Raw genomic sequence first — 230,686 nt, forward strand, 5'->3', positions numbered from 1 at the left:
GAAGGATTATTTAACGATCTCGCCCAGCGTGTTGAACAAAACCATCTGATTATTTTGCAATGGGATGCGGTACCGGTGCTTGATGCCGGTGGTCTTGATGCGTTTCAACGGTTCGTGGAAAAACTGCCTGAGGGCTGCGAATTGCGGGTGACAAACCTTGAGTTCCAGCCGTTGAAGACACTTGCGCGAGCGGGGGTAAAACCTATTGCAGGCCGTCTTGCTTTCTTCCCGGATATTCACGCTGCTCTGGCTGAGTAAAATCTGGCACAAAAAAAACGGTTCTGGATAAGAACCGTTTTTCGTTTAATCCCCGGGATTAACTGTGGCGATGATGGTCATCGCGGCGACAACGTTTATCAAAGTGGCGCACCCACCAGTAACGGTCGCAGACCTGTTCGTGTCCACCGACACGCGCACCAGCCAACCAAAGAACTGCCCCAACAAAGATGCTCAGAATGGCACCGTGGGCAAAGTATTGCGGGAAGTTAAACTGTGGGAGTTGGTTTAAAATGGAATAACCGACACCGCCCACCATAACCAGAAGCCCCAACCCCATGAAAAAATTGCCGAGTAACGAAGCGTTTTTGCGTTTCATATCCACCTCCGGGTGTTACTGGGTCGGTGGGGAAAATCCCCATTCCTTGTGTGTAAAGTATAGACAACACCGCTTCGGATTATGTGCGTCAGCGATCACAATTACGAATGAAAGGACTACAAATATTTACAAATAACTCGCTGAATAGCATCAAATTAGAATGGTTAACCTTATGAACTATTCAATAGTTTGGATAGCGAAACATTGCCTCTTTGTCATCGTGACGTCCGCACAGTAAACTACGCGACTCTGGTCTGTTTTCAGGATATTAAACGTGAGTATTAAATTAATAGTTGGCCTGGCAAACCCAGGTGCGGAATATGCGGCAACCCGTCATAACGCAGGTGCCTGGTATGTGGATCTGCTTGCTGAGCGCCACAATCAGTCGCTTAAGGAAGAGAGCAAATTCTTCGGTTACACCGCGCGCATAAACCTTGCAGGAGAAGATGTTCGCCTGCTGGTGCCAACCACGTTTATGAACCTCAGTGGCAAAGCGGTCGGAGCAATGGCCACCTTTTTCCGCATTGCGCCCGATGAGATCCTCGTCGCTCATGACGAGTTAGATTTGCCGCCTGGTGTTGCAAAATTCAAACTCGGTGGCGGACACGGCGGCCATAATGGTCTGAAAGATATCATCAGCAAATTAGGTAATAACCCTAACTTTCACCGCTTACGTGTTGGAATTGGTCATCCAGGCGATAAAAACAAAGTTGTGGGTTTCGTGCTGGGTAAACCACCCCTTAGCGAACAAAAGCTGATTGATGATGCAGTAGACGAAGCGGCGCGTTGCACCGAGGTTTGGTTGAAAGAAGGTTTGACCAAAGCAACCAATCGCCTGCACGCATTTAAGGCCCAATAACGTCTGCGAGGCGGTTAGCCAGGATTTCTGCCCCCGTTATCAGGTGTTTGGGTGTATAATGGGGAAAGTTGTGATCATTTTATCAATGAGATAACGTTAACTCATTGAATATCAAGTAATTAAGGTGAATTAAACCATGGGATTCAAATGCGGTATCGTCGGCTTGCCGAACGTTGGTAAATCAACCCTGTTCAACGCGCTCACCAAAGCGGGAATCGAAGCAGCAAACTTCCCGTTCTGTACCATTGAGCCGAACACTGGTGTGGTACCCATGCCGGACCCACGTCTGGATAAACTGGCCGAAATCGTTAAACCCCAGCGCATTTTGCCTACCACCATGGAATTCGTTGATATCGCCGGTCTGGTGAAAGGCGCATCCAAAGGTGAAGGCCTGGGTAACCAGTTCCTGACCAACATCCGTGAAACCGAAGCTATCGGCCACGTTGTGCGTTGTTTTGAAAACGACAACATCATTCACGTGAATAACAAAGTTGATCCAGCCGATGACATCGAAGTCATTAACACCGAGCTGGCACTGTCTGACCTCGATACCTGCGAGCGTGCGATTCACCGTGTGCAGAAGAAAGCGAAAGGCGGCGATAAAGACGCAAAAGCTGAACTGGCTGCGCTGGAAAAATGTCTGCCACAGCTTGAGAACGCCGGTATGTTGCGCGCGCTTCCTCTGACCGAAGAAGACAAAGCGGCTATTAAATATCTGAGCTTCCTGACGTTGAAACCAACGATGTATATCGCGAACGTCAATGAAGACGGTTACGAAAACAACCCATACCTCGACAAAGTCCGCGAAATCGCCGCTGCCGAAGGTTCTGTCGTTGTTGCTGTCTGTGCCGCCGTTGAGTCTGATATTGCCGAACTCGACGATGCTGACCGTGAAGAGTTCATGGCAGAAATGGGCCTGGAAGAACCTGGTCTGAACCGCGTTATTCGCGCAGGTTATGAGCTGCTGAATCTGCAAACTTACTTCACCGCTGGCGTGAAAGAAGTACGTGCATGGACTATCCCGGTTGGCGCAACCGCCCCACAAGCCGCCGGTAAAATCCACACCGACTTCGAGAAAGGCTTTATCCGTGCTCAGACTATCGCGTATGAAGACTTCATCACCTACAAGGGTGAGCAAGGTGCGAAAGAAGCCGGTAAAATGCGTGCAGAAGGTAAAGATTACATCGTAAAAGATGGCGATGTGATGAACTTCCTGTTCAACGTCTAATCCCGTCTGCAATGTAAAAAGCCACGCACATGCGTGGCTTTTTTGTTTTTCAGCGGGCTGAAATTACTCAACATCGGTCTCAGAATGGATTTGTCCCGTGAATCCCGTTTTCGCGATTGCCGTCAACAACTGTTGGTTATCAAAATCTTCCGGGACAGTCACTTGCGCCTGATGCGTTTTTAACGACGCCTTCGCTTTGATCACGCCATCGGTGCTACGCAACGCCTGGTTTATCGAGATAACACACAGCGGGCAGTTCATCTGGCTGATATCAATGGTGACCATTTTATCGGCCGCCCAACCCATCGGCGCTAACACAAGCAGCCCGAGGCAGATTAATTTCTTCATTCCAGTGCTTCCCAAATCCACGGCAAAACATACGGATAGCTAATCAGGAACAGGATCAGCGGCACCGACAACCAATATAAACCGACTAACACCCGACGGCTGACAACGCTGGTACAGACTGGTTTCGGTGACATATACAGCCGCCAGAATCCCCGCGCCATCAACCCCAGCGCGATCATCACCATCGGGATTTGCAGCCACGGGAGCGTGGGAAGCCCCGTCAGCCCTGCAGCGGAAATACCGAAAACCAGATACAGCAATGGCCCGATGCAACACAAAGTGGATGCGCCAGCCGCCACCAGCGCCGCCAGTACAGTGGCAACGCCTTCCTTAATGCTGTTCGGTGCTGACGAATTCATAACTGAATGCTACCGGGTCATAGAAGTTTAAAGGATCGCCGTCTACTTCGGCATACGGGTAGCCAAGGTTGTTCACATCGCCCTGTTCCGCCGCCGGTGAAAGTGCAAAATCCCGGGCATGGTTAAAGCCGACCCAGTTCATTTCCCAGTTGCCGAACAGGTAATCGTTAACCGCTTTCACCGCCGGGTCGCCATTCTCTTTCTTCTCGGTCAGACGCATTTTGGTAACATCCGCCGGATCGGCAGGTACCCAACCAAACCCTGCCAGCCAGAACATCGCACGGCAATGTTGGCCGCCATTAATTTTTGCAACGCCCTGCTCGTCCGCACTGCCGAAGGCTTTCTTCGAGTACTGCCCAAGCTTGCGGCTGGCACCGAGGCGAATGCCAAACATCTCACGTGCCGGAATGCCCACCGCGCGGCACAAGGCGACAAATACGGAGTTGATATCAGTACATTTCCCGCCCAGCTTGCCTGTTTTGAGGATTTCGCCCACATCACCCGTTCCACAGCCGATAACGGTATCGTCACGGTGCATATGCGTACTCACCCAATCGTGAATCAGCCGCGCCTGCTTAAGTGGCGCTTTTTCATCGCCAGTGATTTTCAGCGCCGTTTCTTTTACGATGCCGTCAACCGGGATATGCGGGGTCGCCAGCAGGAACGGTTTGATTTCGTTCGGGATAACCGCGTCTTGCCCGGGCAGCGTCCAGTCGGCAAGTGTATTGTCTTTGAACACTTCGCAGTCGCGGGTTTCAATGGTCATAGAAACCTGAATTTCCTGTGTTCCTGCAGAATCTGGCCAGGTAACGAACAGCATTCTGGCACCGTAGGCGTTATTCGCATTAAGTCGGGCTTGCTGGTAATTGCCCTTAAAAGAAAGGTCGAGCAACGTCTGAAAAGCGGTGTCTTCCGGCACGGGTATCCAAAGATTCACCTGTCCTTGAGACCCTTCTGGTGCTTTCAGACTATAGGTTTGCGTCATCACAAAGCGGCGGGAAGTATCAGAAATACTGATGGCGGGATGATCAACATTTTGAGTTTTTGAAAACGAAGGACGAACCAGGCCGATTGTTGACAGTGCCGCAACACTTTTCAGAAAAAGACGCCTTTCCATTGCACTAACCTTTCATTCGCCAGAAAAAGCTGGCGCTTAACCCCGCACCTGCGGAGGTCGGCCGCCATTATGCATTGAAGTTAAGTTAAAAATTATAGACTGGATCAAACGGTTCAAGTTCTTGCTCCCTTTTTATACACCCGTACCCTCTTTTGCTATTTCTAATTAACCTTGTTATTTCTTGAAATGGGAAAGCGATAAATAACCAGAACAACAGAAAGGTTAATTTCGCCAATTAACCTCACCTTCTTCCATAAGAATTAATTATAGAGAAGCGGCAGTTCGGGCTGCATTATCGTAAAGAGCAGAAATGGCACGTAATAACTGTGCGTTTTCTCCAATAGATTTAGCAGATATCCCTGTTTCGACTTGCAGACCAATAAGACAAGTCTCGCGAACCTCCCGATATTTAGCACAGAGTTCTTTTCCCTTATCCGTCGTGGAAAAGAAAAGTTCTTTGCCCAGCTTTTCGCTTTTCACGTAACCCGACTTAACCAATTTTTTTAACGCATAAGCGACGATATGGGTATCTTCGATATTCAGAACAAAGCAGATATCCGCCAGTTTTTTTTGTCGGTCACGGTGACTGATATGGTGCAGTAACGAGACGTCAAGCGGCCCCATGTCAGGCTCTCCAGCGGCAGTCATGCAACGCACCATCCATTTATTAAACGCATTACTGGTCATGATTAGCGCGTACTCAAGCTCTGACAATTCCGCACATCTCTCAGAAACAAGATGGTGCGAAGAGACAATCGGATCTTTGATCCCGGCGTTATTTGCGATTATTCCCGTTGCTGAATCGAGTCTTTCTTTCTCAGACGCCATTGGCTGCCCCTTATTATGATGTCCATAAAACATAATTGAATCCCAATAAAACACCAATAAATTAATGATAATTTATTTTCATTTTATCGTCGTTTTGCTATATGTGTTTATCTCCTCATCATTCTAAAAAACACAACACACATACACAGGGTAAAAATAATGGATAGTGCCACCCTTTTACCGCTCATCGGAATACCGGTTGTTGTTATTGGTTTTGCGCTTCGATTCAATCCGCTGATTGTGGTCGTGATAGCAGGATTAACAACTGGACTTGCAGTAGGAATGGATTTCGGAATGCTACTGGAAACCTTTGGCGAGAAATTTTTTAATAGCCGCTCACTCGCCACGTTTATTCTCATTCTGCCGGTGATTGGCCTGCTGGAATACTACGGTCTGAAAGAACGCGCTCAGGCCTGGATTGCCAGAATCGCCAGTGCCACTTCAGCCCGTATCCTGATGATCTATTTTATCGGCCGCGAAGGTACCGCCGCATTGGGGCTGATGTCTCTCGGCGGTCATGCGCAAACCGTTCGTCCCCTGTTAGCCCCGATGGCGGAAGGCGCTGCACTCAATAAGTATGGCGAACTGCCTCAGCATATACGCGATAAAATCAAAGCCCATGCCGCCGCTTGCGACAATATCGCCGTCTTTTTTGGCGAAGATATTTTCATCGCCTTCGGTGCGGTTCTGCTGATTGACGCATTTTTGAAAGAAAATGGTATTGCGAATATTGAACCGCTCCACATTGGCCTGTGGGCTATTCCCACCGCTTTAGCCGCGCTAATTATCCATATGTTCCGCCTTACACGGCTTGATGCGAGTCTCCATCGCGATGTCATGGCCTGGCGTGCTCAACAAGAACCTGAAATGAAAGAGGTGACCAAATGAGCACTTTGCTAACCATAAACCGTGTTTATTACCTGATTGGCATCATCGTCATGATTCTGGTGGTAATGACCCTGCGCGACCGCGGCAACCCTAAACGCCTGACAACCGCCCTCTTCTGGTTCCTGTTTGGTGCGATTTTCCTGTTTGGTGATTTGATGGTCGACACACTCGGAAAATCACTGGCCTACCGGATCATCGGTGGCAGCGTGATTGTGATTGCGATCCTGGCAGGCTGCGGATTAGTCGGTAAAGGGCAGTACGCCATGGCGACAGACGAGCAACGTGAAGCCTCCGCCTCACGCATCAAAAATTGGCTATTTTTACCCGCATTGCTGATCCCCCTCATCACCGTTATTTGCACGCTGTTTATGAAAAACGTCTCGATTGGCGGCGTCTATTTGCTTGACCAAAAGCAACTCACGCTGGCCTCACTTTGTGTGGCAAGTGTCGCAGCAATCCTTACCGGATGGTGGATTACAAAGGGTTCTCCGGTGCAGGCCATCGCACAATCCCGGCGAATTGTTGACACCGTGGGCTGGGCCATCATTTTGCCGCAAATGCTGGCGATGCTCGGTGGGGTGTTTATCGTCGCCAATACCGGCGAGTCGGTACGCAAAGTGGTCGAGTTGTTTGTTAACCCGGAAAACCGCTTCATGCTGGTCGTTATCTACTGCGTGGGAATGGCGGTATTTACCATGATTATGGGTAACGCCTTTGCCGCATTCCCGGTTTTAACCGCGGGTATCGCGATGCCGTTTCTTGTCGTACATCACAACGCTGACCCCGCGCCATTGCTGGCGATTGGGATGTACGCAGGTTACTGCGGCACGTTGATGACGCCGATGGCGGCAAACTTCAACATTGTTCCGGCCGCGCTGCTTGAGCTTAAAGATAAATATCAGGTCATCAAGATTCAGATCCCGAGCGCACTGGCAATCTTGCTTGCAAACGTGTTCTTGATGTACTTCCTGTCATTCCGCTAAAGCACTGAAAAACGATGAATATCGAAGGAGTTTTTATGTCATTAAGCCCGATTCAGGCTGAAGCTTTTGCCAACATGCCGCTGACATTCTTACGTCAGGAATATCCCAATCACATTATGCATTTGCTCAATGATGATGGTGACGTGTTGCCGCCGCGGGAATTACACCCGATTTTCTATGGCTGTTTTGACTGGCATTCAGCGGTACACGGTTACTGGTTGCTACTGCGTTGTTTGCGCCGCTATCCGGATCTTCCTTCCCGCGAGGCAATCATCAATCTGTTTGATGAGCACTTTACCGAAGCTAACGTCGCCCGGGAACTGGCCTATTTTACAGCACCATTCCGCGCTTCGTTCGAACGCCCTTACGGTTACGGCTGGCTGCTGGCACTGGCACAAGAACTGGCAGAGTCGACTCTGCCGCAGGCGAAACGTTGGTCAACTCTGCTTGAGCCGCTGACCCAGGACATTCGTGCGCGCCTGATGGGCTACCTGGAAAAGCTAACTTATCCGATTCGGGTCGGTACGCATTACAACACCGCGTTTGCGCTGGTTTTAGGCCTGGACTACGCCCGTTCGCGCCATGATTCACAACTTGAAGCGGCCATTATTGATGGGGCGAACCGATTCTATCAACACGATGCGAATTACCCGGCACATTATGAACCGGGCGGTGATGAATACGTGTCAGGTGCGCTGTGTGAAGCGTTGTTGATGAGCCAGGTCAGTGCTGATTTCCCGGCCTGGTTTGACCGTTATTTACCGCAACTGGCGAGCATCGATGCGCTGATGTATCCGGCGAAGGTTAGCGACCGCACCGATCCTAAAATTGCCCATCTCGATGGCCTTAACCTCAGCCGCACCTGGTGTTTTAAGCGCATCGCGGCGGCCTTACCTGCTGAACACCCTGCTCAACCGGCCTTGCAACAAGCGATAACCCGCCACCTGGACGCCAGTCTTGAGCACGTGGTCGGCAGCCATTACAGCGGCGGACACTGGTTAGCCAGTTTTGCCATGTTAGCGCTGGAATAATAGCGCCAGCATTGCCACCTTCAGCTCTCTGAACGTCCGATAAACAAATTCCCGTCGGCTGAGGGCTGACGGTTTCGCTATTATTAAATATGTGTTGAGGAGCACAGGTTGAGAAACGGTTTTTGTAGTGGGGATAAGCGTTAGCGTCATCCACCATTTGTACCCGTGGTGTCGGATGACGCTGCGCTTATCCGACCTACGTAAGGCTAAGAGTTTGTTGGTAATGCCATTCGGTATCCAGTAACAACCATTTTTTCAGCACACCGGGTGTCCATGAATCATCCCCGCCACCAGCCTGTGCCAGTGCGACACTTCCATCAGTTGTTCGATGCTCCAGGGCTGAACGGAGAAATGGAAATTCCCACGGACTTGCCAGATCCCCCAATCCAGCGCTTTGGCTGCACAACGCAGGCCATTTTCAGGCGGGAAACTATATGGCTTGCTCACTTCGCTGACACCGATATCGTGAGACGCCGAATAATATTCGGGCACAGGTGAAATCGCTGATTAATCAACTGTGAGCCTCGGATATCATTCATTACGCTCATTCGATGAACCAGCCAGCGGCTATTTATTCCTGCTTATGGATAATGAGTAAAATAATTAATGTGTAAAAATGGACATTATTAACAATGCCATCATTACGCATCCTGGATTATGCAATTCCGCCCTATGCGTTACTATGATATAGTCAATTTTGCATTTGTAATATTTATAACAACTCACAAAAAAGCAACATACCAATAATATTGCGATATAAGCAACAATAAAAATAACAGTTTATATAGAGTAGAGTTTCCCCCTTGAGCCACTTTTAAACGCTTAAACAGAGTACGAAGAGAACAATGGTCGATAAAGAGCTCATTCGTCATGAAGTTGTGCCGCCTTCAAACCAGGAACACAATTTGCGTGGGAAATACCACTGGTATCATTCTATTACCGGGAAGGTGGCCATTTACCTGATGTTAGGGGTTTTGATTGCCTATGGCGTTGGTTCTGCTGCTGGTTTCTTTGAAGTGAACCGCATATCTCAAGAGCAGTGGTTTAAACAGGCTGCGACCAATTCACAAATTACCAGTTACATTATCCGCAATATTTACACCTCCGTTGCCGTGCAATCCAATAGCGAAGGCCAGGTCGTTTCCATTGAATCCGAAAGACCACTGTGGGATGACGAGAGCATGATCCAGACGGGTTTTAACCCCGCCGACGTGCTCACTCTGGTATCAACGCAAACCCACAATCCAACGTGGTTGATGTTTTTTGACGATAAGCTTGGTTTTATTGACACCCAGACTCAGCAGAAATTAATCACGGCAGCTGATAACGCGGGCAACCTCGCCCTAAAAGAGTATTACCGCGGATTTGCCACCCTCAACGGGAAAGAGTATTTCATCGGCTCCATCCCAATCGTTGATTTATCGGGCAAGTTGCTGGGAGCGGTGGTGACGAGCATCGGTGAACGTGACGCGCTGTCTGCGACGCACAATCAGCTATTGATACACACTCTGCTGATGCTGGTTTTGATCCTCGGCGTAACACTGGTGGTGGTTAACTGGCTGGTGCGTAATCTCTTTCGTCCGGTGCCGCGTCTAATCCAGGCGGTGAGTTTGATAGCGGCTGAAAAAACCGACCAGATAACCCCCTTCCAGACTCAGGAAGATGAGATCGGTGAACTGGCGAAAGCCATTGAAAAGCTGCGTGTCGCCATGGTTGATCGCGGCTATTTGCAACGCATGCAGGAGATGGCGCAAAAAATGGAATACATGGCGCACCATGATTCCCTGACGCTGCTGCCCAATAGAGTTGCCTATCGAAATTCTATCGACGAGCGGCTTTTCAAACTGAAAATCGAAGGGATGGTGTTTAACCTGTTGCTGATTGATTTGGACTACTTCAAACCGGTCAATGATACCTACGGGCACGTGGTCGGGGATGAATTGCTTATCGAGTCTGCCACTCGTTTGTCTGCCCTGCTCCGGGAAGGCGATATGGCTTTCCGCCTCGGTGGTGACGAATTTGCCATTCTCCAGCAGGTCAATGACGATTCCGAAACCGATGCGCAGGCACTTGCGAACAACGTGTTGGCCACGCTTAACACGCCATTTATCTGCAGTGGACATACTTTTGCCATTAGCAGCAGTATCGGGATTTCATGCGCACCGCAGCATGGTCAAACTCGCGAGGATTTGTTCGCCCACGCCGATCTCGCGCTTTATTCTTCCAAAAGCTACGGCCGTAATTGCTTCCAGTTTTACTCTGATGGCATGACGATGATCACGCCCAATAATCTGCTGTTTCATCAGAACGTTATCAACGTGGTAGCAGATAATGAATCGCAGGGAATGGGCAGGCTATGAAGTATAGCGTCACTGATTTGATGTGGTCTTACCGATGCCACAACCAGAAATACAGGCCAACCCAAAAAAGTCTAAAAATGAACAAAAAAACTTACCTTAAATACCCACTGATGTTGTTATTCGCCTGTTGTGCAGGTTTTGCCAGTGCAGACGTGAATCTCTCCACACTGCAGAATATTTCCACGCATAAAGTGATTAATATTGGCTATCGCGATGCGCCGCCCTATTCCTATAAAACCAGCGACGGACAGGTGACGGGATATGATATTGCTTTATGCCAGGACATCACCGAGTCACTTAAAACAGAGCTGAAGCTTAGCGACCTGACGATTAATTATGTGCCGGTGCCTTTAACCATGCGCACCACCATGCTGAACCAGCATAGTATTGATATGGACTGCTCGGTGAATACCGACACCGTGAAGCGTGAAAATGTGGTGCTTTTCTCGCGCCATTATTTATTTGTGAATACACGGGTGGCGGTGCAGTCCGGTAATGGCGTACAGAGCTATTCCGATTTAGCGGGAAAAACTGTCAGCGTGGCAAGAGGCTCATCAGATTTAGTGAATATTAACCAGCTAAACCGGGTGCAAAAACTGAACATTTTGGTCCTTTCACAGCCTACGATGAAAGAGGCTTTTGATATGCTGAGCGATCGTAAATGTTTTGCCACCATTATCAATGACGTATCATTAAGACAACTGGTTGAAAGCAGTGGCAATCCAGCGCAATACACGGTGTCTGACGCGGTGTTTGGCAACCCGCAAAACCTGGGGATCATGCTGCGTCATGACGACACGGAATTTAAAAATATCATTGATAAAGCGCTGTTAGCCCGATTTGAACGCCCTGACTTCAAACAATTTTATGAACAATGGTTTAATCGCCCGTTACCCGGCAAAAATATTAATTTGCATATCCCACTGACTTCAAACATGCATAAATACTTAACGCGTAAAGCGTCATAAATGTTCAATTCGAATGCGGGATGACAGGCATAAAAAAGGGAGAAAGTTAACTTTCTCCCTCAAAGCGATAACCATGCGTTGATATAAATTACATCAATTGCAAAATCATACAGAAAGACATTCCGCACAACACGCCATATAACAAGTTATTCTGCGCTGTTTTACGTACGCGTTTTTGAGAATGGATGGTGACATCTTCCAGTCTCTTACGTACGTTACGAGAAACCTGAACATGGTGCGATATAACATCTTTTGAACAATGACGGAATCTGGCAATATCATCCCGAATAAACTCATCGACAACACCCTTGTTAGCTTTGAGTTCGCGGACAATTCCTTCCAGCATTTTTTCCATGCCTTTTACCCGCAGGACAACATCTTCTTCCATTTCCTGTGACAACATAATCAAAATCCATGATTAATAATAACACTCAGGGGTAATTCATTTACCCCCCATCCCTACAGGATAATAATGTCGTTAATAAATAAGCTACGCAAGCCAATAAACATTAATTAAACTTAAGTTGAAAATGTTTCAGCTGGGCTGGCGTGATATTATTCAGGTGTAAAAAATAATCAGTCACGCTCACCATTGGTAATCGCATCGATACTGTCTGGTAACAAACGAATTTCTGCTGCCCGGCGATGAGCCTGCATACCTTCGGTGCGACTCTGGCGTACAGCCGGTTGCGCCACAGCGGCAATACCATGGTCGTCAATCCATTGATGAGTGCAAATTTTCACATACGCCCCGACCCACAATCCGCCGGTATAACGAGCCGCCGCCATGGTTGGTAAGGTATGGTTTGTACCGCAGCATTTATCAGAGAACACGACGCTGGCGTTTTGCCCGATAAATAACGAACCATAATTGCGGATTTTGCTGGCAGTAGCGTGCGGATCGCGGGTGTGCACTTGCAGATGTTCCGTTGCCATATGATCGGCCCAGGCAATAAGCTGCGCTTCGTCGCGACAGATGACGATTTCTCCCTGCCGTTTCCAGGCTTCACCTGCTGTTTCGGCCGTCGGCAAAGAGGTCAACTGGCGTTCAATTTCTGCAAGCGTTGCACGGGCAATGTGTGGGCTGGTTGTCGCCATGCCTACGCGGGTATGAACATCATGCTCAGCCTGAGCGAGCAGGTCAGCGGCCAAAATACGCGGATCCGCACTTTCATCGGCAATCACATATATCTCACTTGGCCCGGCCAGCGCATCAATACCCACTTTACCAAACACCTGGCGCTTGGCTTCGTTAACGAAGGCGTTACCCGGCCCTACCACTTTATCCACCACCGGGATGGACTCTGTCCCCCAGGCCATGGCAGCAATCGCTTGTGCACCACCGACTTTAAAAATGCGGTGCGCGCCCGCCAGATGGCAAATGGCGATCATCGCCGGATGCGCACCCGGTGGCAGGCAGGCAATAATCTGATCACAACCCGCCACCACAGCCGGGACAATCGACATCACCGGTGCCGACAAAATCGGGTAACGCCCGCCAGGCACATAACAACCGACGGTCTGGATGGGAATAATGCGATGCCCCAGATGCACGCCTGGCAGGGTTTCAATATCCAGCGGTTGCATGGTACCCAGTTGCGCCTCGGCAAAACGCTTCACCTGAGCGATGGCAAATTCGCTGTCCTTGCGGGTTTGCGGGTCGAGATCCGCCAGCGCACTGGCGATTTCATGTTCCGATACTTCAAATTTGTCCGGCGTCGTTTTATCAAACTTCGCCGAGTAGTCGCGCAGTGCGGCATCGCCACGCTCACGCACCTGGTCAATAATAGTGTGTACCGTCTCGGTTAAGGTACGGTCTGCCTGAACATCCTGTCCCTGCGGACGTTTAATAAACTCAACATCAGCCTCAGAAATCAAGCTCATCTCTTACTCCTCCATTTGTCCCAGTTTAATTTGCGCCAGCAGTGCCAGATGGTCGTAGACCACCCATTCATCCACGATTTTGCCGTTGATAATGTGATAGTGGGACATGCCCATAACGAACAGACGCTCACCGGTCGGTTTGCCCAATTCGCCGTAACCGAGGTGATGACCTTCCATGATCCAGCGCACCGCCACCTTCGTGCCGCCTTCTTCGCACGGGTTGGAACAGATATGCTGCGGCAACCATGCGCCGTCCGGGATCATGCCAATTAATGCCAAAGTCTGATGGATAACCGCCGCCTGGCCGTAAAGCTCTTTCATTAATGGGCCATGCCACTGCACATTCGGCGCATAAACGTCTTTGATTTTGCCCAGCATGCGGCGGTTATAAATTTCATGCAGCCAGCGCAGACACTGCTCTTCGGTATCGGTATGAGCGATAGAAACGTCACATTCCATTTCCGGCGGATACTGCCCCACCATGCGGCGGTTTTCACCGATGTCGGTGACACGGAAGCCTTTATCAAACTGCTCCTTCGCCATGCCATATGCGACGGCATCGGTATCCAGCCCCAACTGGCGCATCATCGACATGTTGTCGCTCACCACCCACTCGCGGTAAATCTTGTTCTCGTGGATCATGCAGTCCGCTACGGTGCGGGTGACAAAGGTGCGGTTAGTCGGTTTACCAAGATGGCTGTATTGCGTGTGACGGCCACTGCCGGTGACGAGGTGCGAGGTGTAAAATCCTTCAACATCATTACCATTCCAGATAACCTGAGTTGCCATGCCACGACGTTCCGGGAAGGCAACTAAACGCTGTAATGTATCCTGAACCACCTGCTCGCGGTTATACATGGTGCCGAGTGCGTTATATAAAACGCAGTTATGGGTGTAGTGGGTATAAATTAAACCCACATCACGCTCATCCCATATTTTATGAGTACAACGCACGATGTAATCGACAATATCGGTATAGCAGTCATCAAAGCCACGTAATGATTGCACGCGTGGACGTTTCTCTGGCACTAAATCAATAAAGTCGCGGCGTTCTACTTGTAAAACGGGTTCATCACGTACCGATTTAACATTGCTTTTTTCCGAAGTTGCCGGGGTTTTATTGGTTGTTTCAGTTGAAGACATATGACCTCCTGCGTTATTTGAATGCGCTTTGGGTATTGTCAGCGCACATTATTCAGGGATAGGAATATCCCTCACCTGCAAATGGCGATAATTATTTGTTTCTCTGCTCAGATATTTTGACGGGGAATCACTCCCCGTCAAAAAATGCGATTAATTAAAGATCTGCGACCAAATAGCTAATTCATCGATACCTAAATATTCACGGATAATTAAACCATCACGTAATTCCAGTTGGCTGATTCCGGTAATGGAAATGGGGCGACGAGTTGGCGTGCCAAATTTCCCATAACCATCATGCCAGGTTAATAGCGACCAGCGCAAAGAGAGGCGCACCGGTTCATTAGCATCCCGTCGCACCACAAGATGGTGCAAATGCGTTTCACTGTCCGCGAAAGATGCGCGATAACCCGAAAGGAACCCGCCGATAGCCTGCTCACCGGTACACAACACATGCCCCGGTCCATGGAGCGTAGCGGCGGGATGATAAAGCCCCGGTACCACACCGCTATTACCACCGGCCCACATCGACAAATAGCGCTCAACGACTCCGGCCAGCGGGCCATCGACATCATCCCCTTCCGGGCCGCCCGCCCAGCGAGCATCCATCTCTTCAGCCGTGATATTTTCAAGCCCGGCCTCACGGCGTGAATCCGCCAGTTGCCGGGCAAAATCACGCACTTCCAGACCGGTTTGCAAAATGATGGCAGCGCGGTCCTGCAATAACCACTCCTGACGCACCGCACCTTCAGCACAGACGCGGTCTGCCCAGGTGCGCACCCAGACCGATTTCCCGCTCGGTTTACCAAAGAATCCTTCGCCCTGGTGCTGGATACAGGCCACCGTTCGCTGGGCGGCGTAATATTCAAATTGTGGTGAATGGGTGCAGAGAATATCTTCGGTCAGCACCGTGCGTTGCGGGAAGCTGTGCATGGCTTCCAGCGTCAGGCGCATGAACTGCGATAAGTCATTGAGCTGTCGTTCAGGGGTGTTAAATACCACCGGAGTGGCGTAGAAATCCGCCAGCTGGCCGATGTCTTTTTGCTCCCACACCACGTGAGTCAGGGTCAGAATAAACTGCTGGATAGAATCGAACTGAGGGCTAAAGCCCGGCAACCTGGTCATTCAACCTCCTGCGGCTGGAATAAAAACAGCCCATCTTTTTCGATAACGCCAGACTGTGGACGCCTTGCGGAATGACGCACCACCAGCACACCGGGAACCACAACCTGCTCCGGCTCAATGTTTTCACTCTCAATCTGTTTCATCAGTAGCGCTATCGTGGCATTGACCATCGCATCGACGGGTTGTGATGCAGAAGTCAGGGCGTAAGAAGGCCAACCGGAAGGGCCGGTATCGTCATAACCGATAACCGAGAGGTCTTCAGGAATGCGCAGGCCAAACTCGAAGCGGGCGACATCCATCACCGTCAGCGCCATATGGTCGTTGGCGGCAAAAATCGCGTCCGGAGGATTCGGTGATGAAAAGAGTTCCCAGGCGGCTTTTGCCGTTGTTCTGGCATCGTAATCCCCCTGCACCACGCGAACATTCTCAATTCCATGGCAATTGAGCGTATCGATAAAACCGCTCTGGCGCGCCACGTTAACCGAGGAGTCAGAAAGCCCGGCAACGTAAGCAAAACGTTGATGATCACCCGCCAGCAAGAACTCGGCAATCTGCCTGGCAGCAGCTTCGTTGTCCGTATTGACGCTCGAAGCCGTGGCATTTTCTTCGCTGCGGTTAAACAGCACCACCGGAATACCGGCGGCCACACACTCTTCTGAAAGCTCAACCGACAGCGAAACCGAAGCCAGCACGATCCCATCGACACGGTATTGCATGATCTGGTCAAAAATCCGGTCAACGTTACCGTCACGATCCCCGACAAACAGCAGCAAGTGGTAGTTCAGCTCATCGAGTTTCTGCGCCAGCGCTTCCAGCACCTGCGGGTAAAACTGATTATCAAAATAGGACATCACCACCCCGACGATGCGCGAACGCGCCGTGTTCAGGGAACGGGCGATGGCGTTGGGGCGATAGCCAAGTTCACGCGCCGCTTTCAACACCTTTTCACGCGTCGCTGGCGAAATACTCGCCCCCGGAGTGAAGGTCCGCGAGACCGCCGATTGTGACACTCCCGCCACTTGCGCCACTTGCTGCGAAGTCACGGGCCCAAAAGTCTTACGTTTCATGGTCTGGTATTCCTTATCCACATCCCACTGGAATGCCTGTTTTTTATACTTACACCATCTTTGCATGCGTATGCAACAGCCAAAATTATTTTTTTCACATTTACACTATCCGCCTTTACAAAATTGAAACCTTTTCGTAACTTCAACTTTTGAATACGTATGCATAAGATAAAAAAAACGCCGTCAGTTTTACCGGTGACGCGATATCGCGACAAAGGATTGTACCGGTTAATGCCGTACTTGATTGGTTATAACCCATTAAAATTTAAGAGGTTCACCACCATGTTTCGTGCACTATTTAGTCGATCCGAACTCAGATTGTTTTTTACCATCAGCGTGCTGTTCTTCATTTGCATTCACAGCATTGATGCCTTCCTCGCCCCAATGCTCATCAGCGAAGGGATGCAGCCAGAAGTGGTGGGAATGATCATGGGCGCCAGCGGATTAGCCACCCTGCTGATTCGCTTCCCGATTGGTATTCTTTCCGACGTGGTGAAGAGCCGCAAAATCTTTATCCAGTTCAGCTTGCTGCTTCCGCTGGTGACATGGCCCATCGCTTACTTTGAACCTACTGCCATCACGCTCTATCTGGCGAAAGCCGCAGACGGCTTTACCGCGGCAAGCTGGGTTCTCTATAACATCATGTTCATTCGATATTTCGATAAAAAAGATGCTCCCGCAGCCGTCGCATTATTAGCACTGGCGGGGCCATTGGGGGTCTTCCTCGGTAACTGCATCGGCGGAACGTTAATTCATTTCTTCGATAAAAATATTGGTTACTTTGTTTCAAGCGTGTCGGCTTTGCTGGCGCTGATCCTGACATTTCGCATTAAAGAGATTCACAATGCCGCCCGTGCTCCCACACTGAAAGCCTGCCTGACCAGCGCCAGGCGCCAGTTAGCGGATTCGTCCGTGTGGTTTATCGGCCTGTTAGCCACCATTGTCATTCTGGTGCCTTTTGCCACCCGCGATACGCTGACACCGATTTATGCCCAGCAACTCGGGGCCAAAGCCGGGATCCTGACGCTACTGAGTAATATCCATCTGATTTTTTACGCGCTGGCGATAGGCCTGTGTAGCTCGGTGTTTTATAAACGCCTGGGTCTGGTTAATACCGCGGTTATTGGCATCTTCCTGCAAGTGGTCTCCAGCATCGGTATTCCGTTCACTACTAATCTGTATCTTATCTATTGCTTACAGGCGATTGCAGGTTTCTCGTTCGGTATGGCTTTCGCGGTATTTATGTCACTGAGCGTGGTGAATACTGTCGAAGATGAACAGTCCACCCGCATGGGCTTATTCCAGACTATCTATTCCCTCGGCATGTTTGTCGGGCCAGTGGCGATGGGCCTGATGTTGCAACATGTCAATTTGTCATCCGGCTACCTGATGATTGGTGCGCTTAGCGTGCTGGCCGCCTTCCTGACGCCAATGGCCGCCAGGAGTGTTAATCAGCGGCAGATCAAAGCCGCACAAAAGATACAGCCGCAATTATCCGCGTCACAGGAGTATGCCAATAAAACAACTCAATAAACGGGCCTGAAAAATTTAACGCTTTATTTAATCCGCTTGTTACCCATTCACCCGCTTAGCCGGGCGGGACCGTCACATATAAAAAATGAAAGGAGTGCGTCATGGCACAATATTTAAAAACCAGTAAGTCATTATTTGAACGCCAGCAGGTAAATAAACAAATCAGTATTGTGGTTGAAAATACTCTGGCCGATATTGAGCAACGTGGTAATCAGGCTATCCGCGAATTATCCATCAAGTTCGATAATTATGATCGTCAGGACTATCGCCTGTCCCAACAAGAAATAAATGCCTGCATCAATCAACTGAGTCGTCAGGATATTAAAGATATTGAATTTGCCCAACAGCAGGTTTTTAATTTTGCTACTGCTCAAAAAGGCTGCCTGACCGATCTGGAAATTGAAACGCGTCCAGGCGTGATTCTCGGACATAAAAATATACCCATTAATGCCGTGGGTTGTTATGTACCCGGGGGTAAATATCCGCTGCTAGCCTCGGCGCATATGTCGATTATTACTGCCAACGTCGCCGGTTGTTCGCGCATTATTAGCTGCGCGCCGCCCTTCAATGGCACCCCTGCCCCGGCGATTGTTGCCGCACAAGCGATGGCGGGCGCAACGGAGATCTACGCATTAGGCGGTATTCAGGCCATTGGCGCGATGGCGCTTGGCACCGACACGATTGACCCTGTCGATATGCTGGTCGGGCCGGGTAACGCGTTTGTCGCAGAAGCCAAACGTCAGTTATTTGGCCGTGTCGGTATTGACCTGTTTGCCGGACCGACTGAAACACTGGTCATTGCCGACGAAACCGTGGATGCAGAAATGTGCGCCACCGACCTGCTCGGCCAGGCGGAACACGGCGTAACGACGCCTGCCATTTTACTCACCAACTCCCTGAAACTGGCGCAAGAAACGATACGTGAAGTCGAACGCCTGTTGACCAAACTGCCGACGGCGGAAATTGCCCGCCAGGCGTGGCACGACTATGGCGAAGTGATTGTGTGCGACAGCTACGAAGAGATGTTGCAAGAAGCCAACCGCATCGCCTCCGAACATGTGCAAGTGATGACGTCACGCGACGACTGGTTCCTCGCCAATATGACCAACTTTGGCGCACTGTTCCTTGGCCCGCGGACTAACGTCGCGTATGGCGATAAGGTTATCGGCACCAACCATACGTTGCCGACGCAAAAAGCCGCGCGTTATACCGGTGGACTTTGGGTGGGTAAATTCATGAAAACCTGCACCTGGCAGAAAGTACTGAGCGATGAAGCCTCCACGGAGATCGGGAGTTATTGCTCGCGCCTGTGCCAGCTGGAAGGTTTTTCCGGCCATGCGGAACAGGCCAATATCCGCGTACGCCGTTACGGCAACCAGCATGTGCCCTACGCAGGATCCGTTCCCGCGATTGACACCGAGAAGGCGTCGTAATGATGGCGCTTCCCCGCACTCCTGAGTTTCGACTCGATAACCGCCGGGCGTTAGTTACCGGGGGTTCCAGAGGAATCGGTTTTGCTGCGGCCATCGCGCTGGCACAAGCCGGCGCCCAGGTGTGGATTATCGCGCGCAATACTGAGCAACTTGCTGATGCGCTTAACCGTGCCGCCGCAGAAGGGGTGCATTTAAACAGCGTGGCGCTGGATATTACCGATAACGCGCAAGTGAGCAAAACACTGGCAGCGTTACCGGGGTTCGACATTCTGGTGAACAGCGCCGGGCTTGCCCGCCATCAGCCTTTCCTTGAAGTCAGCGAGGAAAATTTTGATGCGGTCATGGCGTTGAACCTTCGGGCGACTTTCTTTATCAGTCAGCAGGTGGCACGCAGTATGAAGATGCGCCAGGTCGCCGGTTCCATTATTCATATTTCTTCGCAGATGGGTCATGTTGGTGGGCCGCAACGCAGCGTCTATTGTGCGTCGAAGTTTGCCCTCGAAGGGTTAACCAAAACCATGGCGCTGGAGTTAGGAGAAGCGGGTATTCGCGTCAACACGCTGTGCCCGACTTTTATCGAAACCGAACTCTCCCGCGCCAGTCTCGCCGACCCTGCTTTCAGCCGCTACGTGTTAGATAACATCAAGCTAAAACGGCTGGGGACGCTGGAGGATGTGATGGGGCCGGTGGTGTTTCTCGCCTCGCCTGCTTCAGCACTGATTACCGGCACGTCGCTCATGGTGGACGGTGGATGGACGGCAACATGAATACCCTCCCCTTGCTTGAAAACCATGACGCACCGCTGATTGCACTGGGAGGCACGCTGTGTAATGGACGGTTGTGGCAGCCAGTAAGCGAACAGCTAAACGTCACCCATTTTAGCTCTGTCACGCTCAGTGCAGGCAATTCGGCACAGGCTCTGGCAAGCCAGTTACTCGACGTGTTACCGCCACGTTTTTGCCTGGTGGGATTTTCCCTCGGGGCGATAGTCGCGCTGCAAATGCTGGCGCTGGCCCCGCATCGACTTGCCGGTCTGGCGCTGTTGTCGGTTAACCCGCTGCGTGATTTACCGGATAACGCCACCGGGCGACGGGCGGCAGTAAAAGAAGCAGCACGGCTGGGCATCGCACCGTGGCTCACGGAAAACCTGTGGGCAAAATATGTGGCACCGCATCATCTCGACAACGCTTCACTTCACCAGACGATTGTGCAAATGGCTGAAGAGTGCGGCATCGACGTTTTTGCAAACCAGACGGAGGTGGCTATTTCGCGCGATGACCACCGCGATGCACTGGCCGCCTTTAGCGCGCCGGTACTCATCATCAATGGCGCGTATGACGCTATTTGTACCCCTTCACATCACCAGGCAGCCGCCGCAGCCGCCCCGCACGCACGCTGGATAACGATCCCCGAAAGCGGCCACTTCTTACCCCTTGAAGCACCGCAACTCGTGGCCATCGCCATGCGCAACTGGATACAGGAGTCCACATCATGAGAAAAAATCCGCTTAAGGCGGCCTTCCGCCAGCAGCAACCGATAGTCAACGGCTGGCTGGCGATCCCTTCAGGATACAGCGCCGAAATCGCCGGACATCAGGGCTATGATTCGGTCACGGTCGACATGCAGCACGGCATGATTGATTTCGCCAGTGCGCTGTCGATGCTTCAGGCCATTTCCGCCACCCCCGCCACACCGCTGGCAAGAGTCAATACCAACGAACCGGCACAAATTATGCGCCTGCTTGATGCGGGTGCCTGGGGAATTATCTGCCCGATGATTTCCACCGCGCAGCAGGCGCAGCAGTTCGTGGCGGCGTGCCGTTACCCTCCTCTTGGCAACCGTTCGTTTGGTCCGGCGCGCGCGCTTTTATATGGCGGCAAAGATTACCCGCAATACGCCAATGAAGAGATCCTGACGCTGGCAATGATTGAAACCCGCGAAGGGCTTGAGAATCTTGACGCCATTCTGGATACCGACGGGCTTGATGGGGTTTTTATCGGGCCTAATGACCTTTCTTTAGCGCTCACCGGCAGTGCCAGCGCCGAGTCCCAGCACCCGGAAATGCTGGCGGCTATTGCGCGAGTTATCGACCGTTGCCGCGCTCATCATAAACTCGCCGGGATTTTTTGTACTTCCGGCCAGGCGGCCGCGAATCGGCTGGCTCAGGGGTTTCACTTCGTCACCCCGGCAAATGATGTGATGCAGCTTGGCTCCGCTGCGCGAACCGCTATCGCTGCTGCGCGAGGCGAAACCCCGCCAGCCAGTGGCGCATCTGGATATTAATGGAGAACATTATGCAAAACATTACTCTGACCCAGGAAGAAGCCCAACGCCGCCTGGTGCGCCCTGAAGATCGTGTTTCATGCAGCGTCGCATTTATCGACTGCAAATTGCCGGGTTCGCATCTCAAACAGAACTATTCATTTATAGGGCCGGGCGTGACGCAGTCCGCTTCACAAGTGGTGAATATTCCTGAGCCGCACGGCTTTAATATCGGTGCGGCAGCGATGCCGAAAGGAGTCACCAATAATCTTCATCTGCATTTCACGGCGGAAGTATTTTTGATTCATGAAGGCAGCTGGCGTTTCCGTTGGGGAGCCAATGGCGAACATCAGGCTGAATTCAGTGCGCCGGCGATATTGTCGATTCCGACGTGGATATTCCGTGGTTTTACCAACGTCAGCCCAAATGATACTAGTGGCATGGTGTTCACGGTGCTGGGAGGGAATAACACCGGCGGTATTATCTGGCACCCGTCGATACTGGAAGCCGCGCGCGAATATGGCCTGTACTTGAGCCGCGACAATATGCTGATTGATATTGAAGCGGGCGACAAACTGCCGGATGAATCCGGTTTGTTGCAGCCGTTGGGGGCGGAACATATCGCCGCACTGCGTGATTACTCAATAGAAGAAATGAGCCAACGCGCCGTAACGGGCGAGCAGCGCAACTGGTCGGCCAACAGCCTGCTCGATGCCGTTTTGCCTGGGCACGGCGGCGAACTGGCACCGGTTATTGGCTACGGAATTTCACAGGATTTGCATAACACGCCACCTATCCTCAACCCGCATGGTTTCTCGGTGGAGTGGCTGCGTATTCAGGACCAGCATCGCGTTGGCCTGCATTGCTGCCCTGACGTGCAGGTGTTGATGGTGTTTAAAGGGACGCTGGAAGTGACATGGAATCGCCCTGGCGAAGAAGTCACTATTGTTGCTGAAGAAGGTTCTGTGATTTCCGTTCCTGCCAATAGCTGGCGTCAATACCGCGCACTGGATGGCGTGATGGAAGCCACCCTCACCACGCAGGGCGATCACCGTAAAAAAATCTACTGGGATGGTGAGATTATTGACCAGGCGCTGGAGCGGGATCACTGTCTCGATCCCGATGGCTACGTGGCAACGGCAAGTATTATGCCGGTCACCGCACGCAAAGCGGGAAACAAAATAGCTCGCGCGTTGTAGCCAGTTTTTAACTCTTTCGCAGGGATGCGCACGCAAAGAACGGTTGCCGCGTAACGGCTTACTTCTGGCTGTTTACGCGGCTTGCCAGTGTCGAAAGACTGTTGTCCGGGAATGGGCTTTCCATGGTGAAATCCCACTCTTGTGCGGCGCACACTCCATCACGTTCCCCGAGATGTTCACATTCTGCAATCCGCTTCGCCGGTGCATTCCCACAAGCCATAAAGAAAGCCACGACGGCTACTCCAGGAATTATTAATTTAATCATGCCAAATAATCTTCATTAAAATAAAAACCATATACAAGGTGGTGTAATTAACTCCCACACTTTGCTTTCAAATAAATATTATATTCCGCAAATTATTTTTAAGGAATCATTCATATTGGATCATGATGAAGGAGAAAGCTGAACCGTTTTGCCGGTTGCGAGGCCACAGCACAAAACAGCTCCAGGTTCATTTTTGTTGCCCATCCTCGGCAATATTTTATTAACGCATTGATAACACGTCGCTGTATTTCTGCGCATTCCAATTTTGAAACAGCGTTTTTAATTCCTTTCGGCGTCAGTTACCTCTATAATATGCGAGGTCCTGACTTGAATGGTTTCAGCGCATTGAACTGTCTTAATACATTAGAAAGCAACCAATATCACCGGCAGGCTGAACCGCAAGCACACTTTCCTCTGCACGCTTTATTTCTGTCACCTATCCTTACCGGGTGGCACTTGAACAATACCAGCTTTAGTTTGCGCTCCGGCGCCCGTATCGACCGGAACCGAATTTTCACAATCCTTCTCAACTTACAGATAAGACTGTCATGAAAAAGACTAAAATTGTTTGCACCATCGGTCCAAAAACCGAATCCGAAGAAATGCTGAGCAAAATGCTTGATGCTGGCATGAACGTTATGCGTCTGAACTTCTCCCACGGCGACTACGAAGAACACGGTCAGCGTATCAAGAACCTGCGCAACGTCATGGCAACTTCTGGTAAGAAAGCAGCAATCCTGCTGGACACCAAAGGTCCTGAAATCCGTACCATCAAACTGGATGGCGGCAAAGACGTTTCTCTGAAAGCGGGCCAGACCTTCACTTTCACCACTGACAAAACTGTTGTGGGTAACAGCGATATAGTTGCTGTGACTTACGAAGGTTTCACCAGCGATCTGAGCGTAGGTAACACTGTACTGGTAGACGATGGTCTGATCGGTATGGAAGTGACTGCAATCGAAGGCAAAAACGTTGTTTGTAAAGTACTGAACAATGGCGACCTGGGCGAAAACAAAGGCGTTAACCTGCCGGGTGTTTCTATCGCGCTGCCAGCTCTGGCTGAAAAAGACAAACAAGACCTGATCTTCGGTTGCGAACAAGGCGTTGATTTCGTTGCTGCGTCCTTTATTCGTAAACGTTCTGACGTCGTTGAAATCCGCGAGCATTTGAAAGCTCACGGCGGCGAAAACATCCAGATCATTTCTAAAATCGAAAACCAGGAAGGCCTGAACAACTTCGACGAAATCCTCGAAGCTTCTGACGGCATCATGGTTGCTCGTGGTGACCTGGGCGTTGAAATCCCAGTTGAAGAAGTTATCTTCGCGCAGAAGATGATGATCGAGAAATGTGTTCGTGCACGTAAAGTTGTTATCACTGCAACTCAGATGCTCGACTCAATGATCAAAAACCCACGCCCTACTCGCGCAGAAGCGGGTGACGTTGCTAACGCCATCATCGACGGCACCGACGCAGTTATGCTGTCTGGTGAGTCTGCTAAAGGTAAATACCCACTGGAAGCTGTGACCATCATGGCAACCATCTGTGAGCGTACTGACCGCGTGATGACCAGCCGTCTGGATAACAACAACGACAGCCGTAAACTGCGCATCACCGAAGCAGTTTGCCGCGGTGCAGTTGAAACTGCAGAAAACCTGGAAGCTCCAGTGATCGTTGTTGCTACTCAAGGCGGTAAATCAGCTAAAGCTGTGCGTAAATACTTCCCGAACGCCACTATCCTTGCTCTGACCACCAATGAAGTGACTGCGCGTCAGTTAGTTCTGAGCAAAGGTGTGATTCCTCAGCTGGTTAAAGAAATCGCTTCTACTGATGATTTCTACCGTCTGGGTAAAGAAGTTGCGCTGGAAAGCGGCCTGGCTCGTAAAGGCGATATCGTAGTGATGGTTTCTGGTGCCCTGGTTCCAAGTGGCACAACCAATACTGCGTCTGTTCACGTCCTGTAAATTTACTGTGAACGAATAATTTGCTTTAAAAGCGCCTTCGGGCGCTTTTTTTATTCGGTGAAATAGTCAATTCGAACTAAAAAGCAAATCGGCCTGCTCTATTTAAGTCGCATTTTACTAAGATGAATCCGATTAAAATCCTCTGTTTTTTCTATTTTTTTTAGGTTTTCGTCTCAGTTCGGTGTTTCTTTGAGCGAACGATCAAATTTAAGTGCATTCCCATCAAAAATTTATTCTCAAGATAAAAAACTTTGTGTAATACTTGTAACGCTACATGGAGATTAACTCAATCTAGAGGGTATTAATAATGAATCGTACTAAACTGGTACTGGGCGCGGTAATCCTGGCTTCTACTATGCTGGCAGGTTGTTCTTCTAACGCTAAAATCGATCAACTGTCTTCTGACGTTCAGACTCTGAACGCTAAAGTTGATCAGCTGAGCAACGACGTGAACGCAATGCGTTCTGACGTTCAAGCTGCTAAAGACGACGCAGCACGCGCTAACCAGCGTCTGGACAACCAAGCTCACTCTTACCGTAAGTAAGAGTACTTGTATTAAAATGGCGCACATTGTGCGCCATTTTTTTTGCCTGAATCCCCTGCACTTCAAAACCTCTCTAGTTCATCACCACGCTACTCTGCCCACTCACCATGCTCCCACTACTGCTTGTCAGTGGTTTGCCGCCTGTGGACGTACTGACGCTCTGTATCGGGGTTATATTCACCGGTTGTGATGGAACACCCTGTGTCGCATTCACCAGCACCGGATATCCCGCTCGTCTTGCGATAGCACTATCCACCTGCGCTTTGTCGCTCATCGCGTTATCGATAAACGTTCCAAAGGAAGCAGAAATTTCAATCGGTACGGTTTGCGGATTTTCCCAGTCATTGCGCGATAGCGGCTGGTGCACTTCAACATAGCGCCGTCCATCCGGCTCAGTGGTGAATTTGACGGGCTCATTAATTATCTGTACCCGAGTGCCCACCGACACCTGGCTGAACACAGCCTTGATATCTGGCGCACGCATTCGCATACAGCCCGAACTCACACGCAAGCCGATGCTATTACGCGCATTGGTGCCATGAATCAGATATTCACCACCGCCCTGCTCAAGACGCAGAGCGTAGCGTCCTAGCGGGTTATTTGGCCCTGCTGGCACCATCGCAGGCAGCGTGATGCCTTGTGCGGCTGAACGAGCGCGGATATTTGCCGTTGGCGTCCAGGTTGGATTTGGGATCCTCTGGCTGATGCGAGTCACCATCACAGGTGTTTCTCGCCCAAGCTGACCAATGCCGAGGGGGTAAACCTCAACACGATTCTGCCCTGGCGGATAATAATACAACCGCAGTTCAGCAAGATTGATAACAATACCCACGCGCGGAGCATCCGGAAGGATCATTTGCGACGGTATAGTTAACTCACTGCCAGGTTTGGGTAAGAAAGGATCAACAGTATTGTTTGCCTCCATTAACAGTAACACGCCGGTATTATATTTCGCCGCGACTGCCTCCAGGTTTTTACCGTCATTAGGAACAATGTAGGTTTGATTTTGACCTATTATTCGGCTGCCAGGTGGCGGCAATAAATAGTCAACGGCCCATGCTGACTGGCTTGCGGCCAGAGCAGAGAGTAAAACTAATGTTATTTGAGAGAACGCGCGCTTCATACTGAATTCCTGTATTCACCGGCTGAATGCCGGAATGCTGAAAGCCGTACGAGGTAATTAAATTACCTCGCGTTAACAGGATGAAAGCTGTTCTTTGAGTTTAGCTAAGATTGGCGGCTTTGGTGCGGATTGCGCGGATCATTGCTTCAAGCCCCTGGGAGCGAGACGGTGTAAGGTGTTGAGCAAGCTCAAGTTTCTCAAACCACGGGCGGACGTCAAACGCGACAATATCCTGCGCAGTCATCTGTTGGTAGAGAATAAACACGATTGCAATCAGCCCCTTGACGATTGCGGCATCACTATCACCTTCAAGCGTGATCACACCATCAGATTGTTGGTGCATGACAATCCACACCTGGCTCTGGCAGCCCTGAATGGTGTTTTCCGCTTTGCGCTCGCTTTCCGGAAACGCCGGCAACCGCCCGCCAAGTTCAATGATGTAGAGATACTTGTCTTCCCAGTTGCTGCAACGACTGAAATTTTTCAGCAACTTTTCTTTGTCTGGCATGGTGGCCATGGCTTTCTCCCTGTTAGCCCAACAGACGATGGATGCGCTGTAAGCCTGCCACCAGCCGATCCACCTCTTCTTCAGTGTTGTACATGGCGAACGAGGCACGACACATCGCCGGAACCTGGTAGAACGCCATTAACGGCATCGCGCAATGGTGACCGGTACGAACCGCAATACCATAGTTATCGAGGAAACTCCCCACGTCATAAGCGTGATGTTTGCCCAGATTAAACGCGATAACGCCGAGTCGCTGGTCCGGACCATAAATCGTCAGGTCCGGAACCGCGTTTAGCGCCTGCTGTGCGTAGCGCATCAGCGATTGCTCATACTCGCTCACCTCAGCCAGATTAAGGCTCTCGACATAGCGCAACGCAGCGCCCAGCCCGATAATGCCTGCGGTATTAGGCGTACCCGCTTCAAAGCGCCACGGTGCAGCGGCGTAAGTGGTGCCAGCCGTCAGGCTAACACTTGCGATCATCGACCCACCCCCTTCCCATGGCGGCATGTTTTGCAGGATTTCTTCGCGCGCATACAGCACGCCAATCCCCGTCGGGCCATAGATTTTATGGCCGGAGAACAGATAGAAATCGCAGTCCAGCGCTTGCACATCGATAGCGTGGTGCATGATGGCCTGTGCGCCATCCACCAGCACTTTTACCCCTGCCTGATGGGCGGTGGCAATCATCTCCTGCACCGGGTTTTCAGTACCCAGTACGTTTGAAACATGAGTAATCGCCAGCAGTTTGGTGTGTTCGTCAATCAGCGTCGGGAACACATCCAGTTGCAGCGTGCCGTCCGGATTGAGGGGGATGACGCGTAATGTCGCGCCTGTATGCTCGCAGAGAATTTGCCACGGTACGATATTGGCATGGTGCTCCATGGTGGAAATAATGATGTTATCTCCCGCCTGGATATTAGCGCGCCCCCAGCTATTGGCGACCAGGTTAATGCCTTCGGTGGTGCCACGAACAAAAACGATCTCTTCGGGCGATCGCGCATTAATAAAACGCGAAACCTGGTTACGCACGTTTTCCATTAACTGTGTCGCTTCTGCGCTCAGTGTATGGATGCCGCGATGCACCGCTGCATAACCGTGGCTGTAAAAATCCAGCTCGGCGTCGATAACCGCTTGCGGCTTTTGTGCGCTCGCCGCGCTGTCTAAATAGACCAGCGGTTGCCCGTTCACTTCCCGACTCAGAATAGGAAAATCAGCCCGCACCCGTTCTATGGAAAAACTCATGCTTCGCCCCCTGCAAAGCGCTGGCCGATCCTCGCCAGCACCTGCTGTTTCAATGCCTCATCACGAATGCTCTCCGTAAGCTCTGCGGCAAAGGCAAAAATAATCATCTGAAGTGCAGCCTGTTCTTTAATCCCACGCGAACGCAGGTAGAACATCTGTTCATCATCGATGCGGCCAATGGTCGCGCCATGGCTGCATTTCACGTCATCGGCATAAATTTCAAGCTGTGGTTTGGTGTCCACTTCCGCCAGACGCCCCAGCAACAAGTTGTTGTTGGTCATCTGTCCGTCAGTTTTGATGGCGTGCTGCGCCACTTTAATCATGCCGTTAAACACCGCGCGCCCTTTATCGCGCACAATGGTTTTATGCAGTTGTCGGCTGTTGCAGTAGCCCTTGTTATGTTCAAGCCAGGTGCGGGTATCACACACTTCGTTATTCACCGGCAACGCCAGGCTGTTCATACGAAGCGTGGTGTTTTCACCGTTAAGCTGCGTGCTGGTGTTATGGCGCAACACTGCCGCCCCCAGCAGGAAGCTGTTGGTATCCACGTTGGCATCCTGGCCGAGCAGCAAATCGTTATGCGCGAAGTGGTAACTTTGGGCGTTTTCAAACGCCAGCTTGTCATGGTGCAAATGAGCGTTTGCTGCCACCTCCGCCGTAAAGCGCGCGCCCGTAAAATGCGGGTGCTCACCCTGGCTGACGTAATGTTCGATGACCGACGCACGCGCGCCTTCGCCCAGCGACAAATGGTGGCGATAATGCGCGGTACTCATCTCGCCCTGTGCGCTGCCACGAGTGACATGCATCAGCAGCAGAGCTTTAGCGGGGCTGTGATTACGCGCCACGCGAATGTGCGTCACCGTCTCAGCCAGGCTTTCGGTGAGATGCAGGAACACTTCGCCCTGCACCGCCGCAGGCAACGACTCTCGATGAGTATCAATGGTGACGTCAAACCCGCTGTTGGTCAGATCGTCGCTCAGATCAGCGCTAAATCGCCCGTCGACAAACACCAGACGCCAGGCGTCCAGCGACAAGGCCAGCGTGTCACGTTCAATTTCGCTTAACGCTTGCGATGCAGGCAAAACAAACTGGTTATTGAGCAGCCCTTCAAGCGGCGTGTATTTCCAGTTTTCATGTTTGCGTGTTGGCAGCCCCAGGCGCAGCATTTGCTGCATATGTTCCTGGGCTTCTTTGCTGCGTGTGTCGCCCTGGGTTTCAAACAGGTGATGCCACTGTTGTAGGGCGTTGCCGTTACTGCTGTTCGGTAAGCCAGCCATAACCCTGCTCCTCCAGTTGTTTCACCAGACTGAAATCCCCTGATTTCACAATTCGCCCCTGATAAAGCACATGAACAAAATCAGGTTTGATGTAGTCAAGAATACGCTGGTAGTGGGTGACGATGACAAACGCCCTGTGACCATCGCGCAGGGAATTCACCCCTTCCGCAACCACTTTCAACGCATCAATGTCGAGCCCAGAATCTGATTCATCCAGGATACAAAGTTCAGGTTCGAGAACCGCCATTTGCAGAATATCGTTGCGTTTTTTCTCACCACCGGAGAAACCGACGTTCACCGAACGGGTCAGCAAATCTTCCGGCATTTTCAGCAATTTGATTTTTTCCTCCATCAAATCCTGGAAATCGAAACGGTCGAGAGCCTCTTTGCCACGATATTCGCGCACCGCATTCAGCGCGGTTTGCAGGAAGAACTGGTTACTGACGCCCGGGATTTCTACCGGATACTGGAAGGCCATGAAAATGCCTTCTCCGGCGCGATCTTCCGGCGATAATTCCAGCAGATCTTTGCCCTTAAAATGCACCTGTCCGCCAGTGACTTCATAGTCTTCACGCCCGGCGAGCGTGGCAGAAAGCGTACTTTTCCCTGAGCCGTTCGGCCCCATAATCGCGTGCACTTCACCCGGTTTAATTTCAAGGCTTAAGCCGCGCAGGATCGCTTTGTCCTCAACGCTTACCTGTAGATCTTTAATGCTCAGCATAATTTTCCCTTAATTCTTATCCGACGCTGTGTTCAAGGCTAATCGCTAATAATTTTTGTGCTTCCACCGCGAATTCGAGCGGCAGTTCCGAGAACACGTCTTTACAGAATCCATTGACGATCATTGAAATCGCATCGTCCTGTGGTATCCCGCGTTGCAGGCAGTAGAACAACTGGTCTTCCCCGATACGCGAGGTGGTCGCTTCATGTTCCAGTTGGGCGGTGTTGTTGCGGCATTCGACATACGGGAAGGTATGCGCCCCGCTGTCCGGCCCAATAAGCATGGAGTCGCACTGGGTAAAGTTACGGGCGTTGGTGGCGGTCGGCATGATTTTCACCAGCCCGCGATAGCTGTTCTGGCTGTGTCCGGCAGAGATGCCTTTCGAGATAATCGTCGATTTGGTGTTTTTGCCGATGTGGATCATCTTGGTGCCGGTGTCAGCCTGCTGATGCCCGGCCGTCAACGCCACGGAGAAAAACTCACCGATGGAGTTATCACCGCGCAAAATCACGCTGGGGTATTTCCAGGTAATCGCCGAGCCGGTTTCGGACTGCGTCCAGGACATTTTACTGTTCGCCCCTTCGCACAACGCACGCTTGGTGACGAAGTTCAGGATGCCGCCCGTATTGCCGTCGCCCGGGAACCAGTTTTGCACCGTGGAATATTTCACTTCAGCATCTTTATGAATGATGACTTCCACCACGGCGGCGTGCAGCTGATAGCTGTCGCGCACCGGTGCGGAGCATCCTTCAATGTAACTGACATAACTGCCTTCATCCGCCACTAAAATGGTGCGTTCAAACTGGCCGGTTTTCTCGGCGTTAATGCGGAAATAGGTCGAGAGCTCCATCGGGCAACGCACACCTTTGGGCACATAAATAAAGGTGCCATCGGAAGCCACTGCCGCATTGAGTGCCGCGAAGAAGTTGTCGTTACTCGGAACAACAGTACCGAGATACTTCTGTACCAGCTCCGGGAATTCATGAATCGCTTCACCAAAAGAGCAGAAAATAATGCCCTGCCCGGAGAGTTTTTCACGATACGTGGTGGCAACAGAGACGGAGTCAAAAATCGCATCCATAGCAATATTTGAGCCTTCACGCACCGGCACCCCGAGCTGTTTGAACGCTTCTTCCACTTCGCCCGTCAGATAGGCGTTGCTGCCCGGCTGCTGGACAGCGCCGGGTTGCGATTCGCAGTTGTCATCGCAGCTGCCACAGGATGGTGCGGAGTAATAACTGTAATCCTGATAGTTGAGTTTGTCGTAATGAGCCTTCAGCCAGTGCGGTTCTTCCATTTCAAGCCAGGCGCGGAAAGCGCTCAGGCGAAACTCCAGCATCCATTCAGGTTCATTACGTCGCGCAGAGATCGCCCGCACGACATCTTCGTTGATGCCGTGAGCCAGTTCGTCAGTTTTGAGCTGGGTGAAAAAGCCTTCTTTGTAGTGATGGCCACCCGCCCAGGTTTGCACTTCTTCAGACGTTTCAGTGTTACGTGACATAATCCCGCCTACACCCCAAAGCTTTCACCACAACCACATTCGTGTTGTGCTTTCGGGTTGTTGAATTTGAAAATTTCGTTTAATCCTTCATGCACGTAATCGACTTCCGTCCCGTCGATAAACGGCATCGCAGATAGCGGTACCCACAGCTTCGCGCCGTCGGTTTCAAAAAGGAGATCGTCAGGTTTTGGCTCTTTTACGCTATCGAGCACGTAGCCAAAGCCCGCGCAACCTGTCTGTTTTATGCCCAGACGGACGCCGAGAAAGCCGGGTTGCTGGCTTGCCAGTTTGCGAATATGTGAGCACGCATCAGGGGTTAACGTCAGTCCCTTCCAGGCGAATTCACTGGGATCGAAGCTACCGGTTTGCACATCCATAGTTCACCTCTTCATGTTTTGCCGCCCAAAGGCCAATACCCTATGTTAATGATAACAATTATCAATACAACATCCTGATAACAGGGGTATTCGGAAAATGCTTCATTTTTAGTCGCCTTAACTAAGGATAGACCCTGCTGAAACTCTTGCAGACGGTGATATGAGCTATTTAACTCACTGATACAACGAGGATTAATCTGTAGAAAGAAAGCATAGGTGATAGAAAGTAAAAGATGTATAGAGAATACCGATTTATGCGATAGGTAACCTAAAATGCCTGAAAACAACGATTTACTGGAACATCAACAGTTTAACTATTTCTGTTTAATCTGGTGACGTGAAAATAGTCCACCACTTCCTGTTGCAAGATCCAGACAGGTGGCCTACGGGACATTTAACTCGAGACTGGCTGTTCACTGATTCAGTTCGGACAATGCCAGCGCTGCAACTTCTAATGCTATGGATGCTGTTTCGTTGCTCTCAAATGACCATATTGTTGAGAGTCCGCACCACGCAATTATCCATTTGAGTAGACGCTCTCTATCAAGGCCCGCCATTTCGCAAACGAGATTCAGTCGTTGTTTAAATATTCCTGGGAGAGTAGCAACCCGGGGCACAGGATTGCCAAGATCCGGATTGGTATAAATATTGGCAAAGTCGAATCCTCGTTCACCGATGATTCCTTTTGGATCAATGGCCAGCCAGCCTGAGGCACCGAAATCAAGAACGTTCTCATGATGTAAGTCGCCATGTAATACGACTAACTCTTGTGGAGTCGATAACAACTCTTCTGCTATTTCAGCGCTACGCGCCAGGATGCCGCCATACTGCTGGGCTGCTGATTGAAGAGGAAAAAACCACTCATCCAGAGTCGGAAGTTGTGGTAAAGGACGTTTTGGGATGGTGTGAAGTCTGTTTGCTGTAAGGCATAAAATCCGACACGCCTCAGCATCCTGACCTTCCCGGGACATAGAGGAGAGTGATGCCTCCCCCATTGCGCGTGCGAGAAGAATGGCTTCATTTTCATATGCAATAACCTGTGCTGCGCCATTTCCTTCCCACCATGACATCAGAGCATTACCGGATTGCTCATCCGCATCATCTGTGATTTTAAGCATGGCTTTCATACCTCCTGTTACTGTCTCAACAGGCAGGAGTCTGGAGGTATGAGTTGTGAACGGTGTACCATCTGGAATGAGGTTCCAGCGATCTAACCAGAGTGTGAACCCGCTAATATCCATAATATTTTCCTTACTTCCTTATCGTGTAAAACACTGAATGCGACAGGCATGTGAACCATTCTAACTTATAGTTTGAGTAAATTTTCTCAAATTAAATCTGATGGTTAGGTGCTTCATGCAACTGTATTTAAAAATAAGAAAACATGAGATTGTTAAGGTTATAACCTTGTCATATCTTCAAAGGGTGTATTTACCCTCAAGGAATAAGCATCATGATTAAGCGTCGCACTCTTAAAACTGCACTTGCGGCGGTTATTTCTCTGACTGTCCTTGCCGCCCCCGCTTATGCAAACCCGGGTAATGGTAATGGTAATGGTGGTGGACAAGGCAACGGCGGTGGTAATAGCGGTAAAAATGGTAATAGCGGTAACCATGGCAATAGCGCTAAGAGCGGGGACCAGGGTAACAAAGGCCAGGGTAACGGAAAGTCGAATGAGGATCATGGCAACCGCAAAAACTACGGTAAACCAGACCATGTTGACTCCGATATCAACTTTTCTCGCGCACGCTCTCTAGCGGTGAATTATGGCCTTGTTGGATATCAGGCACTCCCCCCTGGAATCGCTAAAAATTTAGCACGCGGTAAACCGTTGCCTCCGGGAATTGCTAAGAAAACTTTGCCTGCATCCATGATTAACGATCTGCCATATTATCCGGGCTACGAATGGCAAGCGGTGGGTAATGATTTGGTGCTTATTGCTTTAAGCACGGCAATTGTGACTTCCGTCATTAACGGTGTGTTCGATTAACATATTTCCCAGTCCGTGAGCCTCGCATCTGCGGGGCTTTTTTATGCCCAGCGACAATATCCCCTGTTCTTCATTTTGTTAAACACCGTGACCATTAGTCTGGTAATTGTACTGAGCCCTTCATACGCTTAATATATATGAGAAAGTGGCTTTGACGAGCAAGAAAAACCCGTTCGTTAATTTTAATTTTGTTGGTAATTATATTCTACGGAAGGATATTCAATGCGCTATACCCCTTTTTTAATTGTGCCTTTATTAAGTGCCTGTAGTTTCAGTTTTATGAAGTTTGATAATGATCCATTAGTACAAGCGACGTACGCGACTAATGCGACAAAAAGTTCAGTTATTGCAGCGGGTGGGAAACCTGACAGTGAGATGAATGTTCCAGAAATCAATGGGACTTGCATCAATTACACGCTAAAAAAGGATGCCGAGACAATGCCTTTTTATGTGGCATTCGATAAGAATGGAAACCGCAAACATTATGGCTATATCTCTTGCCAACAGGCGAGAGCAAAAGGAGTATTTAGCCAGTAAGTCAGCATAAAAGATCATTCCTCTTCTCACTCTATACCGTCAGAAGAGGGATATGTAAATTTCTCTAAATATTAGTAACCTGCAGCTTTATTAGCCGCTTTTATACGCTTATTTCTGCTATCTTTTTCATGGCTATCTTTAGCCTGCATTATGCCACCAGCAGCATCTACCCAGTCATTAGCTGTACAACCGGATAATGCCACGCCCAATATAAGTGCAAGTACATACTTCATTTTAGCTCCATCAACTCATTTCTGTATAAATAACGTCCGTGTAATACTTAAAGTATTTGACGCTTACGCCGTTATTTTGACAAAAAATGAGTTCATGAGCAAGGCGCACTGGATTCAGCGCTTTTTTATATATCGAGGGAGATACAACTTATAACTGAAATAATTTAAGTTGCAGGCTATATAATAGACCTGCAACTTAAACAAAATGGATGGATTATTAAGCGGAAGTATTGAGCAGTGATTTATTTGCTTCGAGCGCGTCAACCGCACATTGCTGATCCAAATGTCCACCCGGTGCGCCACCAATACCGATAGCACCGATGGTCTGGTTATCTACTTTCACCGGTACGCCGCCCCCTAATAATAAGAAGCCTGGGATATCACGTATATTCTGCGCACCCACGTTATCCTGCGCACTTTTCATCACATCACCAGTAGTATTTTTCGTGGTCAGCGCGGTATACGCTTTCATACGGCTGGCTTCAACGGTATGCGGGCCTGCGTTATCCATACGTTTAATGATTTTTACCACGCCCGCCCTGTCCACAACCGTCACCGCGACGTTATAGTTTTTGGCACTACAAGCCTGAATAGCGCTTTGGGCGAGCTTATCAGCGAACTCGAGTGAGAGATTCTTTTCAGTCAGCACGTTGCTGGCAAAAGCAGGCATTCCGGCAACGCTGCTGAACATGGCGGCGGCAAACAGGATGGATTTTTTCATGGTTTCTTCCCTCAACTCGGTGTGTTTAATTGACGAGAGTTAAGGTAACCAACCGCGGGATGCGAAACCATTCGGGCGAATACCTGGTAATCCAGGTAATTTTACGTAGTACCCTTCAGTCCACCGTAGATTTTTATCAGCTTCGCCAGAGAATTAATCTCGAGCCGCGCAAACAAACTGGCGCGATGGGCTTCAACGGTGCGTGGGGATAACGACAAGTCTCTCGCCATCTCTTTATTGGATTTTCCCTGCATAATCAGTGCCATCACTTCATGTTCGCGGGCTGAAAGGGTCGCCAGTTTCGCCTGCAAATCAGCCTGGCTTTCTTGCTGTTGCTGGCTTCGTTTCTGCTGGTCGAGCGCCGCACCCACGGTTTCAATAAGAAGGTCGGCATCAATGGGTTTAGTCAGGAATTCGAATGCCCCGTTTTTAAATGCGCGACGGCACAAATCGATGCTGCCGTGGCCCGTCATCATGATAACGGGCAGCGTACTCCCCATTTGCTGCCAGTTTTCCAGCAGCGTAATGCCGGATTTTCCAGGCATGCGGATATCCAGTAGCAAGCAGCCGTTAAGCGCCGTGAGATCAGATTCAGACTCCTGAAAATTCTGCACGCTTTCATAGACCTGTGTTTCCCAGCCCATGGTCGCGAGTAACGCCGTTAATGAAAAGCGTATCGCTTCATCGTCATCAATAAGATAGATGCGTTGCGCCATCATGCCTCCGGTTGGATAAGGGGAAATGTCAGAGTAAAACACGCCCCGCCAGGCGCGCTATTTTCTGCCTGAATACTGCCGTTATAACGCTGCACCAGCGTCTCGGTTAGCGCCATACCCAGCCCCAGTCCATCTTTTTTAGTGGTAAAGAACGGCATAAACACCTGCTGTAAGGCCTGTTCACTAAGCCCTGGTCCACCGTCGGTGACGGTCAAAATTATCCGATTCGCCGTCTGGATGGCACTCACTGCAACCCAGGCTTTATCCGTTTGCTGTTGCGCCTGAATAGCGTTATTAAGCAGATTGTGGAATATCTGCTCAATACCCAACGAGGATGCCATCACCGGAGGCAATGACTCAGGAATTTTATTGATGACACTGACTTTGCCGCGCTCAATTTCATTACTCAGCAATATCACCACTCTTGCCCAAATCTGACGTAAATCCACCGGCTGCAATGCCTGTTCATCACTGTGCAATTTTTCACGAAAGGCCAATAGCAAACTGCTGATGCGCCTGGTTTGCATTACTGCCGCATCCAGCAACGGCTCAGCCTTTTCGGCTTGCTGCTGTTTTATCAGACGTTGGGCAGTTTGCGAATAACTGAGGACGGCGGTGAGCGGTTGATTCAGTTCATGAACCATTCCTGCGGCAATTTCCCCATCGTGTTCAACCGCGCAAGCTCGGAAAAATGGGCGCGTAAATCGGCAATATTGCGCTGGCGTTTTGTCGCCTGGTATTGAGTATAAAAGTAGATGACCGCCGCCCAGAATAGCCCGAGCAGTATCAGGATAAACCTGGGCAAGCTTCGCCAGTCAGGGTTATTTGTCACTAAAAGATTGAGCGGCTGAGACGGGCTGGTAATTTGTTTTTCCCAGCGCCATCCGTCGTTATGCCCTTCAGTTCCCTGCGTAATAAGGGGAGTTCCCTTCCAGCTCAGGCTGAAATGCTGAAACTTCTGCGTTCGGACGAAGTCGGCCAGTAACGTGGGTAAATCAATGAGCAGAGATCCTTGCGGCGAATTTATCCAGTAAGTTCCGGCGCGGGCAGGATTAATATCAGGGCGCGGCGGCTCATGGGGTTTAGTTTGCCAGCGCAGAATATAGGGGAATTTTTGCTGCACCACAGCGGGATCGCTGCTGTTGGAAAGTAGCGCCAGAATGACATCGTTTTGCGCAAGCTTAACGGTGATATCACGGTACAAAATACGAAACTCCGCGCTTTGTTCCTCATATTGCTGATGCAAGGCATAGACCACGACGCCACCGCCGGAAAGTGCGGTGAGAATCAGCCAGATGAGTGCTTTACGCATCGCGTTCCTTAATGTGAAAATAGTTGATGGGGAATCAAATCCAGCCTTTCTTACTGAATGTCACTTTCGTCGCTTCGTTTAAATCGTAGTTGTTCAGCTCAGAATGTTTAACCCAGGCGACATCCTGAAACTCTTCGTTAAAGGTGACATTGCGGTTGGCGCTCACGCAGTCAAACATCAGGTAAATCATATAAATTTCTTCTTTTGAACCGTCGGCGTAAGTTTTCACACGCACATCGTCAGCGAAGGTCCAGGGTTTAATACTGGTAATTTGCAACTCCGTCCCTAGCTCTTCAGCAATCTCACGCAGCAACGCTTCTTGCATTTGTTCACCCGGTTCCATTCCGCCGCCGGATAATGCCCATTGCCCGGGGAACACGCCGCGATCGTCTGCCATCTTACACAGCAGAACCTCACCATTATTTTCAATAATCGGGCACACAATAACGCTCTGTCGCATACGACCTCCTGCTGTCTTTAATTTGCAGACGTTAGCAGATATGCGCACGGGAGTCTCACGTGAAATGACGCTTATGACACTGATAATTCATTATTTGCGAGGCGCTTTCCGCAATTCATTCGCGCAGATAGTTTTACGCTTGCAATGAAATTAAAGTGACCAAAACCTGGGGCAGGCTGTTCAATTTAGCAGCAGGTGAATCGTACTTAGTACGAAAAAAAACATTGACACTCGCACGCAGTACGACTAAAAATACAACACAAGGACAAGACAGATGATGGAACATTTTGAGTTTATTGAGACCCCGACTTTTGTCAGGCAGCGTGAAGGCTTGTTAGATGATGATACCTTCCAGCAGCTTCAGGAATATCTTCTCAGACAGCATGTCGATGGAGACACCATACGAAACTCCGGCGGCTGTAAAAAGCTGCGCTGGAATCGGCCAGGAACGGGCAAGCGTGGCGGTGTAAGAGTTATTTATTACGCGGTGACTCGTAAGGGAAAGTTATATCTATTAACAATTTACGCAAAAAACGTCAAAGACGATATGAGCGAAGCGGAGAAATCAGTACTCAAACGGTTAGCGCATCATCTGGATCTGGCACTGACTCATTTTCACAATGAAAACTCAAGGAAACCATTATGGATAAGCAACTTTTCAACGATCTCGTGCAAAGCATGGAAGAGATGGTTGCCATCGAAAAAGGGGATATGCAGCCAGGCCGCGTTCATCGCCACCCTTTACCGAATGTAAAAGAATTGCGTGAATCAATCGGTTTAAAGCAGGAGGAATTTGCTCAAGCGGTGGGTGTCAGCCCTTCGCTGGTGCAAAGTTGGGAGCAAAAGCGCCGTATCCCATCCGGGTCATCACTGAAAATATTATTGATGCTCGAACAAAATCCGGCGCTCATTAAGGTGCTCCTGACACTGTAGCTACAACCTTTTAGTGGTTTGAGTTATTCATGATATTTATTATGTGAAATACATCCATTTATTTAAAAGCGTTTTTTTTCACGCTATGAAAATCAGAAAAGTTATTTGCGAGTGGCTTTCCAGTATCTGAATCACACGCTTTTAGGATGAGTTTTTAAAGTTATATATGCCGTTCGCGGCCCCTGAAAACAATACAGCAACTGAATGGTTTATTAATGCGGCTGGTTAATGTGCTGGTGGATGACGCTAGCGCTTATCCACCCTACAACAGAATTTCCCAGGTCGGGTAAGCGCAGCGTCACCCACCCTACAACAGAATTTCCCAGGTCGGGTAAGCGCAGCGTCATCCACCCTACAACGGCATTTCCCAGGTCGGGTAAGCGCAGCGTCACCCGACATTTTCTTTATGTTCTGACACAGTCGTTACAAAAGAGCAGAAATTAAGCCATTACGCTTTCTTTTTGCTCTTCTTCGTTTGAATTGTTGAAATTTGTGAAGGAGGAATCTACACCACAGCCGTCGTCAGCCTTGAGGTACAACAAAGCCGACCTTGTTCATCGCTGATTTCAATTTGCCAGACCTGGTGGCGGCGGCCAACATGAACCGCCGTACAGACGCCGCGGACCATGCCTTCATGCGCGGAGCGCAAATGGTTGGCGTTGACTTCAAGCCCCACAATTCTTTGCTCGCCTTCGGTACACAAATACCCGGCTACGGAACCGAGGGTTTCTGCCAACACTACCGATGCGCCACCGTGCAGCAATCCGAATGGCTGACGGGTGCGGTTGTCGACAGGCATAGTGGCTTCAAGCGCATTATCGCCAATGTGAGTAAACACAATTCCCACGTGCTCGACCATATTGCCCGCGCCCATTTTATTGAGCGCTTCAAGATTCACTTCACGTCGCCAGATCATCCCAGAATCTCCAGTAGTGCTTGTAGCGGATGGCGTACCCCATTGCCTTCCACACGTTTGACCTGGCTGCGGCAGGAATAGCCGGTTGCCAGGCAGCGTTGGCGTGGCAGACGTTGCATTGCCTGATGCCATGAAAGCTCGTAAATCCCCAGTGAGTTAGCATGATTTTTCACTTCATGCCCGTAAGTTCCCGCCATACCGCAACAACCGACGCTGACATTTTCAAGTTTCGCACCGAAACGAGCAAAAATAGCGGCCCACTGATTGGGCGACGTCGGCAAAGCTGTTACTTCGGTACAGTGGCCAAACAGATACCATGACTCGCCGCTCACCGCCGCGGGTTCACGGCTTTCCAGCACCGCAGGCAACCATTCATGAACCAGCTGAACGTGGAAGTCCCCGCGTGCTTCCCCCAGAGTCTGCTTGTATTCGTCGCGGTAACAAAGCACCAGCGCGGGATCGACACCGACCATCGGCATCCCCAATTTCGCAATGCGATTGAGGAAGTCAGAGGTTTTACGCGCGGTGCGGGCAAATTTTTGCAGGAACCCTTTAATATGCTGCGCTTTACCATTCGGTGAGAATGGCAGAACCACCGGGCTGTAACCTAATTTGCTCACCAGACGCACAAAATCCGCCACCACTTGCGCATCGTAATAACTGGTGAACGGATCCTGAACCACCAGCACGGTTTTGGCTCGCTGTTCAGCGCTGTAGCTTTCCAGTTGCTCAAGGGTGGTATTCGCACAATTATGTCCGACCAATTGCTGCTGTAACGTCGGCGTAGACAAAAGCGGCAAATCAATCATGCCGATGTGTTTCGCTGACAGATTGCGCACCCACGGCTGGCTCATAAAGAAGTTGAAGGTTTTTGGAGCCCTCGCCATCAACGGTGCGTAGCTTTCGACCGTTGCGACCAGATGGTCGCGCATCGGGCGCAAATAGCGGGTGTGGTAAAGCTGTAAAAAGCGCGAGCGGAATTCCGGCACGTCAATTTTAATTGGGCATTGCGTGGAACACGCTTTACACGCCAGGCAGCCCGACATCGCCTCTTTCACTTCATGAGAAAAGTCGTACTCACCTTTGCGGGCATGCCAGGAGTTGCGCGTGCGTTCGATTAACGTGCGCAGACTGGCGCGTTTTTCCGGAATTTGCTTTTCCAGCGCATCAGGATCAACACCGCGATCGGCCAACAAACGCAGCCATTCACGGGTTAACGTGGCGCGGCCTTTCGGTGAATGAATACGGTTGCTGGTGATTTTCATCGACGGGCACATTGGGCTTTTCACATCGAAGTTAAAGCACAAGCCGTTACCGTTACACTCCATCGCACCACGCCATGAAGTCCGTACCGCAATCGGGATTTGCCGGTCAAAGGTCCCGCGTTTCACCGCATCGACCTGCATCATCGGATCATCAACACCCAGTGGTGGGCAGATTTTACCTGGGTTTAAACGGTTATCCGGATCGAAGACCGCTTTAATGCGGCGCAGTTCTTCATACAGCGTTTCACCGAAGAACTCGGGGCTGTATTCGGCGCGGAAACCTTTCCCGTGTTCCCCCCACAACAGCCCGCCGTATTTCGCGGTCAGTGCAACCACATCGTCCGATATGCGCTTCATCAGCACTTCCTGATGCGGGTCAGTCATATCCAGCGCCGGACGCACATGCAAAACACCTGCATCAACGTGGCCAAACATGCCGTAGCTCAGATTGTGGCTATCGAGTAATGCACGAAACTCGGTGATGTAATCGGCCAAATGCTGTGGCGGCACGCAAGTATCTTCGGCAAACGGAATCGGCTTGGCCTGCCCTTTGGCATTACCCAGCAGGCCGACGGCTTTTTTACGCATGTTATAGATGCGTTCAATGCCCGCCAGTTCAGTACAAACCTGCCAGCCGATGACACCGCCCTCACCTTGCGCAATTAACGAGTCGAGTCGCTCACACAGCGAGGTTACCTGACCTTCTATTAACTCCAGGTCGTCACCGGCAAATTCAACGATATTCAGGCCCAGCATCTCTTTGCCGGGCACATCGGTAATCAATTCACTCACCGAATGCCAGACGATATCTTCCCGCGCCAGATTGAGGACTTTGGAATCGACGGTTTCGACGGACAACGCCCGAGCTTCCACCATGAATGGCGCATTGCGCAGTGCGGAATCAAACGAGTCATATTTGATATTCACCAGACGACGCACTTTTGGCAGACGTGTGATGTCGAGCTTCGCCTCGGTGATAAACGCCAGCGTCCCTTCAGAGCCACAGAGAATGCGCGTCAGGTCGAATTGGGAGAGCGAGTCATTAAAGACATGGCGCAGATCGTAGCCCGTCAGGAAGCGGTTGAGTTTCGGGAATTTCTCGAGGATCAGCGGACGTTGCTCACGGCAACGCTCAAATACGGTGCGATAAATCTTGCCGGTTGGGCTGTCATCACGTCCCAGGTCTTCCGCAAGCAGTGTCGACATCGGATGGGTGTCGAGAATATCGCCACCGAGCAAAACCGCGCGGACCCCCATCACGTGATCAGACGTTTTGCCATAAACCAACGAGCCTTGCCCCGAGGCGTCGGTGTTGATCATCCCGCCAAGCGTGGCCCGGTTACTGGTTGAAAGTTCTGGGGCGAAGAAATAACCGTAAGGTTTGAGATATTGGTTTAGCTGGTCTTTAATTACGCCCGCTTCGACTCGCACCCAGCCCTGCTCCGGATTGATTTCGATAATGCGATTCATATAGCGCGACATGTCGACGACAATGCCGGTATTCAGTGACTGGCCGTTGGTGCCCGTACCGCCGCCACGTGGTGTAAAGACCAGTGATTTGAAGCGTTCTTCCGAGGCGAGACGAGTCAGTAACGCGACGTCAGCCGTAGAGCGAGGGAATAAAACCGCATCGGGCAACAGCTGATAAATGCTGTTATCGGTGGCCATCGTGAGTCTGTCAGCGTAGCTGGTCGCCGTATCGCCAGTAAAACCTTGCTGTTCCAGTGCCTGCAAAAAGTTGAGCACCAGTTGAACAACACCTGGTGCCTGAGAAATTTGTGGGATCATTGCTGGGTCGACCCTGCTCATAGTTGTAAGTTATCGTTTGCGTGCTTCCTTCCTTTTTTTAACACATTTTTTTCGGACATGCCTGCCTGTTTTGTTCCTGTTAAAAATCGAGGAAATACATCATCATTATTGCATCCGCTTTGCGGTTTTAACGCAGGCACTTTGCCCGTTATCAGTTATTGAGGTGATTTTATCTATGGTTAAAGTCAGTCAGCCAAAGGATCTGCTGCAGATCTTGCTGTCCGTGTTGTTTATTTCGGTGATGATAATCGCCTGTCTATGGATTGTCCGACCGTTTGTGCTTGGCTTTGCCTGGGCTGGAACAATCGTTATTGCGACCTGGCCATTGATGCTCAGGGTACAAAAATTACTGTGGGGAAAGCGCTCCCTTGCCGTGCTGGTGATGACGCTTCTGCTGCTGATGTTATTTGTTATTCCCGTCGCGCTACTGGTGAACAGCCTGGTGGATAACAGCGGTCCGGTTATCGCATGGGCAACAACAGGCAATATGGAGTTGCCGAAATTTGAGTGGTTAAACAGCATTCCGCTGATTGGTGACAGCCTTTATTCCGGTTGGAACGCGCTGGTAGACAGCGGCGGCAGCGCAATTATGGCTAAAGTCCGCCCTTATATTGGCACCACTACCACCTGGTTCCTTGGGCAAGCCATTCATGTTGGCAGTTTCCTGATGCATTGCGGACTGATGTTGCTGTTTAGCGTGTTGCTGTACGCGAAAGGTGAAACGCTGGGTAATGGCATTCGCCACTTCTCGTTCCGTCTGGCGGGCAAACGCGGCGATGCGGCCGTGTTGCTGGCAGGGCAAGCGATTCGTGCCGTTGCGCTGGGTGTGGTGGTGACCGCGCTGGTGCAATCCGTGCTAGGCGGCGTGGGTCTGGCGGTAGCCGGGATCCCCAATGCCACTTTGTTAACCGTGGTGATGTTACTGTGCTGCCTGGTGCAGATTGGTCCGTTGCTGGTGCTGATTCCATCTATCGCCTGGCTGTACTGGTCTGGTGATAATACCTGGGGCACGGTGCTTCTGGTGTGGAGTTGCGTGGTGGGCACCATGGACAACTTTATTCGTCCGGTGCTGATTCGTATGGGCGCCGACTTGCCGATGATCCTGATTCTCTCGGGTGTGATTGGGGGTTTGATTGCCTTTGGCATGATAGGTCTGTTTATCGGACCGGTATTGCTTGCGGTATCGTATCGTCTTATTTCAGTGTGGATGCATGAAGCACCGCCGCCGCAAGACGATCCGAATGAAGTGGTTGAGATTCTGGAAGAACACGATTAAAAACTGCTGAATTTTGTGTTGCTCTCACTTGCCGGGAGCAACACCAGCACAATGATAAACAACGCTTATCAATTCCCCACTTTTCATCTCCTGTTCAAGCCTTTGATTCTAAATACATCCAGTAATGTGATCTCAATCGTTAACTTTCCATTAACTATTGAGACGAATCCGAGTGACGCTCCAGGGCGATGTACCTACTATTACTTCAAGGCTATGAATCAACACATTGATTTATAAGCATGGAAATCCCCTGAGTGAAACAACGAATTGCTGTGTGTAGTCTTTGCCCATCTTAACGATGGGCTTTTTTTTGTCCGTCACTTCAGCTTTAGCGCAGGTTATTTAACAAAATTCTCGTCGCTCAGAACGCGAAGTGGGTCGATATCACTCTCTTTTTTTATCACCAGACTGCTCTCAGAACGCACACATACCCCACCGTAATGCCCTCCAGTGGTAAATGTGCATAACTGCACATAGCGCCCTGCCACTTTCGGCAGGCACCAGAGTTGCTGGTAGATATTTTTCTGCCCGGAGAAATTACCGGAAGTTTCATCCAGCACTTGCTCCTGATGACTAATCAGCCCGATATTATTGCCGCATCGTCCGGCAATCGGTTTGATGGCATAGCCGCTTTGCTCAAGCTCTTTGTTGAGTTCAAAATCAGCATTCAGCAGGTAACGGTGGTGTGGGAACAGGGACCAAAGGACGGGCAGAATCGCTTTGTTGCTGGGAATGATGGTCCATAGCGGTTCAAAAACCATCACTTCTGGGCGTAACAGCACATCGATAAGTCTTACGCTGTGTTGAGAATGCCCGGTGCGAATCGGTAGCCCGGCGTAGGCAGCTTCACTCTGGGCTCGTAACTGATCAAGCGCGGTTTCCCAGGCCCACGTCTTCCAGACGCAATTAATCTGGCGATGTTCTGCGTCAACCAGTTGCCCGGTGGCATCCCACTGCAAATTTTCCAGGCCATGCAGAATTTTGCTTTCGAACCCCGCCTTAGAAAGAGAGCGCTGCACAAACTGCGCATGATAATTCTCCTCTGCATCATTATCCTGGAGGATATGGACGAAGGGACGTGCATAGCTGTGCTTCCAGGTATTGGTTAACGCATTGAGTAAACGCTCACCGGGATCACTGCCCTGCGTCACACCCGCTTGCTGTGCCCATTTCCCCAGAATCAAACCAGCTTCGATATGGCAAGAAGCTGAGTCCGCGTTGTACTCATACACTTTTAACCCACGCTCATCCATGCAGAAATCAAGCCGACCGGTGACCATATGATGGCGACGATTCTGCCAGGAGAGTCTCAGGCGTGGCCATAAGACTTCCGGAATATCGAACAGCGCCAGCAGATCGTTATCTTTCAGCACTTTATCCGTGGCATGCAGATACATAAGATGTAGCTCATTGGTGGCCCGAATGAGTTCCTGTTCTGCACTGTGAGAGAGAGTAAAGTAGCGATACGGGTTGGCGTTAATAATGTGGCCTTCTCTGGCCTGAACATACGCCAGTTCCACTGGGTCTTGCTCATCGAGCCAGTGGCTGGAAAACTGCCCTTTGTCTTCCACCTCTGCACTATGAATCGCCAGGCACTCAGCAGGAATTTCCGGTTGCGGCAGGCTGTACTGGTTATCGGCGGTCTGAACCATCCATCCTAAGATCTCCGTGTCATCGAAGGTATCCTGAATGAAGTATTTCCCATCCTGATAAATTAGAGCCAATTCGCGCGTCCATTGCTGGCCGACAGGCAGTGGACTGTGGATGACATTTTGCTCGGCAATTCTGACTTTATCCGCCAGCACCTGCGTAATCACCGCCACGTGGCCGGTATTGTCAAACTCGCCGCCTTTCTGCCACACCAGCATGGCGCCCGCGACAGGTGCGCGTTCGCAGCCATTGGCAAATGCCTGAAGGGGGAGAATATTGTCATTGACGACCTGGCGCAGATAACGCAGCGAGAAGATTTCATACGCCATGCTGACATCGGTAAAAACCATCCCGTGATTGAGATAGAGAAAGCGGCGTACGAACTCGACACACTGCCACTTATATCCCATATATTCGTGGTTCAGATAATGTCTGAACCACGTGTCGTCCGGCCATGCGTTGGGGTCGAGGGAATCGTAATTGGAGGAGTAAATCGCCACGCCACCCGGTGCGTGTCCTAATAACGCACCAAAAGGAGCATGGCTTTCGGTAGTGCTTACACTCATGACAACAGCCTTACACATTTTGCGCTGCCATCCCGACAGCGAGGATAAGCATTTATCTTACGCGCTTCGCTGGTAAAAAAGGGAACTTTACGCGCTAAAATGCTCGACCTCGCAATGACTTACCATTCGCCATTTACCGGTGATGACCCGGGTTTCGCCCGTAATGCGCACCACCCCTGAGCTTTTAATATCACCGCTTGAGGCACCGATACGTATTTCAAACTCTCCTGGCTCCACCACTCGCTCCCCAGTGCGGCGGGTGAAATTCAGCATATCCGTCGGCACACTAAACGTCAGACGCGCGCGGCTTCCAGGCTCAAGGTGGACGCGCTGGAAGGCTTTAAGCTCCTGGACTGGGCGCACCATCGATGCCACCTTATCGTGAACATAAAGCTGCACGACTTCACTCCCGGCCGCTGCACCACAGTTGCTGACGGTCACGCTCACATTCACCATGCCGTTGTTATTAGGCACATCATCACTGGCTAATTGCAGCGGGCTGTAGGCGAATTCAGTCCAGGTCTTACCAAATCCAAACGGATAGCGGGAGCCAAAATGGAACGCAAACGGTGTACCGCCACTCTTCAGTTTGTGGTTGTAGTAATACGGCATGGCTCCGGCACTTTTAGGAATAGATACCACCAGCCGCCCACCAGGTTCTGCACGTCCGGTCAGCACATCTGCAATGGCGTGCCCCCCTTCCTGACCTGGCGCCCAGGCCATAAGCAGTGCCGCAACGTTATCTTCCTGGCCGCCCAGGTTGTAAGGCCGGCCACCGGTCATCACCACCACAACCGGTTTACCGGTTTGAATCAGTTCATCCAGCAATTGCTGCTGCACGCCTGGCAGTCTCAGGCTGTCAGTATCTGAACCTTCGCCCACCGTACCACTCTGGAACAAACCGGATAAATCCCCCACACACAGCACCACAACATCACTTTGTTGGGCGATTTTAATGGCATCCGGGATTAACGACGTGTCGGTTGAGACCGGCGAGGACTGCATCGGTTTGCCGCCGCTGTCGCCTGGGAACACAGGCGCGCCCGCCATACGTTTTTCGATGATATGGCACCCTTTGGCATAACTGACGTGGTCACTCCCCAACTGCTGGCGCAGGGCTTCAAGGGGGGTGACCACCTGCGAGGTTTGCTCCAGCATATCGCTGATGATCAGATGTACCGGGAAGCTATAACCGCTCAGTAATGCCAGAGGGTCATCGGCTGTCGGCCCAATCACCGCCACACGCGGTTCTCCTTTGAGCGGTAAAGTACCGTCATTTTCGAGCAATGTGATGGAGCGCGTTGCGACCTCACGCGCAAGCTGGACGGTGGATCCGCTTTGCAGCGTCACGCCGTTTTCATCCCGATAAGGGTGTTCGAACAGCCCAAGACGGAATTTCTCTTTCAGTATGCGAGCGACAATTTCATCCACTTTCTCCATGGTGATTAAACCACGCTCGACCGCCTGGGCAAGATGGCGCGCGCAGTCATCTTTCGGCAGTTCCATATCCAGACCCGCGTTAAAAGCCAGCGCTACCGACTCTGCTGCATTGTGGGAAATACCGTGATGTTGATGTAACAGGCTCACACCGCCGTAATCGGCAACAATCAGTCCATCGAACCCCCATTGTTCACGCAACACGGTCGTCAGTAAGAATTCGTCTGAGTGGCCTGGCTGATTATCAATGTCGTGATAGGCAGGCATCACCGATCCGGCATTCGCCAGTTTTACCGCCATTTCGAACGGCAGCAGGAAGGTATCGTTTAATTCACAAAAACCCAGATGAACAGGGGCATGGTTACGCGCCCCTTCGCTAAATGAGTGCCCGACATAATGTTTCAGGGTCGCCAGCAGGTCGCGATTCTTACCTTGCAGGCCTTTCACATAATGCGTAGCCATCATGCCCACCAGCCACGGATCTTCACCAAATGTCTCTTCGGTTCGCCCCCATCGCACATCACGTGACACATCCAGCACGGGTGCAAGCCCCTGATGGCAACCGGTTGAGCGGGCTTCTTCGCCAATCGCTGCTGCTGCGCGCTCTATAAGATCCACATCCCAGGTGGAGCCGTAGTTCAGGGAGGAAGGGAAAAGTGTGGCGTCTTTGCACAATAAACCGACTAAACACTCTTCGTGAAACAGTGCCGGAATGCCGAGGCGGGTTTCTTCAACCAGGGTTTTCTGTAAACGATTAGCCGCACGGACACCCTCTTTAGCATCCACAATGTGGGTGCCTAAAGGCCGGGTGATTTGCCCAATCCCGAGTTTGAGACGCTCAGCGAGTGCCGCCTGTTTGGTGACGCCCGCAAATTCATCGCTTAAATCGGTGCGCTCACGGTGATTGCCATCGCTGGATAAAATCAGCCAGTACGCATGCATTTGTGCGAATTTTTCTTCCGCTGTCATCCGCGAAAGTAGATCGCTGACACGTTCGTTAATCGGGCGGTGAGCTTCTTGATAAATGGCAGACATGGTATTCCCCTTTCGAGTTCGGCCATCCGCATGAAGGTGCGCGGAGATAATTTTCAGCCATCAATATGAGTGATGAATGAAGCCGCAAACAATTGTCAGAATACTCAGCAAGTTTACGTTTTTTGGTTTTTAGCCATAAGTGTGATGTGATTCAAAAATATTCTCAATGGCATGCTGGTTCTGTTCAAAGCAGGGCAAATAAGAGATAACCCCGTCACATTTGATAAGAAACATAAAACACAAATTAAAAATTAGAATACTCCTGACCACATTCACAATTTATAACTAGTGCTATCCGCGAGGTCTATACATCCCAAATAATTCGAGTTGCAGCCAACATCCCTGCAACTTGAAGTATGAATGGATATATTCCGGCTCTTAATAAAGGTGAATACATGTCGGTGTTAACTGAAAAAATTACCAACAAAGAAAAACTGGGGTTTGGACTCGGTGATGCGGCAAGTCACATTGTGTTTGATTCCTCGGTAGCTATCCTGGCTTATTTCTACACCAATATTTATGGCTTACCCCCGGCAGTCATGGGGACACTATTTTTAGTCGTCAGGGTACTCGATGCGATTACCGATCCTATTATGGGCGCGATTGCGGATCAGACTAAAAGCCGCTGGGGTCGTTTCCGTCCGTGGTTACTGATTATCTGCGTTCCATTCGCAGTAAGTTGTGTACTGGTTTATTCCACTCCAGACTTTGACCAAACCGGTAAAATTATTTATGCGGTGCTGGCTTATGTATTTATGACTCTAATGTATACGGCGATAAATATTCCGTATTGCTCATTAGGTGCCGCCATTACGTCTGATCCACAAGAAAACCTGTCGTTGCAATCCTGGCGATTTGCCATTGCACCGATTGGCGGCGCGATGGGGACTGCATTGATTCTGCCGTTGGCTGATTTTATTTCTCCAGGAGACCGTGCCGCTGGTATGCAGTGGGCAATGGGGCTTTTTGGGGTGATTGGCTGCATCATGTTCCTCGTCTGCTTCATGACAACCCGCGAACGTATTACGCCGGTTAAAGAAGAAAACCTCAATATTATGCGCGATGTCCGCGTGTTATTAAAAAATGACCAGTGGCGTATTCTGTCCGTTTATAACCTGGCGATGTTATGCGGCGTGGTCGTGCGCGGTGGCCTGTTAGTTTATTTCGTGCAATATATTCTTCATCAGGGCAGCGGCATTATTTCAATGTTTATGCTTGCGACGACTATCGCGGCGGTATTTGGTAGTTTGTTTGCCAAACATCTCGGTGGCTGGATGTGTAAAATCCGCGCCTCGATTTGGGTGAACATGCTGAGTGCGGTGGTGGGATTATTGTTCTTAGTCTTACCGACTGATTACTGGATGCCTGCGTTTATCGTCCACATTGCCCTTAATATATTGCAGGGTATTAATGCTCCGCTGCAATGGTCAATGATTACTGATGCTAATAACTATGGTGAGTGGAAAACCCAACGCCGTATTACGGGTATGAACGTCGCGGCAAATATTTTTATCATTAAATTAGGTGTGGCAATTGGTGGCGCATTAACTGGCTGGGGTCTGGCGTGGTTTGGTTATCAAGCCGGTGTAGAGCAACAATCTGCCGAGGCGGTGCGTGGGGTATTGATTCTGTTTACTGTATTGCCGGCAATATTCTACTTAATTACTGCCATCTCAATTCGTTATTACAAATTAACCGAAGAGCGGATGAACAGTATTGTGAGTGACTTGCGAGTCGGTAAATTCCAGAGCGAACATGACGTCACTGGGGTGATGACGCCAAAAGCCTTGTAATAAATGATTGCCAGGTCGGGCAAGCGCAGCGCCCCCGACATATTCGACGACAATGGTGGATGACGCTGGCGCTTATCCACCCTACAACTGCGCTTATCCGACCTAAAAATATTAAAGGCTCCTCAACAATGAGGAGCCTTTTTTTTACTTATTGATTTCAGCCAGGCTCAACCAGGTTTGCACCACGGTGTCCGGGTTCAGAGAAAGGCTATCAATCCCCTCTTCCATCAACCATGCCGCAAAGTCTTCATGGTCAGACGGGCCTTGTCCACAGATGCCGACGTACTTACCTTGTTTCTTCGCCGCTTTGATGGCCATCGACAACAGGGCTTTCACCGCGTCGTTGCGCTCGTCAAACAGTTCGGAAACCACGCCAGAATCGCGATCCAGTCCCAACGCCAGTTGGGTCATGTCGTTGGAACCGATAGAGAAACCATCGAAATATTGCAAGAACTCCTCAGCCAGTAAGGCGTTTGACGGGATCTCACACATCATGATGATTTTCAGCCCGTTTTCACCGCGCTTCAGACCCTGACGTTCCAGTTCTTCCACCACGGCTTTCGCCTGAGCGACGGTACGCACGAATGGCACCATCACTTCGACGTTAGTCAGGCCCATTTCGTTACGCACGCGTTTCATGGCGGCGCATTCAAGCGCGAAGCAATCACGGAAGCTGTCGGACACATAACGGCCTGCTCCACGGAAACCTAGCATTGGGTTTTCTTCTTCCGGCTCATAACGTTCGCCGCCGACCAGGTTGGCGTATTCGTTAGATTTGAAGTCCGATAAACGCACAATTACGCGCTTAGGCCAGAATGCCGCGCCCAGGGTCGCAATCCCTTCTGTCAGACGACCAACATAAAACTCAACCGGATCGTCGTAGCCTTTCATCATTTCACGGATTTCGTTTTGCAGCGCAGGTTCCTGGTCATCAAACTCCAGCAACGCGCGTGGATGCACGCCAATCATACGGTTAATGATGAATTCCAGACGCGCCAGCCCCACGCCTTCGTTTGGCAGGCAAGCAAAATCAAAGGCACGATCGGGGTTACCGACGTTCATCATGATTTTCAACGGCAGATCCGGCATGGTATCGACTGTCGAACTTTTAATGCTGAAATCCAGCAGTTCGGCGTAGACGTAACCGGTATCGCCTTCAGCACAAGAAACGGTCACGTTCTGACCTTCAGTCAAACGCTCGGTGGCATCGCCACAGCCCACAACCGCTGGAATGCCGAGTTCACGGGCAATAATCGCCGCGTGGCAGGTGCGTCCGCCACGGTTGGTGACAATCGCGGCGGCTTTTTTCATGATCGGTTCCCAGTCCGGATCGGTCATGTCGGTCACAAGAACATCACCCGGCTGAATACGGTTCATCTCACTAATATTGTGGATAACCTTTACCGGACCGGCTCCGATGCGATGACCGATAGCACGGCCTTCGGCAACGATTTTGCCATGGTCGTGTAGCTGGTAGCGCTCCATCACCTGGCCCTGAGAACGTACCGTTTCTGGACGCGCCTGCACAATAAACAACTTGCCGGTGTGCCCATCTTTTGCCCATTCGATATCCATCGGACGGCCATAGTGTTTCTCGATTTGAACCGCTTGTTTCGCCAGCTCCTGCACTTCATCAGGGGTGATGGAGAACTGGTCGCGCGCGTCTTGCGGAACATCTTCGATACGCACTTGTTTGCCGTGCTCCTGGCTCGGTGCGTACACCATGCGGATTTTCTTCGAGCCCATGTTGCGGCGCACAATTGACGGGCGACCCGCAGCAAGCGTTGGCTTGTGAACGTAGAATTCATCCGGGTTAACCGCGCCCTGCACCACCATTTCACCAAGACCATAAGCGGAGGTGATAAACACTACCTGGTCGAAACCAGACTCGGTGTCGATGGAGAACATCACGCCTGAGGATGCGAGGTCAGAACGCACCATGCGCTGAACGCCCGCAGAGAGCGCAACACCTCGGTGGTCGTAACCCTGATGTACGCGATAAGAGATCGCGCGGTCGTTAAACAGCGAAGCAAAGACGTGTTTCACGGCAACCAGTACCGCGTCATAACCTTGTACGTTGAGGAAAGTTTCTTGTTGTCCGGCAAACGACGCATCAGGCATATCTTCTGCGGTGGCGGAGGAGCGCACGGCAAAAGAGGCATCAGCATCGTCAGAGGAAAGTTGTTCGTAGGCATCGTGAATGGCTTTTTCCAGCTCAGGCTGGAATGGCGTATCGATTATCCATTGGCGAATTTGAGCACCGGCTTTTGCAAGCTCAGTCACGTCATCAATATCCGTTTTATCCAGCAGCTCATAGATACGCTGGTTCACACCACTTTGGTCAAGAAACAAGTTAAACGCTTGAGACGTGGTGGCAAAACCATTCGGTACGGAAACACCCATACCTGAAAGGTTGGTAATCATTTCACCCAGAGAGGCATTTTTGCCCCCGACCCTGTCTACATCATTCATGCCGAGTTGGTTGTACCAAAGCACCAGCGGTGACGAGTTGGACATCGAAACAATCCTTTTGTGATATACCCTTCATACTTCAAGTTGCATGTGCGTTGGCTACGTTTACTCACCCGAATCACTTACCAGAGTAAGCTCATCGGGACTCGCTCACTTGCCGCCTTCCTGCAACTCGAATTATTTTGGGTCTATATGAATGAGAAACACATTACATCCCTTTTAGATTGGCATAATTACGGGCAGGAAAGAAACCGGTGAATCGTTCAAGCAAAATAAAAATTTGAAATTTTCAGATTTATTTACTTTTCTCATAAACTATTGATTCTTAATTTAATCCCTATATTAATAATGGTTTAAGAAAATAATAAAAATGAACTGCACATTTCATTAAAAATAAAAACACCATTTCAGTTTTATAATGAAATGAGATTGATCCAGCATGGAAGGTTTTAATTTATGCTTGAGCCAGAGTCGTCACCGTTACTAACAGGATTGAAAAATGGATAGCACAGTAGACAGGCAAGTTTTTTATATTTCCGATGGCACGGCTATCACCGCTGAAGTGCTTGGGCACGCGGTGATGTCGCAATTTCCGGTCGCTATTAACAGCATTACGCTGCCGTTTGTGGAAAACGAAAGCCGGGCCAATGCCGTCAGAGAACAGATCAATGCGATTTACCAGCAATCGGGTGTGCGCCCGCTGGTGTTTTACTCCATCGTTTTGCCCGAAATTCGCGACATTATTTTGCAAAGTGAAGGTTTTTGTCAGGATATCGTGCAGGCGCTGGTCGCCCCTTTACAGCAAGAATTAAAACTAGACCCGACGCCCATCGCCCACCGTACCCACGGTCTGAATCCAGGTAATTTAATTAAGTATGATGCGCGTATCGCGGCAATTGATTACACACTTGCCCACGATGACGGCATTTCGATGCGAAATCTCGATCAGGCACAGGTAATCTTGCTGGGCGTTTCACGCTGCGGGAAAACCCCGACCAGTTTGTATCTGGCGATGCAGTTTGGCATTCGCGCCGCTAACTATCCCTTTATTGCTGACGACATGGATAACATTCAACTGCCAGCGGTTCTTAAACCGCTACAGCATAAGTTGTTTGGCCTGACTATTAATCCGGAACGTCTCGCGGCTATCCGTGAAGAGCGACGGGAAAATAGCCGCTATGCGTCGATGCGCCAGTGCCGCCTGGAAGTGGCTGAAGTGGAAGCGCTGTTTCGCAAGAACCAGATTCGCTATCTCAACAGCACCAATTACTCGGTTGAAGAGATGGCAACCAAGATCCTCGATATCATGGGACTGAACCGCCGCATGTACTAACAAACTAGTTCACAAGTTCAGTTTTGTATGCCAGGCTGTACAGAATTTGGTGGTCACGATTCAGTTTTACGGTTGAATTCAACATAAATTGGTTTATCGTGACTGCCATCACTTCCCGGTACTTTTGCCGAGCTGAAGACAAAATTTCTGAGACATCCAATGAACAAAACAGATGAACTGCGAACGGCGCGCATCGACAGTCTGGTTACGCCTGCAGAACTGGCCCAGCGTCTGGCGGTATCCGAACAGGTCGCGCAAAACGTAACAGCCTCCCGTCGGCGTATCGAAAAAATCCTCAATGGTGAAGATAATCGCCTGCTGGTGATTGTCGGCCCTTGCTCAATCCATGACCTGGATGCGGCAATGGATTACGCCCATCGTTTGCAAGCGGCACGCGAAAAGCATCAGGATCGCCTTGAAATCGTGATGCGTACCTATTTCGAAAAACCGCGCACCGTGGTGGGCTGGAAAGGGTTAATTTCCGATCCTGATTTGAACGGCAGCTATCGCGTCAATCATGGCATTGAGCAGGCACGCCGTCTGCTTTTGCAGGTCAACGAGTTGGGTGTACCGACCGCTACCGAATTCCTGGATATGGTGATCGGCCAGTATATTGCCGATTTGATTAGCTGGGGCGCGATTGGTGCGCGGACCACTGAAAGCCAAATCCACCGCGAAATGGCCTCCGCCCTTTCTTGTCCGGTAGGTTTCAAAAATGGTACCGACGGTAATACGCGTATTGCGGTTGATGCGATTCGTGCAGCCCGCGCCAGCCATATGTTCCTCTCGCCGGATAAACATGGCCAGATGACCATTTATCAAACCAGCGGCAACCCGTACGGCCATATCATCATGCGCGGCGGAAAACAGCCAAACTACCACGCAGCCGACATTGCGGCGGCGTGTGATAGCCTGCATGAATTTGATTTGCCTGAGCAATTGGTTATCGATTTTAGCCATGGTAACTGCCAGAAACAGCACCGCCGCCAATTGGAAGTGTGTGAAGACGTTTGTAACCAAATTCGTAATGGTTCACGCGCCATTGCCGGTGTGATGGCGGAAAGCTTCATCCAGGAAGGCACGCAGAAAATTGTTGCAGGGAAACCGCTGGTCTACGGCCAGTCGATTACCGACCCTTGCCTGAACTGGGAAGACACCCAAACTCTGCTCGATATGCTGGCAGACGCAACGGATAGTCGCTTCTAAATTTTTTAGTCCCCTCTCCTGCGGGAGAGGGTTAGGGTGAGGGCATCCAGCGCCTGAACATTTTCTCTGACCTAAAGTCAGGATCGCCCTTATCCCGACCTTCTCCCCCCAGAGAAGGAGAAAACCGAACTTTTCCCCTCCCCGTTCAAAATTGATCTATTCACAAATTTCTCACAAATAACACTTGATGACGAAACACAGTTTATTGATAATGATTATCATTGTTATAGTGATTGTCATTTGTATACCGAGTGAAACATGGAAAAAAACTTCACCACTACGAATCCTCAATCTGCGGCTATCCCCCGTCAGATAGATAGCAAACTGTTACTCGGCACTGACGGACGCGTGGTGATTGTCCACGAAGGACAGCTTTATCAGTTACGTGAGACTCAGGCAGGGAAGTTAATCCTGACCAAATAACCCCCTTCATCTTCAAGTTGTTGGTGCACAGGCTTCACGCAACTCGAATTATTTGGGGTAACACAATTTTATTTTACGCAAGCCACCCAGGTTAACCCAGGCAGCCAGCGCTTTTAAATTTTCCTATGGAGATTTGCGCATGCCTGCTTTACACACAGTCGGCTTCCGTCTGTCATTACTGACTGTTGCGGTATTTACTGCCCTGCCTGCCTTTGCAAAAGACGATCAAGTTACCGTAGTCGCTACCGGTAACGAACGCAGCACTTTTGAAGCGCCAATGATGGTTACCGTCATTGATGCCAACACCCCAGAAGCACAAACCTCGTCTTCCGCCGCCGATATGTTACGTAAAGTTCCGGGGATCACCGTTTCCGGTACCGGGCGAACTAATGGGCAGGATGTGAGCATGCGTGGTTACGATCGCCGTGGCGTATTGATGCTGGTTGACGGGGTTCGTCAGGGTACGGATACCGGACACCTCAACAGCACCTTCCTTGATCCGGCATTGATCAAACGTATTGAAGTGGTGCGCGGCCCTGCCGCCCTGCTGTACGGCAGCGGTGCTTTGGGCGGAGTGATTTCCTATGAAACTGCCGATGCCAGCGATTTACTGTATGAAGGCCAAAACAGCGGCTACCGTGTGTTTGCCACTGGCGGCACCGGCGACCACAGCGTGGGCATGGGCGCCAGCGCCTTTGGCCGCACCGATGATTTCGATGGACTGGTCTCCTGGTCAAGCCGCGATCGTGGTGACATCAATCAAAGCAACGGCGAAACCGCGCCGAACGACGAAAGCATTAACAACTTCCTGACCAAAGGCACCTGGTATATCGACCCGGCACAGTCTTTAGGTGGCTCACTGCGTTATTACAATAACGCCGCGCAAGAACCTAAAAACCCGCAAACCCCCACGGCTGACCCAGCCAACCCGATGGTTGATCGTTCAACCATTCTGCGTGACGCCCAACTTAACTACCATATTGGGCCTGAGCAAAGTGACTGGCTGAATGCCAATGCCACGGCTTACTGGTCTGAGGCGCGTATTAATGCGCAGGGCCAGACTGACGGGGCTGAATTCCGTAAACAAACCACCAGCGGCGCAAAAATCGAGAACCGCAGCCGTCTGTTTAACGACAGTTTTGCGGCACATTTGCTGACATACGGCGGGGAATACTATCGTCAGGATCAAAAACCTGGCGGCAATACAACGGGCTTCCCGCAGGCGAATATCGATTTTGGCTCGGGCTGGCTGCAAGATGAAATCACGCTGCGTGACCTGCCGGTGTCTATTTTAGCCGGTACACGTTATGACAATTACAGCGGCAGCAGCGACGGCTATGACGATGTTAATGCGGATCAGTGGTCATCCCGTGGCGCACTGTCCATCACTCCAACAGACTGGCTGATGCTGTTCGGCTCGTACTCTCAGGCCTTCCGCGCCCCAACCATGGGTGAGATGTATAACGACGCTAAACACTTCTCCATTGGCTCGCGTTACACCAACTATTGGGTACCGAATCCAAATCTGCGTCCGGAAACCAATGCAACGCAAGAAGTCGGCTTTGGTTTGCGCTTCGACGATTTAATGTTGGCTGACGATGGCATCGAATTTAAAGCGAGTTATTTCGATACCAAAGCAAAAGACTACATCTCCACCACTGTCGACTTCGCCAAAGCAACGACCATGTCTTATAACGTCCCTAACGCCAAAATCTGGGGTTGGGATATGACGGCGAAATATACCAGCGCATGGTTCAGCCTTGACCTGGCTTATAACCGTACCCGGGGTAAAGACGAAGATACCGGCGAGTGGATCTCCAGTCTGAATCCGGACACCGTGACCAGCGTGCTGGACGTCCCGGTGGCACAAAGCGGTTTCTCCGTGGGCTGGGTCGGGACTTTTGCTGATAAATCAACGCATATCAGCAGCAGCTACAGCGAGCAACCCGGTTACGGCGTGAATGATTTCTATGTCAGCTATAAAGGCCAACAACAGTTGCGCGGGCTGACGACTTCCCTGGTGCTGGGTAATGCCTTTGACAAGGAGTACTGGTCGCCACAAGGGATCCCACAAGATGGCCGTAACGGCAAAATCTTCGTTAGTTATCAATGGTAAGGAACCGATATGACTCAGCGTTATGACAACTGGTTACAGCTCAAGCAAGAGCACCCGAAAAAGTATGCTCGCGACATCGCCAGGCTGATGAATATCAGCGAAGCCGAATTAACTCATGCCCGAGTAGGACATGATGCATGGCGCTTAAAGGGCGAGATCCGCGACATTCTGGCCTCTCTGGAAAGCGTGGGTGAAATCAAATCCATTTGCCGTAATGAATATGCGGTACACGAGCATGTTGGCAAATTTGAAAACCAGCAACTGCACGGACACGCCGGGCTGGTGCTTAACCCGCGCGCGCTGGATTTGCGCTTGTTCCTTAATCAGTGGGCGTTTGCATTCCATGTGCGTGAGGCCAGCGCACGGGGTGAGCGCCAGAGCGTGCAGTTCTTTGACCACCAGGGTGATGCGCTACTGAAGGTTTACACCACTGACAATACTGATTTCAGCGCCTGGGCCGATGTGCTTGCGAAGTTTATATATGCGGATAACCCAGCCCTTGAGCTTCAGGCCGTTGAAGAAGTCGTGATGACCCCGGCGGTTGATGGCGGTCTGGTTGAAGCGGAATGGCGTAGCCTGCGCGACGTGCATCAGTTCTTTGGTTTGCTGAAACGTCATCAACTGACGCGCCAGCAGGCTTTCCGTCTGGTGGCAGAAGATTTGGCTTGCCAGGTTGATAACCGCGCACTGGCGCAGCTTCTGGAACAAGCCAGACAAGACAAAAACGAGATCATGGTATTTGTCGGCAACCGTGGCAGCGTGCAGATTTTCACCGGCATCGTGGAGAAAGTCGTGCCGATGGATAACTGGATTAACATCTTCAACCCACAATTCACGCTGCATTTGTTGGGCGACACCATTGCGGAAAGCTGGGTGACGCGCAAACCGAGTGGTGATGGCTTCGTTACCAGCCTGGAGTTGTTTGCCGCCGATGGCACGCAAATCGCCCAACTGTACGGTCAACGCACGGAAGGGGAACCCGAGCAGCAGCAGTGGCGCAGCCAGTTGGAAGCGCTGGTCAGCAAAGGGCTGGCTGCATGAAACGCTGGTTAATTGCCCTGGCCGCCATTCCTGTAATAGCCATCGCAAATGAACGCGTGGTGGCTATTGGTGGCGACGTGACTGAAATCGCATTTGCATTAGGCTCGGGTGACCAACTGGTCGCTCGTGACAGCACAAGTTTGCATCCTCAGGCGGCAACTAAGCTGCCGGACGTGGGCTACATGCGACAGCTTAATGCGGAAGGTATTCTGGCGATGCGCCCAACCCTGGTGCTGGCGAGCGCTCAGGCCAAACCGTCACTGGCGCTTGAGCAAGTGGCCAGTAGCCATGTCAAAGTGGTGACCATTCCGGCGGAAAACTCACTGCAAGGTATCGATAAGAAGATTGATGCGGTGGCTCAGGCGATGGGTAAAACGGCTCAGGGAGAAGCTTTACGCCAACAAGTGCATAGCAAGTTAGCGTCGATTCCTGAAAAAGCATTACCCGTGAAAGTGCTGTTCATCATGAGTCATGGTGGCATGGCCGCGATGGCCGCCGGGCAAGAAACGGCGGCAGATGCGGCTATTCAAGCGGCGGGTTTGCAAAATGCGATGCAGGGCTTCAAACGTTATCAGCCTGTGTCCCAGGAAGGTGTGATTGCCAGTCAACCGCAACTGGTGCTTGTCAGCGCCGATGGCGTGAAAACCTTAGGGGGTGAAGAGAATGTGTGGAAGTTACCCGGGCTTTCGCAGACCCCTGCTGGAAAAGGTCGCCAGTTATTAATCGTTGACGACATGGCACTGCTCGGTTTTGGTTTGCAAACGCCGGATGCCATTCTCGCGTTACGTAAAAAAGCGGAGCAACTGCCTTGATACGCCGTCCCCTGCCTCAACGCGCCTTGTTCGCCATGATGCTGGCGCTATTAGCGCTGTCTTTGGTGGCGGCCAATTTAGGTGCCATGCGTCTTTCCATCGCAGTGTTATGGCAAGCGCACGATGAAGCGCTGCGCCATATCTGGCTCAACATTCGTCTGCCACGCGTGTTGTTAGCCACACTGGTTGGTGGCGCATTGGCACTTTCTGGCTGCGTTATGCAGGGGCTGTTTCGCAACCCGCTTGCCGATCCGGGCTTGCTTGGTATCAGCAGCGGTGCGGCACTGGCGGTAGGATTCTCTGTCGTTCTACCGTTAGCGCTTCCCGCCGTTCTGGCGCTGTACGTACCGATGCTGGCCGCCTTTTTGGGTAGCTTCGCCGTCACGCTGGTGATTTTCTTCCTCAGTCGTCAGGGCAACCATAGCCTTTCCCGCCTGCTGTTGGTGGGAATTGCGATTAATGCGTTGTGCGGTGCGGCGGTCGGCGTTTTATCGTGGATCAGTAATGATGCTCAGCTACGCCAACTCTCGCTGTGGGGAATGGGGAGTCTTGGGCAAGCACAATGGCCAACTTTACTGACTACCGCTTCGTTTATTCTCCCGGCAGCAGTCGCCATCGCCTTTTTGTCTAAACGACTCAATCTGTTACAGCTAGGCGATGAAGAAGCGCACTACCTGGGTGTTGATGTCAAAACCACCCAGCGTCAGTTGCTTATTTTAAGTGCGCTGTTAGTGGCGGCAGCGGTTGCTGTGAGCGGCGTGATTGGGTTTGTCGGTCTGGTGGTTCCACACCTCGTGCGGATGTGGCTCGGGGCCGATCATCGCTGGCTGATCCCCGGTTCGGTTCTGGCGGGCGCGATGTTGTTACTGGTGGCGGATACGCTGGCTCGCACGCTGGTCGCCCCTGCCGAAATGCCGGTCGGTTTGCTGACCAGCCTGCTCGGTGGGCCGTGGTTTTTAGCACTCATCTTCCGCCAAAAAAGGGAAACGGATGGCTGATTTTTTGCAGGCACGCAACGTCACACTGCGTCTTGGCGCGCGAAAGTTACTCGATGACATAAATCTGACGCTGGCTGCGGGTGAAGTGGTGGCGCTGATTGGCCCAAACGGGGCCGGGAAGTCCACCTTATTACGCGTGCTCACCGGTTTTCAAGCACCGGAAAGTGGTGAAATTAGTCTTGGCGGGCGTGCGTTAAATTCCTGGTCGAGTGATGCCTTATCCCGAAAACGCGCGGTGATGCGCCAGCGTAGCGGCATGGCATTTAGCTGGGCCGTGGAAGATGTGATTGCCATGGGACGTGCGCCGTGGCCGGAAAAAGAGACCAAAACGGTGGTGCGGGAAGTGATGGCCCTGACGGGTTGCGATACGCTCGCCGGGCGAGATTTTTGTCAGCTTTCCGGTGGTGAACAACAGCGCGTGCAACTCGCCCGCGCACTGGCTCAGTTGTGGTTCGATGAGCAACCACACGGCTGGCTTTTTTTAGATGAACCTACCTCGGCGCTGGATTTGTATCATCAGCAACATATTCTGCGTTTGCTGCGCCGTTTATCGCTAATGGGAACGCTTTCGGTATGTGTGGTGTTGCATGATTTGAACCTGGCGGCGCTTTGGGCAGATCGAATTGTGTTGTTGCATGAAGGGCGACTGGTTGCGCAGGGTTCACCGCAACAGGTGCTGGATGAATCGACGTTACAGCATTGGTATCAGGCTGATTTGCGGGTGTTCCATCATCCGGAACACCCGGTGCCACAGGTTTGGTTGCAGCAATAATCTACGGTTTGGATTTTGTAGGGGGGATAAGCGGCAGCGTCATCCACCGTTTTTTAGCTCGAACAACTCACTTCTAACCGCTTGCCCCAGTCCGGCGGGCGTTGGGTCAAATCATCAGAATGTTCAGCAAATGGCTGGCGCAGCGCTTCATGCAGTTGCGCCAGAACAGTGACATCGCCCTGCTCTGCGGCATCAATAGCTCGCTGCGCCAGCCAGTTGCGTAACACAACCGACGGGTTGGCCGCTTTCATCGACTGCTGACGCTGCTCATCGCTAATTTGCTCGATTTGCAGACGTTCGCGATAACGAGTAAACCAGCTATCAAACCCGGCGCGGTCGATAAATTCATCACGCAGTGGCGAGCTTGCCGACGTTTGCTCAGTCAGGCTTAACATTCTGAATGTGCGGGTGTAATCACTGCCCTCTTTGGCCATCAAGCCAAACAGTTCGGTGAGGATTTCGTTATCCGCCGTCTGTTCCGTCATCAGCCCCAGTTTGCCGCGCATCAATTCGCCGAAGGACTTCATCAAGGCGAACTGATAGTGATCGAGCAATTCATTAAGCCATTCTACTGAAATAAATGGTGACAACGTTTGTGCCAGCCGTTGCAGGTTCCAGAGCCCAACCGCAGGCTGATTATCAAAAGCATAACGGCCCTGGTGGTCGGAATGGTTGCAGATAAAACCAGGCTGATAATCGTCGAGGAAACCGTACGGGCCGTAATCCATCGTTAAACCAAGAATCGACATATTATCGGTATTCATCACGCCATGGGCGAAGCCGACCGTTTGCCAGTTTGCGATCATCTGCGCAGTACGTTCAACCACATCACGGAACCAAAGCGTGTACTTATCGGCCTCATCGACAAGATGCGGCCAGTGATTGGCTATCACATAATCCGCCAGTTGCTGCACTTTCTGCGGCTCACGACGATAGTAGAAATGTTCAAAGTGACCAAAGCGCACATGGCTTTGCGCCACACGGATCAACATCGCACCCTGCTCGGTGGTTTCACGTTGCACCGGCGTGTCGCTGGTGACAATGCTCAGCGCTCGGGTGGTCGGAATATTCAGGCCATGCATCGCTTCACTGGCGAGAAACTCGCGTATCGTGGAACGCAGCACTGCGCGACCATCCCCCATGCGTGAATAAGGCGTTAAACCCGCCCCTTTCAGGTGCCAGTCAAATTTACGCCCGTCAGCCAGTTGTTGTTCACCAAGCAAAATACCGCGCCCATCACCCAGTTGCCCCGCCCAGACACCAAACTGATGCCCGCTGTACACCTGCGCTAAGGGCTGCATTCCTGGCAGCAGTGTTTCACCGCTCCAGATCCCGCTATGAGATTCATCAAACAGTGAGGCATCAAGCCCCAGTTCATCGGCAAGAGGACGGTTGTAATAAAACAGCCGGGCATTATGCAGCGGCGTAGGCTTTAGAGCCGTATAGAAGCCGGGCAATTCATCGTGCCAGCTATTGTTAAATTCAGGTTTATTAGTCATGGATCCTCCTGCCGATAGTGTAGTGCTTGTGTAAGAATTTAAACACGGCACGTTGGCAAGGGTATTAGTTCAATGACGGCAAATCCGGGTGGAACCATTCTGCCAATTTTGCAGGTGCAATTACCGGCCAGAGATTTCCTTGCATGGCGAAGGCTGCAAATGAAAGCACTTTTTGACGTGCCGCTTCGTCATCAATTCCGCTAATTGTCAGAGTCTGACAAAACGGAGAAAGTTGCGCGAGCATGGCTAACATAAAAGGCTCAAATGAGCGTTGTTTAATTTGTTTATGAATAAATGTTTTGTCAAAAAACACGCGTTTAAATAACCCGTCAAAAATCGGTTTGCTGGTCGCAATACCCGCGCCAAAATTTGCCAGCGCTAATGGATAATGCTTACTCATTGCCATTAAACGTGCATTTTCATTACCGCGATTTAACTCCGGAAAGTTCTCATTGATAGTAAACTCAATGAACGGAAGCTGCGCCAGACGGGAGGCTAGCTCGGTATTGATCAAAATTGCATCAGCAATGACCGCACTTATATTCACCCAAACTACGAGGCTTTGAGCCATAAAGAATGTTTGATAATTTTCGAGTAATTCTATTTGCTCTGAGAATAATATTAATTGTTGTTCTGATTTAATAACCGGCGCAACTAACTCCGTTGGAATACGAACTGGGGCATCGACCCCAACAAAATTCACAATTAATTCAACACCTAACACTTCACCGTCAGGTAAGTAGACTGGTTGAAAATAAAAGTCTGACCGATATTGTGCATCGAGTACGAGAATCATGTAGCCCACCGATTAGAAAATGGGGTGGATGGCATCGTGACACGATGAACATCCAGCGTTAACTGGATTGATTTGATTGTAATTAAAGACAAGTTCATCCCTGAATGTTTATCAAAATCCTCATTGAATATAAATATATTATCCTGGATATCTGGATATCGCCAGTTTTAGCGAATATGACGAACGGAATCGCGGTGGATTATCTCAGGAGAAAATGATTCTTCATCACACTGTGGATCCAATAATTTTCGGATGGCATAACGTGCCATTTCGGTTATTGGAAAATGAACACTGGTTAATGCCGGGCGAACAAATGGTGCTCGCTCACCGCTGTCATAACAAATAAGTGAGATATCCTGGGGAATTCGCAGCCCGCGCTCGGTGATGGCTAGCATCGCCCCAATAGCCAGTTCTTCATTACAACAATAAAGTGCCGTCGGCTTAATGTTTTCAAGCAGTTGAGAAGCGAGTTGGTAGCCTGAGGACATGTCGTATTCCCCACCTAATACTGCAGCAGGTGTGAGCTTTGCTTTTGACATCGCATCGATAAATCCCTGCTTACGCAGCAGGCTGGAGGTTCGCCCACCCGGCCCATGCAAGCAAGCAATCGAGGTATGTCCTGCGTCAATAAACACTTGAGTCGCCAGCGAACTTGCCGCACGGTGATCGAATACCACGCATCTGGCTTCAAGACCCGCAACGTCACGATCCAGAACAATGAATTTTTGATTAGTAGCCAGTTGATGCAAAGTGTCATCGGTAATGGCGCGAACATGTAAAACCAGGCCATCGCAGCGCAAATTGAACAGGCGTTTAATCGCGTTAAGCTCTTTCTCCGCAGTGTCGCGCCCTTGTGTCACTAACAACTGCTTCCCCTGCAACTCGGTTTCGCTTTGCACGGTGTCCATCAGTGCGCCAAAAAAACCGCCGCGATAGGACGTCGTGACCAGACCGAGGGTATTACTGTGGCTGGAAGCTAAAGCCCGTGCCGCCGGATTCGGCGTATAACCCAACTCGGTAATCGCTGCTTCCACTTTGATTCGCGTCTGGGCTTTAACTTTTGTGTCGCCATTAACCACGCGTGAAACGGTCGCCCGGGACACACCTGCACTTTCGGCAACATCTTCCAGAGTAACCATAAACCTACCTTTTGAGGGAGCGTAATGCCGCCAGATATTACCTGAAATAATCAATCGAACCTGGGTTAACCATGGAAATACTGAAGGGTGTCACGTTTAGGGCCAATGACTGGCCCTAAGACGGTAAATAAATCGCGCTAGATACGGCGGGCCTGCCAGAACTTTTTGCTCCAGTAGACGTTATCCAACGAAGAACGCATCACACCGCGACTGGTTGAGGCATGTATAAATTGATTATCCGTGTCGTAAATACCAACGTGTAATCCACTTTCCCCTGAGCCCGTTTTAAAGAAAACCAGATCGCCAGGCAGAAGATCGTCTTTATCAATTTCAGTACCGACTTTCGCCTGCTGGCGAGTTTCTCGCGGCAATTTGAGCTCGAAACGGTCCCGGAAGGTGATAGATACAAAGCCAGAACAGTCGACCCCTCGACGACTCATTCCACCATAGCGATACGGTGTTCCATGCCAGCCGCTGAGTTGATCATTGAGCTTCGCGATGACCGTTATTGAGTCTGACAAACGTGAGTTTGGTGGTGGCGCATGGTGGCTACACCCTGCGAGTACCAGACATGCCACTACAATAATCCATACACGCATTTTCAGGCTAATCCTCACCCGTTTATAATTTCCAGTAATTTAGCGCTTACCCATGATTTGGTGCAAGTTTTTACCATCAACTACAGTGGGGCTATTAGCATACTGTGCCCTTCAATCTGCAATCTACGGAAGTGCATGTTATAGGCTGTCGCTAAATGTTGCGGTGTCAGAACTTCATCCCGACTTCCTTGCGCAATCATTTTACCTGAGCGCAATAACCAGACCGTATGCGCATGGCGCAAACTGTGGTTTAAATCATGGCTGCTCATCACCACGCCGATACCCGCTTCACACAATCCCATCAGGATCCTGTCTAACGCGGTCTGCTGCGCGACATCCAGGCTGTTCATCGGCTCATCAAGTAAAAGTAGACGACCCTGCGGATTGATTTCAGGGTGAATCTGCAGCACCACAGCGGCTAACCGGACGCGCTGCCATTCACCACCCGAGAGCTGGTTCACACTGCGGGTAAGTTTATCCGCCAGCCCCAAATCTTCGGCAAGCTTTAGCATAACGGGATTAGTGGGGCTGACTGACTGATGCAGTTGCAGATAATGCCAGACAGGCATCGAAAATGGCGGCATTTGCTGCTGGGAGAGATAAGCGCGGTGATGAGCCAGTGGCGTTGGCTGCCAGTCGCTCAGATTGCTCCCGGCAAACATAATCTGCCCGGCTCCTGAGCTAAGCCCCGCCGCACGCATAAGCAACGTGCTTTTACCCGCGCCATTTGGCCCAACCAGATGCACCAGTTCGCCTGCCTGTACCGTGGCGGAAATAGGCCCAAGCCTTTGCGCCACGGCAATATCATTCAGCTGCAACAACGACATTACTTGGCCAGCGCCGACTTAATCGCATCAACAATAGTAGAATCATCCGGCGTCATATCCGGTGAAAAACGTTGAATAACCTGACCATCGCGACCCACGAGGAATTTTTCAAAGTTCCACAGGATGTCGCCTGAATTAGCTGGTGCACGGCCTTTGCTGCTCATGCGCTCAAGAAAACCGCTGCCTTGTGGGGCAATGGCAGTCGGTGCAGTGGCAACCAGTTTTTTGTACAGCGGGTGGCGATTTTCGCCATTGACGTCCAGCTTGCTAAACATAGGAAATGTCACGCCGTACGTGGTGCTGCAGAAGGTTTTGATCTCTTCTTCGCTGCCAGGTTCCTGACCAAGGAACTGGTTACAAGGGAAACCGAGCACCGAAAAGCCTTCATGCCCGAACTCTTTTTGCAGGTTTTCCAATTGTTCGTACTGCACTGTCAGGCCGCACTTAGAAGCAACGTTCACCAGCAGTAGCACTTTTCCTTTCCAGTTTTCGAGCGTTGTGGCTTCACCGTCAATGGTGATTACTTCAGTGTTTAGAATGTCTTGCATCATGACCCCTTAGATTGAACAACTATGGATTATTTCCCAGCTTTTAATAATAGCCAGATAAATACAGGTGCGCCTAACGTTGCTGTCACAACGCCTATCGGTAATTCGGCTGATGCCAGCGCCAGACGCGCAATGATATCCGCGCCCAATAAAACTGTGGCACCGGCCAACGCACTCGCAGGCAACAAAATACGGTGATCGGTGAGCCCTTTGAGGCGCAACATATGCGGGATGACCAGACCAATAAAGCCAATGGCTCCTGCCAGCGCAACACTCACCCCCACCAGCCAGCCTGTCGCAATCACCAGAATGTTACGCCAAAGCCAGACGGGTAAACCCAACTGGCGAGCCGACATTTCACCCAGAGCCATTAAATTCAGTGGCGCATAGTTGCGGCATAACCATAGCATCACTGGCAGCAGCGTTATCATCAACCACCATTGACGCCAGTCCACTCCGCCAAAGCCGCCCATCATCCAGTACATTAACTGGCGTAAATCGAGGCTGGTACTGAAGTAGATAGCCCAGGTCATTAAAGCGCTACAGATAATCCCCAGCGCCACGCCAGCCAGCAGCAAGCGGCTGTTAGAAAGGTGACGCTTTGAAAAACGCAGCAAGATAAAGGTGATAACCAGTGCACCGAAAATAGCGCAGAGACCTAGTGCCCAACCCGGTAGCATCCCTTGACCAAGCAATACGGCGGCCACGAGTGCCACCCCTGCCCCATTAGAAACACCAAGCAGCCCTGGTTCGGCGAGAGGGTTTTCAAACAGTGCCTGCATAATCGTGCCGGAGATTGCGAGTGCCGCCCCGACCAGCAGAACGGCTAAGGTGCGTGGCATGCGAATCTGCCAGATAAACAGCTGCGCATCTTCACGCAACCAATGGTGCGGAGAAAACCACTGGTCTCCGGCGCACAAACTCAGCACAGCCATTCCCAACATGGTGGAAAATAAGGCCAGTAGCCAACGACGTTCGAGGCGGTGCTGTCGCGCAACAAAAGTGTGCATCTGGTCGATGAGATCCGTTTAGTAACAATTCATAAATTTGATTTTACGGGGGATTTTCCGTGCAGGACAAGAAGAAAAGAAAAAGGCCGCTGTTTGCGGCCTTTTTGGATTATTCAGGTTACTCGTCTTTTGGGGACGCGTTCTCAACCCTACTTTTCAACTTCTGACCAGGTCGGAAGGTCACTACACGGCGTGCCGTAATAGGAATATCTTCACCGGTCTTCGGGTTACGCCCGGGACGTTGGTTTTTATCGCGTAAGTCAAAATTACCAAAGCCTGATAGTTTAACCTGCTCACCGTTTTCCAGAGCACGACGGATCTCTTCGAAAAACAGCTCTACCAACTCTTTAGCGTCACGTTTGCTAAGCCCTAGCTTATCAAACAGATATTCTGACATTTCAGCTTTTGTAAGCGCCATACGTTCAATCCCTCAATGATGCCTGGAATCGCTCTTTTAATGCCTCTACACATTTTGCAACGGTAGCGGCAATCTCCTCTTCTTCGAGTGTACGGCCCGTATCCTGCAGGATAAGGCTTATGGCAAGGCTCTTATAACCTTCGGCTACACCTTTGCCACGGTACACATCAAATAAGTTTACGCCAACTACCTGATTTGCGCCAACTTTCTTACATTCGACCAAAATATCTGCTGCGGGAACGTTTTCGGCGACCACAACAGCGATGTCACGACGGTTTGCCGGGAATCGAGAAATCTCTTTCGACTCAGGCACGGCGCGGTCTGCAAGCTTGTTCCACAGCACTTCGAACACCAGCGTACGGCCATTCAGAGACAGCTTGCGCTCAAGCTCTGGATGCACAACACCAATGAAACCAACGTATTCGCCACGTAAATAAATGGCTGCACTTTGGCCTGGATGCAACGCTGGGTTGCTTGCGACTCTAAATTCAATGTCTGAAAGCTGACCAGTAAGATCCAGAACGGCTTCCAGATCGCCCTTCAAATCATAGAAGTCGACGGTGTTACGCGCCAGATCCCAATGTTCTTCGTAGCGGTTGCCACAGATGGCCCCAGCCAGCATAAGATCCTGACGGATACCCAGGTCTGCCTGCGTATCAGGAACAAAGCGTAAGCCTGATTCAAAGATGCGCACACGGCTCTGCTGGCGGTTTTGGTTATAAACCACCGTATTCAGCAAGCCAGTCAGCAAGGACAAACGCATGGCTGACATTTCGCTGGAAATTGGGCTTGGCAGAATCAGATTTTCTTCACCCGGGTGCAGCAGCTGTTGAACCTTAGGATCAACAAAGCTATAGGTGATCACTTCCTGATAGCCTTTATCAACCAGCATGGTTTTCACACGCTTAAGAGAAAGGTCTGCTTCGCGATGGCTGCCCATGATAAGGCCAGCTTGTACCGGCTCATCAGGGATGCTGTTGTAGCCATAAACGCGCGCCACTTCTTCAACCAGATCTTCTTCAATCTGCATATCGAAGCGCCAGCTTGGCGCTACAGCGGACCACTGGTTGTCGCCTTCAATGACTTCACAACCCAGACGACGCAGAATGTCACTAACCTGCGCATCTTCAATATGATGGCCAATCAGACGATCCAGTTTGCTGCGACGCAGAGTAATTGTGGCAGCTTTTGGCAAATGTGCTTCGTTGGTCACGTCGATAACCGGACCGGCTTCGCCACCACAGATATCAATCAACAGACGTGTTGCACGTTCCATTGCTTTGAACTGCAGTGCAGAATCCACGCCACGCTCATAACGATGGGAGGCATCGGTATGCAAGCCATGGCGACGCGCGCGCCCGGTAATAGACAGTGGGCTGAAGAATGCGCATTCCAGCAGCACGTTCTGGGTTTCATCATTCACACCAGAATGTTCGCCACCAAAGATACCGCCCATTGCCAGCGCTTTAGTGTGGTCAGCAATCACCAGCGTATCTGCATTCAACTTCGCTTCGTTGCCGTCCAGCAGCGTCAGAGTTTCGCCTTCTTCCGCCATGCGCACCACGATGCCACCTTCGATGCGGTTCAGATCGAACGCATGCATCGGTTGGCCAAGTTCCAGCAGCACATAGTTAGTCACGTCAACAACAGCATCGATAGAACGAATACCGCAACGACGCAGTTTCTCTTTCATCCACAGAGGAGTCGGCGCTTTAACGTTGATGCCTTTAACAACACGGCCCAGGTAACGTGGGCACGCTTCCGGCGCATCGACACGAATTGGCAGCGTATCGGTAATGGTCGCCGCAACGCTGACCATTTCTGGTTCATGTAATGCCAGCTTGTTAACGACCGCGACATCACGAGCAACACCGATGATACCTAAACAGTCTGCACGGTTTGGCGTGACGCTGATTTCGATAGTGTTGTCATCAAGCTTCAGGTATTCACGGATGTCGGTGCCAATTGGCGCATCCTGTGGTAACTCAATAATACCGTCGTGATCGTCTGAAATACCCAGCTCAGAGAATGAGCACAGCATCCCTTCAGACGGTTCGCCACGCAGTTTCGCGGCCTTGATTTTGAAATCACCTGGCAGCACAGCGCCAACCGTTGCAACAGCAACACGCAGGCCCTGACGGCAGTTTGGCGCACCACAAACGATGTCTAACAGGCGTTCGCCGCCAACATTCACTTTTGTTACACGCAATTTATCAGCGTTTGGATGTTGGCCGCACTCAACCACTTCACCCACAACCACGCCATTAAATGCACCTGAAACGGCATCAACACCATCAACTTCAAGACCAGCCATAGTGATTTGGCTGGAAAGCTCTTCACTGCTGTTGGCTGGGTTTACCCATTCGCGTAACCAGAGTTCACTGAATTTCATTGGATATCCCGCCCTTATTTGAACTGTTTGAGGAAACGTAAATCATTTTCGAAGAATGCACGCAGATCGGTCACACCGTAGCGCAGCATGGTCAGACGCTCCATGCCCATGCCGAATGCAAAGCCTGAGTAAACTTCCGGGTCAATACCCACGTTACGCAGGACATTCGGATGCACCATGCCACAACCTAATACTTCCAGCCATTTGCCGTTTTTGCCCATGACATCCACTTCAGCAGAAGGCTCAGTAAACGGGAAATAGGAAGGACGGAAACGAATCTGCAAATCAGCTTCGAAGAAGTTGTTCAGGAAATCGTGGATAGTGCCTTTCAGGTTAGTGAAGCTGATATTGGTATCAACAATCAAACCTTCCATCTGATGGAACATTGGGGTGTGCGTCTGATCGTAGTCGTTACGATACACGCGGCCTGGCGCGATAATACGGATCGGCGGTTGCTTATCTTTCATGGTACGGATCTGTACGCCAGAAGTCTGAGTACGCAGCAGACGGGTGGCATCGAACCAGAAAGTATCGTGATCAGCGCGAGCTGGGTGGTGGCCAGGAATGTTCAGTGCATCGAAGTTATGGTAGTCATCTTCGATTTCAGGGCCAGTCGCCACGGTGAAGCCCAGCTCACCGAAGAAGCTTTCAATACGGTCAATAGTACGCGTAACCGGGTGTAAACCGCCGTTTTCAATACGACGCCCCGGCAAAGAAACATCTATAGTCTCTTCTGCCAGACGAGCATTCAGAGCGGCACTTTCTAGCGCATTTTTACGCGCATTCAGTGCTTCCTGAACTTTCTCTTTAGCTTCGTTGATCACCGCACCAGCAGCTGGACGCTCTTCCGGTGGCAATTCACGCAGGGTGGTCATCTGCAGGGTCAGATGCCCTTTTTTCCCTAAATACTCGACGCGTACGTTGTCTAACGCGGCAACATCCTGGGCCTCGTTTATGGCGGCCGTTGCGTTGGCAACCAGCTCTGCGAGATGTGGCATGGTATTCCTCTTATGCCGGTAAATTTACCGGGGTAGTTGATCCGTGTACAAAAATGACATGCAAAAAAAAGCCTCCATAATGGAGGCTTTCGGCGCTATTTTTCGTTTCTTTTCTTACGCGCAAAGCCCCCTGATTCAGGTGCTAAAGTAAAAAAAGAAACGGAAAATAGCAGCATTCATGCTTGCAGTTACCTTATTAATCAGTACGAAACATTACCGTTAAAAATTAAAAGAGGGAGACAAGCTCCCTCTGATAACCGGCTTACGCCAGAGCTGCTTTCGCTTTCTCAACCAGTGCAGTAAATGCCACTTTGTCGAATACGGCGATATCAGCCAGGATCTTACGGTCGATTTCAACAGAAGCTTTTTTCAAGCCATTGATGAATTTGCTGTAAGAGATCCCGTTCTGACGAGCTGCAGCGTTGATACGTGCAATCCACAGCTGACGGAATTGACGTTTACGTTGACGACGGTCACGGTAAGCGTATTGGCCAGCTTTGATAACAGCCTGGAAAGCAACGCGGTATACGCGTGAACGCGCACCGTAGTAGCCTTTGGCTTGTTTAAGGATTTTTTTGTGACGAGCACGTGCGATAACACCACGTTTTACGCGAGCCATATTAGCTCTCCTGTTCTATATTCTGAATTAATTAAAAAGTGCTACTTATGCGTACGGCAGGCAAGCGATGACCAGGCCCAGATCCCCTTTGGAGACCATACCTTTCGGACGCAGGTGACGTTTACGCTTAGTAGACTTTTTAGTCAGAATATGACGCAGGTTAGCGTGCTTACGCTTAAAACCACCACCGGCGGTCTTTTTGAAGCGCTTAGCGGCGCCGCGTACAGTTTTAATCTTTGGCATTTAATAACTTTCCACTTCGCATTGTTAATAAAACGAACCAGAAGGCGAACAAATCTCACGAAGCCGAAGCCCCGCGAGAACTGTTACTTGATGGCCTTACTGTTTCTTCTTCGGAGCGAGCACCATGATCATCTGGCGGCCTTCGATCTTCGATGGGAAGGATTCGACCACTGCCAGTTCACTCAGATCGTCACGGACGCGGTTAAGCACTTCCATACCAATCTGTTGGTGAGCCATTTCACGACCGCGGAAACGCAGTGTGATTTTAGCTTTATCACCCTCTTCCAGAAAGCGAACCAGGCTGCGGAGTTTTACCTGATAGTCGCCATCATCGGTACCAGGTCGGAATTTGATTTCCTTGACCTGAATAACTTTTTGCTTTTTCTTCTGTTCCTTAGAAGATTTGCTTTTTTCATAGAGAAACTTGCCGTAGTCCATGATGCGGCAAACAGGCGGTTCAGCATTAGGACTGATTTCGACTAAATCAACTCCTGCCTCTTCGGCTTTTTCCAAAGCTTCATTCAGACTGACAATACCAATAGGTTCGCCTTCTAAGCCTGTCAGACGAACTTCTGTGGCACGAATTTCTTTGTTTATGCGATTAGGACGCGCCGGTTGAACTCTTTTTCCGCCTTTAATAACTCTATTCCTCTAGTTGATTAAGATTGCGACTGCGAATTTCTAATTGCAGTTTTTCAATCAATTCGTTGACGTCCATGCTCCCCAAATCTTTGCCACGACGGGTACGAACGGCTACTTTGCCTGCTTCGACCTCTTTATCGCCACAAACTAACATGTATGGGACACGACGCAACGTGTGTTCACGGATTTTAAAGCCAATCTTCTCATTTCTCAAGTCTGCTTTTACACGAATGCCTGCATTTTGCAGTTTACGGGTCAATTCGTTAACGTAATCAGACTGTCCATCAGTGATATTCATGACCACTGCTTGGACTGGTGCCAGCCAGGTTGGGAAGAAACCCGCGAATTCTTCAGTCAGGATACCAATAAAACGTTCCATTGACCCGAGAATTGCACGGTGAATCATTACCGGAACCAGACGTTCGTTGCTTTCGCCAATAAACGAAGCGTTCAAACGTGATGGTAATGAGAAGTCCAGCTGTACAGTGCCACACTGCCATGCACGGTCCAGGCAGTCGTACAAAGTAAATTCAATTTTAGGGCCGTAGAATGCACCCTCACCCGGTTGATAATCAAACGGAATGTTATTTTCTTGCAGAGCAACGGCCAAATCCGCTTCTGCACGGTCCCACATTTCGTCGGTACCGATGCGTTTTTCAGGACGTGTAGACAGTTTCACAACGATTTTTTCAAAACCGAAGGTGCTGTACATGTCATAAACCATGCGAATACAGCTGTTTACTTCGTCACGAACCTGGCTTTCGGTACAGAAAATATGCGCATCGTCTTGAGTAAAACCACGAACGCGCATCAGACCATGCAACGCACCTGACGGCTCGTTACGGTGGCAGCTACCAAACTCAGCCATACGCAATGGCAGGTCGCGGTAGGATTTCAGACCCTGGTTAAAGATCTGAACATGACCCGGGCAGTTCATTGGCTTGATGCAATATTCACGGTTCTCAGAAGAGGTAGTAAACATCGCATCTTTATAGTTGTCCCAGTGGCCGGTTTTTTCCCACAGCACACGGTCCATCATGAACGGGCCTTTCACTTCTTGATACTGGTACTCTTTGAGTTTGGAGCGTACAAACACTTCCAACTCACGGAAGATAGTCCAGCCATCGTTGTGCCAGAACACCATACCTGGTGCCTCTTCCTGCATATGATACAGGTCGAGTTGCTTACCGATTTTACGATGGTCACGCTTGGAGGCTTCTTCCAGACGTTGCAGGTAAGCATTCAGCTGTTTCTTGTCAGCCCAGGCTGTGCCATAGATACGTTGCAACATTTTGTTGTTGCTGTCGCCACGCCAGTAAGCACCGGACGTTTTCTGCAATTTAAAATGATGGCAGAAACGCATGTTCGGTACGTGCGGGCCACGGCACATATCAACGTATTCTTCATGATGATACAGACCAGGCTTATCATCATGGCTAATGTTTTCATCAAGAATCGCGACTTTGTAGCTTTCACCACGGTTCACGAAAGTTTCGCGGGCTTCATGCCAGCTCACTTTCTTCTTGATAACATCGTAATCTTTCTCAGCCAGCTCGTGCATACGCTTTTCGAGCAGCTCAAGGTCTTCCTGCGTCAGCGTGTGGTCGATATCAACGTCATAGTAAAAACCGTTGTCAATCACCGGGCCAATAGCCATTTTAGTGTGCGGCCACAGCTGTTTGATGGCATGACCCAATAAGTGGGCGCATGAGTGGCGGAGGATCTCCAGACCAGCTTCATCTTTTACAGTGATAATCGCAAGTTTGGCATCGTGCTCAATAACATCAGATGCATCAACCAGTTCACCATCAACACGACCAGCGATACACGCTTTTGCAAGGCCTGGACCGATATCCAGAGCAACATCCAGCGGGCTAACAGCATGGTCGTAATGGCGTTGGCTGCCATCAGGAAGAGTAATAACAGGCATTATAAGTCCTTATCTGCAGTGGTGACCCACACGTAAGATCACATGCAACGTTTATTTTGCTTTAGTTTCAATCGGTTGCGTTGCCATCTCGCCTACAATTGCAAGGCCGACAACACAATTTATGCGTGAGCGTGCGCTTCACTGCTTCACGACGGTTAAGAATAGTATCACTTTAAGGAGGATATGTCGCGCTTTGCTGCCAATCACTTTAAGCAAACAATAAGAATAAGCCACTGTTTTATCGCTGCTTTCATATAAATACTATAAGTACTCACTGATATATCGCTAACAATGGTTCCGTGATTAATAAGCTTTACTAAAGTTTTGTGGTGAGAGAATTCATTATGCGGACTCATGTTTTAGAAATAAAAAAACCAAGCTTCATGCTCGGCTTTTTTATATTACGCCACTGTTTAATGGATGAAACAATTACGAGTCGACGTAAGGAGATAATAATTATTGGTAGTTCTTAAGACCACTCACCAGCAACCAATGTGTGGACGTTAAATGCGTCATCCATAGAGCGACCAGTAGACTGCGCACCCGGCTGGATATTGGAGCCAGCTTCAACGTCGGAAACATTCCACGTAGCAGATGGAGCGGTTTGAGTACTTGTAGCTGTGGAAGTTTGTGCAGCAAAGGCACCAAATGAAACCACAGAAAATGCAACGGCTACAGCGGCATATTTAATATTTTTCATATTCGTTATTCTCTTATTAAGTGGACCAGCAAGCTATTAACTCGCCACACAACAAGAGTAGATCCAGATCACACTTTTGACAAGGTCAATTATTTATCAATTCGTGTCAAAATATACAATAGATATGACGAAAAGGCCGATTAAGGAGAAATTATGAAGAGAGTTAAAGTAATTTCATTTTATTTAAAATAAAACTCTGGACCGAAATAATAATAGCACGCATCGATAAAATAAAACAATAAAGCCGGGAGTGACCCGGCTTCGCCAATTACATCTTATAACCAAGCGTAACTGCGGTACGTCTGTCGGTATGCTCAGGCGCAGAATCAGGCGGGTTTGAGTTCCAGGTAACGTTATAGCCAACCCGTAAACCAAAGTGCTCATTGATTGCCACTTCAAGTGCAGTTTCAGAGTTTACCGTAGTATCTTCGCTACCTAGCACCGAAACACCCTGGATAAATTTGGCATTATCGGTCAGCTGCCAGTTATAAATACCAGATGCGTAACCTAACGGCTGGGTCTTGTGGTCGCCATCTGTGTACTCGTCATAACGCACACCAGGACCAAATTCCACACGCAGACTGTGTACCGGGCCACTCAGGAACTGACGACCGTAACCTGCGGTCAGCACATCCCTGGACTGATAACCGTTGTAACGGTCAGTCAACCAGCTCGCCTGACCGAACAGATAATCGCTGTCAGTCATGTTGTAACGGCTACGGCCCCCAATAGCGTAAGTCTCTGAAGAACGCTCATCGTTTGCAGAGGTATTGTTGGCGTTGCCCCACAGTGACCATGCGGTGGAAGATTTATACCAGGTCATGTTGGAGTTGGCGGTCAGCGAGGAGCTGGTTGTGTTACCTGATTGAGCAAGGTAGCCAGCATTCAGGTTGCCTTCGAACGGTTTCTTTGCGGTGGCTGGGTCATCCATGACAGTGAAAACCGAATTATCTGCAATTGCAAAGTGACTCAATAGCGCACTTCCGGTCAGCAAAATTGCAGCCGGTACTGTCTTAACAAAATTCATTTAATCGTCCGTACAACATAAAAAGAAACCATCAAGGTTCCGGAATCTTTACTGTGGATCAAATATTTATGAGCCGTGAAAGGTAACAAATTATAAAAAAGCTCGAATAACATAGCAATGAATTCTTCTTTCATTTTTTGAATAAGAGAGCTCTTAAAACATCTTTATTTTCATAAACATAGTGCGTAAGGGTATTTTACAAATCATTTTATAAATCATGGTGTTAATTGACATTGTCATGTTGAAATCAGTGCTACGCTTTATCCCAATGCAAAATTAAGGAGGATATATGACCCGTATTTATACATTGACACTTGCCCCTTCTCTGGATAGCGCAACTCTGACCGCTCAAATATATCCCGAGGGTAAACTGCGATGTACCGCGCCAGTTTTTGAACCAGGTGGTGGCGGTATTAACGTTGCAAGAGCAATTGCCCATCTCGGCGGGCGCGCAACCGCTATATTTCCATCCGGTGGCGCCACAGGAGAGCACCTCAACAATCTGCTTTTAGACGAACATGTCGCCATTGATACCGTCGATGCCCAGGAATGGACACGACAAAACTTGCACGTGCATGCAGAGTCTACCGGTGAGCAGTACCGCTTTGTGATGCCTGGTGCGGCTCTGAGCGATGATGAATTCCGCAAACTGGAAGAAAAAGTGCTTGCCATCGAATCAGGATCGATTCTGGTTATAAGCGGCAGCCTCCCACCGGGTATTGATGTTTATAAGCTCTGCGACTTAGTCAAATCCGCGCAAAAATCCGGGATACGTTGCATTGTAGACAGTTCGGGGGAAGCGCTAAAAGCGACACTGGAAATAGGCAACATTGAGCTGGTCAAGCCTAATCAGAAAGAGCTCAGCGCATTAGTCAATCGCGACCTCACGCAACCTGATGATGTGCGCAAAGCGGCCCAGGAAATCGTTGCCAATGGCAAAGCCAAACGCGTAGTGGTGTCGCTTGGCCCGCAAGGGGCGCTGGGCGTTGATGCCAATGGTTCAGTGCAGGTGGTACCGCCACCGGTGAAAAGTCAGAGTACGGTGGGTGCGGGTGACAGTATGGTCGGAGCGATGACGCTCAAACTCGCTGAAAATGCCTCGCTACTGGATATGGTTCGTTTCGGTGTTGCCGCCGGGAGTGCTGCGACTCTCAATCACGGCACACAATTATGCTCGCTGGAAAACACCCAAAAAATTTACGACTACTTGCGCAGTTAACCGGCTGCCCCCGCGCGGGGTGGCTAGTCGCATCGGCAAAAGTCGCCATTTTACGCAGATCAACTATGCTAAAACCTTCGGGATAACAATGGGGTGAATCATGAGTAGCGGAGAGATTGAACGCTATGTAGTCACATTAAAGTTCGAGGAACATAACCTCACGGACCTTAACGAAATGAATAACGCACTGACTCGTGGAGGTTTTTTACTCACCCTCACAGATGATGACGGGAAAATTCACGAATTAGGCATCAACTCCTTCGGTTTGATCACCACCTTAAGTCAGACAGAAGTTGAAGAACTTGCCCGGGGCCTCGGTAAACTCGTTCTGGGAGTCGAGCCCGAAGTTTCCAGTACGACCTGGGATGTCTGGCTACAAGAGAGTAAATAGCCAGGTTTTAAAACTCCTGACCGGGGATGTGCGTTAGTTCGAAGTTTGACCCGGTTAACAGCGATAAGCTAATGATCTACCAGACAACCTGGAGAGAAGCATCATGTGGCAAGCCATAAGTCGTCTGTTAAGTGAACAACTCGGTAGCGCTGAAATTGAACAACGCACAGAATTACCTGGCGGCGAAATTCATGCTGCCTGGCGAATTCGCTACGCAGGTCATGAGATTTTTGTCAAAAGCGACACCCGGGAACTGTTACCTATCTTTACTGCGGAAGCCGATCAACTGGAGTTACTTTCACGTAGCAATACGGTGCGAGTACCGAAGGTCTGGGGGGTAGGCAGTGACCGGGATTACAGTTTCCTGCTCCTTGAATATAAGCCGGCAAAACCGCTGGATGCACATAACGCTTTTCTGCTGGGTCAACAACTGGCTCGCTTGCATGAATGGAGTGACCAGCCGCAATTTGGGCTCGATTTTGATAATGATCTTTCCACCAATCCGCAGCCCAATGCCTGGCAACGACGCTGGTCCACCTTTTTTGCTGAGCAACGTATTGGCTGGCAGCTCGAGCTTGCCGCAGAAAAAGGGATTCAGTACGGTGATATCGACCTGATTGTCGATTTTGTCCATCAGGCGCTGGCTTCCCATCAGCCTCAACCTTCTTTGTTGCATGGCGATTTGTGGTCTGGAAACTGCGCGATGGATGCAGACGGACCATTTATCTACGATCCCGCCTGTTATTGGGGCGACAGAGAGTGCGACCTGGCGATGTTGCCGTTACACCCGGATCAACCCCCGCAAATCTATGATGGTTACCAGTCCGTTTCGCCACTTCCCGCCGATTTCTTGCTACGTCAGCCTATTTATCAGCTCTATACCCTGCTTAATCGGGCGAGTCTGTTCGGTGGTCAGCATTTGGTTATCGCGCAAAAAGCGCTGGAGCGCGTTTTGGCCGCCTGATGAGTTCACCACTCCCCACCGCTGGGGAGTGGTGTTTTACTAGATAAAGCCCAGCAAAGAAAAGAAGAAATAACCGATAACGATAATGATGACAGGTAAGACATAGAGCGGGAAAATTTGCAGGAAAATGGTGTGGCGTGGCACCACGATTTTCGCGTCGATCTGTTCCTTAGTTAACCCTTCCGGGCCTTTCGCCTGTTCCAGAATCAACTGGTCTTGAACCCCTTCACGCAAAAACTTCGCCTGTCGACTCATTCGTGCGCCAGATGACTGCAAAGCCAGGCCAATAAATATCAGCGCGTAGATCACCCAAAACAGGATGTTGGCCTGCTGATGGAAGTCAGGTTGCGGCGAGTTGTACCAGAAGAAGTTTAAGAACGGCGTATTAAAACGCATCATCTCAATCATCACATGAGCGAAATCCAGCATCACAGCATTTATCCCTGCCTGTTTTTCGCTGTGCTCATACATAAACTTCAAAATTGAAATGAGTGTAGAAATCACCGCCGGGATGAAAATTACCCAGCCAGCCACACGTTTGAGTACGGCAATGCGTCCAGCTTGTTGATACGTCATTCGTTCCCCTTGGTTGAGACGTAACTTGCACGCACAAAGTTTACCTCGTCTGGTGTGATTTCGCCTGAGCTTTACGGGCGAATTTCACAAAGCAGTGGCAACAACCGTTAATTCCAGCTATTGATAAGAGATCTTAATTGTAATGCACACTGACAGGAGTCAAACCATGGCTGCAACTCGCCAAATTTTAGCTGCGATTTTTGATATGGACGGTTTATTGATTGATTCAGAACCGTTGTGGGATAAGGCTGAGCTGGATGTGCTGGCCAGTATCGGCGTGGATATTTCCCGCCGTAATGAACTTCCTGATACCCTCGGTTTACGTATCGACCTGGTTGTCGACTTATGGTTTGCGAAGCAACCCTGGACTGGCCCGTCATGTGAAGAAGTGACAAATCGCGTCATTACTCGTGCCATTGCATTAATTGAAGAGACTCGCCCTATTCTGCCTGGCGTGCGTGAAGCCGTCGCGTTGTGTAAAGCGCAAGGACTGAAAGTGGGACTCGCTTCGGCCTCACCTCTGCATATGCTTGAGCGTGTGCTGGAGATGTTCGACTTACGTTCTCAGTTTGATGCAATCGCCTCTGCTGAACATCTGCCGTACAGCAAGCCGCATCCCCAGGTATATTTAGACGCCGCCGCAAAACTGGGCGTCGATCCTCTGGCCTGTGTCACGCTTGAAGACTCAGTAAATGGCATGATTGCGACCAAAGCTGCACGTATGCGTTCAATTGTGATTCCAGCCGAAGAAAACCGCGACGACGTGCGCTGGTGTCTGGCGAATACCAGACTTAACTCGCTGACAGAATTACGCGCCGAACACCTGATTGGTTAGTTTCGCTGGATGCGGGTCACCCCCGCATCTGTTTCAAAACCCTACGCACTTCAAATTTTTTAAAACACCATTTCAAATACATTTGAGTTTCCCCCTTCCCGTATCTACTCTTTAGCTACACGCGCAAATGCGCTTTTCCGGATACCGGGGTAACTATGATTCTCGATGCTTTTAATCTGCAAGGCAAAGTCGCTATCGTCACAGGTTGTGACACAGGCTTGGGTCAAGGAATGGCGATTGGCCTTGCCGAGGCTGGTTGTGACATCGTCAGTGTGAGCCGCAAAATCCCGCACGAGACGGCACAAAAAGTAAAAGATTTGGATCGTCGTTTTCTCGCCATCCAGGCAGATTTGAGCCAACAAGACGCGATTCCTGAGATAGTCGCGCAAGCGGTCGCTGGCATGGGGAAAATAGATATTCTGGTGAATAACGCCGGGACCATTCGCCGGGAAGATGCGCTGGAATTTAGCGAGAAGAACTGGGATGACGTGATGAACCTGAACATCAAATCCGTTTTCTTCCTCTCTCAGGCCGTCGCGAAGCAGTTCATTAAACAAGGCAGCGGCGGCAAAATCATTAACATCGCCTCAATGCTGTCATTCCAGGGAGGTATCAGAGTTCCTTCGTATACGGCCTCCAAAAGTGCGGTGCTCGGCGTAACCCGCCTGCTGGCGAACGAATGGGCGCAACACAATATTAATGTCAATGCCATCGCGCCGGGTTACATGGCCACCAACAACACTCAACAACTGCGGGATGACGAAGTGCGCAGCCAGGAAATCCTCGACCGTATTCCTGCGGGTCGCTGGGGTGTTCCTGCCGACCTGCAAGGTCCGATTGTGTTTCTTGCCTCCAGTGCTTCAGATTACGTCAACGGTTATACCGTTGCCGTCGACGGAGGCTGGCTAGCCCGCTAAACATCACGCCGCCGGGCAATCCGGCGGTAGCAAAATGTTACGCCGTCACCTCTTCCGTCTACTGTATAAAATCCCTATACTGTATGAATCGACAGTTTTCATCCAGGTAGTATCATGACGGCGGAAGGTCACCTTCTTTTTTCCATTGCCTGTGCAGTATTCGCTAAAAACGCCGAACTCACGCCTGTGCTTGCTCAAGGAGACTGGTGGCATATTGTGCCCTCAGCCATCCTGACGTGTTTGCTACCTGATATTGACCACCCAAAGTCATTTCTCGGTCAACGCTTGCCCTGGATTTCCAAACCGATTGCCCGCGCCTGCGGCCATCGGGGATTTACGCACAGTTTATTTGCGGTGTTCGCAAGCCTCGCGCTGTTCTATCTCAAAGTGCCTGAAACCTGGGTTATTCCCGCCGATGCCCTTCAGGGCATGGTATTGGGTTACTTGAGCCATATTCTGGCGGATATGCTTACGCCTGCCGGAGTGCCGCTACTTTGGCCTTGCCGTTGGCGATTTCGCTTTCCCATCATCAGACCGCAAAAAGGCAATCAATTAGAACGTGCCTTATGCATGGTGTTCTTTGGTCTGGCGGTGTGGATGCCACAAAGTGTGCCCGATAACAGTGCAGTGCGCTGGTCGTCCCATATGATTATTTCGCTTCAAATGTCCTTTAATAGTTTTTTAAGTAACCATGTGGAACAATAATTAGACGAAATAACTCAAAATGTAATAATCAATTCCTTTTGAATATAAGACTCGTTCTGAGCTTCTGGTACGATTTGCAGAATATAAAGGTGGCAATCAGTCCATCTGGTTAAAATACACTCAGGAGATACGGGATGAATTTTCCACTTATAGCGAACGTAATTGTGTTCGTTATTCTGCTGCTGTTGCTGGCGCAAACCCGCCATAAACAGTGGAGTCTGGCGAAGAAAGTACTGCTTGGTCTGGTTATTGGCGTGGTCTTTGGCCTTGCCCTGCACACCATTTATGGCGAAGACAGCCCGGTACTGAAACAGTCTATTCAGTGGTTTAACGTTGTCGGTAACGGCTATGTTCAGTTGCTGCAAATGATTGTAATGCCGCTGGTGTTTGCCTCTATTCTGAGTGCTGTCGCACGTCTGCATAATGCCTCCTCTTTGGGCAAAATCAGCGTTCTGACCATCGGAACACTGCTGTTCACCACGTTGATTTCTGCTCTGGTCGGCGTGTTGGTCACTAACTTGTTTGGTCTGACCGCAGAAGGCCTGGTACAAGGTACCGCCGAAACTGCCCGTCTGAGCGCGATTGAAACCACTTACGTAGGTAAAGTTGCCGACCTCAGCGTCCCGCAGCTGATTTTGTCCTTCGTACCGAAAAACCCATTTGCTGACCTGACTGGTGCTAACCCCACGTCCATCATTAGCGTGGTGATTTTCGCCGCCTTCCTGGGTGTGGCTGCATTGAAATTGCTGAAAGACGATGCGCCAAAAGGCGAACGTGTTCTGGTAGCCATTGATACGCTGCAAAGCTGGGTGATGAAACTGGTCCGCCTGGTTATGCAACTGACCCCATACGGTGTTCTTGCGCTGATGACCAAAGTGGTTGCCGGTTCAAATCTGCAAGACATCATCAAACTCGGCAGCTTCGTGGTGGCTTCATACCTCGGTCTGGCGATTATGTTTGGTGTGCATGCGATTTTGCTGGCCGTCAATGGCGTCAGCCCGCTGAAATACTTCCGTAAAGTCTGGCCGGTACTGACCTTTGCGTTCACCAGCCGCTCCAGTGCTGCCAGCATTCCATTAAACGTGGAAGCGCAAACTCGCCGCCTGGGCGTCCCTGAGTCCATCGCAAGCTTCGCTGCATCCTTCGGGGCGACTATCGGTCAGAACGGTTGTGCCGGTCTGTATCCAGCGATGTTAGCAGTAATGGTTGCACCAACCGTGGGTATCAACCCGTTGGATCCTGTCTGGATTGCGACATTGGTCGGGATTGTTACTGTGAGCTCCGCAGGCGTTGCCGGTGTCGGTGGTGGTGCAACATTCGCCGCACTGATTGTCCTGCCTGCCATGGGCTTGCCAGTCACGCTGGTCGCACTGTTGATTTCTGTTGAGCCGCTTATCGATATGGGCCGTACGGCACTGAACGTCAGTGGTTCCATGACAGCCGGTACTATTACCAGCCAGCTGATGAAGCAAACCGATAAAGAAGTGCTTAATAGCGATGAAGAAGCTGAGCTGGCGCATCGCTAACCAGTAGCAAAATTACCAAAGAATCTGCGACAATATGCGGCTCCCCTCACAGGGAGCCGTTTTTTTTATTTAAAACTTAGAGCACCCGCATAGGGCGCCAAAACACTAGATCTCTACGGACCCCTTATCTCTATGAAACATTTCTGTATTTTGTTATTGCTCTGCGTCTGTTCGGCGTGGGCCGAAACACCTGATACCCCTTATCTGCAACATGCGCAGGAAGGTGACAGTCGCGCGCAGTTCTATCTTGCCGATACGCTGTTTAGTGCAGGTGAATACCAGCAGGCCGAAAGTTGGGCGGAAAAGTCAGCGGCTCAAGGTGATGCTGATGCCATGGCACTGCTGGCCCAGTTGAAAATTCAGGACCCTGACGCTGCGGATTATCAGCAAGCGAAATCACTCGCCGAAAAGGCGGTTGAGCGTGGCAGTAAAATTGGCAATGTGACACTGGCTCGCATTCTGGTGAACACCCAGGCGGGCACACCTGATTATCCAAAAGCGATGCAGTTACTGGAAAGTGCGTCACAAGATATTGAAAGTGACTCTGCGGTCGATGCGCAAATGTTCATTGGCTTACTGTATGCCAATGGTGTGGGCATCACGCAAGATGATGAAAAAGCGACATTCTGGTTTAAGCGCAGCTCAACGCTTTCCCGCTCGGGTTACGCGGAGTACTGGGCTGGGATGCTGTTTTTAAACGGGGACAAAGGCTTTATTACCGCCAATAAACAAAGGGCGTTGCAGTGGCTGAACCTCAGCTGTACTGAAGGCAACGACACCGGCTGCGAAATGTTCGAGCAAATCAGTAACGGCGGATAAACCCGCCGTTCATCGAAATCTTTCAGGAAATTTCATTTTCATGTCTGACCTGCATCGCCCAACGTTGAGCCGATTCCGGTAACGTAAAGGGAGGTGACTGACGGAATGCAGTCCCCACCAGCACAAAAGCCACATAGCGATTGCGTAGCATCCAGACATCTTTAAACCCTTCTACTCGCCAGGCATGAGCCGGTGGCGCGGGTTCAACACGCGGTTGGTACGTAATAACGGGACGAGTATTTGGTTGGCGCAAAGGTTTCATAGGCAATGGAATCAAAACTGAATTGATGAACAACTTCACTATGATAGCGGAGAAACCCCCTCCACGTCTCGCGTTGAGATGGTCTTGTTCTATAGTTAAAGGTGTTTTGGCTATTCAAAGCATCGTTATAACAAGACAAGAACAGGAGATGAGTTTAATGTCGAAGCACGATAAACATCCGTTAAGTCACAGTGCACCAATACACGACGCCAATGAATCCAAGCCCGGTATGGATTCTCTGGCACCCGAAGATGGATCTCACCGCCCTTCAACCGAACCCAGTCCTCCAGGGGCTCAGCCCACTGCCCCAGGCAGTTTTAAAAGCCCGGACACCTCTAACGAAAAACTAAAATCCCTCGATGTACATCGCAAAGATGGCGAAAACTTCCCGCTCACCACCAACCAGGGTGTGCGTATTGCCGACGATCAAAACTCACTTCGCGCGGGTACGCGTGGGCCTACGCTTCTGGAAGATTTTATTCTGCGGGAAAAAATCACCCATTTTGACCATGAGCGTATCCCCGAGCGCATCGTTCATGCCCGTGGTTCAGCGGCGCATGGTTACTTCCAGCCTTACAAAAATATGGCCGACGTCACCAAAGCGGATTTTCTTTCCGACCCTGACAAAATCACTCCAGTGTTTGTACGCTTCTCAACCGTACAAGGCGGTGCAGGCTCTGCCGATACCGTGCGTGACATCCGTGGGTTTGCCACCAAATTCTATACCGAAGAAGGTATTTTCGATTTAGTCGGTAACAACACCCCGGTGTTCTTTATTCAGGATGCGCATAAGTTTCCTGATTTTGTCCACGCCGTGAAACCTGAGCCACACTGGGCTATACCGCAAGGTGGCAGCGCGCACGACACGTTCTGGGATTATGTATCACTACAACCCGAAACGCTGCACAACGTCATGTGGGCGATGTCTGACCGTGGTCTTCCGCGCAGCTATCGCACCATGGAAGGGTTTGGGATCCACACCTTCCGCATGATTAATGCCGAAGGCAAAGGAACGTTTGTGCGTTTCCACTGGAAACCTACCGCCGGTAAGGCATCACTGGTGTGGGATGAATCGCAAAAGCTGACGGGGCGCGACCCGGATTTCCATCGCCGCGACCTGTGGGAATCCATTGAGGCAGGCGATTTCCCGGAATATGAACTGGGCCTGCAGCTCATCCCGGAAGAAGATGAGTTCAAGTACGATTTCGACCTGCTTGACCCAACTAAACTGATCCCAGAAGAGCTGGTTCCGGTTCAACTGGTGGGCAAAATGACGCTCAATCGTAATCCGGATAACTTCTTTGCCGAAAACGAACAGGCGGCCTTCCATCCAGGGCATATCGTTCCGGGGCTTGATTTCAGTAATGACCCGCTGTTGCAGGGGCGTTTATTCTCCTATACCGATACGCAAATCAGCCGCCTTGGTGGCCCGAACTTCCATGAAATCCCTATCAATCGCCCGGTCTGCCCGTATCACAATTTCCAGCGTGACGGCATGCACCGCATGGATATCGACAGCAACCCGGCTAACTACGAACCTAACTCCATCAACGACAACTGGCCGCGTGAAACGCCTCCAGGGCCAAAACGTGGTGGCTTTGAGAGTTATCAAACGCGAGTTGAAGGGCACAAAATTCGCGAACGTAGTCCATCGTTTGGCGAATATTACTCCCAGCCGCGTCTGTTCTGGCAAAGTCAGACGCCAGTTGAGCAGCAACATATTATTGGCGCCTTTAGCTTTGAATTATCGAAAGTCGCGCGGCCTTACATCCGCGAGAGAGTGTTGGATCATCTGACACACATTGATATCTCACTCGCACAACCGGTTGCTGAAAATCTCGGTATCGAACTTTCCGACGAGCAGATCCACGTCGCCCCACCTAAAGATGTGAATGGCCTGAAGAAAGACCCGAGCCTGAGTCTGTATGCGGTGCCAAGTGGCACGGTGAAAGGCAGAGTGGTGGCGATCCTACTCAGTGAAGATGCCAATGCAGCGGATGTGCTGGCGACCATGCAAGCCCTGAAGGCGCAAGGCGTGCATAGCAAACTATTGTTCTCGCGGATGGGTGAACTGAGCGCTGACGACGGCTCTTTGCTTCCAATAGCAGCGACCTTTACCGGTTCGCCATCGGTCACTGTCGATGCGGTGATCGTCCCGGGTGGCGATATCAGTTCCCTTCTGAAGAATGGCGATGCCACGTACTATTTGATGGAAGCTTACAAGCACTTAAAAGTCATCGGCCTTGCAGGTGATGCCCGTCAGTTTAAAGCTAAACTGGGCATTGACAGCCAGGGTGAGGAAGGCATTGTTGAAGGTGACACTGTCACTAATACCTTTACGGATGATTTCCTGAAAAATCTTGCCGCACACCGCGTCTGGTCACGGGATAATAAGTTGAGCCATCTCCCGGCGTAGCCCACAAAAAAGCCGTCACATCTGTGACGGCTTTTTTATTTCAAATTAATACGATGTTTCCCTAACTCATTCGAATTTTGTAGGGTGGATAAGCGACAGCGTCATCCACCATTTACACCTGACTGTCGGATGTCGCTACGCTAATCCGACCTACAAAAATGATTTTTCAGTTAAGACAGAGAATTTATTTCTTGGTTTGCGGGTCGGTATCGTATTCCGCACAAGTCTGGTAACCGGAGTTAATCACATGACCGGTGTCATCCAGTGCGACGAAGTAAGTTTCGGTTTTACCTGCGCGCTCACCCAGAACATAAGTCTGGCAAGTCCCACGTGCGTGGATCATGGTGACTTCTGAAGAAGGCTTACCTGCAACCTGCTGCACTTGTTCACGACTCATGCCTTTTTTCACATCTTTAACCACCGGCGTTGCCACCTGGTCTTTCGTGCGGTCATACGCCGTACAACCCGCAAGCATTGTCATAACCGCTGCTGCACCTAAAAATCCTGCAAACTTCATGTTCATATTTTATCCTCGTTTTTCAGGGTATTGCTCATGCGTGTTATTTAAGCCTGGAATATAAAAGAGGATTTTTCAACTAACCAGACCAAATGAACAATTTTTAGGATTATTATACAAAACACCACGTTAGCTCCAAATCGCTCTAAATCACGCCAAATGATTCCATGGCACGAGCATGAGTCTTGTCGTTTTACCGACAAACGGGTAGTTTTAACAAATTGAGTTTTGCTCCCTGCTCGCGCAGGTACACCGTAACCGGAGGGTTAAATGACTCTGCAACAAGAGATTATCCAGGCACTAGGTGTTAAACCACAGGTCGACCCACAGCACGAAATTCGTGTCAGCGTCGATTTTTTGAAGTCGTATCTGAAAAGATACTCGTTTATTAAGTCTCTGGTACTGGGTATCAGCGGCGGCCAGGACTCCACACTGACAGGCAAACTTTGCCAACTGGCTATCAATGAACTGCGCGACGAAACCGGTGACGATAGCTACCAGTTTATCGCGGTACGTTTGCCGTTTGGTGTGCAGGCAGATGAACAAGACTGCCAGGATGCGATCACCTTTATCCAGCCTGACCGCGTGCTAACCGTGAATATCAAAGGCGCCGTGTTGGCCAGCGAGCAAGCATTACGTGAAGCAGGAATTGAACTGAGCGATTTCATTCGTGGCAACGAAAAAGCCCGCGAGCGCATGAAAGCCCAGTACAGCATTGCCGGAATGACCAAAGGCGTGGTGGTGGGTACCGATCATGGCGCTGAAGCCGTGACTGGTTTCTTCACCAAATACGGCGATGGTGGCACCGATATCAACCCTATTTTCCGTCTGAATAAACGTCAGGGCAAAGCGTTGCTTAAAACTCTGGGTTGCCCGGAGCATCTGTACCAGAAAGCGCCAACCGCGGATCTGGAAGATGATCGCCCTTCTCTGCCGGACGAAGCCGCTCTTGGTGTCACTTACGAACAGATTGACGATTATCTGGAAGGTAAAACTCTGGATGAAGCTACCAGCAAAATCATCGAAGGCTGGTATCTGAAAACTGAACACAAACGTCGCCCACCGATTACGGTGTTTGACGATTTCTGGAAATAATCATTTCTAAAAAAAGTGTCGGATGGCGCTAAAGCTTATCCGACCTGGCAGGTTTCAACTGCCATCTGACAATACCTATCTGGACACACATGGACAGCGCTGCAAAACGCGCCACAGCCTTTGGCCTGCTGGCGATCCTCCTCTGGAGCACCTCAGTTGGGTTACTACGCAGTATCAGCGAACATTTTGGCCCCGTCGGCGGTGCCGCGCTAATTTACACCGTTAGCGCCCTTTGCCTGTGCCTTGCGCGGGGATTACCCAAAGTACGCGAAATACCGACCCGCTATTTATGGATTGGTGGCGGTTTATTTGTTAGCTATGAAATCTGCCTCGCGCTAGCCATTGGCCTTGCGAACAGCCGCAGCCAGTCGCTGGAACTGGGGATGATTAACTATTTGTGGCCGAGCCTGACCATTCTTCTCGCGCTGGTTATCAACCAACAGCGCAGCAATTTATGGCTCTGGCCAGGACTGGCACTTTCTCTGGCGGGCATCGTTCAGGTGATGAAAGGCGATGGTGACTGGTCGCCATTGCAGATGTGGCACAACATTCTCGATAACCCGCTGGCCTACGGGCTGGCTTTTGCCGCAGCCCTCATCTGGGCGTTGTACTGCAACATTACGCGCCGTTGGAGCCACGGGAAAAACGGTGTGTCGCTATTTTTTTGCGCGACCGCGATGGTGCTGTGGGTGAAGTTTGCTTTCGTTAGTGAAGCCCCTGTTCACTTTTCGCTGCCGTCTACACTGCAACTTTTGTTTATGGGCGTGTCTACGGCGGTAGCCTACTCGGCGTGGAACCACGGGATCCAACGTGGAAATATGACGTTGCTTGCCACCGCATCCTATTTCACACCGGTGCTCTCGGCGTTGATCGCGAGTTTGTGGTTAGGTTTGCATCCGGGATGGGGGTTTTGGCAGGGAGTCGCGATGGTGGTTGGCGGGTCACTGCTGTGTTGGCTAGCAACCCGCCGCTACGGATAACTCTTCATACTTCGAGCCGCAGCTGTGTTGGCTGTACTCCCAAACCCCAGTCACTTACTTTAGTAAGCTCCTGGGGATTTGCTCATTTGCCGCCTTGCTGCAACTCGAATTCTTTTGAGTTACTGATACTCATAGGCAGGGCAGTTTTAAATCGTGTGCTTTTGCGCACTCAATAGCACTTTCATAACCGGCATCGGCGTGGCGCATCACACCTGTCGCGGGATCATTCCATAACACCCGACCTAAGCGCACTTCCGCTTCTGGTGTGCCGTCAGCAACAATCACCACACCGGCGTGTTGTGAGAAGCCCATCCCCACGCCGCCGCCATGATGCAAGCTGACCCACGTGGCGCCGCCTGCTGTATTGAGCAGTGCATTCAGCAACGGCCAGTCAGAAACCGCATCGGAGCCATCTTTCATCGACTCGGTTTCACGGTTGGGTGAAGCCACCGAACCACAATCCAGATGATCACGGCCAATCACCACCGGTGCTTTCAACTCACCATTACGCACCATTTCGTTAAACGCCAGCCCTGCCCGATGGCGCTCCCCCAGTCCTAACCAGCAAATACGTGCCGGTAAGCCCTGGAAGGCGATGCGCTCTTGAGCCATATCCAGCCAGCGATGCAAGTTGTGGTTATCCGGGAACAACTCTTTGAGTCTGGCATCGGTTTTCGCAATATCTTCTGCATCACCCGACAATGCCACCCAGCGGAATGGCCCTTTACCTTCGCAGAACAACGGGCGAATGTAAGCGGGAACAAAACCCGGGAAATCAAAGGCATTTTCTACGCCTTCATCAAAAGCAACCTGGCGGATGTTATTGCCGTAATCCACGGTTGGCACGCCCATCGCCCAGAAATCAAGCATCGCCTGCACATGTAACGCCATCGACTGGCGTGCCGCTTTTTCGACGGCTTTCGGCTGCGCACTGCGCTCGCTTTGCCAGCGCTCATCACTCCATCCTAGCGGCAAATATCCATTGACGGGATCGTGTGCCGAGGTTTGATCGGTCACAATATCTGGCCTGATGCCACCGGCTTTCGCGCGTTTCACCAGCTCTGGCAGAATTTCTGCGGCGTTGCCTAACAAGCCTACGGAGATAGCTTTCTTATCCGCATTGGCTTGTTCGATAATCGCTAATGCCTCATCAAGATTTGTCGCTTTGTAGTCGAGATAACGGGTGCGCAGACGGAAATCAATGCGCGACTCCTGGCATTCAATCGCCAGTACCGAAGCACCCGCCAACACGCCTGCCAATGGCTGCGCGCCACCCATTCCACCTAAGCCTGCGGTCAGGATCCACTTGCCACGCAAATCACCGCCATAATGCTGACGCCCTGCTTCAGCAAAGGTTTCAAACGTGCCCTGCACGATGCCTTGCGCACCGATATAAATCCACGAACCGGCAGTCATCTGGCCGTACATCATCAGCCCGGCTTTATCGAGCTCATGGAAATGATCCCAGGTAGCCCAATGTGGCACCAGGTTGGAGTTAGCGATTAACACGCGCGGCGCGTCAGTGTGGGTGCGGAAAATGCCCACCGGTTTACCGGATTGCACCAGTAGTGTCTCATCGGCTTTTAAGCTGCGTAATGAAGCAAGGATCTGCTCGAAACATTCCCAGTTACGCGCCGCTTTGCCGATCCCGCCATACACCACCAGATCCTCAGGGCGTTCTGCGACATCGGGATCAAGGTTGTTCTGGATCATGCGGTAAGCCGCTTCGATCAACCAGTTTTCACAATGCAAGGTGCTACCGTGTGGTGCGCGTACCGTGCGGGCAACCGCCTGTTTAACAGATTCAGTCATTGTTATGGCTCCCGGCATTACGCCATTGTGGAAGGGAAAAGTTGAATAATGACAGCAGGTAACTCGCCGCTGGCACCCCACTGGCGCATGCTTTCAATATCTGGAGCCAGTAAGCGATCTTTATCGAGGAAGGCAACACGCTCGCGCACGCCGCTGAAAACCTGTTCCATGACTGGTGAACTGCGCAGCGGGCGTGAAAACTCAATACCCTGCGCGGCGGCCATCGCTTCAATACCCACCACGGCGGCAGTGTTAAAACACATATCCCCCAGGCGGCGAGCGGCGTAGGTCGCCATGGAAACGTGATCTTCCTGGTTGGCCGACGTCGGCAGGCTGTCGACACTGCCCGGATGCGCCAGTGATTTGTTCTCAGAAGCCAGGGCAGCGGCTGTCACCTGCGCAATCATAAATCCGGAGTTGATCCCGCCCTCTTTCACGAGGAATGGCGGCAAACCAGACAGCCCGGTATCAAGCAGCAATGCCAGACGGCGTTCGGAAATCGCCCCAATTTCAGCCACCGCCAGCGCGATAATGTCGGCGGCGAACGCCACCGGCTCGGCATGGAAATTTCCACCAGAAATCACTTCACCGGTTTCGCTGAACACCAGCGGGTTATCCGATGCGGCGTTAGCTTCGATTTGCAGCACTCGGGCGGCGTGGCGCAGGTTATCCAGGCATGCGCCCATCACCTGCGGGACACAGCGAATGGAATAGGGATCCTGCACCCGTCCGCAATGCTGATGGGAATCGACAATTTCGCTATCTGCCAACAATGCTCTGACAGCGGCAGCGACTTCAATCTGCCCGGTTTGCCCACGCGCTTCATGAATACGCGCATCAAACGGTTTGACTGAGCCTTTAATCGCTTCAAGGGATAACGCACCGGCCACCAGGCCCGCACCAAAGACTTTCTCGCCTTCAAACAGGCCGCGTAATGCCAGTGCGGTGGAAACCTGGGTACCGTTGAGTAACGCCAGACCCTCTTTTGGCCCCAGCACTAACGGCTCAACGCCCGCCATTTTTAGCCCGGCGACGGCAGGTAACTCTTCGCCGTTAATGCGTACATTCCCTTCGCCCAACAACATCAGCGAAAGATGCGCCAGCGGAGCAAGGTCGCCCGATGCGCCCACCGACCCTTTTTCAGGGATAACCGGCATCACACCGGCATTAAACAGGCGCAACAAACTGTCGATAACGTTCATACGCACACCGGAGTGACCGCGCGCCAGGCTGATGATTTTGCTGGCCAGTACGAGGCGAACCACATCGTCTGGCAGGGGTTTTCCAAGCCCGACGCTGTGCGAAAGCACCAGATTACGTTGCAGTTCAGCCAGATGGTCTTTCGCAATGGTGGTTTGCGCGAGTTTGCCAAAACCGGTATTTATGCCGTAAACCACATCGCCATGATTGACGATGGCTTCAACGGTTTGTTGCGCTTTTACAACCGCATCAATGGCCTGTGGATCAAGACTGAGCGTGACAGTTCCATGGTAGATTTCACGCAGTGTGGCGAGCGTTACGCGACCCGGAGTAAGACAGCAAAGCTTTTTTTGCAGCGACACTTTTTGCATCGACATAATGACATCCTGATGGCATCAATTCATATGAACGTATAGAGTTGTATAGACAACTTAACTAATAAACCAAAATGACCGCCAGCAGGTCATAGGTAATTTTTATTGAACAGTGAGCGAGATCGCGCTTTCGCTGCAAAATTAAACGTTCGCCCGGGCGATGGGGATTAAAGGAACTGCCAATGTCTGAAATTCAGCCACTCGTTCAGCTACGCGCTGCGATCAGTGATTTACCCGCCCCGATTTACTTACGGGTTAAGCAGGCCATTATTAGTCAGATTCGTAGCGGCAACTGGCTTGCCCATCAGCGCGTGCCTTCGGAAACCGAGCTGGTAAATTCGCTGAATATCAGCAGGATGACGATCAATCGCGCACTTCGTGAACTTACTGCAGAAGGATGGCTGGTGCGGATGCAGGGTGTCGGGACATTTGTCGCCGAGCAAAAAGGCCATACCGCCATGCTGGAAGTGGGGAGTATCGCCGAAGAGATTACTGCGCGCGGGCATCATTATCGCAATCAAATCGTCGCCCTTGAGCAGGTGAAAGCCGATGAAAAGATGGCACACGCCTTTTCGTTCAATGTTGGCGAACCGCTGTTTTACTCACAATTGGTGCATTACGATAACGATATGGCGGTGCAACTGGAGACGCGTTATGTGAATCCGGCGCTGGCTGCAGAATACCTGCAACAAGATTTCCGCTTGTTCACACCCCACCATTACTTGAGTAAGGTCGCGCCGTTAACCTCAGGCGAACATATTGTTGAAGCGGTGCTGGCTGATGAAACGCAGCAAGGGTTACTCGAAGTGACGTCCAGCCAGCCATGCCTGCTGATTCAGCGCCGCACCTGGCATCATTCGCAGGTGGTGACGGTGGCCCGGTTGTTGTATCCGGGCTCGCGTTATCAACTGGTGGGGAGTTTTACTGGCAAGTAATCACAGATAGGTAATTTCGCTAAACAGCAACGTCCCTTCAGACTTCAGCAAGCGCAGGGTGTGGCGGCCATCTTGCCACCACGCGCCTTGCTCCGCAGTCAGCAATTTTTCACCCAATTGCCACTCACCGCTAAGCACATAAACAATGCCGCCACGCGGTGCGAAGGTGGTAAATGTGCGGTCAGCCACCCGCACTTTGGCACGGCAACGGTCACGATGAGTCATGATATTAAAATCCATCGACATCCCTTGCTTCAGCTCCGCTTTAACCGTGTAATCCCCGGCAAAGGCAAACGGCTGAAAGTGCTTGAGGGTATGACGGAACGCCTTTCCCGCATCCAGAACCACCTCCCCGCCTTCCAGTAACGTGATGACGCGGTCGACTTGTGGGAAAGCCGAAAACTCACCGCTACTGGCGATTGAAGCGATACTGGCACGCCAGTTGAAATCACGTGTTGCGGGCGGAAAGCAGCAAATTTCGCGGGTTTCTCCAGCCCCGTTTCGCCATAAGCTGACGGGTACTTTCCGTATATCAAAAAATTCCATCACCACTCCTGAAGCGTGCGCATCACCTGCGCAAACTGTGCCTGACTTTGTTCATCGAGTGGATGCTGCCGGTCTGAAATCACCTGCTTTCCTGCAACCCACACGTCTCTAATTTGTTCGCTTCGCCCACCAAACAGCCAGCGATTGAGCAGCGCGTAGTCTTCGATATTGGCCAACCACGCATCACGCTCGAGGACTAACCAGTCGGCACGTTGTCCCGGCGCAATCATCCCCATCGCCACGCCACATGCCTGTGCTCCACCCGCTGCGGCCTGACGCCAGAGCACTTCGCCAACTTGCGGTAATTCGGGTAACACAATGCGGTTACGGCGACGGTCGCGCAGGCGTTGCGCGTACTCAAGCCAGCGTAATTCTTCCAGCGCATTGACTGAAACATGGCTGTCAGAGCCAATTCCCCAGTGGCCACCCTGGGCGATGAAATTCGTCGCCGGGAAAATGCCATCGCCAAGATTGGCTTCGGTAGTCGGACATAGCCCCGCCACCGCGCGGCTTTCCACAATCTGGGTAAGCTCTTCTGCCGATAAATGCGTGGCGTGAACCAGGCACCAGCGGTCATCAACTGCAAAGCGATTAAACAGCCATTCCACAGGACGTTCACCGCTCCAGGCCACGCAGTCATTCACTTCTTTCTCTTGCTCGGCAATATGGATATGTACCGGTAAGCGATAGTCGCTCGCTTCGAGCACATCTTCCATTTGCTCCTGCGTCACCGCCCGCAACGAGTGGAAACACAAGCCATGATTAATGCGTGGATAGCGACGTAATGCGCTGCCCAATGCCTGTTGCTGGCGCAAATAGCGGTCGACATCCTGAATAAATCTTTTCTGCCCAGCCTGCGGTGGTTGCGCACCAAAACCCGCGTGGCTATACAGCACTGGCAGTAGCGTTTGCCCTATTCCGGTGTTATCGGCAGCAAGCAGCAATTGCTGTAGCATCAAATCGCCTGACGCATACGGTTTACCGTTAAGATCATGATGTAAATAGTGAAATTCAGCGACCTGCGTGTAACCGCCCTTGAGCATATCAATATATAAATGCGTGGCGATCGCACCGACTTGTTCCGGCGATAATTTCTGCACCATGCGGTACATCATGTCGCGCCACGTCCAGAAACTGTCCTGCGGATCACCCGCGACTTCGGTCAGACCGGCCATCACCCGCTGAAAAGCGTGTGAGTGTAAATTCGAAATAGAAGGGATCACGATGCCCGCGAGCAGAGTGGCATTCTCTCCGGATGCGCCAACCTCGACATGAGTAATCATCCCTTGTTCGTTGACGGTAATACGCACGTTGTGTCCCCAACCTTGTGGGAGCATCACAACTGGAGCAAAAAATGCTGGCATAGTCTTAATTCCTTCTTTTGCGATGCCAATGATTTAGCGATTAATTCGGCCTAACGCAAACCAAATTTAAAAGCTGTTCATCGTTTGCCAAAAAATTGTGTGGCAGGCGACAAAATGAGGTTTTGTCCTTGGCTTCGGAGGCGGTGGAGTTGCTCAACGATCAATGCTGCGCTAGGTTGTAGTCAATTGTCTATACAACCTGACGTGGAGAATGTCATGACCTACCCTCGCACCTGCGACAGCCTGTGGAGTGGCGCATCGCTTGTCACGATGAAAGATGGGCAATACCACACCATTGAAGATGGCGCGATCGCGGTGCATCAAGGGAAAATCGTCTGGCTGGGTGCGCGAAGCGAACTCCCGGAAATGGCGGCGCAGGAACATCATCATTTTGATGGCGGGATTGTGACCCCAGGTTTTATCGACTGCCACACCCACCTGGTGTTTGGCGGTGACCGCAGCGCTGAATTTGAAATGCGGCTTAACGGCGTAAGCTATGCAGAAATTGCCGCTCAAGGCGGTGGGATACTCTCCACCGTGCGCCACACTCGCGAAGCCGACGAAGATGAACTGCTGAATTCAGCTCGTCATCGCCTGAACCAGCTTTTGCAAGAAGGTGTGACAACCGTCGAAATCAAGTCGGGTTATGGACTGGATATCGATAACGAAATCAAAATGCTGCGCGTTATTCGCAAGCTTGGTGACACCCTACCGGTTGAAGTTTATGCCACCTGTCTTGCGGCGCATGCCATCCCGCCTGAGTTCAGCGGAGATGGAGACAAATGGGTCGACGTGGTGTGCAACCAGTTGCTGCCGCGTGTCGCACACGAAAAACTGGCAGATGCAGTGGACGCATTTTGTGAGCATCTGGCTTTTAGCCCGGCACAAACCGAGACCGTTTTTGCCACCGCCCGTGCGTTAGGCATGCCGGTAAAACTCCACGCAGAACAACTTTCCGCCCTCGGGGGTAGCAGCCTGGCGGCGCGTTTTCAGGCGTTGTCCGCCGATCATCTTGAATACGCCACCGCTGCTGACGCGCAGGCGATGGCCGAAGCCAACACCGTTGCGGTCCTGCTGCCTGGGGCGTTTTATCTGTTGCGAGAAAAGCAACATCCACCGGTCGCCGCATTCCGTCAATATGGCGTGCCAATGGCTGTCGCCAGTGACATGAATCCAGGCACCTCTCCGGCTTTGTCGTTGCGTCTTATGCTGAATATGGCCTGCACGCTGTTTGGCTTAACGCCAGAAGAAGCGCTGGCGGGTGTGACGCTACATGCCGCGCAGGCTCTGGGGATCCGTGAAAGCCATGGCAGCCTTGAATGCGGAAAAGTTGCCAACTTTGTGCATTGGCCCGTGGCACGTCCCGCAGAACTGGTCTATTGGTTAGGGGGGCAATTGCCCTGCACCGTGATTTATCAGGGAGAGAAACGTGACAGCACCTTTTGATTTCAGCCGCGGGAAATTGCCAATCCTCATCAGCATTCCCCACGCAGGCACGGCTTTAACGCCAGAAGTTGAGTCGGCATTAAGTGATGCAGCCCGGCCCTTGCCGGATACCGACTGGCATATACCGAAACTTTATGATTTCGTGACCGATCTTGGCGCCAGCGTCATCATCGGTAATTATTCGCGCATGGTTATCGATTTAAACCGCCCTGCCGACGATAAACCACTCTACACCACCGCCACCACCGGTCTGTATCCTGAAACTTTGTTTGATGGGACCGCCGTTTTTATCCCAGGTAAAGAACCGAGCCCCGAGCAACGTAAAGCGGCGCTGGACACTATCTGGCAGCCTTATCATCTGCAATTGCAAACCGAACTGGAAAGGATGAAAGCCGAGCATGGCTACGCGTTGTTGTTCGATGCGCATTCCATTGCCAGCCACATTCCTCGTCTGTTTGAGGGCAAATTACCGGATCTGAATTTCGGCACCAACGGTGGCAAGAGTTGCGATGAGCTGATTGAAGAGCATCTGGTGGCGTGTGCCGCATCGCAGAAGTCATTTAGCTGGGTGGCGAACGGGCGCTTTAAAGGTGGCTATATTACCCGCGCTTACGGCCAACCGGCGCAAGGGATCCACGCCGTTCAGCTGGAATTAGCGCAGTGTAATTATATGGATGAGCAAGCGCCATATGCGTGGCGTGGAGATCGCGCAGCGCAATTGCAACCGTTGCTCGAACAGCTGATTCGTTCGATGTTAAGTAGCGCTCAACAGATTGCGTAAGTGTTAAATGGTGGAAAAGGTGGAAATGGTGGATGACGCCTGCGGCTTATCCACCCTACAAATTCAAAATCGATCCGACACATTCACCTCCCCCGTAGGTCGGATAAGCGCAGCGTCATCCGACACAATCATCGCACCTGCTGCTCGAAATATGACGGTCAAAAAGAAAACCGCCGGTCCTGTCCACTGCGATAACGCTTTGTGGACAAAACCGGCGGTCTTAAGTCAGTCGATCAGTTATTCCTGATCTACAGGCATTTTACCTTCATGTTGAGGACGTTCTGTCAGACGCTTCTCAAAATTGGCATTAAACTGTTTTTTCTGCTCTGGGGTCAGAATGTTGTAGATTTTATTCTGCGTTTCCATATGAGCCATCATGCGAGCTTTGTTCTGCTCAGCCATTTTATCCACTTGAGCTTGTGCTTTAGCCTTGTCGAAGCTGTCGCTGGCGATGATGCTATGCGCCGCACGACGTTCTTCTACTGAAGGACGCTCCATTTTACCGCGCTGCTCTTTCATGATGTCACGCACTTGCTGTTTCTGTGCGTCGGTCAGGTTCAGGTCTTTAAACATCATGTCGTGATGACCACCACGCATACCTTTATGGTGCGTCATTGGGGCATCAGTTTTTGCTGCGGTGCCCGCAGTCGTCGTGGTGTCAGCTGCATGAGCCAGATTCGCCGCGCCCAGAGCCAGAGTTGAAGCAACAAAGAGAGCTGTTAAGTTACGCATATTGTTTATTCCTCTGTGCCCGTCATCTTTTCTGCTACTGCATCGTTGGCTTCACTTCATCCCCCTGGTCACTTAGTTCACTAAGCTCCCAGGCCTCTTACGTTTGCCGCCTTGCTTTAACAGAAAATCTTAAGGGCAATAATTTTATAATTACGACAAGTTCTGCCGCGTTGACGAAATTAAGTCTACGGGGTTATGCGTCAAGTAATAGTGAGCATTGGTAAAGCATTGAAAGGGGGAAAAACAAATTTTCAGCAATTATGGAGATAATAAGGATAATGCGGATATGAATTGCAACAAAATATAACAAAGCGATGATTTTAAAGGAATTATGTAGAGAGTGTATCTTAACTGGAATGCTGAATAAAGCATCGAATAAGAATTATCTGTATCTCTTTGTCATGGCAGATTTTATTTATTGGCCTCAAACGCTGAGGCCAGAATAAATTAGATTTCGCGCAGCATTAAACCTGCCCGCAATCCTGTCGCGACGTTAGGATTAGGGAATAAAACAAACTCGATATCCTCTTTCACCACGTAACGCGTATCACCATCTTCCGCCAGCAACGTCCCTTTCGGGAAAGCAGTAAAGTTTTGCGTTTGCGCTGACATATGCAACACGAAATCGTCGCTGTGGCGCGTAATCTGCTGTGCCACTTTATAACGTAGCGGTTCGCTGTCAGCACAAGGTGAAGTTCCCCCACTCAGCAAAGCCTGCAACGCCAGACGGGTCACTTCAAACTGACTGAGATCGTTTTCACCAAACGGCTGTGCTTTACCCAACTCCAGCGTGCAACTTTGCGCATTGAAATGCTCGCTGCTGAAATGAGTAAAGGTACCGCCAGGCGCCTGATGAAACACCAGCGCTTGCAAACCCGCGCAGCCTAGCCATGAGAGGAACGCCTCATCATAAGGCAAGGCTCGCGCCGGCAGCACGCCAAAGCGAGGATGATACGAGCTACGAATCGCGGTATGCATATCCAGATGCCAGCATGTTGTCTCTTCGCTCTCCGCCAGGAACAGATCTAAAGCATGTTCAAGACGACAGGCACGCTGGGTTTCTATACTTTCCGGGAACTGCTGCCAGCGCCCGCCAAACATGCGGTTCATATCGCTATGTTGATAACGCTGATTGCTACGCAAAGCCGCTGGATTGCCGAAGATAACCAACACCCGCCATTTCAGCTCAAGCTCACCCGCCAGCAGGCTATCGACTAACTGCGCGAGTATTTCCACAGGCGCCGTTTCGTTACCGTGGATCCCAGCCGACAACACCAGCGTCTTGTCTACGGATTGATGCGGGATCAGGGTCAAAATCCCCTCATCCCACCATTGCCACCGCAAATGAACATTCTTACCTGCGCTATGGGTTGGCACTTTCCCTGCCAGGGTTTGCGCCAGAAAATCCAACATTGTGCCTCCAGTCTTTTTGTACTGCTTAACCAAACTCATCCAATCAAAGTAGAGCAATGCCCTTACTTTATCCACATGAAATAAAATAAAAAACTGCAAAATCAACGTTGTTCAAACATTACTGTTTTTGTTCTTTACAATGCAGTTTCCAGCTACCTACCCACCTCATTCACTCAACCTATAAATTATAGTGATAAAACTCATAACTCATACCCATGGGATGTTTATGGATATTTAGCGACGCAACATACTGCGCCCTTTTAACTGAAATGACATGCAAATATTTTCCACCTCGTTGTTACCCGTATCACAGAAAGTAATTCTCACAACCCCACAACGAAATCTCGCAATTGTCTCAATCTTCTGTGGTTGTTAATTATAAAAACCAGGTAAAGCATCGTTTTATTTTCACCTCAAAAAGACAGGCGCAGAAAATGAAAGATAAGATTACTCTCAAAGAAAAAATAAGTTATGGATTAGGTGATATGGCAAGCCATATTGGCCTCGATAACGTCATTATATTTCTCACTTTCTATTACACTGATGTCGTCGGTTTGCCCGCAGCCTTCGTTGGCACCATGTTTTTACTGGCGCGTTCTATCGATGCCATTATTGACCCTGCAATGGGATACCTCGCAGATAATACCCAAACAAAGTGGGGGAAATTCCGCCCTTATCTATTATGGCTGGCACTGCCCTTTGGCATTAGCTGCCTGCTCACTTATGCCGTACCTGAATCACTGTCGATGACCGGGAAAATGATTTTTGCCAGCATCACCTACTCTTTTATGATGTTAATGTACACGGCGATTAATATTCCCTACTGTTCTATGGGTGCGGTGATTACCGCTAATAATGAACAACGTATTTCATTGCAATCATTTCGCTTCTTTTTAGCCACCCTTGGCGGGGCGATGTCGACCTTCCTGATGATGCCGCTGGCAACCTGGTTGGGTGGAGATGACAAGTTACTGGGTTACCGCCTGGCGATGGGCATTATGGCGGGACTTGCTGTGGTGATGTTCTGGATCTGTTTTGCTAATACCCGCGAGCGCATCAAAGCCGCTCCCACTCACTCAAACTATCTGCAGGATTTAAAAGACTTATTCGCAAACGATCAGTGGCGAGTCGTCGCACTATTGGTACTGACAAACATTGGCTTTGGCGTGATTCGTCTGGGCGCCATGATGTATTACGTCACCTATTATCTGGGCAGTGCCAGCTGGTTTATGTGGCTGTTAGGGGCGCATATTGCAGGTAAAGCCGCCGGTAGCGCACTGGCAAAACAACTGACGCGCAAATACAACAAAGTGCATATATTTGGTGTCTGCTCGGTGCTCGCCGGGGTGCTGAGCATTGCCTTGTTCTTCGCCCCTAAACTGGTGATTGTACTGGTTGCCATGACGTTTATTATCTCCACCTTCTATCAATGCACCACAACATTAATGTGGGTAATGATGGCTGATGTTGCCGATTATGGTGAATGGAAACAAGGTAAAAGAATGGATGGCGTGGTCTTTTCAACATTATTAGCCGTCCTCAAATTAGGCATGGCGATAAGCGGTGCGATTGTCGGTTGGTCTTTAGGATTAAGCGGTTATGTGGCCCATGCGGAGGTACAAAATTCCACGGCCCTGTACTGTATTATTTCGCTGTTTACCATTATCCCAGGAATACTTTCTCTGTGCGCATTCTCAATGCTGCGCTGGTACAAACTGGATGACAGCACCATGCATGAAATAAATCTTGCCAAACAAAATGCCTGATTATTTAAAGGAGAAATTTATGAGTGAATTAATTAAACACGATAATGCAATCGAGTGGCATTTTGATCGGCAGATATTGAGAATTGAACCCTGGGGAGAAAATAGTTTACGCGTCCGGGCAACTCGCAATAATACTTTCTGCGAAAAACCGTGGGCATTGTTACCTGTAACAGCCCATCATGCCGTCATTGATGAAGGGAAAGAAACCTTAACCATTCGTAATGGCAATATTTCTGCCACCGTTAATACCAAGGGTCAACTCGCCTTTCACAATCAACGCGGTGAGTTGCTGTTAGAAGAGATGTGGCGCCAGCGCTCAACAGTTGGCATTGGTGCGACGGAAAAAAGTCAGGACAAATATATCAGCGCCCTGAAACTGGATGGTCGTGAGTTCAAGCCCAATCCAGGCGGCAAATATCAGCTCACCGTACGCTTCGAATCCGTAGAGGGTGAAATGATTCACGGTATGGGCCAGTACCAACAGCCGTGGCTCGATCTTAAAGGCTGTACGCTTGAGCTGGCACAACGCAACTCCCAGGCGAGCGTCCCTTTCATGCAGTCCAGCCTGGGTTACGGCCTGTTGTGGAATAATCCGGCGATTGGCGAAGCGAGCTTCGCGAAGAACTCGACCCAATGGAAAGCGCTGGTTACCGATGAGATGGACTACTGGATTACCGCAGGCGACACGCCGATGGCCATTACTCGTCAGTACGCTGAGGCGACCGGGAAAACGCCGCCGATGCCGAAATTCGCCACCGGATTCTGGCAATGCAAACTGCGCTACCGCACCCAACAAGAGGTACTTGACGTTGCCCGTGAATACAAGCGTCGCAACCTGCCGCTGTCGGTGATTGTCATCGACTTCTTCCACTGGCCGAATCAGGGAACCTGGTGCTTTGATCCCGTCGACTGGCCCGATCCTAAAGCGATGGTAACGGAACTGCGCGAGATGGGGATTGAAACCATGGTGTCCATCTGGCCAACCGTTGATAGCCGAACCGACAATTACAAGGAGATGAAATCAAAAGGATACCTTGTGACCACCGAACGAGGCGTGTCGGTCAATCTCGACTTTATGGGAAATTGCACCTTTTTCGACGCCACCAATCCGGCAGCGCGTGACTACGTCTGGCAGAAAGTAAAACAAAACTATTACGATGCGGGGATCCGTCTGTTCTGGCTCGACGAAGCGGAGCCAGAATACCGCGCGTATGATTTTGATAACTATCGTTATCACAGCGGCCCCGTTCTGGAAGTGGGCAACAGTTATCCACGCGATTTCGCTCAGGGTTTTTATGAGGGATTGCAGGCGCAAAACGAGCAGGAAATCATTAACCTGGTCCGTTGCGCGTGGGCCGGAAGCCAGCGCTACGGCGTTCTTGCCTGGTCGGGTGATGTCCACTCCTCCTTCCATTCACTGAGAAATCAGCTCGCTGCGGGCCTGAATATGGGTATGGCAGGTATTCCGTGGTGGACCACCGATATTGGCGGTTTCCAGGGCGGAAACATTCATGATCCGGCGTTTCATGAATTGCTGATCCGTTGGTTCCAGTGGGGAGCATTCTGCCCGGTATTCAGGCTGCACGGCTACCGCGACCCGCAAGTCCAGCCGCCAGAGGCATTCCGCGACGGCATTGCACAATGTAATAGCGGCTCGCCGAATGAAGTCTGGAGCTATGGCGAAGAAAACTGCCAGATTATGTCGCACTGGATGCAGGTACGCGAAAACCTTCGCCCGTATATCGACAGCGTTATGGCAGAAGCCAGCCAACACGGTGATCCGGTGATGCGGCCGATGTTCTATCACTATCCACAGCAGGCGAAAAGCTGGCAGACGGAAGATCAATATTTGTTGGGTCAGGATCTTTTGATAGCGCCCGTTATGCATGCCGGGCAACGTCAGCGTGACGTCTGGTTACCGGAGGGGGAAAACTGGATTTCGCTGCAAGGTGAGCGTTATCAGGGAGGTCAGCAGATTTCGGTTCATGCTCCACTGGAGAGTATTCCGGTGTTTATCCGTGAAGGTGCGCAAGTGCAACGTGCACTGCTGAAATAAGCTGTCAATACGGCGGCAATAGCGCCGCCGTATTATGTATTGCGGGAGTTAGCGCTGGAACGGATATACCGCGCCTAAATCTAAGATGCGCGTCAGTTCGTCAAGCGCTTCGCGCCCTTCGCGCAGCAATTGCGGATCCGATAAATCTGCCTGAGTTAACTGGTCACGATACCAGCGATCCACCCAGTTATTGAGCGTGATAAACAGCGTATCGTTCATCATCACCGCAGGGTTTAACGCCTGAAGTTCCGCATCGTTAAGCACCACACGCAGACGTAAACAGGCCGGCCCGCCGCCATTTGCCATGCTTTCACGCAGATCGAACACTTTCAGCTCGCTAATGGGGTTATCCGCTGCAAGCACTTCATTGAGGTAACGCCATACCCCTGCATGCTGGCGTGACTCTTCCGGTAACACCAGAGTCATACTGCCATCTTCACGACTCAGTAACTGACTGTTAAACAAGTACGTGCCTACCGCATCGGCAACGGAAACTTTGCTTGCGGGCACTTCAATGGGGGTAAAGCCCGGCACTCTTTCACGCAACTGCTCATACAGCGCCTGTTGATGCAAAAAAGCCTGCTCGTGGCAGAACAGCACCTGGCGGTTAGACACGGCAATCACGTCATTGTGGAACACGCCCTGGTCAATAACTGCAGGATTTTGTTGGGCGTAAACCACTAAGTCGGGTTTAACCTGGTTAAGTCTTGCCACGGCCTGGCTTGCTTCGAAGGTCTGGCGCGCCGGATAACGTGCCGGAGCCTGTGCAGATTTGGCCTCTTCTCGTCCATAAACAAACAGTTGAGTGGATGGCTCACCATACGCCCCACCGAGACGGTTATGGTTTGCCGCCCCTTCGTCACCAAACATCGCCACTTGGGGCAATGCCGGGTGCACAGAAAAATGGCGTTCGTTGCGGAAAATCGCACGCAATACATTTTCCGTGGTCGGTGCTTCACTGGCGCGATGGAATTTGTTGTTAAGATTCGCCACCGTGAAATGCACTTTGCCATCTAAGCTGTCAGCCGACGGGCAGACGGTCGCTGCGTTTGCCACCCACATAGAAGAGGCGGAACTCACCGCGGACAATAATTGCGGAGCTTGTTTTGCCACTCGCTCAACAATTTGCGCATCGGTGCCGCTAAAGCCCAGCTGGCGCAGCAGCGGTATATTCGGTCTTTCTTGGGGCGCAATAACGCCTTGCGCAAAACCGGTATCCGCCAGCGCTTTCATTTTCAGCAAGCCTTGTTTCGCGGCGAGCTTAGGATTCGAGACGCGGAACTGGTGCTTAGTCGACGCTTCGTTGCCGAACGAGAGCCCGGCGTAATGGTGGGTTAGCCCCACCAGCCCGTCGAAATTGACTTCACGTGTTTTCATGTTTATTCCTCACGGCTGAAATCAAGCCCTGGGCTCAGGGTTGCTGGCAGTGGGAATGACGGGCTTTCCAGTGTCGCCATTGGCCATGCACAGTAATCAGCCGCATACCAGGCGCTGGCACGATGGTTACCCGATGCGCCCACACCACCAAACGGAGCCGCACTGGATGCGCCAGTCAGAGGCTTGTTCCAGTTAACAATCCCGGCGCGGGCTTCAAGCAACAGTTGGTCAAACTGCTCGCGATGCGGCGAAATCAATCCACTTGCCAGCCCATAACGGGTGTCATTGGCCATCGCAATAGCCTGGTCAAAATCGTTATAACGATAGACAGTCAGTAAGGGGCCAAACACTTCTTCATCCGGCACATTATCTACGCCTGTCAGTTCGACAATCCCAGGTGTGAGCAACGAGGTTCCAGCTTTCAGCAGCATCGGCTCAAGCAACGCTTTGCCACCGCGTGCGATATGTTCCTGCCAGCCCGTCAGCACACGTTCAGCGGCCTGCACCGAAATTAACCCGCCGATAAACGGCTGCGGCGTGGCATCCCACGCATCCGGGCGAATACGCGCCGCCACTTCAACCAGACGATGTAAAAACGCATCGCCCTGAGCACCTTGTTTGACCAGCAAACGGCGCGCACAGGTACAACGCTGCCCGGCGGTGACAAACGCCGACTGGATCACCAGATGCACCGCGCCGTCAATATCCTGCGGATCTTCAACGATCAGTGGGTTGTTGCCACCCATTTCCAGGGCGAGGATCTTCTCCGGCTGCCCGGCGAACTGGCGGTGAAGTTGGTAACCGGTATTAGCGCTACCGGTGAACAGTAAACCGTCCAGCGTCGGTTGTTGCGCCAGAGCCTGGCCGGTTTCGCGTCCGCCCTGCACCAGGTTCAGAACGCCTGCGGGAACGCCAGCCTGTTGCCAGAGTTTCATGACCTGCTCGCCAATCAGCGGTGTCAGTTCACTCGGTTTAAATACCAGGGTATTTCCCGCCAGCAGGCCAGGCACGATATGGCCATTCGGCAAATGCCCCGGGAAATTATACGGGCCAAATACCGCCAATACACCGTGTGGACGGTGGCGTAATGTTGCCGCGCCGTCTGGCAAATCTGAGTGTGTTTCGCCCGTGCGGGTATGGTAAGCCTTAATCGAAATGGCGATTTTGTTGATCATCGCCGTAATTTCAGTGGCGGCCTCCCAGCGCGGTTTACCGGTTTCCTGGGAGATGGTGACGGTCAAAGCGTCTTTATTAGCGTCAAGTAAGGTGGCGAACGTTTCAACAATCGCCTGGCGCTCGGCGAATGGGCGTTTTGCCCAGGCAGGAAATGCGGCACGTGCCGCATCACACGCTTGCGTAACCTGCTGCGCATCAGCGGCAATGCCTTCCCATAACAACTCGCCATTCACTGGATTGTGCTTTTGTAGTGCTTCGCCCTGGCCAGAAAGCCATTGTCCATTAATCCACTGAGTCATACTTTTTTCTCCTCGGGGCACAAACGCACCAGTCGTACTTTATCGCCAGTACTGCATTTCAGGGCATCAGCGGTTTTGGCATCCACAATCAGCCGGTCACCTCGCGGATTGGCCTTAATCAGCATGGCGCGGAATTCGTTATATTTTTCATTGGCAACCAGACACATCGGCAGTTCATCGGTCGCCGGTTGTCCAATCACTATTTCAACCAGGCGACTTTTACGGATCGCGCGAACACGGTCGATGTCGCACTCAAGGGTTGGCCCGCCGTCAAAAATATCCACGTAATTGCGATAGCGGAAACCTTCAGCTTCGAGCACCGCACGTGCTGGCGCAGTTTGCGGATGGACTTTACCAATTACCGCCCGCGCTTCGGCTGAGAGGAAATCGGTATAAATAGGATGCTTGGGCATTAACTCAGCGATAAATGCCTTCTGCCCGGTACCGCACAAATAATCTGCGCGGCTAAATTCCATCGAGAAGAAGCGGTTGCCAAGACTTTCCCAGAACGGGGAATGGCCGCGTTCGTCAATCACACCGCGCATTTCAGCGACCACTTTGTCGTTAAAGCGGTCGCGGAAGGCCGCCATAAACAGAAAGCGCGATTTGGATAACAGGTAACCGTTGCCCTCTTTGCGCCAGTCGGCATCGAGAAACAGCGTACAAAGTTCGCTGCTCCCGGTGTGATCGTGACTGAGAAATAGCGTTGGTAACGCGTTGTAGATATTCAGTTCTTTAGATGCATGAACATGCGTGCCGACATGGTAGTTGTACCAGGGGTCGTTTAACCCGACCGCGACCTCAATGGCGCAAATACCCACCACGCGTTCGGTTGAGGTGTCCTCAAGGACAAAAACATAGCCCTGATCGCCTTTTGGCAGGCCACCCTGCCAGGTTTGAATGGAGCGTTCGATACGTGCCGACAGCGTTTTTTCATCCGCAGGCAGCGAGGTCAACCCGCCACCTGTTTTACCCGCCAACGCCAGCAGCCCGGAGATATCGCCGTGCTCAACCGGACGGATAACCATCATGATTGCTCTCCCGCTAAAAAGCGTTCACAAGCGCGCTCAAAACGATCCAACCCGGTTTGCACTTCGGCTTCGCTGACAATTAACGCGGGAGCAAAACGGATCACGTTTGCGCCAGCAATAAGCATCATCAAGCCTTCCTGAGCCGCTGCCTGTAAGATAAGTTTAGCTTTTCCGCTGTACTCTGGTTGAAGCACGCAGCCGATTAACAGGCCCAACCCGCGCACTTCGCTAAACAATTGATGCTTCTGGTTAATCTTGTTCAAACGCTCAACAAACCAGGCGTGACGCTGTTTGACCCCATTAAGGACTTCCGGCGTATTAATAATGTCCATCACACGCCCGGCAACCGCACCCGCCAGCGGGTTTCCGCCGTAAGTGGTGCCGTGGGTACCAACGACCATCACTCTGGCGAATTTGTCCGTGGTCAGCATCGCGCCAATTGGGAAACCGCCGCCTAACGCTTTGGCTGTCGAAAGCACATCAGGCGTGATGCCGTAGTGCATATAGGCGTACAACTCGCCTGTGCGACCCACGCCCGTCTGTACTTCATCGAAAATCAGCACCGCATTGTGGCGGTCACACAGTTCACGTAAGCCTTGCAGGAAGGTTGGATCGGCCGGAACAACGCCACCCTCACCCTGTATCGGCTCAACAATCACCGCGCAGGTATTTTCATTAATCAGTTCGCTGGCAGATTGCAGATCGTTATAAATGGCGTGGCTGATTTGCGGCGGTAACGGCGCAAAATCCTGGGAATATGCTGGTTGCCCGCCTGCCGAAACGGTAAACAGAGTGCGACCATGGAAGGCGTTTTTGAAAGCGACGATACCGCTTTTCTGCGGACCAAAATTATCGTGCGCGTATTTACGTGCCAGCTTCAATGCCGCTTCGTTGGCTTCCGCACCTGAGTTACAGAAGAACACTTTTTCGGCAAAGGTGGCATCAATCAGCTGTTTTGCCAGACGCAGAATCGGCTCGTTGGTGTAGCCGTTGCCGGTATGCCAGAATTTTTCCGCCTGATCGGTAAGCGCTTTGCGCAGTTCAGGATTAGCATGGCCGAGGGCGTTAACCGCAATCCCACCCGCAAAATCGATGTAATCCTTACCTTGCTGATCCCAAAGCGTCGACCCTTCACCACGTACCGGAATAAAAGAAGCTGGGGCATAAACGGGCATCATCCATTCGTCGAAATTCTGGCGGGTAATTGACTGCGACATAGCGACCTCTTCCGGTAAATAAAAAGTTATTTATATGTTAAACAATTGAGTGTTTGCGCTGTAAATGTAGATTGCACGCTTCGTGCCAGCCAGCGATATAAATGCATAACGGAGGGGTGTGGGTGTTAAATCAATGAGTTACAAATTGAAGTCATTCACAAAAAGTGAATAAACAGTGCATAGTTTTATGGTGGCGTATGGATCGCCGCACAAAAATAAGCAATATTATGCACTGGGAAAATTTAATACTGGATTTGTGATCGATGCTGAGATTTGCACAGCGTTTATGCCCCAAAACGGGGCGAAGCGGAACATTCTGGTGCAGATTTTGTATGTGAACAAATGTCAGACCCGTCAGTCTATAGGTCGGATAAACGCCAGCGCCATCCGACACAACAGCGTTAATGGTGGATGACGCTCGCGTTTATCCCCGTACAAAACTATGATCCCCCGGCATTTCTGCCATTTTTCTGCTACCATCCTGCAACATTATTAAGTAACCACGGCAGCGACTTATGAAATTCGTCTCTTTTAATATCAACGGCCTGCGCGCCCGCCCGCATCAACTTGAAGCCATTGTTGAACAACATCAGCCCGACGTTATCGGTTTGCAGGAAACAAAAGTCCATGACGACATGTTCCCGCTCGAAGATGTTGCGAAGCTGGGCTACAACGTCTTTTATCATGGTCAAAAAGGCCATTACGGTGTGGCGCTGTTAACCAAAGAGACACCGATTTCTGTCCGTCGTGGCTTCCCAGGCGACGATGAAGAAGCGCAACGCCGCATCATCATGGCTGAAATTCCTTCGCCTCTCGGCAACCTGACGGTGATTAACGGTTACTTCCCGCAAGGCGAAAGCCGCGACCACCCGACAAAATTCCCGGCAAAAGCGAAATTTTACCAGGATCTGCAAAACTTCCTCGATAGCGAGCTGAAGAAAGACAATCCGGTGCTGATTATGGGTGATGTGAATATCAGCCCGACAGACCTGGATATCGGTATTGGTGAAGATAACCGTAAGCGCTGGTTGCGCACCGGTAAATGCTCTTTCCTGCCGGAAGAACGTGAGTGGATGGACCGCCTGATTAACTGGGGCCTGGTGGATACTTTCCGCCACGCTAACCCCGAAACACAAGACAAGTTTTCGTGGTTTGACTACCGCTCAAAAGGCTTTGATGACAACCGTGGTTTGCGTATCGACCTGTTGCTGGCAAGCCAACCACTGGCTGATCGCTGCATCGCGACCGGTATTGATTACGATATTCGCAGTATGGAAAAACCTTCAGACCACGCTCCGGTTTGGGCTGAGTTTAAGCTGTAAGGAACAACACCACATCCCATGCGTAAGTTACTTTTTGCCACGCTGGTGGTGGTTTTCGTTCTGCTGATTATCTATTTGCCGCCAGGAAGTCTGGCGGCGCTGCAACACTATCAAGCGCAATTTACCCTCTGGCATCAACAACATCCTCTGCAAACGGCGCTCGCTTTCTTCCTGATTTATGTCGTGGTCACCACGCTTTCCATTCCGGGCGCAACGCTTTTGACGTTATTGGCCGGCTCGCAGTTTGGACTGATTCAGGGAACCGTTCTGGTTGCACTGGCTGCCACCTGTGGCGCCACTCTTGCGATGCTAATCAGCCGCTATCTGTTGCGTGACTGGGTACAACAGCGGTTCGCCGCCCCTATGTCGGCGATAAACAACGGTATGGAACGCGAAGGTTTGTACTATCTTTTTGCATTACGGCTCACGCCCGTTTTCCCGTTCTTTTTGATTAATTTGCTGATGGGCCTGACGTCTGTCAAAACGCGACGTTATTTTGCCGTTAGCCTTGTCGGGATGCTGCCTGCGATTGTGGTCTACCTCAATGCGGGCCGCGAATTGAGCAAGCTTCGTACACTGAGCGATATTCTCTCACCCGGCATGATTGTGATGTTTATTTTGTTGGGCTTGTTGCCGCTCGTGTCACGCCGGATTGTCGGGCGATTTCGCAAACATTAATTATTGAGGATTTCACTTTGCGCGGCTTTATTTGCCTGGTTTACACCCTTTTATTCTCACAGCTCTTAAGTGTGAGCGCCTTTGCCAGCAACGCTGACTGGCAAACATTACGCCAGCAGGCAAAAGGCCAGACCGTTTATTTCAACGCCTGGGGCGGCGACCCGGCGGTCAACAGTTATATCGACTGGGTGGCGGGCGAGATGAAACAGCACTATGGCGTGACAGTAAAAGTCGTACGTCTGGCGGATGCGGCCGATGCGGTCAAACGTATTCAGAACGAATACAGCGCCGGGCGTAAAGATAACGGTTCGGTGGATCTGCTGTGGGTCAACGGTGAAAACTTCCATACGCTGAAACAAGCGGGATTGCTAAAAGAAGGCTGGGCGTGGGAGTTACCCAACTGGCGTTATGTCGACCAGAAAAAACCGGTGCGTGAAGATTTCTCCCAACCGACTGACGGCGCCGAAGCGCCCTGGGGAAGCGCACAATTGATGTTTATCGGCAACGCGCAATCGGGTGTGGCTTTCCCGCGCAGCCCGACGGAACTGCTGGCGTTTGCCAATGCGCATCCCGGCAAACTGAGCTACCCTCGCCCACCAGATTTCACCGGTACCGCCTTTATCGAACAGTTGTTGATCGTGTTGACTGGCGATGCGGACGCTTTGCGCCAGCCACCGACTTCAGCAAACTTTCAGCGGGTGACTGCGCCGCTATGGAGCTATTTGGATAAGCTGCATCCGCTGTTGTGGCGCGAAGGCAAAACTTTCCCCACCACGCCTGCCCGGATGGACCGCATGCTGGCTGACGGTGAGTTGCTGATGTCGATGACCTTTAATCCCGCGCATGTCGATAATCTTATTGACCGCAAACAACTGCCCGCTGGTGCACAGGCTTTCGGGTTTGAGCAAGGCATGCTGGGCAACGTCCATTTTGTGACGATCCCTGCCAATGCCCGCGCTCAGGCTGGCGCACAGGTTCTGGCTAACTTCCTGATGTCGCCGCAGGCACAAATTCGTAAGGCCACGCCCGCCGTTTGGGGCGATATGACGATTCTTGCGAGTGCAACACTCCCGCCGCCGCTAGATAGACAACTTGATGCCCAAAAACCTGCCCATCTGCAAACGGTGCCTTATCTTGCAGAGCCGCATGCGGCCTGGGTGAATGCTCTGGAAAAAGAGTGGTTACAGCGCTACGGGGCCCGGTGAACCCTCGCGTGCTGCCACGGATTTTAGCGTGGCTTGCCGTGGGGTCTGTTTTTGCTCCGCTGTTACCCGGTTTGTTATTGATGGCCGCACCTGCCCTCGAACCAAAAATCTGGCAGGCGCTGTGGGCTGATATCCAATGGCCGGGCGCCCTGCTTGCGACGCTAAACTCGACGCTGATAAGTGTCGCGGGTTCACTGGTGTTGTGTCTGATCCTGCTTTGCGGCCTGTGGCCTGCTGCGCGTTGGCAGCGTTATGCCGCGCAACTTCCGTTGCTGCTGGCGTTACCGCACGTCGCCTTTGCCAGCGGTTTTTTGTTCTTATTTGCCGATAACGGCTGGCTGGCACGCTTGTGTGGCGTCTCCTTTCATCCCGATGAAAATGGCATTGGTCTGGGTATTTTGCTGGCCCTCAAAGAGAGCTGGTTTTTACTCTGGATAGCCAGTACGCAGCTTAATTACCAGACTCTTTCCCAACAGCTGACCGTGGCGCAAAGCCTGGGCTATGGCCCGCTACAAAGCCGCATCCGCGTGCTTGTCCCGCAATTATTGCCGCGCCTAAAATGGGCATTACTGGCGGTGGCGGCCTACAGCTTATCCGTGGTGGATGTGGCGATAATTCTCGGCCCGTCAAACCCGCCGACGCTTGCGGTGCTGGCCTGGTCGTGGTTGAGCGATGCCGACCCGCAACGCGTATCTATGGGCCTGTTAACGTCGTTGTTACTCGTCGGACTGTTGGGATTATTTATCGCCTTCGGCCTGGGTTTATGGCGAGGGTTGCGCCGCGCGTTAGGGCATTTTTCCGGTAAACGACATCAACACAACATCCAGCCGCTAGCCTCGGCTTTGGGTTTTATCATGACCGCAACCGGCATCGCAGCGACAGTGATGCTTGCTCTGTGGTCATTCGCCGAAGGCTGGTTTTACCCGGCAATTTTACCCGATACTTTCGCTTTGTCTGGCTGGCAAACCGCCGAATTAACGCCTCTGGGCAGCACACTATTACTGGCGCTGGCGAGCAGTCTGGCAGGCTTGCTGGTGATTATTTTGTGGCTCGAGGGTGGCAATCCGCGTGTTGATTGGTGGCTAGCTTTACCGCTGTTTTTGCCTGCCCTGCCGCTGGTCGCCGGGCAATATCGTATGCTGTTAATTGTGCAACAAGATGGCGGCTGGTTCGGGGTTATCTGGAGCCATTTATTGTGGGTTGTGCCTTATATGCTGTTGGTGGCGCGCCCCGCATGGCAGCAGTTAGATCCCCGTCTGGTTATCACCGCCCGCACCTTTGGCTGGTCGTGGCTGAAGATTCTCTGTTGGGTTAAATTGCCCCTGCTGGCGCGCCCTTTGCTGGCAGCGTTAGCGGTCGGTTTCTCGGTGAGCGTCGCACAATATTTGCCGACGCTGTACGCCGGTGCCGGGCGTTTTACCACGGTCACGACCGAAGCCGTGGCACTGAGCAGCGGTGGCGACCCGCAACAGCAGGCCATTCAGGCACTATTGCAGATGCTGCTGCCAACCATGATGTTTATCATCACACTTCAGGTCAGCCGCCTGCTCGGGCGTCACAGACAAGGATTACGCTAATGCTGTGTGTTAAGGATTGCTCTATTGCCAACGCTTCCCGCTCGCTGATTCACGCGATGAATTTCACCGTGGAGCCTGGTGGAGTGCTGACGCTGATGGGGCCATCGGGTGTCGGGAAATCGACTTTTTTAAGCTGGATGATTGGCGCGTTATCCAGTGAATTTACCGTGACCGGTGAGTTGTGGCTTAACCAGCAACGCCGGGATACGCTACCGACGCAGCGGCGAAATATCGGCATTCTGTTTCAGGATGCGCTGTTATTCGACCATCTGAATGTCGGGCAAAATCTGGCGATGGCGCTTCCGGCGGCGATTAAAGGACGCGAACACAGGCAACATCACGTGGAGCAGGCGCTGGAAAACGCACAGTTAGCGAATTATTCCCGCCGCGACCCGGCAACCCTGTCCGGTGGCGAACGCGCACGGGTTAGCGTGTTGCGCGCCCTGCTGGCCCAACCCGAGGCGCTGCTGCTCGACGAACCTTTCTCGCGTCTCGATCAAACCTTACGCGAGCAATTCCGCCAGTTCGTCTGGCAACAAGTTGAGCAATTAGCCATTCCGGTGGTGCTGGTCACGCACGATGCGCAGGATATCCCCACGAACGGCCAGGTGATGACGCTCTAGCCCGAATATGCGATAACGCAAAGAAATGTGTGATGAATTGGCGCAACATAGCCGCTCTTTTTTCCCCCTCTTTTCAGGTTATAAGATGAAACGTGTTTCTCAACTGACCGCCGCCTTGATGTTATCTGGGTTGGCACACATGGCAATCGCTGCAAATCAGCCAACTCAGATGAATTTTTCCACCCTTCAGGCGCAACACGGCGTCGTGATTGATACGCGTCCAAGCGCGTTTTATAACGGCTGGCCGCAAACCATGAACGGAGTCGGTGGTCATGAACCTGCCGCACTTAATTTATCGGCCAGTTGGTTAGGCGTGATGAATGACGAGCAACTGCAACTTTGGGCAAAACAGCACAGTATTGCACCCGATAGTCTGATTGCGCTGTACGGCCAAAGTAACGAGACAAAAGCAGTGAAAGCGCGCCTGTCGAAACTGGGTTATCAGCACATTGCTTTGCTGTCTGATGCCCTGCAACAACCGGCACGTTTGCAGAAAATGGCCCATTTCGAGCAACTGGTTTATCCGCAGTGGTTGCATTCTCTAATGCAGAATAAAGCCGTTGCGGCAAAACCTGCGGGCGAAGTCAAAATCATCGAAGCCGCCTGGGGCGCGCCGAAACAGTATCTGCTTAGCCATATTCCCGGTGCTGATTACATCGATACCAACGACATCGAAAGCGAGCCGTTGTGGAATAAAGTGTCTGACGAGAAGCTGAAAGCCTTGCTGGCAAAACACGGGATCCGTCATGACACGACGGTGATTATGTACGGTCGTGATGTTTATGCTGCGGCACGTGTCGCACAAATTCTGCTGTATGCGGGTGTGAAAGATGTGCGTTTGCTGGATGGCGGCTGGCAGAGTTGGTCTGATGCCAAATTGCCTGTCGAGCGCGGTCTGCCAGACGAGGTTAAACCGGCAGCAGATTTTGGTGCGCCAATTCCGGGTCAGCCACAGCTGATGCTCGATACTGAACAAGCACGCGGGCTGTTAGGCCGCAAGGATGCGTCGCTGGTGAGTATTCGTTCATGGCCAGAGTTTATCGGTACGACCAGCGGCTATAGCTACATCAAGCCAAAAGGTGAGATTGCCGGTGCACGTTGGGGCCATGCGGGTTCTGACTCAACACATATGGAAGATTTCCATAATCCAGATGGCACTATGCGTTCTGCTGATGACATCGCGGCGATGTGGAAGAGCTGGAATATTACCCCCGATCAGCATGTCGCGTTTTACTGTGGTACCGGCTGGCGCGCGTCAGAAACCTTTATGTATGCCCGTGCCATGGGGTGGCAGAATGTGAGCGTCTACGACGGCGGTTGGTACGAGTGGAGCAGTAATCCGAAAAACCCGGTTGTGACGGGTGATCGTAAGCCAGAGTAACGTGTAAATTTTGGCGGTTAATCCGCCAAAAGAAAACGGTGGATGACGCTATCGCTTATCCACCTTGCTTAGCGTCTCATACCCACTCCACACCCGCGTAAACGTCGTCATCCAGCACAACGCACCGAACACCCACGCGAACCAAACGAACCACTGTGGGAGGAGGCAACTGAGCACAAACAACGCGATGGTTTCGGTGCCTTCCGTCAGCCCACCGAGATAGTAAAACGATTTGTGCGCGTAACCTGGGTTATCGAGCTGATGCTTTTGCGCCACTGCGGCAAAGGCAAGAAAACTACTGCCGGTGCCGATAAACGCAAACAGCAGCCAGCCTCCGGCCAACGCATTTTGCATCGGGTCGGCAAGAATAAAACCAAACGGCACCAGCGCATAAAACAAAAAATCCAGCGCAATATCGAGAAAGCCGCCGGCATCAGTCAGGCCACGGCGTCGCGCCAGGGCTCCGTCTAAACCATCAAACAAGCGGTTCAACACAATCGCGACCAGTGCTGCGCCATACCATTGCAGCGCTAAAAACGGCAACGCGAGCACACCGATGGCAAAGCCAATCAGCGTCAGGCCATCGGGTGTTATTGAGGGTTTATCCAGCGTTTTTGCCAGCCGCCCAAGCAGCGGTTTAACACGGGGATGAAGATAGCTGTCAAACATGAGGCTGTTTCCCAGGCTGGTTTACGCATAAGCCTTGCGCCGGAATATCCAGTGCCGCATTAAAGCGAGCGGACAGGTTCTGAAATGCAATCAGCGCCGTGAGTTCGGTCAGCGTTTTGTCATCAAAATGGCCTTTTAGTTCGGCTTTTAGCGCATCACTGATGAGTGGCGGCGTGGCGGTCATTGCATCCGCATAAGCCAGTGCAGCCTGCTCTTCAGGGGTAAACAGTGTTTCTTCACGCCAGTTAGCAACCGCCAGCACTTTATCCATCGAACCGCTGCGCTCTGCCAGTCGCAGGCTATTGGCATCAATACAAAATTCGCAGCAGCATTGTTGGGACACGCGCGTCATTACCAGCGAGCGGACTACCGGGTCGATGCCAGAGCGTCGTCTTTCGAGGAACCCGACAAACAGCGCCACCAGCCAGAACAGATACGGAAAACGTCCCCACCAGCGCGTCGGGTTCAGTACCGAGCCGAAATGTTTTTCCTGCATGGCGACAATGGGCCGTAAACTGGCGGGCAACGCGTCAAGCGGCGCGACCCAAGGGGTGCTGTTTTTCGTCTTCATTCTCGAAGGTCTTCAGATAATCTTTGGTGGCGCGTATTATGCCACGCCCATAGACAAAGAACGGATTGGTATCATGAAAACCATTGATGTGGTTGCGGCAATCATTGAGCAGCACGGTAAAATTTTGCTCGCACGTCGCCCGGAAACTGGCGATCAAGCCGGTTTATGGGAGTTTCCTGGCGGTAAGGTCGATGCGGATGAATCGCAACCGGCAGCCCTGGCGCGGGAACTTGAAGAAGAGCTGGCGATTAAAGCGGTAATTGGCGAATACGTTGCCAGCCATGAGCGGGAAGTGTCCGGGCGAATCATTCGTCTGCATGCCTGGCATGTGAGTGAATTTAGCGGGGAGTTAACGGCACTTTGCCACAGTGAACTGGTCTGGTGTTTACCTGCCGAAGCGTTTGATTACGCACTTGCTCCGGCAGATATTCCCTTGCTGGAAGCGTTTATGGTTTTACACGCCGCCAGACTAAAGGATTCGTGCTGAGGGTTTTCTCGTCACGCTGGCATTGCAGTAACACACCGCCATCGGCTTTCACCACCGCCCCTTCAGAATAGTTTTGATCCTGGTAGATGCAGCACTGGCTGCACGGCGCCGCTCTTTGCCCCTGAGTGCTGAACACTTCTGGAGGCACCGAAATGTCTACTTGCGGATCAAGACGCTGCGCCATCGCCGGCAGGTTCACCATCAGCACCACGGCGGCGGCGAGCAGGTTTTTTTTTCGCATCATCACTTCCCTCTTTTTTAGCCCATTGCTTGCGCGGCTTTTTCTGCTCTTCAGGCGCTTTCACCCCTTTGAAGGCATGATGCACCGGTTTGGTTCGCGCCTGGTGAATCAGGTCATACAACGTTTGCACCAGCGGCTGCATGAAGTCCTGATAGCGACACTGCTTTTCACTGATTTGCGTCAGCGTCGATTCCCACTGCGCTGTCATATCTGGCCGTGCCGCCAGTTCTGGCAGCGAATGAATCAATGCTCGCCCGGCGTCTGATGAATGAATATACCGCCCTTTCTTCACCAGGAAGGTACGCTTAAACAGCAGCTCGATGATGCCCGCGCGGGTCGCTTCTGTTCCGAGACCGTCCGTCGCACGCAGGATCTTTTTCAGATCTTTATCCTGCACAAAACGGGCAATCCCGGTCATGGCTGAAAGCAATGTCGCATCGGTGAAATGACGAGGTGGCTGAGTCTGACGCTCGTTCACTTCGCCTTTTTCACACAGCAACTCATCACCTTTGGCCACCACCGGCAACGGCGTGCCGTCGTTCTCTTCATCGCGCTCTTTACTGCCCAGCAGCGTGCGCCAGCCAGCTTCCGCAAGGAAGCGCGCCTTCGCGTTAAATTTACCGCCAGCAATATCGAGATCGATGGTGCATTTGCGGAACACCGCATCAGCACAGAACTGCATTAAGTATTGTCGGGCGATCAGGTTGTAAACTTTAGATTCATTTTCAGAAAGCGAGATAGACGAGCTACGCGCGGTGGGAATAATCGCGTGGTGGGCATCGACTTTTTTGTCATCCCAACAGCGGTTACGCAGATCGGTATTCAGCGCGGGCTGCGGGAATAAATCAGGCTGATGCACGCTAATGGCATTCAGTACCGCGTGGCGACCGGCAAAATGTTCATCCGGTAAGTAGCGGCTATCCGAGCGCGGGTAAGTGATCAGCTTGTGGGTTTCATACAATTTCTGGCAGATATCCAGTACGTTCTGCGCACTTAGTCCAAAACGTTTAGCCGCCTCAATTTGCAAACTAGAGAGCGAGAACGGCAGCGGCGCGACTTCTGATTCCCGTTTATCATTATAGGCTGTAACGATAGCCGGCTGGCCGCCGATGCGGTTCACCACATGCTCCGCCAGCGGACGATGCAACAAGCGCCCTTCTTCATCCTGATACGGCTCGCAGGATTCGCTCGGCTGCCAGGTGGCGACAAAACGTTCATCGGCTGGCGTGACGATATGCGCCTTCACTTCAAAGAAATCTTTGGCGACGAAATTCTCGATTTCTTCATCACGACGCACTACTAACCCGAGCACCGGCGTTTGCACGCGTCCGACGGAGAGCACGCCCTGATAACCCGCGTTGCGACCCAAAATGGTGTAAGCGCGGGTCATATTGATGCCGTAAAGCCAGTCCGCACGCGCACGGGCAAGGGCTGAAACACACAAAGGGATAAATTCACTGTTAGCGCGCAGACGCGAAATCGCACGTTCCACAGCCTGCGGGTTGAGATCGTTTATCAGACAGCGTTGCACCTGCTGGCGCTTTTCCGGCGCCAGTTGCAAGTAGTCGAGCACTTCATCCACCAGCAGTTGCCCTTCGCGATCCGGGTCACCTGCGTGAACCACTTCGTCGGCTTGCACGAGCAACTTTTTGATGGCGTTAAGTTGCTTGGTCACCGACGGGCGTGGCTGCAACTGCCATTTTTCCGGCACAATCGGCAAGTCAGCGAGATTCCAGCGCGCAAAGCGTGCGTCATATGCATCCGGCTGAGCCTGTTCCAGCAAGTGACCGATACACCAGGTCACAACTTGCCCGTTACCACACTCAATGAACCCATCACCCCGACGATGAGGTTTGGGTAGCACGTCAGCAATAGCGCGAGCGAGGCTGGGTTTTTCGGCAATAAACAGACGCATCCGACTAACGAATCTCAATCATCGGGCGGCCACCGCGAGCGGATTTAAGCTCCCCAATGGCAGTCAGTTTGATGCCATTTTTTTCCGCGACCGCAGCAACCGCGGCTTCCGCACCCTCTTCAACCGCCAGCAGCAAGCCGCCAGACGTTTGCGGGTCGCACAGCAAATCACGTTGTGCTTCGGTCATTTCGCCCATCAGGTAGCCGTAGCTGGCGAAGTTACGCGCGGTACCGCCTGGCACACAGCCCTGGGCGATGTAGGATTCAACGTCCGGCAATTTAGGGACTTTATCGAACCAGATTTCGGCCTGAACCGCGGCACCCTGGCACATTTCGCTCAGGTGGCCCAGCAGACCAAAACCGGTGACATCGGTCATCGCGGTCACGCCTTCGATATCAGCAAACTCAGCGCCCGGCTTATTGAGCTGACACATGACTTCTGCCGCAAGGCCGTAGTGTTCTGGTTTAAGGAGCGATTTTTTCTCAGCGGTGGTCAACACGCCGATGCCCAGAGGCTTGGTGAGGAACAGTTTGCAGCCCGCCGTGGCGGAGCTGTTTTTCTTCACGCGGTCGGTTGGCACAATACCGGTGACCGCAAGGCCAAAGATAGGCTCTGGCGCGTCGATGGAGTGGCCGCCCGCGAGAGAAATCCCCGCCTGCTGGCAAACGAACCGTCCGCCTTCTATGACTTTACGCGCGATTTCAGGCGCCAGAGTGTTGACAGGCCAGCCGAGAATAGCGATAGCCATAATCGGTTTGCCGCCCATCGCATAGATGTCGCTGATAGCGTTAGTGGCAGCAATGCGCCCGAAGTCGAAGGGGTCATCGACAATCGGCATAAAGAAGTCGGTGGTGCTAATGACGCAAGTGCCGTTGCCCAGATCGTAAACCGCCGCGTCATCACTGGTTTCGTTGCCAACCAGTAAGTTGGGATCGACAAATTTAGCCTGCTCAGATTGCAGAATAGTTTGTAAAACTTTCGGGGAAATTTTGCAGCCGCAACCAGCTCCGTGGCTGTACTGCGTCAAACGAACGGTTGGCTCACTCATGGACGACTCCTGGTCACTACCCGTCATACTTCAAGCTGCTGGTGCGTTGACTGCAACTCGAATTATTTAGCGTATAAACAAAAATTGAGTGTACATGGTAGCGCTCAAATGGGTCTGGAGTAAGTCTGTGTGTCTGAATTGCCCCATTACCGGTCACAATCCAGACAGCTTTTGCGCGTTTGCTTAGAATTTAGTCACAAACGGAGTGATGTCCGGCACACTGACAGTGGTAGAAGCTTTGAGTTGCGGCGTGCCCAGATACAAGAAGCCCACCACTTCGTCCTGCTCACGGCAATGTAGCGCTTCACGCACCGCTTCGCTTTCTGTCCAGATACCGGTGCGCCAGATGCCATTGTAGCCCTGCGCCACTGCCGCCATCTGCATCGCCATTACTGCACAACCCGCAGAAACCACCTGCTCCCAGACCGGAACTTTGTGGTTGTCATCACAATGCGCGACAACAGCAATAATCATCGGTGCGCGAAAGGGTGCAGTACGCGCTTTTTCGATGCCCTTTTCGTCCAGACCTTCAGCAATGGCTGAAGTTTCCAGCACGTGACTGAAGCGTTCACGACCTTCGTTTTCGATGACGATAAACCGCCACGGCTGCAGAGTGCCATGGTCAGGCGCACGCATACCGGCACGAATAATATTTTCCAGCACTTCACCTGCTGGAGCGGGTTCTGCGAGTCTTGACGCGCTACGGCGGTTAAGAAGTAGTTCAAGTGCATCCATTTGATAACTCCTGTCATGATTTTAATCTGCGAAACTAACATATACCCAGGCTAACTCAGTAGATTTTGTTACAGCGCAGGGGAGATTTCCTACTGACATTTGCCCTGGGGGTAATTAGGATAGCAAGCACTTAAGTTGTCATTATTTCTTTACCCCACTCATTCAGGTTGCATCACGAAGTAGGATGGGTAGAGATACGGAGAATACATGCGCACCATCGGGCGAGTTATTGCCGGCTTTTTTAAGTGGACATGGCGTCTGCTTAACTTTATTCGAGAGTTTATTCTCAATCTATTTTTAGTGCTGCTGGTACTGGTTGGCGTGGGGATCTGGATGCAGATTAACAGCGCCCCGGCAGAGCCTGCGCGCGGCGCCTTACTGCTGGATATCACCGGCGTGGTGGTCGATAAGCCTTCTGTCAGTAATAAATTGGGCGTGATTGGCCGTCAGTTGCTGGGGGCAAGTTCTGACCGTTTACAGGAAAACTCACTGTTTGATGTGGTCGATACGATTCGCCAGGCGAAAGACGACCGCAACATCACCGGTATTGTGCTGGATTTAAAAGAGTTTGCCGGTGCCGATCAACCGTCGATGCAGTACATCGGTAAAGCGTTGCGTGAATTCCGTGACAGCGGTAAGCCGGTCTATGCCGTGGGCGACAGCTATAACCAGGGGCAATATTACCTGGCGAGTTTCGCCAATAAAATTTGGCTCTCCCCACAAGGGATGGTCGATTTACACGGTTTCGCCACCAACTCGATGTACTACAAAACGCTGCTCGATAAGTTGAAGGTCTCGACACATATCTTCCGCGTCGGGACGTATAAGTCTGCCGTCGAGCCGTTTATTCGTGATGATATGTCCCCTGCTGCCCGCGAAGCGGATAGCCGCTGGATTGGTGAGCTTTGGCAAAACTATCTGGGAACCATCGCTGCGAACCGTCAGATTACGGCTCAGCAAGTGTTCCCTGGAGCACAACCGTTGCTCGATAGCCTGCAAAAACTCGGTGGCGATACCGCAAAATATGCGCTGGATAACAAACTGGTTGATGAACTGGCCAGCAGCGCGACGGTTGATAAAGCGATGGTGAAGCAGTTCGGCTGGAATAAAGATAACAAAGATTTCAGCTACACCAGCATGTATGACTACGTGGTGAAAAAGCCGACTGAGAAAGGTGATTCCATTGCGATAATCCTCGCCAATGGCGCCATCATGGACGGTCAGGAAACACCGGGACAGGTCGGGGGTGACACGACTGCCCTGCAAATTCGCGAAGCGCGTCTTGATCCTAAAGTGAAGGCGATTGTTCTGCGCGTAAACAGCCCTGGCGGCAGTGTTAGCGCATCAGAAGTCATTCGTGATGAACTGCAAGCCGCACGCGAAGCCGGTAAACCGATTGTGGTATCAATGGGTGGCATGGCGGCATCCGGCGGTTACTGGATTTCCACTCCAGCCGATTATATCGTCGCAAGCCCGAACACCCTGACCGGTTCTATCGGTATCTTTGGTGTGATTAATACCGTGGAAAATAGCCTCGACTCGATTGGTGTTCATACTGATGGCGTGGCTACGTCTCCATTGGCTGACGTGGCAGTGACGAAATCGTTGCCGCCGGAAGTCCAGCAGATGATGCAGTTGACTATCGAAAATGGCTATAAGCGCTTTATCACGCTGGTCGCTGATTCCCGCAAAAAAACGCCTGAGCAAATTGATGCCATCGCCCAGGGTCATGTCTGGACAGGCCAGGATGCAAAAGCTAACGGTCTGGTGGATAGCCTCGGTGATTTCGACGATGCCGTTGCTAAAGCTGCTGAACTGGCGAAGCTGAAAAGCTGGCATCTGGACTTCTGGCAGGATGAGCCGAGCTTTATCGATATGGTCTTCGACAGCATGAGCGGTTCAGTTCGCGCCATGTTGCCGCAAGCGTTGCAGGCGTATTTGCCCGCACCGTTGGCGGATGCGGCTCTGGCTGTAAAAGCGCAAAACGATAAGTTTGGCACCATGAATGACCCGCAAAATCGCTATGCCTTCTGCCTCACCTGCGGTGATGTGCGATAATTCATAACTTGTAAGGTGGATGGGTGTTACCCCATCCACCGCTTTTTGCGGGTGTCACTGTATTTACCCGCACTTCATTGCTGATGTGAAACCATTCCATGCAAAAAAAATCCATCTACGTTGCCTACACCGGCGGTACCATCGGTATGCAGCGTTCAGAACACGGTTACATTCCTGTCTCAGGTCACCTCCAACGTCAACTGGCTTTGATGCCGGAATTCCATCGCCAGGAAATGCCTGATTTCACCATTCACGAATATCAGCCGCTGATGGACTCTTCCGACATGACCCCGGAAGACTGGCAGCACATTGCCGATGACATCAAAGCGCATTACGACGAGTACGACGGTTTCGTGATCCTTCACGGCACCGACACCATGGCATTTACCGCCTCGGCGCTGTCATTTATGCTCGAAAACCTCGGCAAACCGGTGATCGTGACGGGCTCGCAGATCCCTTTAGCTGAGTTGCGTTCTGACGGGCAAATTAACCTGCTCAACTCGTTGTACATCGCGGCCAACTTCCCGATTAACGAAGTGACGCTGTTCTTTAATAATCGCCTGTATCGCGGCAACCGCACCACCAAAGCTCATGCCGACGGGTTTGATGCGTTTGCTTCACCGAATCTTGCGCCGTTGCTTGAAGCCGGGATCCACATTCGTCGTCTGAATACCCCAGCCGCACCTCATGGTGAAGGTGAGTTGATCGTTCACCCGATAACGCCACAGCCCATTGGCGTCGTCACCATTTATCCGGGGATCTCTGCTGATGTGGTGGGCAATTTCTTACGCCAGCCAGTAAAAGCGTTGATTTTGCGTTCTTATGGTGTGGGTAACGCCCCGCAGCACGGCGCGTTTCTCAAAGAGTTACAGGAAGCCTGTTCACGCGGCATTGTGGTGGTAAACCTGACGCAATGTATGTCCGGAAAAGTGAATATGGGGGGTTACGCCACCGGTAATGCGCTGGCTCAGGCGGGCGTGGTGAGTGGCTTCGATATGACGGTAGAAGCGACACTGACTAAACTGCACTATCTGCTCAGCCAAAATCTTGATGCACAGACTATTCGCGAGGCGATGTCGCGTAACTTACGCGGCGAACTCACCCCTGACGAATAAGGAGAGGCCATGAAACGCGCATTATTAATGGTAGATTTACAGAATGATTTTTGCGCCGGTGGCGCGCTTGCTGTGCCGGAAGGTGATAGTACGATTGATGTAGCGAATGCATTAATGAGCTATTGCAAAGCACGCGGCGACGCAGTTTTAGCCACCCAGGACTGGCATCCCGCAAACCATGGCAGTTTTGCCAGTGTGCAAAAAACTGAGCCCTATACCCAAGGAAAACTCGACGGACTGAGACAAACCTGGTGGCCGGTTCACTGTGTGCAAAACAGCGCCGGGGCGGAACTCCATCCTCTGCTAAATACGCAGGAAATCGATGCGGTTTTCCAGAAGGGTGAACATCCACTCGTGGATAGCTACAGCGGTTTTTTCGACAATGGACATCGCCAGAAAACGCAGCTCGACGACTGGTTATTCCGTCACGAGGTTAAGCACCTCATTGTGATGGGTCTGGCAACGGATTATTGCGTTAAGTTTACCGTGCTCGACGCCCTGTCGCTGGGTTATGAAGTCACGGTTATCACCGATGGTTGCCGTGGCGTGAATTTGCATCCACAAGATAGCCTGCGGGCGTTCCAGGATATGTCCGCCGCTGGCGCAACCTTGATGACGCTGGCTGATTTCACCTACTAATTCTCTCCCGGGCGTGTAAGCGCCCTTCCCCTTTTTTCGATTCCGCTCTCATTCTCAACTTTTAATGCTCGCTCATTTTTGAGAGCGCTCTCATAATCAAGTTGCTTATTAATACAGCATTTTAGCTGTGTTTCTTATTAGCCTTCCGTCCCCCGGGCTTCGGCAGGTTTTATCAATATTGCTCGTCAAAGAGGAAATGCCTGATGGTCTTTACGCGTAAACTGCTGCCGCTTCTGGCAGTGATACAAATCGCTTGTGCCGGTGCGGCTCATGCAAGCTCATACCTGTCAGTTGGTTACTTTAATGGCGGTGGCGATGTCACCGCAGGGCCTGGCGGAGATATCGATAAACTCGATGTGCGCCAGATAACCCATCTCAACTACTCCTTCGGCCTGATTTACAACGATGAAAAAGATGAGACAAACACGGCGTTAAAAGAGGCGGCTAAGCTGCACCAAATCTGGCTGTCGCCGAAAGTCATGTCGGACCTCGAAAAAATCCCTGCCCTGCGCAAACAGAATCCACAACTGAAAGTTCTGCTTTCGGTGGGTGGCTGGGGTGCACGTGGTTTCTCAGGTGTCGCAGCTACCCCGGAAAACCGTGCGGTGTTTATCCGCTCGGCACAGGAAATTATCGCTAAGTATGGTCTGGATGGCATCGATCTGGACTGGGAATATCCGGTGAATGGCGCATGGGGTCTGGTTAATAGCTTGCCGGAAGACAAAGCCAACTTCACCTCCCTACTCAATGAACTGCGCAGCGCGTTAGGCAAAGAAAAATTGCTGACCATTGCGGTGGGCGCAAACGTGAAAAGCCCCGTGGAATGGGTGGATGTCAAAGCCATTGCTCCAGCGCTGGATTACATCAACCTGATGACCTACGACATGGCGTACGGCACACAGTATTTCAATGCCAATTTGTATGATTCAAAAACCTGGCCGACCGTGGCTGCCGCCGACAAATACAGCGTCGATTATGTGGTCAATAACTACCTCAAAGCCGGACTGAAACCCGCACAGTTGAACCTGGGTATTGGTTTTTATGGCCGCGTTCCTAAGCGGGCAACCGAACCGGGTATTGACTGGGACAAAGCCGATGCGGCTAAAAACCCGGTGACTCAACCCTACTTCGGTGCGCCAGAGAAAGCCGTGTTCATGTCATTTGGTGTGGATCTCACCAAAGACAGTTACCTGAAGTACAACGATATTGTGAGCAAGATGCTGAACGATCCACAAAAACGCTTTACCGAGCAGTGGGATAACGACGCTCAGGTTCCGTATCTGACGATGAAATCAGCCGAGGGCAAAGACCTGTTTGCGATCTCTTACGAAAACCCACGATCGGTTGCAATCAAAGCGGAGTACATCAAAGCGAAAGGCCTGGGAGGTGCGATGTTCTGGGAGTATGGCGCGGATGACAACAACCAGTTGGCCAAAGCGTTAGCCAAAGATTTAGGCATTAAAACCGAGCATTAACGTCGTCATTAGGCGGGTGACCTACTCGATCTGTCCCCTCCCCCGTTGGGAGAGGGTTAGGAAGAGGGGGAAATGACGATACCTGAGCGGTATATTGCCATCAGGTTATGGTCCCCCTCATCCCGACCTTCTCCCTCAGGAGAAGGAGAAAAACAACGAATTAGAGCTTCACCGTCACAATGGGGGCGGGCTCAATACCGAAGTCGGCCTTGAGTTGCTGCTTACTCTTCATCACGATATTGCCATCAGTGCCAATGGTCATATGCTGCGGGTCAGTGTTATGGCGAGTCTGCCACATCATCACCAGCTGCAGACTGTTCTCTTTTTGATCGGGTGTCAGTGCCACACCGTCAGGCCATTTCCCCAGCTCAACGGCAGTCACCAGACGTTGATAAACTTCCGGTGTCATCGTGTCTAACATTTCATCCAGGTTCATCATGCGGCAAGTTCCTGTGGAATAATTTGCTGAATCGATTTTTCAGCCTTCGGTTTGTTCACCGTTTTGATCATCGGTGAAGTTCAACGACGCTGAGTTTACGCAGTAACGCTCGCCTGTCGGCTGCGGGCCATCCGGGAAAACGTGCCCCAAATGCGCTTCACAGTGACTGCAACGAATTTCAATCCGCTCCATACCGTGTGAGAAGTCCTTGATATAGCGAATCGCGCTGTCACTCACGGGCTCGTAAAAGCTAGGCCAGCCGCACCCTGAGTCATACTTGGAGTCTGACTTAAACAGGGGCGCATCACAGACCAGACAGTGATAGACACCTTCACGCTTGTTGTGCAGAAGACGCCCGGAAAACGGTGGCTCAGTGCCATGTTTCTGGGTGACATAAAACTGCATCTCATTGAGGTTTTTCTTCGATAAATCAGGAGGTAATTGGTTAGCCATATGCGTACATCTCGGGCAGTGGGTACTGTGACTGATAACAGCATGATTCTAACAAATAATTAACAACACCGTGCGGTTTTTTGTTCTAAACTTAGCCCTGAATTTCCGGCTCAGCGCTATTTGTGATCGCTGTCACATTCTTGTTGGAATTGATCTTTAAAATTCCTCGCATCGTCCCCATATGGCTAAAGAGCCAAAAGGGAAGCGCGAGGCGGTTCAGTCGTTCAAATGATGTCCATAGGATTGATTTGTCGCAATGATTGACACGATTCCGCTTGACGCTGAGTAAGGTTTTTGTAATTTTACAGGCAACCTTTTATTCACTAACAAATAGCTGGTGGAATATATGACTATCAAAGTAGGTATCAACGGTTTTGGCCGTATCGGCCGTATTGTTTTCCGTGCTGCTCAGGAACGTTCTGACATCGAGATCGTTGCAATCAACGACCTGTTAGACGCTGAATACATGGCTTACATGCTGAAATACGACTCAACTCACGGTCGTTTCAACGGCACTGTAGAAGTCAAAGACGGCCACCTGGTTGTTAACGGCAAAACTATCCGTGTTACCGCAGAACGTGACCCGGCTAACCTGAAATGGAACGAAGTTAACGTTGACGTAGTTGCTGAAGCAACTGGTCTGTTCCTGACAGACGAAACCGCTCGTAAGCACATCACCGCTGGCGCGAAAAAGGTTGTTCTGACTGGTCCTTCTAAAGACAGCACTCCTATGTTCGTTCGTGGTGCTAACTTCGAAAAATATGCTGGCCAGGATATCGTTTCTAACGCATCTTGCACCACTAACTGCCTGGCTCCACTGGCTAAAGTTATCAACGACAACTTCGGTATCGTTGAAGGCCTGATGACCACTGTTCACGCAACTACCGCTACTCAGAAAACTGTTGATGGCCCGTCTCACAAAGACTGGCGCGGCGGCCGCGGCGCAGCTCAGAACATCATCCCTTCTTCTACCGGTGCTGCTAAAGCTGTAGGCGTTGTACTGCCAGAGCTGAACGGTAAAATCACTGGTATGGCGTTCCGCGTTCCAACTCCAAACGTGTCTGTTGTTGACCTGACCGTTCGTCTGGAAAAAGCGGCGACCTACGAAGAAATCAAGAAAGCAATGAAAGCGGCTTCTGAAGGCGCAATGAAAGGCGTTCTGGGTTACACCGAAGACGACGTTGTTTCTACTGACTTCAACGGCGAAATCTGTACTTCTGTGTTCGATGCTAAAGCTGGTATCGCACTGAACGACAAATTTGTGAAACTGGTTTCCTGGTACGACAACGAAACTGGCTACTCTCACAAAGTACTGGATCTGATTGCTCACATCTCCAAATAAGTTGAGATGAGCTATTAATCCTGAAGGGCGACTGTGGTCGCCCTTTTTTTTCGCCTTTGATCGATAGGTTGAACAAATGATTAATAAAATTTTTGCCCTTCCGGTTATTGAACAAATCACCCCTTCCCTGTCACGCCGTCAGATTGACGAGCTGGAAGTTATCGTGGTTGACCATCCACAAGCTCGCGGCTCTGTGACTTTGCAAGGTGCGCACCTTCTGTCGTGGAAGCCTGCTGGTGAAGAAGAAGTGCTGTGGTTGAGCGACAACACGCCGTTCCAGAACGGTAAAGCTATCCGCGGTGGCGTGCCAATCTGCTGGCCATGGTTTGGCCCTGGTGCGCAAGCAGATCTGCCAGCACACGGTTTTGCCCGTAACCTGCCATGGACACTGAGCGCGCACAATGAAGATGAAAGCGGCGTCTCTTTGACCTTCGAGCTACAGAGCAGCGATGCGACACGTCAGTTCTGGCCACATGAATTTACCCTGTATGCACGTTACAAGCTGGGTAAAACCTGTGAGATGGAGCTAGAAGCGCACGGCGAATTTGATGTTAACTCTGCGCTGCATACTTATTTCAACGTGGGCGATATTGCCGATGTGAAAGTCAGCGGGCTGGGCAACAAGTATATCGATAAAGTGCTGAATGCCTCTGAAGGCCAGTTGACCGACGGCGTGCAGACCTTCCCGGATCGCACTGACCGCGTTTATCTGCAGCCAGAAGAGTGCAGCGTTATCCATGACGCGAGCCTGAATCGCACTATCGACGTTATCCATCACCATCACATCAACGTGGTTGGCTGGAACCCAGGCCCGGCGTTATCTGCTTCTATGGCAGATATGCCGGACGATGGTTACAAGACTTTCGTGTGTGTTGAAACTGCCTGCGCCAGCGCAACGCAGAAAGCAACCGCTGACAAGCCTGCGCGTTTAGCAGCGACCCTGCGTGTTGCGAAAAAAGCTTAAACCATATCTAAAGGCGTTTTACGGCCCGGTGCCGGGAACGCCTTTTCCATTATGTCGACTTCATCCTGACTCAACTCAATATCCAGCGCTGCCGCATTCTCTGCTACATGCGCCACACTGCCCGCTTTTGGAATCGCAATCACCCCTTCATGATGAATGACCCACGCCAGCAGCAGTTGCGCGACGGTCACCCCTTTTTGCTGCGCAAGCGTGTTTAGCGCCGGATGGTTCATCAATCCACTGCGCAAGCGACCCGCCTGGGCTAACGGGCAATAGGCCATTACCGGTATATTTTGCTGCTGACACCAGGGAAGCAGGTCATATTCAATACCTCGCGAGGCAAGATGATAGAGCACCTGATTGGTCGCACATTCCTGCCCACCCGCAATGCCTGATAACTCCTGCATATCCGCGTAGTCGAGGTTCGACACACCCCAACGGCGAATCTTGCCCTGTTGTACTAGTTTCTGCATGACGCTGACGGTATCTTCCAGCGCAATGTCACCGCGCCAGTGTAGCAAGTAGAGATCGAGATGGTCCGTTTTCAGCCGTTTCAGGCTCTCCTCACAGGCCAGGATTGCGCTCTGTCCTGCGGCATTCCACGGATAAACTTTGGAGACGAGGAAAACTTCATCACGCCTGCCGTTAATCGCCTCGCCCACCACTTTTTCCGCGCCGCCATTGGCATACATTTCGGCGGTGTCGATAAGGGTCAGACCGAGATCGAGGCCCGCGCGCAGGGCATTCACTTCATCTTGACGCCGCGAGGCATTTTCACCCATGTACCAGGTCCCTTGCCCAATCGCAGGCAACGGTTTTGAATCATAAAAGACAATTTGTTTAGCCATCACATCTTCCTTAAAGGGGTCTGGGATATGTGTCATCTGACACTATCTTTATAAAACACCTTTTTTGGTGCAAATGCACCGCAGAAGCGCACTAATTTGGCGCATAAGCGGTGTCAGAACAGAATAGTGATTTGATTGTTTTTATGAAAAGCATGACCAGGAAAAGAAAACAAAACGGGGCAAAGATGCCCCGTTGAAGTGCAATGGCTGCACCATCAGAAGCTGTAGGTGATCCCTGTCATCAACACACCCGTCCATTCTTTATCGATCATCGGACTATCGGTGACTTCATTAGACAGGTGCACATAGCGACCCATACCGAAGACATTCCAGCTATCTGTTAGCTTGTAGTTAACAGACAACTCAACATACGGGGCCCAGCCGTTGTCAGGATCATAAGAGTCTAAACCACTGCGCTGCGACTCGCTCTTACTGACGCCATAGTAATATTGGTTTTGGTTATCGCTGCTCCACGTGATCCCGATACCCGGGGTCAGTGTCAAACGATCGCTGTTGTAGCGATACAACCATGCGGTATCCCAGGTCACGCCGTTGCTATTGCCCAGCGTGTCACCCGCGAGCACGGTGCGTAAGAAACCATATTGGGTGTTATGCACGTAGGAAAGCCCCGCCATCAGTGTCGCTTTGCGGTTTTCTAACTGGCGCATGCTCTTAGAGTCACTGTCTTTCGCGCGGAAAAATATTGGCGAGAAATAGGTAATAATGGAAAGCTTATCTGCCTGGTCATTCCACAGGTAGTAACCTGCGGTTAACCCACGCAGGTAGAAACTCTCCCCTTCGTAACCCACCATCGGGATGGGGTACAAACGGTCTTGTTCACCTTTGTACATGTTAGGTGTCACCAAAGCTGCCGCCCCTAATGACCACGGGCCTTCCGCTGCCTGTGCTGCAGAGAAAGTTGAAGCAACAAGTACCCCCAATGCAATAATTTTGAATTTGCTCACAATCCATGAAGTCCTTTAATCAAATAATTAGCCACAAGAGTGTAACCCCCTTGCTTTCTCACCCCAAATTTTTTACCAATTTGAAACACCAGAGCAACTGATCAACTTCTCGCAAACAGGTTTCATCTTCTTTTCAGTTTTATGAATCACATGTGATACCAACCACTTCCCTTTACAACAAAAGGAGATTTATTTGGATGAGTTATTGATATGTCATTGAAATTGGCTTGTGGCCGTATGCAAGTTTTGCAAATGCCATCTACGCTTTATTTTAGGAAGATGAAATACGCTGAACGCGGCAATGAAAATGCCACGATACCCTTTAACATTTGAGTCGCCGTAACCGCGCTTAGACTTGAATGATGACGGGTAAGAGAAGTTGGCATAAGGGTTGCTCGAGATTCAGGAGACGTCTTCCGGGAGCCTCCATTACTCATACGAACGGCTCTCTAACCTGTGCTAAATACGAAAGGACGGCATGCCATGAATATATTCGATCACTATCGCCAGCGTTATGAAGCTGCCAAGGACGAAGAGTTCACACTGCAGGAGTTTCTTGCAATCTGTAAGCAAGATCGCAGTGCCTATGCCAATGCGGCAGAACGGCTATTGATGGCCATTGGTGAGCCAGTGATGGTGGATACTGCCACAGAGCCACGGCTGTCCCGTCTCTTTTCGAATCGGGTAATTTCCCGTTACCCGGCTTTTGAAGAGTTCTATGGCATGGAAGAAGCCATCGAACAAATTGTTGCCTATCTAAAACACGCCGCCCAGGGCCTGGAAGAGAAGAAACAGATCCTCTATTTACTGGGGCCAGTAGGTGGCGGTAAATCATCACTCGCTGAACGCCTGAAAGCGTTAATGCAGCGTGTGCCAATTTATACGCTCAGTGCTAATGGTGAACGCAGCCCGGTGAATGACCACCCGCTGTGCCTGTTCAATCCACAAGAAGATGCCTCTATTCTTGAAAAGGAGTACGGCGTCCCAACCCGCTATTTGGGTACGATTATGTCGCCGTGGGCGGCAAAACGTCTGCATGAGTTTGGCGGCGATATCACCAAATTCCGTGTGGTAAAAGTCTGGCCGTCGATTCTCGCGCAGATTGCGATTGCCAAAACTGAACCGGGTGATGAGAACAATCAGGATATCTCAGCGCTGGTCGGTAAAGTGGATATCCGTAAACTGGAAAACCACGCGCAAAACGATCCTGATGCTTACGGCTACTCCGGTGCGCTGTGCCGGGCAAACCAGGGCATCATGGAATTCGTCGAAATGTTTAAAGCGCCAATTAAAGTCCTCCACCCGTTGCTGACCGCAACTCAGGAGGGGAACTATAACGGTACCGAAGGCATTTCCGCCCTGCCGTTTAACGGCATTATTCTCGCGCACTCAAACGAATCTGAGTGGGTGACGTTCCGTAACAACAAAAACAACGAGGCGTTCCTTGACCGTGTTTACATTGTCAAAGTGCCTTATTGCCTGCGGATTTCCGAAGAGATCAAAATCTACGAAAAACTGCTGACGCACAGTGAATTGTTACATGCACCATGCGCCCCAGGCACACTGGAAACGCTGTCGCGCTTCTCGATCCTGTCACGTTTGAAAGAGCCGGAAAACTCCAGCATTTACTCTAAGATGCGGGTGTACGATGGTGAAAGTTTGAAAGACACCGATCCAAAAGCGAAATCCTACCAGGAGTATCGCGATTACGCCGGTGTGGACGAAGGCATGAACGGGCTCTCGACTCGCTTTGCGTTCAAAATCCTCTCCCGCGTGTTCAACTTTGACCACGTAGAAGTGGCTGCAAACCCGGTGCACCTGTTTTATGTGCTGGAACAACAAATCGAACGTGAACAGTTCCCGCAAGATTTGGCAGAGAAATATCTCGAACACCTGAAAGGCTACTTGATCCCGAAATACGCTGAATTTATCGGTAAAGAGATTCAGACGGCGTACCTCGAATCTTACTCAGAGTACGGACAAAACATTTTCGACCGTTATGTTACCTACGCTGACTTCTGGATTCAGGATCAGGAATATCGCGACCCGGATACTGGCCAGCTGTTTGACCGTGAATCCCTGAATGCGGAACTGGAAAAAATTGAGAAGCCGGCAGGCATCAGCAACCCGAAAGATTTCCGTAATGAAATCGTTAACTTCGTGCTGCGTGCTCGCGCCAACAATAATGGTCGTAACCCTAACTGGACGAGCTACGAAAAGCTGCGCACGGTCATTGAGAAGAAAATGTTCTCCAACACCGAAGAGCTGCTGCCTGTTATTTCGTTCAATGCCAAAACTTCTACAGACGAGCAGAAAAAACACGATGACTTTGTCGATCGAATGATGGAGAAAGGCTACACCCGCAAACAAGTTCGCCTGCTGTGCGAATGGTATCTGCGAGTACGTAAATCTTCATAACGGCTGAGTCAAAGATGGGGCCACGCATTGTGGCCCCCCTGCGCAGTTGGCAAAGAAGTTTGGGGGAAATATGGCCTATTTTATTGACAGGCGACTGAACGGCAAAAATAAAAGTGCGGTGAATCGCCAGCGCTTTTTGCGCCGTTATAAGGCACAGATTAAACAGTCGATTTCCGAGGCCATCAACAAGCGTTCGGTTACCGACGTGGATAGTGGAGAATCGGTCTCGATACCAAGTGAAGATATTAGCGAACCGATGTTTCATCAGGGTCGTGGGGGGTTGCGCCATCGTGTTCACCCGGGTAACGATCACTTCGTGCAGAATGACCGCATTGAACGTCCGCAAGGCAGTGGCGGAGGCGGTGGTGCAGGCCAGGGACAGGCAAGTCAGGATGGCGAAGGCCAGGATGAATTCGTCTTTCAAATTTCAAAAGACGAATATCTCGATTTGTTGTTTGAAGACCTGGCTTTGCCGAATCTGAAGAAGAATCAGCATCGCCAGATTACCGAGTTTAAATCTCACCGGGCGGGTTACACCTCGAATGGCGTTCCCGCCAATATAAGCGTTGTTCGTTCGCTGCAAAATTCACTGGCCCGCCGCACCGCGATGACCGCGGGTAAACGTCGCCAGTTACATGAGCTGGAAGACAGTCTTGAAACGGTAAGCAACAGCGAGCCTGCGCAGTTGCTTGAAGAAGAACGCTTGCGCAAAGAGATTGCTGAACTGCGCGAGAAAATTGCCCGTGTACCGTTTATCGACACCTTCGATTTGCGCTACAAAAATTATGAAAAACGCCCTGAGCCTTCAAGCCAGGCGGTGATGTTCTGCTTAATGGACGTCTCCGGCTCAATGGACCAGGCCACTAAAGACATGGCGAAACGTTTTTATATTCTGCTCTATTTGTTCCTGAGCCGGACGTATAAAAACGTGGAAGTGGTCTATATCCGCCACCACACCCAAGCCAAAGAAGTGGATGAGCATGAGTTTTTCTACTCACAGGAAACGGGCGGCACAATTGTTTCAAGCGCCCTGAAACTGATGGATGAAGTGGTGAAAGAGCGTTACGACCCGGCATTGTGGAATATCTATGCCGCGCAAGCTTCAGATGGTGATAACTGGGCAGATGATTCACCGTTGTGTCATGAGTTGCTGGCGAAAAAATTACTGCCAATGGTGCGTTACTACAGTTATATCGAAATTACGCGTCGCGCCCACCAGACTCTGTGGCGTGAATATGAAGATTTACAGTCAACGTTTGACAACTTTGCCATGCAGCACATTCGCGACCAGGATGATATCTATCCGGTGTTCCGCGAACTATTCCAGAAGCAGGCGAGCAACCCTTACAATTAACTAATAAAATCAGCCAGTTATTTTTATACTGGCTGATTTATTTCCCTTCCCAAACTTAACTACTTCGCTTAATTTACTCTCGCCAACGAGCTGCCGATATACGCATATCAATATGCGTCCAGGCATCGCCACGCCCTATTCCATATTGTTGCGGATAGGTCGCCTCCAGATAATTAGCGACGCTATCGGGGGGGATATTTTCCACCGTAATATCCGCCGCCGTGCCTAATAGATGCTGGCTTGCGTATTCACCACCGCAAGCTTTGTTGTAGTGCGTACAAATACATCCCCGTTGTATTACAACAGGTTGCTGAAAATGCTCAAAAACAGCTTCCAGAAGAGCCACTAATTCGATGCTGACATCAGCAAAACCACAGCCACACGGGCAGGAAAAATCATGTCGGGAAAAGTGTGGAGATATCGCTTTCACATTAAATTTTCGCTACTGGTAAAAAGCGCGCAGTGATTCGTAAATATGCGCATTCAGAATGGGATTAATAAAAACTCTATTTAACGGGCGCTAGAATATGGGCGAATACCCACAGGATTCAAATAGTTTTTATTGATCAATAACAGCGTTATTGATCGTCAAAATCGATACAAGTTTCTCATCATCACTATGCAACTGCACAAAATGCAGGCTATCTGTTTAAAAAGCCTTAAGAAATAACTCGGCTGGACGTAAAGTAAGAATTAACAATAAAAATGCCTCACCTTTAATTTTCGCAAGGAGCAACGATGATCTTCGATTCAACACTTTTAATTCTGCTGGCACTTGCCGGGTTAGGGTTTGTCAGCCATAACACGACCGTTGCGGTCTCGATTCTGGTGCTTATCATTGTCCGGGTGACACCATTGAGTCAGTTTTTCCCGTGGATTGAAAAACAAGGGCTGACGGTAGGGATTATCATTCTGACAATTGGTGTTATGGCACCGATTGCCAGCGGGACATTACCTGCCAGTACTCTGTTGCACTCGTTTACGAACTGGAAATCGCTAGTGGCGATTGTGGTCGGCGTATTCGTTTCATGGCTCGGTGGACGCGGCGTCACGCTGATGAGTAGCCAGCCGAGTTTAGTGGCAGGCTTGTTGGTCGGAACGGTTTTGGGTGTGGCGTTATTCCGTGGGGTGCCGGTCGGGCCATTGATTGCCGCAGGACTTGTCTCGCTTGTTATCGGGAAGCAGTGAGTCTGCTAATGTGGTTCCAGCGAGGCCAGGTAGCGGCCAGGTGTGTTACCCAGCGCCTTTTTAAACATCGTAATAAAGGCATTGGTTGAATCGTATCCGAGTTCACTGGCCACCTTTTGCACCGATGCGCCGCCAATCAGCAACTGAAGCGCCACGATCAGCTGTAGTTGTTGCCGCCAGCGCCGGAAGCTGAGCCCTGTTTCTTTCACCACCAGGCGTGCAAGATTCCGCTCACTCATCGCCAACTGAGACGCCCACTGTTCGAGCGTCTGACGTTGCTGTGCATTCGAGACCAGACGTTCGGCAATAAAGCGGATTTTTGGGTGCTGCGACATGGGCAAGTGCAGTTGTTCTACCGCCTGGCGTGGCAGTTCATCGAACAAAACCCTGATCAGTCTTTGCGTCTCAGGTTGCGATAAACCCGGCTCATCTTGTTGGGTCAAATGCAGGATCAATTCCCGCACCAAGGGGGTTATGCGCAAGGTGCAACATTGTGCAGGCATCTCAACCACGCCCGGTTCAATAAACAGAAAGCAAAGCTGGGCATTGGCGGTCGCGCGGTTACTGTGTGGCATTTCACCGGGGATCCAGACCGCATGCTGCGTCGGCACCATCCACATCGCCTGCTCAACTTCACAGGTGATCCCGCCATGTAATGCCAGAATCAATTGCCCTTTGCGATGCTGATGGAAGGGAATTTCGTTCTCACTTTCTGACACAAGGATCCTGAACGCCTGAGCAGGCTGGCGGTTGCTGTCAGGGTCGAATCCTTCGAGGGCTAAACCACGTTCCATCATCTTGTCCGGTTTTAGGGATAAGCTGGCATTTTACGTTGATTCCTTCCATTCCCAAAACATGTATCTTGAGCACATCGTTTTATGGGGTATCTGTATGTCATCAATTTCGACTTCAAATGTGAAAAAACACGGTTTGCTACTGCTCGGCATCTTAATGATTGCCACCACGCTGCGCGTGACGTTTACCGGCGCGGCACCTTTACTGGAGATGATCCGCGAATCGTTCAGCCTGACAACGGCGCAAACGGGCGTGCTTACCACGCTGCCACTTTTGGCTTTTGCGATAGTGTCTCCGCTGGCGGCTGGCATTGCTCGTCGATTCGGTATCGAACGCAGTTTGTTTGCCGCTCTGCTGATTATCTGTGCGGGCATTGTTCTGCGATCCATGGGAAATACGGCACTGCTGTATATCGGCACCGCCATTATTGGCTGCGGGATTGCGATGGGGAACGTGCTGTTACCAGGCCTGATTAAACGTGATTTTCCGGGCCAGGTTGCTCGATTAACCGGCGCGTATTCATTGACGATGGGCGTTGCGGCAGCAATCGGCTCAATGATGGTGGTTCCCATTGCCCAACAGGGTTACGGTTGGCCCGGAGCATTGATGGCGCTGATGATTTTCCCTGTCGTGGCATTGCTGGTCTGGTTGCCGCAGTTGTCCAATCACAGCGTATCGACCTTAAGCAACAGTAATGCCCTACACAGCCGCGGCATCTGGACATCGGCTCTGGCATGGCAAGTTACTCTGTTTTTGGGGATTAACTCGCTTATTTACTATGTGGTAATTGGCTGGCTGCCTTCGATTCTGATAAGCCACGGTTATAGTGAAGCCGAAGCCGGTTCATTGCACGGCCTGATGCAATTAGCCACTGCCGCCCCCGGCTTATTTATCGGGATGTTGTTAAGTCGTATGAAAGACCATCGCGGTATCGCCATTGTCATGGCTTTGCTGTGCGCAGTAAGCGCGATTGGATTACTGATGATACCGGGCCTCGCCAGTGTGTGGGTGGTGATATTTGGCTTTGGCTCTGGCGCAACGATGATCCTCGGCCTGACATTCATCGGCCTGCGTGCAAACAGTGCGCACCAGGCCGCCGCGTTGTCCGGGATGGCGCAATGTATGGGATATTTGTTAGCCGCTTTTGGCCCGCCGATGATGGGCAAAGTACACGATATCTCGGGTCAGTGGAGTCTGCCATTATTAGGATGCGCGATACTGGCGTGCATGATGGCGGTATTCGGTGGTTTTGCCGGGCGTGATGCAGAGATCAGCCCAGCGCGTGCAAACCACTCTTCCTGATTAACGCAGCGCCGCTTTAAGCAACGCTTCAACAAGTGGCGCCGGCTCATCCTTCAATGCGTTACGTTCATGCTGGAAAAGTGTTCCGACAAAAAAAGGATGGCCGCGAAGTTCGACCGCACGGATTTCACCCTGCTTGTCCCAGCCGGTGGGCTGCAATTGCGAAGATTCCAGGTGGTCGGCAAAAAAGTCGGCTATCCCATAATTGCAGTGGTAGCCCTCTTCAATCTGTGTCCGACCATAAGCCTGCGCAATCAATGACTCAGGCTTAAGTTCGATAGCGTCGGATTTCTCCACCAGCGAACAACTCAATGGCCCAATAACCCGTCGTCCCTCACGGTTGGTTTCAGCATGAGTAGCGTCATCCCAGGCCAGCACATTGCGCGCATATTCAATAATGGCGTGCTGGAAACCCCCGCAGGTACCCAGAAACGGAATTTGATTTTCGCGAGCATAACGGATAGCCAGAAAAGCACCGTCTTCATTTTGATAAGGACTTGCCGGAACGCACCAGATAGCGTCATACCCCACCAGGTCTTCAGGGCTAGTGACTTCCGGAGTGGGCAACCAATCGTAGTCAACGGTGATGCCAACATATTCAGCTGCATTATCTAAAGCCAGAGGGATCGCCTGATGCGCTGTCACCGCTGAGTTGTAGTCACCCACCAGAGCAACGCGAAGAGTTTCTTTTAAGGGTAAGGGAGGCATTTGTTTGATTATCCTTATGTTTAATGGCATTAACTACATAAGGAATGATAGGTTATGCCACTGCAGTCTGCCTTGCAACGCCCAAAATTAGCAGGGTGGCGTGCACCACGTACAGTGTAGTAACGTAGATCCCCCACCTCCCTTTGTATCGTGTAATGAAAACAAAAATACTGGTCAGCGCCTGCTTGATGGGCTTTAAAGTTCGTTATAACGGACAGGATAAGCCGCTACTTGCCGGGGTGTTAGAGCGCTGGCAGCAGGAACAGCGCCTGATTACCCATTGCCCTGAACTGGCCGCAGGTCTCGCGACTCCGCGTCTGCCTGCCGAACTGGTCGGTGGTGGGGGTACTGCGGCGCTTAGGGGAGATGCAAAAATTCAGGAGAGTGATGGTTCTGACGTGAGCCAAACTTATCTGCTGGCCGCATGGCTGGCATTAAAAACGGCTCAGGATGCAGGATGCCGCCTGGCATTAATGACCGATGGCAGCCCAACTTGCGGCAGCACGAAGATATATGACGGCACTTTCCAGGGCATCACGCAGCCTGGAGTGGGTGTTGCTGCGGCATTACTGCGACAAAATGGTATCGAGGTTTACGCGGAAAGTGAGCTCCCCGCTTTAATTGCCCGTGTTGAGGCTTTAGACAAAGCGCTGACATAAAAAATATGATGGCAAGCGGAGATCATTTTCAAGCAACCGCCGATAAATCACTTAGTGAACAGCGTGCTCTTGTTCAATCTCTGGCAATAGCGTCTTATCGAGTGGCATCAGATATTCAGCACGAACAAAGGTATAACCTTCGCGGCCATCGAAAGCCACGACATCGCCTGTCACTAACCACAACGACTGATTTGCATCATGTGGAAGTTGCGTCACCACACCGGTAACCGGGTTAACAAAACTTGCGCCTGGTTCGCACAGGCCAAAAAGCTCAACTGATTTACCGATATTCACCCGCCCGGCAACAGTACGGGAACCAATAATCATTGCCAGCATTCCCGGTTTTAACTGATACATAAAATGACTCTGTAGCTCATTAAATAATTGGCTATATCAGAACATTCTTAGATGCAAAAGTAAACAGGGGCAATTTAATGCCCCCTGCACTTCCTTGCGAGCGACCCTTTCAGCCCCTCGCTAAGTCTGTATTAAACCCATGAATCGGTTTTATTGATTAATTGCGGGTTTGCACCCAGAACGCGTGGATCAATCCAGGAATATAACCCAACAGTGTCAGTACGATATTCAGAATGAATGCCCAACCGAATCCCTTACCTAGCAAAACACCCAGTGGGGGTAAAATAATCGTAAAAACAACACGCCAAAAGCCCATAAAAAAACTCCAGTTATTAATGTGATATACGTCTAAAAAAGTATATTCCACTACAAGCATAGTCTACTGGGCGTAAACCAACTGAAGGTACATCGTTAATTAATGTAAAGAATAAGAGATAACCTTATTAATATCATGGCATTAGAAAGGTCTGGAGGCGGGGGGTTGATGAATTTTAGATAACAAAAAACCCGCACATGGCGGGTTTATTCACTTTGACTTCCGGCTCGGGTTGTTCACCGTCTTCGCATGCGTCAGTCGCAGTTTGCGTCAGCAGTCTTACAGAGCAACAACGTTAGTTGCTGATGGACCTTTAGCGCCGTTCTCGATAGAGAACTCAACTTTCTGACCTTCGTCCAGAGTTTTGAAATCATTGCTCTGAATGGCAGAGAAGTGAACGAACACATCTTTGCTACCATTGTCAGGAGTGATGAAGCCGAAACCTTTTTCTGGGTTGAACCATTTTACTAAACCAGTCATTTTAGACATAGATACTTCCTCGATATTTTATAGCCATTTAATATGGCGAACGTGGTCTGTATTGCAGAACGTTTCTTATTTAGGCACTTAGGAGGAGACTCACGAAGAAGGGTATCTGATGACTTGATAGCGCTTGAACTGAGGACTGCTTTACTAAAACTGCTTTCATAAGGTCTGTCTTCCAAACCGATGACGCATTAACGCATGCCAGCTCGATGGAAGCAAGAATTATTTTCAATTAATAATTTTCTCATTAAGAGAACTCATCATCCCTCCCCGCTTTCGCCCCCGCCAGGCCGGTGCGATATGTAACCAACACAGCATCACGCGAGCTATAATTAAATGGTACCCAGCAGAATTGTTAGATGGTGTGAACATGACGCGCTTGTTGTTGGTACTACTCTTGCTCTCTTCCATTTTGCCGATGACGCACGCAGCCACCGATGAGCAACCATTGAAATTTGAAACCAAAATCAATGCTGTCTTTGGTGATTATGATGTGATGAAGGAACGACGCATCATTCGGGTATTGATTCCCTACAGTAAAACTTTTTACTTTATTGATAACAGCGGGACTCAACGGGGCATCATGTTGGAGCTGATGCAAGAGTTTGATAAGCAAATCAATAAAGGCTTAAAGCCCTCACAAAAAACTCACCTACTGTTTATACCCACCGCTCGCGACCAACTTATTCCGCAACTTATTGCCGGACGTGGCGATGTTATCGCCGCTGATTTGACGATGACGTCGGAACGCGAAAAGCTGGTGGATTTCAGTGAGCCATTGGCAAAAAATGTTCATGAAGTGGTCGTCGCCAGTAACAAAGCGCCCGAACTCAAAGATGTCGACTCCCTGGCCGGGCAGTCACTCTTTGTCAATCCTTCCACCAGTTACCTCTCAAGCATTGAGAAGTTGAATAAAAGCCTGGTAGAGAAGAAGATGCCCCCCGCCGTAGTGATTAATGCCCCTGGTAATTTTGAACCTGAAGACATACTGGAAATGGTGAATGCCAATCTTGCCGATTACACGGTGGTTGACCGTTACCTTGCCTTATTATGGAAGCAGATTTATCCAAACCTGGTGATGTATGAAAACATTACCCTGCGTGATGACGGGTCTATCGCACTGGCGATGCGGAAGAACTCTCCCCTTCTGAAAGCCCAATTAGATACATTTACTTCCACGCATAAAATTGGCACTTCATTCGGCAATCAGCAGGTTTATAAGTATTTACGCAGTACTAAATGGGTAAAAGATGCAGGTTCGGAAGAGGAATTAGATAAGTTTTATCAGGTTACAGAAATTTTCCGCAAATACGGTGAGCAATACAATGTTGACTGGCTGATGATGGCGGCGCAAGGCTACCAGGAGTCGCGCCTTGACCAGACAGTACGCAGCAAAAGTGGTGCGATTGGCGTCATGCAAGTTCTGCCTACTACCGGTAAAGAGCTGAACGTCGGCGATATCCGGCTAATCGATCCCAACATTAATGCGGGAGTGAAATATATCCGTTTCATGCGCGACCGTTATTTTGCTGACGAGAAAATGACAGATCTGAACAAATTGCTCTTCACCTTCGCCTCGTATAATGCCGGCCCGGCCAAAATAGCCCGATTGCGCAAAGAGGCGGTGACTAAAGGCTTTGATCCGAATGTCTGGTTTAACAATGTTGAACGTATTGCACAACTGCGTATCGGCAATGAAACGGTGCAATATGTGAGCAACATTTTTAAATATTACGTGGCTTACCAACTGATAATGGAACAGACCAAAGCGCGTAATGCAGATTCCCCACTTAACGTCAGTAAATCGGAATAAACTGCGCAATTGTCTTAATGGTTTTTCTTTTTCAGCAACTCCGCTTGCCTTGAATGTTGAGATTCATTACTGTATATAAACACAGTTTTAATAGGGAAGTATCAATGTTCGTTGAACTGGTTTACGACAAACGAAACGTAGCGGGTCTTCCCGGTGCAAATGAAAAGATTCTTGCAGAACTCACTCGACGCGTGCACGGCATTTTCCCTGATGCAGATGTCAGGGTGAAACCGATGCAGGCTAATGCAGTGAACAGCGACTGCACCAAGAATGAAAAAGAGAAAATTAACCGTCTGGTTGAAGAGATGTTCGATGAAGCTGACTTCTGGTTGGTTTGCGAAGAATAGATGACAAACGGCAGGTTGCTGTAAAACACGCATATCTTCGGCATTTCTCCTGATATGATCTTCGCAGCATTACATCAGGTGTCTTTTTAACAGGTCGAGAAGTCATGAGAAAAACAACGGTAATCTTGATTGTGGTGGCAATTGTGGTTTGGTTTGCCAGCCATCAGGGATGGATCTAACTCCCTGACATGGAGGAAGTGCGTTCTGCTTTTAGCCTTCCTCTCCTCCACTTCACAAATGCTTTTGTACAGACGAAAAAAAACCACCTAAAAGGTGGTTTCTTTTTAAAAATGGTGCCGACTACCGGAATCGAACTGGTGACCTACTGATTACAAGTCAGTTGCTCTACCTACTGAGCTAAGTCGGCGTGGAGAACACTCTACACAAAGCAGATCCTCTATGCAATTCCCCGCGCATCGTTCGCTTAAAATTTCAACTTATTGATATTAAATCATCCATTCACTGGTTAAAAAATACCGTTTCGCTCAAAATTTAACATGCAATAATTATCATCCTGCCTCTAAATCACAAAATGACCAAGGGTTAAGTACAGCAGTTATACGTGTTACCCTCGCGTCCCATTCATAAAAAATGAGACGGTTTATGAAACTCATTCTCCTGATTAGCCTTATGGGCTTCGTTCAATCCTCCGCTTTTGCCGCCACGGCGACCCAGCTTTCATGCCCACAGCGTGAGAATGTCGTCATATCACGCTTTAGCCATAACCTTTCGACAATGAAGTGGGACGATCACTTTATGGTTGCGGCAGGCGTGAAGAAGACCAAAACGGTCAATGGCGTCCCTTTCCGCGTTATCAGCTACCAAAATGGCGATGACCTGGTGTTCTTCCCTGAAAAGCAGCAGTACTTCTTGTTTTACTCGGGCAATCCCAATCCAGATCGATGCATTATTCAAAGCACCAGCACTTATCAGATAACCCAATTGCCACGGTATGAAAAACCGGAAGCCTAAACTGCTAAACGCAAGCGGGAATAGCCCCTTCCCGCTTAAACAATAGCGTGTCTACTCATTCAATTTATAAACCCTCTCATTTTTCACGCCTTCACCATTGCCACATAAAAAAAACAACAATTGTTTTATCCAATAACGAACAAAATAAATGAAACACCATTTCATTTATTTGATCGTGTTATCTCTTTCTGAAATAAAAATTCATTAGCATCGTCACCAGTCCGATGATTGATTTTTTAATTCACACAGGGAAAGACAAATGAAGTGTTTGTTTAAAATTAGTGCTCTTGCAACATTGTTGGTTTCAGTTTCATCAGGTGCCGTGACACTTGACTATCGTCATGAATTTAAGCCTGAAAGTGGAACCAATGCGGATAGAATTAAAATTGGTCATACCACCGAAGATGGATATTTTGCCAGCGTCGAAGGTAAGATATCTGAAAAAACAGAAGTTGATAATGAAGGCTACAAAAACGGTATTGAGAAATACAGTGGCAACGGAAGTGAATTTGAGTTTGGTAAGAATTTCATTATCAATGACTCGCTGACACTGGCACCCGCGATCAACCTTGATGTAGGTGATTCCTATATTGGTTACCGTGCGCAGGTTAAAGCCATCTACAATATTAACGATAGCTGGATGACATCCCTGCGCTGGCGTCCGGGTATTGAAGTCAGCGAAAATTCCAATGTTAAAGATAAAAACTATAACCAGTTTAACTGGGAGCTTGGCTATACCTATCAACAATTCTCAATCGTCGGTGATTTTGAATATCGTTTCACCAACTACGAAGATTACGAAGGCGAGCATAATTATTGGCTGTATAACGTTGTGGCCAGCTATAGCATTGATAAACACTGGAAGCCATATACTGAAATCGGTTATGTACCGCGTTATAATGAAGACCATGAGAAAGACGAAATGGAAGTTCGTTATCGTTTAGGTATTAAATATACATTCTAATGCAGATTATAAAACGGGAGCATCAGGCTCCCGTTCTAACATCAGCTATTTATTTTTGGCAAAAAATAACCCGACTATTGAGCCGGGTATTCTCTTCGCTAACCAGGCGTCACGCCTATAGCTTCACACTATTAGTGTTTGATATCACGCTTTTCCTGGCGACAATCAGCGTTACCCACCAGACCATCGCGACACTCTTGCTTCGCATCACGTCCGTCCTGGCGATCTTGCGACTGTTCAGTTGCCAGTGCTGGTACGGCGGCCATCAGGGTGGAAGCAGCAAGCAACATTAATGCTAATTTTTTCATGATAAATTCCTAAATGTGGTAAGCCCTAAAGTGGGTTATCGCACCAGTGTGGCGGGCACGAATAATACACTTCAGTTGTTTAGCTCGTCGTGCACGAAGAAATACAATTTTAAATTTTCCTTTGTGCACTTCTCTGAACCATAAACTGCCAGTTAGCAGCCAAACACGCCCATTCACGCAGCATCTCAGTACTTGATATCGCGAGCTTTTTCCCGCCCCTCTTGCTTATGTTGACGATGCTCCTGTCGACAATCGGCATTCCCGACCAGGCCTTCACGGCACTCTTGCTTGATATTACGCGACGCCTCTCGAGTACCCTGTCTCACATCTCGGGCATCCTGGCGTTGTCTTGACTGCTCGGTTGCCTGTGCGGGGATTGCGGTTATCAGAGTACAAGCGGCCAGCAGTATTAATGCAAATTTGTTCATGTTATGTCCCCAAAAAAGGCGAGTCGCGCCAGGATGGCGTTTATAAATTATAGTCTCCAGCTGTACTACTGTCCGAAGCTGAGCATCTTTATTCATCAGGCTATTGATAATCTGATGAATAAAAATGACAGCTAAACCCCCTGCAATTCGGGGTGAGGACTTCATTCATCGCGGTAGAGCTTATTCAATTTTACTTATTACCGAGATGAAAATCACATCCCCATAAATTATATATGGTTTATTTTTAAATAAAAAACCAACCTCCATCCAGTAGCTAATTCAACATACCAGACAATATAATGCCAATCCTACAAGGTATTGTTTTACTTGAACAACAAACACTCCATCGAATTTTATTTCGATGCGTTTATTACTTTTGCTATTAGCTTAAATCCAATAAATAAATTCTCGCTATTATTTTAAATTCAGGAAGAAATATAATGAAGACAAAGTTATTACCCCTTGCAGTTTCCGTCACGCTTGCTCTGCTCCCTACAACCGTCTTTGCAACTGATACGACAGAGTCTGCATCTAAAACCATCGTTGGCGCCGATACTTTAGCCGGGATTGATTTTTACGGATATTTCCGCGCTGGTGTTGCGGGTGGTGAAGATGGTTCAATGAAAGAAGCAGTAGGTGGCAGTTTCCAGAAAAATAAACTCGGTCGCCTGGGTAATGAATTTGACACCTATGCTGAAGTTGGCTTTGGGAAAGAGCTATATAACACTGGCAATCAGTCTGTTTATATCCAGACCATGATTAACATGTACGATGGTGATTCCAACAGCAACAATGGTGATAATCCATTCGGCTGGGAAAACCTGAATATGCAGTTCAGAAACTTCCTGGGATTAGAAGAGACAGCGTGGGTCGGTATTCGTCAATATAATAAATACAGTATAGACGCAAATGATTATGACTACTGGAACCATACTAACGTTGGTGGCGGTATTGAAAAAATGGCTCTGGGGCAAGGAAAATTATCTGTCGCCGTGCTTCACCGTGATATTGAAGAAGATAAATCAATCGGGGCTGACGGTGAACTCGATAGTGTCGATGTTGATGATTTGGTGGATTCCAACCAACTGGAATTAATGTATGACAGTCAACCGCTATGGAGCGGTGCCACCCTCGCAGTGGGTTATAAATACCTTGGTGCTGATGCCAGTGAAGAGCAAATTCAGCATAACAATCACGATTATTCAGATGGTCAAACGGTTATGGCTATCGTGAAGCAACAGGTCTTCGATACAGGCACCAACAATACCGTTGTTCAATACTACGCAGATGGGTCAGCCTTACAAGGGGTGACCTTCGGGGCTGCCGATACGCTGAACGGTACCGTGAAAAGCGGTAACGGTTGGGCGGTGCGCAACTATGGTGTCATTCCTTTAGCCAAAGACTGGGATCTGAGCCACGCCATTAACTATGCAGCAGCCGACGATATTGAACTGTGGGATGGCAAAAAAGGCGAAGGCACAACGGTCTCTGCCAGCGCCAAAGTGACCTATCACTGGTCGGACTATACCCGTACCTATGTTGAACTCGGTTACTTCGATGATGAGAAAACTGTTGATGGAGCAAACTACGACCGTAGCGGTGCGAAGTATACCCTCGCACAAGCCTTATCTTACGGACGTGATAAACCAGAATTGCGTCTGTATGCCAGTTACTTTGATAGCAATACGGATAACTGGGATAACACCGGCAGCTCATTTGAAAACGGTCATTCCAACGATACCTGGGCAATTGGTTTGCAAGCTAACGTTTTCTGGTAATGACACCATTATTTAATACGTTTGAATTGGCATAACAAAACGGGAGCATCTCGCTCCCGCTTCCTTCTTTTTTTAGAGGGAGAGTTAACATTGCTATAAATTGAACCATTCATCATAATGATGAATAACACCAAAAACATCGCAAATTATATAGTTAGTAATATCAATGAAACAGACACTCAATTAAAATAAATGATAAGATTAACTCTTAAGCAACATCTGCACGATTGTTTACAACAAGAAGTGATAATGAGCAACAAACCCTTTTCATGGTCTCGTGCTATCCATAAGGCTATTAAGTGCCCGGAGAGAAGATTTAATTTTTGGTGGAGAATAGCCTCCTATCTTTATAAGAGCGAGATAACGACTGGCAAATATATTGCACGAAGAATTAACAGAAACCTGATCCAAAAATACAATACTGAAATACAGCTTCGCGCAACAATTGGGCCGGGACTCATTGTCACCCACTTTTTATCGGTAGTCATTAATGGGTGCGTAAGCATTGGTTCCAATTTTAAAATCCGCCAAAATTGTACTATTGGTATTGGTGGAAGTATTAACCGAGATAAAATATCCCCATCTATTATAATTGGTGATTCCGTAGAGATTGGCGCTAACTCTTGTGTTATTGGTGACAGTTTAAAGATTGGAAATAATGTTTCAATCGGTGCAATGTCTTTTATTAATAAAGACATCCCCGATAATACGGTTGCTTACACAGAAAAAAGTCTCGTGTTGAAATGTAAATCATAATCACAGCTCATAACCTGCTGTATTTACATTCACAATTCCTGCCCTATTTATCCGCTACGTTCATTAACACATTTAAAGTGCTGATTGATTTTGGCTCTCAGCACCTTGAGACTTTAGAGGATGCAATAACCAAAAAAAACGGGAGCACCAGGCTCCCGCTTCGAAATCAGCAAAATCGCTAATTACATATGTTCGATCATCGCGTCGCCAAACTCTGAACATTTCAGCAGTTTAGCGCCTTCCATCAGGCGTTCGAAATCGTAAGTTACGGTTTTAGCGTTAATCGCGCCTTCCATACCTTTAACAATTAAGTCAGCCGCTTCGAACCATTCCATATGACGCAGCATCATTTCTGCGGACAGAATAATAGAACCTGGGTTCACTTTATCCTGGCCAGCATATTTTGGTGCAGTGCCGTGGGTCGCTTCGAACAGTGCGCATTCGTCACCGATGTTCGCACCTGGTGCGATACCGATACCGCCAACCTGAGCTGCCAGGGCGTCGGAAATGTAGTCGCCGTTCAGGTTCATACACGCGATAACATCATATTCAGCAGGACGCAGCAGGATCTGTTGCAGGAACGCATCAGCGATCACGTCTTTAACGATGATTTCTTTGCCGGTATTAGGGTTTTTCAGTTTAACCCATGGGCCGCCATCGATAAGCTCACCACCGAACTCTTCACGCGCTAACTGGTAGCCCCAGTCTTTGAAAGCACCTTCGGTGAATTTCATGATGTTGCCTTTGTGAACCAGCGTTACGGAATCACGGTCGTTGGTGATTGCGTATTCGATAGCTGCACGAACCAGGCGTTTAGTGCCTTCTTCAGAGCACGGCTTGATGCCGATACCGCAATGTTCTGGGAAACGAATTTTCGTTACGCCCATTTCATCGCGCAGGAATTTGATGACTTTTTCAGCTTCAGCGCTGTCAGCCTTCCACTCGATACCCGCATAAATATCTTCTGAGTTTTCACGGAAGATAACCATGTTGGTTAATTCTGGGTGTTTAACCGGGCTTGGTGTGCCCTGGTAGTAACGCACCGGACGCAGACACACGTACAGGTCAAGTTGCTGACGCAGAGCAACGTTCAGGGAACGAATACCGCCGCCAACTGGAGTAGTCAGTGGCCCTTTAATCGCCACGCGGTAATCACGAATCAGGTCCAGAGTTTCTTCTGGCAGCCAGACATCATGGCCATAAAGTTGGGTAGATTTTTCGCCGGTATAGATTTCCATCCAGGAAATTTTCCGCTCGCCTTTGTAGGCCTTCTGCACGGCGGCATCAACCACTTTAATCATAGCGGGCGTCACGTCCACACCGATACCATCACCTTCAATGAAAGGAATGATTGGGTTGTGAGGAACATTCAGTTTGCCATCTTGCAGGGTGATCTTCTTACCTTCCGCCGGAACAACTACTTTGCTTTCCATTAACCTCTCCTTCGAGCGCTTCTTTTTGTTAATGATTTGTAATGTGCGTGTCAATACTACTTGAATATCAGGCCCGCGCCAATCACTGGTGATTTCCGTTATAATGCGTTAATCCCTAACGTCTGAAAACACTATGAACAAAACTTCTTTTAGAAATCACTCAGTTGAACGATTCAGCACCCGGCGCCCTGCCAAAAAAAAGCACGTTGATGGACCGAAGCGGCTGGTTATCTTCAATAAACCCTACGATGTGCTACCGCAATTCACAGATGAAGCAGGTCGCAGCACGCTGAAAGATTACATCCCGTTACAAGGAATTTACGCGGCCGGTCGTCTTGACCGCGATAGCGAAGGCTTGCTGGTGTTAACAAACGACGGTGCATTACAGGCAACGCTGACGCAACCCGGCAAACGCACCGGCAAAACCTATTTCGTGCAGGTGGAAGGTGCGGTAACGGAGGAAGCGCTGGAATCGCTGCGAAATGGCGTCACGCTGAACGACGGCCCTACCCTGCCCGCTGGCGCTGAGTTAGTTGAAGAGCCGCAATGGTTATGGGAGCGCAACCCGCCTATTCGTGAGCGCAAAGCTATCCCTACCAGCTGGCTGAAAATGACTTTATATGAAGGGCGCAACCGACAAGTGCGGCGGATGACGGCGCATGTCGGTTTCCCTACGCTGCGCCTGATACGTTTTGCTATGGGCAATCTCGAGCTCGCGGGTTTAGCCCCGGGTGAATGGCGGGAAATTCCGCTGGATTCGCTATAGTTGAGAAGGTCATGCTAACAATGATCATGCTAATGAATTTAAAACAGGGAGTTTAAAGATGTTTAAACCGCACGTTACCGTCGCTTGCGTCGTTCAGGCGCAGGGGAAATTTCTGGTTGTAGAAGAAACTATCAATGGCAAAGCGTTATGGAATCAGCCTGCCGGCCATCTCGAAGCTGACGAAACGCTGATCGAAGCCGCTAAACGCGAGTTATATGAAGAAACCGGGATTCGCGCCGAGCCACAGACCTTTATCCGCATGCATCAGTGGATTGCACCGGACAAAACGCCATTTTTGCGTTTCTTGTTTTCCATCGATCTTGAAGAACAACTCCCGACTACGCCACATGATAGCGACATCGATCGTTGCTTATGGCTGGATCCGCAACAAATTGTTAACGCAGGGAATTTGCGTTCGCCGTTAGTGGCCGAAAGTATCCGTTGCTATCAACGCGCTGAACGTTATCCGCTCAGCATGCTAGGTGCATTCAACTGGCCGTTTAGTTAGGGGTGCCAGGCCCGGTGATGCGTGATAGAATACGCCGCCTTTAAGTTCAATGTCGTGAGTTACTCCATGTCTGATAACAGCCAGAAAAAAGTGATCGTCGGGATGTCCGGCGGTGTCGATTCCTCCGTTTCCGCCTACTTGTTGCAACAACAAGGTTACAAGGTGGAAGGCTTGTTCATGAAGAACTGGGAAGAGGATGATGGCGAGGAGTACTGCACCGCAGCCGCTGATTTAGCGGATGCGCAGGCCGTTTGCGATAAACTCGGCATTGAGCTGCACACCGTAAACTTTGCCGCAGAATACTGGGATAACGTGTTTGAACACTTCCTGGAAGAGTACAAAGCCGGGCGCACACCCAACCCGGATATTCTGTGCAATAAAGAGATCAAATTTAAAGCCTTCCTCGAATTTGCCGCCGAAGATTTAGGTGCCGATTACATCGCCACCGGCCACTACGTGCGTCGCGATGATGTGGACGGTAAAAGTCGCCTGCTGCGCGGATTAGACAGCAACAAAGATCAAAGCTACTTCCTTTATACGCTTGGACACGAGCAAATCGCACAAAGCCTGTTCCCGGTCGGCGAACTGGAAAAGCCAGAAGTGCGCCGTATTGCGGAAGAGTTAGATTTGATCACCGCAAAGAAAAAAGACTCTACCGGTATCTGTTTTATCGGCGAGCGTAAATTCCGCGAATTTCTTGGCCGCTATCTGCCAGCACAGCCGGGCAAAATCGTCACTGTTGATGGCGAAAACATCGGCGAGCATCAGGGTCTGATGTACCACACGCTGGGTCAGCGTAAAGGTCTGGGCATCGGCGGTACCAAAGAAGGTAGCGAAGATCCATGGTATGTGGTCGATAAAGACGTTGAGAATAATATTCTGGTGGTAGCACAAGGTCATGAACATCCACGTTTGATGTCAGTTGGCCTGATTGCACAACAGCTGCATTGGGTTGACCGCGAAGCGCTGACCGCGCCGCTGGCTTGCACCGTGAAAACCCGCTATCGCCAGACCGATCTTGCTTGCGTGATCACCCCGCTGGATGCCGATCGTATTGAAGTGCGTTTTGAAGAACCTGTTGCCGCCGTCACGCCTGGTCAGTCTGCCGTGTTTTATCTCGGCGAAGTGTGCCTCGGTGGTGGTGTTATCGAGCAGCGTCTGCCGCTCGTTGTTTAATCGCAAACAAGATTACAAACAAGGACGAAACCTTCGTGGCCAAAAATTACTATGACATCACTATCGCACTGGCAGGGATCTGTCAGTCTGCCCGTCTGGTTCAGCAATTGGCACACCAGGGGCATTGCGATAACGATGCGCTGCATGTTTCGTTGAACAGCGTCATCGACCAAAACCCAGGCTCTACGCTGGATGTTTTTGGTGGCAACGAAGCAAACCTGAAACTTGGCCTCGAAACCTTGCTGGGTGTATTGAACGCCAGCAATCGCCAGGGCATGAATGCTGAGCTGACGCGCTACACATTGAGCCTGATGGTGCTGGAACGTAAACTTCACGGCAGCAAAGGTGCGATGGATAAGCTCGGCTCAAGCATCTCTGGCTTACAACGTCAGCTGGAACATTTTGATCTCGAGTCCGATACCCTTTTGAGCGCCATGGCTGGGATCTATGTTGATGTCATCAGCCCGCTTGGCCCGCGGATTCAGGTCACCGGTTCCCCTGCTGTGCTGCAGAGCCCGCAGGTGCAAAGTAAAGTCCGCGCCTCGTTGCTGGCCGGTATTCGCGCCGCAGTGCTCTGGCACCAGGTTGGCGGTGGACGCTTGCAGTTAATGTTTTCTCGTAGTCGCCTGTGTGCTCAGGCCAAACAAATTCTTGCTCAATGTTAACCTCTCTGGAGTTGTAACTTATGGAATTATCCTCACTGACCGCCGTTTCTCCAATCGATGGACGTTACGGTGACAAAGTCAGCGCTCTGCGCGCTATTTTCAGCGAATTTGGTCTGCTGAAATTCCGCGTACAAGTCGAAGTACGTTGGCTTCAAAAACTGGCCACGCACACAGCGATCAAGGAAGTTCCTGCTTTTGACGCAGACGCAATCGGTTACCTTGATAAAATTGTTGCTGAATTCAGTGAAGAAGATGCAGCTCGCATTAAAACCATTGAACGCACCACCAATCACGACGTAAAAGCCGTTGAGTATTTCCTGAAAGAAAAAGTGGCGGCCATCCCTGCGCTGCACGCGGTGTCTGAATTCATTCACTTCGCCTGTACTTCAGAAGACATCAACAATCTGTCTCACGCGTTGATGCTGCAAACTGCGCGTAAAGACGTGGTGCTGCCGTACTGGCGTCAGGTTATCGATGCGGTGAAAGACCTGTCGGTTCAGTATCGTGATATTCCTCTGCTTTCCCGTACCCACGGCCAGCCTGCGACCCCATCAACCATGGGTAAAGAGATGGCAAACGTGGCATACCGTATGGAACGCCAGTTCCGTCAGTTAGAGAAAGTGGACATTCTTGGCAAAATCAACGGCGCAGTGGGCAACTACAACGCCCATATGGTGGCGTATCCGGAAGTTGACTGGCACCAGTTCAGCGAGGAGTTCGTGACGTCACTGGGCATCCAGTGGAACCCGTACACCACGCAGATCGAACCGCACGATTACATCGCAGAAATGTTTGATTGCATCGCACGCTTCAACACTATTCTTATCGACTTCGATCGTGACGTCTGGGGTTACATCGCGCTGAACCACTTCAAGCAGAAAACCATTGCTGGCGAAATCGGTTCTTCCACCATGCCGCACAAAGTTAACCCAATCGACTTCGAAAACTCCGAAGGCAACCTGGGCCTGTCTAACGCGATGCTGCAACACCTGGCGAGCAAACTGCCTGTTTCCCGCTGGCAGCGCGACCTGACTGACTCCACCGTGCTGCGTAACCTCGGTGTGGGCATTGGCTACGCGCTGATTGCGTACCAGTCCACTCTGAAAGGTGTGAGCAAACTGGAAGTGAACCGTGACCGCCTGCTGGCTGAACTGGATCTCAACTGGGAAGTGCTGGCTGAGCCAATTCAGACTGTGATGCGCCGTTACGGTATTGAAAAGCCGTACGAAAAACTGAAAGAACTGACTCGCGGTAAGCGCGTCGATGCCGAAGGCATGAAACAGTTTATCGACAGCCTCGAGTTGCCAGAAGAAGAGAAAGTCCGCCTGAAACAGATGACCCCGGCAAACTATATTGGCCGCGCCATCACGATGGTTGATGAGTTAAAATAATGCTCCCAACGCCACCCTTAGCGGTGGCGTTTTTACATTCCCCTCTGTTTACCCACGGTTTATGCCCTCTGTTCGATAATTAGCGTTAAACTATCAAGGCCATTTATACACTGAGGAAATACGATGCGTGTTCTGGTTGTAGAAGATAATGCTCTGTTACGCCACCACCTCAAGGTTCAGTTGCGTGAGTCTGGACATCAGGTTGATGCTGCTGAAGATGCCAAAGAAGCAGACTATTTCCTGAGTGAACATACCCCCGATATCGCCATCGTCGATTTAGGTTTGCCTGACGAAGACGGATTAAGTCTGATTCGCCGCTGGCGCAACCACGATGTCACTATCCCGATTCTGGTCCTTACCGCGCGTGAAGGCTGGCAGGATAAAGTCGAAGTGCTGGGCGCGGGTGCCGATGATTACGTTACCAAACCTTTCCATCTGGAAGAAGTGGTTGCCCGTATGCAAGTGCTGATGCGCCGTAACAGCGGCCTGGCTTCGCAGGTCATCTCGCTCCCTCCTTTCCAGGTGGATTTGTCGCGTCGTGAACTGCTGATCAACGAAAATCTGATCAAGCTGACCGCTTTCGAATACACCATTATGGAAACGCTGATCCGCAATAATGGCAAAGTAGTGAGCAAAGATTCTTTGATGCTCCAGCTTTATCCGGATGCTGAACTGCGCGAGAGCCACACCATCGACGTTCTGATGGGGCGCTTACGTAAAAAGATTCTGGCTGAATATCCGCATGATGCGATCACCACCGTACGTGGTCAGGGCTATCGATTCGATCTGCGTTAATCATGAAATTCATCAAGCATTTTATTCCGTTATCACTACGGGTCCGCTTTTTACTCGCTACCGCCGCCGTCGTCATGGTGCTGTCACTGGCCTATGGTGTGGTGGCGCTGGTGGGTTACAGCATCAGTTTCGATAAAACCTCTTTCCGTTTACTGCGCGGTGAGAGCAACCTGTTTTATACCCTCGCGACTTATGAAAATGGCCGCATTGACGTTGTCCTGCCAAAAAACCTGAATCTGAAAACCCCGACCATGGCGCTCATCTACGATGATCATGGCAAGCTGCTGTGGACACAGCGTGATGTGCCGCACGTGGTACAACAGATTAAAAAAGAGTGGCTTAGCAACAACGGCTTTCACGAACTGGAAGCGAATTTTGATACCAGCCATGCTTTGCTGGCTAACGACGAAAAGCTCCAGACTCAGCTAAAAGAATTTTACGATGGCGATTACAGTGATGATGTCAGTCACTCGGTGGCCGTCAATAAGTACCCAGCGGCAGGAAAAATGCCCGCTTTAACCATCGTGGTGGTCGACACTATACCTGTCGAATTAAAACGCTCGTATACGGTCTGGGCCATGTTTACCTGTGTGTTCCTTGCCAATTTGTTGCTCGTCATCCCGTTACTCTGGTTCGCCGCACGCTGGAGTTTGCGCCCTATCGAAGATCTGGCGAAAGAAGTACGCGAGCTTGAAAAGCACGATCGTGACAGCCTGAATCCAGAAACAACACGCGAGCTGACCAGCCTTGTGCGCAATCTTAATCGCCTGCTGCGTACCGAGCGCGACCGCTATGACAAATACCGCACCACATTGACAGATTTAACCCATAGTCTGAAAACGCCGCTGGCGGTGTTGCAAACCACCCTGCGTTCATTGCGTACAAATAAGCAGAATATCGAAGAAGCCGAGCCGGTGATGCTTGAGCAAATTAGCCGTATTTCTCAGCAAATTGGCTACTATTTGCATCGCGCCAGTATGCGTGGCGACAACCCGTTACTCAGCCGTGAACTGCATCCCGTGGCTCCCCTTCTCGACAGCCTGTGTTCGGCGCTCAATAAGGTTTACCAGCGCAAAGGCGTGAATATCACGCTGGATATCTCGCCGGAAATCACGTTTGTCGGCGAGAAAAACGATTTCATGGAAGTGATGGGCAACGTGCTGGATAACGCCTGTAAGTATTGCCTCGAATTTGTTGAGATCTCCGGCCGCCAGCTCGACGACACGCTGCATTTATTCGTTGATGACGATGGCCCAGGCATCCCTGAAAGCAAACGCAACCTTGTATTTGACCGTGGGCAACGTGCGGATACCCTGCGTCCAGGCCAGGGCGTGGGTTTATCCGTCGCCCGTGAAATCGTCGAACAGTACGATGGAAAGATCCTGGCAAGCAGCAGCGAACTGGGTGGCGCACGTATGGAAGTCATTTTTGGGCGTCAGCGTCCAGACCGCGAAGAAGATTGAAAATACTCCCGTAACAAGCGGCACCATCCGTTATAATCCTCGGCAGGCTCCTTCACCTGCCGGATAATAATATGGACTATCAACTCGACCTAAACTGGCCCGATTTTATTGAGAACTACTGGCAAAAGCGCCCGGTAGTCTTAAAACGCGGCTTCAAAAACTTCATCGACCCTATTTCTCCAGACGAACTGGCAGGCCTTGCCATGGAAAACGAGGTGGACAGCCGCCTGGTCAGCCATAACAACGGCAACTGGCAGGTTAGCCACGGCCCATTCCAGAGCTACGATCATCTGGGTGAAAATAACTGGTCATTACTGGTCCAGGCGGTTAACCACTGGCACGAGCAAAGTGCCCGCTTGATGCGCCCATTCCGCGCGTTGCCTGACTGGCGCATTGACGACCTGATGATTTCGTTTTCTGTTCCTGGCGGCGGCGTTGGCCCTCATTTCGACCAGTATGATGTGTTTATTATTCAGGGCGTTGGCCGCCGTCGTTGGCGTGTAGGGGAAAAAGTGGCCCTGAAACAACACTGCCCACATCCTGATTTGCTGCAAGTAGAACCGTTCGACGCCATCATCGACGAAGAGATGGAGCCTGGTGATATTCTCTATATCCCGCCCGGTTTCCCGCACGAAGGTTACTCGCTGGAAAACTCGATGAATTATTCCGTCGGTTTCCGCGCGCCAAGTGGCCGTGAGTTAATCAGCGGGTTTGCTGATTACGTACTGCAACGCGAACTGGGCAGCCAGCGTTATACCGACCCTGACGTGCCTGCGCGCCAGCATCCTGCGGACGTTCTGCCACAGGAAATGGACACCTTGCGTAATATGATGCTGGAACTTATCAATCAGCCAGAGCATTTCAAAACCTGGTTTGGTGAGTTTGTTTCCCAGTCACGCCATGAACTGGATGTCGCGCCACCAGAGCCGCCATATCAACCTGACGAGATTTACGACGCCCTGAAACAGGGTGATGCGATTACTCGTTTGGGCGGGTTGCGCGTGCTGCGTATCGCCGATGAGATTTACGTCAACGGCGAGAAAATCGACAGCCCGCACCGTCCGGCCCTTGAAGCACTGGCAAGCAATATCACCCTGAAAGCTGAAATGTTTGGCGATGCGCTGGAAGATCCGTCGTTCCTGGCGATGCTGGCCGCACTGGTCAACAGCGGATACTGGTATTTCGAGGATTAATCATTACTACGCCCTTCTCCCATAAAGTGAAGGGCATTATTTCTGGATTAGCGAAAACAACTCCAGCCGCGTTTGACCATAGTTTTATTTAACTTAATGACACACCAGCTACTATCCAGGAATGGATAATGGGTTGATAAATAACGCGTAAAGAATTGCTGAAACTCTTCCTTTCTTTGAAAAGTAAATTCACCTTCATTAGAATCAAAGAATTTTATCATTTCTCGTTCATTGGTGATGGAGCAAGACAAAGCATGCGCCTTACCATTCCCATTAAGAAGAATGACTGCATAAACAGGAATCGGCCCATTATCTGTTAACTCGCGATATAATGCCAAAGTGGAATATATATCTTTTTCCCCAGCGGGGAAGCTAGTTTTTGCACCAGATAATGTAAAGTTACGCTTGCCCCCCCATTTTTTCACCTGGTTAATAATCAAATCATTCTTTATTTTTGTATTATGTCTCCCGGCATCGGTGGTACCGTCAAGAATGATTTTATTGTGAACATCAAAATGAAGCTGTTCATAATCCCGACTGAGTTTTTTAATTAATTGATGGCTATGGTGTTTTTGCCATCTTGAAACTCTATTCTGTACTTTCCTTTTTTCAAAATAATCCACATCCATTTTATATTCACTCGTCGCATAGAGCCATGCCAGCGCTAACGAGAAGCAACAACCATCATCGGCTTTATCTAGCCTGGAATGATTAGCCAGATAAGCAGTCTGGCTAAATGAAAAACTTTTACTCATGTTGAACATCGCATCCTGTTGATATTACCCGTGTTCTGATAATTGTCTTTAAAAAACAAAAGGCACGATATATCCAGTATATCTACGACGTCAATTTAATAACTAATTAATACCCGCCGCTGTCAGCTGCGCAATTCTTACAATTACCGCCACCGCTTTTTCCATCCCTTCGAGCGTTACAAACTCGTGTTTGCCGTGGTAGTTATAGCCGCCAGTGAACAGGTTAGGGCAAGGTAAACCTTTGAACGACAACTGTGCGCCATCGGTGCCGCCGCGAATCGGCTTCATGATGGGTTCGATGCCGCAATCACGCATCGCCTGTTGAGCCACTTCCACAATGTATGGATGCCCGGCGACTTTCTCACGCATGTTGTAATAGCTGTCATCGATAATCAGCTCGATATAGCAATCCGGATGCAGGCCTTTGCCCACTTTTTTGGCGATATCCATCATTTTGCGTTTGCGTGCTTCAAACTGCTCGCGATCAAAATCACGGATGATGTAGTGCATTTCTGCGCGGTCGACCGAGCCTTTCATGCTATTGAGGTGATAAAAACCTTCGTAGCCAGCGGTACATTCAGGGCTTTCGTCGGCTGGAACTTCGGCGTGAATACGGGCAGCAAGCGACAACGCATTTACCATCACCCCTTTGGCAGAACCCGGGTGCACGTTGTTACCCACGATTTTGATGGTGACTGAGGCGGCGTTAAAGTTCTCGCACTCCAGTTCGCCGACACCACCACCATCGACGGTGTACGCCCAACGCGCATCGAACGCTTCAACATCAAAGAACTTCGCCCCTTTACCCACTTCTTCGTCAGGCGTGAAAGCAACGCGAATATCCCCGTGCGGAATGTTCTTCTCTTTGAGTACCGCCAGTGCCGTCATGATTTCAGCAACACCGGCTTTGTCATCCGCGCCAAGCAGCGTTTTGCCATCGGTGGTAATCAGCGTTTGCCCAAGCAACTGATGCAGCACCGGGAACATCACCGGCGAGAGCACTTCATCACCAATGCCCAGTGCGATATCGCCACCACGATAATTTTCAACGATTTGCGGACTGACGTTTTTGCCTGTGAAATCAGGCGCGGTATCCACATGGGAGATAAAACCAATCGGCGGGACTTTTTTATCAACGGTAGACGGCAGCGTTCCCATTACTGTGCCATGTTCGCCCAGCGTAACATTCACCAATCCCATCTCTTCCATTTGCTCTTTCAACAAACGCAACAACTTCCACTGCCCTTCCGTGCTGGGAACTTGTTTTACTCCCGGTTTGGACTGGGTATCCAGAGAGACATAATGTAAGAAACGTTCAAGTAATTTATCCATGTCGCTACCCTCAATTTTTGTGACTTCATTATCAGTAAGTCACAAATGCAAATATTGCGTCAGGTCACTTTTAGCCTGCCTGAGATGAAAATAGTCACGAATGTAATGCAATGCGAGCGGATTTCGTGTTTGCTGCTTTAATCATATTCAAATTCAAACCGATGAAAGGCATCAAGGATTGGCGATTTCAATGCTTTGCCGTAGAATGCGTGCCCTTACTTAACGTGCAGAAACCGCAAGGTGGTTAATCACAAACCCCGCATCAGCTCGCAATTTGATGCGTCATTTATGGGACAGCGAAAAAATTGAATACTGAGCTTCGTTCGCTCTCACCGCTGGTAGAACTGGCCGGTGTAGGTAAGCGCTTTGATGGCAAAACCGTTATTTCTGATTTATCTCTCACCATCAAAAATGGTGAATTTCTGACACTCCTTGGCCCTTCCGGCTGCGGCAAAACCACAGTGCTGCGCATCATTGCCGGACTGGAAAGCGCGGATTCTGGCACTATCTCACTTGAGGGCCAGGATATTACGCAGGTTCCAGCCGAACAACGCACCGTGAATACCGTCTTCCAGAGCTATGCTCTGTTTCCTCATATGACCGTTTTTGAAAACGTCGCCTTCGGTTTAAGAATGCAGAAAACGCCTGCGGCTGAGATTGCTCCGCGCGTGAGCGAAGCGTTAAAAATGGTGCAGCTAGAGGAATTTGCCCAACGTAAACCCCATCAGCTTTCTGGCGGCCAGCAACAACGTGTTGCGATTGCGCGTGCTGTGGTGAATAAACCCCGTCTGTTGCTGCTTGATGAGTCGCTTTCCGCGCTCGACTACAAATTACGCAAGCAGATGCAGAACGAATTAAAAGCCCTCCAGCGCAAGCTCGGCATTACCTTTGTCTTTGTCACGCACGACCAGGAAGAAGCGTTAACCATGTCTGACAGGATTGTGGTGATGCGCGATGGCCGCATTGAGCAAGACGGCACGCCGCGTGAGATTTACGAGGAGCCGAAAAACCTGTTTGTGGCGAGCTTTATCGGTGAAATCAATATCTTTGATGCAACCGTTATCGAACGTGTTGATGAGCAGCGTGTGCGGGCCTTCGTCGAAGGCCGTGAATGTCATATTTACGCGACCATGCCGGTTACCGCAGGTCAGCATTTGAAAGTGCTTTTGCGCCCCGAAGATCTGCGTGTCGAAGAAATCAACGATACTCATGAAGCAGAAGGCTTAATCGGTTATGTGCGGGAACGTAACTATAAAGGCATGACGCTGGAATCTAACGTTGAGCTGGAAAATGGCAAAATGGTGATGGTCAGTGAGTTCTTCAACGAAGACGACCCCGATTTTGACCACACGCTCGATCAGAAGATGTCGATCAACTGGGTTGAAAGTTGGGAGGTCGTACTGGCAGATGAAGAGCTCACGTAAGTTCCAGAACCTGGTGATCGCCACCATCGTCGTTTGGCTGGTGCTGTTCGTATTCCTGCCAAACCTGATGATCATCGGGACCAGTTTCCTGACCCGTGATGATGCTAATTTCGTCAGCATGGTGTTCACGCTGGATAACTACACCCGGCTTGCCGACCCGCTGTACGCACAGGTATTGCTGCACTCGCTGAATATGGCGGTGATTGCCACCGTTGCCTGCCTGGTACTGGGCTATCCGTTTGCCTGGTTCCTCGCCCGCTTACCTGAACGTGTTCGCCCGCTATTGCTGTTTTTGCTGATTGTTCCGTTCTGGACCAACTCCTTAATTCGTATCTATGGACTGAAGATTTTCCTCAGCACCAAAGGGTATATGAATGAGTTTTTGCTGTGGCTGGGGGTGATTGATACGCCGATCCGTCTGATGTACACCCCAAGTGCGGTGATCATCGGCCTGGTGTATATCCTGCTGCCATTTATGGTGATGCCGCTGTACTCGAGCATTGAGAAGCTCGATAAACCGCTGCTGGAAGCGGCACGCGACCTGGGAGCCAACAAATTTCAGACATTCATCCGTATTATCATTCCGCTCACCATGCCGGGAATTATTGCCGGTTGCCTGTTAGTGATGCTGCCTGCGATGGGACTGTTCTATGTTTCCGATCTGATGGGTGGAGCGAAAAACCTGTTGATTGGTAACATCATTAAGAGCCAGTTCCTGAATATACGCGACTGGCCGTTTGGCGCTGCCACCAGCATTACGCTCACGTTAGTGATGGGTCTGATGCTGCTGATTTACTGGCGTGCCGCCAGTTTGTTGAACAAGAAGGTGGAATTAGAATGATGGGTCGCCTGCTCCGTGGCGGTTTTATGACCGCCATTTACGCGTATCTGTACATTCCGATTATCATTTTGATCGTAAATTCGTTTAACAGTTCGCGTTTCGGTATTAACTGGCAAGGCTTTACCGGCAAATGGTATAGCCTGCTGCTGAACAACGACAGCCTGCTGCAAGCGGCACAACATTCGTTGACCATGGCGGTGGTTTCCGCCACGGCGGCGACGCTGATTGGCTCGCTGACGGCGGTGGCGTTGTATCGTTATCGTTTCCGTGGCAAACCCTTTGTCAGCGGCATGTTATTTGTGGTGATGATGTCGCCTGACATCGTGATGGCGATTTCACTGCTGGTGCTGTTTATGCTGCTGGGGGTGTCGCTTGGCTTCTGGTCGCTGCTGTTCTCACACATCACTTTCTGCCTGCCCTTTGTGGTGGTCACGGTCTATTCCCGGCTGAAAGGGTTTGATGTGCGGATGTTAGAAGCAGCAAAAGATTTGGGTGCCAGCGAGCTGACCATTTTGCGCAAGATCCTCCTGCCGCTTGCCATGCCTGCGGTTGCCGCGGGCTGGTTGCTGAGTTTTACCTTGTCGATGGATGATGTAGTGGTTTCATCGTTCGTGACGGGGCCAGGTTATGAAATTCTTCCGTTGAAGATTTACTCAATGGTGAAGGTGGGTGTTTCGCCAGAGGTGAACGCACTTGCCACCATTCTGTTAGTACTCTCGCTGGTCCTGGTGATTGCCAGTCAGCTTATTCTTCGTGATAAAACCAGGGGACATTAAAATGACTAAATGGCCACGCCACCTGCTCGCTGCGGGCGCTCTGGCGCTAGGTATGGGCGCTGCACATGCCGATGACAGCAAGACTCTCTATTTCTATAACTGGACTGAGTACGTGCCGCCAGGTCTGCTTGAGCAGTTCACTAAAGAAACGGGCATCAAAGTGATTTATTCGACCTATGAGTCGAATGAAACCATGTACGCCAAGCTGAAAACTTACAAAGAAGGTGCTTATGATTTGGTCGTACCTTCGACCTACTTTGTGGCGAAAATGCGCAAAGAAGGGATGATCCAGAAGATTGATAAAAGCAAGCTGACCAACTTTAAAAATCTCGATCCTGAAGTACTCAACAAGCCGTTCGATCCGAATAACGATTACTCCATTCCGTACATCTGGGGTGCGACGGCCATTGGCGTCAATAGTGATTCTATCGATCCGAAAACCGTCACCAGTTGGGCGGATTTGTGGAAACCCGAGTACAAGCAAAGCCTGCTGCTGACCGATGACGCTCGCGAAGTGTTCCAGATGGCATTGCTGAAGCTAGGATATTCCGGCAATACCACCGATCCAAAAGAGATTGAAGCGGCATACCACGAGCTGCAAAAGCTGATGCCAAACGTCGCCGCCTTTAACTCGGATAACCCAGCCAACCCGTATATGGAAGGCGAAGTGAATCTCGGTATGGTGTGGAATGGTTCAGCCTACGTGGCGCGTCAGGCGGGCACACCACTGGCAATCGTCTGGCCGAAAGAAGGCGGGATTTTCTGGATGGATAACCTGTCGATTCCTGCGAACGCCAAAAACGTAGACGGCGCATTGAAGTTGATTAACTTCCTGCTGCGCCCGGATGTGGCAAAACAGGTCGCGGAAACCATCGGCTACCCAACGCCAAACCTCGAAGCACGTAAGCTGCTGCCAAAAGAAGTGTCGGGCGATAAAACGCTTTACCCGGATGAAGCAGTGCTGAAAAACGGCGAGTGGCAGAACGATGTCGGCGATGCCAGCGCTATCTATGAGAATTACTACCAGAAATTGAAAGCTGGACGTTAACCTTCACTAAGCGGAACACCATGTTCCGCTTTTTTTCACCCTTTAGCCTTATAGCACGCCCCTCCTCACCTTTTATGCTTGAAGTAGCGTCTGACTGCTGTTGGTCACGCCGCCCTCCCCGTGCATTGCAGACAGAGTGATTATCGTGATGGTGACTCGATTGCCATGGTATATCAGCGCGCTGGCATTGATCTATTGCGCGTATACATCGCTATTTTTGATTGTGGTTGCGCTACGAGAAGAGAAGTTATTGGTTGAGGCCAGAGCTTAAACAGTGAAATTTTTTGCGGTGGATGGCGCTGACGCTTATCCACCCTACGAATCAATTAAATATTGGGCGGGTAAACATCGCGTCACCCGCCAGTTTTTAAAGCCCTTTCAGCAGCCGCTCGACATACTCCGGCACCACTTCACTGGCTAAGCCGTAAAACTTCTCTTCAAACTCGCTACCAACCTGGCTCGGTTCAAGATTCAGTTCAACGGTATGTGCGCCTTGCAAGCGGGCTTCGTGGACAAACCCTGCGGCGGGGTAAACATGGCCAGAGGTGCCGATAGCGATAAAGTAATCGGCTGTTGCCAGCGCCTGATAAATTTCATCCATACCCAGCGGCATTTCGCCAAACCACACCACATGCGGGCGTAACTGTGCAGAAAGTTGGCAGCAGTGGCAGCGGTCATCAGAAGTGATATCCCCTTTCCACTCAATCACCTGGCCACTTTGCGCACAGCGTACTTTCAGCAATTCGCCATGCATATGGATAATGTTTTTATTACCGGCACGCTCATGCAAATTATCAATATTTTGCGTCACTAACAGGAAGTGATCGCCCAGCTCTTCTTCGAGCCTTGCCAGCGCCAGATGCGCCGCATTGGGCTGAATTTCTGCCTGCTGAAGTTGCTGACGGCGAGCATTATAAAACGCCTGCACCAGCTCTGGATCACGGGCGAACCCTTCCGGCGTCGCCACATCTTCAACGCGATGCTCTTCCCACAAACCATCGGTCGCGCGGAAAGTACGAATACCTGACTCGGCGGAAATACCCGCCCCCGTCAGGACGACAACTCTGGGTTTTTCCATCGCTTCGGGTCCAGGACTATCGCGGAAAAATGCACGCTGACGCAAACGCTGCCGCAGCAAACGTTTATCTTTTCTGAACCGGCTTAACCGATGTTGACGACGGGATAGCATAATTTACTCCGTGAGATGGAGGAACGCTGCGCCACGCATGCCACCGGCATCGCCGTGACGGGCAGGTTCAATGCGCGGCACTTTTGCCACCGGCAAAAGATACTTCGGTAAACGTTCAGGCAGTTGCTGGTACATCTCAGTAAAGTTAGATAACCCACCGCCAATCACCACCAGATGCGCATCAATTGCCGTCAACAGACTGCCGAGGCAGCAAGCCAGCAGCTCGACGAAACGTTCAACGTGCGCCACAGCTTTGTCATCCCCTGCGCGATAGCGGGCAACAATCTCTTTGGCATCCAGAGGTTCAGAGTAGAAGTGTTGGTAAACCCACGCAAATCCACGACCGGAAAGATAGTTTTCGATGCAGCCATTTTGACCACAACCGCAACGTGTGAGTGGAATGTCATGCCCCAATACGTCGAGCGCATCCACCGGCAGACGCGTATGACCGAACTCGCCAGTGATGTAATTGCGACCGGTAATAGATTTACCGTTGACGATAATTCCGCCGCCCACGCCGGTGCCGAGAATCAGCCCCATCACTACCGGGTAGTCGCGGAATTCATCATCCCAGGCTTCAGACAGCGCAAAGCAGTTCGCGTCGTTATCCATACGTACTTCACGTCCGAGCATGGCGCTCAGATCGGCCTGAACCGGTTTACCGCTGGCAGCAGGCACGTTGGCGGCGTAAAGCGTGCCATCGTCGGTGACAGGCATACCTGGAATACCAATGCCTACCGAGCCCTTAACACCAAAACGGCTATCTGCTTCCCGTACCAGAGAAGCGATAGCCGCTAAGAAGTTTTCGTAACTGTCATGCGGAGTGGGAAGACGCTTTTCCCACTGTAACCGCCGTTCAGTATCATAAACCCCAAGAGCCATTTTCGTGCCGCCAATGTCAAATCCGTAGTACATCGCTTTGCTGCTCCCCAATACCGTCATATTTTCAATTGATTATTTATTGCCCGCTTAATACTCGCGCGGGATCAATATTACTGGCTCGACGAGCCGGATACCAACTGGCAAGTAAACTCAGTAACAACGCTGTGATCAGGACATAAAATACGTCCAACCAATGAAGTTCTGATGGCAGGAAATCGATAAAGTAAATATCGCCAGACAGGAACTGGTGACCGATGAGTTTTTCAATTACGCGGATAATATTGGTCAATTGCCAGGAGGCCAGCACACCAATAATTACGCCGCTCACGCTGCCCAGTAAACCCGCCAACAGACCGTACCAGATGAAAATTGCACGAATCAGGCCATCTTTCGCCCCAAGCGTACGCAGCACGGCGATATCGCTGCTCTTATCTTTCACCGCCATCACCAGCGTCGAAACGATGTTAAAACAGGCGACGCCAATCACCAGCACCATCGCCAGATACATAATGGCGCGGATCATCTGGATATCGCGATACATGTAACCGTAGGTGCCAATCCAGCTTTTGATATACACGTAAGCGTTGGTGACTTCGCCTGCATCACGCACCAGCTGATTTGCGTTAAACACATCATTCACTTTGATTGCGATGCCTGTGACACTGTCTGCCATGTCCAGATAGCCTTGCGCATCTGCCATCGGCACCATCGCGAAGCTATGATCGAGCTGCCCGCTAAGTGCCAGAATACCTTCAACTTGCAGGCGTACACGCTTCGGTTGCAGCAGTTTGTGATCGGCATTGCTGTTAGGGATCATGATGGAGATCCAGTCGCCCTGCTTCACTTTCAGGGCATCAGCCACCCCTTTTCCGATAATGATCTGCTGCTGACCAGCCTTAAAGTTTTGCCAGGCATTGTTTTGCACATACTGCGGTAACGCGCTGAGGCGTACTTCCTGAGCAGGGTCTACGCCTTTGACCTGAATTGCGCGCAGATTTGGCCCACTTTCCACAAGGCCGGTGAAGTTGATGTACGGCGCAGCCGCAGCAATCCCCTTCACTTTCTCAACACGTTGCAACACACCACTCCAGTCATGGAATGGCTGATTAACCGGTTCGATTTCACCGTGGGGCACCACCGCTAAAATGCGGTTGTTCAGCTCACGTTCGAAACCGTTCATCGCACTCAGACCCACAATCAGCACCGCCACACCCAGTGCGATACCTAATGTGGAGATGATTGAAATCAGTGACACCATGCCGCTGCGACGACGCCCGCGGCTAAAACGCAAACCAATAAGCAGTGACAGTGGCGAAGCCATTACTGGGCTCCCATCAGAGTCAGCTCATTCGTCAGGCGACCATCACGCATTTCTAACTGGCGAGTCATGCGACGCGCTAATTGCAGATCGTGAGTCACCACAAGGAACGCTGTCCCCTGGCGCACGTTGAGTTCACCGAGGAGTTCGAAAATGCTGTCGGCATTACGCGCATCGAGGTTACCAGTCGGTTCATCGGCGAGCACCAGACGCGGATTATTCACCAGTGCACGGGCAATCGCCACACGCTGGCGTTCGCCACCGGACAGCTCAGAAGGACGGTGATTGCTGCGGTGATCCAGCCCGACCGCTTTCAGCATTTCCAGCGCGCGTTGCTTCGTTTCATCAGTATTGTTTTTACCGATTAACAGCGGCATGGCGACGTTTTCCATCGCGGTGAAGTCAGGCAGTAAGTGGTGAAACTGGTAAATAAAGCCCAGCTCACGATTACGCAGTTCTGCTTTGGCAGAAGACGACATTGAACTCATCGGCTTACCGTTGAAAATCACATCGCCAGAAGTTGGCGTATCAAGCCCACCTAACAGGTGCAACAAGGTACTTTTGCCGGAACCGGAACTGCCGACAATCGCCATTAACTCGCCGGTATCAATGCTGAAGCTGACATCATGCAAAACGTCCGTTTGCACTTTGCCTTCCTGATAGCGTTTGCACAGCTTGTCACACTGCAACAGGATTGAATTACTCATAACGTAAAGCCTCAGCGGGATGTGTCGCGGCAGCACGCCACGATGGATAAAGCGTGGATAACAGCGCAACCGCCATAGCAACGATCGCAATCACAATAACTTGCAGCGGATCAATGGCAACCGGCAGCGTGGCACCATCCAGCATCGCGCCAATAATCGGCATCAAATTGTTTAACTGGCTGGCAAGTAGCGCGCCAAGTAATGCCCCCAGCAAAGCACCAATTACCCCGGCACTCGCCCCTTGCACCATAAACACCGCCATGATTTGCCGACGGGTGAGACCCTGAGTCTGGAGAATGGCGACTTCGCCTTGTTTTTCCATTACCAACAGGCCAAGAGAAGTAATGATGTTAAACGCGGCAACCGCCACAATCAGGCTCAACAACAGCCCCATCATATTTTTTTCCATGCGTACGGCCTGGAAAAGCTCACCTTTACGCTCGCGCCAGTCTTTCCACTCCGTGCCCTGCGGCAAAGTCTGTTGGCTCAATACATCGACTTTCAGCGGTTCAGCCAGCCACAAACGCCAGCCGGTAATATTCCCCGCCGGATAGCGCATCAGACGCGATGCATCTTGCTGGTTGACCAACATTTGATAACCGTCGACTTCGCTGTTGGCGGCAAACGTGCCAATCACCGTGAACAGACGCTGGCTAGGCAGACGCCCCATCGGCGTAAACTGGCTGGCGGACGGCACCATCACACGGATGCTATCGCCGCGTTTAATCCCCAGTTGCCCGGCAAGTTGCTCACCCAGAATAATGTTGTACTTCCCGGCGACCAGGTCAGTCTGCTTAACATTGACGAGAAACGGCGACAGCGGATCTTTTTCTTCCGGCTGCACGCCGAGCATCACACCCACCGCCACGCTACGCGCACTTTGCAGCACGACATCCCCGGTGGTGATGGGAGCAACGCGCGTCACGCCCTGCAATTTCAGATCTTTTGCTGGAAGAGTTTCAGGATTAATGGAGCCGGCAGGCGAGCTGATAATCGCTTGTGGCATCAGCCCAAGAATGTTGTTTTGCAGCTCTCGTTCGAATCCGTTCATCACGGAAAGCACCGTCACGAGCGCCATTACGCCAAGCGTAATGCCGATAGTCGACAGCCAGGAAACGAAGCGACCGAAGCGGTCAGCTGCTCGCCCACGCATGTAGCGCAGGCCTATAAATAACGCGACAGGTTGATACATGTATTCCGTCTTGTTGCAGTTGCGAATGCAAAGTTGGCGAGAAGTATATAAGTGATACCGTATCAAGTAAATGAAACATAACGTTTTTTTGATATTTCAGAACATGTGAAATCCAATTAAATCAAGCTCATAACATCTTGTTTTCGAAGTCAAAGCTCTCGCGACTCGGTGACTTTCTGACCCTGCGGAATTTCTGAAAGGTGCCCAATTCTTACAAAAACAGACAAATCAGGTAAAAAAACCGCCGCCAATCTTCCACCCTGAAGGCAATACAGACCAACAGAAGATATTGCCCACGCATGAAAAACAAACAACTATGGATAAACCACATCAAGGGATTGTGCATCTGCCTTGTCGTTATCTACCATTCGGTGATTACTTTTTACCCACACCTGGTGCAATCCCAAACAGGATTGCCTGAGTACGTTGCCAAAAGCTGGATCTACCTGAATCTGTATCTGGCCCCTTTCCGTATGCCAGTGTTCTTCTTTATTTCCGGATTTTTGATCACCCGCTACATCGAACAGGTGAAATGGCGGGACTGCATTGATAAACGGATATGGAATATCTTCTATGTTTTGCTGTTGTGGGGCGTGTTGCAGTGGCTGGGTATTTCGTTAATCAATGAATGGCTGGCGCCAGACCTGGTACGTAATCCGACATCTAATGCGGCTTATTCAGAAAACCTGCTGCAATTTGCCACCAGCATGGCAAAAGCCAGCACCAGCCTCTGGTACCTGTACGCACTGGTACTCTATTTCCTGATGTTTAAAAGCCTGCGCCGCTTCAAGGTGCCGGTCATTGTGATGCTATTGGCGATAAACGTGGTGATTAGCTTTATGCCGTTGCCGTGGTGGGGCATGAACAGTGTGGTGCGTAATATGTGTTATTACGGCCTCGGCGCGTGGTTTGGCCCGCAACTGATGAATGCGATGAAAGCGTTCTCCCCTCGCCAGCGTCCGTTGCTGTGCATTGCCGCCGCCCTGCTTTCTGTCGCGCTGTATCTGGTGAATGTTCCGTTATTGATTTCAGTGCTGTCGATTTTCGTGATTATGAAACTGTTTTATCTGCTGGATGGCTGGCGTGAAAGCCGCTCCGATGCGTTCCTGAATATCGTCGGCTCCAACACTATTGCGATTTACACCACTCACCGCATCGTGATTGAAGCACTGAGCTTATTTACGCTTGGACAGGTCACCGCCGGGCATCTTTCCGATAACCTGGTGCTCGCCATTTTGCTGGTTTATCCGTTTGTTAGCCTCGCGATATGCACTTTACTGGGTTTAGGTTTCAGGAAATTATCGCGTGTGTTGTGCGGGGATATGTTCTTCTCGCCGCCGAAAAAAATGGTGACGGCAACACAAGCGGGTTAAGTCGTATCCGTGGGAGGTGTCAAATCTCTGGCTGCTTTGCGATTGGGTTGCTAATACAAAACGATCGCGGATAATAATAAGCAACTTCTTGACGCGTCGGGGGTTATATACCCGAAAAATTCGATGCAACCTGAGAGATTCTGACACCTTCTATGCCTGAAAAATATCGCTATTCCTTACCCGTAAAAGCTGGCGATCAGCGTCAGCTTGGAGAACTCACCGGTTCTGCTTGTGCCACCGAAGTGGCCGAAATCATAGAGCGCCATAATGGTCCGGTGGTGTTGATAGCACCAGATATGCAGAATGCACTGCGTCTGCATGACGAGATTATGCAGTTTACGGAAAGCCTGGTGGTGAATCTTGCCGACTGGGAAACCCTGCCATACGACAGTTTCTCGCCGCATCAGGAAATTATCTCTTCGCGTTTATCCACGCTTTATCAGTTGCCCACCATGCAGCGCGGCGTGTTAATCCTGCCGGTGAATACTTTGATGCAGCGCGTTTGCCCGCATAATTTCTTGCACGGTCATGCGCTGGTGATGCAAAAAGGCCAGCAATTATCACGCGATAATTTACGCAGCCAGTTAGAGCAGGCGGGTTATCGCAGCGTTGATCAGGTGATGGAACACGGTGAGTTTGCGACCCGTGGCGCGTTGCTGGATTTATATCCGATGGGCAGTGATCAGCCCTACCGTATTGATTTCTTCGATGACGAAATTGACAGCCTGCGCGTGTTTGATGTGGATACGCAGCGCACGCTTGAAGAAGTGGACGCCATCAACCTGCTGCCCGCGCACGAATTTCCGACCGATAAAACCGCCATTGAGTTATTCCGCAGCCAGTGGCGCGACAAGTTTGATGTGAAGCGCGAGCCGGAACATATCTACCAGCAGGTCAGTAAAGGCACGCTCCCTGCCGGGATTGAATACTGGCAGCCGCTGTTCTTCAGCGAACCACTCCCCCCGCTATTTAGCTATTTCCCGAAAAACACGTTGCTTATCAATACCGGCGACATCGAAACCAGTGCTGAGCGTTTCTGGCAGGATACATTTGCCCGTTTCGAAAATCGCGGCGTTGACCCGATGCGTCCGCTGTTGCCGCCGGAAAGTCTGTGGCTGCGTGTCGACGAACTGTTCAGCGAGTTAAAAGCCTGGCCGCGTATTCAGCTCAAAACTGAATCTCTGGCTGACAAAGCCGCGTTCACCAATCTGGGTTATCGCCCGTTGCCAGACCTTTCCGTTCAGGCGCAGCAGAAAGCGCCTCTCGATAACCTGCGTAAATTCCTTGAGTCGTTCGCCGGGCCAGTCGTGTTTTCCGTCGAAAGTGAAGGCCGTCGTGAAGCGCTGGGCGAGCTGCTATCTCGCATAAAAGTGGCACCAAAACGTATCTATCGTCTTGATGAGGCGGCAGATAATGGCCGCTATTTAATGCAGGGTTCCAGCGAGCATGGGTTCATCGATACCCTGCGCAATCGTGCATTGATTTGTGAAAGTGATCTGCTGGGCGAGCGCGTCAGTCGTCGCCGTCAGGATAGCCGTCGCACCATTAACCCCGATACCCTGATTCGCAACCTTGCCGAGCTGCATACCGGGCAACCGGTGGTGCATCTGGAACATGGGGTTGGCCGTTATGCCGGTTTAACCACCCTTGAAGCGGGCGGCATCACTGGCGAATACCTGATGCTGACCTATCACGGTGACGCCAAACTCTACGTGCCGGTTTCATCGCTGCATCTGATAAGCCGCTACGCGGGGGGAGCCGAAGAAAATGCGCCGCTGCATAAACTCGGCAGCGATGCCTGGTCACGCGCACGCCAGAAAGCCGCCGAGAAAGTGCGCGATGTGGCTGCGGAATTGCTGGATATTTATGCGCAGCGTGCCGCAAAACAAGGCTTTGCCTTTAAGCATGACCGCGAACAGTATCAACTGTTCTGCGACGCGTTCCCGTTTGAAACCACGCCAGATCAGGCTCAGGCGATTAATGCCGTGTTGAGCGACATGTGCCAACCGCTGGCAATGGACCGACTGGTGTGTGGTGATGTGGGCTTTGGTAAAACCGAAGTGGCGATGCGCGCTGCCTTCCTCGCCGTGGAAAACCATAAGCAAGTGGCCGTGCTGGTGCCGACCACCCTGCTCGCCCAACAACATCTGGATAACTTCCGAGACCGTTTTGCCAACTGGCCGGTGCGCATCGAAATGCTGTCGCGTTTTCGTACCGCCAAAGAGCAAGCGCAAATCCTGCAAGATGCCAGCGAAGGGAAAGTCGATATCCTTATCGGCACCCATAAGCTGCTGCAAAATGATGTGAAGATGAAAGACCTGGGGCTGCTGATTGTCGATGAAGAGCATCGCTTTGGTGTGCGCCATAAAGAGCGGATTAAAGCGATGCGCGCTGACGTCGATATCCTCACGCTGACCGCCACACCGATTCCGCGTACGCTGAATATGGCGATGAGCGGGATGCGAGATTTGTCGATTATCGCCACTCCCCCGGCGCGTCGCCTGGCGGTGAAAACCTTCGTGCGTCAGTACGATGAACTTGTGGTCCGCGAAGCGATTCTGCGTGAAGTGCTGCGTGGCGGGCAGGTTTACTATCTTTATAACGATGTGGAAAATATCCAGAAAGCGGCAGACCGCCTCGCGGCGTTAGTGCCCGAAGCGCGCATCACCATTGGTCACGGCCAGATGCGTGAACGTGAGCTGGAACGCGTGATGAACGACTTCCACCACCAGCGTTTCAACGTTCTGGTTTGTACCACGATTATCGAAACCGGTATCGATATTCCGACCGCGAATACCATTATCATCGAACGCGCGGATCATTTCGGCCTTGCGCAGTTGCACCAGTTGCGTGGCCGTGTCGGGCGTTCGCATCACCAGGCGTATGCATGGTTGCTGACGCCGCATCCAAAAGCGATGACCACCGACGCGCAAAAACGCCTCGAGGCTATCGCGTCTCTCGAAGATTTGGGTGCCGGTTTTGCCCTCGCCACGCATGACCTGGAAATTCGTGGTGCCGGTGAATTGCTCGGCGAAGGCCAAAGCGGTTCCATGGAAAGTATCGGTTTCTCGCTATACATGGAAATGCTGGAAAACGCGGTCGATGCCCTTAAAGATGGCCGTGAGCCGTCACTTGAAGATTTGACCAGCAGCCAGACCGAAGTCGAACTGCGTATGCCTGCCCTGCTGCCGGATGATTTCATCCCGGACGTCAACACGCGCCTGTCGTTCTACAAGCGCATCGCCAGTGCAAAAACCGGCCATGAACTCGACGAACTTAAAGTGGAGTTGATCGACCGCTTTGGTTTGTTACCGGATCCGGCTCGCAACTTGCTGGATATTGCTGCGTTACGCCAGCAGGCGCAGAAGTTGGGTGTGCGTAAAATCGAAGGTAACGAGAAAGGTGGCGTGATTGAATTTGCCGAGAAGAACCATGTGAATCCGGTATGGCTGATTGGTTTACTGCAAAAACAGCCGCAACATTACCGTCTCGATGGGCCAACCCGACTGAAATTTATTGAAGATCTCGCCGATCGCAAAGCTCGCATGGAATGGGTGCGTAACTTCATGCATCAGCTGGCGCAGAACGCAGCGGCATAATCACGCGCAGAAACTGACTAAAGTGCCTTAGATATCTCTAAGGCACTCAATTTGAAACATTTACACATCCTTTCAATCCACCAGGATTTCCCTACACGCTCTCCCGTCATAATCATCGATTAACTTTTTTATAACATCCGCATACTTTAAAAGGTTTACCGTGACGACCTCTCAGAGCGTTTCAATATCCCGCAAAGCTCGCGTCATTCGCTGGCTGGCTTCGATTATGCTGGTTAGCGCAACAATGGCCTCGTTTCAAGCTGCCGCCAACTCTTACCCTTTGCCGCCCGAAGGAAGCCGTCTGATCGGCAAGAATTTTTTCCATGTGGTGGAGGATAATGGGGGGTCGCTTGAGGCGATTGCGAAAAAATACAATGTCGGTTTCCTGGCTTTACTGCAGGCAAATCCAGGTGTTGACCCTTATGTTCCTCGTGCAGGAAGCGTGCTGACCATCCCGCGTCAGATGTTGTTACCTGATGCGCCTCGCCAGGGGCTGGTACTTAACCTCGCCGAGTTGCGGGTGTATTACTATCCGGCAGGTAAAAACAGCGTCACCGTTTACCCGATTGGTATTGGCCAACTGGGTGGAGACACCGTGACGCCAACCATGGTGACGACCGTTTCAGATAAGCGAGCCAACCCAACCTGGACGCCAACTGCCAATATCCGCGCACGTTACCTGGCAAATGGCATCAAACTCCCAGGCGTGGTGCCAGCCGGGCCGGATAACCCAATGGGTCACCATGCGATTCGCCTCGCCGCCCATGGTGGTGTCTACCTGTTACACGGCACCAACGCTGACTTTGGTATTGGGATGCGCGTGAGTTCTGGTTGCATTCGCCTGCGCGATGACGATATTAAAGCTCTGTATAAAGAGATGCCGGTCGGCACGCCTGTGCGAATCATCAATACCGCGATCAAAACCTCGGTCGAACCCGATGGCACCCGTTTAGTGGAAGTGCATCAGCCGCTGTCGAAAGATATTAATGACGATCCCAAAGTGCTGCCGATCGTGCTGACCGAGCAGATGAAACAGTTCCAGTCCGCAACTGAAACGGATGCCGTGGTGATGGAACAAGCGATGCAACACCGTTCTGGTATGCCAGTAGAGGTGAACGCACAGAGCGTTCCAACCAACGAAATTTAGCTTTTTCCATTGGTGAATAGATACTAAACAGGTGTTGTAGGGTGGATAAGCGTTAGCGTCATCCACCATTTTCATCAGTTTTGTCAGATGACGCTGCGCTTATCAGACCTGGGAAGAGGTTTATGTTGAGCTTAAAGGCCCTGTTTTTAACAGGGCCTTTTTTTGGATTCTTAAGCAATGCTCAGAGGGTAGTTATTTACTTATAGATAACCGCAGTCCCGTGCAAAGTATTTGGGCCAGTCACTGAAGTAATACGGTAAGAACTTGCACCCATTTGGTCTGCTTTTTCAGCAAGTTGCGCTTCCAGAGAATCGAGGTTAGTCCCGGCTGTTGCAGTCACAGTACCGATTTTCTGTTGGCCTGCTGGAGTGGCTTGCACTTCTACAGCGGCGAAGCTTGCGAAAGAAACTGAGCTAAGAACAACGGCAGCGATCAGAGTTTTTACGTTTTTCATGTTATGTACCTTGAGCAGTTGATTTGTAAGGTCGTAAAGTTATTTACTTAACGATCGATAACTAAATCATAAACGTGATCTGCATCACACGTCAAATTAATTTTATAACGTTCATTAACTATTTTATAAAAGTACTATTTATCATTAAGATAGGATTAATTTATTTTTATCCTAAATGCCTGTAGCTACTGCGGGTTTTTATTTTTATAATGATCGTTCATTAAACAGACAAAGGTTCAACGGCGCACATGTCATCTGATACAAGTTGCATTAAAAAAAGCCGTGGCCGTCCGAAGGTGTTTGACAGGGAAGCAGCACTCGACAAGGCCATGGCTCTGTTCTGGCAACACGGTTATGAAGCCACCTCGATGGCGCATTTGGTCGAAGCTACGGGCGCAAAAGCCCCGACGCTGTATGCCGAATTCACCAATAAAGAAGGGCTATTCCGGGCGGTGCTGGATCGTTATATTGCGCGTTTTACGCAAATGCGTGAGGCGTGCTTGTTCTGCGAAGAACGGACGCTTGAAGAAGCGTTGGAAGATTATTTATCGTTGATTGCCAAACTCTTTACCGAGAAAGACACACCAACGGGATGTTTTATTATCTGTACTTCGTCAGTACTTGCGGCCTCTTCGGAAGATATTGCCGCCGTGATAAAAACACGCCAGTCGATGCAGGAAGAAACGTTGGTACGTTTTCTGACTAAACGTCAGGAGAAAGGTGAAATACCTGCCAGCAGCTGCGTTCGTAAGCTGGCTAAATACCTGTGCTGTATTATTCAGGGGATGTCGGTAAGTGCGCGTGAAAACGCCAGCTATGACGAGCTTTTGCAGATAGTGAACACCACCATGCGTCTGATGCCTGAACTGAAGAAAATCTAAATGCAGTGAGGCGGATTACTCAAATTCATCCGCCTTATCTTTTGCAGTACTTTATTTCTGGCGTCCTTTACTCCAGTAAGCCATAAAGTTGATAGCATCGTGGTTTACCCCACATTCCCCAATCAAATAACGCCGCAGCATTTTCACCACAGTCGATTCCCCGGCAACCCATCCATAAAACGTCGTACTGTCGGTGGTGGCTTTATCCCACAGCAATTCGCCTTCAGCTTCCTCGTTGATCGCTTCAACAACTCCAGCCGTTTTAGGCAGTTGCGCTTCGGCTTTTACCGCAGGTAATAAGCACTCGCCGTGGCTGGCATTCGCGGGTTTACGCGGCAACCAGTGAATACGGGCGAAGCTAAATTCGCTTAAATCAACACAATCCCCCTGCTCTGGCACTTCAAAAAATGCCTGGATTTGCGGAGGGTTTTGCTGAGCCGCCAGCAATTCAAGAATCCCCCGCGCCGCTGGCAGTGCGGTTTCATCGGCAATAATTAATCCCTGACGCAAGCCTGCCGGTGGCGTCCATTCATAACCGCCGCTGTCTTGCGGGTAATCTGCATTGGGGGCGACGATTTGGATTTGATCACCGGGTTTCGAGGCGATCGCCCATGCGGAGGCCGGTCCTTCTGTTCCATGACTGACGAATTCAACCGTCACCTCCTGGCGCTCGCGGTCAACGTGGCGCAAGGTGTAAGTGCGCACAATCGGCCGCTTCTCTTTGGGCAATTCTTGCAGCAACTGATACCACTGCGCTTGCTCAGGCAAAGCGGGGATCGAGCCATCCTCTGATGGGAATAGCATTTTGATTCGTTGGTCCGGCGAATCACATTTCATTCTGGCAACATCGACGCCGCCAAATACCAGGCTCAACAGTGATGGTGAAACCTGCGATTTATTCACTAGCTGCACATTAAACAATCGATAGCCTTGCACTCCAGACATTTCGACTCCTTTGCCGCTCACGGCCACGCTTGAAAAAGTAAACCACAGAAATCATGTGATTATTCATAAGATTAATTTGAGAAATACTATCAATTGAGATTGATAATGAGAACCGTTATCGGCAAAATTCTGTGCGTTCATATTACAAAACATTTTTAAATGTTAATTATTTCCCATCCAAGGAAAGATGATGATGCATAAAAACGCGCGCTGGGTGCTTAACCCGTTGCTTCTGGCGATGATGTCTCCGGCTTTCGCACAGCAAACGTCCGAAGAAAACATTACGGTTTCTGCCAACCGTATGCACCGCACCGTTGCTGAGATGGCGCAGACCACCTGGGTTATCGAAGGTGCTGAGCTTGAACAACAGATCCAGGGTGGCAAAGAGCTGAAAGATGCCCTTGCGCAGCTCATTCCTGGTCTGGATGTGGGTAGCCAGAGTCGTACCAACTACGGCATGAATATGCGTGGCCGTTCTATCGTGGTGTTAGTGGATGGTGTGCGCCTGAACTCGTCCCGTACCGATAGTCGCCAGTTGGATTCTATTGACCCGTTCAATATCGAGCATATTGAAGTCATCTCCGGCGCCACGTCACTGTATGGCGGCGGCAGTACCGGTGGCCTGATTAATATCGTGACCAAAAAAGGCCAGCCTGAAACTCAGATGGAATTTGAAACCGGTCTTAAATCAGGTTTCAACAGCAGCAAAGATCATGATGAGCGTGTTGCGGGTGCCATATCAGGTGGTAACGACCATGCTTCCGGGCGTCTTTCAGTGGCTTATCAAAAGTTTGGCGGTTGGTTTGATGGCAATGGCGACCAGACCTTGCTCGACAATACCCAGACCGGTTTGCAATATTCAGACCGTCTGGATGTAATGGGCACCGGTACGTTAAATATTGATGAAACTCAACAACTCCAGTTGGTGACGCAGTACTACAAAAGCCAGGGTGATGATGATTACGGCCTTAATCTGGGGCAGAATTTTTCTGCAGTAACCGGTAACGGCAAGGCGTATGTTAGCGATGAGCTGAATTCAGACCGCATTCCTGGCACCGAACGCCATCTGATTAGCCTGCAATACTCCAACAGCGATTTCCTCGGCCAGGAATTGGTTGGGCAGATTTATTATCGTGATGAATCGCTGACGTTCTATCCGTTCCCGACGCTGACCCGTAACACGGTCACCAGCTTCTCCGCTTCTCAGCAAGACACTGACCAGTACGGTGCAAAACTGGCGCTGACCAGCCAACCGCTCGACGGCTGGCAGATAACGTATGGTGTCGACGCCGATCACGAGAGCTTTACCTCGAATCAGATGTTCTTTGATTTGGCGAAAGCTAACGCCTCGGGTGGCCTGAACAACCAGAGTATTTATACCACTGGCCGCTACCCTGGCTACACCATCACTAACCTCGCCCCGTTCCTGCAAACCAGTTATGACATCAACGACTTGTTTACTGTTAGTGGCGGTGTGCGCTACCAGTGGACTGAGAATAAAGTGGATGACTTTATTGGGTTCACTCAGCAACAAGGCATTGCGAACGGTATCGCAAATTCAGCCGATGCTATCCCTGGCGGCAGCACCGATTACGACAACGCGTTGTTCAATGCCGGTGTGCTGATGCACATCACCGAACGCCAACAAGCGTGGTTCAACTTCTCGCAAGGTGTTGAGTTGCCTGATCCGGGCAAATATTACGGCAATGGCACTTACCGCCTGTCGAATGGCCATTACCAGCTCCTGAATAGTGTGAACGTTGGGCAGTCTAAACTTCAGGGGATCAAGGTCGATTCTTATGAGTTAGGCTGGCGCTATACCGGTGATAGCCTGCGCAGCCAGGTTGCGGCGTACTATTCCTTGTCCGATAAGTCTATCGCCATCAACCGTGCCGATATGACCATCAATGTACAGGACGATCAGCGCCGTATTTACGGTGTTGAAGGTGCAGTGGATTACTTCATTCCGGACTCAAACTGGAGCACCGGTGTTAACTTCAACGTGCTGAAATCCGAGACGAAAGTTGACGGAAAATGGCAGAAATGGGACGTGATATACGCCAGCCCATCAAAAGCCACCGCCTACGTTGGCTGGGCACCTGATCCGTGGAGCCTGCGAGTGCAAAGCCAGCAGACCTTTGATTTGACCGATGCGAGCGACAATAAGATCAATGGCTACAACACTATCGACTTTATTGGGAGCTATGCTTTGCCTGTGGGCAAACTCAGCTTCAGCATCGAAAACTTGCTGGATGAAGATTACACCACCGTGTGGGGCCAGCGCGCACCGCTGCTGTACAGCCCAACTTACGGCAGCCCATCGCTGTATGAATACAAAGGCCGGGGACGCACTTACGGCGTGAACTATTCGCTGCTGTTCTAAGTTAAGGTTCGATAAAACGACTCACACAGGCTGGTGAAACCCAGCCTGTGTTTTTACGCGTGTTCACACATTCCTGCTCGACCGAAGCGTAATAGTCATTTAAAACATAAGGACTCTTATTATTGATGCAGTTTATATTTGGTAAGGTCAAAGTATGCTGGCAGGGTTTATTGGTTTAGGTTCGGTCATCGAAACAGCTTATCTTCCGGCGTTACGCCGTATATCTCCTCCCGATCTGGAGCTTTATGGATTTGACGTCGACACCACGCGTCAAATAGACGGTATCAGCCGCTGTGATTCTCTGGAGGCCTTACTGGCATTGCCCCTCGACGTGGTGCTGATAACCACCTCTTCGCTTCATCATCTCCCTGTACTTGAGCGAGTACTGCAAAGCAACGTCCCAGCGATTGTGGTTGAAAAGCCCGTTGCCGCCACACTTGCACAACTCGAAAAACTCGAAACAGTGCTTCAAGAGCCGCAAATTGCCGCTCGCGTGCTGGCGTTAGATCACTGGATGGTTCGCACTCAAGCCTGCGACCACATTCACATCTTCAATGAAATAAGCCGAATTGAAGGGTTCTTATGCGAACCCAGCGGATTTAACGCAGCGGGCGAGCCTGTTGCGCTGAACTTCGTCACGGGTGAAGCGGATACCCGTCAGTTGCGCCATCCTGACGGCGTTATTGTCGACATTGGGACTCATGTTCTCGCCATGATGCGCGAAACAGTTCGTCTACTCGGCGGGAATGACCGGCTAAGCGTTGAACTCACTTACGCCCGTGACCGTCTGGGTAATGCGATTGCCACCGGTGATGTAACGACTGCCGAAGGTGAAGCACTGTTAAGCGGCACCATGAGCGATATCCCGTTTACCCTGCATCTCAATAAATATGCCGGGCCGGCAGGCGGGCAAAAAGGTATGCGAATTTATCTTCATGACGGGCAAATCATCAATATCGATCGTGAAGGTGCGAATGAAGTGGTTGAGTGGATCACTGACAACGATACTGAGCGCCAGCTGATTGCCGGGCCGCTTTATGATCGCTGTTTGAATGATGTGGTATTTGGCGAGAAAAGAGTGTTTTTGCGCACGCCAGAAGCGATCCCGGCTTACACGCAACGGCGGATAACTGAAGTAACCGCACTGTTGAAACTTCAGCAGCAGTTACGGGGCAGCCACTAACAAAAAACCCATCTTTATAGATGGGCTTACATTTTTTTTGGTGGATGACGCGACCGCTTATCCACCCTACAAAACCGAAATTTCGTAGGTCGGATAAACGTAAGTGCCATCCGACATTTTTCGAATGTGAGCCCCGCTCATCATTCACCGTTAGATTTTATTCAAAACTAACTGGCCGTTATTATCCAGCGGGATCTGCGTGCCAGGATCTTTATCCATACGGATTTTGCCCTGCTGATCGCCAATGCGATACGTTACGTCATAACCGAGCATTTTCTCTGATTTGTCGTAAACCGTTTTACACTTCTGTTGTGTGGTGGTGTAAGTGTCACGGTCTTGCATGTTGCCTTGCACCTGGTTACCTGCGTAACCACCGCCCAATGCACCCACGACCGTAGCCACATCTTTACCACGCCCACCACCAAACTGATGACCAATTACCCCACCGGCGACGGCACCCAGCGCAGAACCGATAATACGATTATCATCCTGTACCGGGCGACGATGAGTAACCGCGACGTTCTGGCACTCTTTGCGCGGCGTTTTGACGGTTTCCTTAATTGGCGTCGCTGACACCACCTGTGCATACTGAGGACCACGGTCAAAAACATTCATGCTTGCAACCGCCGCCACACCCAGTGCTGCGGCCACACCGATACCTATACCCGCTAACATTGATTTATTCACAGGACATCCTCCTGACTTTGCTATTGCTTATAGTTTGCAACCAGGAACGGGTTCAGACAAATCAGACAACGGATGAAAAGTGCGGATTGATACGGCGAAAGCGGGTGTTTGGGAGAATTCCTAAGCGTTAAAAGCAGGTTTATGAAATTTTATGCTGCTTTACTGCAACAAAAAAACCCGGCCGGAGCCGGGTTTGAATGTCATGCTGAAAGGCGATTAGTGCAGTTTCAGACGCGGACGAATCACGCGGTTGATACTGCCCACCAGCATCATCAGACCGGTTTTGAAATAACCATGCAGTGCGACCTGGTGCATACGGTACAGCGAGATATAAACAAAACGCGCCATGCGCCCTTCTACCATCATTGAGCCGCGCATCAGATTACCCATCAGGCTGCCAACGGTGGAGAATTTGGACAGCGACACCAGCGAGCCGTGATCTTTATAGATATAGGCTTTCAGTGGTTTGTCTTTCATCTGCGCAAGAATATTGGTCAGCACCAGTGATGCCATCTGGTGCGCAGCCTGCGCACGTGGCGGCACAAAACCACCTTCTGGACGTGCACATGAAGCACAGTCGCCAATCGCATAGATGTCCGGATCGCGCGTGGTTTGCAGTGTTGGCTCAGTCACCAGCTGATTGATACGGTTAGTTTCAAGACCACCGATATCTTTCATGAAGTCTGGCGCTTTGATCCCTGCCGCCCAAACCATCAGGTCTGCAGCAATGTACTCGCCGTCTTTGGTGTTCAGGCCACCCGAGTCAGCAGAAGTCACCATGGTTTGCGTCAGAACACGCACGCCCAGTTTGGTTAATTCGCTATGAGCCGCAGCAGAAATGCGCGGTGGCAGCGCAGGCAGAATACGTTCGCCCGCCTCAACCAACGTGACATTCAATGCTTCGTTGGTCAGACCTTTATAACCGTAGCTGTGCAGCTGTTTCACTGCGTTATGCAGCTCCGCAGACAGTTCCACACCAGTCGCCCCGCCGCCTACGATGGCAATGTTCACTTTGCCGCTGGCACCCAGATTTGCAGAATACTTGAGGAAAAGATTCAGCATTTCAGAATGGAAACGACGCGCCTGATGCGGGTTATCGAGGAAGATACAATTTTCTTTGACGCCAGGGGTGTTGAAGTCGTTGGAAGTACTGCCCAGCGCCATCACCAGAGTGTCATAAGGAATTTTACGTTCCGGAACCAGCAGCTCTCCTTTGTCATCGCGCAGTTCGGCGAGAGTCAAGGTTTTGCTTTCACGGTTAATGTCGACCACTGAACCGAGCTGGAACTGGAAATGATGATTACGTGCGTGTGCCAGATAGCTCAGCGCATCCACACCTTCATCCAGAGAGCCGGTTGCCACTTCGTGCAGCAGCGGTTTCCATAAATGGCTATGGTTACGATCGATAAGCGTAACTTTTGCTTTCTTACCACGACCCAGTTTTTTACCTAACTGAGTGGCCAGTTCAAGTCCGCCAGCACCACCACCGACAATGACAATTTTTCTTAATGGCGTAGTCAAAGTGACCCCCTTAAATTATTAACCAATTGTTAATTAAAGGTTATGGAAATAGCATTTAATTAACAACAAGTTAGCTAAACAAACTCACTAATATGACCAAAGAATAACATGGATGGTGTATTGGTCATACCAAAATTGATGTGCATCAAATTTTTCTGCCGAAAAGATAAACAAAAAGGGCCAGCACATGGCTGACCCCTTTCAATTTACCGCTTTAATACCCTGAATAATTCGTGTAGCCGGGGTATTTCAGCCTAGCGTTTTAAACGCTTTGATACGCTGAAGGTGTGGTGAGATATTTTTAAATTTGTGGGTCTGTTCCTGATCCCACACAATCTCATAGTAATGATGCAGCAATTCGGCGGTACGCGCGTTATCCAGCGATTCGTCATTTCGCGACAAAATCGTCAGGCAGCGGTCACGATTTTTATCGCGGAAATTCTGCACGCATTTGGTCGCGATATCGGTGTATTCCTCAGGACGATCGATTTTCCCTTCCATGTTCTCTTGCGGGAACAGATTCGGGTTAAAGATCACCTGACGAATATCACACAGGAAACCGATACGCTCGGCCCAGAAGCCTCCTAGCCCAACGCCGCAAATCAGTGGTCGTTCATCGACACTCAGTTGCAGCATTTTATCGACTTCTTTAAGTAGATGCTGCATATCGTGTTTCGGATGCCGCGTGCTGTAACTGATAAGCCGTACGTCCGGGTCGATAAACTGGAGTTGCAGCACCTTTTCATGGTTACCAGGACTATTAGAGTCGAAACCGTGTAAATAGATAATCATTGCATCCTCACCACACGAATTCAGGCCGTTTGGCCTGAGGAGTTAAAGACCCGCCTTGTGGGCTTGCCACTGCTCATGCAGCGCCTCAAGTTGCTGGTTTGCTGCTTTCCAGCGCGCTGACGACATCAGCTCCTGGCGGGTAAATGAACCTTTATGATACAAACCTGTAACACGCTCTGCTTTGACCGGCGACAGGTTATCTAACACGCTGACCGCGCCATTACGATTATTGCAGACCAGGATCATATCGCAACCTGCATCCAGCGACGCCTGCCCACGTTCGGCATAACTGCCCATAATCGCTGCCCCTTCCATCGATAAATCGTCAGAGAAGATAACGCCATTAAAGCCGAGTTCGCCCCGTAAAACTGTTTTTAGCCAGTGCGGAGACCCACTGGCAGGGAGCGGATCTACATCGGTATAGATGACATGCGCTGGCATAATCGCATCGAGTTTATTCTCAGTGATTAAACGGCTGAAAATTTGCATGTCGTGTTCACGGATAAGCGCTTCTTCACGCGGATCGCGAGGCGTTTCTTTATGTGAGTCGGCAGTGACTGCACCATGCCCAGGGAAGTGTTTACCAGTCGTTTTCATCCCGGCGGCATGCATGCCATCAATAAAACAGGTGGCCATCGCCAGCGCTTTACGCGGATCCTCATGATATGAGCGCTCCCCAATGGCGGCACTGATATGACCAATATCCAGCACCGGGGCAAAGCTGATGTCGATATCCATGTCAATCATTTCGCTTGCCATCAACCAGCCCGCTTCCTGGGCCAGTTTTCCGCCCTGCTCCAGGCCGTGAATGGCGGCAAAAGATTGGGCAGCAGGCAGACGGGTAAATCCTTCACGAAAACGTTGAACGCGCCCGCCTTCCTGGTCAACGGCAACCACCAGGCGATGGCGAGATGCCTCCCGGATTTGGCGTACCAGTTCACGCAGTTGCTCAGGATCATGATAGTTGCGGGTAAAAAGAATCAGCCCACCAACCAGTGGGTGCTTGAGAATTTCACGTTCTTCGGCATCCAGCTCAAAGCCTGCCACATCCAACATTACCGGACCCACATCTACCTCTCTTAATTAATCGTTCGCTTGCAGACGGCACCACGTCTCATCTGCAAGGGTTAAAAATGTTTTGTCGTGCGTTTGTTGCCAACGGCATTCATACCATGATGCCATCAGCAGGATAACCCACGGCTGCCAGCGCCTGACCTGCCGGTTTAACTCATCGAACCGAATGTGGCTTGATTGCGCATAAGCGCGAATCAAAGGCTCGCATTCAATATTATTGGCCACAACAATGGCCGCAAGTTCCAGCGCCACGTCCCCATCACCGGCATATTCCCAGTCGATGAGTTGGATATTTTGCCCCTGATGCACCAGGTTACCGGCATGAATATCCATGTGCAGCGCAGCCAGGCGCAGCGGTTTAGGCTCGCCCTGCTTTTTCATCTTTTTAAGCAAGCGCAGCCACACCAGGCTTCTTCGCTCTGGGGCGGCCGTTTGCCAATAATGTTCAAGTAATGGCAACAGATTGATTCGCCAGCCGAAACAGGGTTGATGATGTAAATCATACAACAAGGAAGTCAGCGTTTTCAGTGAGGGCAGTTCCGATTTTACCTCACCATTCAACCATTCGACGATTAACCAGCCATTCGCCAGGCAAACAGGACGAGAGCCGATTCCCGGTGCTATACGGGATAACGCGCGATATTGCCGCGAGAGAGAGACCCCGGGCATCGGAGCTTCAAGCTGTTGTCGCGCAACATACTCAAGCTGACCCGTTGTGAAATGCAGACTTCCGCCGCTTAATCCTTGCAGCTGAGAAAAGCAACCGGCGGCCTGAGCCGCCGGAAGATACTTTTCAATCACACTTTGCAGTGTCGAATTATTGGGTTTGTTGTACAGCACTGCTTCCTGACCAAATAATTTCGCCAGTCTGCACCAGCATCAACTGCATTTTCAGCGTAGGGGCGTTCACGTTGCCACTCGCATTGCTGTAAAGCACATATTGCGCGCCCACATTACGGGCAATGCCAATCGCTTTGCTACGCGAGCCAAGGCTGTCTTGCGGTGATAATCCCAGTTGCTGCTTAGCCAGAGAAAGCTGTTGAGCGGAAACAAGGGTAAATTTGCTGTTGTTTGCCAATGCACCGCGCAACGCTTCTGTCGCCTGACCAGTTTGCAGCGAGCCATTGGTATGATTGTTCACACTGTCCACCAGCAACACACCACCAGCCGTCACGCCATCGGCTTGCAACATTTTGCCAACCATTGGTTGCATGGCGCTGCCCCAGTCGTAGGTACGCACTTTAGGCGTAGCTGGAATAGTCGGTTGCGGCTGTTCAATTGGGCCAGGTTGTGTTGGCACTGTTGGGACTGTAGGAACAGTCGGTGGCGGTTCAACGGGCTGCTGCGGAACAGGTTTCACTTCTTCCACAGGTGCCGGTGCTTCACCACGATTAATACACCCCGACAAAATCATCGCCGCAGCGAGAATGGCCAGGTAACGATGGATTCCCTTAATCAAAATTCACCCCTTATAAAGAGAGATAAAGACGGACTTGACGTGCGTCTGGATAACTGGCTATTGATGACACCGAAACACTCGATTTTGCAGGTATCGTTATCGTGCGTGGTTGCTCGAGAGGATGAATCTCCAACCCTTTTGCGTCATACCAATAGAAACGATAGCTGATGATGACCGGTTTAGACTGTTCATTATACAACTGGCTGCGAGAAACAGTGGCACCGTTATCAGTTGAAATATCTGGTTTTTCAGCACTGATCCCCGCCGCAAGTACCGACGCTTCCATAACCAGCGTTTGCCCATCACTGACGGGAATATTCGGTTTGGAGCTGCATCCCACCATAAAGATGATAGCCAGTAGAACCAACAGCGGGTTAGTTTTCATCAACTTATCCTTTATGTGCCAGCATCGGCCCCAGTACACGACCACCCAGCAGATGCATGTGGATATGGTAAACCTCCTGTCCACCGTGGCGATTGCAGTTCATGATCAGACGATAGCCGTCTTCTGCAATCCCTTCCTGCTCAGCAATTTTTGCTGCGACCGTCACCATGCGACCTAATGCCAGCTCATGCTCATCGGTAACCTGATTAACCGTCGGGATCAGGACATTAGGAATAATCAGGATATGGGTCGGAGCCTGTGGCGATATGTCACGGAATGCAGTGACTAACTCATCTTGATAAACGATATCTGCCGGAATTTCGCGGCGGATAATTTTACTGAAAATGGTTTCTTCGGCCATGACGTTACCTTTATTCATTAATTGCTGGCTATTTTGCCCCATCAAATGGATGTCTTCTTAACACGCAGGGCCAATGTCCAACGGTTTTGATTCGCAGTCTGACGGGGTTAACGTAAGAGTATGAGCGAGTTACTCATATTCTTTCAACCTTAACCCATTATTTCTTTATATGACTCCTGTCAGCCTTAACGCCCGCATTTTATCAATCCCCTGCACTTTGCATGATTAAAACGACATTTCATTTCAATAGACACAATTGTTTACATCAGGCAATTGAATGCGTATATTTCTCATTTGCATTTTCATTCATATGACATATGTAAAATTACCACCGCAATTGTACTCAGCAACCGGACTCCTTTGGTGCTGAGACACAACTTCCAACCGTTAATAAAGGGCAAATGATGTCTTCAACCATTTCTACCAGGGATGGGCAGCGCGCACCTGCCAGCGCAATCTCAATGCTGGCGTCCTGTATTGCTTTTGCACTCATGCCATCAACCGCTTTCTCTGCGACACAAAACGCAGAAGAAACGATGGTCGTCGAAAACTCGGTCTCCAATTCCAGCGACGCAGAAGCGCAGGATTACAGTGTGAAAACGACCACCAGCGGCACCAAAATGTTGTTGGTTCCCCGTGATATTCCCCAGTCTGTCAGTATCATCGGCGAACAGCGGATGAAAGATCAGAAGCTGGAATCACTGGGTGACGTCCTGAAGAACACTACCGGTATTTCGGAAAGTGTTGCCGACTCTGATCGCAGCTCGTTCTATTCCCGCGGCTTTTTAATCGATAACTATATGGTCGATGGCATCCCTACTCTGTTTGAATCACGCTGGAACCTCGGTGATGCATTGACCGATACGGCGATGTACCAGCAAATCGAGGTGGTGCGCGGTGCGAATGGCCTGATGACCGGTTCGGGTAACCCGTCTGCTGCCGTCAATATGGTGCGTAAACACGCTGACAGCCGTGAGTTTGAGACCAGTGTTTCCGCGGAGTACGGTAGCTGGAACAAACAACGCTACGTGGCAGACATGTCGACACCGTTAACCGAAAACGGCAATGTTCGTGGTCGTATGGTGGCCGGTTATCAGGACAACGACAGCTGGCTTGATCGCTACAATCAGAAGAAGAAATTCTTCTACGGGGTGCTGGATGCTGATTTAACCGAAGCGACCAGCTTCTCAGTCGGTTATGACTATCAGGAAACCAATGTTAACGATCCTACCTGGGGCGGCATCCCGCGCTGGTATACCGATGGTAGCAAAACCAATCCTGATCGCAGCTATAGCACCGCGCCTGACTGGGCCTACAACGATAAAGAATCCCAGCGCACGTTCTTCACCCTGAAGCAAAAACTGGGTAATGACTGGCAGCTTACGGTTAACGGTACACACACCGAGATGGATCTCGAAAGTAAGATGATGTACCTGGACGGTCTGGTGGATAAATCGACCGGACTGATGGTCAGCCCTTATGGCGCATCTTATCCGTACGTGGGTGGCACCGGTTATAACACCGGTAAACGTAAGGTAGACGCCCTGGATACCTTCGCCAACGGCTCTTACGAACTGTTCGGCCGCCAGCATGAATTGATGGTAGGCACCAGCTACACCAGGCAAAAGAATACTTATTTCAGCTCCTGGGAAAACGTCAGCGATACGCAGTTGGGTAACTACAACGACTACGACGGTAATTTCCCTGAAACCAACTGGTCTCCTCTGAGCCTTGCTCAGGAAGATACGGTTCATCAAAAATCAGCCTATATGGCGACGCGCATTACACTTGCTGACCCGCTGCATGCCATCGTCGGTGCACGTTATACCAAATATAATCTGCACACACTGACGCAGGATCTGGAGAAAAATAACACCTCTCCTTACGCGGGTGTGGTATTTGATATCAACGAAGACTGGTCGACTTATGCCAGTTATACCTCGGTGTTTAAACCGCAAACTGAGCGTGACCAGCAAGGGAATTATCTCGCGCCAGTCACCGGTAATAACTATGAAGCGGGTGTGAAAGCGGACTGGATGAACAGCCGTTTGACCACGTCTCTGGCTATTTTCCGGATTGAGCAAGAAAACCTTGCGCAATCGACCGGCACAGTAATCCCAGGCAGCAATGGTGAAACAGCCTATCGTGAAGCGGACGGTACTGTCAGTAAAGGTGTGGAGTTTGAGATTAACGGCGCGCTGACTGATGACTGGCAGATGACGTTTGGTGCAACCCGCTATGTGGCTGAAGATGGCGATGGCAACGCGGTTAACCCGAATCTGCCGCGAACCTCGGCCAAACTGTTCACCAGCTACCGTATTCCGACGCTGCGCGAGTTGACAGTGGGTGGTGGTGTGAACTGGCAGGATCATGTCTGGTCTGACGTTCTAGTGCCTGGCGGCACGTACCGTGCAGAACAAGGCAGCTTTGCTCTGGTTGATTTGTTTGCCCGTTACCAGGTTAACCAGGCGTTCTCGGTACAGGCGAACATCGATAACTTGTTCGATAAAACCTACGACACCAATATCGACAGCCGTTCTATCGTGTACGGCGCACCGCGTAACTTCTCTGTCAGCGCGAACTACACTTTCTAACCTTCCCAACGGCGGATGACGCAAGCTTATCCGCCCTACAAAACAGATTCATTTCCCCAATATTGCCTAAATAATTCAGATTGCAGGTAGGCGGCAAGTGAACGAATCCCCGGGAGCTTACTAAAGTAAGTGACCGGGGTGAGTAAACGTAGCCAACACCCCTGCACTCTGAAGTATGACGGCAATAAAAAAGGGAGGCCAATGGCCTCCCTCAGTTCTCCCCAACTTCTTACTTAGCTGTTACGGATCCATTCATCCATTTCAGTTTTCAGGTTATCGGATTTAGTACCGAAGATTGCCTGAACACCTGAACCAGCTACTACTACACCTGCCGCACCCAATTTCTTCAGGCCAGCCTGGTCGACTTTAGAGATGTCGGCCACGCTAACACGCAGACGGGTAATACATGCGTCCAGGTTAGTGATGTTTTCTTTACCGCCAAATGCGCTAACCAGAGCTGGTGCCATTTCGCTAGTAGAAGTAGTAGACGTTTCTGCAGTTGCATCTTCACGACCTGGGGTTTTCAGGTCCAGAGCTTTAATCAGCACGCGGAACACGGTGTAGTAAATCGCCGCGTAGCACAGGCCAACAATTGGGAACAGCCACAGTTTGCTGCTGTTACCGCTCAGCACGATGAAGTCAATCAGACCGTGAGAGAAGGAAGTACCGTCACGCATACCCAGAAGGATACAGATTGGGAACGCCAGTCCTGCCAGTACCGCGTGGATAATGTACAGGATTGGTGCAACGAACATGAAGGAGAACTCGATTGGCTCGGTAATACCGGTCAGGAACGAGGTCAGTGCAGCGGAGATCATGATACCGCCGACTTTTGCACGGTTCTCAGGTTTAGCTGAGTGCCAGATTGCGATAGCCGCAGCAGGCAGACCGTACATTTTGAACAGGAAGCCGCCAGACAGTTTGCCCGCAGTTGGGTCGCCTGCCATGTAACGTGGGATATCACCGTGGAATACCTGACCTGCTGCGTTGGTGTATTCACCAATTTGCATTTGGAAAGGAACGTTCCAGATGTGGTGCAGACCAAATGGTACCAGGCAACGCTCTACGAAACCGTAGATGCCGAATGCCACAACCGGGTTCTGGTATGCAGCCCACTGTGAGAAGGTCTGAATAGCCGTACCGATTGGAGGCCAGATGAAGGACAGCACAACACCCATGAAGATCGCAGCCAGACCAGAAATGATCGGTACGAAACGTTTACCGGCGAAGAAGCCCAGGTATTCTGGCAGCTTGATGCGGTAGAAACGGTTAAACATATAGGCTGCAATAGCACCAGAGATGATACCGCCCAGAACACCGGTATCAGCCAGGTGTTTTGCTGCGATCTCTTCAGCAGGTATATGCAGAACCAATGGTGCGACAACCGCCATGGTCTTAACCATGATGCCGTATGCAACCACAGAGGCTAATGCAGAAACGCCATCGTTATTCGTGAAGCCTAATGCAACACCGATAGCAAAAATCAGCGGCATATTGGCGAATACTGAACCGCCCGCTTCCGCCATAACATGAGAAACGACTGCTGGCAGCCAGCTGAAGTTAGCAGAACCGACGCCCAGCAGGATACCTGCGATTGGGAGTACGGATACTGGCAGCATCAGCGATTTACCCACCTTTTGCAGGTTAGCAAATGCATTCTTAAACATAATTGAGAGTGCTCCTGAGTATTTGTGCTTTTTTTTACGCGTTATGCGCATCGGACTGGGGGGAGATCCGGTCCATATACAGGCATCTAAAGTGCCCTTTGATTTATTACGCAGAGTAAAATAAATCGACGAAGTTTTGTTTGACGGCTATCACGTTTCTCTAAAACCCACCTGCAAAACTTTCAATAATTTACAAAACGCGTTTCTAAACGTTACAAAAAAGGTCTGCACCGCCCTTTTTGTGGCGGTGCACTTTACTCGCTTCGTTCATTAATTACGAGCTTTAAAATAAGTTAGATTTATCAGGCGGATTGCAGGCGAGAGTCAGGAATATGGAACAAAGTGGCGAAGTTTTTTGTCGTCGCTAAGGCCAATTCCTCAAGTGAAACACCTTTCAGTACCGCCATATATTCCGCCACATCGCGCGTCATTGCAGGTTGGTTTTCCTTACCACGGTGTGGCACGGGCGCAAGGTAAGGTGAATCGGTCTCCACCAGCATGCGCTCCAGTGGCACATAACGCGCCGCTTCCCTGAGTTGGTCAGCATTGCGGAAGGTCACAATGCCGGAGAAAGAGATGTAAAAGCCCATATCGAGCAATTTTCCAGCAGTTTCTCGGTCTTCTGTAAAACAGTGTAGTACCCCACCGCAGTCTGTCACTTTCTCTTCATGCAGAATCGACAGCGTGTCGGCACGCGCGTCACGGGTATGAACAATCACCGGTTTGTTAAGTTCGCGGCCAATCTGGATGTGATGGCGGAACGACTCCTGCTGACGTGGCTTGGTTTCAGGGGTATAGAAATAATCCAGCCCCGTTTCCCCTAATGCCACAACCCCAGGATCAGCGGCCAGGCGGCGCAGTTCCTCAACATCATATTCTTCATCCTGATTCAGCGGGTGTACACCGCAGGAATAGGCGACGTTCTGACGTTCACCCACCAGTTGGCGCATATTGCGATAACCGTCGAGCGTGGTGGCAACCGCGAGACAGAACTTCACATCGCGTGCCGCGGCTTTTTCCAGAACGTCATCAACGCTTTTATGCAGGGATTGATAATCGAGGCCATCAAGATGGCAATGTGAGTCAACCAGGAACATACAGATACTCTTAAAGATGGTGGGAAGGAAGGACTGCACCAGGTTGCATTAAACGCTCCCAGGTGAGTAATTGTTCGGTCAGGAGTAATTCACGGTTCACGCCTACTACACTTAGCAACGCTTCGCGGCAGGTAAACCAATTATGCAGGATAGATTGTAGTATCGCCGGTGTTGCGCTGTTGGCAAGATTTGCGACTAAGGCTTGTTGATCATCGTTGGTCAGCCACGCGCTAGCACCTTGCTGCCATTTTAGGGCATCAACTAATACCGAACATAACCAGTGGATACGAACGGCCGCATCATCACTGTTCAGTGCAGGCATCAACCCCAGCATGTTCTTTGTCGCACACGCTTCGTTGAGTTTTTCGCACAGCGTCTGGCGGTGTTTCCACTGCTCAGGTTGCAGCAATGCTAAAGCGCCTGCAGGAGCACCCGAACTCAAACGCAGCGCAGCGCGCAATTGCTGAGGATCCTGAGAAATTTCCCGCGCAAGCCAGGCCTGGGCAAATGTTTCATCCGGCGGAGTCAAATACCAGTACAGGCAGCGGCTGCGTAACGTGGCGGGTAGACGCGCAGGTTCACGACATCCGAGGAAGAACCAGGTATTTGCTGGCGGCTCTTCAAGTGTTTTGAGTAGCGCATTCGCCGCCGCTTCGGTAAGCAGCCCGGCATCTTCCAGCCAGACGACTTTCGCCCCGCCCTGTTGAGCGTGACCGTAGAGCTTTTCTGTTATTTCGCGAATCGCATCAATGCCAAGACTGGATTTACCTTTTTCTGGCGCGACCACGTAGCTGTCAGGATGGGTTCCGGCCTGCATCAACTGGCAACTGCGGCACTGGCCGCAGCTTTTGGTACCTTGTGGCTGCTGACACATCAACCAGCGCGTGAGAGCGTAGATTAATGCGTCATCACCCATACCGGATAATGAATGAAGCAGCAATGCATGGTGCCCGCGCCCAGCCTGATACTGGCTGAGAATTTGCTCAAATGGCGCGCGTAACCATGGATACCATTTCATTACACCAGCCCCTTAGCCCATTCAAGCACGGCGTTACGCACATCGTGAGAAACCTCATCCAGAGTTTGTGTCGCATCAATAGTACAAATGCGGCTGTCGCTGGCAGCGAGTTCCAGATAACGAGTACGAGTGCGGTTAAAGAAGTCGATAGATTCCTGTTCGATTCTGTCGAGTTCGCCACGGGCACGGGCGCGAGTCAGCCCCACTTCTGGCGTGACATCAAGATAAATGGTCAGATCAGGGTAAAAATCGCCCAGCACGGTATTGCGTAGCGCCATCAGTAATTGCTGATCAATACAACGGCCGCCGCCCTGATAAGCTTGTGTCGACAGGTCATGGCGGTCACCAATCACCCACGCACCGCGTGATAATGCCGGTTTGATGACTGTTTCAACCAGCTGGACTCGTGCGGCGTAGAACATCAGGACTTCAGCTTTATCGGTAACAATTTCATCACCGATACCTTTGTTGTTCAGCGTCAACTCACGCAATCTTTCCGCAAGCGGAGTACCGCCTGGTTCACGCGTGAAGACCAAATCGGTAATTCCCAGCTCTTTTAAGGTCGCAACCACCACGTTGTGCGCGTTAGTTTTCCCTGCTCCTTCGAGCCCTTCGATGACGATAAATTTACTGACCATTCTTGTCCTTCAATGCTTTGAGATACACCTGCACAGCCTGATTATGGCCGGCAAGGTTGGTATTAAACGTATGGCCGCCCTTTCCATCAGCGACAAAGTACAGATATGGCGTTTTCGCCGGGTGAGCAGCAGCCTGGAGTGACGCGTCACCTGGAATAGCAATGGGGCCTGGCGGCATGCCGCTGATCACATAAGTATTGTATGGCGTCGGCGTTTCCAGATCTTTGCGCGACAGCTTACCATTATAGCTCTCACCCATACCGTAAATTACCGTCGGGTCGGTTTGTAAACGCATTCCGATACGCAGGCGGTTAATAAACACGGAAGCGACCTGATCACGTTCTGCAGCAACCGCAGTTTCTTTCTCGATTATCGAGGCCATGGTGACTAAATCGTTTTGCGTTTTGTAAGGCAGACCGTCTTTTTTGCCCTCCCACGCTGAGTCAACCGCTTTAACCATGCGCTCATGTGCACGTTTTAACAGTGCGATATCGGTGGTGTTTGCGGTGTATAACCAGGTGTCGGGGAAGAACCAGCCTTCCACCCATTCCGGATGCTCGAGCTTTAAAGCTTCGGCAACGGTGGCATAACTGTCGTCTTTTAGCGTGTGCTGGATAAACGGTGCCTCGCGCAGCTGTTTAAGCCAGTCGCTTAACCGCGTCCCTTCCACAAACCGAATAGGAAACTGAGCTTCTTTACCGCTGGCTAAAAGCTTGAGCATATCCCGAACCGTCATTTGCGGTGTAAAGCGATAAGTTCCGGCTTTGAAATTGGCGAGCTCCGGCTCAATTTTCAACAGCCACTGGAATACACGCGGGCGATTGAGCAGTTTTTCTTCATACAACTGTTTACCCAACGCCAGCCGACCGGTGCCAGGCTTGAGCGTGAATATGGTTTCTTGTTTGATAGTCAGATGGCTGCTGGCGAGTTGACGGACTTTATATAAGCCAACGCCTGCTGCCACACCAAGCACCACTAACAACAGCAGAAAGAAACGTAGCATCTTTTTCATTGGTAATAAGTTACTCACAAAGTGGTGCTAAAAATTGATAAAGCTCTCGAGAGTTAAATCGCCAGGATTCAGCCTGGTTCACCGGAATAATTGGCATCAGCGCGTTGCAAATTAGCACTTCATCAGCCGTAGCCAGGCTGTCTAATCTTTCCCGCACCTCAGTCACCTGCCACGAAGAATCAGCCAGACAGGCGATAATATGCTGACGCATGGTGCCATTTACACCAGATTTATCTACATACGGCGTAAAAACCTGCGAAGCTTTACGCCAGAATAAATTGGCGGCACAGCATTCCGTAAGCCACCCATCGCTGTCAAGAACCAGCGCTTCCTGGGCAGGCGTCTGTTCAAGATGCGTACGAATCAGCACCTGTTCCAGTCGATTCAGGTGTTTAATACCAGCAAGGTGCGGATTTATCCCCAGCCGAACAGGACTCAGCGCCAGGGAAATACCCCTCGCGCGCCACTGCGGATAGAAATCGGGAAAAGCAGAAATCGAGAGTAAGCGCGTTGGCTTCAGGCAATTAGCGGTGCTATAACCACGCCCGCCAATGCCACGGGTAATCATCACCTTCAGCACCGCTTGCTGTTGCCCCACCGCCATTTGCTGCATTTCGTTTTCCAGCAATGACCAGTCAGCAAAAGGGATCAGGAGTTTTTCACAAGCTTGTTGCAAACGAGCGAGGTGTTGTTCTAAAAAACGAACGCTACCATTGCACACGCGTGCCGTGGTGAAACAGCCATCACCAAACTGCACAGCACGATCTTTCGCCGCTAAATTTTCATTTAGCTCACCATTGATTAAATACATAACAGCTCCACAATGTGTTGTGAGTTAAGAGTGCCGGCGCGAAGGATTTGCAGCAAGGGAGAGAAACTTTAGATGCATAAAGGGCCCGCAAGCGAGCCCTTTATAGATAACGACTTAGACCTTTTTAAAGATCAGCGAGCCGTTTGTACCACCAAATCCGAAGGAGTTACACAGAGTGTATTCCATGCCTTTCACCTGGCGCGCAACATGAGGAACAAAGTCCAGATCGCAGCCTTCGTCAGGATTATCAAGGTTGATTGTTGGTGGAATCGCCTGATCGCGCAGCGCGAGGACGGAGTAGATTGACTCTACAGCCCCAGCAGCACCTAACAGGTGACCCGTCATAGATTTGGTTGAGCTGACCAGAACACGGTAGGCATCATCACCAAAAATAGTCTTTAACGCTTGTGTTTCTGCTTTATCACCAGCGGGTGTTGAGGTGCCATGCGCATTCACATAACCCACCATGCCCGGAGTCACGCCTGCATCACGCAGAGCATTTTCCATAGCCAGTGCAGCCCCTGCCCCAGTATCTGGCGGAGAAGTCATGTGGTATGCATCGCTGCTCATACCAAAACCAACGACTTCTGCATAGATTTTCGCGCCACGTTTCTTAGCATGTTCGTACTCCTCGAGTACCATCATGCCAGCACCATCACCCAGTACAAAACCATCACGGTCTTTGTCCCACGGACGGCTTGCCGCTTGCGGGTTTTCATTACGGGTAGAAAGCGCACGCGCAGCCCCAAAACCACCCACACCCAGCGGAGTACTGGCTTTCTCTGCACCACCTGCCAGCATAGCGTCTGCATCGCCATAAGCGATGATACGCGCTGCCTGACCGATGTTATGCACACCAGAAGTACATGCTGTTGCAATGGAAATGCTTGGACCACGAAGGCCAAACATAATGGTCAGGTGACCTGCCACCATATTCACAATTGTGGAAGGTACAAAGAATGGGCTGATCTTACGTGGACCACCGTTAACTAACGATGAGTGGTTCTCTTCGATAAGACCCAGACCACCGATACCTGAACCAATTGCGGCACCGATACGGATTGCGTTCTCTTCTGTTACTTCCAGACCAGAATCCAGCATGGCCTGGTGGCCAGCAACAATTCCATATTGAATGAAGGCATCCATTTTACGCTGTTCTTTGCGCGAAATGATGTCGTCACAGTTAAAATCCTTTACTAAGCCAGCAAATTTCGTTGCATAGGCGGTAGTATCGAAATGGTCGATTAGGCTGATGCCACTCTGACCGGCAAGGAGAGCTTTCCAGGTAGACTCTACGGTATTGCCGACAGGAGACAACATGCCCAGTCCGGTCACAACTACACGACGCTTAGACACGTTTGTCCTCCAGGGAGGGAAAAAAATAAAACTTGTGGGACAATTAGATAAAACTCAGGCGGTCGAATGACCGCCTGGAGATGTTCACTTACGCCTGGTGACCGTTGATGTAATCAATGGCAGCCTGAACGGTGGTGATTTTCTCAGCTTCTTCGTCCGGAATCTCAGTATCAAACTCTTCTTCCAGAGCCATTACCAGCTCAACGGTGTCAAGAGAATCAGCGCCCAGGTCCTCTACGAAGGAAGCGGAGTTGATAACTTCTTCCTGCTTAACGCCCAGTTGTTCGCCGATAATTTTCTTAACGCGTTCTTCGATAGTGCTCATACTCTTAAATTTCCTATCAAAACTCGCTTTCGCGATGGTTTTCGTAGTGTATAAAATGTTGAAAAAGATGCAACTAAATCCCGGCAGGTCATACCACGATTTTACGCTATTTTGCGGGCATTCGCCCAAATAACGCAAATAGTTTTATATCGTGGTTAAACCATATACATTCCGCCATTGACGTGCAGGGTCTCACCAGAGATGTAACCCGCCTCGTCAGAGGCTAAAAATGCAACAGCACTGGCGATTTCTTTTGCGTCGCCTAAACGACCCGCTGGAACTTCCGCCAGTATACCCGCACGCTGTTCATCAGAAAGCGCACGCGTCATGTCCGTTTCAATAAAGCCCGGAGCAACAACGTTTACAGTAATACCACGAGACGCAACTTCGCGCGCCAGTGATTTACTGAAACCGATCAGACCCGCTTTCGCCGCAGCGTAGTTTGCCTGACCAGCATTTCCCATGGTACCAACCACAGAACCAATAGTGATAATACGACCATGACGCTTTTTCATCATAGCGCGCATTACCGCTTTTGACAGACGGAAAACTGATGACAGATTGGTTTCGATGATATCGTTCCATTCGTCATCTTTCATGCGCATTAACAGATTATCACGAGTGATACCGGCATTATTGACCAGAATGTCCACTTCGCCAAATTCTGCGCGAATATTTCCTAAAACTGCTTCGATTGAAGCCGGATCGGTCACATTCAGCATGTAGCCTTTGCCGTTATCGCCCAGATAATCACTGATCGCCTGCGCACCGCTTTCGCTGGTCGCAGTACCGATAACTTTCGCACCACGGGCCACTAGGGTTTCCGCGATTGCGCGGCCAATACCGCGGCTTGCACCGGTTACCAGCGCAATTTTTCCTTCAAAACTCATGGTTATCCTCGTCTTATTGCTCGAGCGCCGCTGAAAGTGCTACCGGCTCGTTAATGGCCGATGCAGTCAGTGTGTCAACAATACGCTTTGTCAGGCCAGTCAATACTTTACCAGGCCCTACTTCCAGCAACTGGGTCACACCCTGTGCTGCCATAAATTCAACTGATTTAGTCCATTGTACAGGGCTGTATAGCTGGCGTACCAGAGCGCTACGAATGGCCTCTGGTGAAGTCTCACACTTCACATCTACATTGTTCACAACAGGAACAGTGGGTGCGTTGAAGGTGATATTTTCCAGCGCTACGGCAAGTTTATCTGCCGCAGGTTTCATCAGTGCACAGTGTGAAGGCACGCTAACCGGCAATGGCAGAGCACGTTTTGCGCCGGCGGCTTTACAAGCAGCACCTGCACGTTCAACGGCATCTTTATTACCCGCAATGACGACCTGGCCTGGTGAATTATAGTTCACCGGAGAAACCACTTCGCCCTGAGCCGCTTCTTCACAGGCTTTAGCAATCGATGCATCATCAAGACCGATGATGGCATACATTGCGCCAGTGCCCGCAGGAACCGCTTCCTGCATCAATTTGCCGCGTAATTCAACCAGACGCACAGCATCACCAAAATCAATCACACCCGCACACACCAGAGCAGAATATTCACCCAGGCTGTGGCCTGCCATCATGGCAGGAGTTTTGCCGCCTTGTTGCTGCCAGACGCGCCACAATGCAACAGAAGCGGTCAGCAATGCAGGCTGAGTCTGCCAGGTTTTGTTCAGTTCTTCAGCAGGACCTTGTTGGGTCAATGCCCACAAATCATAGCCCAGCGCATCAGAAGCTTCACCGAAGGTTGCTTCTACAATAGGATTCGCTGCAGCGATTTCCGCCAGCATACCTACAGTTTGCGAACCTTGCCCTGGAAAAACAAAAGCAAATTGAGTCATGGTTAAATCCCTAATAATCAAAAACGAACCAGTGCTGAACCCCAGGTAAAGCCGCCGCCGAAGGCTTCCAGCAATACCAGTTGACCACGTTTAATTCGACCATCCCGAACAGCTTCGTCAAACGCTGCCGGTACAGAGGCCGCAGAGGTGTTACCGTGCCTGTCAAGGGTCACAACCACGTTATCCAATGGCATGCCAAGTTTTTTGGCTGTCGCACTGATAATGCGCAAGTTAGCCTGATGCGGTACCAACCAATCCAGATCCGAACGATCCAGATTATTCGCCTCAAGGGTCTCATCAACGATGTGCGCAAGCTCCGTCACCGCGACTTTAAAGACTTCATTACCGGCCATCGACAGGTGAATCGAGTTTTCTGGATTCACGCGATCGACATTCGGTAGCGTTAGCAGTGCGCCATAGCTACCGTCTGCATGCAGGTGAGTGGAAATGATACCCGGCTCTTCAGAAGCACTCAGTACCACTGCCCCTGCACCATCACCAAAAATAATAATTGTGCCACGATCGGTAGGATCGCAAGTACGTGCCAGCACATCAGAACCAATAACCAGCGCATGTTTTACTGCACCGGACTTCACATATTGATCTGCCACGCTCAGTGCGTAGGTAAAACCTGCGCAAGCGGCTGCAACATCAAATGCCGGGCAGCCTTTAATCCCCAACATTGCCTGCACCTGGCAGGCAGCACTTGGGAAAGCATGCGTCGAAGAAGTGGTGGCGACGATTATCAGTCCAATTTCAGACTTATCGATTTCCGCCATTTCAATCGCGCGCGTAGCCGCAGCAAAAGCCATGGTTGCAACGGTCTCATCAGGCCCAGCAATGCGACGTTCACGAATACCTGTACGGGTGACAATCCACTCGTCAGAAGTATCCACCATTTTTTCCAGGTCGGCGTTAGTACGCACGTGTTCGGGCAGATAGCTACCCGTACCAATAATCTTCGTATACATGTACGTCAGTCACTCTTGGGTAATACAGATTCCAGGCGGGCAGCAATCCGCGTAGGGAGTTGCCGCGCCACCGCCTGCACTGCCTGTTCAATCGCGACAACAAACGCTCGCTGATTGGCCGCTCCGTGACTTTTAATCACTGTGCCGCGCAATCCTAACAGACAGGCGCCATTATACTGGTCGGGGTTGAGGTGACTGAATCGCCTTGTCAGGCTTTTTTGTAACCAATGCTTTAATATAATTAGCCACCACGACCTTTTTTTCCCTTCGCCTTGAGATTTCAATAGCGAAAGGAACATTCTGGCAACCCCTTCCATCGTCTTGAGGGTGACGTTACCGACAAAGCCATCACACACCAGCACATCGGTTTTTCCCGTCAACAGCTCGTTTGCTTCAAGATAACCAATATAGTTGATAGAAGGCATTGTTTTTAATAAAGCTGAAGCATCGCGAATACTATCGAGACCTTTCGTCTCCTCTTCGCCAATGTTCAGCAAGGCGACTCGTGGGGAATTGATGCCGAGAACTTCTTCAGCCATCACCGACCCCATTATCGCAAATTGCACCAACATATTGCTGTCACAATCCACATTCGCGCCGAGATCCAGCACGACCGTTTTGCCCTTTTGTTGATGAGGTAAAACCGTCATCAACGCCGGACGCTCAATCCCCTCAATAGGTTTGAGCAATAATTTAGCCAGGCCCATCAGTGCACCGGTGTTACCCGCACTGACACACGCTTGTGCGCGCCCTTCTTTCACGAGTTCAAGCGCCACTCGCATTGAGGATCCGCGACTATTTCGGATCGCATGCGAAGGCCTTGCATCACTGGCAATAACCGACTCCGCAGGCACAATCTGCGCACGTGAGCGTTTTTCAAAATCAGCTTTGGCAAGTAATGGCGTGATGGTGTCGGGGTCGCCGACTAATAGAAGGTTTAGCTCGGAATTAGAGTCCAGTGCCTGCAATGCTGCAGGCACTGTCACGGAAGGACCGAAGTCCCCACCCATGGCATCTAACGCAAGGGTTAGACGTCTCAAGGTATCGCCAATTACTTGGAGATAACCTTGCGACCGCGGTAGAAACCGTCGGCGGTGATGTGGTGACGCAGATGAGTTTCGCCAGAAACTTTGTCCACGGATACTGCTGCTGTGGTCAGCGCGTCATGGGAACGACGCATGCCACGTTTGGAACGGGTTGGTTTATTCTGTTGTACGGCCATGGACCTTACTCCTCAATTACTTACGCTTTAAACTGGCTAATACGGCAAATGGGTTTGGTTTCTCCGCCTCGGAAGGCAGTTTGCCAAAGACCATGTCCGCCTCGGACACTTCACAGTGTTCAGATTCATGCACCGGAACCACTGGCAAGGAGAGGATAATTTCATCTTCAACCAACGCCAGAAGATCGATTTCACCAAATTCGTTAACCTGAACTGGTTCATATCCTTCCGGGAGTGCTTCAACCTGCTCGTCTTTGACGATCGGGCTAAAACAATACTGTGTGTAGACCTGATGGGCAAATGGCTTTCCGCAACGCTGACATTCAAGCGTCAGCGACACCTTCGCATCACCGGTAAGAACCGCAAGGCGTTGGTTGTCGATGGCAAATGACATATCGCATTCCACATCACTGTCTACACTGACTACAAACTCAGCGACACGCTCTACCTGAATAGGGGTGTAAACACCCTGGTAATCAAGGCGTTTTTGAGCCGTGCGAACCGGGTCGAGAGTCAGGGGTAATTTTACTTTTTGCATAGGGCGCGCATATTAACTTTGTAACGTCATAGAGTCAAAGAAAAAGGCCTGGAAACAGCGCCTTTTCTACCCGGATACTTTTCTGATTCCAGCATACCTGCAACCTGAAAGATAAAGGGTAAGCCATTTATTCGCACACATTGCGGTTGCACAGTTTAAAATGCCTTTACCTGAATCGCTATCATTAATGAAAAAAATATGACGCAAATTGTTCTGGCTTCAACCTCCCCTTACCGTCGAGAGCTGCTTGAAAAGCTCGGCATGCCTTTTACTGCCGCGGCTCCTCAGGTTGATGAAACGCCTACGCCTGGGGAAAATGCCCGCCACTTAGTGACACGTCTTGCACAAGCCAAAGCGCAAGCATTGAGCAGGGAATATCCGACTCATTTAATTATTGGTTCAGACCAGGTGTGTGTATTAGATGGAAAAATCGTCGGAAAGCCCCACACAGAAGAAAAGGCAGTGGAACAATTGCTGATAGCCCGCAACAGTATTGTGACTTTTTATACTGGACTGGCACTTTATAATTCGGCTTCAGGCAATTTACAGGTAATTTGCGAACCGTTTGATGTCCATTTTCGTCATCTGACTGAGCAAGAAATCCGCAACTACGTGCGAAAAGAGCAGCCTTTACAATGTGCCGGAAGTTTTAAGAGTGAAGGTTTGGGGATCACGTTATTCGACAGGCTGTCCGGAAAGGACCCAAATACCCTGGTGGGGCTGCCGTTAATTAGCTTATGCGAGATGCTTAACAACGAGGGCTGTAACCCGCTGATGATGTAACTGACGTAGGGTGGAAGAACGCAATGACGTCATCCACCCTCAATCGTTAGCGAGCGTTGTTGCGTAACACCACAAGACAGCGCTTTAATTGTTCGTCAAGCGGCGCTTCAACACGCATAATTTCACCGGTATTAGGATGGGTGAAGCGTAGGGCTGCGGCATGCAAGAACAAGCGATTCAGGCCAGTGCCCGCGAGTTGCTTATCGAATTCGCGGTCGCCATAGCGATCATCGAACGCAATAGGATGCCCGGCATGCAGCGTATGCACACGAATCTGGTGGGTTCGACCGGTTATCGGGCTACAACGCACTAAAGTGGCGAAAGCGTAACGTTCTTCTACTTTAAAGCGCGTTTCAGACGGTTTGCCTTCGCTGTTGACTCGTACGATGCGCTCACCGCTTTGCAAAATATTTTTAAGCAACGGTGCCTGCACGGCTTTGACATGCGACTGCCACTGGCCACGGACCAGCGCCAGATAATCTTTCTGCATGCCCTTTTCACGCAGCTGCTCATGCAGAGAACGTAAAGCGGAGCGCTTTTTAGCCACCAGTAAGATGCCGGATGTATCACGGTCAAGACGATGCACCAGTTCCAGGAAGCGTGCTTCCGGACGCAAGGCACGTAAACCTTCAATCACGCCAAAACTTAAGCCACTACCACCGTGAACCGCTGTCCCTGATGGCTTATTCAGCACCAGGATGTGGTCATCTTCATAAAGAATCGCATCAGTCAGCGCCGCCACTTTTTGCAGATGCGGGGAAACTGCTTCTTCTTCGCGTTCAGCAACGCGAACCGGTGGAATACGAATTTCATCGCCATCCTGGATTTTGTATTCAGGCTTGATGCGTTTTTTATTCACACGCACTTCGCCTTTACGCAAAATGCGATAAATCATACTTTTTGGCACGCCTTTTAAGCGGGAGAGCAAAAAGTTGTCGATACGCTGACCAGCCTCATCAGAGGAAATGGCAACGATTTGTACAGATGGAGTCGTAGTTTTCATGGTCGGCGATTCTAAATAGCGTGCGCGCATAGCGCCACTCATTTTTATGTGCTTAACTGAGAATCTGCCTGGTTTAGAACAGTCTGGCGCCCCTTTTTCTGCTTTCTGCGACACACAGCGAAAAAGTGAGTTAAAAAACTGTAAGAAACGAGGCATCAAAGGCAAAAGTCATCTTGCTATAATAAGGTTAGCAATGGAATAATGTTGCGGTTTTCCGTGTTGATACTTGTTAGAACAAGGAATTTTGCGGAATTACCAGTTTTGCCTGAACGTCCATCCACGCAGCAATGGCGTAAGACGTATTGTGCTTTCAGGCAGTTAGCGGGCTGCGGGTTGCAGCCTGACCGGTAAAATGGAATCAACTCTTAAGAAACATTCTAAGGTTATTCCCACGATAATTGCGCTGTATTTCCGTATGAAATACAGGCTACCGACACTTTGCGCCTCTCAGCAAGCGACAACCGTGAGGTTGGCGACTGTGCGATCAGTCACGAGGCCATCGGTTCACTCCCGGTCAGCGTCACTATGCCCGTAGCTTTGTCACTAATGTAAGAATAATGAGTAAGTTACGATGAAAAGAATGCTAATTAACGCGACTCAGCAAGAAGAGTTGCGTGTCGCCCTTGTAGATGGGCAACGTCTGTACGACCTGGATATTGAAAGCCCAGGCCACGAACAGAAAAAAGCCAACATCTATAAAGGCAAAATCACCCGTATTGAACCAAGTCTGGAAGCGGCATTTGTAGATTACGGCGCGGAACGTCATGGTTTCCTTCCTCTTAAAGAAATTGCCCGCGAATATTTCCCGTCTAATTATTCATCACATGGTCGTCCGAACATCAAAGATGTTCTGCGTGAAGGCCAGGAAGTGATTGTCCAGATTGATAAAGAAGAACGTGGTAATAAAGGCGCAGCCTTGACCACCTTTATTAGTCTGGCAGGCAGTTATTTAGTACTGATGCCGAACAACCCACGAGCGGGCGGTATTTCCCGCCGCATCGAAGGTGACGACCGTACTGAACTGAAAGAAGCCCTTTCTTCTCTGGAACTGCCTGATGGCATGGGTCTGATTGTGCGTACTGCCGGCGTGGGTAAATCCGCTGAAGCACTGCAATGGGATTTAAGCTTCCGTCTGAAGCACTGGGAAGCTATCCAAAAAGCGGCAGAAAATCGCCCAGCTCCATTCCTTATCCATCAGGAAAGTAACGTTATCGTTCGTGCTTTCCGTGATTACCTGCGTCAGGACATCGGTGAGATTCTTATCGATAACCCGAAAGTGCTCGAACTGGCTCGCCAGCATATCGGTGCTCTGGGTCGCCCTGATTTCAGCAGCAAAATTAAGCTCTACACCGGTGAAATCCCGTTGTTCAGCCACTATCAAATTGAGTCGCAGATTGAATCCGCTTTCCAGCGTGAAGTCCGTCTGCCATCCGGTGGTTCGATTGTTATCGACTCCACCGAAGCGTTGACCGCAATCGACATCAACTCCGCGCGCGCAACTCGCGGTGGCGATATCGAAGAAACGGCGTTTAATACCAACTTAGAAGCAGCTGATGAAATCGCGCGCCAACTGCGTTTGCGTGACCTCGGCGGCCTGATCGTTATCGACTTCATCGACATGACCCCTGTTCGCCATCAGCGTGCAGTTGAAAACCGTCTGCGTGAAGCCGTGCGTCAGGACAGGGCTCGCATCCAGATTAGCCATATCTCTCGCTTTGGCCTGCTGGAAATGTCTCGTCAGCGTCTCTCCCCTTCTCTGGGCGAGTCCAGCCACCACGTTTGTCCGCGTTGTAGCGGTACAGGTACCGTGCGTGACAACGAGTCTCTGTCACTGTCGATTCTGCGTCTGATTGAAGAAGAAGCGCTGAAAGAGAACACCCAAGAAGTTCACGCGATTGTTCCGGTGCCAATTGCTTCTTACCTGCTGAACGAAAAACGTGATGCGGTCAGTGCGATTGAAACCCGTCAGGGCGGCGTGAAAGCCATCATCGTTCCTAACGATCAGATGGAAACGCCACACTACTCGGTACTGCGCGTACGTAAAGGCGAAGAAACTAAAACTCTGAGCTACATGCTGCCTAAGCTGCATGAAGAAGAGATGGCAATGCCATCAGAAGAAGAGTACGCCGAGCGTAAACGTCCAGAGCAACCAGCACTGGCAACCTTCGTGATGCCTGACGTGCCACCAGCACCGCCAGAATCAGCACCTGTAGCAGCACCTGCTCCAGCCGCTAAACCTGCAGTTGCGACCGCAGCAGCGCCTGCACAACCAGGTTTACTGAGCCGCATCTTCGGCGCGCTGAAAAACCTGTTTGCCGGTGAAAGCACTACGGAAAGCAAAGAAGTTCCAGAAGCGAAACCTGCTGAGACTGAAAGCCAACGTCAGGGTCAGGATCGCCGTAACAACCGTCGTCAGAATAACCGCCGTGACCGTAACGACCGTGGTGATCGCAATAACCGCGATCGCGATAATCGTGGTGAACGCGATACCCGCAGCGAGAATCGTGATAACCGTGAGCCGCGCGAAAACCGCGATCGCGACGAGAACCGCCGTAATCGCCGTCAGGGTCAGCAGCCAAATACTGAAGTGCGTGAAACTCGCCCGAACGTCGCTGAGGAAATTGAAAAACCAAAAGCACGTGATGAGCAGCAACCACGCCGCGAACGCAACCGTCGTCGTAGCGATGACAAGCGCCAGGCACAGCAAGAAGTAAAAGTTCTGCAACGTGATGACGTAGTAGAAGTTGAAGCTGAGCAGGAAGAACGCGTTCAGGTAATGCCGCGTCGTAAGCAACGTCAGTTGAGCCAGAAAATTCGTTTCGAATCTGCACCAGATTCCAACGTTGAAACTGTAGCCACTCCAGACGTCGCCGAAGTAAGCGCAGCACCGGCTGCACGTACCGATCTGGCAACTATCCCGCTGCCTGCTGTTATCGAGAAACCGGCTGTTGAGCAAGATGACAACAACGATTCCCGTAACGATTCCAACGGTATGCCGCGTCGTTCTCGCCGTTCCCCACGTCACCTGCGCGTGAGCGGTCAACGTCGTCGTCGCTATCGTGATGAGCGTTACCCAACGCAGTCACCAATGCCACTGTTCGTTGCGTGTGCTTCTCCTGAGCTGGCCTCTGGTAAAGCGTGGATTAGCTATCCTGTTGCCCGTAATCAGGAAGAGGCTCTGTACGAAACGCACGCTGAGCAAGCTCCTTTTGCAATCGTAACTGAACAACCGTCTGTGCAAGCGAACGACGAACAGCCAGTAGTTCAGGCAGTTGCCGCGCAAGCTGCCGTTGAGACCGTAAATGTCGAAACTGCGCACGTTGAAACAACGCACCCGGAAGTGATTGCAACGCCAGTTAACGAGCAACCCCATCTGATTGCTGCGGTTGACGACGTGGTTGCTGAACAAGTCATCGATGAAGTTAAACCTGCGCAAGACGAAGTTGCCGTTGCAACTCATCAGCAGCAGGCTGCCGAACTTGCTCAGGAAGCGCCTGTCGTTGTAGAAGCTAATGTTGTAGAAGCTGTAGTAGCTAATGTTGCACCAGCTAATAATGCACAATCTGCACCAGCCGTTCCGGTTGAAGAAGTGAAGCCGGTAGAAGTGGTTGCACAGCAAGCTGCTGTTGAAGAGACCAAAGTTGAAGAAACTCCAGTAGAGACAGCAGTAGCTGAAGAGACTGTAGCTGAAGAGACTAAGGTTGAAGATACTAAGGCTGAAGAGACTGCGGTTGCAGCAATGCCAGAAGTGAAAGCGGTACAGCCAGAAGTTGCGGTTGTTGCTCATGTCACTAAGCATGCTACTGCTCCAATGACACGTGCTCCAGCACCTGAGTACACTCCAGAAGCACCACGTCAGAGCGATTGGGTTCGCCCAGGCTATGAGTTCAGTGGTCGCGGTTCTGCGGGTGGAAACAGCGCAACTCACCAGGCAACAGCACCTGCTACACGCCCGCAAAGCGCTGAGTAATCGCTAAGCGTTGCGAAAAAGCCGATCCGGAAACGGGTCGGCTTTTTTATTGCCTGCGATCCCTGCTGAATCCAGAGTAAAAAAAAGCCCACTTCGGGGTGCTGAAGTGGGCATATAAAGCGCACCCAGTTTCATGGCACGCCCAAAAAGGTAAAACTGTTATTTATTTAACTGGAACAGTGACATCCCTTGCATATCGCTGAAGGCTTTATAAGACGCCTGCAGCGCCGCCTGTTGCATCACGTAGGAAGAGATTGCTGAGTTCCAGTCAACATCCACCAGGTCACTCATTTGCTGCGACTGACCCAATGCACGGTCACTGCCTAACTCGTCAAGCTTATCCAGCTCACTAAGCTGTGTGCCTAACTCCGCACGCACGGTCAGCACGTTGTTGAGTGAGTTTTTCAGGCCACGGTTGGTTTTATCAATCGCCCCTTTTTCAACGTCAGTCAAATCTGCAGCAGGCTTTTTCAGCGCACTAATAGCGGAATCGAGCATATTAAATACGTTGGTCTCGGAGTCTGCGCCATCAGGCTCAGGTACGGCATTACTGGTGATAGAATTGAAAACCTGCGTACCGGTATGCCCAATGGTCATTGATCTAGCCGCATCCACCTGTTGAGTCACTTCCTGATCACCACCTTGATAAGCGATGCTGTTTGCCCCACCGGTAAATGGAGCAGACTCGGTTTTATATCCAGCAAAAATATAGCGCCCGTTACCGTCAGTACTGTTGGCAAGGTTCAGAATTTGGTTGCGGATGCCTTCCAGGTCGGTTGCCAGTGATGCGCGGTCGTCATCGCTCAACGTACCGTTACCGGCGTAAACGATTTTCTCCTGCGCAGACTGAATAGAGGTGGTTACCTGCCCCAGCACGTTTTCTTCCAGAGACATTTTTTGCGTCGCAAAAGTACGAGCCAGCGCGTACTGACTGTTCTGTGCCTGAGCCTGAGACAGCACCACCGCTTGCGATGCGGCAATTGGGTCATCAGAAGGCTTAGTCACACGCTTTCCGGTCGACATCTGCTCGCCGTAACGCAGCCACTCACTTTGTGAGTTGGTTACGCCACGCATATTCTGCTGGTACATCATTGCGGTACTGATGCGCATGCGCCAGATTCCTTAATTAACGGATGGACAGTAACGCATCAAACAGAGTTGATGCCGTCTGAAGAACCTGAGCATTCGCCAGGTAATACTGTTGGAAACGCTGCAAGTTACCGTACTCTTCGTCAAGGTTGACGCCAGAGATTGACTGCTGTTGGTTACTCAATTGCGTGACCACATTATCTTGTGTCGTGCTGGTGACTTTCAGCGTGCTGGTTTTATTCCCCACATCACTGACGAGGCTTGCATACGCGTCGTTAAACGATTTGTTGCCGCCGACGACTTTGCTGTTTTGCAGATCCAACAGTGCCTGAGCGTTACGGTTATCGCTTTCACCCTCACCTTTGGCGCCTGCTAATGCCAGCTTGCTTTCGTCGCTGATAGCTACGTTCATATTCACCACGGCGTTAGAGACCGGTTTGATGGTGAAGGAGTCATTTTTCAGAGGTTGAGATGCCCCTTTCACGGCAACGCTCAGACCATCAAAATCCAGCCCGGTCACATTGCCGTTAGCGTCAGCAGTGGTTTTGGCAGTGATTTTCGCGTTATCCGATAAACGCGTTACCTGCCAGTCCTTGCCATCAAAGACCACGTTATAATCGCTTGCCTGGATCTTAGCGCTATCGGAGACAGTTGCGGTCAGTTCTGTTTTGGTCGGGTTCTTAGCGTTACTGACTACCGACGGGCTGCCGATGTTAAAGAACTTTTCACCCTGGTCGCCGTTAGCATCAAAACCCTGGCTGTGCTGTTTGTTAATCGCATCAGCGAATGTCAGGGCCAGTTGGCCCAGGCGATTACGCGCACTGTCCAAATCCTGAGAACGGAAAGTCAACATCCCACCCAGCGTACCGCTGTTGAGTTGGTTTTCCGGGATTTCAGTGGTGCCTGAGACAGGATCAACATACGCAACCGTGGTGCGCGAAGGGTCAGCGCTTGATGACACAGCGGCCAGTTTGTTGGCTTTGTCACCCTGAACCAGGTTTAAACCGTTGGCGATAGAGACGTTATATGTACCGCCGTCCTGAACACTCACTTCGACGCCAACGATCTGGTTGAGCTGGCTCACCAACTGGTCGCGTTGATCAAGCAGGTCGTTTGGTGCCGCACCCGCACCGACACCCGTCAGACGTGAAATCTGGTTATTGAGATTGGCAATCTGGCTTGCGTAGTTATTGATTTGTTCCACGCTGCTCTGGATTGCGGTATTCACCTGCTTATCCTGATCGCGTAGATACTGATCGGTCACCTTAAACTGATTGACCAGACCGCTGGCATTACCCAGTAATGCCTGGCGCGCCGCCGGATCTTCAGAGTTACTGACCAGCGTTTGCAGACCGGTGAAGAAGCTTTGCATCGTCGTGGCGAGGGTATTGGTGGTGCCGGACAGCATGTTGTCAATCTTTGACATCTGCTGATACTGGGTACTCAGGCCACTGCTTTGCGTTTGTGCCGCACGCAGTTGGTTAGTGATGAACGCATCATATTCACGTTGCACACCGCTGACTTGCACGCCGTTCCCAATCCAGCCCCCGGCACCCAGCGTACTTTGCGACTGAGATAACACGGTAGTCTGGCGGGTATAGCCTGTGACGTTATAGTTAGAAATGTTGTTACTGACAGTATTCAGTGCCGCCTGGGCAGCACCCAGGCCACTCATGGCACTGTTAATCAGGCTACTGGACATGAATTTTCCTTAGCGCGTTAATCATGATTCCTGTCAGTAAGTATCGGCAGCTCCCGGCAGGACTTGAGGGACACGCTCTAAATAAATCGAGTTGCAGCCAACGCAACTGCAGCTCGAATTATGACGAGCGTCAGAACAAATTTGATAAGTCGTTGCTATACGCTTTAGCCACTTTCTCACCCATCGCTTTCATCTGTTGAATCATGCCGGTCAGTTTGCGGGCATAGTTAGGATCGGTGGCGTAACCTGCATTTTGTAAGGCTTGTGCGCCCTGCTCTGCGGTATTGGCATTGGTGACTGCGGCGTAACGCGGGTTGCGCGTCAGCAAGCCGACATAATCAGAAAGAGCTTCAAGATAAGAGCTGTAAACACGGAATTTGGCTTTCACCTTTTTCGCTTCACCGTTCTCATATTCCGTGGTGGTGATCTCCGTGACCGGCCCTTTCCAGTTGCTGCTGGCTTTGACACCAAACAGGTTAAAGCTCGGCTCACCTTTTTCGGTCAGGATCTGCCGCTGGCCCCAGCCTGATTCCAGCGCCGCTTGCGCAAGAATCAAATGATGCGGAATGCCACTTTGCTCACTGGCGAGTCGGGCCGGAAGCGAAAGCTGCGCCAGGAAGTCTTTGCTATCTCCAGTCAGCGGCTCTTCGTTAGAAGGCGCTTTCGGGATAGCCTGGCGCACCATTTGCGTTAACGTCTGGTTCTGGAAACTGGTCACAGTTTGCATATCAAACTTCATCGGCACTTTGCCTGCATCTTCCGATGGGTCGGCATTGCCGCCCATTTGCTCGACCATCATATCGGCCAGCCCAAGTCCCTTAGAACTGAGCTGTTGCGCGATTTGCTGGTCGTAGATGCTGGTGTACATACGCGTCTGTTCGCTACTAAACAAACCGTCTTTTGGCAGCGCTTCTCGCATGCTTTTAAGCATCATCTGCACGAACATCCCTTCCACCTGGCGGGCAACCGATTTCATGTTGCCCTTAGGATCTTGCCCGGTTTTCGCTTTTAGCTCGTTAAGAGAGTTAGCATCCCACGCAGCATTAGCCAGTGACTGGGTATCGTTAAGCATCAGATGATTTCCACTTTGGCACGCAAACATCCTGCCGTTTGCATCGATTGCAAAATCGACATCAGCTCAATTGGCGATGCACCCAAAGTATTCAGCGCACGAACCACATTATTGAGATTGGCGCTGGCGTTGACGCGTTGCAATGCTCCGCCATTTTGACGCATATCGATTTGCGTTTGCGGGGTCACCACGGTCTGGCCGCCACCAAATGGAGTATCGGGCTGGCTCACCTGCGCCTGACGATTGACCGTGACGGATAAGTTACCTTGCGCTACCGCACAGGTATTCAGCGTCACTTCCTGGTTCATCACCACCGAACCGGTGCGCGAGTTGATAATCACTTTCGCGTCCTGCGCGGGTAAATTCACTTCCAGGTTCTGGATATCGGCTAGCAAACGGACTTGCGAGCTGTTGCCGCTCGGGACGCGGATCTGAATGGTACGGGCATCTATTGCCGAGGCGCTGCCAAAACCACGCGAACGGTTGATGGTGTCGGTGATTTGCTGAGCCAGCGTGAAGTCATCCTGGTTCAGTTGCAGGCTGAGGATATTACCCGAGCCAAAAGTCCCCGGCAGTTCGCGTTCAATCACCGCACCGTTGGTGATACGCCCGCCATTGAGTTGGTTGACCTGAACGCTGCTGCCACCTGCAGAAGCCCCCGCACCGCCGACCAGAATATTGCCTTGTGCCAGCGCGTAAACCTGGTTGTCGACCCCTTTCATCGGGGTCATCAGCAATGTGCCGCCACGTAAGCTTTTGGCATTACCCATAGAGGAAACGACCACATCGATGTTCTGCCCTGAACGCGCAAATGCCGGGTACTTCGCCGTCACCATAACGGCGGCCACGTTTTTAAGCTGCATATTGGTGCCAGCTGGCACCGTTATCCCCAACTGCGAAAGCATGTTGTTCAGCGTTTGAGTGGTGAACGGCGTTTGCGTCGTCTGGTCACCCGTACCATCAAGGCCGACTACCAGGCCATAACCAATCAGGGAGTTTTCACGCACGCCCTGAACCGTGGTCAGGTCGCGAATACGCTCGGCCTGAGCCAGTGTCGCCACCAGCATCAGCAATGCGAATAAATATTTGGTCATCTGTTTCCTCGCTTACAACGGCGATAAATTAAGGAAGAAGCGTTGCAACCAGCCCATGTTCTGCGCTTCGTTGATATACCCGTTGCCGACATATTCGATGCGCGCATCCGCCACTTGTGTGGACGGCACGGTGTTGGAGCCACTGATGGTGCGAGGATTCACCACACCGGAGAAACGAATAAATTCGGTCCCCTGATTAATGGCTATCTGTTTTTCACCCACGACGTGCAGGTTGCCGTTTGCCAGCACCTGATCGACCGTCACGGTTAAGGTGCCGCTAAAGGTGTTACTGGCATTAGCCCCACCTTTACCGTTGAAACTGTTCCCGCCTTCCACATCGACATCCGCCCGGTTATTACCGAACAGCCCTTCGAGATAGCGCGGCGTGACGTTAAATCCAAAGTTTGTTTTGCCATCACGGCTGGCATTCGCCGACGAACTCTTACTGGCGCTGACATTTTCCTGGAGCACAATGGTCAAGGTGTCGCCGACATTACGTGGGCGGCGGTCTTCGAACAGCGGTTGATACCCATAGTTCACCGGTTGCGCCGTCTGGAAAATAGAACCATTAACTACCGGTGCAGGGCCAGGGACTGGCTGGGCCGTTGTCGCCCCTTCCACCAGCGGTTTGGTTGGTATCAGTGCACAGCCACTTGTGGCAAGCACCAGAAACATCACGATAGGACGAAGAACCATTGGGTTTTGCATTGCTTTCATCTTCAGGTCATTCAGATAACGACAGCCGGTGCGAAAAACTCGCACCGGCAAACGCCTTACAGCTGCGTCAGCTTTTGCAGCATCTGATCAGTAGTAGAAACGGCTTTACTGTTGATTTCGTAAGCGCGCTGAACCTGGATCATATTCACCAGCTCTTCAGCAACGTTGACGTTAGAGGTTTCAACATACCCCTGATACAGCAGACCCGCGCCGTTAAGCCCCGGGGTGCTTTCGTTTGGCGTACCGGAAGACTGGGTTTCGGCATACAAGTTTTCACCCAGGCTTTCCAGACCCGTCTCGTTCATGAAGGTGGTCAAATTCAGCTGCCCCACCTGCACCGGCTGCGCCTGACCCTGTTGAGTCACGCTCACGATGCCATCACGACCCACCGTAATGGTCAGGGCATTTGCCGGGATGGTGATGGCAGGTTGGACCTGGAAACCGCCCGCGGTGACTAGCTGGCCGTTCTGATCTACCTGGAATGAGCCATCGCGGGTGTACGCGCTGGTGCCATCCGGCAGTTGCACCTGGAAGAAGCCCTGGCCTTTAATCGCCACATCTTTGCTGTTGTTGGTCTGAGACAGGTTGCCCTGACTGTGCAGGCGCTCGGTTGCTACCGGACGCACGCCGGTACCAATCTGCAAACCTGATGGCAGTGTGGTCTGTTCAGAAGATTGCGCACCAGGCTGACGAATGGTCTGGTACAGCAAGTCTTCAAACACCGCGCGCTGACGCTTAAAACCATTAGTGGAGACGTTTGCCAGGTTGTTGGCAATCACATCCATGTTGGTTTGTTGGGCATCAAGCCCGGTTTTAGCGATCCATAAAGAACTGATCATTTTTAATTCCTGTTAGATCTGTATTTCGTTTGTCGGATGACGCTTCGCTTATCCGACCTACAAAAACCCGCGGATTATCAACTCATCGCCAACAACTGATTGGCACGCTGCTCGTTTTCATCAACGCTTGAAATTATTTTCATCTGCATTTCAAAACGGCGGGCGTTAGCAATCATGTCGGCCATGGCTTCGACCGGTTTAACGTTGCTGCCTTCCAGCACGCCGGGCATCAATGTGATGCTGGCATCGGCCTGTAACGTTGCGCCTCGTGTCGCCATCGCCGTTTCACTCGGACGGAAAAAGCCGTCGTCGCCGCGCACCACTTCCTGGCCGGTGGCTTTCACCAGTTTCAAACGGCCAATCGGTGCGACGGTATTCGGCTGGTCGCCCGCGTTGAGTGCAGAGATGGTGCCATCTGCCGCGATAGTTATTTGCGCGCCCTGAGGCACGGCAATCGGGCCACCTTCGCCCATCACCGGTTGCCCGCCGATGGTCAGTTGCCCGGCAGGACTCACCTGCATATTGCCGTTGCGGGTATAAGCTTCAGTACCATCAGCACTTTGTACCGCCAGCCAGCCATTTTGTTGCAATGCAACATCCAGTGGGCGTTGGGTGTAATCAAGCTGTCCCTGGGACATATCCACGCCCGGCGTTGAAGCCGTGACCAGAGTACGCGTCGGCAAAGAGAGCCCTTCCACCGGTACCGAACGTAAAGCGGTCAGCTGGGCGCGGAAGCCCGGTGTTGATGCATTTGCCAGGTTGCTGGCCGTCACCGCTTGTTGATTTAGCGTCTGACTGGCCGCACCCATGGCGGTATAAATTGCGTGATCCATTAAGCTATCCCGTCAGTGCTTAGCGCAGGTTAACCAGGGTATTGAGGATCTGATCCTGGGTTTTGATGGTCTGCGCGTTCGACTGGTAGTTACGCTGCGCGACAATCATGTTGACCAGTTCTTTACTCAGATCGACGTTCGAAGACTCCAGCGCACCGTTAGTCAGGCTACCGAAGTTACCTGTACCCGCAGTGCCCAGCAGAGCAACGCCGGAGGCATTAGATGCCGACCACACGTTATTACCCTCAGAGGACAAACCTTCTGGGTTAGCAAAGTTAGACAGAACGATCTGGCCTAACAGCTGGGTTTGCTCGTTGGAATAGTTACCCACCAGCGTGCCATCTTCGTTGATCTGGTAGCTCACCAGATCGCCCGGCTTATAGCCATTCTGATTGGCAGCAACGATGTTGTTTGAGCCGGTGTTCTGCTGCATGGAGTTCAGGAAGCTCAGGCTGAAGGTTGCCGGAGTTGCACCATTAATCGCCCCGGTTGTCAGGGTGTTGGTTGTGCCAGCGGTCAAAATACCGTTGCTGTTAAACTCCATAGAGGTGGCCTGAACCGCGGTGCTGTTCGCCACGCTGCTGTCCTGGGTGTAAACATCCCACTTGTTCTGCGTCGTAGATTTAACGAAGAAGACGTTCATATCGTGGGCGTTACCCTGGCTGTCAAAGACAGTGATAGAACCTTTTTTGTTGTAGGTATCTGAATCAGAAGCGTTGAATGGGGTTTTTGCCGGGGTTTTATCGGTGGAGTTCAGGTTAATCTGCATTGATGCAGTGGTGGTGGTTTTCGCCGCCATCAGGGTGTTAGGAACAGAAAGCCCAACCGGGTTTGCCCCTTCCTGAATGGTTGGCGGCGTGCCCGTTGCCGGATAACCGGTTAACTGCATACCCTGCATGCTCACCAGATTACGGTTTTCATCTAATTTGAACTGACCGTTACGGCTGTAATAGATTGAACCATTGGTATCCACCAGACGGAAGAAACCGTTCTGGCTGATTGCCACATCCAGACCACGTCCGGTGTTGGTGGTGGTGCCGTCGTTAAAGTCCTGAGTGATACCCGCGACTTTTACGCCCAGACCCACTTTAGAACCCGCGAACATATCAGCGAAAGAAACGCTACCGGATTTAAAGCCGTAGGTGGCGGAGTTGGCAATGTTGTTACCAATCACGTCCAGGTTGGTGGCCGCAGCATTCAGGCCGCTGACCGCTTGAGAAAAGGCCATGTCTTACTCCTGCAAAGGGTTGAAGGCTTAAATAATCTGCCTGATGTCGTCGAGTGTGGAGGTGCCGTAAGTACCAAGGTCGAGCAAGGTCTTGCCATTACTGAGCGTCACACCGTTGACCAACGCGAAATTAAGCGGTTGAGCAACCAGTTGTGTTCCGCCATTGCTGGCATTAATAGCAACGTTGTAGGCACCGTCCGGTGCGGTTGTGCCGTCCGTCATGCTGCCATCCCAGGTAAAGGTATGGACGCCTGCGGTCAGCGCACCAATATCGAGCGTGCGAACCACTTTCCCGCTGCTGTCGGTAATAGTTGCCGTGACTTTATCGGCCGCCTGTTGTAGCTCGACACCGAAAGGCGTTGTGGCTTCACTGCCCGACAGAACTTTGGTCCCAGGGATCATCACACCATGGCCAATCAAGGCACTCGCCTGCACAGACTGGTTATTGGTCAACTGCCCCGACACTGAGCCGAGCGTGGTATTGAGTTTCTCAATACCGCTGACGGTGCTGATTTGTGCCAACTGGGTGGTCAGCTCATTGTTTTGCAGGGGATTGGTTGGATCCTGGTTTTTGAGCTGCGCAACCAGCAGAGTCAAAAAGCTACTTTGCAGGTCAGCCGAGCTGTTACCTGTCACACTATTGCTGCCCGATAATGCATTAACACCACTGGTCGTGGTGTCATTCATATTAACGGCGATGCCCATCAGTCACTCCTTTACTGACCCAGAGTCAGGGTTTTCAACATCATGCTTTTCACGGTGTTGAGTACTTCTACGTTGGCCTGGTAGCTGCGTGATGCCGACATGCTGTTGACCATTTCGCCCACTACATCCACATTCGGCATACGGACATAACCTTTGGCATCTGCCAGCGGATTCCCCGGCTGGAATACCAGTTTGTCTGGCGCCTGGCTCTCTTCAACGCCCATCACTTTTACGCCACCGGTTTCAGCGCCTGGAGCGGCATCAACCTGGAAAATAACCTGCTTAGCGCGATAAGGCTGGCCATCCGGCCCGGTGGCACTATCGGCGTTAGCCAGGTTACTCGCCGCCACGTTCATACGCTTGGACTGCGCCGTCATCGCCGAGCCAGCGATATCAAAAATGTTCAGTAAAGCCATTGTTAGCCACCCTGTTGCAGCACCGACATCATGCCCTTGATCTGGCCGCCAAGAACCGTCAGGTCGGACTGGTATTTCAGGCTGTTATCGGCAAATTGTGTACGTTCACGGTCCATATCGACGGTATTACCATCCATCGACGGCTGGTCAGGAACGCGGTAGAGAAGATCAAGCGAAGGTGCTGTGTGTGTTGCCGCCGGGATATGGCGCGCGGACGTGAGCGCAAGCGCAACGCCGCTGCCTTCGGCGCGACCCCGATCCATCACTTTTTTCATTTCACTGGCAAAATCGATATCGCGAGCCTGATAGCCCGGGGTATCCGCATTGGCGATGTTTGCTGCCAGAATTTCCTGACGCTGGGCGCGCAAATTTATCGCTTCTTGCTGAAATCGCAGCGCGGCATCCAGTTTGTCGAGCATGTACCCTCCGCATAATTAGGATTTGTCCGACAGCTTAAAGCTCCTTACGCGTGCGTTATCGTTGGAATAGGCGCAAAATGCGTCGCTATTTGTCGCCTTGATCATTTCGGTGTGCAGTTAAAATCACTGCCACCTGAACAAGGAGAACCCTCATGACTGGTCTGAAAACCTGGAGCGCCGTTGCCCTTTTGTTGGCTTGCCCGCAGGCAAAGGCCAGTATTCTGGACGCGCCTTTAAGCCAGTTTTTCCAGCAGCGTCTGGCGGGCATGAGTGATGATGTGACGGTGTTGGTGAAAACACCTGATGCGCAATTACCGGGCTGCCCACTTCCTGAGTTTTCTATGCCGGGCAACAGCCGCCTGTGGGGAATTGTCAGCGTGATGGCGCAATGCGGTAACGACAAGCGCTACCTTCAGGTGGAAGTCCAGGCGATAGGGAATTACGTCGTGGCGGCACAGGCTTTACCGCGAGGTAGCGTGATTAATGAAAGCCAGTTGCAGCTTAAACGCGGGCGACTGGATCAACTCCCGCCCCGTGCGATGCTGGATATCAACCAGGCAAACAGTGCTGTGACGCTGCGGGACATCGCGCCGGATCAGCCGATTTTGCTGTCGATGGTGCGCCAGTCATGGCGAGTCAAAGCCGGGCAGCAGGTTCAGGTCGTGGCTGCCGGTGAAGGATTTAGTGTGAATAGTGAAGGTAAGGCTCTGAACAATGCAGCCGTTTCGCAGAATGCACGAGTACGCATGAGTTCGGGTCAAATTGTGAGCGGCGTAGTCGACGCTGATGGGAATATTCTGATTAACTTATAATATTCAACTTGCGATTAAGAAGGCTATAAAGGTTCTGCGGCGACTGCCGATAGTGTGTTAACAGATGATAGATATTGGCAGGCTCTCGTGCAGTGGGCCACCTCGATGAGGAAAATATAATGAGTATTGATCGCACATCTCCGTTGAAACCGGTAAGCACCGTACAACCGCGTGAAACATCCGAAGCTCCGGTTCAAAAGAGCCGTCTGGAAAAGAGTACTAGCCCAAACAGTACCAATGTGACACTCAGCGATGCGCAGGCGAAGTTAGTTCAGCCGGGCAGCGGTGATATCAATATGGAACGCGTTGAAGCACTCAAAACTGCTATCCGCAATGGTGAGCTAAAAATGGATACCGGCAAAATAGCCGATGCGTTAATCCAGGAAGCGACGAGTGACGCCCAAAATTATTCAAGTGGCGGGAAGGCGACCAGACCGTAAGTCTCCAGGAGCATAGATAACGATGTGACTGGAGCGCACGGGTGCAGTCAACGCATCCGCAACTTGAAGAATGACGGGCATATATTGAGTAAATAATGGCATGAATCGTCTGTTAGAAGTGATGGATCAAATGACTGCGGTACTCAACTCTCTTAAAGAGGTGATGGATGCCGAACAGCAACAATTATCCGCAGGCCATGTGAATGGCAGTGCATTGCAACGTATAACTGAAGATAAAAGCTCGTTGTTAGCGACGCTTGATTATCTTGAACAGCAGCGTCGTGCCGCACAGAATGCACATAACACAAGCAGCACGGATATCAGCCAGCGTTGGCAGACGATTACGCAAACAACGCAGCACTTACGTGATATTAACCAGCACAACGGTTGGTTATTAGAAGATCAGTTGGCGCGCAACGAAGAGGCGCTGGCGATACTCAAGCCGCATCAGGAACCGAATCTCTACGGTGCCGACGGGCAAGCGACGACGGTCAGTCGTGGCGGAAAGAAAATTACAATTTAAGCCAGAAAGAATAAGGGCGGTTTCAAAGTACCGCCCTGGTAATGCGTTAAAGACCCTTCAGAATCTTCATTGTCGCTTCGACATCAATTTCATCTTCCGAAAAAATCAACGTTGAGCCCTGGAAAGTTGTCACCGCCAGTTTCTTCAGCGTGCGCATTTCACCCGGTTTCGGGTCAGCCTTAGGGCGAATGCTATTCATCAGTGCCCCAACAGACAGCACCGCATGCTCTTTATCAATCCTGGTTTCGGCTGGCACTTCTTCGCTATAAACCAGGAAAGATTTAATCGCCGTGATTTTGATACGTTCGCCAGCGATATAGATGTACTTGCTGTCCGGCTCCACTTTCACCGCGAAAGCAGACAACCCTTTATTGTTGGTGGTTGGCTCGAAAGTCACTGAGGCATCTTTCTTAATCAGCTCAGGGTTGGCGACCTTAATCACATGAAAATAACGATTGTCACCGTTTTCATCTTTGATAAAACCGAAACCTTTATCTTCAAACCAGGTTGTGATTACTCCGTGCATCGCTATTACCGCCTAATTAATCGTTCAATATGTCAAATTTTGCAGCGCGCAGTTTAATCCAGAATGCCCGTGCCGACCATGTCTTTGACCCTGGTCGACACGATAATTTGCCATCACACTCGCCATCACCCTACATGGTGCGGCGGGCAAAATCCTTCACGCGGAAACCCAGCACCATCAGTGTTGCGAAATAAGCGGCTATGCCGGCCACCACCACCGCCATCAAACGCAGTAAGCGATAAGCCATCGAGCCCAAATCCCAGGCTGGCATGACGTACATCATGCCGAGCAGTACGGCTGCCATCACAATTACGCCCGCAAACAAGCGCCACAGGAATGCCGCCCAGCCCGGTTGTGGCTGGAAAATTTTGCGTTTACGTAGTTGCCAGTATAGCAGGCTGGCATTCAGGCAAGCCCCCAGACCAATGGACAACGACAGCCCTGCGTGCTTAAGCGGGCCGATAAACGCCAGGTTCATCACCTGGGTCATAATCAGCGTGACGATGGCGATTTTGACCGGCGTTTTGATGTCCTGGCGCGAATAGAAACCAGGAGCTAATACTTTCACAACAATCAGCCCCATCAAACCAACGGAATACGCCACCAGCGCACGTTGCGTCATGAGTGCATCAAAGGCGGTGAATTTACCGTACTGGAAAAGAGAAACCGTCAGCGGTTTGGCGAGGATCCCCAACGCCACAGCGCTCGGCAAAGCCAACAAGAAACATAAACGCAAACCCCAGTCCATCAGGCGCGAGTATTCATCGTGGTTGCCACTGGCAAAGCTTTTCGCCAGCGAAGGTAACAGAATCGTGCCCAGTGCAACGCCTAACACGCCGGATGGGAATTCCATCAAACGGTCAGCGTAATACATCCAGGAAACTGAGCCGGAAGCGAGGAATGAGGCAAAAATGGTATTGATGATTAATGAAATCTGGCTGACGGATACGCCGAGAATGGCCGGCCCCATCTGCTTGATGACCCGCATCGCCCCTGCATCTTTCAGGTTTACGCGCGGCAGAACCAGCATGCCTATCTTTTTAAGATGCGGTAACTGATACGCCAGTTGCAGCACGCCACCCACCGTCACCGCCCAGGCCAGCGCCAGAATCGGTGGGTTAAAGTACGGTGCGGCAAACAGCGCGAAACCGATCATGCTCAAGTTCAGGAATGTCGGCGCAAAAGCCGGGACCGAGAAACGGTTCCAGGTGTTAAGGATGGCTCCGCATAACGACGCCAGCGAGATCAGGAAAATATACGGGAAGGTTATCCGCAGTAAGCTGGAGGTCAGGTTGAATTTGTCGACGGTGTCGGCAAAACCCGGAGCTGTCACCAGAATCACCCACGGGGCCGCAATCATCCCGATGACGGTAACCACCGCCAGTGCGAGCGTCAGTAAGCCTGAGACATAAGAGACAAAGACGCGCGTGGCATCTTCGCCCTGCTTGCTTTTGTATTCAGCCAGAATAGGCACAAACGCTTGCGAGAAAGCCCCTTCGGCGAAAATACGGCGCAATAAGTTCGGTAATTTAAAGGCGACAAAAAAGGCATCCGTCGCCATCCCCGCACCAAAAACCCTTGCCACAATGGCGTCACGTGCAAATCCGAGCACGCGAGAAAACATCGTCATCGAGCTGACTGCTGCCAGCGATTTTAATAGATTCATTTATTATGTGGTTCCACAAACATCAACGCCTGCAAGGCAGGCGTTGGGGATAACAGCAATTACGTCGAATAAATGTCGGATGACGCTTCGCTTATCCGACCTACGAAAGCCGTTGTAGGGTGGATTAGCGACACGTCATCCACCAATCATCTATGCCAGGTGCGGCGCTTAGTCTACTGATTCAGTGCTGAAATACTACTTTGTTATTCACTCATGGCATCGCGCCACAGTTTTTCAACGATGCGTTGCGCCATCAGCGCTTGCTCGCCCGAGGTTTCAGGAACCGTCTGATTTGCGACGCTTTCAAGGAAATGACGCGCACAACCAGCGAAACCACGCTGTTCGAGTGTGGTTTGCCAGCCAGGAATCGGGCGATTCACTACCCCGCTCCCACACTCTTCGCGCCACTCACGCATATCCGTCACATCGAATAACCCACCGTCGGTAACGGCTTGTACCCATTCACGCTGGCTTCCGGCACGGCGATGCATACTGGTGGTGATTTGCAGGTTACCGCTGACGAAATGATGTTCAGCAAACAGCATATGCCCTTGTTCATTGGTCAGTAACGTGCCGCTTTGCAATTGCGCCTCTGAACCACCCAACCACAGCGCGGTATCGACAACATGCAGATAATCGTCAAGCAACGTGAAGCGCAGGTCGTTTGGCCCGACGCTGTCAGCACGGTGTTTGTCCATGCGCAGCGATGCGCCGCCCTCGACCATTTTCGTCTTCAAATCACGATATAATGGGGAAAAACGGCGATTAAAGCCCACCATCAAGGTGCGTTTTTTCTGCTGTGCCAGTTCCACTAAACGCTCGGCATCAGCAAGGTTTTCTGCCAGCGGTTTATCAACACACACATTGACGCCAGCCTGTAACAGTTCACTGACAACCGCATAGTGGCTGCTGGTGGCGCTGTGAACAAAGACCGCATCGCACTGGGCGGCAAGCTCGGCAATAGAGGAAACGTAAGGGATACGATAGGCATCACAAACCATTTGTGCTTTGGCACGCGTTGGGGAGAAAGCCCCCTGAAGAGTCCAGTCGTTGGAGGTGGCTAACACCGGCAACCACGCTTTTTGGGCAATTCCGCCCAACCCCACCACGCCGACGCGAAGTTTAGTCATTGATTAATCCCCAAGATGTGCCAGCAGTGAGTCGAGACGTTGTTTAAGCTCGGCAACTTCATTTTCAAGCTGTTCTACGCGCGCGGTTAAATCTTCAGAAGGTACTGCTGTACTGTCGGAGGCGATGACTTGTGATGCATCCAGTTCTCCGCTAAACAGGTGCATATAGCGGCTTTCACGCTTGCCCGGCTCACGCGGCAAACGCACCACAAATGGGCCATCTTCACGGTTGGCCAGATTTTCGAGCGTCGCTTCGACCTGTGCCATATCGCTGAATTCGAACATCCGTCCGGCGCGAGAGCGCAATTCGCCTGGCGTCTGCGGGCCACGTAATAACAGGTTTGTCACCACCGCGACTTCAGCGGCTGTCAGCTTCAGGTCGCCAAATTCAGAATTGCAGAAGCGCTGCTCATATTTGGTCACGCGATTACCAAACCCGCTGACAGTGCGCAAAAAGTGGCGTTTGACCAGCGTATCCAGCGTTTCTTGCACATCATGCTCTTTCAGATCCATAACCGGTTCGCGGTTGGTTTTCTGATTACAGGCCGTCACGACGCCGTTGACCGACATCGGATATTGTTCAGGAGTGGTCACCTGTTTTTCCATCAGGCTACCCACTACTCGCGCTTCAACCGCAGTTAACTGATATTTCATTTCTCGTCCTTAACGGCCAGATGTCCAGTCTTTAGTGGTGAGCGCAGTTAAAACATGATCGCGCCATACACCATCAATCAGTAAATACTCTTTGGCATAACCTTCTTTTTCAAAACCGAGTCGTGCCAGTAAATCACCGCTGCGCTGGTTATGCGGCATATAGTTCGCCATGATGCGATGGATATGCTGGCTGCGCTGCATGTAACGAATCGCGGTGGTCAGCGCTTCAAACATTAAGCCCTGCCCCTGCCATTTTTCACCCAGGGAGTACCCGAGATAACAGGCATGGAATGAGCCGCGTACCACATTGGAGAAATTGGCGACGCCGCGGATCTCTTTTTCTTCAGGGTCGAGCAACGCAAAGTAATAAGCGCTGCCCTGTTTGTGCATTTCGCTTATCATGCCCAGCCGCGCTTGCCAGCCCGAAGGATAGCAATGGCTGTCATCACGAATCGGCTCCCAGGGTTTCAGGAACTGGCGGTTCTCGGCGTAATAATCTGCCAGACGCCAGGCATCGCGCTCATACACCAGACGCACCACCAGGCGGTCAGTTGATAAGCGTACTTTCGGCACGTTACTGCGGTAGCCAAACATGTTCACCCCTATTCCTCACATCCCATATTTTCTTCGGCAACGTAATTACTATACCTGCGGCCGGCTGCGGAAGGAAAACAACAACATGCAGATTTTTCATCTGCTCAATCTTCTTCGATTAAAGAGTTCAATTGAAGCCTTAGATTGATTAAAAAATATTGTCACATCCCTGGGTGTCAAAAACCTAAATAGCAGTAGAGAATAGAAGTTCATCACATTTTAATGTTCCCAGGAGGGGAGATGTCACGGGTAGCGCAGGCCAGGAGCCTGGGTAAATACTTCTTATTGCTCGATAACATGTTAGTTGTATTAGGCTTCTTCGTGGTTTTCCCTCTTATTTCCATTCGCTTTGTCGACCAGATGGGTTGGGCGGCGCTAATGGTTGGTATTGCGCTCGGCCTGCGACAGCTGACGCAACAGGGATTGGGGATTTTTGGTGGTGCCATTGCTGACCGCTTCGGCGCAAAACCTATGATCGTCACCGGTATGCTGTTGCGCGCGGTCGGTTTTGCCACCATGGGTATCGCCCACGAACCCTGGCTCCTTTGGTTTTCGTGCTTTATCTCTGGAGTCGGTGGAACATTATTCGACCCGCCTCGTGCAGCGCTGGTGGTTAAGCTGGTTCGTCCACATCAACGCGGGCGCTTCTTCTCGATTTTGATGATGCAAGACAGCGCGGGTGCGGTGATTGGTGCGTTGCTCGGCAGTTGGTTGCTGCAATATGATTTCCGACTGGTGTGTGGTGTCGGCGCAGTGATGTTTGTTATTTGCGCGATCGTCAACGCCTGGTTGCTGCCAGCTTATAAACTTTCCACTATCCGTACACCAATGCTTGAAGGAATGAGCCGGGTGCTGCGTGACAAACGTTTTGTCACCTATGTGCTGACGCTCGCCGGTTATTACATGCTGGCGGTGCAGGTGATGTTGATGCTGCCGATTATGGTCAACGAAATTGCCGGAACACCCGCAGCCGTGAAGTGGATGTATGCCATTGAAGCCGCGCTATCATTAACGCTGCTCTACCCGATTGCCCGCTGGAGTGAGAAACGTTTTCGTCTTGAGCAGCGGCTGATGGCAGGCTTGTTCCTGATGACCATTGCGATGCTGCCGATTGGTTTGACGAACAGCCTTCAGCAACTGTTTACGCTGATTTGCGTGTTTTACATTGGCTCAATCATTGCTGAACCAGCGCGTGAAACACTGGGCGCATCGCTCGCCGATTCCCGTGCTCGCGGGAGCTATATGGGGTTCAGCCGTTTAGGTTTAGCCATTGGTGGCGCTCTCGGTTATGCCGGGGGCGGTTGGTTATACGACGCAGGAAAAACGATTAATCAGCCGGAACTCCCGTGGGTGATGCTGGGCATTATTGGCGTGATAACACTGATTGCGCTGTGGTGGCAATTTAGCGCAAAACCCGTCGAACCTTCGATGCTTGAGCCGGGTAACTAGTTTGCGGCTCTCATTTTTCTCTACCATACTGAAAAGTTGACGGATTGAGTCCGCAAATCAAAATGGAGGAATAACGTGAAGCTTTATATCTACGATCACTGCCCTTTCTGCCTTAAAGCACGCATGATCTTTGGCTTAAAGAATATCCCCATTGAGCTGAATGTCCTGTTAAACGACGACGAAGCCACGCCAACCAAAATGGTAGGCAAGAAAGTCGTACCCATCCTGCAAAAAGACGACAGCCGTTATATGCCAGAAAGCATGGATATTGTGCACTACGTCGATAAACTCGATGGCGAGCCGCTGCTGACGGGGAGTACAAATGCAGCCATCAGTGACTGGTTGCGCCACGTAAATAGCTATGTGCAACAGCTGACCCTTCCGCGTATTGCTAAAGCTCCGTTTGACGAGTTTGCTACTCCGCAAGCGCGATCTTATTTTGCCAACAAGAAAGAGGCAATGATCGGTTCTTTCGCTGACCATCTCTCGCACTCACCGGGTCTCATCAAGAAGATCTCTGATGATCTGCGCAAGCTCGATAAGTTGATTGTGCAACCCAATGCGGTCAATGGTGAGCTATCTGAAGATGATATCCATCTGTTCCCACTGCTGCGTAACCTGACGCTGGTTGCCGGAATTGACTGGCCAAGCCGGGTAGCGGCGTACCGCGATAATATGGCCAAACAGACGCAAATTAATCTGCTTTCATCCCACGCAATCTAAAGGTCGTTAAACCTGAACCACTGGCGGGTAAGCATCCGGCTCACCCGCCGCAAGCCGCATAACAACCTGCCCGCACTGGATTTCAGCTTTTTCCTGTAGCACTGCATGCACTATTAGATCATGATGTTTTATGTCAGGATCTGTTTCCAAAGCAGCATGTTAAGGAACTCCATGAAAAAGATAGTTTTAGCCGCAGCATTGATGCTCTGCGGATTAGTGGTGGGTTGTAACCAGCTAACGCAATACACCGTCAGCGAACAGGAAATCAACCAGGCGCTGCAAAAACGCAATAATTTCTCTAAGGATATTGGCCTGCCAGGCGTTGCCGATGCCCATATTGTTTTGAACAATTTATCCAGTGCCATTGGCCGCGAAGAAGCGAATAAAGTCACGTTAACGGGTGATGCTAATCTGGAAATGACTTCGCTTTTCGGCAATCAAAAAGCCAACATCAAGCTGAAACTCAAAGCGTTGCCAACCTTCAATAAAGAGCAAGGCGCGATTTATTTGCAAGAAATGGAAGTGGTCAACGCGACTGTCGAACCTGAAAAGATGCAAACCATTGTCCAGACACTCATTCCGTATCTGAATCAGTCGCTGCGCAATTACTTCAATCAACAACCGGCCTATGTGCTGGGTGAAGATCGTAGCACCGGTGAAAACCTGGCTAAAAAATACGCTAAAGGGATTGAAGTTAAGCCTGGCGAAATTGTCATTCCTTTCACTGAGTAATCCTGATTTGTTGGGGGAGGATCGTCTCTCCCCCAACAAAATCTCAACGAAAATGGTGCAAAGCGAAACGTTTGCGCTTATTCTTTGTGTCCGGCACAAATCATCGTTAAATCCTTCCTAGCCGGAGCACTTTCATGACCGTATTACCTCAGGTATTAAAAATTCGCCGCCCAGACGACTGGCATGTTCACCTTCGTGATGGTGAGATGCTAAAAACGGTGGTGCCTTATACCAGCGAAATTTATGGTCGCGCGATTGTTATGCCAAACCTGGTGCCACCGGTTACAACGGTCGAAGCGGCCATTGCCTATCGTCAGCGTATTCTGGATGCGGTGCCGCAAGGGCATAATTTCGAGCCTTTGATGACCTGTTATCTCACCGACTCTTTAGATCCGAATGAAGTTGAACGTGGGTTTAATGAAGGCGTGTTTACCGCAGCAAAACTCTATCCTGCCAATGCGACCACCAACTCAAGCCATGGTGTCACCAGCACCGCCGCGATTTTACCGGTGCTTGAGCGCATGCAAAAAATGGGTATGCCGCTGCTTATCCATGGCGAAGTGACTCACGCTGATATTGATATTTTTGACCGTGAAGCGCGTTTTATCGATACCGTTATGGAGCCGCTGCGTAAGCAATTGCCGGAACTGAAAGTGGTGTTTGAACACATCACCACCAAAGATACCGCGCAGTATGTGAAGGAAGGAAATTCCCTGCTTGCCGCGACCATTACTCCGCAGCACCTGATGTTTAACCGCAACCACATGTTGGTTGGGGGTGTGCGCCCTCACCTGTATTGCTTGCCGATTTTAAAACGCAGCGTTCACCAGGAAGCGTTGCGCGAACTGGTTGCCAGCGGATGCGACCGCGTATTCCTCGGCACAGATTCCGCGCCACACGCGCGTCATCGTAAAGAAGCCAGCTGTGGTTGTGCGGGTTGCTTTAACGCCCCGTCAGCGCTGGGTGCTTACGCGACGGTATTTGAAGAGATGAACGCGCTGAGCC

General features: G+C 50.8%; 226 protein-coding genes, 1 tRNA gene, 1 other RNA gene, 1 pseudogene and 1 other annotated feature (2 of these 230 only partly in view). Of the genes and pseudogenes, 100 read left to right on the plus strand and 129 right to left on the minus strand.

Going from position 1 to position 230,686, the window contains the following annotated elements; translation table 11 throughout:
- A protein-coding gene (dauA, locus tag WBL83_RS01975; protein ID WP_424587558.1) for a C4-dicarboxylic acid transporter DauA crosses the window boundary here: on the plus strand, positions 1-258 show its end. It extends 1,416 nt beyond the left edge of the window; the window shows 258 of its 1,674 coding nt (coding positions 1,417-1,674); its start codon lies off the left edge, out of view; its stop codon occupies positions 256-258.
- 58 nt (positions 259-316) lie between these two features.
- Here dauA and ychH read toward each other — a convergent pair whose 3' ends face one another.
- Positions 317-595, minus strand: a complete 279-nt coding sequence (ychH, locus tag WBL83_RS01980) for a stress-induced protein YchH (protein WP_424587559.1) — start codon at positions 593-595, stop codon at positions 317-319.
- A 274-nt stretch (positions 596-869) separates the two neighbouring features.
- Here ychH and pth point away from each other — a divergent pair, with 274 nt between their 5' ends.
- Positions 870-1,454: an aminoacyl-tRNA hydrolase gene (gene pth / locus WBL83_RS01985; protein ID WP_259267645.1), complete on the plus strand. Its 585-nt coding sequence runs from the start codon at positions 870-872 to the stop codon at positions 1,452-1,454.
- 136 nt (positions 1,455-1,590) lie between these two features.
- Positions 1,591-2,682 (plus strand): redox-regulated ATPase YchF, encoded by a 1,092-nt coding sequence (ychF, locus tag WBL83_RS01990; protein WP_154150067.1) that lies wholly within the window; start codon positions 1,591-1,593, stop codon positions 2,680-2,682.
- 63 nt (positions 2,683-2,745) lie between these two features.
- On the opposite strand, the gene WBL83_RS01995 is transcribed toward ychF, so the two are convergent.
- From WBL83_RS01995 to WBL83_RS02010, 4 genes are all read right to left on the minus strand, one after another.
- Positions 2,746-3,030, minus strand: a complete 285-nt coding sequence (locus WBL83_RS01995) for a heavy-metal-associated domain-containing protein (RefSeq protein WP_424587560.1) — start codon at positions 3,028-3,030, stop codon at positions 2,746-2,748.
- Positions 3,027-3,389 carry a mercuric transporter MerT family protein gene (locus WBL83_RS02000; RefSeq protein ID WP_424587561.1) on the minus strand — a complete coding sequence of 121 codons (363 nt, stop codon included), beginning with the start codon at positions 3,387-3,389 and terminating at the stop codon, positions 3,027-3,029. Before WBL83_RS02000 ends, WBL83_RS01995 begins: the two co-directional genes overlap by 4 nt.
- Entirely contained in the window at positions 3,361-4,506 is a 1,146-nt protein-coding gene (locus WBL83_RS02005; protein WP_424587562.1) for a transglutaminase-like domain-containing protein, read from the minus strand. The genes WBL83_RS02000 and WBL83_RS02005 overlap by 29 nt, the downstream gene beginning before the upstream one ends.
- Positions 4,507-4,770: 264 nt before the next feature.
- A complete protein-coding gene (locus WBL83_RS02010) occupies positions 4,771-5,334 on the minus strand; it encodes a winged helix DNA-binding protein (protein WP_424587563.1) in 564 nt (187 codons plus the stop codon).
- Between the two features lie 159 nt (positions 5,335-5,493).
- Between WBL83_RS02010 and WBL83_RS02015 the strand changes: the two genes are divergently transcribed.
- The 3 genes from WBL83_RS02015 to WBL83_RS02025 are packed head-to-tail and all read left to right on the plus strand — an operon-like array spanning position 5,494 to position 8,236.
- Positions 5,494-6,222, plus strand: coding sequence for a DUF969 domain-containing protein (locus WBL83_RS02015; protein ID WP_424587564.1), 729 nt, complete (start codon positions 5,494-5,496; stop codon positions 6,220-6,222).
- Positions 6,219-7,205, plus strand: coding sequence for a DUF979 domain-containing protein (locus WBL83_RS02020; protein ID WP_424587565.1), 987 nt, complete (start codon positions 6,219-6,221; stop codon positions 7,203-7,205). The genes WBL83_RS02015 and WBL83_RS02020 overlap by 4 nt, the downstream gene beginning before the upstream one ends.
- Before the next feature lie 35 nt (positions 7,206-7,240).
- Entirely contained in the window at positions 7,241-8,236 is a 996-nt protein-coding gene (locus tag WBL83_RS02025; protein ID WP_424587566.1) for a DUF2891 domain-containing protein, read from the plus strand.
- 196 nt (positions 8,237-8,432) lie between these two features.
- Here WBL83_RS02025 and WBL83_RS02030 read toward each other — a convergent pair.
- Positions 8,433-8,692 (minus strand): annotated as a pseudogene (locus WBL83_RS02030) (hypothetical protein); the annotation flags it as partial.
- A gap of 389 nt (positions 8,693-9,081) precedes the next feature.
- Between WBL83_RS02030 and WBL83_RS02035 the strand changes: the two are divergent.
- Both WBL83_RS02035 and WBL83_RS02040 read left to right on the plus strand, forming a co-directional pair.
- A complete protein-coding gene (locus tag WBL83_RS02035; protein ID WP_424587567.1) occupies positions 9,082-10,596 on the plus strand; it encodes a diguanylate cyclase domain-containing protein in 1,515 nt (504 codons plus the stop codon).
- 77 nt (positions 10,597-10,673) lie between these two features.
- Positions 10,674-11,564, plus strand: coding sequence for a transporter substrate-binding domain-containing protein (locus WBL83_RS02040; protein ID WP_424587568.1), 891 nt, complete (start codon positions 10,674-10,676; stop codon positions 11,562-11,564).
- 88 nt (positions 11,565-11,652) lie between these two features.
- Here WBL83_RS02040 and WBL83_RS02045 read toward each other — a convergent pair whose 3' ends face one another.
- From WBL83_RS02045 to WBL83_RS02065, 5 genes are all read right to left on the minus strand, one after another.
- Positions 11,653-11,967, minus strand: coding sequence for a hypothetical protein (locus WBL83_RS02045; protein WP_424587569.1), 315 nt, complete (start codon positions 11,965-11,967; stop codon positions 11,653-11,655).
- 173 nt (positions 11,968-12,140) lie between these two features.
- On the minus strand, positions 12,141-13,448 hold the full coding sequence (gene hisD / locus WBL83_RS02050; protein ID WP_424587570.1) for a histidinol dehydrogenase: 1,308 nt from the start codon (positions 13,446-13,448) through the stop codon (positions 12,141-12,143).
- 3 nt (positions 13,449-13,451) lie between these two features.
- A complete protein-coding gene (locus WBL83_RS02055; protein WP_424587571.1) occupies positions 13,452-14,591 on the minus strand; it encodes an ester cyclase in 1,140 nt (379 codons plus the stop codon).
- 150 nt (positions 14,592-14,741) lie between these two features.
- The gene (locus WBL83_RS02060) at positions 14,742-15,713 is read right to left on the minus strand and encodes a nuclear transport factor 2 family protein (RefSeq protein WP_424587572.1); all 972 of its coding nucleotides are present in this window, start codon (positions 15,711-15,713) and stop codon (positions 14,742-14,744) included.
- On the minus strand, positions 15,710-16,780 hold the full coding sequence (locus tag WBL83_RS02065; RefSeq protein WP_424587573.1) for a LacI family DNA-binding transcriptional regulator: 1,071 nt from the start codon (positions 16,778-16,780) through the stop codon (positions 15,710-15,712). Before WBL83_RS02065 ends, WBL83_RS02060 begins: the two co-directional genes overlap by 4 nt.
- A gap of 282 nt (positions 16,781-17,062) precedes the next feature.
- Between WBL83_RS02065 and WBL83_RS02070 the strand changes: the two genes are divergently transcribed.
- From WBL83_RS02070 to WBL83_RS02095, 6 genes are all read left to right on the plus strand, one after another.
- Entirely contained in the window at positions 17,063-18,313 is a 1,251-nt protein-coding gene (locus WBL83_RS02070) for an MFS transporter (protein WP_424587574.1), read from the plus strand.
- 101 nt (positions 18,314-18,414) lie between these two features.
- Positions 18,415-19,746 (plus strand): histidinol dehydrogenase, encoded by a 1,332-nt coding sequence (hisD, locus tag WBL83_RS02075; protein ID WP_424587575.1) that lies wholly within the window; start codon positions 18,415-18,417, stop codon positions 19,744-19,746.
- On the plus strand, positions 19,746-20,513 hold the full coding sequence (locus WBL83_RS02080; protein WP_424587576.1) for an SDR family NAD(P)-dependent oxidoreductase: 768 nt from the start codon (positions 19,746-19,748) through the stop codon (positions 20,511-20,513). Before hisD (WBL83_RS02075) ends, WBL83_RS02080 begins: the two co-directional genes overlap by 1 nt.
- The gene (locus WBL83_RS02085) at positions 20,510-21,241 is read left to right on the plus strand and encodes an alpha/beta fold hydrolase (RefSeq protein ID WP_424587577.1); all 732 of its coding nucleotides are present in this window, start codon (positions 20,510-20,512) and stop codon (positions 21,239-21,241) included. Before WBL83_RS02080 ends, WBL83_RS02085 begins: the two co-directional genes overlap by 4 nt.
- Positions 21,238-22,029 (plus strand): HpcH/HpaI aldolase family protein, encoded by a 792-nt coding sequence (locus tag WBL83_RS02090; protein WP_424587578.1) that lies wholly within the window; start codon positions 21,238-21,240, stop codon positions 22,027-22,029. The genes WBL83_RS02085 and WBL83_RS02090 overlap by 4 nt, the downstream gene beginning before the upstream one ends.
- An 11-nt stretch (positions 22,030-22,040) precedes the next feature.
- Positions 22,041-23,207, plus strand: a complete 1,167-nt coding sequence (locus tag WBL83_RS02095) for a cupin (protein WP_424587579.1) — start codon at positions 22,041-22,043, stop codon at positions 23,205-23,207.
- 58 nt (positions 23,208-23,265) lie between these two features.
- Here the strand turns inward: WBL83_RS02095 and WBL83_RS02100 are convergent, their stop codons facing one another.
- Positions 23,266-23,472 (minus strand): hypothetical protein, encoded by a 207-nt coding sequence (locus tag WBL83_RS02100; protein ID WP_424587580.1) that lies wholly within the window; start codon positions 23,470-23,472, stop codon positions 23,266-23,268.
- A gap of 312 nt (positions 23,473-23,784) precedes the next feature.
- Here WBL83_RS02100 and WBL83_RS02105 point away from each other — a divergent pair, with 312 nt between their 5' ends.
- The 3 genes from WBL83_RS02105 to WBL83_RS02115 all read left to right on the plus strand — a co-directional run bounded on the left by WBL83_RS02105 (position 23,785) and on the right by WBL83_RS02115 (position 25,977).
- Complete coding sequence (locus WBL83_RS02105; protein WP_424587581.1) at positions 23,785-24,024, plus strand: hypothetical protein; 240 nt, start codon at positions 23,785-23,787, stop codon at positions 24,022-24,024.
- Positions 24,021-25,433 carry a pyruvate kinase PykF gene (gene pykF / locus WBL83_RS02110; RefSeq protein ID WP_424587582.1) on the plus strand — a complete coding sequence of 471 codons (1,413 nt, stop codon included), beginning with the start codon at positions 24,021-24,023 and terminating at the stop codon, positions 25,431-25,433. The genes WBL83_RS02105 and pykF overlap by 4 nt, the downstream gene beginning before the upstream one ends.
- Before the next feature lie 307 nt (positions 25,434-25,740).
- On the plus strand, positions 25,741-25,977 hold the full coding sequence (locus WBL83_RS02115) for a major outer membrane lipoprotein (protein ID WP_034455915.1): 237 nt from the start codon (positions 25,741-25,743) through the stop codon (positions 25,975-25,977).
- A 73-nt stretch (positions 25,978-26,050) separates the two neighbouring features.
- Here the strand turns inward: WBL83_RS02115 and ldtE are convergent, their stop codons facing one another.
- The 8 genes from ldtE to WBL83_RS02155 all read right to left on the minus strand — a co-directional run bounded on the left by ldtE (position 26,051) and on the right by WBL83_RS02155 (position 33,968).
- Positions 26,051-27,100: a L,D-transpeptidase LdtE gene (gene ldtE / locus WBL83_RS02120; protein WP_424587583.1), complete on the minus strand. Its 1,050-nt coding sequence runs from the start codon at positions 27,098-27,100 to the stop codon at positions 26,051-26,053.
- A gap of 100 nt (positions 27,101-27,200) precedes the next feature.
- Positions 27,201-27,617, minus strand: coding sequence for a cysteine desulfuration protein SufE (sufE, locus tag WBL83_RS02125; protein WP_424587584.1), 417 nt, complete (start codon positions 27,615-27,617; stop codon positions 27,201-27,203).
- 13 nt (positions 27,618-27,630) lie between these two features.
- Positions 27,631-28,851 (minus strand): cysteine desulfurase SufS, encoded by a 1,221-nt coding sequence (gene sufS / locus WBL83_RS02130; RefSeq protein WP_424587585.1) that lies wholly within the window; start codon positions 28,849-28,851, stop codon positions 27,631-27,633.
- On the minus strand, positions 28,848-30,128 hold the full coding sequence (sufD, locus tag WBL83_RS02135) for a Fe-S cluster assembly protein SufD (RefSeq protein WP_424587586.1): 1,281 nt from the start codon (positions 30,126-30,128) through the stop codon (positions 28,848-28,850). Before sufD ends, sufS begins: the two co-directional genes overlap by 4 nt.
- On the minus strand, positions 30,103-30,849 hold the full coding sequence (sufC, locus tag WBL83_RS02140; protein WP_424587587.1) for a Fe-S cluster assembly ATPase SufC: 747 nt from the start codon (positions 30,847-30,849) through the stop codon (positions 30,103-30,105). The genes sufD and sufC overlap by 26 nt, the downstream gene beginning before the upstream one ends.
- 16 nt (positions 30,850-30,865) lie before the next feature.
- On the minus strand, positions 30,866-32,350 hold the full coding sequence (gene sufB, locus WBL83_RS02145; protein WP_424587588.1) for a Fe-S cluster assembly protein SufB: 1,485 nt from the start codon (positions 32,348-32,350) through the stop codon (positions 30,866-30,868).
- 8 nt (positions 32,351-32,358) lie between these two features.
- The gene (gene sufA, locus WBL83_RS02150) at positions 32,359-32,727 is read right to left on the minus strand and encodes a Fe-S cluster assembly scaffold SufA (RefSeq protein WP_424587589.1); all 369 of its coding nucleotides are present in this window, start codon (positions 32,725-32,727) and stop codon (positions 32,359-32,361) included.
- A 413-nt stretch (positions 32,728-33,140) separates the two neighbouring features.
- Positions 33,141-33,968 (minus strand): aminoglycoside phosphotransferase family protein, encoded by an 828-nt coding sequence (locus WBL83_RS02155; protein WP_424587590.1) that lies wholly within the window; start codon positions 33,966-33,968, stop codon positions 33,141-33,143.
- A 212-nt stretch (positions 33,969-34,180) separates the two neighbouring features.
- Between WBL83_RS02155 and WBL83_RS02160 the strand changes: the two genes are divergently transcribed.
- Positions 34,181-34,717, plus strand: a complete 537-nt coding sequence (locus WBL83_RS02160) for an anti-virulence regulator CigR family protein (protein ID WP_424587591.1) — start codon at positions 34,181-34,183, stop codon at positions 34,715-34,717.
- Positions 34,718-34,939: 222 nt separating this feature from the next.
- Positions 34,940-35,254: a hypothetical protein gene (locus tag WBL83_RS02165; protein ID WP_424587592.1), complete on the plus strand. Its 315-nt coding sequence runs from the start codon at positions 34,940-34,942 to the stop codon at positions 35,252-35,254.
- Positions 35,255-35,325: 71 nt separating this feature from the next.
- On the opposite strand, the gene WBL83_RS02170 is transcribed toward WBL83_RS02165, so the two are convergent.
- From WBL83_RS02170 to nudI, 6 genes are all read right to left on the minus strand, one after another.
- Entirely contained in the window at positions 35,326-35,487 is a 162-nt protein-coding gene (locus WBL83_RS02170) for a hypothetical protein (protein WP_424587593.1), read from the minus strand.
- A gap of 217 nt (positions 35,488-35,704) precedes the next feature.
- Entirely contained in the window at positions 35,705-36,208 is a 504-nt protein-coding gene (locus tag WBL83_RS02175; protein ID WP_424587594.1) for a GlcG/HbpS family heme-binding protein, read from the minus strand.
- Positions 36,209-36,309: 101 nt separating this feature from the next.
- On the minus strand, positions 36,310-36,924 hold the full coding sequence (locus WBL83_RS02180) for a response regulator transcription factor (protein ID WP_424588015.1): 615 nt from the start codon (positions 36,922-36,924) through the stop codon (positions 36,310-36,312).
- Positions 36,924-37,568, minus strand: coding sequence for a sensor histidine kinase (locus WBL83_RS02185; protein ID WP_424587595.1), 645 nt, complete (start codon positions 37,566-37,568; stop codon positions 36,924-36,926). Before WBL83_RS02185 ends, WBL83_RS02180 begins: the two co-directional genes overlap by 1 nt.
- Positions 37,553-38,236, minus strand: a complete 684-nt coding sequence (locus WBL83_RS02190; RefSeq protein ID WP_424587596.1) for a hypothetical protein — start codon at positions 38,234-38,236, stop codon at positions 37,553-37,555. Before WBL83_RS02190 ends, WBL83_RS02185 begins: the two co-directional genes overlap by 16 nt.
- A gap of 34 nt (positions 38,237-38,270) precedes the next feature.
- Positions 38,271-38,696, minus strand: a complete 426-nt coding sequence (gene nudI / locus WBL83_RS02195; protein ID WP_424587597.1) for a nucleoside triphosphatase NudI — start codon at positions 38,694-38,696, stop codon at positions 38,271-38,273.
- Positions 38,697-38,973: 277 nt separating this feature from the next.
- On the opposite strand from nudI, the gene WBL83_RS02200 reads away from it, so the two are divergent.
- Positions 38,974-39,450, plus strand: coding sequence for a type II toxin-antitoxin system RelE/ParE family toxin (locus tag WBL83_RS02200; protein ID WP_424588016.1), 477 nt, complete (start codon positions 38,974-38,976; stop codon positions 39,448-39,450).
- Positions 39,339-39,629, plus strand: coding sequence for a NadS family protein (nadS, locus tag WBL83_RS02205; RefSeq protein WP_424587598.1), 291 nt, complete (start codon positions 39,339-39,341; stop codon positions 39,627-39,629). The genes WBL83_RS02200 and nadS overlap by 112 nt, the downstream gene beginning before the upstream one ends.
- A 505-nt stretch (positions 39,630-40,134) precedes the next feature.
- Here nadS and menI read toward each other — a convergent pair.
- Both menI and ydiJ read right to left on the minus strand, forming a co-directional pair.
- On the minus strand, positions 40,135-40,545 hold the full coding sequence (menI, locus tag WBL83_RS02210) for a 1,4-dihydroxy-2-naphthoyl-CoA hydrolase (protein WP_424587599.1): 411 nt from the start codon (positions 40,543-40,545) through the stop codon (positions 40,135-40,137).
- Complete coding sequence (gene ydiJ, locus WBL83_RS02215) at positions 40,542-43,598, minus strand: D-2-hydroxyglutarate dehydrogenase YdiJ (protein WP_424587600.1); 3,057 nt, start codon at positions 43,596-43,598, stop codon at positions 40,542-40,544. The genes menI and ydiJ overlap by 4 nt, the downstream gene beginning before the upstream one ends.
- A 196-nt stretch (positions 43,599-43,794) precedes the next feature.
- On the opposite strand from ydiJ, the gene ydiK reads away from it, so the two are divergent.
- Together ydiK and rprA are read left to right on the plus strand one after the other, a co-directional pair.
- The gene (ydiK, locus tag WBL83_RS02220; protein WP_424587601.1) at positions 43,795-44,895 is read left to right on the plus strand and encodes an AI-2E family transporter YdiK; all 1,101 of its coding nucleotides are present in this window, start codon (positions 43,795-43,797) and stop codon (positions 44,893-44,895) included.
- Positions 44,896-45,102: 207 nt separating this feature from the next.
- Positions 45,103-45,209, plus strand: an RNA gene (gene rprA / locus WBL83_RS02225) — antisense sRNA RprA.
- 24 nt (positions 45,210-45,233) lie between these two features.
- Here rprA and gss read toward each other — a convergent pair.
- A complete protein-coding gene (gss, locus tag WBL83_RS02230; protein WP_424587602.1) occupies positions 45,234-47,111 on the minus strand; it encodes a bifunctional glutathionylspermidine amidase/synthase in 1,878 nt (625 codons plus the stop codon).
- Between the two features lie 87 nt (positions 47,112-47,198).
- Complete coding sequence (locus WBL83_RS02235) at positions 47,199-49,583, minus strand: glycoside hydrolase family 3 N-terminal domain-containing protein (RefSeq protein WP_424587603.1); 2,385 nt, start codon at positions 49,581-49,583, stop codon at positions 47,199-47,201.
- Between the two features lie 395 nt (positions 49,584-49,978).
- Here WBL83_RS02235 and WBL83_RS02240 point away from each other — a divergent pair, with 395 nt between their 5' ends.
- Positions 49,979-51,376: a glycoside-pentoside-hexuronide (GPH):cation symporter gene (locus WBL83_RS02240; RefSeq protein ID WP_424587604.1), complete on the plus strand. Its 1,398-nt coding sequence runs from the start codon at positions 49,979-49,981 to the stop codon at positions 51,374-51,376.
- Between the two features lie 144 nt (positions 51,377-51,520).
- Here WBL83_RS02240 and ppsA read toward each other — a convergent pair whose 3' ends face one another.
- Positions 51,521-53,893 (minus strand): phosphoenolpyruvate synthase, encoded by a 2,373-nt coding sequence (gene ppsA, locus WBL83_RS02245; protein ID WP_424587605.1) that lies wholly within the window; start codon positions 53,891-53,893, stop codon positions 51,521-51,523.
- Between the two features lie 454 nt (positions 53,894-54,347).
- Between ppsA and ppsR the strand changes: the two genes are divergently transcribed.
- The 8 genes from ppsR (at position 54,348) to WBL83_RS02285 (ending at position 62,549) form a co-directional block, all read left to right on the plus strand.
- Positions 54,348-55,181 (plus strand): posphoenolpyruvate synthetase regulatory kinase/phosphorylase PpsR, encoded by an 834-nt coding sequence (gene ppsR, locus WBL83_RS02250; protein WP_424587606.1) that lies wholly within the window; start codon positions 54,348-54,350, stop codon positions 55,179-55,181.
- 159 nt (positions 55,182-55,340) lie between these two features.
- On the plus strand, positions 55,341-56,387 hold the full coding sequence (aroH, locus tag WBL83_RS02255) for a 3-deoxy-7-phosphoheptulonate synthase AroH (RefSeq protein WP_424587607.1): 1,047 nt from the start codon (positions 55,341-55,343) through the stop codon (positions 56,385-56,387).
- Positions 56,388-56,645: 258 nt separating this feature from the next.
- A complete protein-coding gene (gene hemP, locus WBL83_RS02260) occupies positions 56,646-56,810 on the plus strand; it encodes a hemin uptake protein HemP (RefSeq protein ID WP_424587608.1) in 165 nt (54 codons plus the stop codon).
- Between the two features lie 139 nt (positions 56,811-56,949).
- Entirely contained in the window at positions 56,950-58,926 is a 1,977-nt protein-coding gene (locus tag WBL83_RS02265; RefSeq protein ID WP_424587609.1) for a TonB-dependent hemoglobin/transferrin/lactoferrin family receptor, read from the plus strand.
- Positions 58,927-58,935: 9 nt separating this feature from the next.
- Positions 58,936-59,967 carry a hemin-degrading factor gene (locus WBL83_RS02270; RefSeq protein ID WP_424587610.1) on the plus strand — a complete coding sequence of 344 codons (1,032 nt, stop codon included), beginning with the start codon at positions 58,936-58,938 and terminating at the stop codon, positions 59,965-59,967.
- Positions 59,964-60,779 carry a heme/hemin ABC transporter substrate-binding protein gene (locus WBL83_RS02275; RefSeq protein WP_424587611.1) on the plus strand — a complete coding sequence of 272 codons (816 nt, stop codon included), beginning with the start codon at positions 59,964-59,966 and terminating at the stop codon, positions 60,777-60,779. The genes WBL83_RS02270 and WBL83_RS02275 overlap by 4 nt, the downstream gene beginning before the upstream one ends.
- A 35-nt stretch (positions 60,780-60,814) precedes the next feature.
- The gene (locus tag WBL83_RS02280; RefSeq protein ID WP_424588017.1) at positions 60,815-61,777 is read left to right on the plus strand and encodes a FecCD family ABC transporter permease; all 963 of its coding nucleotides are present in this window, start codon (positions 60,815-60,817) and stop codon (positions 61,775-61,777) included.
- Positions 61,770-62,549: a heme ABC transporter ATP-binding protein gene (locus WBL83_RS02285; protein ID WP_424587612.1), complete on the plus strand. Its 780-nt coding sequence runs from the start codon at positions 61,770-61,772 to the stop codon at positions 62,547-62,549. Before WBL83_RS02280 ends, WBL83_RS02285 begins: the two co-directional genes overlap by 8 nt.
- Positions 62,550-62,602: 53 nt before the next feature.
- On the opposite strand, the gene selO is transcribed toward WBL83_RS02285, so the two are convergent.
- From selO to WBL83_RS02370, 17 genes are all read right to left on the minus strand, one after another.
- The gene (selO, locus tag WBL83_RS02290; protein WP_424587613.1) at positions 62,603-64,048 is read right to left on the minus strand and encodes a protein adenylyltransferase SelO; all 1,446 of its coding nucleotides are present in this window, start codon (positions 64,046-64,048) and stop codon (positions 62,603-62,605) included.
- A 64-nt stretch (positions 64,049-64,112) separates the two neighbouring features.
- Positions 64,113-64,844 (minus strand): EAL domain-containing protein, encoded by a 732-nt coding sequence (locus tag WBL83_RS02295; protein WP_424587614.1) that lies wholly within the window; start codon positions 64,842-64,844, stop codon positions 64,113-64,115.
- Positions 64,845-65,011: 167 nt separating this feature from the next.
- Positions 65,012-65,983, minus strand: a complete 972-nt coding sequence (locus WBL83_RS02300) for a LacI family DNA-binding transcriptional regulator (RefSeq protein WP_424587615.1) — start codon at positions 65,981-65,983, stop codon at positions 65,012-65,014.
- A 137-nt stretch (positions 65,984-66,120) separates the two neighbouring features.
- Entirely contained in the window at positions 66,121-66,582 is a 462-nt protein-coding gene (locus WBL83_RS02305) for an NlpC/P60 family protein (protein ID WP_424587616.1), read from the minus strand.
- An 80-nt stretch (positions 66,583-66,662) separates the two neighbouring features.
- The gene (gene btuD, locus WBL83_RS02310) at positions 66,663-67,409 is read right to left on the minus strand and encodes a vitamin B12 ABC transporter ATP-binding protein BtuD (protein WP_424587617.1); all 747 of its coding nucleotides are present in this window, start codon (positions 67,407-67,409) and stop codon (positions 66,663-66,665) included.
- Entirely contained in the window at positions 67,409-67,960 is a 552-nt protein-coding gene (locus tag WBL83_RS02315; protein ID WP_424587618.1) for a glutathione peroxidase, read from the minus strand. Before WBL83_RS02315 ends, btuD begins: the two co-directional genes overlap by 1 nt.
- A 26-nt stretch (positions 67,961-67,986) precedes the next feature.
- Positions 67,987-68,967 (minus strand): vitamin B12 ABC transporter permease BtuC, encoded by a 981-nt coding sequence (gene btuC / locus WBL83_RS02320; RefSeq protein WP_424587619.1) that lies wholly within the window; start codon positions 68,965-68,967, stop codon positions 67,987-67,989.
- Positions 68,968-69,085: 118 nt separating this feature from the next.
- A complete protein-coding gene (ihfA, locus tag WBL83_RS02325) occupies positions 69,086-69,385 on the minus strand; it encodes an integration host factor subunit alpha (protein ID WP_001229265.1) in 300 nt (99 codons plus the stop codon).
- Between the two features lie 4 nt (positions 69,386-69,389).
- Positions 69,390-71,777: a phenylalanine--tRNA ligase subunit beta gene (gene pheT, locus WBL83_RS02330; protein WP_424587620.1), complete on the minus strand. Its 2,388-nt coding sequence runs from the start codon at positions 71,775-71,777 to the stop codon at positions 69,390-69,392.
- Between the two features lie 14 nt (positions 71,778-71,791).
- The gene (gene pheS / locus WBL83_RS02335; protein ID WP_424587621.1) at positions 71,792-72,775 is read right to left on the minus strand and encodes a phenylalanine--tRNA ligase subunit alpha; all 984 of its coding nucleotides are present in this window, start codon (positions 72,773-72,775) and stop codon (positions 71,792-71,794) included.
- Positions 72,776-72,836: 61 nt separating this feature from the next.
- Positions 72,837-72,960, minus strand: a sequence feature (Phe leader region).
- Entirely contained in the window at positions 72,911-72,955 is a 45-nt protein-coding gene (gene pheM / locus WBL83_RS02340; protein WP_001386830.1) for a pheST operon leader peptide PheM, read from the minus strand. It overlaps the preceding feature by 45 nt.
- A 77-nt stretch (positions 72,961-73,037) precedes the next feature.
- Positions 73,038-73,394, minus strand: coding sequence for a 50S ribosomal protein L20 (rplT, locus tag WBL83_RS02345; RefSeq protein ID WP_000124850.1), 357 nt, complete (start codon positions 73,392-73,394; stop codon positions 73,038-73,040).
- Between the two features lie 45 nt (positions 73,395-73,439).
- Positions 73,440-73,637: a 50S ribosomal protein L35 gene (gene rpmI / locus WBL83_RS02350; protein WP_005968897.1), complete on the minus strand. Its 198-nt coding sequence runs from the start codon at positions 73,635-73,637 to the stop codon at positions 73,440-73,442.
- A 96-nt stretch (positions 73,638-73,733) separates the two neighbouring features.
- Complete coding sequence (gene infC, locus WBL83_RS02355) at positions 73,734-74,276, minus strand: translation initiation factor IF-3 (protein WP_072011152.1); 543 nt, start codon at positions 74,274-74,276, stop codon at positions 73,734-73,736.
- A 4-nt stretch (positions 74,277-74,280) separates the two neighbouring features.
- Positions 74,281-76,209 carry a threonine--tRNA ligase gene (gene thrS, locus WBL83_RS02360; RefSeq protein ID WP_424587622.1) on the minus strand — a complete coding sequence of 643 codons (1,929 nt, stop codon included), beginning with the start codon at positions 76,207-76,209 and terminating at the stop codon, positions 74,281-74,283.
- A 469-nt stretch (positions 76,210-76,678) separates the two neighbouring features.
- Complete coding sequence (locus WBL83_RS02365) at positions 76,679-76,909, minus strand: hypothetical protein (protein WP_424587623.1); 231 nt, start codon at positions 76,907-76,909, stop codon at positions 76,679-76,681.
- A 268-nt stretch (positions 76,910-77,177) separates the two neighbouring features.
- Positions 77,178-77,936: a DUF481 domain-containing protein gene (locus WBL83_RS02370; protein WP_424587624.1), complete on the minus strand. Its 759-nt coding sequence runs from the start codon at positions 77,934-77,936 to the stop codon at positions 77,178-77,180.
- A gap of 289 nt (positions 77,937-78,225) precedes the next feature.
- Between WBL83_RS02370 and pfkB the strand changes: the two genes are divergently transcribed.
- The 3 genes from pfkB (at position 78,226) to WBL83_RS02385 (ending at position 80,510) form a co-directional block, all read left to right on the plus strand.
- On the plus strand, positions 78,226-79,155 hold the full coding sequence (gene pfkB / locus WBL83_RS02375; RefSeq protein ID WP_424587625.1) for a 6-phosphofructokinase II: 930 nt from the start codon (positions 78,226-78,228) through the stop codon (positions 79,153-79,155).
- A 100-nt stretch (positions 79,156-79,255) separates the two neighbouring features.
- Positions 79,256-79,546: a type V toxin-antitoxin system endoribonuclease antitoxin GhoS gene (gene ghoS, locus WBL83_RS02380; RefSeq protein ID WP_424587626.1), complete on the plus strand. Its 291-nt coding sequence runs from the start codon at positions 79,256-79,258 to the stop codon at positions 79,544-79,546.
- 103 nt (positions 79,547-79,649) lie between these two features.
- Complete coding sequence (locus WBL83_RS02385) at positions 79,650-80,510, plus strand: fructosamine kinase family protein (protein ID WP_424587627.1); 861 nt, start codon at positions 79,650-79,652, stop codon at positions 80,508-80,510.
- 39 nt (positions 80,511-80,549) lie between these two features.
- Here the strand turns inward: WBL83_RS02385 and WBL83_RS02390 are convergent, their stop codons facing one another.
- Positions 80,550-81,086, minus strand: coding sequence for a YniB family protein (locus tag WBL83_RS02390; RefSeq protein ID WP_424587628.1), 537 nt, complete (start codon positions 81,084-81,086; stop codon positions 80,550-80,552).
- 166 nt (positions 81,087-81,252) lie between these two features.
- Between WBL83_RS02390 and hxpB the strand changes: the two genes are divergently transcribed.
- The 5 genes from hxpB (at position 81,253) to WBL83_RS02415 (ending at position 85,888) form a co-directional block, all read left to right on the plus strand.
- Positions 81,253-81,921, plus strand: a complete 669-nt coding sequence (gene hxpB / locus WBL83_RS02395; protein ID WP_424587629.1) for a hexitol phosphatase HxpB — start codon at positions 81,253-81,255, stop codon at positions 81,919-81,921.
- 155 nt (positions 81,922-82,076) lie between these two features.
- Positions 82,077-82,838, plus strand: coding sequence for a 2-dehydro-3-deoxy-D-gluconate 5-dehydrogenase KduD (gene kduD, locus WBL83_RS02400; protein ID WP_424587630.1), 762 nt, complete (start codon positions 82,077-82,079; stop codon positions 82,836-82,838).
- 114 nt (positions 82,839-82,952) lie between these two features.
- Complete coding sequence (locus WBL83_RS02405; protein ID WP_424587631.1) at positions 82,953-83,543, plus strand: metal-dependent hydrolase; 591 nt, start codon at positions 82,953-82,955, stop codon at positions 83,541-83,543.
- A gap of 134 nt (positions 83,544-83,677) precedes the next feature.
- Entirely contained in the window at positions 83,678-85,069 is a 1,392-nt protein-coding gene (locus WBL83_RS02410) for an L-cystine transporter (RefSeq protein WP_424587632.1), read from the plus strand.
- Positions 85,070-85,201: 132 nt separating this feature from the next.
- Positions 85,202-85,888 carry a tetratricopeptide repeat protein gene (locus tag WBL83_RS02415; protein WP_424587633.1) on the plus strand — a complete coding sequence of 229 codons (687 nt, stop codon included), beginning with the start codon at positions 85,202-85,204 and terminating at the stop codon, positions 85,886-85,888.
- A 22-nt stretch (positions 85,889-85,910) separates the two neighbouring features.
- Here the strand turns inward: WBL83_RS02415 and cedA are convergent, their stop codons facing one another.
- Positions 85,911-86,150: a cell division activator CedA gene (cedA, locus tag WBL83_RS02420; protein ID WP_424587634.1), complete on the minus strand. Its 240-nt coding sequence runs from the start codon at positions 86,148-86,150 to the stop codon at positions 85,911-85,913.
- A gap of 157 nt (positions 86,151-86,307) precedes the next feature.
- Between cedA and katE the strand changes: the two genes are divergently transcribed.
- Positions 86,308-88,566: a catalase HPII gene (gene katE, locus WBL83_RS02425; RefSeq protein WP_424587635.1), complete on the plus strand. Its 2,259-nt coding sequence runs from the start codon at positions 86,308-86,310 to the stop codon at positions 88,564-88,566.
- Between the two features lie 184 nt (positions 88,567-88,750).
- Here katE and osmE read toward each other — a convergent pair whose 3' ends face one another.
- Positions 88,751-89,089: an osmotically-inducible lipoprotein OsmE gene (gene osmE, locus WBL83_RS02430; RefSeq protein WP_424587636.1), complete on the minus strand. Its 339-nt coding sequence runs from the start codon at positions 89,087-89,089 to the stop codon at positions 88,751-88,753.
- 264 nt (positions 89,090-89,353) lie between these two features.
- Between osmE and nadE the strand changes: the two genes are divergently transcribed.
- Both nadE and yddG read left to right on the plus strand, forming a co-directional pair.
- Positions 89,354-90,178 carry an ammonia-dependent NAD(+) synthetase gene (gene nadE / locus WBL83_RS02435; protein ID WP_424587637.1) on the plus strand — a complete coding sequence of 275 codons (825 nt, stop codon included), beginning with the start codon at positions 89,354-89,356 and terminating at the stop codon, positions 90,176-90,178.
- 89 nt (positions 90,179-90,267) lie between these two features.
- Positions 90,268-91,158: an aromatic amino acid DMT transporter YddG gene (gene yddG / locus WBL83_RS02440; protein WP_424587638.1), complete on the plus strand. Its 891-nt coding sequence runs from the start codon at positions 90,268-90,270 to the stop codon at positions 91,156-91,158.
- A gap of 129 nt (positions 91,159-91,287) precedes the next feature.
- Here yddG and hutU read toward each other — a convergent pair whose 3' ends face one another.
- A complete protein-coding gene (gene hutU / locus WBL83_RS02445) occupies positions 91,288-92,970 on the minus strand; it encodes a urocanate hydratase (protein ID WP_424587639.1) in 1,683 nt (560 codons plus the stop codon).
- A gap of 17 nt (positions 92,971-92,987) precedes the next feature.
- The gene (hutH, locus tag WBL83_RS02450; protein ID WP_424587640.1) at positions 92,988-94,547 is read right to left on the minus strand and encodes a histidine ammonia-lyase; all 1,560 of its coding nucleotides are present in this window, start codon (positions 94,545-94,547) and stop codon (positions 92,988-92,990) included.
- 179 nt (positions 94,548-94,726) lie between these two features.
- On the opposite strand from hutH, the gene hutC reads away from it, so the two are divergent.
- Positions 94,727-95,479, plus strand: coding sequence for a histidine utilization repressor (gene hutC / locus WBL83_RS02455; RefSeq protein ID WP_424587641.1), 753 nt, complete (start codon positions 94,727-94,729; stop codon positions 95,477-95,479).
- Here the strand turns inward: hutC and ves are convergent, their stop codons facing one another.
- Positions 95,480-96,025, minus strand: a complete 546-nt coding sequence (gene ves, locus WBL83_RS02460) for an environmental stress-induced protein Ves (RefSeq protein WP_424587642.1) — start codon at positions 96,023-96,025, stop codon at positions 95,480-95,482. It abuts the gene before it with no gap.
- On the minus strand, positions 96,025-97,389 hold the full coding sequence (locus tag WBL83_RS02465; RefSeq protein WP_424587643.1) for a formimidoylglutamate deiminase: 1,365 nt from the start codon (positions 97,387-97,389) through the stop codon (positions 96,025-96,027). The genes ves and WBL83_RS02465 overlap by 1 nt, the downstream gene beginning before the upstream one ends.
- A 216-nt stretch (positions 97,390-97,605) precedes the next feature.
- Between WBL83_RS02465 and hutI the strand changes: the two genes are divergently transcribed.
- Positions 97,606-98,835: an imidazolonepropionase gene (gene hutI / locus WBL83_RS02470; protein ID WP_424587644.1), complete on the plus strand. Its 1,230-nt coding sequence runs from the start codon at positions 97,606-97,608 to the stop codon at positions 98,833-98,835.
- On the plus strand, positions 98,819-99,616 hold the full coding sequence (gene hutG, locus WBL83_RS02475) for an N-formylglutamate deformylase (RefSeq protein WP_424587645.1): 798 nt from the start codon (positions 98,819-98,821) through the stop codon (positions 99,614-99,616). Before hutI ends, hutG begins: the two co-directional genes overlap by 17 nt.
- 237 nt (positions 99,617-99,853) lie before the next feature.
- Here hutG and spy read toward each other — a convergent pair whose 3' ends face one another.
- Positions 99,854-100,348 carry an ATP-independent periplasmic protein-refolding chaperone Spy gene (spy, locus tag WBL83_RS02480; protein ID WP_424587646.1) on the minus strand — a complete coding sequence of 165 codons (495 nt, stop codon included), beginning with the start codon at positions 100,346-100,348 and terminating at the stop codon, positions 99,854-99,856.
- A 447-nt stretch (positions 100,349-100,795) separates the two neighbouring features.
- A complete protein-coding gene (astE, locus tag WBL83_RS02485) occupies positions 100,796-101,761 on the minus strand; it encodes a succinylglutamate desuccinylase (RefSeq protein WP_424587647.1) in 966 nt (321 codons plus the stop codon).
- Between the two features lie 434 nt (positions 101,762-102,195).
- On the opposite strand from astE, the gene WBL83_RS02490 reads away from it, so the two are divergent.
- Positions 102,196-103,527: a glycoside-pentoside-hexuronide (GPH):cation symporter gene (locus tag WBL83_RS02490; RefSeq protein ID WP_424587648.1), complete on the plus strand. Its 1,332-nt coding sequence runs from the start codon at positions 102,196-102,198 to the stop codon at positions 103,525-103,527.
- Between the two features lie 19 nt (positions 103,528-103,546).
- Positions 103,547-105,583: a TIM-barrel domain-containing protein gene (locus WBL83_RS02495; RefSeq protein ID WP_424587649.1), complete on the plus strand. Its 2,037-nt coding sequence runs from the start codon at positions 103,547-103,549 to the stop codon at positions 105,581-105,583.
- A 48-nt stretch (positions 105,584-105,631) separates the two neighbouring features.
- On the opposite strand, the gene astB is transcribed toward WBL83_RS02495, so the two are convergent.
- Genes astB through astC form a run of 4 tightly spaced genes read right to left on the minus strand, consistent with a single transcriptional unit; the run spans position 105,632 to position 110,683 of the window.
- Positions 105,632-106,960 carry an N-succinylarginine dihydrolase gene (gene astB / locus WBL83_RS02500; RefSeq protein WP_424587650.1) on the minus strand — a complete coding sequence of 443 codons (1,329 nt, stop codon included), beginning with the start codon at positions 106,958-106,960 and terminating at the stop codon, positions 105,632-105,634.
- A gap of 2 nt (positions 106,961-106,962) precedes the next feature.
- Complete coding sequence (astD, locus tag WBL83_RS02505; RefSeq protein WP_424587651.1) at positions 106,963-108,435, minus strand: succinylglutamate-semialdehyde dehydrogenase; 1,473 nt, start codon at positions 108,433-108,435, stop codon at positions 106,963-106,965.
- Positions 108,432-109,466: an arginine N-succinyltransferase gene (gene astA, locus WBL83_RS02510; RefSeq protein ID WP_424587652.1), complete on the minus strand. Its 1,035-nt coding sequence runs from the start codon at positions 109,464-109,466 to the stop codon at positions 108,432-108,434. The genes astD and astA overlap by 4 nt, the downstream gene beginning before the upstream one ends.
- A complete protein-coding gene (gene astC, locus WBL83_RS02515) occupies positions 109,463-110,683 on the minus strand; it encodes a succinylornithine/acetylornithine transaminase (RefSeq protein ID WP_424587653.1) in 1,221 nt (406 codons plus the stop codon). The genes astA and astC overlap by 4 nt, the downstream gene beginning before the upstream one ends.
- 515 nt (positions 110,684-111,198) lie before the next feature.
- On the opposite strand from astC, the gene xthA reads away from it, so the two are divergent.
- The 6 genes from xthA to WBL83_RS02545 all read left to right on the plus strand — a co-directional run bounded on the left by xthA (position 111,199) and on the right by WBL83_RS02545 (position 117,469).
- Positions 111,199-112,005, plus strand: a complete 807-nt coding sequence (gene xthA, locus WBL83_RS02520; RefSeq protein ID WP_424587654.1) for an exodeoxyribonuclease III — start codon at positions 111,199-111,201, stop codon at positions 112,003-112,005.
- A gap of 18 nt (positions 112,006-112,023) precedes the next feature.
- Positions 112,024-112,683, plus strand: coding sequence for a TVP38/TMEM64 family protein (locus WBL83_RS02525; RefSeq protein ID WP_424587655.1), 660 nt, complete (start codon positions 112,024-112,026; stop codon positions 112,681-112,683).
- Positions 112,684-112,718: 35 nt separating this feature from the next.
- Positions 112,719-113,888 carry an ABC transporter substrate-binding protein gene (locus WBL83_RS02530; RefSeq protein ID WP_424588018.1) on the plus strand — a complete coding sequence of 390 codons (1,170 nt, stop codon included), beginning with the start codon at positions 112,719-112,721 and terminating at the stop codon, positions 113,886-113,888.
- Positions 113,861-115,465, plus strand: a complete 1,605-nt coding sequence (locus tag WBL83_RS02535; RefSeq protein ID WP_424587656.1) for an ABC transporter permease subunit — start codon at positions 113,861-113,863, stop codon at positions 115,463-115,465. Before WBL83_RS02530 ends, WBL83_RS02535 begins: the two co-directional genes overlap by 28 nt.
- Positions 115,465-116,088 (plus strand): ATP-binding cassette domain-containing protein, encoded by a 624-nt coding sequence (locus tag WBL83_RS02540; protein WP_424587657.1) that lies wholly within the window; start codon positions 115,465-115,467, stop codon positions 116,086-116,088. The genes WBL83_RS02535 and WBL83_RS02540 overlap by 1 nt, the downstream gene beginning before the upstream one ends.
- Positions 116,089-116,173: 85 nt before the next feature.
- On the plus strand, positions 116,174-117,469 hold the full coding sequence (locus WBL83_RS02545; RefSeq protein ID WP_424587658.1) for a rhodanese-like domain-containing protein: 1,296 nt from the start codon (positions 116,174-116,176) through the stop codon (positions 117,467-117,469).
- Between the two features lie 48 nt (positions 117,470-117,517).
- Here the strand turns inward: WBL83_RS02545 and WBL83_RS02550 are convergent, their stop codons facing one another.
- Both WBL83_RS02550 and WBL83_RS02555 read right to left on the minus strand, forming a co-directional pair.
- Positions 117,518-118,138 carry a CDP-alcohol phosphatidyltransferase family protein gene (locus WBL83_RS02550; RefSeq protein WP_424587659.1) on the minus strand — a complete coding sequence of 207 codons (621 nt, stop codon included), beginning with the start codon at positions 118,136-118,138 and terminating at the stop codon, positions 117,518-117,520.
- Positions 118,131-118,709 carry a carboxymuconolactone decarboxylase family protein gene (locus WBL83_RS02555; RefSeq protein ID WP_424587660.1) on the minus strand — a complete coding sequence of 193 codons (579 nt, stop codon included), beginning with the start codon at positions 118,707-118,709 and terminating at the stop codon, positions 118,131-118,133. Before WBL83_RS02555 ends, WBL83_RS02550 begins: the two co-directional genes overlap by 8 nt.
- 73 nt (positions 118,710-118,782) lie before the next feature.
- On the opposite strand from WBL83_RS02555, the gene WBL83_RS02560 reads away from it, so the two are divergent.
- Positions 118,783-119,196, plus strand: coding sequence for a pyrimidine (deoxy)nucleoside triphosphate diphosphatase (locus tag WBL83_RS02560; RefSeq protein ID WP_424587661.1), 414 nt, complete (start codon positions 118,783-118,785; stop codon positions 119,194-119,196).
- Here the strand turns inward: WBL83_RS02560 and WBL83_RS02565 are convergent.
- From WBL83_RS02565 to WBL83_RS02580, 4 genes are all read right to left on the minus strand, one after another.
- Positions 119,156-119,437 carry a YnjH family protein gene (locus WBL83_RS02565; RefSeq protein ID WP_424588019.1) on the minus strand — a complete coding sequence of 94 codons (282 nt, stop codon included), beginning with the start codon at positions 119,435-119,437 and terminating at the stop codon, positions 119,156-119,158. The genes WBL83_RS02560 and WBL83_RS02565 overlap by 41 nt on opposite strands.
- The gene (locus WBL83_RS02570) at positions 119,364-121,352 is read right to left on the minus strand and encodes a DNA topoisomerase III (RefSeq protein ID WP_424587662.1); all 1,989 of its coding nucleotides are present in this window, start codon (positions 121,350-121,352) and stop codon (positions 119,364-119,366) included. Before WBL83_RS02570 ends, WBL83_RS02565 begins: the two co-directional genes overlap by 74 nt.
- A gap of 4 nt (positions 121,353-121,356) precedes the next feature.
- The gene (selD, locus tag WBL83_RS02575) at positions 121,357-122,400 is read right to left on the minus strand and encodes a selenide, water dikinase SelD (RefSeq protein ID WP_424587663.1); all 1,044 of its coding nucleotides are present in this window, start codon (positions 122,398-122,400) and stop codon (positions 121,357-121,359) included.
- Positions 122,401-122,583: 183 nt separating this feature from the next.
- Entirely contained in the window at positions 122,584-123,135 is a 552-nt protein-coding gene (locus WBL83_RS02580) for an NAD(P)H nitroreductase (RefSeq protein WP_424587664.1), read from the minus strand.
- A 207-nt stretch (positions 123,136-123,342) separates the two neighbouring features.
- Here WBL83_RS02580 and sppA point away from each other — a divergent pair, with 207 nt between their 5' ends.
- The 4 genes from sppA to WBL83_RS02600 all read left to right on the plus strand — a co-directional run bounded on the left by sppA (position 123,343) and on the right by WBL83_RS02600 (position 128,422).
- Positions 123,343-125,193, plus strand: coding sequence for a signal peptide peptidase SppA (sppA, locus tag WBL83_RS02585; protein WP_424587665.1), 1,851 nt, complete (start codon positions 123,343-123,345; stop codon positions 125,191-125,193).
- Between the two features lie 98 nt (positions 125,194-125,291).
- Positions 125,292-126,308, plus strand: a complete 1,017-nt coding sequence (gene ansA / locus WBL83_RS02590) for an asparaginase (protein ID WP_424587666.1) — start codon at positions 125,292-125,294, stop codon at positions 126,306-126,308.
- Positions 126,309-126,317: 9 nt separating this feature from the next.
- A complete protein-coding gene (gene pncA / locus WBL83_RS02595; protein ID WP_424587667.1) occupies positions 126,318-126,947 on the plus strand; it encodes a bifunctional nicotinamidase/pyrazinamidase in 630 nt (209 codons plus the stop codon).
- A 203-nt stretch (positions 126,948-127,150) separates the two neighbouring features.
- The gene (locus WBL83_RS02600) at positions 127,151-128,422 is read left to right on the plus strand and encodes a glycoside hydrolase family 18 protein (RefSeq protein WP_424587668.1); all 1,272 of its coding nucleotides are present in this window, start codon (positions 127,151-127,153) and stop codon (positions 128,420-128,422) included.
- A 160-nt stretch (positions 128,423-128,582) separates the two neighbouring features.
- On the opposite strand, the gene WBL83_RS02605 is transcribed toward WBL83_RS02600, so the two are convergent.
- Both WBL83_RS02605 and msrB read right to left on the minus strand, forming a co-directional pair.
- Positions 128,583-128,858 (minus strand): YeaC family protein, encoded by a 276-nt coding sequence (locus WBL83_RS02605; protein WP_424588020.1) that lies wholly within the window; start codon positions 128,856-128,858, stop codon positions 128,583-128,585.
- A 42-nt stretch (positions 128,859-128,900) separates the two neighbouring features.
- Positions 128,901-129,314, minus strand: coding sequence for a peptide-methionine (R)-S-oxide reductase MsrB (gene msrB / locus WBL83_RS02610; protein ID WP_424587669.1), 414 nt, complete (start codon positions 129,312-129,314; stop codon positions 128,901-128,903).
- 346 nt (positions 129,315-129,660) lie between these two features.
- Between msrB and gapA the strand changes: the two genes are divergently transcribed.
- Positions 129,661-130,656 carry a glyceraldehyde-3-phosphate dehydrogenase gene (gene gapA / locus WBL83_RS02615; RefSeq protein WP_064547648.1) on the plus strand — a complete coding sequence of 332 codons (996 nt, stop codon included), beginning with the start codon at positions 129,661-129,663 and terminating at the stop codon, positions 130,654-130,656.
- Between the two features lie 76 nt (positions 130,657-130,732).
- Positions 130,733-131,620 (plus strand): D-hexose-6-phosphate mutarotase, encoded by an 888-nt coding sequence (locus WBL83_RS02620; RefSeq protein ID WP_424587670.1) that lies wholly within the window; start codon positions 130,733-130,735, stop codon positions 131,618-131,620.
- On the opposite strand, the gene WBL83_RS02625 is transcribed toward WBL83_RS02620, so the two are convergent.
- Complete coding sequence (locus WBL83_RS02625; RefSeq protein WP_424587671.1) at positions 131,617-132,468, minus strand: aldo/keto reductase; 852 nt, start codon at positions 132,466-132,468, stop codon at positions 131,617-131,619. The two genes, WBL83_RS02620 and WBL83_RS02625, sit on opposite strands and share 4 nt — an antisense overlap.
- A 215-nt stretch (positions 132,469-132,683) precedes the next feature.
- Positions 132,684-133,433, minus strand: coding sequence for a MipA/OmpV family protein (locus WBL83_RS02630; protein ID WP_424587672.1), 750 nt, complete (start codon positions 133,431-133,433; stop codon positions 132,684-132,686).
- A 483-nt stretch (positions 133,434-133,916) separates the two neighbouring features.
- Between WBL83_RS02630 and yeaG the strand changes: the two genes are divergently transcribed.
- Together yeaG and WBL83_RS02640 are read left to right on the plus strand one after the other, a co-directional pair.
- Positions 133,917-135,851: a protein kinase YeaG gene (yeaG, locus tag WBL83_RS02635; RefSeq protein ID WP_424587673.1), complete on the plus strand. Its 1,935-nt coding sequence runs from the start codon at positions 133,917-133,919 to the stop codon at positions 135,849-135,851.
- Between the two features lie 70 nt (positions 135,852-135,921).
- Complete coding sequence (locus tag WBL83_RS02640; protein ID WP_424587674.1) at positions 135,922-137,205, plus strand: YeaH/YhbH family protein; 1,284 nt, start codon at positions 135,922-135,924, stop codon at positions 137,203-137,205.
- Positions 137,206-137,278: 73 nt separating this feature from the next.
- Here WBL83_RS02640 and WBL83_RS02645 read toward each other — a convergent pair whose 3' ends face one another.
- Positions 137,279-137,635 carry a D-Ala-D-Ala carboxypeptidase family metallohydrolase gene (locus WBL83_RS02645; protein WP_424587675.1) on the minus strand — a complete coding sequence of 119 codons (357 nt, stop codon included), beginning with the start codon at positions 137,633-137,635 and terminating at the stop codon, positions 137,279-137,281.
- Positions 137,636-137,946: 311 nt separating this feature from the next.
- On the opposite strand from WBL83_RS02645, the gene WBL83_RS02650 reads away from it, so the two are divergent.
- Positions 137,947-138,393 carry a DUF441 domain-containing protein gene (locus WBL83_RS02650; protein ID WP_424588021.1) on the plus strand — a complete coding sequence of 149 codons (447 nt, stop codon included), beginning with the start codon at positions 137,947-137,949 and terminating at the stop codon, positions 138,391-138,393.
- Positions 138,394-138,398: 5 nt separating this feature from the next.
- Here the strand turns inward: WBL83_RS02650 and WBL83_RS02655 are convergent, their stop codons facing one another.
- Positions 138,399-139,187: an AraC family transcriptional regulator gene (locus tag WBL83_RS02655; protein WP_424588022.1), complete on the minus strand. Its 789-nt coding sequence runs from the start codon at positions 139,185-139,187 to the stop codon at positions 138,399-138,401.
- A gap of 97 nt (positions 139,188-139,284) precedes the next feature.
- Between WBL83_RS02655 and WBL83_RS02660 the strand changes: the two genes are divergently transcribed.
- A complete protein-coding gene (locus WBL83_RS02660) occupies positions 139,285-140,490 on the plus strand; it encodes a CynX/NimT family MFS transporter (protein WP_424587676.1) in 1,206 nt (401 codons plus the stop codon).
- Here the strand turns inward: WBL83_RS02660 and WBL83_RS02665 are convergent, their stop codons facing one another.
- Positions 140,491-141,198: a CTP synthase C-terminal region-related (seleno)protein gene (locus WBL83_RS02665; protein ID WP_424587677.1), complete on the minus strand. Its 708-nt coding sequence runs from the start codon at positions 141,196-141,198 to the stop codon at positions 140,491-140,493.
- A gap of 155 nt (positions 141,199-141,353) precedes the next feature.
- Between WBL83_RS02665 and WBL83_RS02670 the strand changes: the two genes are divergently transcribed.
- Positions 141,354-141,857 (plus strand): DUF523 domain-containing protein, encoded by a 504-nt coding sequence (locus tag WBL83_RS02670; protein ID WP_424587678.1) that lies wholly within the window; start codon positions 141,354-141,356, stop codon positions 141,855-141,857.
- 51 nt (positions 141,858-141,908) lie between these two features.
- Here WBL83_RS02670 and WBL83_RS02675 read toward each other — a convergent pair whose 3' ends face one another.
- The 3 genes from WBL83_RS02675 to cspE all read right to left on the minus strand — a co-directional run bounded on the left by WBL83_RS02675 (position 141,909) and on the right by cspE (position 143,019).
- Positions 141,909-142,214 carry a hypothetical protein gene (locus WBL83_RS02675; protein ID WP_424587679.1) on the minus strand — a complete coding sequence of 102 codons (306 nt, stop codon included), beginning with the start codon at positions 142,212-142,214 and terminating at the stop codon, positions 141,909-141,911.
- Positions 142,215-142,371: 157 nt separating this feature from the next.
- Positions 142,372-142,530 carry a YqaE/Pmp3 family membrane protein gene (locus WBL83_RS02680; protein WP_012907256.1) on the minus strand — a complete coding sequence of 53 codons (159 nt, stop codon included), beginning with the start codon at positions 142,528-142,530 and terminating at the stop codon, positions 142,372-142,374.
- A gap of 279 nt (positions 142,531-142,809) precedes the next feature.
- Entirely contained in the window at positions 142,810-143,019 is a 210-nt protein-coding gene (cspE, locus tag WBL83_RS02685) for a transcription antiterminator/RNA stability regulator CspE (protein WP_183271852.1), read from the minus strand.
- Positions 143,020-143,386: 367 nt separating this feature from the next.
- Here cspE and WBL83_RS02690 point away from each other — a divergent pair, with 367 nt between their 5' ends.
- Together WBL83_RS02690 and WBL83_RS02695 are read left to right on the plus strand one after the other, a co-directional pair.
- Entirely contained in the window at positions 143,387-144,829 is a 1,443-nt protein-coding gene (locus tag WBL83_RS02690) for a transporter substrate-binding domain-containing protein (protein ID WP_424587680.1), read from the plus strand.
- A 104-nt stretch (positions 144,830-144,933) separates the two neighbouring features.
- Entirely contained in the window at positions 144,934-145,176 is a 243-nt protein-coding gene (locus WBL83_RS02695) for a DinI-like family protein (protein WP_424587681.1), read from the plus strand.
- A gap of 291 nt (positions 145,177-145,467) precedes the next feature.
- On the opposite strand, the gene WBL83_RS02700 is transcribed toward WBL83_RS02695, so the two are convergent.
- Positions 145,468-145,543: transfer RNA gene (locus WBL83_RS02700), tRNA-Thr, on the minus strand.
- 236 nt (positions 145,544-145,779) lie between these two features.
- Between WBL83_RS02700 and WBL83_RS02705 the strand changes: the two genes are divergently transcribed.
- Together WBL83_RS02705 and WBL83_RS02710 are read left to right on the plus strand one after the other, a co-directional pair.
- Entirely contained in the window at positions 145,780-146,148 is a 369-nt protein-coding gene (locus WBL83_RS02705; protein ID WP_424587682.1) for a hypothetical protein, read from the plus strand.
- 259 nt (positions 146,149-146,407) lie between these two features.
- Positions 146,408-147,112, plus strand: coding sequence for an oligogalacturonate-specific porin KdgM family protein (locus WBL83_RS02710; protein ID WP_424587683.1), 705 nt, complete (start codon positions 146,408-146,410; stop codon positions 147,110-147,112).
- A 131-nt stretch (positions 147,113-147,243) separates the two neighbouring features.
- Here WBL83_RS02710 and WBL83_RS02715 read toward each other — a convergent pair whose 3' ends face one another.
- Both WBL83_RS02715 and WBL83_RS02720 read right to left on the minus strand, forming a co-directional pair.
- Positions 147,244-147,420, minus strand: a complete 177-nt coding sequence (locus WBL83_RS02715) for a hypothetical protein (protein WP_424587684.1) — start codon at positions 147,418-147,420, stop codon at positions 147,244-147,246.
- A 185-nt stretch (positions 147,421-147,605) separates the two neighbouring features.
- Positions 147,606-147,848 (minus strand): hypothetical protein, encoded by a 243-nt coding sequence (locus WBL83_RS02720; protein ID WP_424587685.1) that lies wholly within the window; start codon positions 147,846-147,848, stop codon positions 147,606-147,608.
- A 440-nt stretch (positions 147,849-148,288) separates the two neighbouring features.
- On the opposite strand from WBL83_RS02720, the gene WBL83_RS02725 reads away from it, so the two are divergent.
- Together WBL83_RS02725 and WBL83_RS02730 are read left to right on the plus strand one after the other, a co-directional pair.
- A complete protein-coding gene (locus WBL83_RS02725; protein ID WP_424587686.1) occupies positions 148,289-149,626 on the plus strand; it encodes a carbohydrate porin in 1,338 nt (445 codons plus the stop codon).
- Between the two features lie 249 nt (positions 149,627-149,875).
- Positions 149,876-150,382, plus strand: a complete 507-nt coding sequence (locus tag WBL83_RS02730; RefSeq protein WP_424587687.1) for a serine acetyltransferase — start codon at positions 149,876-149,878, stop codon at positions 150,380-150,382.
- 182 nt (positions 150,383-150,564) lie between these two features.
- On the opposite strand, the gene icd is transcribed toward WBL83_RS02730, so the two are convergent.
- The gene (gene icd / locus WBL83_RS02735) at positions 150,565-151,815 is read right to left on the minus strand and encodes an NADP-dependent isocitrate dehydrogenase (protein WP_424587688.1); all 1,251 of its coding nucleotides are present in this window, start codon (positions 151,813-151,815) and stop codon (positions 150,565-150,567) included.
- Between the two features lie 133 nt (positions 151,816-151,948).
- Between icd and rluE the strand changes: the two genes are divergently transcribed.
- The 8 genes from rluE (at position 151,949) to WBL83_RS02775 (ending at position 159,772) form a co-directional block, all read left to right on the plus strand.
- Positions 151,949-152,581 (plus strand): 23S rRNA pseudouridine(2457) synthase RluE, encoded by a 633-nt coding sequence (gene rluE, locus WBL83_RS02740; RefSeq protein WP_424587689.1) that lies wholly within the window; start codon positions 151,949-151,951, stop codon positions 152,579-152,581.
- 58 nt (positions 152,582-152,639) lie between these two features.
- Complete coding sequence (locus WBL83_RS02745; RefSeq protein WP_424587690.1) at positions 152,640-153,089, plus strand: NUDIX hydrolase; 450 nt, start codon at positions 152,640-152,642, stop codon at positions 153,087-153,089.
- A gap of 66 nt (positions 153,090-153,155) precedes the next feature.
- Positions 153,156-154,265 carry a tRNA 2-thiouridine(34) synthase MnmA gene (gene mnmA, locus WBL83_RS02750; RefSeq protein WP_424587691.1) on the plus strand — a complete coding sequence of 370 codons (1,110 nt, stop codon included), beginning with the start codon at positions 153,156-153,158 and terminating at the stop codon, positions 154,263-154,265.
- Between the two features lie 35 nt (positions 154,266-154,300).
- A complete protein-coding gene (hflD, locus tag WBL83_RS02755; protein ID WP_424587692.1) occupies positions 154,301-154,930 on the plus strand; it encodes a high frequency lysogenization protein HflD in 630 nt (209 codons plus the stop codon).
- 20 nt (positions 154,931-154,950) lie between these two features.
- Positions 154,951-156,321, plus strand: coding sequence for an adenylosuccinate lyase (gene purB, locus WBL83_RS02760; protein WP_424587693.1), 1,371 nt, complete (start codon positions 154,951-154,953; stop codon positions 156,319-156,321).
- A 123-nt stretch (positions 156,322-156,444) separates the two neighbouring features.
- Positions 156,445-157,116, plus strand: a complete 672-nt coding sequence (gene phoP / locus WBL83_RS02765) for a two-component system response regulator PhoP (protein WP_424587694.1) — start codon at positions 156,445-156,447, stop codon at positions 157,114-157,116.
- Positions 157,116-158,579, plus strand: coding sequence for a two-component system sensor histidine kinase PhoQ (phoQ, locus tag WBL83_RS02770; RefSeq protein ID WP_424588023.1), 1,464 nt, complete (start codon positions 157,116-157,118; stop codon positions 158,577-158,579). The genes phoP and phoQ overlap by 1 nt, the downstream gene beginning before the upstream one ends.
- A gap of 71 nt (positions 158,580-158,650) precedes the next feature.
- Positions 158,651-159,772, plus strand: a complete 1,122-nt coding sequence (locus WBL83_RS02775; RefSeq protein WP_424587695.1) for a JmjC domain-containing protein — start codon at positions 158,651-158,653, stop codon at positions 159,770-159,772.
- Between the two features lie 47 nt (positions 159,773-159,819).
- On the opposite strand, the gene WBL83_RS02780 is transcribed toward WBL83_RS02775, so the two are convergent.
- Together WBL83_RS02780 and pepT are read right to left on the minus strand one after the other, a co-directional pair.
- Positions 159,820-160,527, minus strand: a complete 708-nt coding sequence (locus WBL83_RS02780) for a YopT-type cysteine protease domain-containing protein (protein ID WP_424587696.1) — start codon at positions 160,525-160,527, stop codon at positions 159,820-159,822.
- A gap of 102 nt (positions 160,528-160,629) precedes the next feature.
- Positions 160,630-161,859, minus strand: a complete 1,230-nt coding sequence (gene pepT, locus WBL83_RS02785; protein ID WP_424587697.1) for a peptidase T — start codon at positions 161,857-161,859, stop codon at positions 160,630-160,632.
- Positions 161,860-162,143: 284 nt separating this feature from the next.
- On the opposite strand from pepT, the gene potA reads away from it, so the two are divergent.
- From potA to potD, 4 genes are read left to right on the plus strand one after another with little or no spacing between them, the layout of a single operon-like run.
- On the plus strand, positions 162,144-163,283 hold the full coding sequence (gene potA / locus WBL83_RS02790; RefSeq protein WP_424588024.1) for a spermidine/putrescine ABC transporter ATP-binding protein PotA: 1,140 nt from the start codon (positions 162,144-162,146) through the stop codon (positions 163,281-163,283).
- Positions 163,267-164,124 carry a spermidine/putrescine ABC transporter permease PotB gene (gene potB, locus WBL83_RS02795; RefSeq protein WP_424587698.1) on the plus strand — a complete coding sequence of 286 codons (858 nt, stop codon included), beginning with the start codon at positions 163,267-163,269 and terminating at the stop codon, positions 164,122-164,124. The genes potA and potB overlap by 17 nt, the downstream gene beginning before the upstream one ends.
- Positions 164,121-164,900, plus strand: coding sequence for a spermidine/putrescine ABC transporter permease PotC (gene potC, locus WBL83_RS02800; RefSeq protein ID WP_424587699.1), 780 nt, complete (start codon positions 164,121-164,123; stop codon positions 164,898-164,900). Before potB ends, potC begins: the two co-directional genes overlap by 4 nt.
- 1 nt (position 164,901) lies before the next feature.
- Positions 164,902-165,948, plus strand: a complete 1,047-nt coding sequence (potD, locus tag WBL83_RS02805; RefSeq protein WP_424587700.1) for a spermidine/putrescine ABC transporter substrate-binding protein PotD — start codon at positions 164,902-164,904, stop codon at positions 165,946-165,948.
- Positions 165,949-166,315: 367 nt separating this feature from the next.
- On the opposite strand, the gene cobB is transcribed toward potD, so the two are convergent.
- The 5 genes from cobB to lolC are packed head-to-tail and all read right to left on the minus strand — an operon-like array spanning position 166,316 to position 171,236.
- On the minus strand, positions 166,316-167,137 hold the full coding sequence (cobB, locus tag WBL83_RS02810) for a Sir2 family NAD+-dependent deacetylase (protein WP_424587701.1): 822 nt from the start codon (positions 167,135-167,137) through the stop codon (positions 166,316-166,318).
- 3 nt (positions 167,138-167,140) lie between these two features.
- Complete coding sequence (nagK, locus tag WBL83_RS02815; protein ID WP_424587702.1) at positions 167,141-168,052, minus strand: N-acetylglucosamine kinase; 912 nt, start codon at positions 168,050-168,052, stop codon at positions 167,141-167,143.
- Between the two features lie 43 nt (positions 168,053-168,095).
- The gene (gene lolE / locus WBL83_RS02820) at positions 168,096-169,340 is read right to left on the minus strand and encodes a lipoprotein-releasing ABC transporter permease subunit LolE (RefSeq protein ID WP_424587703.1); all 1,245 of its coding nucleotides are present in this window, start codon (positions 169,338-169,340) and stop codon (positions 168,096-168,098) included.
- Positions 169,340-170,044 carry a lipoprotein-releasing ABC transporter ATP-binding protein LolD gene (gene lolD, locus WBL83_RS02825; protein WP_424587704.1) on the minus strand — a complete coding sequence of 235 codons (705 nt, stop codon included), beginning with the start codon at positions 170,042-170,044 and terminating at the stop codon, positions 169,340-169,342. The genes lolE and lolD overlap by 1 nt, the downstream gene beginning before the upstream one ends.
- Complete coding sequence (gene lolC, locus WBL83_RS02830; protein WP_424587705.1) at positions 170,037-171,236, minus strand: lipoprotein-releasing ABC transporter permease subunit LolC; 1,200 nt, start codon at positions 171,234-171,236, stop codon at positions 170,037-170,039. The genes lolD and lolC overlap by 8 nt, the downstream gene beginning before the upstream one ends.
- 299 nt (positions 171,237-171,535) lie before the next feature.
- Between lolC and WBL83_RS02835 the strand changes: the two genes are divergently transcribed.
- From WBL83_RS02835 to ldtC, 3 genes are all read left to right on the plus strand, one after another.
- Complete coding sequence (locus tag WBL83_RS02835; RefSeq protein ID WP_424587706.1) at positions 171,536-172,609, plus strand: acyltransferase family protein; 1,074 nt, start codon at positions 171,536-171,538, stop codon at positions 172,607-172,609.
- 152 nt (positions 172,610-172,761) lie between these two features.
- Positions 172,762-176,208, plus strand: a complete 3,447-nt coding sequence (mfd, locus tag WBL83_RS02840) for a transcription-repair coupling factor (protein WP_424587707.1) — start codon at positions 172,762-172,764, stop codon at positions 176,206-176,208.
- 226 nt (positions 176,209-176,434) lie between these two features.
- Positions 176,435-177,355, plus strand: a complete 921-nt coding sequence (gene ldtC, locus WBL83_RS02845; protein WP_424588025.1) for a L,D-transpeptidase LdtC — start codon at positions 176,435-176,437, stop codon at positions 177,353-177,355.
- 196 nt (positions 177,356-177,551) lie between these two features.
- On the opposite strand, the gene bhsA is transcribed toward ldtC, so the two are convergent.
- Entirely contained in the window at positions 177,552-177,809 is a 258-nt protein-coding gene (gene bhsA, locus WBL83_RS02850) for a multiple stress resistance protein BhsA (RefSeq protein WP_424587708.1), read from the minus strand.
- Positions 177,810-178,057: 248 nt separating this feature from the next.
- Between bhsA and WBL83_RS02855 the strand changes: the two genes are divergently transcribed.
- Complete coding sequence (locus WBL83_RS02855; protein WP_424587709.1) at positions 178,058-178,690, plus strand: TetR/AcrR family transcriptional regulator; 633 nt, start codon at positions 178,058-178,060, stop codon at positions 178,688-178,690.
- A gap of 51 nt (positions 178,691-178,741) precedes the next feature.
- Here the strand turns inward: WBL83_RS02855 and WBL83_RS02860 are convergent, their stop codons facing one another.
- Positions 178,742-179,635, minus strand: a complete 894-nt coding sequence (locus WBL83_RS02860) for a siderophore-interacting protein (RefSeq protein WP_424587710.1) — start codon at positions 179,633-179,635, stop codon at positions 178,742-178,744.
- 193 nt (positions 179,636-179,828) lie between these two features.
- Here WBL83_RS02860 and iutA point away from each other — a divergent pair, with 193 nt between their 5' ends.
- Both iutA and WBL83_RS02870 read left to right on the plus strand, forming a co-directional pair.
- A complete protein-coding gene (gene iutA / locus WBL83_RS02865) occupies positions 179,829-182,018 on the plus strand; it encodes a ferric aerobactin receptor IutA (protein ID WP_424588026.1) in 2,190 nt (729 codons plus the stop codon).
- Positions 182,019-182,172: 154 nt separating this feature from the next.
- Positions 182,173-183,201, plus strand: coding sequence for a Gfo/Idh/MocA family oxidoreductase (locus WBL83_RS02870; protein WP_424587711.1), 1,029 nt, complete (start codon positions 182,173-182,175; stop codon positions 183,199-183,201).
- 150 nt (positions 183,202-183,351) lie between these two features.
- Here WBL83_RS02870 and WBL83_RS02875 read toward each other — a convergent pair whose 3' ends face one another.
- The 8 genes from WBL83_RS02875 to hinT form a co-directional block, all read right to left on the minus strand.
- Positions 183,352-183,888, minus strand: a complete 537-nt coding sequence (locus tag WBL83_RS02875) for a glycine zipper 2TM domain-containing protein (protein ID WP_424587712.1) — start codon at positions 183,886-183,888, stop codon at positions 183,352-183,354.
- Positions 183,889-184,104: 216 nt separating this feature from the next.
- Entirely contained in the window at positions 184,105-185,409 is a 1,305-nt protein-coding gene (locus tag WBL83_RS02880) for an NAD(P)/FAD-dependent oxidoreductase (RefSeq protein ID WP_424587713.1), read from the minus strand.
- Positions 185,410-185,658: 249 nt separating this feature from the next.
- Positions 185,659-186,201 carry an alpha/beta hydrolase YcfP gene (gene ycfP / locus WBL83_RS02885; RefSeq protein ID WP_424587714.1) on the minus strand — a complete coding sequence of 181 codons (543 nt, stop codon included), beginning with the start codon at positions 186,199-186,201 and terminating at the stop codon, positions 185,659-185,661.
- A 42-nt stretch (positions 186,202-186,243) separates the two neighbouring features.
- A complete protein-coding gene (nagZ, locus tag WBL83_RS02890; RefSeq protein WP_424587715.1) occupies positions 186,244-187,269 on the minus strand; it encodes a beta-N-acetylhexosaminidase in 1,026 nt (341 codons plus the stop codon).
- A 15-nt stretch (positions 187,270-187,284) separates the two neighbouring features.
- A complete protein-coding gene (thiK, locus tag WBL83_RS02895) occupies positions 187,285-188,115 on the minus strand; it encodes a thiamine kinase (RefSeq protein ID WP_424587716.1) in 831 nt (276 codons plus the stop codon).
- Positions 188,093-188,689: a penicillin-binding protein activator LpoB gene (gene lpoB / locus WBL83_RS02900; RefSeq protein WP_424588027.1), complete on the minus strand. Its 597-nt coding sequence runs from the start codon at positions 188,687-188,689 to the stop codon at positions 188,093-188,095. The genes thiK and lpoB overlap by 23 nt, the downstream gene beginning before the upstream one ends.
- A gap of 55 nt (positions 188,690-188,744) precedes the next feature.
- Positions 188,745-189,119 carry a YcfL family protein gene (locus WBL83_RS02905; protein ID WP_424587717.1) on the minus strand — a complete coding sequence of 125 codons (375 nt, stop codon included), beginning with the start codon at positions 189,117-189,119 and terminating at the stop codon, positions 188,745-188,747.
- Between the two features lie 4 nt (positions 189,120-189,123).
- Positions 189,124-189,480 (minus strand): purine nucleoside phosphoramidase, encoded by a 357-nt coding sequence (gene hinT / locus WBL83_RS02910; protein ID WP_424587718.1) that lies wholly within the window; start codon positions 189,478-189,480, stop codon positions 189,124-189,126.
- 404 nt (positions 189,481-189,884) lie between these two features.
- Here hinT and fhuE point away from each other — a divergent pair, with 404 nt between their 5' ends.
- A complete protein-coding gene (gene fhuE / locus WBL83_RS02915) occupies positions 189,885-192,074 on the plus strand; it encodes a ferric-rhodotorulic acid/ferric-coprogen receptor FhuE (RefSeq protein ID WP_424587719.1) in 2,190 nt (729 codons plus the stop codon).
- 233 nt (positions 192,075-192,307) lie between these two features.
- Here the strand turns inward: fhuE and ptsG are convergent, their stop codons facing one another.
- The 14 genes from ptsG to yceD form a co-directional block, all read right to left on the minus strand.
- Positions 192,308-193,741 carry a PTS glucose transporter subunit IIBC gene (gene ptsG / locus WBL83_RS02920; protein ID WP_172894831.1) on the minus strand — a complete coding sequence of 478 codons (1,434 nt, stop codon included), beginning with the start codon at positions 193,739-193,741 and terminating at the stop codon, positions 192,308-192,310.
- A gap of 302 nt (positions 193,742-194,043) precedes the next feature.
- Positions 194,044-194,838, minus strand: coding sequence for a metal-dependent hydrolase (locus WBL83_RS02925; protein WP_424587720.1), 795 nt, complete (start codon positions 194,836-194,838; stop codon positions 194,044-194,046).
- Between the two features lie 10 nt (positions 194,839-194,848).
- Positions 194,849-195,856, minus strand: a complete 1,008-nt coding sequence (gene holB, locus WBL83_RS02930; protein ID WP_424587721.1) for a DNA polymerase III subunit delta' — start codon at positions 195,854-195,856, stop codon at positions 194,849-194,851.
- Positions 195,856-196,494 carry a dTMP kinase gene (gene tmk / locus WBL83_RS02935; RefSeq protein ID WP_424587722.1) on the minus strand — a complete coding sequence of 213 codons (639 nt, stop codon included), beginning with the start codon at positions 196,492-196,494 and terminating at the stop codon, positions 195,856-195,858. Before tmk ends, holB begins: the two co-directional genes overlap by 1 nt.
- Entirely contained in the window at positions 196,484-197,506 is a 1,023-nt protein-coding gene (yceG, locus tag WBL83_RS02940) for a cell division protein YceG (protein ID WP_424587723.1), read from the minus strand. The genes tmk and yceG overlap by 11 nt, the downstream gene beginning before the upstream one ends.
- 10 nt (positions 197,507-197,516) lie before the next feature.
- Complete coding sequence (gene pabC, locus WBL83_RS02945; protein WP_424587724.1) at positions 197,517-198,317, minus strand: aminodeoxychorismate lyase; 801 nt, start codon at positions 198,315-198,317, stop codon at positions 197,517-197,519.
- 114 nt (positions 198,318-198,431) lie between these two features.
- Positions 198,432-199,673 carry a beta-ketoacyl-ACP synthase II gene (fabF, locus tag WBL83_RS02950; RefSeq protein WP_424587725.1) on the minus strand — a complete coding sequence of 414 codons (1,242 nt, stop codon included), beginning with the start codon at positions 199,671-199,673 and terminating at the stop codon, positions 198,432-198,434.
- 88 nt (positions 199,674-199,761) lie between these two features.
- Positions 199,762-199,998 carry an acyl carrier protein gene (acpP, locus tag WBL83_RS02955; protein WP_034456161.1) on the minus strand — a complete coding sequence of 79 codons (237 nt, stop codon included), beginning with the start codon at positions 199,996-199,998 and terminating at the stop codon, positions 199,762-199,764.
- 155 nt (positions 199,999-200,153) lie between these two features.
- On the minus strand, positions 200,154-200,888 hold the full coding sequence (fabG, locus tag WBL83_RS02960) for a 3-oxoacyl-ACP reductase FabG (protein WP_034456162.1): 735 nt from the start codon (positions 200,886-200,888) through the stop codon (positions 200,154-200,156).
- A gap of 13 nt (positions 200,889-200,901) precedes the next feature.
- Complete coding sequence (gene fabD / locus WBL83_RS02965) at positions 200,902-201,831, minus strand: ACP S-malonyltransferase (RefSeq protein WP_424587726.1); 930 nt, start codon at positions 201,829-201,831, stop codon at positions 200,902-200,904.
- 17 nt (positions 201,832-201,848) lie between these two features.
- Positions 201,849-202,802, minus strand: a complete 954-nt coding sequence (locus WBL83_RS02970) for a beta-ketoacyl-ACP synthase III (protein WP_424587727.1) — start codon at positions 202,800-202,802, stop codon at positions 201,849-201,851.
- Positions 202,803-202,807: 5 nt separating this feature from the next.
- Positions 202,808-203,842, minus strand: coding sequence for a phosphate acyltransferase PlsX (plsX, locus tag WBL83_RS02975; protein WP_424587728.1), 1,035 nt, complete (start codon positions 203,840-203,842; stop codon positions 202,808-202,810).
- 11 nt (positions 203,843-203,853) lie between these two features.
- Positions 203,854-204,024, minus strand: coding sequence for a 50S ribosomal protein L32 (rpmF, locus tag WBL83_RS02980; RefSeq protein WP_034494538.1), 171 nt, complete (start codon positions 204,022-204,024; stop codon positions 203,854-203,856).
- Between the two features lie 16 nt (positions 204,025-204,040).
- Positions 204,041-204,562 carry a 23S rRNA accumulation protein YceD gene (gene yceD / locus WBL83_RS02985; protein ID WP_120063402.1) on the minus strand — a complete coding sequence of 174 codons (522 nt, stop codon included), beginning with the start codon at positions 204,560-204,562 and terminating at the stop codon, positions 204,041-204,043.
- Between the two features lie 198 nt (positions 204,563-204,760).
- Between yceD and WBL83_RS02990 the strand changes: the two genes are divergently transcribed.
- Positions 204,761-205,345 (plus strand): Maf family protein, encoded by a 585-nt coding sequence (locus WBL83_RS02990; protein ID WP_424587729.1) that lies wholly within the window; start codon positions 204,761-204,763, stop codon positions 205,343-205,345.
- Positions 205,346-205,391: 46 nt separating this feature from the next.
- On the opposite strand, the gene rluC is transcribed toward WBL83_RS02990, so the two are convergent.
- Entirely contained in the window at positions 205,392-206,348 is a 957-nt protein-coding gene (gene rluC / locus WBL83_RS02995) for a 23S rRNA pseudouridine(955/2504/2580) synthase RluC (protein WP_424588028.1), read from the minus strand.
- A gap of 571 nt (positions 206,349-206,919) precedes the next feature.
- Here rluC and rne point away from each other — a divergent pair.
- Entirely contained in the window at positions 206,920-210,318 is a 3,399-nt protein-coding gene (gene rne / locus WBL83_RS03000) for a ribonuclease E (protein ID WP_424587730.1), read from the plus strand.
- 159 nt (positions 210,319-210,477) lie between these two features.
- Here rne and flgL read toward each other — a convergent pair whose 3' ends face one another.
- From flgL to flgB, 11 genes are all read right to left on the minus strand, one after another.
- Positions 210,478-211,428 carry a flagellar hook-associated protein FlgL gene (flgL, locus tag WBL83_RS03005; RefSeq protein ID WP_424587731.1) on the minus strand — a complete coding sequence of 317 codons (951 nt, stop codon included), beginning with the start codon at positions 211,426-211,428 and terminating at the stop codon, positions 210,478-210,480.
- A gap of 16 nt (positions 211,429-211,444) precedes the next feature.
- Positions 211,445-213,109, minus strand: coding sequence for a flagellar hook-associated protein FlgK (flgK, locus tag WBL83_RS03010; RefSeq protein WP_424587732.1), 1,665 nt, complete (start codon positions 213,107-213,109; stop codon positions 211,445-211,447).
- A gap of 130 nt (positions 213,110-213,239) precedes the next feature.
- Entirely contained in the window at positions 213,240-214,181 is a 942-nt protein-coding gene (gene flgJ / locus WBL83_RS03015) for a flagellar assembly peptidoglycan hydrolase FlgJ (RefSeq protein ID WP_424587733.1), read from the minus strand.
- Entirely contained in the window at positions 214,181-215,275 is a 1,095-nt protein-coding gene (locus WBL83_RS03020; protein WP_424587734.1) for a flagellar basal body P-ring protein FlgI, read from the minus strand. The genes flgJ and WBL83_RS03020 overlap by 1 nt, the downstream gene beginning before the upstream one ends.
- 12 nt (positions 215,276-215,287) lie before the next feature.
- On the minus strand, positions 215,288-215,983 hold the full coding sequence (gene flgH, locus WBL83_RS03025; RefSeq protein ID WP_424588029.1) for a flagellar basal body L-ring protein FlgH: 696 nt from the start codon (positions 215,981-215,983) through the stop codon (positions 215,288-215,290).
- 65 nt (positions 215,984-216,048) lie between these two features.
- Positions 216,049-216,831 (minus strand): flagellar basal-body rod protein FlgG, encoded by a 783-nt coding sequence (flgG, locus tag WBL83_RS03030; protein WP_424587735.1) that lies wholly within the window; start codon positions 216,829-216,831, stop codon positions 216,049-216,051.
- A 77-nt stretch (positions 216,832-216,908) separates the two neighbouring features.
- On the minus strand, positions 216,909-217,664 hold the full coding sequence (locus tag WBL83_RS03035) for a flagellar basal body rod protein FlgF (RefSeq protein ID WP_424587736.1): 756 nt from the start codon (positions 217,662-217,664) through the stop codon (positions 216,909-216,911).
- Between the two features lie 19 nt (positions 217,665-217,683).
- Positions 217,684-218,892 carry a flagellar hook protein FlgE gene (flgE, locus tag WBL83_RS03040; RefSeq protein WP_424587737.1) on the minus strand — a complete coding sequence of 403 codons (1,209 nt, stop codon included), beginning with the start codon at positions 218,890-218,892 and terminating at the stop codon, positions 217,684-217,686.
- A 27-nt stretch (positions 218,893-218,919) separates the two neighbouring features.
- Positions 218,920-219,597, minus strand: a complete 678-nt coding sequence (flgD, locus tag WBL83_RS03045) for a flagellar hook assembly protein FlgD (RefSeq protein WP_424587738.1) — start codon at positions 219,595-219,597, stop codon at positions 218,920-218,922.
- Positions 219,598-219,608: 11 nt separating this feature from the next.
- Entirely contained in the window at positions 219,609-220,013 is a 405-nt protein-coding gene (flgC, locus tag WBL83_RS03050) for a flagellar basal body rod protein FlgC (RefSeq protein WP_424587739.1), read from the minus strand.
- Between the two features lie 2 nt (positions 220,014-220,015).
- Positions 220,016-220,432 (minus strand): flagellar basal body rod protein FlgB, encoded by a 417-nt coding sequence (gene flgB, locus WBL83_RS03055; protein WP_424587740.1) that lies wholly within the window; start codon positions 220,430-220,432, stop codon positions 220,016-220,018.
- A gap of 152 nt (positions 220,433-220,584) precedes the next feature.
- On the opposite strand from flgB, the gene flgA reads away from it, so the two are divergent.
- The 3 genes from flgA (at position 220,585) to flgN (ending at position 222,207) form a co-directional block, all read left to right on the plus strand.
- On the plus strand, positions 220,585-221,244 hold the full coding sequence (gene flgA / locus WBL83_RS03060; protein WP_424587741.1) for a flagellar basal body P-ring formation chaperone FlgA: 660 nt from the start codon (positions 220,585-220,587) through the stop codon (positions 221,242-221,244).
- A 119-nt stretch (positions 221,245-221,363) separates the two neighbouring features.
- Positions 221,364-221,684 carry a flagellar biosynthesis anti-sigma factor FlgM gene (gene flgM, locus WBL83_RS03065; protein WP_424587742.1) on the plus strand — a complete coding sequence of 107 codons (321 nt, stop codon included), beginning with the start codon at positions 221,364-221,366 and terminating at the stop codon, positions 221,682-221,684.
- A 100-nt stretch (positions 221,685-221,784) separates the two neighbouring features.
- Positions 221,785-222,207 carry a flagella biosynthesis chaperone FlgN gene (gene flgN, locus WBL83_RS03070; RefSeq protein ID WP_424587743.1) on the plus strand — a complete coding sequence of 141 codons (423 nt, stop codon included), beginning with the start codon at positions 221,785-221,787 and terminating at the stop codon, positions 222,205-222,207.
- A 46-nt stretch (positions 222,208-222,253) separates the two neighbouring features.
- Here the strand turns inward: flgN and WBL83_RS03075 are convergent, their stop codons facing one another.
- From WBL83_RS03075 to rimJ, 5 genes are all read right to left on the minus strand, one after another.
- Positions 222,254-222,739, minus strand: a complete 486-nt coding sequence (locus WBL83_RS03075; protein WP_424588030.1) for a cold shock domain-containing protein — start codon at positions 222,737-222,739, stop codon at positions 222,254-222,256.
- A 124-nt stretch (positions 222,740-222,863) separates the two neighbouring features.
- The gene (murJ, locus tag WBL83_RS03080; RefSeq protein ID WP_424587744.1) at positions 222,864-224,399 is read right to left on the minus strand and encodes a murein biosynthesis integral membrane protein MurJ; all 1,536 of its coding nucleotides are present in this window, start codon (positions 224,397-224,399) and stop codon (positions 222,864-222,866) included.
- 203 nt (positions 224,400-224,602) lie between these two features.
- Positions 224,603-225,529 carry a Gfo/Idh/MocA family protein gene (locus WBL83_RS03085; RefSeq protein ID WP_424587745.1) on the minus strand — a complete coding sequence of 309 codons (927 nt, stop codon included), beginning with the start codon at positions 225,527-225,529 and terminating at the stop codon, positions 224,603-224,605.
- A gap of 3 nt (positions 225,530-225,532) precedes the next feature.
- Positions 225,533-226,183, minus strand: a complete 651-nt coding sequence (locus tag WBL83_RS03090; RefSeq protein ID WP_424587746.1) for a YceH family protein — start codon at positions 226,181-226,183, stop codon at positions 225,533-225,535.
- Between the two features lie 9 nt (positions 226,184-226,192).
- The gene (rimJ, locus tag WBL83_RS03095) at positions 226,193-226,777 is read right to left on the minus strand and encodes a ribosomal protein S5-alanine N-acetyltransferase (RefSeq protein WP_424588031.1); all 585 of its coding nucleotides are present in this window, start codon (positions 226,775-226,777) and stop codon (positions 226,193-226,195) included.
- Positions 226,778-227,017: 240 nt separating this feature from the next.
- Between rimJ and mdtH the strand changes: the two genes are divergently transcribed.
- The 4 genes from mdtH to pyrC all read left to right on the plus strand — a co-directional run.
- Positions 227,018-228,226, plus strand: coding sequence for a multidrug efflux MFS transporter MdtH (mdtH, locus tag WBL83_RS03100; RefSeq protein WP_424587747.1), 1,209 nt, complete (start codon positions 227,018-227,020; stop codon positions 228,224-228,226).
- A gap of 75 nt (positions 228,227-228,301) precedes the next feature.
- The gene (grxB, locus tag WBL83_RS03105) at positions 228,302-228,949 is read left to right on the plus strand and encodes a glutaredoxin 2 (RefSeq protein WP_424587748.1); all 648 of its coding nucleotides are present in this window, start codon (positions 228,302-228,304) and stop codon (positions 228,947-228,949) included.
- Between the two features lie 171 nt (positions 228,950-229,120).
- On the plus strand, positions 229,121-229,681 hold the full coding sequence (locus tag WBL83_RS03110) for a lipoprotein (protein ID WP_424587749.1): 561 nt from the start codon (positions 229,121-229,123) through the stop codon (positions 229,679-229,681).
- Between the two features lie 134 nt (positions 229,682-229,815).
- Positions 229,816-230,686 carry the 5' portion of a dihydroorotase gene (gene pyrC, locus WBL83_RS03115; RefSeq protein WP_424587750.1) on the plus strand. The gene runs 176 nt beyond the window's last position, so the window shows 871 of its 1,047 coding nt (coding positions 1-871); it begins with the start codon at positions 229,816-229,818; the stop codon falls past the right edge of the window.

Source organism: Buttiauxella sp. (genome assembly GCF_049686335.1).
Lineage (GTDB): Bacteria > Pseudomonadota > Gammaproteobacteria > Enterobacterales > Enterobacteriaceae > Buttiauxella.

Excerpts from the sequence above, each read along its gene's own strand:
- WBL83_RS02680 (WP_012907256.1), bottom strand. The coding sequence starts at position 142,530 with ATGGGCTTTTGGCGTGTTGTTTTTACGATTATTTTACCCCCACTGGGT.
- WBL83_RS02660 (WP_424587676.1), top strand. The coding sequence starts at position 139,285 with ATGTCATCAATTTCGACTTCAAATGTGAAAAAACACGGTTTGCTACTG.
- WBL83_RS02275 (WP_424587611.1), top strand. The coding sequence starts at position 59,964 with ATGAAACGCTGGTTAATTGCCCTGGCCGCCATTCCTGTAATAGCCATC.
- sufA (WP_424587589.1), bottom strand. The coding sequence starts at position 32,727 with ATGGATGTGCAAACCGGTAGCTTCGATCCCAGTGAATTCGCCTGGAAG.
- WBL83_RS02540 (WP_424587657.1), top strand. The coding sequence starts at position 115,465 with ATGCTGTGTGTTAAGGATTGCTCTATTGCCAACGCTTCCCGCTCGCTG.
- ydiJ (WP_424587600.1), bottom strand. The coding sequence starts at position 43,598 with ATGATCCCACAAATTTCTCAGGCACCAGGTGTTGTTCAACTGGTGCTC.
- WBL83_RS02710 (WP_424587683.1), top strand. The coding sequence starts at position 146,408 with ATGAAGTGTTTGTTTAAAATTAGTGCTCTTGCAACATTGTTGGTTTCA.
- cobB (WP_424587701.1), bottom strand. The coding sequence starts at position 167,137 with ATGCTATCCCGTCGTCAACATCGGTTAAGCCGGTTCAGAAAAGATAAA.
- WBL83_RS02490 (WP_424587648.1), top strand. The coding sequence starts at position 102,196 with ATGAAAGATAAGATTACTCTCAAAGAAAAAATAAGTTATGGATTAGGT.
- purB (WP_424587693.1), top strand. The coding sequence starts at position 154,951 with ATGGAATTATCCTCACTGACCGCCGTTTCTCCAATCGATGGACGTTAC.
- WBL83_RS02240 (WP_424587604.1), top strand. The coding sequence starts at position 49,979 with ATGTCGGTGTTAACTGAAAAAATTACCAACAAAGAAAAACTGGGGTTT.
- WBL83_RS02855 (WP_424587709.1), top strand. The coding sequence starts at position 178,058 with ATGTCATCTGATACAAGTTGCATTAAAAAAAGCCGTGGCCGTCCGAAG.
- WBL83_RS02055 (WP_424587571.1), bottom strand. The coding sequence starts at position 14,591 with ATGTCTTCAACTGAAACAACCAATAAAACCCCGGCAACTTCGGAAAAA.
- hxpB (WP_424587629.1), top strand. The coding sequence starts at position 81,253 with ATGGCTGCAACTCGCCAAATTTTAGCTGCGATTTTTGATATGGACGGT.
- murJ (WP_424587744.1), bottom strand. The coding sequence starts at position 224,399 with ATGAATCTATTAAAATCGCTGGCAGCAGTCAGCTCGATGACGATGTTT.
- pheT (WP_424587620.1), bottom strand. The coding sequence starts at position 71,777 with ATGAAATTCAGTGAACTCTGGTTACGCGAATGGGTAAACCCAGCCAAC.
- ansA (WP_424587666.1), top strand. The coding sequence starts at position 125,292 with ATGCAAAAAAAATCCATCTACGTTGCCTACACCGGCGGTACCATCGGT.
- WBL83_RS02365 (WP_424587623.1), bottom strand. The coding sequence starts at position 76,909 with ATGAAAAATATTAAATATGCCGCTGTAGCCGTTGCATTTTCTGTGGTT.
- ldtE (WP_424587583.1), bottom strand. The coding sequence starts at position 27,100 with ATGAAGCGCGCGTTCTCTCAAATAACATTAGTTTTACTCTCTGCTCTG.
- tmk (WP_424587722.1), bottom strand. The coding sequence starts at position 196,494 with ATGGTCAGTAAATTTATCGTCATCGAAGGGCTCGAAGGAGCAGGGAAA.
- pheS (WP_424587621.1), bottom strand. The coding sequence starts at position 72,775 with ATGCCACATCTCGCAGAGCTGGTTGCCAACGCAACGGCCGCCATAAAC.
- flgB (WP_424587740.1), bottom strand. The coding sequence starts at position 220,432 with ATGCTCGACAAACTGGATGCCGCGCTGCGATTTCAGCAAGAAGCGATA.
- rpmI (WP_005968897.1), bottom strand. The coding sequence starts at position 73,637 with ATGCCAAAGATTAAAACTGTACGCGGCGCCGCTAAGCGCTTCAAAAAG.
- msrB (WP_424587669.1), bottom strand. The coding sequence starts at position 129,314 with ATGGCTAACCAATTACCTCCTGATTTATCGAAGAAAAACCTCAATGAG.
- mfd (WP_424587707.1), top strand. The coding sequence starts at position 172,762 with ATGCCTGAAAAATATCGCTATTCCTTACCCGTAAAAGCTGGCGATCAG.
- WBL83_RS02495 (WP_424587649.1), top strand. The coding sequence starts at position 103,547 with ATGAGTGAATTAATTAAACACGATAATGCAATCGAGTGGCATTTTGAT.
- WBL83_RS02555 (WP_424587660.1), bottom strand. The coding sequence starts at position 118,709 with ATGAAGACGAAAAACAGCACCCCTTGGGTCGCGCCGCTTGACGCGTTG.
- ves (WP_424587642.1), bottom strand. The coding sequence starts at position 96,025 with ATGGAATTTTTTGATATACGGAAAGTACCCGTCAGCTTATGGCGAAAC.
- WBL83_RS02370 (WP_424587624.1), bottom strand. The coding sequence starts at position 77,936 with ATGAATTTTGTTAAGACAGTACCGGCTGCAATTTTGCTGACCGGAAGT.
- WBL83_RS02025 (WP_424587566.1), top strand. The coding sequence starts at position 7,241 with ATGTCATTAAGCCCGATTCAGGCTGAAGCTTTTGCCAACATGCCGCTG.
- thrS (WP_424587622.1), bottom strand. The coding sequence starts at position 76,209 with ATGCCTGTTATTACTCTTCCTGATGGCAGCCAACGCCATTACGACCAT.
- WBL83_RS02745 (WP_424587690.1), top strand. The coding sequence starts at position 152,640 with ATGTTTAAACCGCACGTTACCGTCGCTTGCGTCGTTCAGGCGCAGGGG.
- WBL83_RS02625 (WP_424587671.1), bottom strand. The coding sequence starts at position 132,468 with ATGGCTAAACAAATTGTCTTTTATGATTCAAAACCGTTGCCTGCGATT.
- rluC (WP_424588028.1), bottom strand. The coding sequence starts at position 206,348 with ATGAAAACTACGACTCCATCTGTACAAATCGTTGCCATTTCCTCTGAT.
- WBL83_RS02280 (WP_424588017.1), top strand. The coding sequence starts at position 60,815 with ATGATGCTGGCGCTATTAGCGCTGTCTTTGGTGGCGGCCAATTTAGGT.
- WBL83_RS02285 (WP_424587612.1), top strand. The coding sequence starts at position 61,770 with ATGGCTGATTTTTTGCAGGCACGCAACGTCACACTGCGTCTTGGCGCG.
- pncA (WP_424587667.1), top strand. The coding sequence starts at position 126,318 with ATGAAACGCGCATTATTAATGGTAGATTTACAGAATGATTTTTGCGCC.
- WBL83_RS02545 (WP_424587658.1), top strand. The coding sequence starts at position 116,174 with ATGAAACGTGTTTCTCAACTGACCGCCGCCTTGATGTTATCTGGGTTG.
- WBL83_RS02730 (WP_424587687.1), top strand. The coding sequence starts at position 149,876 with ATGAGCAACAAACCCTTTTCATGGTCTCGTGCTATCCATAAGGCTATT.
- flgM (WP_424587742.1), top strand. The coding sequence starts at position 221,364 with ATGAGTATTGATCGCACATCTCCGTTGAAACCGGTAAGCACCGTACAA.
- rplT (WP_000124850.1), bottom strand. The coding sequence starts at position 73,394 with ATGGCTCGCGTAAAACGTGGTGTTATCGCACGTGCTCGTCACAAAAAA.
- WBL83_RS01995 (WP_424587560.1), bottom strand. The coding sequence starts at position 3,030 with ATGAAGAAATTAATCTGCCTCGGGCTGCTTGTGTTAGCGCCGATGGGT.
- rpmF (WP_034494538.1), bottom strand. The coding sequence starts at position 204,024 with ATGGCCGTACAACAGAATAAACCAACCCGTTCCAAACGTGGCATGCGT.
- WBL83_RS02675 (WP_424587679.1), bottom strand. The coding sequence starts at position 142,214 with ATGTATCAGTTAAAACCGGGAATGCTGGCAATGATTATTGGTTCCCGT.
- osmE (WP_424587636.1), bottom strand. The coding sequence starts at position 89,089 with ATGAACATGAAGTTTGCAGGATTTTTAGGTGCAGCAGCGGTTATGACA.
- potB (WP_424587698.1), top strand. The coding sequence starts at position 163,267 with ATGAAGAGCTCACGTAAGTTCCAGAACCTGGTGATCGCCACCATCGTC.
- WBL83_RS02655 (WP_424588022.1), bottom strand. The coding sequence starts at position 139,187 with ATGGAACGTGGTTTAGCCCTCGAAGGATTCGACCCTGACAGCAACCGC.
- WBL83_RS02780 (WP_424587696.1), bottom strand. The coding sequence starts at position 160,527 with ATGAGTAAAAGTTTTTCATTTAGCCAGACTGCTTATCTGGCTAATCAT.
- bhsA (WP_424587708.1), bottom strand. The coding sequence starts at position 177,809 with ATGAAAAACGTAAAAACTCTGATCGCTGCCGTTGTTCTTAGCTCAGTT.
- lolE (WP_424587703.1), bottom strand. The coding sequence starts at position 169,340 with ATGGCTTCGCCACTGTCACTGCTTATTGGTTTGCGTTTTAGCCGCGGG.
- WBL83_RS02390 (WP_424587628.1), bottom strand. The coding sequence starts at position 81,086 with ATGACGTATCAACAAGCTGGACGCATTGCCGTACTCAAACGTGTGGCT.
- flgD (WP_424587738.1), bottom strand. The coding sequence starts at position 219,597 with ATGGGCATCGCCGTTAATATGAATGACACCACGACCAGTGGTGTTAAT.
- WBL83_RS02115 (WP_034455915.1), top strand. The coding sequence starts at position 25,741 with ATGAATCGTACTAAACTGGTACTGGGCGCGGTAATCCTGGCTTCTACT.
- WBL83_RS03090 (WP_424587746.1), bottom strand. The coding sequence starts at position 226,183 with ATGAAATATCAGTTAACTGCGGTTGAAGCGCGAGTAGTGGGTAGCCTG.
- WBL83_RS02990 (WP_424587729.1), top strand. The coding sequence starts at position 204,761 with ATGACGCAAATTGTTCTGGCTTCAACCTCCCCTTACCGTCGAGAGCTG.
- ihfA (WP_001229265.1), bottom strand. The coding sequence starts at position 69,385 with ATGGCGCTTACAAAAGCTGAAATGTCAGAATATCTGTTTGATAAGCTA.
- potD (WP_424587700.1), top strand. The coding sequence starts at position 164,902 with ATGACTAAATGGCCACGCCACCTGCTCGCTGCGGGCGCTCTGGCGCTA.
- WBL83_RS02010 (WP_424587563.1), bottom strand. The coding sequence starts at position 5,334 with ATGGCGTCTGAGAAAGAAAGACTCGATTCAGCAACGGGAATAATCGCA.
- WBL83_RS02005 (WP_424587562.1), bottom strand. The coding sequence starts at position 4,506 with ATGGAAAGGCGTCTTTTTCTGAAAAGTGTTGCGGCACTGTCAACAATC.
- nudI (WP_424587597.1), bottom strand. The coding sequence starts at position 38,696 with ATGCGACAGAGCGTTATTGTGTGCCCGATTATTGAAAATAATGGTGAG.
- yeaG (WP_424587673.1), top strand. The coding sequence starts at position 133,917 with ATGAATATATTCGATCACTATCGCCAGCGTTATGAAGCTGCCAAGGAC.
- kduD (WP_424587630.1), top strand. The coding sequence starts at position 82,077 with ATGATTCTCGATGCTTTTAATCTGCAAGGCAAAGTCGCTATCGTCACA.
- WBL83_RS02065 (WP_424587573.1), bottom strand. The coding sequence starts at position 16,780 with ATGAAACGTAAGACTTTTGGGCCCGTGACTTCGCAGCAAGTGGCGCAA.
- WBL83_RS02000 (WP_424587561.1), bottom strand. The coding sequence starts at position 3,389 with ATGAATTCGTCAGCACCGAACAGCATTAAGGAAGGCGTTGCCACTGTA.
- WBL83_RS02060 (WP_424587572.1), bottom strand. The coding sequence starts at position 15,713 with ATGACCAGGTTGCCGGGCTTTAGCCCTCAGTTCGATTCTATCCAGCAG.
- lolD (WP_424587704.1), bottom strand. The coding sequence starts at position 170,044 with ATGAGTAATTCAATCCTGTTGCAGTGTGACAAGCTGTGCAAACGCTAT.
- WBL83_RS02620 (WP_424587670.1), top strand. The coding sequence starts at position 130,733 with ATGATTAATAAAATTTTTGCCCTTCCGGTTATTGAACAAATCACCCCT.
- gss (WP_424587602.1), bottom strand. The coding sequence starts at position 47,111 with ATGAGTGTAAGCACTACCGAAAGCCATGCTCCTTTTGGTGCGTTATTA.
- phoP (WP_424587694.1), top strand. The coding sequence starts at position 156,445 with ATGCGTGTTCTGGTTGTAGAAGATAATGCTCTGTTACGCCACCACCTC.
- WBL83_RS02565 (WP_424588019.1), bottom strand. The coding sequence starts at position 119,437 with ATGCGAAAAAAAAACCTGCTCGCCGCCGCCGTGGTGCTGATGGTGAAC.
- hutC (WP_424587641.1), top strand. The coding sequence starts at position 94,727 with ATGTCTGAAATTCAGCCACTCGTTCAGCTACGCGCTGCGATCAGTGAT.
- icd (WP_424587688.1), bottom strand. The coding sequence starts at position 151,815 with ATGGAAAGCAAAGTAGTTGTTCCGGCGGAAGGTAAGAAGATCACCCTG.
- flgN (WP_424587743.1), top strand. The coding sequence starts at position 221,785 with ATGAATCGTCTGTTAGAAGTGATGGATCAAATGACTGCGGTACTCAAC.
- WBL83_RS02640 (WP_424587674.1), top strand. The coding sequence starts at position 135,922 with ATGGCCTATTTTATTGACAGGCGACTGAACGGCAAAAATAAAAGTGCG.
- astA (WP_424587652.1), bottom strand. The coding sequence starts at position 109,466 with ATGATGGTTATCCGTCCGGTTGAGCACGGCGATATCTCCGGGCTGCTG.
- iutA (WP_424588026.1), top strand. The coding sequence starts at position 179,829 with ATGCATAAAAACGCGCGCTGGGTGCTTAACCCGTTGCTTCTGGCGATG.
- ppsA (WP_424587605.1), bottom strand. The coding sequence starts at position 53,893 with ATGTCCAACTCGTCACCGCTGGTGCTTTGGTACAACCAACTCGGCATG.
- potC (WP_424587699.1), top strand. The coding sequence starts at position 164,121 with ATGATGGGTCGCCTGCTCCGTGGCGGTTTTATGACCGCCATTTACGCG.
- menI (WP_424587599.1), bottom strand. The coding sequence starts at position 40,545 with ATGATCTGGCGACGTGAAGTGAATCTTGAAGCGCTCAATAAAATGGGC.
- yceD (WP_120063402.1), bottom strand. The coding sequence starts at position 204,562 with ATGCAAAAAGTAAAATTACCCCTGACTCTCGACCCGGTTCGCACGGCT.
- holB (WP_424587721.1), bottom strand. The coding sequence starts at position 195,856 with ATGAAATGGTATCCATGGTTACGCGCGCCATTTGAGCAAATTCTCAGC.
- cedA (WP_424587634.1), bottom strand. The coding sequence starts at position 86,150 with ATGAAACCTTTGCGCCAACCAAATACTCGTCCCGTTATTACGTACCAA.
- sufE (WP_424587584.1), bottom strand. The coding sequence starts at position 27,617 with ATGGCCACCATGCCAGACAAAGAAAAGTTGCTGAAAAATTTCAGTCGT.
- WBL83_RS02905 (WP_424587717.1), bottom strand. The coding sequence starts at position 189,119 with ATGAAAACTAACCCGCTGTTGGTTCTACTGGCTATCATCTTTATGGTG.
- ychF (WP_154150067.1), top strand. The coding sequence starts at position 1,591 with ATGGGATTCAAATGCGGTATCGTCGGCTTGCCGAACGTTGGTAAATCA.
- WBL83_RS02185 (WP_424587595.1), bottom strand. The coding sequence starts at position 37,568 with ATGGTTCATGAACTGAATCAACCGCTCACCGCCGTCCTCAGTTATTCG.
- pepT (WP_424587697.1), bottom strand. The coding sequence starts at position 161,859 with ATGGATAAATTACTTGAACGTTTCTTACATTATGTCTCTCTGGATACC.
- ycfP (WP_424587714.1), bottom strand. The coding sequence starts at position 186,201 with ATGATTATCTATTTACACGGTTTCGACTCTAATAGTCCTGGTAACCAT.
- cspE (WP_183271852.1), bottom strand. The coding sequence starts at position 143,019 with ATGTCTAAAATGACTGGTTTAGTAAAATGGTTCAACCCAGAAAAAGGT.
- WBL83_RS02100 (WP_424587580.1), bottom strand. The coding sequence starts at position 23,472 with ATGATTAAATTAATAATTCCTGGAGTAGCCGTCGTGGCTTTCTTTATG.
- WBL83_RS03085 (WP_424587745.1), bottom strand. The coding sequence starts at position 225,529 with ATGACTAAACTTCGCGTCGGCGTGGTGGGGTTGGGCGGAATTGCCCAA.
- WBL83_RS02265 (WP_424587609.1), top strand. The coding sequence starts at position 56,950 with ATGCCTGCTTTACACACAGTCGGCTTCCGTCTGTCATTACTGACTGTT.
- xthA (WP_424587654.1), top strand. The coding sequence starts at position 111,199 with ATGAAATTCGTCTCTTTTAATATCAACGGCCTGCGCGCCCGCCCGCAT.
- WBL83_RS02550 (WP_424587659.1), bottom strand. The coding sequence starts at position 118,138 with ATGTTTGACAGCTATCTTCATCCCCGTGTTAAACCGCTGCTTGGGCGG.
- ydiK (WP_424587601.1), top strand. The coding sequence starts at position 43,795 with ATGGTTAAAGTCAGTCAGCCAAAGGATCTGCTGCAGATCTTGCTGTCC.
- WBL83_RS02295 (WP_424587614.1), bottom strand. The coding sequence starts at position 64,844 with ATGATTCTCGTACTCGATGCACAATATCGGTCAGACTTTTATTTTCAA.
- lpoB (WP_424588027.1), bottom strand. The coding sequence starts at position 188,689 with ATGATTTTGTCGGGGTGTATTAATCGTGGTGAAGCACCGGCACCTGTG.
- hutI (WP_424587644.1), top strand. The coding sequence starts at position 97,606 with ATGACCTACCCTCGCACCTGCGACAGCCTGTGGAGTGGCGCATCGCTT.
- WBL83_RS02720 (WP_424587685.1), bottom strand. The coding sequence starts at position 147,848 with ATGAACAAATTTGCATTAATACTGCTGGCCGCTTGTACTCTGATAACC.
- sppA (WP_424587665.1), top strand. The coding sequence starts at position 123,343 with ATGCGCACCATCGGGCGAGTTATTGCCGGCTTTTTTAAGTGGACATGG.
- fabG (WP_034456162.1), bottom strand. The coding sequence starts at position 200,888 with ATGAGTTTTGAAGGAAAAATTGCGCTGGTAACCGGTGCAAGCCGCGGT.
- flgK (WP_424587732.1), bottom strand. The coding sequence starts at position 213,109 with ATGTCCAGTAGCCTGATTAACAGTGCCATGAGTGGCCTGGGTGCTGCC.
- flgC (WP_424587739.1), bottom strand. The coding sequence starts at position 220,013 with ATGGCTTTACTGAACATTTTTGATATCGCTGGCTCGGCGATGACGGCG.
- WBL83_RS02405 (WP_424587631.1), top strand. The coding sequence starts at position 82,953 with ATGACGGCGGAAGGTCACCTTCTTTTTTCCATTGCCTGTGCAGTATTC.
- WBL83_RS02665 (WP_424587677.1), bottom strand. The coding sequence starts at position 141,198 with ATGCCTCCCTTACCCTTAAAAGAAACTCTTCGCGTTGCTCTGGTGGGT.
- WBL83_RS02600 (WP_424587668.1), top strand. The coding sequence starts at position 127,151 with ATGGTCTTTACGCGTAAACTGCTGCCGCTTCTGGCAGTGATACAAATC.
- WBL83_RS02690 (WP_424587680.1), top strand. The coding sequence starts at position 143,387 with ATGACGCGCTTGTTGTTGGTACTACTCTTGCTCTCTTCCATTTTGCCG.
- katE (WP_424587635.1), top strand. The coding sequence starts at position 86,308 with ATGTCGAAGCACGATAAACATCCGTTAAGTCACAGTGCACCAATACAC.
- pfkB (WP_424587625.1), top strand. The coding sequence starts at position 78,226 with ATGACCCGTATTTATACATTGACACTTGCCCCTTCTCTGGATAGCGCA.
- spy (WP_424587646.1), bottom strand. The coding sequence starts at position 100,348 with ATGCGTAACTTAACAGCTCTCTTTGTTGCTTCAACTCTGGCTCTGGGC.
- btuD (WP_424587617.1), bottom strand. The coding sequence starts at position 67,409 with ATGTCGTTGTTGCAGCTGAATGATATTGCCGTGGCGCAAAGGCTTGGG.
- flgL (WP_424587731.1), bottom strand. The coding sequence starts at position 211,428 with ATGCGCATCAGTACCGCAATGATGTACCAGCAGAATATGCGTGGCGTA.
- sufB (WP_424587588.1), bottom strand. The coding sequence starts at position 32,350 with ATGTCACGTAACACTGAAACGTCTGAAGAAGTGCAAACCTGGGCGGGT.
- sufD (WP_424587586.1), bottom strand. The coding sequence starts at position 30,128 with ATGGCTGGCTTACCGAACAGCAGTAACGGCAACGCCCTACAACAGTGG.
- nadE (WP_424587637.1), top strand. The coding sequence starts at position 89,354 with ATGACTCTGCAACAAGAGATTATCCAGGCACTAGGTGTTAAACCACAG.
- rimJ (WP_424588031.1), bottom strand. The coding sequence starts at position 226,777 with ATGTTTGGCTACCGCAGTAACGTGCCGAAAGTACGCTTATCAACTGAC.
- ldtC (WP_424588025.1), top strand. The coding sequence starts at position 176,435 with ATGCTGGTTAGCGCAACAATGGCCTCGTTTCAAGCTGCCGCCAACTCT.
- WBL83_RS02090 (WP_424587578.1), top strand. The coding sequence starts at position 21,238 with ATGAGAAAAAATCCGCTTAAGGCGGCCTTCCGCCAGCAGCAACCGATA.
- WBL83_RS02095 (WP_424587579.1), top strand. The coding sequence starts at position 22,041 with ATGCAAAACATTACTCTGACCCAGGAAGAAGCCCAACGCCGCCTGGTG.
- sufS (WP_424587585.1), bottom strand. The coding sequence starts at position 28,851 with ATGAGTTTTTCCATAGAACGGGTGCGGGCTGATTTTCCTATTCTGAGT.
- ppsR (WP_424587606.1), top strand. The coding sequence starts at position 54,348 with ATGGATAGCACAGTAGACAGGCAAGTTTTTTATATTTCCGATGGCACG.
- flgA (WP_424587741.1), top strand. The coding sequence starts at position 220,585 with ATGACTGGTCTGAAAACCTGGAGCGCCGTTGCCCTTTTGTTGGCTTGC.
- flgG (WP_424587735.1), bottom strand. The coding sequence starts at position 216,831 with ATGATCAGTTCTTTATGGATCGCTAAAACCGGGCTTGATGCCCAACAA.
- pykF (WP_424587582.1), top strand. The coding sequence starts at position 24,021 with ATGAAAAAGACTAAAATTGTTTGCACCATCGGTCCAAAAACCGAATCC.
- WBL83_RS03035 (WP_424587736.1), bottom strand. The coding sequence starts at position 217,664 with ATGGATCACGCAATTTATACCGCCATGGGTGCGGCCAGTCAGACGCTA.
- hisD (WP_424587570.1), bottom strand. The coding sequence starts at position 13,448 with ATGAGCTTGATTTCTGAGGCTGATGTTGAGTTTATTAAACGTCCGCAG.
- WBL83_RS02170 (WP_424587593.1), bottom strand. The coding sequence starts at position 35,487 with ATGAAGTATGTACTTGCACTTATATTGGGCGTGGCATTATCCGGTTGT.
- WBL83_RS02165 (WP_424587592.1), top strand. The coding sequence starts at position 34,940 with ATGCGCTATACCCCTTTTTTAATTGTGCCTTTATTAAGTGCCTGTAGT.
- mnmA (WP_424587691.1), top strand. The coding sequence starts at position 153,156 with ATGTCTGATAACAGCCAGAAAAAAGTGATCGTCGGGATGTCCGGCGGT.
- WBL83_RS02155 (WP_424587590.1), bottom strand. The coding sequence starts at position 33,968 with ATGGATATTAGCGGGTTCACACTCTGGTTAGATCGCTGGAACCTCATT.
- WBL83_RS02835 (WP_424587706.1), top strand. The coding sequence starts at position 171,536 with ATGAAAAACAAACAACTATGGATAAACCACATCAAGGGATTGTGCATC.
- WBL83_RS02235 (WP_424587603.1), bottom strand. The coding sequence starts at position 49,583 with ATGTCTGCCATTTATCAAGAAGCTCACCGCCCGATTAACGAACGTGTC.
- nagK (WP_424587702.1), bottom strand. The coding sequence starts at position 168,052 with ATGTACTACGGATTTGACATTGGCGGCACGAAAATGGCTCTTGGGGTT.
- WBL83_RS02200 (WP_424588016.1), top strand. The coding sequence starts at position 38,974 with ATGGAACATTTTGAGTTTATTGAGACCCCGACTTTTGTCAGGCAGCGT.
- WBL83_RS02045 (WP_424587569.1), bottom strand. The coding sequence starts at position 11,967 with ATGTTGTCACAGGAAATGGAAGAAGATGTTGTCCTGCGGGTAAAAGGC.
- flgJ (WP_424587733.1), bottom strand. The coding sequence starts at position 214,181 with ATGCTTAACGATACCCAGTCACTGGCTAATGCTGCGTGGGATGCTAAC.
- fabD (WP_424587726.1), bottom strand. The coding sequence starts at position 201,831 with ATGACTCAATTTGCTTTTGTTTTTCCAGGGCAAGGTTCGCAAACTGTA.
- WBL83_RS02670 (WP_424587678.1), top strand. The coding sequence starts at position 141,354 with ATGAAAACAAAAATACTGGTCAGCGCCTGCTTGATGGGCTTTAAAGTT.
- astC (WP_424587653.1), bottom strand. The coding sequence starts at position 110,683 with ATGTCGCAGTCAATTACCCGCCAGAATTTCGACGAATGGATGATGCCC.
- WBL83_RS02315 (WP_424587618.1), bottom strand. The coding sequence starts at position 67,960 with ATGATGCAAGACATTCTAAACACTGAAGTAATCACCATTGACGGTGAA.
- WBL83_RS02525 (WP_424587655.1), top strand. The coding sequence starts at position 112,024 with ATGCGTAAGTTACTTTTTGCCACGCTGGTGGTGGTTTTCGTTCTGCTG.
- sufC (WP_424587587.1), bottom strand. The coding sequence starts at position 30,849 with ATGCTGAGCATTAAAGATCTACAGGTAAGCGTTGAGGACAAAGCGATC.
- flgE (WP_424587737.1), bottom strand. The coding sequence starts at position 218,892 with ATGGCCTTTTCTCAAGCGGTCAGCGGCCTGAATGCTGCGGCCACCAAC.
- WBL83_RS02560 (WP_424587661.1), top strand. The coding sequence starts at position 118,783 with ATGAAAACCATTGATGTGGTTGCGGCAATCATTGAGCAGCACGGTAAA.
- acpP (WP_034456161.1), bottom strand. The coding sequence starts at position 199,998 with ATGAGCACTATCGAAGAACGCGTTAAGAAAATTATCGGCGAACAACTG.
- nadS (WP_424587598.1), top strand. The coding sequence starts at position 39,339 with ATGGATAAGCAACTTTTCAACGATCTCGTGCAAAGCATGGAAGAGATG.
- hutU (WP_424587639.1), bottom strand. The coding sequence starts at position 92,970 with ATGACTGAATCTGTTAAACAGGCGGTTGCCCGCACGGTACGCGCACCA.
- WBL83_RS02305 (WP_424587616.1), bottom strand. The coding sequence starts at position 66,582 with ATGCGTGTATGGATTATTGTAGTGGCATGTCTGGTACTCGCAGGGTGT.
- hutH (WP_424587640.1), bottom strand. The coding sequence starts at position 94,547 with ATGTCGATGCAAAAAGTGTCGCTGCAAAAAAAGCTTTGCTGTCTTACT.
- gapA (WP_064547648.1), top strand. The coding sequence starts at position 129,661 with ATGACTATCAAAGTAGGTATCAACGGTTTTGGCCGTATCGGCCGTATT.
- rne (WP_424587730.1), top strand. The coding sequence starts at position 206,920 with ATGAAAAGAATGCTAATTAACGCGACTCAGCAAGAAGAGTTGCGTGTC.
- WBL83_RS02725 (WP_424587686.1), top strand. The coding sequence starts at position 148,289 with ATGAAGACAAAGTTATTACCCCTTGCAGTTTCCGTCACGCTTGCTCTG.
- aroH (WP_424587607.1), top strand. The coding sequence starts at position 55,341 with ATGAACAAAACAGATGAACTGCGAACGGCGCGCATCGACAGTCTGGTT.
- btuC (WP_424587619.1), bottom strand. The coding sequence starts at position 68,967 with ATGCACACTTTTGTTGCGCGACAGCACCGCCTCGAACGTCGTTGGCTA.
- hinT (WP_424587718.1), bottom strand. The coding sequence starts at position 189,480 with ATGGCCGAAGAAACCATTTTCAGTAAAATTATCCGCCGCGAAATTCCG.
- pabC (WP_424587724.1), bottom strand. The coding sequence starts at position 198,317 with ATGTATTTAATCAATGGTGAGCTAAATGAAAATTTAGCGGCGAAAGAT.
- WBL83_RS02605 (WP_424588020.1), bottom strand. The coding sequence starts at position 128,858 with ATGAACCTGGATGAAATGTTAGACACGATGACACCGGAAGTTTATCAA.
- WBL83_RS03020 (WP_424587734.1), bottom strand. The coding sequence starts at position 215,275 with ATGACCAAATATTTATTCGCATTGCTGATGCTGGTGGCGACACTGGCT.
- WBL83_RS02870 (WP_424587711.1), top strand. The coding sequence starts at position 182,173 with ATGCTGGCAGGGTTTATTGGTTTAGGTTCGGTCATCGAAACAGCTTAT.
- flgH (WP_424588029.1), bottom strand. The coding sequence starts at position 215,983 with ATGCAAAACCCAATGGTTCTTCGTCCTATCGTGATGTTTCTGGTGCTT.
- astB (WP_424587650.1), bottom strand. The coding sequence starts at position 106,960 with ATGAAAACACGTGAAGTCAATTTCGACGGGCTGGTGGGGCTAACCCAC.
- WBL83_RS02190 (WP_424587596.1), bottom strand. The coding sequence starts at position 38,236 with ATGCGTAAAGCACTCATCTGGCTGATTCTCACCGCACTTTCCGGCGGT.
- selO (WP_424587613.1), bottom strand. The coding sequence starts at position 64,048 with ATGACTAATAAACCTGAATTTAACAATAGCTGGCACGATGAATTGCCC.
- WBL83_RS02970 (WP_424587727.1), bottom strand. The coding sequence starts at position 202,802 with ATGTATACGAAGATTATTGGTACGGGTAGCTATCTGCCCGAACACGTG.
- WBL83_RS02020 (WP_424587565.1), top strand. The coding sequence starts at position 6,219 with ATGAGCACTTTGCTAACCATAAACCGTGTTTATTACCTGATTGGCATC.
- WBL83_RS02085 (WP_424587577.1), top strand. The coding sequence starts at position 20,510 with ATGAATACCCTCCCCTTGCTTGAAAACCATGACGCACCGCTGATTGCA.
- lolC (WP_424587705.1), bottom strand. The coding sequence starts at position 171,236 with ATGTATCAACCTGTCGCGTTATTTATAGGCCTGCGCTACATGCGTGGG.
- WBL83_RS02035 (WP_424587567.1), top strand. The coding sequence starts at position 9,082 with ATGGTCGATAAAGAGCTCATTCGTCATGAAGTTGTGCCGCCTTCAAAC.
- selD (WP_424587663.1), bottom strand. The coding sequence starts at position 122,400 with ATGAGTGAGCCAACCGTTCGTTTGACGCAGTACAGCCACGGAGCTGGT.
- WBL83_RS02105 (WP_424587581.1), top strand. The coding sequence starts at position 23,785 with ATGCGAGGTCCTGACTTGAATGGTTTCAGCGCATTGAACTGTCTTAAT.
- WBL83_RS02270 (WP_424587610.1), top strand. The coding sequence starts at position 58,936 with ATGACTCAGCGTTATGACAACTGGTTACAGCTCAAGCAAGAGCACCCG.
- ptsG (WP_172894831.1), bottom strand. The coding sequence starts at position 193,741 with ATGTTTAAGAATGCATTTGCTAACCTGCAAAAGGTGGGTAAATCGCTG.
- astD (WP_424587651.1), bottom strand. The coding sequence starts at position 108,435 with ATGACTCAGTGGATTAATGGACAATGGCTTTCTGGCCAGGGCGAAGCA.
- WBL83_RS02385 (WP_424587627.1), top strand. The coding sequence starts at position 79,650 with ATGTGGCAAGCCATAAGTCGTCTGTTAAGTGAACAACTCGGTAGCGCT.
- WBL83_RS02705 (WP_424587682.1), top strand. The coding sequence starts at position 145,780 with ATGAAACTCATTCTCCTGATTAGCCTTATGGGCTTCGTTCAATCCTCC.
- WBL83_RS02160 (WP_424587591.1), top strand. The coding sequence starts at position 34,181 with ATGATTAAGCGTCGCACTCTTAAAACTGCACTTGCGGCGGTTATTTCT.
- yceG (WP_424587723.1), bottom strand. The coding sequence starts at position 197,506 with ATGAAAAAGATGCTACGTTTCTTTCTGCTGTTGTTAGTGGTGCTTGGT.
- WBL83_RS02040 (WP_424587568.1), top strand. The coding sequence starts at position 10,674 with ATGAACAAAAAAACTTACCTTAAATACCCACTGATGTTGTTATTCGCC.
- fhuE (WP_424587719.1), top strand. The coding sequence starts at position 189,885 with ATGTCTTCAACCATTTCTACCAGGGATGGGCAGCGCGCACCTGCCAGC.
- WBL83_RS02860 (WP_424587710.1), bottom strand. The coding sequence starts at position 179,635 with ATGTCTGGAGTGCAAGGCTATCGATTGTTTAATGTGCAGCTAGTGAAT.
- WBL83_RS02580 (WP_424587664.1), bottom strand. The coding sequence starts at position 123,135 with ATGGATGCACTTGAACTACTTCTTAACCGCCGTAGCGCGTCAAGACTC.
- WBL83_RS02695 (WP_424587681.1), top strand. The coding sequence starts at position 144,934 with ATGTTCGTTGAACTGGTTTACGACAAACGAAACGTAGCGGGTCTTCCC.
- WBL83_RS02570 (WP_424587662.1), bottom strand. The coding sequence starts at position 121,352 with ATGCGTCTGTTTATTGCCGAAAAACCCAGCCTCGCTCGCGCTATTGCT.
- WBL83_RS02715 (WP_424587684.1), bottom strand. The coding sequence starts at position 147,420 with ATGAAAAAATTAGCATTAATGTTGCTTGCTGCTTCCACCCTGATGGCC.
- WBL83_RS03110 (WP_424587749.1), top strand. The coding sequence starts at position 229,121 with ATGAAAAAGATAGTTTTAGCCGCAGCATTGATGCTCTGCGGATTAGTG.
- WBL83_RS02080 (WP_424587576.1), top strand. The coding sequence starts at position 19,746 with ATGATGGCGCTTCCCCGCACTCCTGAGTTTCGACTCGATAACCGCCGG.
- rluE (WP_424587689.1), top strand. The coding sequence starts at position 151,949 with ATGAACAAAACTTCTTTTAGAAATCACTCAGTTGAACGATTCAGCACC.
- hemP (WP_424587608.1), top strand. The coding sequence starts at position 56,646 with ATGGAAAAAAACTTCACCACTACGAATCCTCAATCTGCGGCTATCCCC.
- WBL83_RS02410 (WP_424587632.1), top strand. The coding sequence starts at position 83,678 with ATGAATTTTCCACTTATAGCGAACGTAATTGTGTTCGTTATTCTGCTG.
- ychH (WP_424587559.1), bottom strand. The coding sequence starts at position 595 with ATGAAACGCAAAAACGCTTCGTTACTCGGCAATTTTTTCATGGGGTTG.
- ghoS (WP_424587626.1), top strand. The coding sequence starts at position 79,256 with ATGAGTAGCGGAGAGATTGAACGCTATGTAGTCACATTAAAGTTCGAG.
- WBL83_RS02175 (WP_424587594.1), bottom strand. The coding sequence starts at position 36,208 with ATGAAAAAATCCATCCTGTTTGCCGCCGCCATGTTCAGCAGCGTTGCC.
- WBL83_RS02775 (WP_424587695.1), top strand. The coding sequence starts at position 158,651 with ATGGACTATCAACTCGACCTAAACTGGCCCGATTTTATTGAGAACTAC.
- yddG (WP_424587638.1), top strand. The coding sequence starts at position 90,268 with ATGGACAGCGCTGCAAAACGCGCCACAGCCTTTGGCCTGCTGGCGATC.
- WBL83_RS02070 (WP_424587574.1), top strand. The coding sequence starts at position 17,063 with ATGTTTCGTGCACTATTTAGTCGATCCGAACTCAGATTGTTTTTTACC.
- WBL83_RS02925 (WP_424587720.1), bottom strand. The coding sequence starts at position 194,838 with ATGTTCCTGGTTGACTCACATTGCCATCTTGATGGCCTCGATTATCAA.
- WBL83_RS02300 (WP_424587615.1), bottom strand. The coding sequence starts at position 65,983 with ATGGTTACTCTGGAAGATGTTGCCGAAAGTGCAGGTGTGTCCCGGGCG.
- WBL83_RS02180 (WP_424588015.1), bottom strand. The coding sequence starts at position 36,924 with ATGGCGCAACGCATCTATCTTATTGATGACGATGAAGCGATACGCTTT.
- WBL83_RS02415 (WP_424587633.1), top strand. The coding sequence starts at position 85,202 with ATGAAACATTTCTGTATTTTGTTATTGCTCTGCGTCTGTTCGGCGTGG.
- mdtH (WP_424587747.1), top strand. The coding sequence starts at position 227,018 with ATGTCACGGGTAGCGCAGGCCAGGAGCCTGGGTAAATACTTCTTATTG.
- WBL83_RS02465 (WP_424587643.1), bottom strand. The coding sequence starts at position 97,389 with ATGCCAGCATTTTTTGCTCCAGTTGTGATGCTCCCACAAGGTTGGGGA.
- astE (WP_424587647.1), bottom strand. The coding sequence starts at position 101,761 with ATGTTGGATTTTCTGGCGCAAACCCTGGCAGGGAAAGTGCCAACCCAT.
- WBL83_RS02015 (WP_424587564.1), top strand. The coding sequence starts at position 5,494 with ATGGATAGTGCCACCCTTTTACCGCTCATCGGAATACCGGTTGTTGTT.
- hisD (WP_424587575.1), top strand. The coding sequence starts at position 18,415 with ATGGCACAATATTTAAAAACCAGTAAGTCATTATTTGAACGCCAGCAG.